This is a genomic window from Brevibacterium sp. 1718, assembly GCF_051131255.1.
Lineage (GTDB): Bacteria > Actinomycetota > Actinomycetes > Actinomycetales > Brevibacteriaceae > Brevibacterium > Brevibacterium sediminis.
Genome location: NZ_CP186550.1, coordinates 2,048,920 through 2,279,605, shown reverse-complemented (window position 1 = coordinate 2,279,605; position 230,686 = coordinate 2,048,920). Strand labels below are relative to the sequence as shown.

Genomic DNA, 230,686 nt, shown 5'->3' with positions numbered 1-230,686 from the left:
GCCGCCGTCGACACAGACGGGGCCACCCGGGTCGTTCGCATCGGCCTCGACGCCGCAGAGATCGGCTTGAATGAGCTCGAGTTCCTCACCGACGACACCACCGTCGTCAACGGCTTCTATGCCGACGACGAAACGCTCGTCTTCACCGGGTCGACCCCGCACTCTCCGGCCGTGCTCGGCCGCATCGCCCTCGGCGGACCCACGGAGTCCGGGGCCGCCTCGGCGCTGGGGTCCTCTGTGATCGTCAAGGAGCATCCGGCACCGGCGAACTCCGTCTTGCCCCAGGTGCTGCGGGTGCCCGGCATTTCCGGGCCGATCACCGGCTGGCTGGCCAAACCGCACGGCGACGGGCCGTTCCCCGTCATCCTCAACATCCACGGCGGGCCCTTCGCCCAGTACACGCATTCGTGGTTCGACGAGACCCAGGTGCTCACGTCCGCAGGTTACGCCGTCGTGTTCTCGAACCCTCGCGGATCCGGCGGCCGCACCCGCAGCTGGGGGACCGCCGTCCAAGGAGACATGGCGGCACCGGCGATGGCCGATGTGCTCGCCGTCCTCGATCACGCCCTCGACCTCGATCCCTCCCTCGATCGCAGCCGTCTGGGCATCCAGGGCGGATCGTATGGGGGATATCTCACAGCCATGACGATCGCCGCGGACCATCGCTTCCGCGCCGCCATCGTCGAACGCGGCTACCTCGACCCCGACAGCTTCGTCGGGACCTCCGACATCGGCCGCTTCTTCACCGAGGAGTACACGAGCCGCAGCCGCGAGGCGATCGCGGCCCAATCACCTCTGGCCCACGCTCCACAGGTCGGCACACCGACCTTGGTGATGCACTCGGAACTCGATCTGCGCTGCCCGCTGGAGCAGGCACAGCAGTACTATGCGGCCCTCCAGAGAGCCGGGGTCGACACCGAGATGCTCATCTTCCCCGGGGAGAACCACGAGCTCTCCCGGGCCGGGCAGCCCCGCCACCGCAGGCAGCGCTTCGAAGCCATCCTCGACTGGTGGGATCGCCGTCTGGGCGGCGAAGATCGGGAACAGTCACAGGATGGCCGACATCGTCCTGAGGCAGCTGATCCCGCTGTGGCCGCAGCGGCCGACTCCGCGTCATGAGCGCCGAGTTGGCCGGGACCGCGCAGAGCCGATATCGTTCTCTGGGCCGCTGTCGCGCTCTTGCCGAAATCCCCCAGCGTCATTATTCTGCAAACACTTGCCTCCCTTCGCCGCCGACCACTGGAGAAACATGAAACCTCGTAAAGCCTCACGGGTCGTATTACTCAATGAGCGCGACGAGGTTCTCCTGATCCGTGCCCAGGATCTGCTGACCCCCAGCCACCAATGGTGGATGACCTGCGGAGGCGGTTCCGAACTCGGCGAGTCGGCCGCGCAGACGGCGGCCCGGGAACTGGCCGAGGAGACCGGGATCGAATGCGAACCTCACGAACTCATCGGTCCCTTGGCCACGCGCGACGAGGTCTTCGAATTCACGGAGAAGTCGCTGCGCCAGGTCGAAACCTACTTCGCGTTCCGCACCAGCGAGGACATCGAGCTCGAAGACGCGGTCTGGACGGACATCGAGAAGCGCAGCCTGCTCGAATTCCGCTGGTGGACCCGGGAGGAGCTTCTGGCCACGACGGAGACGATCTATCCGAAGAACCTCCTCGGCCTCATCGACCTGGCCACCGCCGGGTCCGTTCCCGACGTGCCGCTGGTCATCGACTGAGCGCACGATCGCGCTCCGTAACAGGTCCGCAGTGCGGTCCGGTGGGAGTGCGCACGGAATCGCGAACGGGAAGTCTGCACGAGTCGGCGCGGTCAGCGTATAGACTTGAGAGGCTGTAACTACAGGAAGGAACACCAGTGTCAGGTCATTCCAAATGGGCAACGACTAAACACAAGAAGGCTGCCATCGATGCCAAGCGCGGCAAGCTCTTTGCCAAGCTGATCAAGAACATCGAGGTGGCCGCACGCAACGGTGGACCCGACCCCGACGGCAACCCGACGCTGTTCGATGCGATCCAGAAGGCGAAGAAGAACTCGGTCCCCGCGGACAACATCACCCGTGCGGTCAAGCGCGGCGGCGGTCTCGACGGCTCCGGAGTCAACTACGAGACGATCATGTACGAAGGCTACGCCGCCGGCGGTGTGGCACTGCTCATCGAATGTCTCACCGACAACCGCAACCGCGCCGCCTCCGAGGTGCGCGTGGCCGTGACCCGCAACGGCGGTTCGATGGCCGATCCCGGTTCGGTGACGTACAACTTCAACCGCAAGGGCGTCATCACCGTGGGCGCCGAGGAGACCGACGAAGAGGCCATTCTGCTGGCGACCATGGACGCCGGAGCCGAAGAGGTCAAGGAAGTCGGCGAGAAGTTCGAGATCATCTGCGAGGCCACCGACCTCGTGGCCGTGCGTACGGCCCTCGTCGACGCCGGCATCGACTACGACTCGGCCGAGGCCTCCTTCGTGCCCGAACTCGAGGTCAGCCTCGACGCGGAGACAGCGAGCAAGGTCTTCTCCCTCATCGATGCGCTCGAAGACAGCGACGAGGTGCAGAACGTCTACTCGAACGCCGATGTCAGCGATGAGGTCCTCGCCGAACTCGATGCCTGATGCGCATCCTCGGCGTTGATCCCGGACTGACCCGGTGCGGGCTCGGTGTCATCGACACCCTGCCCGCCCGGAAGGCGAAGATGGTCGCCGTCGACGTCTTGCGGACTCCTTCCGCCGATTCCGTCGACCTTCGTCTCGGCGCCATCGCCGAGGCGTTCGACAGCTGGTTGGACACGTACCGTCCCGATGTCGTGGCCATCGAACGCGTCTTCGCCCGCAACGATGTGTCCACGATCATGGGCACCGCCCAGGCATCGGGACTGACCATGGGACTGGCCGCCCGCCGCGGCCTGCCCGTGGCCATGCACACCCCATCCGAGGTCAAAGCCGCGATCACCGGTTCGGGCCGTGCGGACAAGAAACAGGTCACCTCGATGGTGACGCGGATCCTCGGACTCGACGCACCGCCGAAGCCCGCCGACGCCGCCGACGCCCTGGCGATCGCGATCTGCCATTCCTGGCGCGGGGCGCTGTCGGCCCAATCGACGCCGGGGGCAAATAAGGATCTGACCGAACGCAAGGCCGGCGGGAGGCAGGGAAGCGGACTGACGAAGGCCCAGCAGCAGTGGGCCGAGGCCATGCGGCGCGCCAAGTGAGCATGGGGGAGCGGGTGCCTGCTAACCTGGATTCGTACACGTGTTCCCCTTAAGAAAGGCTGTCCGTGATCAGTTTCCTCAGCGGTACGGTGCATCGGATCGCAGCTGACCACCTCGTCGTTCTCACCTACGGCGTCGGCCGGAAGGTCCACGTCACCCCCGATACTCTGGCTGGGACTCGGCACGGCGCCGAGATCGAACTGGTCACCAGCCTCGTGGTGCGCGAAGACTCGATGACGCTCTACGGCTTCGGCACCGAAGACGAGAACCACACCTTCGAGGTGCTGCTGTCGATCTCCGGAATCGGTCCGCGTCTGGCGATGGCGATCCTCTCGGTGATGGGACCTGACGAACTTGCCGCCGCGATCACGAATCAGGATGCCAACGCGCTCACCCGTGTCCCCGGAATCGGGAAGAAGGGCGCCTCGCGCATCATCCTCGAGCTGGAGAACAAACTGCCGAAGCTCACCGCTGCCTCTCCCGGACCCACTCTGTCCTTCGGCGGCGGCAACCAGCAGGTCGTCGACGCTCTTGTGGGTCTCGGGTGGAAGGAAGCGCAGGCTGAGGACGTCGTCGCCGACGTCGTCAAGGAGACCGGTGCTGATGCCGGCACCTCCGCGGTCCTCAAGGCCGCTCTGAAGGTTCTGGGTGCGAAGAGATGACAGGCTCGTTCGACCCCGACTCCTATGAGGTGGACTTCGGTGATCAGGACCTGACCGGAGCCGAACAGGAGAGACTCGTCTCCGGTCGTGCCGAGACGGCCGAACGCGATGCCGAGGCGGCGCTGCGTCCGAAGGGCCTGGCCGACTTCATCGGCCAACCGCAGGTGCGTGAGCAGCTCTCCCTCGTCCTCGACGCGGCGAAGGCCAGACAGAAGGCACCCGACCATGTGCTGCTCTCCGGTCCTCCCGGGCTCGGCAAGACCACGCTGGCGATGATCATCGCCCACGAGATGAACTCGAGCCTGCGAGTGACGTCCGGCCCGGCCGTCCAGCATGCCGGTGACCTCGCAGCCATCCTGTCCTCCCTCGAAGAAGGCGAAGTCCTCTTCATCGACGAGATCCACCGCATGGCCCGGGCCGCCGAGGAGATGCTGTACGTGGCGATGGAGGACTTCCGAGTCGACGTCATCGTCGGCAAAGGACCAGGTGCCACCGCCATCCCGCTCGACCTCCCGCAATTCACCCTCGTCGGGGCGACCACCCGATCCGGTCTGCTGCCCGCGCCGCTGCGTGACCGCTTCGGTTTCACCGCCCTGCTCGACTTCTATTCGAGCGCCGATCTGCTCACGGTTCTCAAGCGTTCGGCCAGGATGCTCGGCATCGATGCCGAACTCGCCGGGCTCGAAGAGATCTCCACACGTTCCCGGGGAACCCCGCGAATCGCAAACCGCCTGCTGCGCCGCGTCCGCGACTGGGCCCAGGTGCGGGGGAGCGGAATCATCGACGAGGAGGCCGCCACCAATGCCCTGCGCGTCTACGAGGTCGACGAGCTCGGTCTCGACCGCCTCGACCGGTCGGTTCTGCAGGTTCTGTGCAAGCGCTTCGGCGGAGGCCCGGTGGGATTGGGAACCCTCGCCGTCTCCGTCGGCGAAGAAGCGGATACAGTCGAAACCGTGTCCGAGCCCTACCTCGTCCGAGAGGGCCTGATCAGTCGCACCCCGCGCGGCCGCGTGGCCACCACGGCGGCCTGGAAGCACCTGAAAATGCAGATCCCAGCAAACTATGAGTTCTGACCGCGCCTTTGAGTTCGCTATGAGAGGTGAGGACGAACTAAGCTGGTTCACTGATTCATTCATATGAAAGGCTGATATCTGTGGATTTGCTGATCCCTCTTGCGCTTGCCGCGCTGCTGATCTTTTTCCTGTTCAATTCTCGGCGTAAGCAGAAGGCGCGTGCGGAGCAGATCAAATCGGGCCTCGTGCCCGGCGCGACCGTGATGACGACCTTCGGTGTCTTCGGCACCGTGCTCTCCATCGACGAAGAGAACAACCAGGTGACCATCGAGTCGGGTCCCGGCACGGTTCTGCGCGTCCACCGCCAGGCCATCGGTCAGATCGAGAACAACCAGGCCGCAGCGCCCGTCGACGCTCCCGACGCCGCCGCCCCCGCCCCCGCCGCCGATGCCGATGTCGACGCAGACGAGAAGCCGGCCATCACCGACGCCGAGCTCGACGCCATGAACGAACGCAAACGCGCCGAGAAAGACACCCCGGACGACGCATCCGATGACGTCATCGCCGATGAGTCCGCTGCGAAGACCGAGGACGTCGACGCCGAGGCCGCCGCTGAGACCGATGCCGACTCCGCCGCTGCGGAGTCCGCGGACCCGACTGATTCGGATTCCGACAAGAAGAACTGATCCGTTCTCGCACTCTTCTCCCGACTGAAAGCTGAAACGTGTCCGATATCGAAGAAAAACCACGCCCTGGTTTGCGCTTCCTGTGGCTGACCATCATCACTCTGGTGCTGGCCGCAATCATCGCCGGCGGTGTCATCTGGTCGAATGCCACGACGACTCCGAAGCTCGCGCTCGACCTCGAGGGTGGAACGTCGATCATTCTGGAACCGCAGGTGTCCAAGGGCACGGACATCAGCAAGGAGCAGCTCGATCAGGCCGTGGCGATCATCCGCCAGCGCGTCGACTCGACCGGTGTCTCCGAAGCCGAGATCACGACGCAGGGCGACCGCAACATCGTCGTGAATCTGCCGGGCAACCCCGACGAGGAGACCCGAAACCTCGTCCGCTCGTCTGCTCAGCTGGTCTTCCGTCGTGTGGCGCTGGTCGGTGACCCGCGTTCACAGGAACAGATCCAGAAGGAGCAGGAGAAGAGCGGCGAGGAATCGGGTGGCGATGACGGACTGAGCGACGAAGAGCGCAAACGCCTCGAGGACCTCACCGGCGCCGACTCGCAGGGCGATGGACAGAGCGAGGACCAGGCCCCGTCCGGCGGCGGCGATGTCGTCAATGCCGGCGGCGAGACGAAGAAGACGGCCGAGTCCTCCGAGGAGACGACGTCCTCGGAGTCGGGGAGCAAGAACGCGGAGAAGTCCGGAGAAGGCAGCGGATCGAGCGACAGCACGAAGGTCACCGACTCGACGCCGCGGCCCCTCTTCGATCCGGAGAAGGACGCCTCCGAATGGCAGTCCGATAAGATCATCAAGGAATACACCGAGCTCGACTGCACGAACAAGAAGAACCGGACGGGCGGCCAACAGCAGCCCTCGGACGAACCGGTCGTCTCGTGCTCCGAAGACGGACAGGCGAAGTACATCCTCGGGCCTGTCGAACTCTCCGGCGATCACCTCGCCGATGCCAGTGCCGGCTATGCCGCAGGAGCCAATGGCGTGCAGACCAACAACCCTGCCGTCAACCTCTCCTTCGACTCCACCGGTCGTGAGATCTTCAAGCAGATCACCTCGGACATCACCGGCAAACAGCAGCCCTACAACCAGTTCGCGATCGAACTCGACGGTCTCGTACTGTCGGCTCCGTCTTCGAACGCGGTGATCAACGACGGCAACGCCCAGATCACCGGCGACTTCTCCCTCGACGAGGCACAGACTCTGGCCAACCAGCTCAAGAACGGCTCGCTGCCGCTGAGCTTCCAGGTCCAGAGCGAGGACCAGATCTCACCGACCCTGGGTTCGAACTACCTCAAGATCGGTCTGCTCACCGGCCTGGTCGGACTCCTCCTCGTCGTCGTCTATTCGCTGCTGCAGTACCGGGTGCTCGGCCTCGTCACCGTCTCGAGCCTCGTCGTTGCCGGTGTGCTCACCTACCTGCTGCTGCTCTTGGCATCGTGGAGATACGGCTACCGACTGTCCCTGGCCGGTGTCGCCGGTATCATCATCGGAATCGGCATGGCGGCGGACTCGTTCATCGTCTACTTCGAACGTGTCCGAGACGAACTGCGCAGCGGTCGCAATCTGCTCTCCGCGGTCGAGGTCGGCTGGGACCGTGCCAAGCGCACGATCTACGCCTCGAAGGCAGTGAACATGCTCGCCGCGGTCATTCTCTACATCCTGGCCGTCGGCTCGGTGCGAGGCTTCGCCTTCACCCTGGGCCTGACCGTGATCATCGACGTGCTCATCGTCTTCCTGTTCACCCACCCGATGCTGCAGTTCCTGGCCCGCACGAAGTTCTTCGGCGAGGGCCACCCGATGTCCGGAATGGATCCGCGTCTGCTCGGAGTCAAACCCGCCGCCTACCGCGGAGCGCTCAACCTGTCCATCGACGACAAGGACAAGACTCCCGAAGCCAAGCGGCGCGAGAAGGCACGGATGCGCAAGGCCGGGATGAGTACAGACGACAGCTCCGATACGACTGCTGCAGCAGCTGCGTCTGAGTCGGGGGAGACCACGACGATGTCCGAGACGGACAACGCTACGACCGGCAGGTCCACGACCACGAAGTCGAAGTCCGCAAAGTCGAAGAGCACGAAAGCGGCGAAGTCCGCTGCTGCGACGGGCGGAATGACCATCGCCGAGCGGAAGGCCGCGGCCCGACGGGCCGAGGAAGACGATGCCGTCACAGACTCGACGGCTGACGACGGCAAGGAGGCTGACAAGTGAAACGGTTCTTTGCCTGGGGCAACCGCCTGCACAGCGGCGAATCATCGATCCCCTTCGTCGGCAAGGCGAAGCTGTGGCTGGCCATCTCCGGAGTCCTCGTCCTCCTGTCCCTGCTCGTCCCGCTCATCTTCGGCTTCAACTTCGGCATCGCCTTCAAGGGCGGTTCGCAGTTCCAGGTCGACCATGTCAGCGACACCTCGGCCGCCAAGGGGGAAGGCATCATCACCGATGTCGTCTCCGGTTCTGAGCCGCGCCTGACGCCGACCAGCGACACGGCCGTCCAGATCGAGACGAACCAGCTCACCGACCCGCAGATGCAGGAAGTCCGAGACGCTCTCGTCTCCGGCTACGACGTGAAGGTCGAAGACGTCACCTCGACGTTCGTCGGACCCGAATGGGGTCAGGACGTGACGTCGAAGATGATCCGCGCACTCGTCATCTTCGTGGCCATCGCCCTCGTCGTCATGGCCCTGTACTTCCGCACGTGGAAGATGTCGCTCGCGGCGATCGTCGGCCTCTTCGTCGTGATGATCGTGACGATGGGCATCTACTCGGCCACCGGCTTCGAAGTCACCCCGGAGGCCATCATCGGCTTCCTCACCGTGCTCAGCTTCTCGCTCTATGACACGGTGGTGGTCTTCGACAAGATCCGAGAGAACACGACGCGATTCGAGGAGAAGCGGAATCTCAAGTTCTCCGAACTCGTCAACCTCGGTGTGAATCAGACGACCGTGCGCTCGATCAACACCTCAGTGGTGTCGGTGCTCCCGATCGCCTCGATCCTCTTCATCGGCGTGTTCCTGCTCGGCGCGGGGACACTGGTCGATATCTCGCTGTCCCTGTTCATCGGTACTATAGTGGCAGCCGCTTCGACGCTGTTCGTCGCGAGCCCCCTCTACGCCCTCCTCCGGGCAAATGAACCGGCGGTCAAGGCACAGGAGGAGGCCGTGCGTGAACTACGCTTGAAGGATGGGGGAGCAGACGTCCCACCGGTGACACACGCCGAAGTCTGATTCCCGAGAGAGGAGATGTTGTGGCTTCGTCCGCTGATTCGCGCCGTCCGCGAGGCATCTCCCGCTTAGCCTGGTGGGCGGCCAGGGCACAGAACAACCCTGGCTACCCGCGAGTGCTCGGCCCGATGATCCGGGCCCTGCAGTCGAACCATCCGAAGGCGGACATCGACCTCGTCGTCCGGGCCTACAAGGTCGCCGAGGAGGCCCACCGAGGGCAGACTCGCAAGTCCGGTGATGCCTATATCACCCACCCCATCGCGGTGGCGACGATCCTTGCGGAGATCGGCATGCTGCCGGTCACGCTCGCCGCCGCTCTGCTGCACGACACCGTCGAAGACACCTCGTATTCGCTCGACGAACTCACCGAGGAATTCGGCTCCGAAGTCGCGGCCATGGTCGACGGGGTGACGAAGCTCGACAAGCTCACGTACGGGCAGGCCGCGCAGTCCGAGACCGTGCGCAAGATGATCGTGGCGATGGCCAAGGACATCCGCGTCCTCGTCATCAAGCTCGCAGACCGTCTGCACAATGCGCGCACCTGGCGCTTCGTGCCCGCCTCGTCAAGCACGAAGAAGGCTCGCGAGACCCTCGACATCTTCGCTCCGCTGGCACACCGGCTGGGCATGAACACGATCAAATGGGAGCTCGAAGACCTGTCCTTCCAGGTCCTCCATCCCAAGGTCTACGACGAAGTGGTCCGACTCGTCGCGGATCGGGCTCCCGAGCGTGAGAAGTATCTGGCCACGGTCTCCGAGGAGCTCCAGGGCGAACTCAAGGAATCCGGAATAGACGCCTCCATCACGGGGCGCCCCAAGCACTACTATTCGATCTATCAGAAGATGGTCGTGCGCGGACACGAGTTCGCCGACATCTACGATCTCGTCGGAGTCCGCGTCCTCGTCGAATCCGTACGCGAATGCTACGCCACCCTCGGCATCGTCCACGCCCGCTGGAATCCTGTTCCCGGACGGTTCAAGGACTATATCGCGATGCCGAAGTACAACATGTACCAGAGCCTGCACACCACGGTGATCGGGCCGGCCGGCAAGCCCGTCGAAATCCAGATCCGGACCCACGAGATGGATCGCCGTGCAGAATTCGGCGTCGCCGCTCACTGGAAGTACAAGGATCTCAACAAGTCGTCGAAGGCCGTGACCTCGAACACCGCGCGTTCGGTGAAGGTCTCCGACGCCGGTGAGGTCGACGACGCCGCCTGGCTGCGACAGCTGCTGGACTGGCAGCGAGAGGTCTCCGACCCCGACGAATTCCTCGACAGCCTCCGCTACGAGGTGAACTCGAAGGAAGTCTACGTCTTCACGCCCAAGGGCGAGGTGATGAGCCTGCCGTCGGGAGCCACCCCCATCGACTTCGCCTACGCAGTGCACACCGAGGTCGGGCACAAGACGATGGGTGCCCGCGTCAACGGTCGCCTCGTCGCTTTGGACACTGAGCTGAAGAACGGGGACTCCGTCGAGGTCTTCACCTCGAAGGACGAGAACGCCGGCCCCAGCCGCGACTGGCTCGGCTTCGTCAAGAGTCCACGTGCCCGCAGCAAGATCCGGCAGTGGTTCTCGAAGGAGCGCCGCGAAGAGGCGATCGAGAACGGTCGCGAACAGCTCGCCCGGGCGATGCGCCGCCATACGATCTCCGCCGCTTCGCTGATGAGCCAGGAAGCTCTCCAGGTCGTCGCCACGGAGATGCGTCTGCCCGATGTCAGCGCCCTCTATGCCGCGATCGGCAACGGCGTGTCTTCGGCTCAGCACGTCGTCGATCTGCTGGCCAAGGAAGTCGGGGAGGACGACGAGTCGGTCGTGCTGCCACCGGAGCCTCGCAACCGCACGGGACAGTCCTCAGGGCACCATTCCTCGTCCGAAGGCGTCATCGTCAAAGGCGTCGACGATGTGCTCGTCAAACTGGCTCGCTGCTGCACCCCGGTGCCCGGAGACGAGATCCTCGGTTTCGTCACCCGCGGTTCGGGAGTCTCCGTGCATCGCGTCGACTGCCCGAACGTCACCTCACTCAAACGTGAACCCGAACGCATGGTCGAGGTCTCGTGGGGCGAGAAGACGAGCGGAATCTACCTCGTCCAGATCCAGGTCGAGGCCCTCGACCGTGCCGGTCTGCTCTCCGATATCACCAAGGTGCTCACCGAGACCCATGTGAACATCCTGTCGGCGTCGGTCGGCACCTCCCGGGCCCGCGTGGCGCAATCGAAGTTCGTCTTCGAGATGAGTGACGCCAGCCATCTCGACACTGTGCTCTCGGCCGTGCGCAAGGTCGAAGGCGTCTTCGACGTCTACCGCATCTCCGGCGGCTGATCCTCTCTGTCCAGCGCCGCGCGCATCTGAGCGACGAACGGTCGACGGGCCACCTCGGTGAGGTAGTCCCGGAGACGGTGGCGCAGACCGCTGGGAATCTCCGCAATGATGCCCTTGAGCGCCCGCGGCGACTCCGCGGTCCAGTTCCGGAAGTGCGGGAAGAGCAGATCGTAGAGCGTGCGTTCCTCCGTGGTGATCGGCAGCCCGTCGATGAGGCACCAATCATCTTGCGCCAGATTCGTCTCGTGGACGTCGAAACCGTCATCGGCGATCCACCGGCGCCTGGGCAGCGTGATGAAGCTCAGCGGAGCGGGAGCCCGGCCGAGTCCGCGGTGCACCCACCAGGCGCTCTCGTGGGAGAGCGCGAGTCCGGGCGGGATGAGCGAATGCAGGGCGGCCATCCGCTCAGCGGGGGAGAGGATCGCACCCTTGCGCACCCAGGTCGATTCGGTCAGTCGGATGAGCAGACCGTCGAGGGTGAGCTCGGTGAGCTGCTCGTACCCGAAGTCCCGCAGATGAAACAACGCCTCCATACCCGAACTATCGTCGGATGTGGAGGCGTTGACAAGACTTCGGAGAGCGCCTGTGGACAGGTGCTGACTCGAACGTCAGAAGCTGTGGACGAGCGCCGCGGCCTCAGCCGAGCACTGCGGCCTCAGTCGAGTTCTGCGGCTGTCTGGGCGAGCTGATCCCGCCAGGCGCGGCGAGCGTCGAGAGCTTCCTGCGCCTCGGCGACGGTCTTCTCATCGCCCCCGGCCTTCGCAACCTCGAGCTTCTTCTCGAGGTCGACGATCGACTCGTCGAGCTGACTCAGCGCACCCGAGGTGCGGGCCTTCGTCTCCGGGTTGCTGCGCTGCCACGCGGCTTCCTCGGCATCGGCGAGCGCGCGTTCGACATCGCGCAGACCGTTCTCCATCCGCGGGACATCGGCGCGAGGGACCTTGCCGGCTTCCTCCCACTGGTCCTGGATGGTGCGCAGCTCGCGCTTGGCTGCCACCGGGTCGGTGATCGGCAGCAGCGCCTGAGCCTTCTTCAGCAGCTCTTCCTTGACGACGAGGTTTCCCTTGAACTCCTCGTCCAGAGCGGCATTCTCCGCATCACGGGCGGAGAAGAACACGTCCTGTGCTGCACGGAACCGTGCCCACAGTGCATCATCGTCCTTGCGCGAAGCACGCGGGGCGCGCTTCCACTGGCTCATCAGGTCCTTGTACTTCTGCGACACGGTGCGGAAATCGGTCGAGGCCGACAGCGACTCCGCCTCGGCGACGATCTTCTCCTTGATCCGCTTGCCCTCGGCATTGACCTTGTCGAGCTCGGCGAAGAACTCTTTGCGCTTGTGTTCGAAGGTGTTCCGAGCCTGCGAGAACCTGCCCCAGAGCTCCTGATCGACGGCACGCGGCAGACGGGGTCCGCTGCGCTGCATGTCCTTCCACTGGGCGAAGAGCTCACGCAGACGCGCGCCCGACTGCTTCCACTGGATCTTCGACGGATCCTGCTTGGCCAGGGTCTCGGCCTCGACGACGAGAGCCTCACGATCCTCGGCAGCGGCGAGTTTCGCGGCCTGCGCCCGGGCCGCCTGACGGGACTCCGTGGACTCGGCATCGGAGATGAGGGTGTCGAGAGTGGCGCTCAGCCCCTTGAGATCGCCGACGACGTTGGCTTCCGGCAGTGATTCCTGCAGCGTCTTCGCCGCAGACACGACCTCACGGCCGGGAGCGCCGGCGGAGAGACGGTTGCGCAGCAGGACCGCGCTCTCGGCGAGTTCGACGTACTTCTTCGCGAAGTACTCGAGAGCCTCTTCGGGAGTGGCGTCCGGGTACTGCCCGACGGCACGCTCGCCCTCCGGAGTGGTGACGAACACATTGCCGTCCGAATCGGCACGACCATGAGTCACCGCGCGAGCGACCTCGGCGTCGTGGTCGATATGGCTGGCATTGACCACCTGTGCCGCCTGCGGACGCGGCAGCGACGACGGACGGGGGGTCGGCTTCGGTGTCGGGGTCGACATGGTTCTCACCTTGTTTCCATCGGTCGAACCGGCAGGTCATTCCACCCGCCGATCACTCGATTGTGGGATAGACGTTATCCCAGCATAACCATCGGCGGGCGTGTAGATAGACTTTGCACATGGATGTGTTCTCGACCAACGCCGAATTCCTCGACGTCAACTGCTATGCCGTGCGCGCAGACGGCTCCAGCGACTGCATTCTCATCGACTCCGGATACGACTGCGCCCCAGGCCTCGAGAAGCTGCTCAGCGAAGAGGGACTCGAACCTCAGGCGATCTTCCTCACCCACGGCCACCCCGACCATATTCTGGGCCTGACCAACGTGCTCGCCCGCTGGAACGTGCCCGTCCACCTCGGTGCCGACGACCGTTACCGCCTGGATTCACCGGCCACGACGCTCAACCCGCAGTTCGCGGCAATGCTGGCGCCGCTCGTCGCAGACTGGAACGCCCCGGCAGCCATTGACATCAATGACGGGCAGAGCTTCGAGATCGCCGGACTCACCATCACGGCAGTCTCCGCACCCGGGCATACGGAAGGTTCCATGCTGCTGCGAGTGAAGGACGGGGACGAGGAAGTCATCTTCACCGGTGACGTCGTCTTCGCCGGAGCCATCGGCCGCGTCGACCTGCCCGGGGGAGACCCCCAGGCGATGTCCGAATCCCTGCGGGCATTCGCGACACTGCCGGACGTGCCGATCTATCCTGGACACGGCCCGGCATCTCGCGTGAGCACAGAACTCGCGACGAATCCGTTCTTCTGAGGACTGAGCGACCGAAGTCTCAGGTCTTCCTGCCCGAGGCGGTTGCGCAGTCCCGGACGACACCACACTATTCAGACCCCACCCGATACAGAGACGACACGATTCAACGGCGCCGCACGGCACCGCAACCGCACCGAAAGCAAGGAGCACCATGGCGAAGTCAGCCCGTCTGTCCGGATTCCCGGAACGACTCCCGGCCGAACGCGTGATCGAGAAGACCATCATCGACACCCTCGAACACACCTTCGCCCTGCACGGGTTCTCCGCCCTCAACCACCGCGCCGTCGAACCGATCAGCCAGTTGGCCAAGGACGGCGAGATCGACAAGGAGATCTTCGCCGTCTCCCGCCTCCACTCCGAGGGCACCGAACGCAACCCGCTGGGACTCCACTTCGACCTCACGGTGCCCCTGGCCCGCTATATCGCCGACAATGCGAACGAACTGAGCTTCCCGTTCAAGGCCGCTCGCGTCCAGCCCGTCTGGCGCGGCGAACGGCCGCAGGCCGGTCGCTACCGGGAGTTCATCCAGGCCGATATCGACGTCATCGCCGATGGGGACCTGCCCGGACACTTCGAAGTCGAGATCCCCCTGGCCGTGGCCGATGCGTTCTCCCGGCTCGCCCCGCTCGGCGTGCCCGGAATCAAGATCGTCGTCAATGACCGCAGGCTGCTCGAGGGCTTCGCCCGCGGAATCGGGCTGACGAACATCCAAGCCGTGTTGCGCTGCCTCGACAAATACGACAAGATCGGTCCCGACGAAGTGGCGAAGCTGCTGGCTGCCGAAGCCGATGCCGATGAGGAGCAGCAGCGCCTGTGCCTGGAGCTGGCCGCCATCGAATCCGACTCCCCGGACTTCGCCGATGAGGTGCGCGCCCTCGGCGTCGACCACCCCCTGCTCGAAGCCGGACTCGAATCGCTGACGACGCTGCTGCGAGCCGCAGCCGTTCGCGCACCCGGAGTCGTCGTCGCCCAACTCAAGATCGCCCGCGGCCTCGACTACTACACGGGCGCGGTCTACGAGACCCAGCTGATCGGCCACGAGGAGCTCGGTTCCGTATCCTCCGGCGGGCGCTACGACTCGCTGGTCACCGTGGGGAAGAGGAACTATCCCGGGGTGGGCATGTCCATCGGCGTCTCCCGCCTCATGGCGTTCATCCTCGGCGAGACCTCGGAGATCCGCGCCACCCGCGGTACCCCCTCGGCCGTCGTCATCGCCGTCACCGAGGAGGCTCGACGGGCTGACGCCGACGCCGTGGCCGCGACGCTGAGGTCCCGGGACATCCCGTGCGAAGTCTCGCCGAACGCTGCGAAGTTCGGCAAGCAGATCCGCTACGCGGAACGCCGCGACATCCCGTTCGTCTGGTTCACCGACGGTGCGTCCGGCCACGAGGTCAAGGACATCCGTTCGGGAGAGCAGACTACGGCCGACCCGGACACATGGACGCCTGCCGAAGACGACCTCTGGCCCCGCGTGTACCGGAGCTGAGCGCGGGGCGACTATCATTGTTCAGGCGCTAGACCACAACATCACAAAGGAGCCCTAGGTGCTGCGAAGCCACGAAGCCGGAAGCCTGCGAGCCGCGAACGCAGGAGAAACCGTCACCCTCACCGGGTGGGTCGATCGTCGTCGCGATCACGGAGGTGTGGCCTTCATCGATCTGCGCGACGCTTCGGGAATCGTGCAGGTCGTCGTCCGTGAGGACGATGCCCACCAGCTGCGCAACGAAACCGTCGTCAAGGCCACCGGCACCGTCTCGGTGCGCCCCGAGGGCAATACGAACCCGAACCTGCCCACCGGTGAGATCGAGATCATCGACACCGCCGTCGAGGTGCTCTCCGAAGCAGCGGCCCTGCCGTTCCAGGTCTCCGACCACGCCGAGGACTCCGGCGCCGTGGGCGAGGAGACCCGTCTGCGCTACCGCTACCTCGACCTGCGCCGTTCGGGCCCGGCAAAGACGATCCGTCTGCGCTCCGATGTCAACAAGGCCGCACGGTCGGTCCTCGACGCCCACAGCTTCGTCGAGGTCGAGACTCCGACCCTGACGAAGTCGACTCCGGAAGGTGCCCGCGACTTCCTCGTCCCGGCCCGCCTCAAACCCGGCTCCTGGTACGCCCTGCCGCAGTCGCCGCAGCTGTTCAAGCAGCTGCTTCAGGTCGCCGGCATGGAACGCTACTACCAGATCGCCCGCTGCTACCGCGACGAGGACTTCCGCGCCGACCGCCAGCCCGAGTTCACCCAGCTCGACATCGAAGCCTCCTTCGTCGAGCAGGAGGACATCATCGCACTGGCCGAAGAGATCCTCACCGCACTGTGGAAGCTCATCGGCTACGAGATCACCACGCCGATCCCGCACATCACCTACCACGAGGCGATGGAGAAGTACGGTTCGGACAAACCGGACCTGCGCTTCGGCCTCGAGCTGCACAACCTCACCGAGTTCTTCAAGGACACCCCGTTCCGCGTCTTCCAGTCGCCCTATGTCGGCTCCGTCGTCTACCCCGGCGGCGGCTCGCTGCCGCGTCGTCAGCTCGACGGCTGGCAGGACTGGGCCAAGCAGCGCGGGGCGAAGGGCCTGGCCTATGTGCTCATCGGCGAAGACGGAACACTGTCCGGTCCGGTGGCCAAGAACATCTCCGATGAGGAGAAGGCGGGACTCGCCGAGGCGGCCGGTGCGCAGCCGGGCGATGCGATCTTCTTCGCCGCAGGTGATCGCAGCATGCGTGCCCTCCTCGGTGCCGCCCGCAATGAGATCGCCGAACGCACGGGTCTCATCAAGGACGGAGACTGGGCCTTCGTGTGGGTCGTCGACGCGCCTCTGTTCGAATCGGCCGCCGAAGCGCAAGCCGCCGGAGACGTCGCCGTCGGCGGCGGACAGTGGACAGCCGTCCACCACGCCTTCACCGCTCCGAAGCCCGAATTCCTCGACACCCTCGAAGAAGACCCGGGTGCCGCTCTGGCCTATGCCTACGACATCGTGTGCAACGGCAACGAGATCGGCGGCGGCTCGATCCGCATCCACCGCAAGGACGTCCAGGAACGGGTGTTCGAGATCATGGGAATCTCCGCCGAAGAGGCCGAGGAGAAGTTCGGCTTCCTCCTCGAAGCCTTCAAGTTCGGCGCACCCCCGCACGGCGGCATCGCCTTCGGCTGGGATCGCATCGTGTCCCTGCTGGCCGGTGTCGACTCGATTCGTGAGGTCATCGCCTTCCCGAAGTCCGGCGGCGGATTCGATCCGCTGACCCAGGCACCGGCCCCGATCACCGACGCCCAGCGCGCCGAGGCCGGAGTCGACTTCGAACCGGAAGACGACGACTCCGAGGCCTGATGAGCCACGAACCCAATCTGTTCTCCGACGGCCCGGACCAGGAAACACCGGGTCCGGGCTTCGCCGGTTCCTCCCGGACCTCCTCGGGCAGAGCCCTGGACCCGCTTGCGGTGCGGATGCGTCCCCGGACCCTGGACGAAGTCGTCGGTCAGGAGCACCTGACCTTCCCCGGGTCCCCGCTCAACCAACTCGTCGAAGCCAGCGGGGGAGACCGGGCGGGAGCATCCTCGGTGATCCTGTGGGGTCCGCCCGGAGTCGGAAAGACCACGCTGGCCCATGTCATCTCCCATGCCCCGGGCCGTACCTTCGTCGAGCTCTCCGCCATCACCGCGGGCGTCAAGGACGTGCGCCAGGTGATCGAGAGCGCCCGCCGCGAACGGGAGATGTACGGACGCACCACCGTTCTCTTCCTCGACGAGATCCACCGGTTCTCGAAGGCCCAGCAGGATGCCCTGCTGCCGGCGGTGGAGAACCGGCTCGTCGTGCTCGTGGCCGCCACCACGGAGAACCCGTCGTTCTCCGTCATCTCACCCCTGCTGTCGCGGTCGCTCATGCTCACGCTGCGTCCGCTCGACGACGAGGCGGTCGGCAATCTGCTCGACCGTGCCGTCGAATCCGATCGCGGCTTGGCCGGACAGTTCACCCTCACCGAGGAGGCCCGGAACTTCATCGTCCGCATCGCCGGGGCCGACGCACGCCGATCACTGACCGTCCTCGAAGCCGCCGCCGGAATCGCCGCCGCGCAGTCGGAGGAGGCAGACGACGAACCGATCGCGATCACCGAATCGGCCTGCGCCGAGGCGAGCAGCGAAACCGTTCTGCGCTACGACAAGAACGGCGACCAGCACTACGACGTGGTCTCCGCGTTCATCAAATCCATCCGCGGATCCGATGTCGACGCGGCCCTGCACTATCTCGCGCGGATGATCGTCGCCGGTGAGGACCCGCGCTTCATCGCCCGTCGCGTCGTCATCTCTGCGGCCGAGGACATCGGCATGGCCGACCCGCAGGCGCTGCCGATCGCCGTGGCCGCCTCGACCGCAGTTGCCAACATCGGCATGCCCGAAGGACGGATCCCCCTCGCCGAGGCGGTCACCTACCTCGCGCTGGCCCCGAAGTCGAACGCGAGCTACCGCGCCCTGGACGCCGCGATCGCCGATGTGAAGAACGGACTTGCCGGAGAAGTGCCGATGCATCTGCGCGACGCCCACTATCCGGGGGCGAAAGAGCTCGGCCACGGTGAGGGCTACAAATACTCGCACGACTATCCGCACGGGGTCGCCGATCAGGAGTACCTGCCGGAGTCGCTGCGAGGCAAGCGCTACTACTCTCCGACGGGCAACGGAATGGAACGCAGCATCGCTGAGAGGCTCGAGAACCTCAGGCGGCTGCTGCGACCCTGATAGCTTTGGAGCAGACGCGGTGACGGGCAGAGACGTTGCCGACGGCGCTGATCGAGGAGGACGGCATGGCAGACATCGTCATCACGATCGCCGCCGCGCTGGCGCTGGGACTCATCGCCCATGAGCTGCGCATTCCGCCGCTCGTCGGATTCCTCGCGGCCGGATTCCTCCTGCACGTCTTCGGCTTCACCGCCTTCGCGGGACTGCAGCAGGTATCGGACATCGGAGTCGTCCTGCTGCTGTTCACGATCGGACTGAAATTCGATCTGCGCTCCCTGCTCCAACCCGAAGCCCACGGCACCGCTGCGCTGCACATGATCACGGTGGTCCTCCTCGGTGCCGGGACGATCGGAGCTGCCGCAGCCATCGGCATCGTCAGCGTCGGCGGGGGACTGGGCACCTTGGCGCTGCTCGGCTTCGCCCTCTCGTTCTCCTCCACGGTGCTCGTGGTCAAAGTGCTCGAAGACCGCTCCGACGACGGGTCCTACTACGGGCAGATCGCGATTGCGATCCTCGTCCTCCAGGACCTCGCTGCGGTCGCCTTCATCACGATCGCAGGCGAAGAGCCGCCGAGTCCCTGGGCGTTCGCGCTCGTCCTGATCGTTCCCGTGGTCTGGGTGCTGCGACGGCTCCTCGACCGCGTCGGACGCGGTGAGCTGCTCGTCCTCTTCGGCGTCGTCATGGCCTTGGGGCCCGGCTATGTCGCCTTCGAATCAGTCGGCATCCACGGCGACCTCGGAGCGCTGGTGCTCGGACTTCTCTTCTCCACCCACCCGCGAGCCGTGGAGATGTCGAAGTCGCTGTTCAGCGTCAAAGAGCTCTTCCTCGTCGGGTTCTTCGTCGTCATCGGGCTCCAAGCGGTCCCCACCTGGTCGGATCTGCTCATGGCGCTGGCCCTGTGCGTCGTGCTGCTGCCGTTCAACTTCGCGAGCTTCTACCTCATGGGTCGCCTCTTCGGCCTGCGCAACCGCACCAGCGTGCGCACCAGCCTGGCCCTGAGCAACTTCTCCGAATTCGCACTCATCGTCGTCGCCGTCGGAGTCGACCACGGACTCTTCGAGGGCAACTGGCTGACCATCACCGCCCTCGCCGTGGCACTGGGGATGATCGGCTCCTCCCTGGCGAACGCCTACAGCCTCCAGATCGTCGCGAAGCTCGACGCGATCCTGCCGGACGAGAACGAGAGCCGGCTGCGGGCCAACGATCGGCCGCTCGACACCGGAGATGCGGAGGTCGTCGTCCTCGGCATGGGCCGCATCGGTCGCGGAGCCTACGAGCGCTTCGTCGAACGCGGCGACCGCAGCGTCATCGGCATCGACAACGACCACACAGTCATCGAAGCCCTGCACGCCGACGAGTTCACAGTGCTCGAAGGCGACGCCACCGACCACGAATTCTGGCACCGCCTCGTCGTCGGGGGCAGCGCCCACACCGTCGTCCTCGCCATGGCGCTGCACGACTCGAACACCTTCGCTCTTGAACAGCTGCGCATCGCCGGCTTCCCCGGGACCATCGCCGCGGTCGTCCAACGCCCCGATCAGGCCGAGCACTTCGCCCGTGCCGGGGTCCACGCGGTGATCAACATCTACAGCGGGTCCGGAGCGGCCGTCGCCGATGCCGCGATCGACAGCCACGAAGACGACTGTCGGAAGTGACAGCGGGCTGCCGGCAGTGACAGCGGTACTTGCGGATCGGTCGGCCGGCAGGGGCGGACGGTTCGCCTCAGTCGGCAAGATCACAGCGGCGAGGCCGCCGATCGGCTTTGCGACGAGCGGTGTGCACCCGCTAAGATGGACAGCTGTTGTGCCTGCACCCTAAAGGCGGTCGGTGCGAGCGGATCTCGACGCTCAATCCCTCTTTCCCATCCGGGGAAACAACAGTCGCGTTCGGGGCGAGAACCGCAGAGGCCCACCGCGGCAGAACACATTGATGAAAGGTAATACAGTGCCAGCACCAGCACGTAATCGCCGCATGACGCGCCTCTCGCGCGCACTCGGCATTGCTCTGACACCCAAGGCCGAGAAGTACTTCGAGCGTCGCCCGTACCCTCCAGGTGAGCACGGTCGCGCCCGTCGTCGCAACGACAGCGACTACTCGGTCCGCCTCAAGGAGAAGCAGCGTCTGCGCGCGCAGTACGGCATCCGTGAGGCCCAGATGCTCAAGACCTACAAGGAAGCCAACCGTCTGCCCGGTCTGACCGGTGAGACCATGGTCGAGCTCCTCGAATCGCGTCTCGACGCCCTCGTCCTGCGTTCGGGCTTCGCCCGCACCATGGCCCAGGCCCGTCAGTTCGTCGTCCACCGTCACATCACGGTCGACGGACAGCGCGTGGACCGTCCCTCCTTCCGCGTGAAGGAAGGCCAGACCATCCAGGTGCACGAGCGTTCGGCTTCGATGGATCCGTTCCAGGTCGCCGCCGCCGGTGGTCACAAGGACGTCCTGCCCGCAACGCCGGGATACCTCAACGTGAACCTCGAGGGCCTGCAGGCAACTCTGCTGCGCACCCCGAAGCGCGAAGAGGTGCCGATCACCTGTGACGTTCAGCTCGTCGTCGAGTTCTACTCGCGCTGATCTGCTGAACACAGCGCATCGCGCCACCGCGACTGCCCGGGGCCTCTTGGTTCCGGGCAGTCGCGCATTCACGGCACGGGCGTCCACTGTACGGCGCGTGCACCCGCAGGTTCGGCGCGGGCGTCAGCAGGTTCGGCTTCGGCCCACTCAAAGGCGAATAGCACTGTTTCAAACAGGGGCTATTCACCTGAAAGTGGGCTGTTCGGTTAGAAACTCCGCAGGACGCACGTCGCGGGGGCGGAAGTGGTCCGCCGAGCGGAGTGGGAGCGGCGGACTCGGGGAGCGGTCGACTCTGACCCACCCGGCACGCCGCGCCACATCGCATATTGCGGCGGAGCCATTAAACTGGTCCCTGTTAAGTGCGGGTACGCACGAGTAAGTGTCGCGCCGGGCTCATCCGCCCGGCGGAGCACAGGCAATATCTGAAAGGCCTTGGATTGAAGACGGCAGAGATCAAACAACGCTGGTTGGACTACTTCGAAGCGAACGGGCACACCGTGGTCCCCTCGGCGTCGGTGATCAGCTCCGATCCGTCCATCCTGTTCAACATCGCAGGAATGGTCCAGTTCATTCCCTACCTCACCGGCCGGGAGCCGGCCCCGTTCAACCGCGCCACCAGCGTCCAGAAATGCGTGCGTACCGGAGACATCGAAGAGGTCGGCAAGACGACCCGGCACGGCACCTTCTTCCAGATGAACGGCAACTTCTCCTTCGGCGACTACTTCAAGCGCGATGCCATCAAGTTCGCCTGGGGACTGCTGACGACCCCAGTCGCCGAGGGCGGGCTCGGCTTCGACCCGGAGCTGCTGTGGGCGACAGTGCACGAGGACGATCTCGAGACCATCGACATGTGGCTCGAGGAGACCTCCGTTCCCCGTGAGCGCATCCAGCTGCGCGACAACGAGGACAACTACTGGCACACCGGCCAGCCCGGCCCCGGCGGCTACTGCTCGGAGATCTACTTCGACCGCGGCCCCGCCTACGGCGTCGACGGCGGACCCGTGGCCGATGAAGACCGCTACATCGAGATCTGGAACCTCGTGTTCATGGAGTTCGAACTCTCCGAGGTTCGCTCGAAGGTCGACTTCGACGTGGCCGGCGAGCTGCCGGCGAAGAACATCGATACCGGCATGGGACTCGAACGTGTCGCCTTCCTGCTCCAGGGCGTGGAGAACATGTACGAGATCGACGAGGTCTTCCCCGTCATCGAGGCCGCCAGTCGTCTGGCCGGTCGGACCTACGGAGAGGACGAACACGCCGATGTGCAGCTGCGCGTCGTCGCCGACCATGTCCGTTCGGCCCTGATCATCATCGGCGACGGGGTCCGCCCCGGCAACGAAGGCCGCGGCTATATCCTCCGCCGCCTGCTCCGCCGTGCCGTGCGTGCCATGCGTCTGCTCGGAGTCAAGGAAGAAGTCCTGCCCGAGCTGCTGCCCGTCTCCATGCAGGCCATGAAGCTGTCCTACCCGGAACTCGAAACGGACTTCGACCGCATCTCCCGGGTCGCCTACGCCGAGGAGAAGGCGTTCCTGCGTACCCTCGAATCCGGCACTCAGCTGTTCGCCAATGCCGCGAAGTCACTCGACGGCGCGGACAAGACCATCAGCGGAGACATCGCCTTCGCCCTCCACGACACCCACGGATTCCCGATCGACCTCACTCTCGAGATGGCCTCCGAAGCCGGACTGAGCGTCGACGAGGCCGGGTTCCGTGAGCTGATGAGCGAACAGCGCACCCGCGCCAAGGCCGATGCCAAGGCGAAGAAGGGCGGCGGCCACACCGACCTGTCCGCCTATTCGGCGCTCCTCGACGAAGGTGCCAGCGAATTCGTCGGCTATGACCGACTCGAATCCGACTCCCGCGTGCGCGGAATCGTCGTCGATGGGGTCGCCGCCGAGGTGCTCACCGCCGGTCAGAGCGGCGACGTCGTCCTCGACCTGACCCCGTTCTACGCCGAATCCGGCGGTCAGCGCGCCGACGTCGGCCTCATCTCCGGCCATGGCTTCACCGCCCGGGTCAGCGACGTCCAGAATCCGGTCAAGGGACTGCCTGCCCACCGGGTCGAGGTGATCGACGGAGAGCTGCGCGTCGGTGACGAGGTGCTCGCCGCCGTCGACCACGACCACCGGTTCCAGGGCGCACAGGCCCACACCGCCACCCACCTCGTCCACGCTGCGCTGCGCGAGATCCTCGGCAGCCACGCCGTGCAGGCCGGTTCGCTCAACCAGCCCGGATACATGCGCTTCGACTACTCGTTCCCCGAAGCCCCGAGCACCCAGATGCGGGCCGAGATCGAAGAGGTCGCGAACCTCGCGGTGCGCTCGAACTACGAAGTCGGCACCGAGTACATGTCCTTCGACGACGCGAAGAAGTCCGGTGCCATGGCGCTCTTCGGCGAGAAGTACCCGAACGTCGTGCGCGTCGTCGACATCGGCGGACCCTTCTCCCGCGAACTCTGCGGCGGCACCCACGTCGGTGCCTCCGCGGAGGTCGGCCCGATCTCCGTGCTCTCCGAAGCCTCCGTCGGCTCCGGAGTCCGGCGCATCGAAGCCGCTGTCGGCATGGACGCCTTCCGGTCCCTGGCCGCCGAGCGGACCATCGTGTCCTCACTCTCGGAGATGCTCAAGGTCCCCGGCACCGACGTCACCTCACGCGTGTCCGACCTGATGAGCCGGCTCAAGGACGCCGAGAAGGAGATCGCTCGCCTCAACGCCCGGCAGCTGCTGGCCTCTTCGGGCAAGTTCCTCGATGAGGCGCAGACCGTGGGCCAGACGCTGTTCGTGCAGGCCGAACTCGGCGACATCGCCAACGCCGGAGACATCCGCACACTGGTCACCGACCTGCGCAACCGGGTCGCCGACCGTCAGGCGGTGATCTTCGGCATCGGAGTCAGCAGCGGAAAGCCCGTCGTCGTCATCGCCACCACCGAGGCGGCCCGCGCCGCCGGTCTGCAGGCAGGAAAGCTCGTGGCGCTGGCCTGCGGCGAACTCGGCGGCGGAGGCGGCGGCAAGCCCGACCTCGCCCAGGGCGGGGGCAGCAACCCCGCGGCGATCCCGTCAGCCATCGCGGCGGTCAAGGCAGCCATCCAGTGAGTTTCCGCCGAGGTCGCCGGCTGGGTCTCGACATCGGTTCCGTGCGGATCGGTGTCGCCTCCAGCGACCCCGACGGGATTCTGGCCACCCCGCTCACCGTCGTTCGTCGAGCAGATGAACCGGCGGCGCTGCGGCAGCTGCGCGACATCGTCGACGAATACGAACCCATCGAACTCCTGGTGGGGGACCCGAAGTCCCTCGACGGCGCCGCCCGGGCCGCAGCCACCTCGGCGTTGGAATTCGCCCGCCGGATCGCCGCGGCCACCGGCACACCTGTCCGTCTCGTCGACGAACGCTTCACCACCGTCGAGGCCCACCAGGCTCTCGCCGCGGCCGGGAAATCGTCACGCCAGCGACGCGAGATCGTCGATGCCCAAGCCGCCGTGATCATCCTCCAGAACGCCCTCGAGTACGAACACAACACCGGTGTCCCCTCCGGCCGTGAGATGCCCGACGAGGAGAACGACGTATGAGCCCGATCACCGAAGAGTTCTCGACCGACGAAGGACTGTCCCGCGCAGAGATCCGCGCGAAGAAACGGCGCAGAATGATGCGCCGCCGACGGACGACGACGATCGTGATCATCTGCATCCTCGTCTTCGGCGTCGGCGGCTTCTTCGGCGTGCGTGCGGCCGGGGGAGTCTTCGACGACCTGTTCGGACCGAAAGGCGACTACGAGGGGCAGGGCACGAACGAGGTCTCGATCGAGATAGCTCCCGGATCCTCGGCGCGCACCGTGGCCAACCAGCTCGTCGAAGCCGGAGTGATCATGAACTCCGAGCCCTTCCTCGACGAGATCGAACGCCGTGAGGCGACCATCCAGGCCGGGACCTGGACGATGCGGGAGAAGATGAGCTCGAAGGCCGCGGTCGAAGCGCTCATCAACCCCATCGCCCCGCCGAAGATCACAGTCGCCGAAGGCAAACAGGTCGAAGAGATCAAGGCGATCATGATCGAATCGGGGATGAACGCCGACGAGGTCGACAAAGCCATCGACGATAAGACCCCGAAGGACTACGGACTCGAGATCGACGCGCCGAGCCTCGAAGGCTATCTGTACCCGGCGACCTACGACCTCAACAAGCAGAAGACCGCCGAGGACATCGTTCAGGAGATGGTCGACAAGACCGAGACCGAACTCGACGAACTGGGAATCGAGAGCAAGGACGCCAACCGCATCCTCACGCTGGCCAGCCTCGTGGAGAAGGAATCCCCGGGAGACCCCGAGGTGCGCTCGAAGGTTGCCAGGTCCTTCCTCAACCGCATCTCCGACAAATCGCAGACCGGGGGACTGCTCCAATCGGATGCGACCGTGGCTTATATCCACGGTGCCCGCTCCGACCTGACGACGACGAAGAAGGAACGCCAGTCCGACTCGCCGTACAACACGTACAAGAAGAAGGGTCTGCCTCCCGGGCCCATCAACTCGCCGAGCAAGGGCGCCGTCGAGGCGGCGCTCGAACCCGCCGACGGTGACTGGCAGTTCTTCGTCGCGACGAACCCGGACACGGGGGAGACCAAGTTCGCAGACAATTACGAGGACCACAAGAAGAACGTCGAGATCTACCGCAAGTGGCTGCGCGAGCACAGCAAGGACGACGGATAGCCGGTGAGGATACTTGCCGCAGTGCTCGGTTCGCCGATCGCACACTCGAAGTCCCCGCTGCTCCACCGCGCCGCCCTCGCAGCGTTGAACCTGGAATCCAGCGAGTACTTCCGGTACGAACTCGGGGCCGATGAGCTCGAGGGATTCCTCGACTCCCACCCCGATCACACCGGCTTCTCGCTGACGATGCCGTTGAAGGACCGACTCGTCACACTCGCCGCCGAACGCGGGTGGAACCTCGACGAGACGGCGACACTGACGGCCGCCGGCAACACCCTTGTGCGCTACCGCGGAGAAGTGCAGGTGGCGAACACCGACGTCGAGGGCATCGTGCGTGCCATCGCCCCGCACAGGGAATCAGGACCGGCCGTGGCCGGTGGTGCGGGAGCCGGTCGCGCGACGATCCTCGGCGCCGGAGCCACGGCCGCCTCGGCGCTCGTGGCCTGCCGCGATCTCGGGATCGCACACGTGGACTTCCGCGTCCGCAGCCCGGACCGTGCCCGCCGGGTCCTCGACCTGGCCGAGCGGATCGGTCTGACCGCCTCGGTGGGCGACCTGACCTGGATCGGTCCATCGGAGATCGTCGTCTCGACCCTGCCCGCCGAGGCGGCCCCCGACCCGATCTGGGATGACTCCTTCGCTCGCGGTGCGATCGTCCTCGACGTCGCCTACGCCGCCGATTCGACCTTCCTCGCCGCGGCCGCCGCTCGCGGTCTGCGCCCCGTCGCGGGAACCGCCATGCTCGTCGAACAGGCCGTCGCCCAGTTCGAGATGTTCCTCGCCGCAGCATCGGAGGTGGACAACCTGTCGACGTCGAAGACCCTGCCGGCAGCAGACGACCTGTCCGGGCGGGTCGCGGCGGCCATGTACGCAGCACTCGAGGTTCCGTCGGTCCGGGCGCAGGACTGAACCGGCGATCGCGATGGACACCGGAGTGCTGCACGGGATGACCATCGGAGTCACGGTTCTGGCCGCTCTGGCCTGCGGTCTCATCCTCGCCGTGACCCCACGGGCCTGGCTCAACGACTCCGCGCACCTGCAGCGGTGGCAGTCATCCAGATGGGCTCGCGGCATGGGACCGATGCTGCTCGGCCCCATCATCGCCGCGGCAGTCGCTGTCGTCTTCACCCTCTTCATGCTCGCACCACTGGAGACAGGGTGGAGCGCCTATGCGCCGCTGGGCGGAACGACGTTCGCCCCGGGCCAGCCGAACTCCGCCGATCGCATCGTCTCCGCCCTGCTGCTGGGACTCGTCTCCGGCGCCACGCCATTCCTCGTCACCGCAGACCTGAGCGTCCGCAGACTGCCTGATCGGATCGTCATTCCCCTGTCTCTGGTCGCCCTGGGACTCCTGATCACGGGCTCCGTGCTCGGAGAACTGCCGATGTGGTTCGCGTCATTCTTCGCAGGACTCATCGGCCTCGTCTTCTTCACGGCAGTGCACCTGGTGGGTCGAGCGCTGCGGGCGCGGACGATGGGGCTCGGGGACGTCAAGCTCGCGTTCATCGTCTTCGCCGTGCCCGGTCTCTTCGATCCGTGGGCACCTGCGCTCGTGCTTGTCGCCATGATGCTCATCAGCGGGGCCTGGGCGCTCATCGGAGCGATCCGAGCCGGGCGGGTGCGCGGGGTGACCATCGCCTTCGGACCGGCCATGCTTTCCGGCATGTGGCTCGGGTGCCTGTTCGCCCCAATACTTTTGTAGAATCGGTGGAATGTTGAGATGGCTGACTGCAGGCGAATCCCACGGCGAAGCGCTGACTGGGATCATTGAGGGGCTTCCCGCCCATGTACCGATCACCAGGGACGATATTCGTGCGAGCCTGGCTCGCCGCCGACTCGGCTATGGCCGCGGCGCACGGATGAAGTTCGAAGCCGACGAGGTGCGTCTCCTCGGCGGTGTCCGCCACGGGCAGACCTTGGGCTCACCGGTGGCGATCGAGGTCGGCAACACCGAATGGCCGAAGTGGGAATCCGTGATGAGCCCGGATCCCGTCGACGCGTCCGAACTCGAAGGACTGGCGCGCAACGCCCCGCTGACTCGGCCGCGTCCGGGCCATGCCGATATCGTCGGCATGCAGAAGTACGGCTTCGACGAAGCCCGCCCCGTGTTGGAGCGCGCCTCGGCGCGTGAAACCGCGATGCGCGTGGCACTGGGCACGGTGGCCGCGAAGTTCCTCGGCGAATTGGGCATCACCCTCGTCTCCCACACCGTGGCCATCGGCGGCGCCGAACACGCTGCCGATGCGCTGCCTGCGCTGCCGACCGCGGCCGATGTCGAAGCCCTCGACGCAGATCCTGTCCGCTGCTTCGACGCCGACCTCTCGGCGGCGATGGTCACCGAGATCGACGCGGCGAAGAAGGCCGGGGACACCCTCGGTGGAGTCGTCGAAGTCCTCGCCTACGACCTGCCTCCGGGGCTGGGCTCCCACGTGCATTGGGACCGTCGTCTCGACTCCCGTCTGGCCGGTGCCCTCATGGGCATCCAGGCGATCAAGGGCGTCGAAGTCGGAGACGGCTTCCTCACCACGAAGCGTCCCGGCTCGCAGGCCCATGACGAACTGGAAGTCGGACCCGACGGATTCCGTCGCACGAGCAATCGTGCCGGTGGCACGGAAGGCGGAATGTCCACGGGCGGTCCGCTGCGGGTGCGGGCGGGGATGAAGCCGATCGCCACGGTGCCGCGTGCCCTGGCGACGGTCGACGTCGAAACCGGTGAGGCCGCGAAGGCGAACCATCAGCGTTCCGACGTGTGCGCGGTTCCCGCCTCGGGAGTCGTCGCCGAAGCCATGGTGGCACTGGTGCTCGCCGAAGCCGTCGTCGAGAAGTTCGGCGGAGACTCCGTTGCCGAGACGAAGCGGAACCTGGACGCCTATGTCGCGGCCATTCCGGAGAACCTCCGCATCGGACAATGAACCACACCCCGCTGCCCAAACCGGTTCCGCCCCTGGAACCGGTCCCCGCCGCGCTCTCGCGCATCGTGCTCTCCGGTCCGCCGGCGGCAGGGAAATCGACGATCGGTCGGCTGCTCGCCGATAGGCTCGGCCTGCCGCTGACGGACACGGACGCGAACATCGTCGACAAGTACGGGGTCATCTCGGAGATCTTCGTCGAACGCGGCGAAGATCACTTCCGACGCATCGAACGCGAGGTCGTGCGCAGGGCACTGCGTCGTCTGCTCGATCGTCCGGGCATCGTGTCCCTGGGCGGAGGAGCGATCCTCAACCCCGGCACCCGAGCTCAGCTGCGACATCCGGCGATCAAGGTCGTGCACATCGATATCGATGTCGACACAGTGTCCCAGCGGCTGACCGCCCCGCACCGACCGCTGCTGCGCGGTGCCGGCAGCCCGGTGGAGAACTGGCTGGCCCTGGTCAACGAACGCGAACCGCTGTACGAACAGGTCGCGACCTTCCGGGTTCAGGCCTCGAACTCACCGCCGTCGACGGTGGTCAACCGAGTCGTCGACGTCCTCACCGGCCTGCAGCGAGCCGAGGAGTACGCGAAATACGCCGACCCCGACGACGACGGATCCGGTCAGCAGCGCTGAGCACAGCCCCGGCGGTGAGACGCCTGCGACCACATCGGTCACCCGTTTCGCCGCCGGGAGCCTGTGAGGGCTAGGCTGGATCCGGCCCACGGAACAGGTGCCTCGACTCCGAGCACTCACCGAGCGGCCGAGCCTTGAGAGAAGACGATGAACGATCAGGAAGACGGACGAATGAGCCTCACACGCATCAATGTGGACGCCGGCGGGAACTACCCCGTCCTCGTCGGCCGGGGACTGCTCGGCGAACTGCCCGAGCTGCTCGGAAACCGCGTCGAGAAGGTCCTCGTCATCCACCCCCGCGCACTGCGCACCACCGGTGAGACCGTTCGCGACGACCTCGCCGCCGCCGGTCTCGAGGCCGTGGCCGCGGAGATCCCCGACGCCGAAGAGGCCAAACACGTCCAGGTCGCCGCATTCTGCTGGCAGGTCCTCGGCCAATCCGACTTCACCCGCACCGACGCGATCATCACCGTCGGCGGGGGAGCGGTGAGCGACCTCGGCGGATTCGTCGCCGCCACCTGGCTGCGCGGAATCAAGGTCATCCACATCCCCACCACCGTGCTCGGCATGGTCGACGCCTCCGTCGGCGGCAAGACCGGGATCAACACGGCCGAAGGCAAGAACCTCGTCGGCTCCTTCCACGCACCCGCCGGTGTCCTCGTCGACCTCGACACGCTCGGAACCCTGCCGGAGAACGAACTGTTCACCGGCCTCGCCGAGGTGGTCAAGACCGGATTCATCGCCGACCCCGCGATCCTCGATCTCGTATCGAACCACTCGAAGGACGAGATCGCCGATGTGCACGGCCCTGTGCTGCGCGAACTCATCGAACGTTCCATCCGGGTCAAAGCCGAAGTCGTCTCCGGAGACTTCAAGGAGTCCGGACGCCGGGAGATACTCAACTACGGCCACACCCTCGGCCATGCGATCGAGCACAAGGAGCGCTACCAGTGGCGTCACGGTGCCGCCGTATCGGTGGGCATGGTCTTCGCCGCCGAGGTGGCGTCGATGATCAAGAGCCTGCCCTATGAAGTCGTCGACCTCCACCGTGAACTGCTCGGCAAACTCGGACTGCCGGTGGGCTACCGTTCCGATGTGTGGCCGCAGCTGCTGGACACGATGAAGAGGGACAAGAAGGCCCGCGGGGCGATGCTGCGGATGGTGCTGCTCAGTGATATCGGCGAACCGAGCACCGTCGAGATCCCCGATGCCTCCATCCTCTTCACCGCCTACCAGGAGATCGGCGAGGATTCGCCGACGGTTCCCCTCGGCATCGGCCTCGGCCTCGACTGACCCCGCCCGGATGGAAGCGTCCCGCTGGGCTTGCTAGACTTGCCCAGTGGCGCGTTCGTCGACCCCGCACCTCGGGGTCCTCCGACGCGTCGTGCCGACTGCGATCACCATTCGGTGATCAGGACTGAACCGAAGAAGGACGAATTAGTGGCGACAACGAACGACCTGAAGAACGGCCTTGTGCTCAACCTCGACAACCAGCTGTGGCAGGTGCTCGAATTCCAGCACGTCAAGCCCGGAAAAGGACCGGCCTTCGTCCGCACCAAGCTGAAGAACGTCATCTCCGGCAAGATCATCGACAAGACCTTCAACGCCGGCACCAAGGTCGAGACCGCGAATGTCGACCGCCGCGATATGCAGTACCTCTACCATGACGGCACCGACTACGTGTTCATGGATGCCAAGGACTACGACCAGGTCAACATCTCCGCAGAGCTCGTCGGCGACGCCGCGAACTACATGCTCGAGAACCAGGATCTGCAGATCTCCTTCCACGAGGGCACCCCGCTCTCTGTCGAGCTGCCGCCCTCGGTGGAACTGACCATCACCCACACGGAACCCGGACTCCAGGGCGACCGTTCGACCGGTGGTTCGAAGCCCGCGACCCTCGAGACCGGCTACGAGATCCAGGTGCCCCTGTTCCTCGAAGAAGGCGTGAAGGTCAAGGTCGACACCCGCAGCGGCGACTACCTCGGTCGCGTCAAGTAAGTGGCGTCCGCACGTACCCGAGCCCGTCGCCGGGCTCTCGAGCTGCTCTTCGAAGCCGGGCAGCGTCGACTGGCCATGGACGAACTCGTCACCATGCGGTCGAACGATCCCGACTACCCGATGAAGGAATACGCGGTCGAGATCGTCAAGGGCATCACCGAGAAGCAGGCGGAGATCGACGAGATCATCTCCACCTACTCAGAAGGCTGGACCCTGGATCGGATGCCGGCCGTCGACCGGTCGCTGCTGGAGATCGGGACCTGGGAGATGCTGTACAACGACGAGGTACCCGACAAAGTGGCCATCGACGAAGCAGTGTCCCTGGCCAGACAGTTCTCCACAGATGACTCTCCCGGCTTCGTCTCGGGGTTGCTCTCCCGCATCCTCGACGTCAAACCGACACTCATCTGAGGCGGCGGGTCCGCACTCCGGACCCGCCCGCCGGTGGGCACCCCACCGGGTTTACAATCGAATCGAACCACTCCTTTAACCACCGTCCAGAGAGGCGGAGAAGGGGAAATATGACACAGCGAACAGTGCTGGACGCCCCCGATATCTCGCGGGCGATCACCCGCATCGCGCACGAGATCATCGAATCCAACAAGGGCAGCGACGACCTCGTCCTCCTGGGCATTCCGCGCCGCGGAGTCCCGCTCGCCCACCGACTCGCCGAGGCGATCGCCTCCATCTCCGGCCGGCCCGAGACCGCAGGCGAACTCGCCGGCAGCCTCGACATCACCATGTACCGTGACGATCTGCGCGGCGGCTCCTACCGGGCGCCCGAACCCACCACCATCCCGAGTGCGGGAATCGATGCGAAGACCGTCGTCCTCGTCGACGATGTGCTCTTCTCCGGACGCACCATCCGCGCCGCCCTCGACGCCCTTGCCGATGTCGGTCGGCCCGCCAAGGTCCGCCTCGCCGTCCTCGTCGACCGCGGCCACCGGGACCTGCCGATCCGTGCCGACCATGTCGGCAAGAACCTTCCGACCTCTAGCAGTGAACGCGTCAACGTCTCCCTGACCGAAATCGACGGAGACGACTCCGTGAGCATCTCGGGAGGCCGCGAATGAAACATCTGCTCGACACCGCATCGCTGAGCCGAGACGACGCCATCGGCATCCTCGATATCGCCGAGGAGATGACTCTCGTCTCCGAACGCGAGGTCAAGAAGCTCCCCGTGCTGCGGGGACGCACAGTGGTCAACCTGTTCTTCGAGGACTCCACACGCACCCGACTGTCCTTCGAGGCCGCAGCCAAACGGCTCTCGGCCGATGTGCTCAACTTCTCCGCCAAGGGCTCCTCCGTGTCGAAGGGTGAGAGCCTCCAGGACACGATCCAGACGATCTCGGCGATGGGCGCCGATGCCATCGTCGTCCGCCATTCCGGAGCGGGCACCGCCCACCGCCTCGCCCATACCGGGTGGATCGACGTCCCCGTCGTCAACGCCGGCGACGGCACCCACGAACACCCCACCCAGGCGCTCCTCGACGCTTTCACCCTGCGTCGGGCACTCGCCGGAGTCCCCGCCTCGGGGCCGGTGCAAGGGGGACCCCGCGGTCAGGGACTCGACGGAGCGAAGGTTGCCATCGTCGGAGACATCCTGCACTCCCGAGTGGCTCGGTCGAACGTCCACCTGCTCGCCCGCCTCGGCGCGGACGTCCACCTCATCGCACCACCCACCCTGCTGCCCTGGGGAGTGTCGAACTGGCCGGTGACCATCCACTACGACTTCGATTCGGCGCTGAGCGCCGAGGACTTTGCAGCCGTGATGATGCTGCGCGTCCAACACGAGCGGATGCACGAATCCTTCTTCCCCAACGAACGCGAATACGCCCGCCTGTGGGGACTGAGCGCGGCTCGTCTGGCCAAACTGCCGGAGACGAGCTTCATCATGCACCCAGGGCCCATGAACCGCGGCTTCGAAATCTCCGCTGCCGCAGCGGACTCACCCCGCGCCCTCGTCCTCGACCAAGTCGAGAACGGAGTGAGCGTGCGCATGGCGGTCCTCTACCGTCTGCTGACCGGTCAGGAGGAGACCAATGACTGATTACCTCATCCGCGGTGCCGATGTGCTCGGACGCGGAGTCGCCGATATCGCGATCCAGGACGGTCGCATCGTCGACCCCGAACTGCTGAGCACAAGCGACTATGAAACAGTCGACGCCGCAGGACTCGTGGCCCTGCCGGGACTCGTCGACATGCACACCCACCTGCGCGAACCCGGCAAGGAAGACGCCGAGACCGTGCTCACCGGATCACGCTCAGCCGCCTCGGGAGGGTTCACCTGCGTTCACGCCATGGCGAACACCGCGCCCGTGGCCGACACCGCCGGCGTCGTCGAACAGGTTCACCGCCTCGGCCGCGCCGCCGGATTCACCGAAGTCGTACCCGTCGGCGCCGTGACCACCGGACTCGAGGGAAAGCAGCTCGCCGAGCTGGGAGCCATGGCGCGCTCCGGAGCTCGCGTGCGGATGTTCTCCGATGACGGAATCTGCGTCTCCGATCCGCTGCTCATGCGCCGCGCCCTCGAATACGTCAAGACCTTCGACGGGATCATCGCCCAGCACGCACAGGAACCACGCCTGACCGAAGGCGCACAGATGAACGAGGGAACGGTCTCGGCCGAACTCGGACTGCCCGGCTGGCCAGCCGTCGCCGAGGAGTCGATCATCGCCCGCGATGTGCTCCTGGCCGAACACGTCGGGTCCCGACTCCACATCTGCCACGTCTCCACGGCCGGCAGCGTCGACCTCATCCGCTGGGCCAAGGCACGGGGGATCGCCGTGACCGCCGAGGTCACACCGCACCATCTCATGCTCACCGACGAACTCGTGCGCACGTTCGACCCCGTCTACAAGGTCAACCCGCCGCTGCGCACCGACCGCGACGTGCAGGCACTCCGGGCTGCACTGGCAGACGGCACGATCGACGTCGTCGGCACCGACCACGCCCCGCACACCGCCGAACACAAGTGCAGCGAATGGACCGCAGCGGCCATGGGCATGGTCGGCATGGAATCCGCCCTGTCGATCGTCGTCGCCGCCATGGCCGACCACGACTTCGACTTCGGCGATGTGGCGCGCGTGATGTCCTCGGCTCCGGCCCGGATCACCGGAGCCTCCGGGCACGGCAGCCTCGAGCTCGGAGCGAGTGCGAACATCGTCCTCGTCGACCCGGCAGCACCGCACCGCATCGAACCCGCCGACCACGCCACAAAGGGACGCAACAACCCCTTCGCCGGCGTCGAAGTCACCGCGCAGGTCACCGACACTTTCTTCTACGGCCACCGGGTCTTGGCCGCAGGGGCACTCACCACACCCCACCCGGCAGGAGCAACATGGACACAACAATAGGCACACTCATCGTCGCGGCAGTCATCCTCCTCGTGATCGTCGCGATCGCCTGGGGATGGAGCCGACGCAAACGGGCCCAGTCAGAGGTCGTCACCCCGCCGAAGCCCCATATGGGCATCAAGGCCGTGGGCGAGCCGGTCGAAGGCTCCTATGTGTCGACGACGAAGGCCGGCCATCCGCTCGAACGCGTCGCCGTCCACGGCCTGGGCATCCGCACCACCGGGGAACTCGTCGTCACCGACGGGGGAGTGATCATGGACCTTGCCGGACGCGAGGACTTCCTCATCCCGCGCCGCGACATCGTCTCCGTGGACACCACGAACGGGATGATCGGGAAATTCGTCGAACGCGGAGGCATCATCCGCATCACCTGGCACCTGGGCGACACCCTCGTCGACACGGGCTTCCGCGCCCGCTACGCCGCATCCACCACCCCCACCGTCGACCGCATCCGCGAAATGATCGAAGAGGCACAATGAGCTTTTCCACCACCCCCGCCGTCCTCGTCCTCGAAGACGGCCGGACCTTCCACGGATCCGCCTACGGACACATCGGCGAAACCACCGGTGAAGCCGTGTTCGTCACCGCCATGTCCGGCTACCAGGAGACGCTGACAGACCCGTCCTACCACCGACAGATCATCATCCAGGCCGCTCCGCACATCGGCAACACCGGAGTCAACCGCACCGATGACGAATCCGCCCAGATCTGGGCCGCCGGCTACGTCGTCCGCGATGCCTCCCGGATCTCATCGAACTGGCGCTCCGAAGGCGACCTGGCCGACTGGCTGACCGAGTCCGGGATCGTCGGCATCTCCGACGTCGACACCCGAGCCCTGACCCGCCACCTGCGCGACAAGGGAGCCATGCGCGTGGGCATCTTCTCCGGACCCGCCGCCGAGGCGCCCGAATCCGAACTCCTCGCCCGTGTCCAGGCGTCTCCGCAGATGGCCGGAGCCAACCTCGTCGACGAGGTCTCGATCACCGAACCCCGACTCATCCCCGCCCGCGGGGAGAAGCGCTTCAGCGTCGCCGCCGTCGACCTCGGCATCAAATCGATGACCCCCGAACGACTGAGCGAACGCGGAATCGACGTGCACCTGCTGCCGTCGACGATCAGCTTCGACGAGATCCGGGCCCTGGGCGTCGACGGAGTCTTCTTCTCGAACGGCCCCGGCGACCCCGCCACCGCAGACGACCAGGTCGAACTGCTGCGCGCCGTGCTCGACGCCCGAATCCCGTTCTTCGGCATCTGCTTCGGCAACCAGCTGCTCGGTCGGGCCCTGGGCTTCGGCACCTATAAGCTGCCCTTCGGCCACCGCGGGATCAACGTGCCCGTGATGGACCGGACCACGGAGAAGGTCGAGATCACCTCGCAGAACCACGGCTTCGCCGTCGACGCTCCGCTGACAGGCGAGACCACCGCCCCGCACAAGGCCGACTACGGCCGGGTGACCGTCTCCCATGTGTGCCTCAACGACGACGTCGTCGAGGGACTCGCCTGCCTCGACATTCCCGCCTTCTCCGTCCAATTCCACCCCGAGGCTGCGGCCGGCCCGCACGATTCGAGCTACCTGTTCGATCGCTTCGTCGACCTCATGTCCGCTTCCCAGGCCGATTCGGCTGCCCAGGCCTAAGGAGAACCCCCAATGCCATTGAGACACGACCTCAAATCCGTCCTCGTCATCGGCTCCGGCCCCATCGTCATCGGCCAGGCCTGCGAATTCGACTACTCCGGCACCCAGGCCTGCCGCGTGCTGCGCTCCGAGGGCCTGCGCGTCATCCTCATCAATTCGAACCCGGCGACGATCATGACCGACCCGGACATCGCCGACGCCACCTACGTCGAACCGATCGATCCGGACGTCATCGAGACGATCATCGAGAAGGAACGCCCCGACGCGCTCCTGCCCACCCTGGGCGGACAGACCGCACTCAACGCGGCCATCGCCCTCCACGACGCCGGAGTGCTCGAGAAGTACGGCGTCGAACTCATCGGTGCCGACGTCGACGCCATCCAGCGCGGCGAGGACCGCCAGAAGTTCAAAGACATCGCCGAGGCCTGCGGCGCCGAAGTGGCCAGATCCGCCATCTGCCACACCCTCGACGAAGCCCTTGCCGCCGCCGAGGAGCTCAACTACCCGGTCGTCGTCCGCCCCTCGTTCACCATGGGCGGCCTCGGCTCGGGTATGGCCTATGACGAAGCCGATCTGCGCCGCATCGCCGGCGCCGGCCTGTCCGATTCCATCACCCACGAGGTGCTGCTCGAGGAATCGATCCTCGGGTGGAAGGAATACGAGCTCGAGCTCATGCGCGACAACAAGGACAACGTCGTCGTCGTGTGCTCGATCGAAAACGTCGACCCCGTCGGCGTGCACACCGGTGACTCGATCACAGTGGCCCCGGCCCTGACGCTGACCGACCGGGAATACCAGTCGATGCGCGATATCGGCATCGCCATCATCCGGGCCGTCGGCGTGGACACCGGCGGCTGCAACATCCAGTTCGCCGTCGACCCCAGGACCGGACGCATCATCACCATCGAGATGAACCCACGCGTCTCCCGGTCCTCGGCGCTGGCATCGAAGGCCACCGGCTTCCCGATCGCGAAGATGGCCGCGAAGCTCGCCGTCGGCTACTCGCTCGACGAGATCCCCAACGACATCACGAAGGTCACTCCGGCCAGCTTCGAACCGACCCTGGACTATGTGGTCGTGAAGATCCCGCGCTTCACCTTCGAGAAGTTCCCGGCCGCGGATCCGACCCTGACGACGACGATGAAATCCGTCGGTGAGGTCATGGCCCTGGGCCGCAATTTCACCACCGCGCTGCAGAAGGCGATGCGCTCACTCGAGCAGAAGGACTCCGCGTTCAGCTGGACTGACCTGCCCGACGTCTCCGACGACGACGTCCGCGAATCCGTCCTCGAAGCCATCTCGCACGCAACTGCCGACCGCATCCACTCGGTCCAGCGCGGACTCGCCGCCGGCCTGAGCGCGGCGGAGGTCTTCGACGCCTGCGAGATCGACCCCTGGTACCTCGACCAGATCCAGCTCATCAACGAGGTGGCCGCCTATGTCCGCGACGCCGACGAACTGGACGAGCAGGTCCTGCGGGTCGCGAAGAACCACGGTTTCTCCGACGAGCAGATCGCGGGACTGCGCAGCCTCGACACGAGCGTCGTCACCGGCATCCGCCATGCGCTGCGCGTGCGCCCGGTGTTCAAGACGGTCGACACCTGCGCCGGAGAATTCGAAGCGAAGACTCCCTACCACTACTCGAGCTATGACTCCGAGACCGAGGTCATGCCGCGCGAACGCCCGGCAGTGATCATCCTCGGCTCGGGACCGAACCGCATCGGCCAGGGCATCGAGTTCGACTACTCGTGCGTGCACGCGACCATGGCGATCGGGTCGGCCGACTACGAGACGATCATGGTCAACTGCAACCCGGAGACCGTGTCGACGGACTACGACACCGCCGATCGCCTGTACTTCGAACCCCTGACGTTCGAAGACGTCATGGAGGTCTACCACGCCGAACTCGCCGCCGGCGAGGTCCTCGGCGTCGTGTGCACTCTCGGTGGACAGACCCCGCTGGGCCTGGCCGACAAGCTCAAGGCCGCGGGTGTGCCGGTGCTCGGCACCCAGCCCGAAGCCATCGATCTGGCCGAGGACCGCGGAGAGTTCGGCGCCGTGCTGGAGAGGGCCGGACTCACCGCGCCCAAGCACGGCACCGCAGTGACCGCAGCGGAAGCCGCAGCGATCGCGGAGAACATCGGCTACCCGGTGCTCGTGCGGCCCTCCTACGTCCTCGGCGGACGCGGAATGCAGATCGTCTACGATCGCACCCAGCTGCTCGACTACATGGCCAGCGCCACCGAGATCTCGACCGATCGTCCGGTCCTCGTCGACCGCTTCCTCGAAGACGCCATCGAGATCGACGTCGACGCCCTCTACGACGGCAACGAGGTCTACATCGGCGGAATCATGGAGCACATCGAGGAAGCCGGAATCCACTCCGGTGACTCCGCCTGCGTACTGCCCTCGCTGACTCTGGGCGAGGACGTGCTCGAGCGCGTCCGCCAGGGCACGAAGGCCATCGCCGAAGGTGTGGGCGTACGCGGACTGCTCAATATCCAGTTCGCGATCGCCGCGGATGTCCTCCACGTCATCGAAGCCAACCCCCGTGCCTCGCGGACCGTGCCCTTCGTCTCGAAGGCGACCTCGACCCAGCTGGCCAAGGCCGCGGCTCTCATCGCCGTGGGCCGCACGATCGAGGATCTGCGCGGAGATCTGCTGGCAGCGGCCGGCGACGGCTCGACCCTGCCGCTCGACCATCCGATCGCCGTCAAGGAGGCAGTCCTGCCGTTCCGACGGTTCACCACCGTCGAAGGCAAGATCGTCGACTCGATCCTCGGCCCCGAGATGCGCTCGACCGGTGAGGTCATGGGCATCGACCACAACTTCCCGACCGCCTTCGCGAAGGGACTGCTCGGGGCATCTGTGAAGCTGCCGACCTCGGGCACCGTGTTCGTGTCGGTGGCCGATCGGGACAAGCGCGCCATGGTGCTGCCGGTCAAGGAGCTCGTCGATATGGGCTTCGACGTCGTCGCGACCACCGGCACCGCGGCCGTGCTCTCCCGCTACGGAATCAAGACCACACAGGTGCACAAGCACTTCGAGGCCGATGCCGAAGACCGCACGGTCATCGACTACCTCACCGCGGGCACCATCGACATGGTCATCAACGTGCCGTCGGGTCGGCAGGAACGCGCCGACGGCTATGAGATCCGAGCCGCGGCGACCGCGAACTCCGTGCCGCTGATCACGACGCTGGCCGAATTCGCCGCCGCCGTGACCTCCCTCGAGGTCATCCGCGACTCGAAGTTCGACGTGCGCAGCCTGCAGGATTGGAACGCCTGATGTTCGGCGCCCGACTGGCAGCCGCCATGGACGAGCACGGGCCGCTGTGTGTGGGCATCGACCCGCACGAGCATCTTCTCGCCTCCTGGGGGCTGCCCGCCAGCGCCGCAGGCGTACGGGAGTTCGCCCTCCGCACGGTTTCCGAGCTCAAGGGCTCGGTGGCCGCCGTCAAACCGCAGTCCGCGTTCTTCGAACAGTACGGCTCCGCCGGAGTCGCTGCTCTCGAAGAGACACTGGCCGCGGCCAGGGACGCCGGACTGCTCACCGTCCTCGACATCAAACGCGGTGACATCGGGTCGACCATGGGTGCCTACGCGAAGGCCTACCTCGACCCCGCCTCGGCGCTGGCCGCGGACTCGATCACGGTCTCGCCCTACCTCGGATTCGGCGCCCTGGAGCCGGCCTTCGAACTCGCTGCCGCTCACGGCAAGGGCGTGTTCGTCCTGGCACTGACCTCGAATCCGGAAGGGGCAGAAGTCCAGCATGCCGTGAGAGACCGCGAATCGGTGGCCGGATCGATCGTGTCCCGAGTCCGGCAGCGCAATGCTCAGGCACTGGGGACACCCGACGAGCTCGGTCCCTTCGGACTCGTCGTAGGCGCGACCATCGGCACCGCAGCGCGCGATCTGGGTTTCGATCCCAGTGACTGCGGGGGACCGATCCTCGCTCCGGGCGTCGGTGCACAGGGTGCGGGCCTGACCGAGCTGCGGGCGGTCTTCGGCGGCCGGGCGCTGGAATCGGGACAGGTGCTCGCCACCGCCTCCCGGGCGGTGCTCGGTGCCGGACCCGACGGTCTGGCCGAAACCGCCGCCGCGCTCAATCGTGCGCTGACGGTCACCGACTGAACAGCGGTGTTCGGATCGCGGGGGCGGTCCGAACACCGGTTTCGGTGTTCCGTCGACGGGCGGATTCCGGCTCGCCACGACACAAATTTCTGCTCATATCGCCTCTCGGCAGGGATTTTGTCTTAGACTGAGACAACTTCCCTACCTGCCCGTTCATGGTGACAGAGGAGACAAAGTGGCACTCGAACCGTTGACCCCGCAACAGCGTTCCGCTGCGTTGGACAAAGCGTTCAAGGCACGTCAGGCACGAGCCGAAGTGAAGTCGGCGCTGAAGACCGGCGATACCGATCTCGCGGCCGTGCTCAAGAAGGCAGCAGACGACGAAGCACTGGCGAAGATGCGTGTGCTCGATCTGCTCAGAGCTCTGCCCGGAGTCGGCGACCGGCGCGCCGAAGCCGCCATGGAAGAGGTCGGCATCGCCACCTCCCGTCGGATCAAAGGTCTGGGCGTCCACCAGAAGTCCGCCCTGTTGGAGAAATATTCCTGAGTGTGACAACCTCAGATCTGTGAATAATCGACTCACCGTCCTCGCGGGTCCGACCGCCGTCGGAAAAGGCACCATCAGCACCTATATTCGGCAGAACCACCCCGAGGTCTGGTTCTCCGTGTCGGCCACGACCCGACCCAGACGCCCCGGTGAGATCGATGGTGTCCATTATCACTTCCTCACCGACGACGCCTTCGACACCCTCATCGCCGAGGATCGCCTGCTCGAATACGCCGTCGTCCACGGACGCCACCGCTACGGCACGCCTTCGGCCCCGGTGGAGGAGAAGCTCGACCAGGGGATTCCCGCGCTGCTGGAGATCGATCTGCAGGGAGCCCGCCAAGTCAAAGAGAAGATGCCCGATGCCCGCTTCGTCTTCCTCGCCCCGCCCAGCTGGGACGAACTCGTCTCCCGACTGACCGGTCGAGGCACCGAAACGGAGGAGGAGCAGGAACGACGACTGGCCACCGCGAAACGCGAATTGGCCGCCGAATCGGAGTTCGACGTGACCATTGTGAACGACCACGTTCGCACTGCGGCCGAAGAACTCCTATCATTGATGGGTATATCCACTTCCGATTAGATGGGAATCTCCTTGCCCGCACAGCCTGAAGGCATCACCAACCCTCCGATCGACGATCTGCTCAACGTCACCGGTTCGAAGTACGAACTGGTCTCGATCGCGGCAAAGCGCGCCCGTCAGATCAACTCGTACTACGCCCAGCTGCAGGAGGGACTGCTCGAGAACGTCGGTCCGCTCGTCACGCCGGGCACCAACGAGAAGCCTCTGTCGATCGCTCTGCGTGAGGTCAACGAGTCGAAGATCGTCGCCCGCGAGGTCTCCGAAGCCGACTTCATCCAGGCCGCACCCGAGGCCGAAGCCACCGCTCCTGTGAGCAACGACGGCGCGATCGACTTCAGCGACCAGTGAGAATCGTACTCGGCGTCGCCGGTGGGATCGCCGCCTACAAAGCGGCACACATCATCCGGCGACTCCGGGAACTCGACCACAGCGTCAAGGTCGTTCCGACGGCCAACGCACTGAAATTCATCGGTGCCCCCACTCTCGAGGCACTGTCCGGCCAGACCGTGACCACCGATGTCTTCGACGAGATCGACACCGTCAATCACGTCCGCATCGGCCAGGAAGCCGAACTCGTCATCATCGCCCCGGCGACCGCCGATCTGATCGCGAAGATCGCCGCCGGACGAGCCGATGATCTGCTCACCGCCTCCGTGCTCACCACGACCGCCGAGGTGGTCGTGGCCCCGGCCATGCACACGGAGATGTGGCTCAACCCCGCCACAGTCGCCAACATCGCGACCCTGCGCTCCCGCGGCGTCCATGTCCTCGACCCTGCTGTCGGACGCCTCGCCGGCCCCGATTCCGGTCCCGGACGACTGCCCGAACCCGAAGCGATCGTCGACTTCGCGCTCTCGGTCAAGGACGGCACCGCCGGCGACTCGGCAGATGCGTCCACTGACCCCAGCGGTGCTCTGTCCGGTCGTCGCATCGTGATCAGCGCCGGCGGCACGCGGGAAGCACTCGACCCCGTGCGCTTCCTCGGCAACCGCTCCTCAGGCAAACAGGGCATCGCGCTGGCCAAGGCCGCCCATGCCGCGGGCGCATCAGTCGAACTCGTCGCCGCGAACATCGACACCGGTCTGCTGACGGGACTGCCTGCGGGCATCACGATCACTCCGGTCGAATCCACTCTTGAGCTGCAGTCGGCGATGCATTCGGCCCAGGTGTGGGCTGATGCCATCATCATGGCCGCTGCCGTCGCCGACTACCGGCCGGCCGAGACGACGGACTCGAAGATGAAGAAGTCCGGAGACGACGGTCTGACTCTGCGTCTCGTGCAGAACCCGGACATCCTCCGCGGACTCGTCGACGAGCGCAGCCGTCAGTCCAGCCTCCGCCATCAGATCATCGTCGGATTCGCCGCCGAGACCGGGGACGCCGCCACCGCAGCCCTCGACTACGCTCGAGCCAAGTTCCAGCGCAAGGGCGTCGACCTTCTCGTCTTTAACGACGTCTCCGACGACCGCGCCTTCGGCCACGATGAGACCATGGTCCAGATCATCTCCGCCGACCGCGGCGAGATCGTCGTCGGTGAGGAATTCCACGGGTCGAAGGACCATGTTTCACAAAAGGTCATCGCGGCCGTCTCCGACCGAATCACCCACGTAGAATCGACAACGTGACACACACAAATCTGCGTTTCTTCTCATCCGAGTCCGTCACCGAGGGACATCCCGACAAGATCTGCGACCAGATCAGCGATGCGGTGCTCGACGACCTGCTCCGGCAGGACCCCAACGCCAAAGTGGCCGTGGAGACCATGGTCACCACCGGCCTCGTCCACGTCGCCGGTGAGGTGAATACGGCCGCCTACGCCGACGTCGCCGGAATCGTGCGCAGCCTCATCACGGGCATCGGCTATGACTCCTCGGACACCGGCTTCGACGGACACTCCTGCGGAGTCTCAGTGTCCATTGGAAGCCAGTCCACGGACATCCACTCCGGTGTGACGAATCCGCTGGACTTCCGCGAGGCCGTCGAATCCTCCGACCACGGCACCAGCCTCGGCGCCGGAGATCAGGGACTGATGTTCGGCTATGCCGACAACTCCACCGATGTGCTCATGCCGCTGCCCATCCACTTGGCCTCCCGGATGGCCGAGCAGCTCTCCGCGGTGCGCAAGTCCGGTCGGCTCGACTACCTGCGCCCCGATGGGAAGACCCAGCTGACGCTGGGCTATGACGGCGATGAGGCAGTGTCGATCGAGAACGTCGTCGTCTCCACCCAGCACTCGGCGGAGACCAGCCAGTCTCAGCTGCACACGGAGATCAAGGAACTCGTCATCGATCCGGTGATCGCCGATTCCGGTCTCGACACCTCGGGCGCGAACATCCACATCAACCCTGCCGGCCCCTTCGTGACGGGCGGGCCGATGGGCGATGCCGGTCTGACCGGACGGAAGATCATCGTCGACACCTACGGCGGGTTCTCCCGTCACGGTGGCGGTGCGTTCTCCGGCAAGGACCCATCGAAGGTCGACCGTTCGGCGGCTTACGCTATGCGCTGGGTGGCGAAGAACGTCGTCGCCGCCGGTCTGGCAGACCGTGCCGAGGTGCAGGTGTCCTATGCGATCGGCCGAGTCGATCCGATGGGGCTCTACGTCGAGACCTTCGGTACGGAGAAGGCGGACCCGGCGGCCATCTCGGCTGCCATCCGCGAGGTCTTCGACCTCCGCCCTGCGATGATCATCCAGGAACTCGACCTGCTGCGCCCGATCTACTCGCAGACCTCGACCTACGGCCACTTCGGCCGTGAGCTGCCCGATTTCACCTGGGAGGTCACGGACCGCGCCGAGGATCTGCTGCGCGCCGTGTCCTCCAGCTAGTCTGCCGTCGGCGTGGACGAACCCCTCCCGATCGACACCGGCACCTCGGCCGAGGGCCAGGTTCCCCTGGCCCCGATCGAACCGGTCGCCCGAGTGCTCATCGACCATCCCGTCCCGCACCTGGCGCGGACCTTCGACTACGCGGTGCCGGAGAAGCTCGCCGAGGCTGCCCTGCCCGGAGTGCGGGTGCGGGTGAAGTTCGCTGGAAAGCTGCGCGACGGCTATCTGCTCGAACGTGTCGAGAGCTCGGACCACTTCGGTCCGCTGGCGACGATCCAACGCATCAGCGGTCCCATTCAGGTGCTGAGTGCGGATCTGCTCGCCTTGAGCGAAGCCGTCGCCCGTCGCTACGGCGGCACCCTCGCCGATGTGCTGCGCCTGGCCATCCCACCGCGTCATGCCCGTGGCGAGAAAGCAGTGCTCAAGGCGGAGAAGGCGGGTCAGTCGGCCGCACAGGCCGATGCGGACGCCGCGGACCCAGCGACCGGACCGAACGACGGGCCGGCGGATGATCCGCAGCTGCTCGGCCGCCTCGGCGAATGGGTTCTCGCGGCGGGGACGGAACCCACGGTCGACAACGTCTCGGGCCCGCCTCGGCGCAGAGCCGTGGCGTGCACACCCGGGCCGACGCCGGGTCTCAGCTGGATCCGTGCCGGACTCGATGCCGCACGGGCGAGTCTCGAAGCCGGCCGGTCCGTGCTCTGGCTCGTGCCCGATCATCGTGAACTCGCCGTGCTCCATTCGACTCTCACCCACGCTGGGGTCGCGGAGGTCTCGGTGCTCAGTGCCGACCAGTCACCGGAGCTGCGGTGGCAGGCCTGGCTGCGCGGACTGCTCGGACACACGCGGATCACGATCGGCACGCGGGCGGCGGCCTTCGCTCCCGTCGCGGACCTCGGACTCATCATCTGCACCGATGACGCGAACCTCAACTACCTCGATCAGCACGCCCCGTACCCGCACGCCCGGGAGGTCTGCCTGCTGCGGTCGACGATCGAGGACACCGAGCTGCTCTTCGTCTCCACCGACCGCAGCGCCGAAGTGCAGCGCCTCGTCGAGATCGGCTGGCTGGCCGACGTCACACCGGTCGGTCCGGCCAGGCGGCATGCCGCCCCCGTCGTCTTCGTCCCCGATGAGGACCGGGACCCCTTCGCCTGGCAGCGCATTCCCAGCCGCGCCTGGCAGATCATGCGAACGGCGCTGCGTCCGCGTCCCCGGGACGGCGGAGTGCCCGGTCCGGTGCTCGTGCAGGTGCCGCGCTCCGGCTACTATCCTGTCTTCGCCTGTGCCCGCTGCCAGGAAGTCGCCCGCTGCCCGCAATGTCAGGCGACGCTGACCACACAGTCGGAAGTCGGTCCCTTCGCCTGCCGGTCCTGCGGCTTTCACTCGGAGACGTTCAGCTGCCTGCGCTGCCATTCGAACCGTGTGCGATCGATCGTGCGCGGCCGGGCCCGCACCGTCGAAGAGCTTGCCCGGGCGCTGCCCGATATCGAGATCGTCGAATCCGGAGGCGACCACATCTCCACTGCCCTCGACGAGACCCCGCGACTCGTGGTCGCCACCACCGGAGCCGAACCCTATGTGCTCGGCGGTTACGCCGCGGCGATCCTCTTGGACTCGCTGTGGCCGGGACCCTGGATGCGCTCGATCGACGAAAGCGTGGCACGTCGACTGCGAGCCGCCTCACTCGTGCGTTCCCGCGATGACGGAGGAGCCGTCTACCTCGGCGACGAAGACGAACTCATCCGGCAGACCCTGACCGCCTTCGACCCCACGACCTTCATGTCACGACAGCTGAGCGACCGGAAGGCACTCGGCTTCCCGCCCTACCGACGGATCCTCGAACTCACGGGAGCAGGCGCCGACATCGACGAGGTGCTCGAACAGATCGGCGAGGTCGAGGAACTCCTGCGTGAGGACGCCGAGGACGGACAGCGCAGCGTCAGCGCCTACCCGTTCTCCGCCGGAGACCGCGTCGGAACGAGAGCGGCCGAGATCATCGCCTCCCGGTCCGCGAAGAAGCAACGGCAGGTGCGCGTGCGCATCGACGATCCCCGGTCGCTGTGACGGCGCGGCGAACCAGTAGAATCCAAGTCGTGGATATCGTCTTCGCCGGCACCCCTGATGTCGCAGTTCCCGCCCTCGAGGCCTTTGCCGAATCGAGCCACCGCATCCGTGCGGTGCTCACCCGACCCGATGCGCCCGTCGGACGGAAGAGAGTCCTCACCCCGTCACCGGTGAAGACCCGCGCTCTCGAACTCGGACTGCCCGTCATCGAAGCCGGTCGTCTGCGCGGCGACGTCATCTCCCAGCTGCAGGCACTCGATGTCGACGCCGTCGCCGTCGTCGCCTTCGGCGCCATCGCCGGACCCGCCGCACTGGCCATCGCCCGACTCGGCTGGTTCAACCTCCATTTCTCACTGCTGCCGGCCTACCGCGGAGCCGCCCCCGTCCAACGCGCACTCATAGGCGGCGAGACCACGAGTGGGATCAGCGTGTTCCGCATCGACGAAGGCATGGACACCGGCCCCGTGCTGCGCCGACTCGAACTGCCGCTCGACCACGCGGACGTCGCCGAGGCTCTTGAGGACTATGCACGCCGCGGGGCCCCCGAACTCGTCGCCGCCTTCGACGATCTCGCCGCCGGCACCGCCGCCCCGACCCCGCAGACCGGCGAGTCCAGCCATGCGGAGAAGATCACCGTCACCGACGCCCACCTCGACCTGTCCGCTCCGGCCGCCCGGGTCATCGACAGGGCCCGCGGAACCAGTCCCGCACCGGGACCATGGGTGGAACTCGACGGAAAGAGGACGAAGCTCTTCGGACTCTCACCCGCATCCGAAGTGACAACCCCTGGGGCCGTCGGCGAATTGACCACCTGGCAGCAGCAACCGGTGCTGCGCTGCGGTGACGGCTGGGTCCGGGTCGAGCAGATCCAGCCCTTCGGCAAGGCCCGGATGGCCACGGCCGACTTCCTGCGCGGCCGCGGAGACGTGACCTTCGACCCCTATACCGAGAGGCAAGCATAAGAGCAATGGCTGAGTCAGCAGGCAGAGACCGCCGAGGCGGCAGCCGCGGAAACGACGGCAATCACGGGCAGCGCCGAGGCGGCCCCCGAGACACCGACCGACGCGCCGGCCACGGCCGCGGACGCAGCGATCACGGACGTCAGGGTCGCGACCGCCCACGTCAGGACCGCGGAGCATCGCAGGGCGAACGAGCGGGTAAGAACCTGCCGCGGCGCATCGCCTGGGAAGTCCTCCTCGACGTGGCGACGAAAGACGCCTACGCGAACCTGCTGCTGCCGGCCAAACTCTCCCGCACCCGTATGGGCGCTCAGGACGCTGCCTTCACCACCGAGCTCACCTACGGAACCCTGCGTCGGCAGAAGTTCTACGATGCGGTCATCGAAATCTCCTCGTCCCGAGCCGTCGACAAGATCGATCCCGAACCCCTGGCCGCAATGCGGCTCGGCGCCCACCAGCTGCTGTCGATGCGGGTGCCCAACCATGCTGCACTGTCCGAAACCGTGGCCGTGGTCAAACGATCGGCGGCGAAGACCGCCGGATTCGTCAATGCCGTGCTCCGCCGTATCTCGGAAGCCGAACCCACCGAGTGGCTCGACCGCGTCACCGCCGAGGCCGACGAGACCACCCGACTGGCGATCGAACACTCCCATCCCGAATGGGTCGTCCGGGCATTGAACCAGGCGCTCAAGGGACATGGCCGCGATGCCGCCGAGCTCGAAGCTCTCCTCGAAGCCGACAACGCACCCGCAAAGGTCGGAGTGACCGCCCTGCCCGGACTCATCGACCGCGCCGAACTGCCGGGTGAACCCACCCCGCTGTCACCGATCGGCGTCACCCTGGAGACCGCGGTTCCCCGGGACGTGGCAGCTGTGGCCGACGGACGTGCCCGCGTCCAGGACGAAGGTTCCGCGCTTGTGGCCCTCGCTTTGGCCGATATCGACGCACCCACCGGAACCTGGGCCGACCTGTGCGCCGGACCCGGCGGCAAGGCCGCCGTCCTCGCAGCCAGAGCCGCCGGCGAATCGACGACATTGGAGGCCTTCGACTCCAGCGAGCACCGTGTCGACCTCGTCCGCGACTCCACCAAGGCGCTGACCAACGTCATCGCCGCCGTCCGCGACGGACGCGACGCCCGCGGACCCTACTCGAAGATCCTCGTCGACGTACCCTGCTCCGGACTCGGTGCCCTGCGCCGCCGTCCCGAAGCCCGCTACCGCAGACGGCCCGAAGACATCACCTCCCTGACCGGACTGCAGCGCGAACTGTTCGCCGCTGCCCTCGATGCCTGCGCGCCCGGGGGAGTGGTCGCCTACTCGACGTGCTCACCGCACTACGCCGAAACCGTGCTCATCGTCGACGAGGTTCTGCGCCTGCGAGCCAAGTCGGGAAGCGCGGACATCGAGGTCCTCGACACCCCGGCCGCGCTGTCGGCGATCACCGGCACCGAGGCGGAGTCGTTCGCGTCGGTGACCCGGGAAGGCGGGCGATACGCCCAGCTCTGGCCCCATGTCCACAACAGCGACGGAATGTTCCTGGCTCTCCTGCGAAAGGCGAAATGACCCATGTCGATCGACATCAACCCCTCCATCCTGTCCTCGGACTTCTCCGATCTGCGCGGTGAGCTTACGAAGATCAGCACCGCCGATATGGCCCATATCGACGTCATGGACAACCATTTCGTGCCGAACCTCACCTTCGGCCCGCCCGTCGTCGAACGCATCCAGGCGATCTCACCGATCCCGCTCGACGCCCACCTCATGATCGCCGACGCCGACCGCAACGCTCCCGTGTACGCGGAGATCGGCTGCGCCTCGGTGACCTTCCACGCCGAGGCGGCTGCCGCCCCCGTCCGTCTCGCCCGGGAACTGCGCCGTCTCGGGGCCAAGGCCAGCCTCGCCCTCAAACCGGCCACCCCGATCGAACCCTTCATCGACCTCCTCGGCGAATTCGACCAGATCCTCATCATGACTGTCGAACCCGGATTCGGCGGTCAGAAGTTCCTCGACGTGTGCCTGCCGAAGATCACGCGGACCCGCGAAGCGATCTCTGCTTCCGGACTCGAGATCAAGCTGCAGGTCGACGGGGGAGTCTCCGCGGCGACGATCGACCGTGTCGTCGACGCCGGCGCCGACGTCCTCGTCGCCGGCTCCGCCGTCTACGGAGCCGACGATGCGGCAGCCGCCATCAGCGAACTGCGCACCCTCGCCGCCGCACACACCCACTGACCGAACCGGGCCGAACTATGCTTACGGCCCACACCTGAAGAGAGCCTGCGATGGACCTGTTCGACTGGTTGAACACCCCGGCATTCGAACTGCTGGGAAAGCCTGTGCCGTACTCCGACCTGTTCGGCAACATCTGTGCGCTGGCCACGGTCGTCCTGGCGCTGCGCCGGAACATCCTGTCCTGGCCGGTGCAGATCCTCGGCTCCATCCTCCTCTTCTCCGCAAGCCTCTCCGCCGGCCTCGGCGGCAACGCCTCTCGGCAGGTCGTCATCATCGTCGCCGCGGTCTGGGGATGGACGCAATGGAAGAAGTCCAAGGCCGCCGCCGGTGAAGTCCTCGTCCGCTGGGCGAGCTGGAAGGAACGGGCGATCCTGCTCGGAGCTCTCGTCATCGGCACCGGAGTCTTCGGCTGGGTCCTCGCCCTGGGCGGATGGTCCTGGAACCCCTACCCCGACGCCTATATCTTCATCGGTTCGATCGTGGCCATGTACGCCCAGGGCCGAGCCATCGTCGAATTCTGGTTCGTCTGGCTCGCCGTCGACCTCGTCGGCATCCCGCTGGCGATCTCCGGCGGACTCGTCTTCTCCGGAGCCGTGTACCTGTTCTTCCTCGTCATGGTCATCCTCGGACTCATCGACTGGTCGAAACGGTCACGCCAGACGATCTCTGCGCCTCACCGTCCGGCCACCGACATCGGCCGCGACCCCGAGGACTGAGGTCAGCCGCCGGCAGCACCAGTGAGACCCGGCCCGCCGCGTTCTAGAACATGAGACCCCGAATGCTGCGGCCGATGCAGATGCATTAGGCTGGAGAAGTGAAGACCTTTGAGACTCTCTACGCCGAACTCCAGCAGAAATCCCTCGATCGCCCCACCGGTTCGAAGACCGTGGCCGAACTCGACGCCGGAGTCCATGCGATCGGCAAGAAGGTCGTGGAAGAGGCCGCCGAAGTATGGATGGCCGCCGAATACGAAACCAAGGAAGAGCTCGCCGAGGAGATCTCGCAGCTGCTCTACCACGTACAGGTGATGATGATCGCCAAGGGGCTGACCCTCGACGACGTCAACACCCACCTGTAAGACCCTCCCACGAACCTGACCGACCCGACGCCATCGAACTCCAAAGGGACCCCATGCTGCGTGTAGCCGTGCCCAACAAGGGCGCACTGTCCGAAGCCGCCTCCGACATGCTCAGTGAGGCCGGATACTCCACTCGACGCGGAACCAAGACCCTGGTCCATCAGGACGAGGTCAACGGAGTCGAATTCTTCTACCTGCGTCCCCGCGACATCGCCATCTACGTCGGCTCCGGAATCCTCGACGCCGGAATCACCGGCCGTGACCTGCTGCTGGAGTCACAGGCCGAAGCCGAAGAGGTGCTCGGACTCGGATTCGGTGCCTCGCGCTTCTTCTACGCCGGCACCGCCGGCTCGTTCACCTCGGCCGAGCAGCTGGCCGGTGCCCGCATCGCCACGAGCTTCCCGAACCTCGTGGATGCCGACCTGCAGCGACGCGGAATCGCGGCAGCCACGGTGCAGCTCGACGGGGCGATCGAGGTCTCCATCCAGCTCGGAGTCGCCGACGCCATCGCCGATGTCGTCGAGACCGGCTCCACGCTGCGCGCCGCGGGACTCGAAACCTTCGGCGAGCCGCTGCTCGAATCAGAAGGTGTGCTCATCCAGCGCGCCGGAGCCGAATCCCGCATCGGCGTGCTCAAACGCCGCCTCGAATCGGTCCTGGTCGCCCGCCAGTATGTGCTCGTCGACTACAACATCGAACAGCGCCTGGTTCCCGAGGCGATCTCGCTGACCCCGGGGCTCGAATCCCCGACCGTGTCCCCGCTGCAGGAGACCGGGTGGGTCGCTGTGCGCGTCATGGTCGAAGCGAAGGAAGTCAACAACGTCATGGACCGGCTCTACGGAGTCGGGGCGCGTGCGATTCTGGTGACGAACATTGGCGCCTGCCGAATCTGATCTGGCCGTGTTCCGGCCCCGACAGGTGCGCGTCGTCAGCATCGTCGGTGCCGTTGCCGTGACCGTTGGGTTCGCGGTCCTGTCCGTGGCGCTTTTCGTCGTGGACTGGGAACCGTGGACAGTGCTCGACATGATATGGATGAACCTGCTGGGCATTCTCTTCGGAGCCGCCCTGCTGCGCATCTCCGATATCCAGGCCCGGCCCACCGAGGACGGTCTGGTGGTCAAGAACATGGTGCGCACCCGTCGGCTCGACTGGGGACAGATCCTCGGTGTGACGTTCTCACCCGAGGGCGATGATCCGTGGCCCCTGTTGGACCTCACGGACGGCACCACCTGCGCGGTGATGGCGATCCAGCACGCAGACGGTCGCCGCGCCCATGCGGAGGTCGCACGATTGCGTATGCTCATCAAGAGACGCACCCACTTCAAGGAGGATTAGGAATGGCGAACGAGACACCCGAGGCAGGCCCCCTGACCGGATACACCGTCGTCGATCTCTCTCGTGCCCTGGCCGGCCCTCATGCAGGAATGATGTTCGGCGATCTCGGTGCACGGGTGATCAAGGTCGAGAACCCCGGCAAGGGCGATGATTCGCGGTCGTGGGGACCTCCCTTCGTCGGGCCTGCGGACAATCCTCAGGCCACCTACTTCTTCTCGTGCAACCGCAACAAGGAATCCATCGCCCTCGACCTCAAATCCGACACGGGCAAGGACACCCTGACCGGACTCATCGCACGCGCCGATGTTCTCATCGAGAACTTCCGCTCCGGTGTCCTCGACCGACTCGGCTTCTCCACCGCCCGCTGCATGGAGATCAACCCGCGCCTGGTCATCCTGTCCATCACCGGATTCGGCCACGACGGTCCGGAAGCCTCCCGCGCCGGCTATGACCAGATCGCCCAGGGCGAAGCCGGGCTGATGTCGCTGACCGGCTCGGGACCCGATGATATGCAGCGCGTGGGAGTGCCGATCGCTGACCTGCTGGCCGGAATCTACGGCTCATACGGCGTGCTGGCGGCCCTGCTCGAACGCGAACGCACCGGCAAGGGCAAGGTCGTGCGCACCTCGCTCATCGCGGGAATGGTCGGCGTCCACGCCTTCCAGGGCACCCGGGCCACGGTCGCCGGTCAGGAACCGCAGCCCGGCGGCAACCACCACCCTTCGCTGTCGCCCTACGGACTCTTCAACTGCCGCGACGGTGCCGTGCAGATCTCCGTGGGCAACGAGAACCTGTGGCAGAAGTTCTGCACTGCCTTCGACATCGATCCCGCCACCGAGGGCATGGCCGTCAACTCCGAGCGCGTGGACAACCGCGCCGCCGTCATCGAACTCATCGAAGACCGCTTCTCTGCCTACGCCGCAGCCGATCTGCTGAACAGGCTCACCGAGGCGGGAATCCCGTCCGGCACGGTGCGCACCCTGCCCGAGGTCTACCAGTGGGAGCAGGCACTCAGCCAGGGACTCAAGGTCTCGGTCGACCACCCCGTGCTCGGCGACATCGATCTGCCCGGACCGCCGCTGCGCTTCTTCGACGCCGATTCCTCCGGTGAGGTCGAAACCACCCGCACCGCTCACGATGCCCCGCCGCTGCTCGACGAAGACGCGGAATCCATCGTGGCGTGGCTCGCCGACGGAAACTGAACGGAATCGCCATGACGCGTCTCAACGCACTCGAGCTCGTCGACATCGTCCTCGACGAAGGATCCTATCTGTCCTGGGACACCACTCCCGTCCAGCCCGCCGGCGGGATCTCTGACGCCTACGCTGCTGAACTCGAAGCCGCGGCGCAGAAGTCCGGAGTCGACGAATCCATCATCACCGGCGAAGGCACCATCGCCGGCCGTCGCGTGGCCGTGATCGCCGGCGAATTCCGCTTCCTCGCCGGGTCGATCGGCGTGGCCGCGGCCGAACGCCTCGTCGATGCCATCGAACGTGCGACCCTCGAAGGGCTGCCCCTGCTGGCCGGTCCCGCCTCGGGCGGCACCCGCATGCAGGAGGGCACCATCGCCTTCCTGTCGATGGTGAAGATCACGAACGCCGTCATCGCCCATCGCAAGGCCGGACTGCCCTACCTCGTCTACCTGCGCCATCCCACCACCGGAGGAGTCTTCGCCTCCTGGGGATCGCTGGGGCACGTCACCGTGGCCGAACCCGGATCCCTCATCGGATTCCTGGGCCCTCGAGTATTCGAGGCCATCTACGGAGAGAAGTTTCCGGAGAACGTGCAGACCGGGGAGAACCTGCACAAGATGGGCATCGTCGACGCCGTCATCGGACCCGAACGCATCGCCGGCACGGTCTCCCGCGTCCTCGACGTGCTCATGGGCGCCAAGGAGGTTCCCAGCTCGGTGCCGGACCCGGACACGGCCCCGGACAGCGTCGACCCGAACTCCGATGCCTGGGCCGCGATCACCAGCTCGCGTCGCCCCGAACGACCCGGGGTCCGTGATCTGCTGCGCACCGCAGCGAACACCGTGCTGCCGCTCAACGGCACAGGCGAAGGGGAGAAGGACCCCGGACTGCTGCTGGCCCTGGCGAAGTTCGGTTCCGCACCGTGCATCGTCCTCGGCCAGGACCGATTCCGGCAGGACTCCCGCGACCCGATGGGCCCGGCGGCCCTGCGTGAGGCCAGACGCGGAATGCGATTGGCCGCGGAGCTGCACCTGCCGCTCGTGACCGTCATCGACACCCCCGGCGCGGCTCTGTCGAAGGAAGCCGAAGAAGGCGGCATCGCCGGCGAGATCGCCCGCAGCCTCGCCGACCTCGCCAACCTCGACGCTCCGTCCGTCTCGCTCATCCTCGGTGAGGGATCCGGGGGCGGAGCACTGGCCCTCATCCCGACCGATCGGGTGCTCAGCGCCGAACACGGCTGGCTCTCGCCCCTGCCGCCCGAAGGCGCCTCGGCGATCGTGCACCGCACGACCGAGAGAGCCGCCGAGATGGCTCAGAGCCAGGGCGTGCACGCTCCCATGCTGCAGGCCAACGGAGTCGTCGACCGAATCATCGCCGAACATTCCGACGCCAGCGACGAACCGCTCGACTTCGTCGCCAGGGTCGGTGAGACACTCGAATACGAACTCATCTCGCTCATGCGCGAACCTTCGGCCAGGCGCCTGGCCCGCCGAATGGATCGCTACCGGGGCCTGGGAATCTAGGAGGACTGCGTGGTAGCTGTCAGAGTCATCCCCTGTCTGGACGTGGACGGCGGACGCGTCGTCAAGGGAGTGAAGTTCGCCGACCTCAGGGACGCCGGCGACCCCGTCGAGCTCGCCCGCCGCTACGGCGAGTCCGGAGCCGACGAACTCACTTTCCTCGATGTCACGGCCAGCAGCGGTGACCGGGAGACCGTCCACGACGTCGTCCGCGCCTGCGCCGAAGAGGTCTTCATCCCGCTCACCGTCGGCGGAGGGATCCGCAGCGTCGCCGACGTCGACCGGCTGCTGCGCGACGGAGCCGACAAGGTCTCGGTCAACACCTCGGCGGTGAAGAACCCGGAACTCATCAGCGAGATCTCCCGACACTTCGGCAACCAGGTCCTCGTCCTCTCCCTCGACGCACGGCGCGCACAGGGCGCGAGCACGGAATCCGGCTTCGAGGTCACCACTCGAGGCGGCCGCGAAGGCACCGGCCGCTGCGCCATCGACTGGATCCGGGAAGCCGCCGACCGCGGGGTCGGCGAGATCCTGCTCAACTCCATCGACGCCGATGGCACACGTGAGGGGTTCGACCTCGAACTCATCCGCGCCGCCCGCGCCGCCGTCGACGTACCGCTCATCGCCTCGGGCGGCGCCGGAAAGGTCGAACACTTCGCTCCGGCAGTGGAAGCCGGAGCCGACGCCCTGTTGGCTGCCAGCGTCTTCCACTTCGGCACTCTGAGCATCGCCGTGGTCAAGGACGCCCTGCGCGCGGAGGGAATCGACGTCCGATGAGCAGGGACATCGACGCGACTCCGGAGAACTGGCGGGAGATCATCCGAACGAACGACGACGGGCTCATCCCTGTCATCGTCCAAGAGGCCACGAGCGCAGAGGTGCTCATGCTCGCGTGGATGGACGTCGAAGCCGTCTCCCGCACACTGGAGACGAAGCGGGCCACCTACTGGTCCCGCTCCCGGCAGGAATACTGGGTGAAGGGGGAGACCTCGGGTCATGTCCAGCACGTCCGCTCGCTCAGTCTCGACTGTGATGCCGACGCCCTGCTCATGCTCGTCGACCAGACCGGACCCGCCTGCCATACGAACACCCCGACCTGCTTCACCGGAAGGACCATCAGTGTCGACTGACCCAGCGGCGAACCCCACCGACCTGCCGATCCGACCCAGCCTCGACGAGTTCCGCGCCCTCGGCGCCGACCATCGCCTGGTGCCGGTCCACACCCAGGTGCTTGCGGACTCGGAGACCCCGCTGAGCCTCTACCGCAAACTCACCGACGGCGGACCGGGCAGCTTCCTCTTCGAATCCGCCGTCGCCGGATCCTGGGCCAGGTACTCCTTCATCGGCTCGGCGCCCGTGGCCACCCTCATCTCGACCGCAGACGGATTGCACTGGACCGGCACCCCTCCGGTCGGTGTCCCCACCGACGGCGACGTCCTCGACGCGGTCACCGCCACTCTCGACCTCCTCGCCGTGGCCGAAGCGGAATCGGAGCTGCCGCCCATGGTCTCCAGCTTCGTCGGCTACTTCGGTTGGGACATCGTCCGTCGCTTCGAGAAGCTCGGGCCGCCGCGGCCCAACGAACACCACCTGCCGACAGTGCAGCTGATGATCCCCGGCGACATCGCCGTCTTCGACCACTATTCGGGAATGGTCACCCTCGTGGCCAACGTATTCAACGTCAACGGCGCCGATACCGGCATCGACGACGCCCACGCCTCGGGAGTCGCCCGCATCGCCGCGATGTGCGAGCGTCTGCAGCAGCCCAGCCCGGCAGATGTCCTGCGCCCCCGGAAGACCGACCCCGAGGTGTCCACCCGCACCCAGCCGCAGGTGTACCTCGACGGTGTGGAGACGGCGAAGCAGAAGATCGTCGACGGTGAGATCTTCCAGGTCGTCATCGGCCAGCGCTTCGACACACCGTGCGAGGCTGATGCGCTGAGCGTGTACCGGATGCTGCGGCATGCGAACCCGAGCCCCTTCATGTATCTGCTCAACCTCCATGACGACGGAGGGGAACCGGTGAGCATCATCGGCTCCTCACCCGAAGCGCTCGTGACCGTCCGGTCGGGAGAGGTGGTCACCCACCCGATCGCCGGTTCCCGCCCCCGCGGGGCCACACCGGAAGCCGATGACTCCCTGGCCCGAGAGCTCCTGGCCGATGAGAAGGAACGAGCCGAGCACCTCATGCTCGTTGACCTCGCCCGCAACGACCTGGCGAAGGTCTGCGCGGCCGGAACCATCGACGTCAGCGAGTTCATGGACATCGTCCGCTACAGCCACATCATGCACATCAGCTCGACCGTGCGCGGCGAACTCGAACCCGGAACCACCGCCATCGATGTGCTGCGGGCGACGTTCCCCGCCGGCACGCTGTCGGGTGCGCCCAAACCCCGGGCGCTGCAGATCATCGACGAACTCGAACCCGTCGGACGTGGAATCTACGGGGGAGTGGTCGGCTATATGTCCTTCACCGGCGACCTCGACCTCGCCATCGCCATCCGCACCGGGGTGCTCCGGAACGGCACGATGAGCGTCTACGCCGGAGGCGGACTCGTCGCCGACTCCGTACCCGAGACCGAGTACCAGGAATCCGAGAACAAGGCCGCAGCAGTGCTGCGTGCCGCCGCCGCGGCCGACGCATTGGATGCGGCGGAGGGAAATCAGAGGTGAGGCCATGACGAAATCACGCGGAGTCCTCATCATCCTCGTCATCGCCGCTGCCCTGTGGGCGCTGACCATCTCCGCCTGGCAGGCCGGTGCGGGAGGCGACACGCTCGGACCCAGCGGAGTGGCGAAGGTCACCGAGGATCCGAGCTCCCAGACCTCACCCGTGGCCACCGCGTGTGTGGCGATCATCGCGGTCTCGGGACTGCTCGCCGCAATGCTCGGGCGGATCGGCCGCTTCGTCGTCCTGGGACTGGCCGGCATCGCCGGAATCGGCTACGGGATCACTGCACTGAGCGCCGCCTCGGCGCCGGGAGCCACTTCCTGGGCGATCATCGCCGCAGTGGCCGCAGGCATCGGCGTCATCGGCATCGTCTGGGTCGCCGTCACCTCGAACGGGTGGACGAACTCCAACCGCTACGCCCGCACCGCCGAATCCGCCTCCGGGGAATTCGATTCCGCCGCGACCTGGGACGCACTGTCTCGCGGAGAAGACGTCGAAGACGCACCCGACGACGAAACGTCGACCGACCCGGACACCGAGCCGGATTCGAAATGACCTTGTGACCGGGTCGGTGTCCGGTCAGCCGAAGAAGCGTGACACAATGGAGGAAAGATTCCACACGCGTGTCACGCACTCACACAAAGGAGCGCCATGTCGCAGTCCCTCGCCCGCAACGGAGCCGCAGATCTCGACAAATCCACGATCGACTACGCAGCGATCGCCGATCCCGGTCACGGCAACTCGGTGGCGGGATGGACCGGAGTCGTCATCATGCTCATCGGCGTCACGGTCGGCTGTGTGGGATTCACGATCCACAACCCCACGATCACCTACATCTCCATCGGCATCGTCGCCCTCGGCGTCGTCGTCGGCCTGATCCTGCGCGCCATCGGACTGGGCAACAAGCCGAAGAAGAAATGACAGTCCTCATCGACATCATCTCCGGCGTGCGGGAAGATCTGCAGGCACGCCGGAACGAGGTACCGCTGAGCGAGATCACCGCGCGGGCCGCGGCGGCCGAACCGGTCCGCCCCTTCGACCTGTCCGCCGACTTCGGCGTCATCGCCGAAGTCAAACGGAAGTCACCCTCCCGCGGTGACCTCGCCGAGATCCCCGACCCGGGCACGCTCGCCGGTCTGTACGCCGCCGGGGGAGCCCGGGCCATCAGCGTGCTCACGGAATCCCGCCGCTTCAACGGCAGTCTCGCCGACCTCGACTCGGTGCGCGCGGCCGTGGACATCCCGGTCCTGCGCAAGGACTTCATGGTCGACGAATATCAGTTCCACGAGGCCCGCGCTCATGGCGCGGACATCGTTCTGCTCATCGTCGCAGCACTCGATCCCGTGCAGCTGGGCGAGTTCCATGCCCTGGCCACGGAACTGGGGATGACGGCGCTCGTCGAGACCCACAATCGCGAAGAGCTGGAGACCGCGACGGAACTCGGTGCCGAACTCATCGGCGTGAACACCCGCAACCTCAAGGATCTCAGCGTCGACACCGACCGGTTCGCGCCCCTGGCCGAACTCGCTCCCGCCGGCTGCACCCTCGTGGCCGAGTCCGGCGTCGCCGGAGCCGCAGAGGTGTCGAAGTACGCGGACTCCGGAGCCGATCTCGTGCTCGTCGGCGAAGCCCTCGTCACCGGCGGCCGTCCGCAGGCCGCAGTCGAGGAGTACACCGCACTCGGCCGGGAACGCCGCTCCCTGTCCGTATCCTGAACCCTGCCCGCGTCGGCCGCTGCACGTGGCCGACGATGGGCTGACACTGCACCCATTCCGGCGTCCGGTGAGGCGGAGTCTCTCCGCCCCACAGGCCGGCGCCACGAGGAGATCGAGAAGGACCGCAATGACCGATTTGAGCGAGGAGACCGGACCGTACTTCGGCGAGTTCGGAGGCAGGTTCATCCCCGAAGCGCTGATCCCGGCACTCGACGAGATCGAAGAGACCTGGCGCAAATCCCAGGTGGATCCGGCCTTCACCGACGAACTCCTCACTCTGCAGCGCAGCTACATCGGCCGGCCCTCTCTGCTCACCGAGGCCACTCGCTTCGCCGAGCACTGCGGCGGCGCCCGAGTGTTCCTCAAACGCGAAGACCTCAACCACACGGGCAGCCACAAGATCAACAACGCCCTGGCGCAGGCTCTGCTGGCCAAGCGGATGGGCAAGACCCGTCTCATCGCCGAGACCGGAGCCGGACAGCACGGAGTCGCCACGGCGACCGCCGCGGCCCTGCTCGACATGTCCTGCGTGGTCTACATGGGCGAGGAGGACACTCAGCGCCAGGCCCTCAATGTCGCACGCATGCGTCTGCTCGGAGCCACGGTCAACGCCGTGACCAACGGCACCCGCACTCTCAAGGACGCGATGAACGAAGCCATGCGCGACTGGGTGGCCAACGTCGATGACACCCACTATGTCATCGGCACGGTCGCCGGTCCTCACCCGTTCCCGGCGATGGTCCGCTCCTTCCAGAACGTCATCGGGGTCGAAGCCCGCGAACAGATCCAGGACATGGCCGGTCGCCTGCCCGACGCCGTCTGCGCCTGCGTCGGCGGCGGATCGAACGCGATGGGACTCTTCGCCGCCTTCCTCGGCGATGCGGACGTGAAGATCTTCGGCTTCGAAGCCGGCGGCGAAGGAGTCGACTCCGGCCATCACGCCGCCCGGTTCTCCGGCGGACGCCCCGGTGTCCTCCACGGCTCCGCCACCTACATCCTCCAGGATGACGACGGTCAGACGCAGGCCTCCCACTCGGTCTCCGCCGGACTCGACTACCCATCGGTCGGCCCCGAGCACTCCCACCTCCACGACACCGGGCGCGTGACGTACGAACCCGTCGTCGATGAGGAGGCGATGGAGGCCATGCGACTGCTCTCCCGCACGGAGGGCATCATCCCCGCCATCGAATCCGCTCACGCCCTGGCCGGAGCCATGCGCATCGGCCGTGAGCTCGGACCCGACGCGGTCCTGCTGGTCAATCTCTCCGGCCGTGGCGACAAGGATATGACGACCGCCGCGAAATGGTTCGACTACATCGACGAAGGAGCGGTGCAGGTATGACGCACTCAGGTCCACGCACAGGAACCACCCTCGACGCCGTCGCCGAGGCGGGCCGCAAGGCCGCACTCATCGCCTACCTGCCCGTCGGCTTCCCGACCGTGGCCGGTTCGACAGAGGCGATGGTCGAACTCGTCCGCAACGGCGTCGACATCATCGAGGTCGGTCTGCCGTACTCCGACCCCGGAATGGACGGACCCGTCATCCAGCGCGCCGGTGAGGCGGCACTGGACAACGGTGTGCGCACCTCCGATGTCTTCACCGCAGTCGAAGCCATCGCCGAAGCCGGCGGCACCGCCGTCGTCATGAGCTACTGGAACCTCGTGCTCCAGTACGGCGTCGACAGCTTCGCCCGCGACCTGGCCTCGGCCGGAGGCGGCGGAATCGTCACTCCCGACCTCATCCCCGATGAGGCGGCACCGTGGCTGGCAGCTTCCGAGAAGTACCACCTCGACCGCATCTTCCTCGCCGCACCCTCGTCGACGCCGGAGCGCCTGGCCCGCATCGTCGAGCACAGCTCCGGATTCGTCTACGCCGCCTCGACCATGGGTGTCACCGGCGTCCGCTCCGAAGTCGACAACCATGCGCGCGATCTCGTCGCCCGGCTGAAGGAAGCCGGAGCCGAACGCGCCTGCGTCGGGCTCGGCGTGTCGAACCGCGAACAGGCGGCCGAGGTCGCCGAATATGCCGATGGCGTCATCGTCGGCTCCGCCCTCGTTCGGGCGCTGAACTCCGAAGGAGTGGCCGGAGTCGGTCGACTCGCCGCCGAGCTCGCAGAAGGGTGTGCATGAGCTTCAGCCCGGCATGGGTCGTCTTCACCGTCCTCGGCATCGGACTCGCGCTGTGGATGACAGGCATCCAATGGCGCGCCCGCGGCGGCCATAAGGGAGACCTGTGGGCCATCACGGTCGTCGGTCTGCCTGCGGCAATCATCGGCGGACGTCTCGGACATCTGCTCTCGGCGCCGGACACCTACTTCGGCCCCGACGGCAGCCCGCTGCGGGCGCTGGCGGTCTGGGACGGCGGATTCAGCTTCTGGGGAGCCACCATCCTCGGCTTCCTCTCCGTCTGGGTGCTCACCCGTATCCAAGGCATCAGGTTCCGACCGCTGCTCGACTCGGTCGCACCGGGGCTCATCCTCGGCCACGTCGCCGGAGCCTTCAGCGATTGGTTCGACGGTCGCCTCGAACTGGTCACGGTGCTCACCGAATCGGCGTGGAACCTCATCGCCTGTGTTGTGCTCATCATCGTGTCCAAACGCCTCCGGCTCGGCTACGGACAGGTCTTCGCTCTGTATCTGTGCCTGTTCGGCCTCGGCCGCATTCTGCTCGAGGCCCTGCGGATCGGCACCCCCGCGGCCGAGGACGCGCGCCTGCTGTTCGGACTGCCGTTCAACGTGTGGACGGCCATCCTCGCCCTGCTCATCGGCCTCGGCTGGCTCATCGTCTCCCGACTGCGTCACCGCACCTATGAGACCGGTGTCTACATGCACGGGTCCCGGACCCTGCTGCGCCGCCATCGCCGCGGAAAGCACACCTTTGAGATCAATGCACCCAATATCGCCGAGGCGGCCGCCGCCTCCGGAGCCCCGTTGCCTTCGGTAGCGCGGGTGGCCGATCCGGACGATCAGCACGGTCACGACGGAGGCGGGGCACCGACATCACGGCGCTCGACCGTGACAGCGTCCCCCGCCTCGGCTTCCGACTTGACTGCCGATGCTTCTGCGAGCCGTGCAGACGTCGACGATGCGGCGTCTGCGACAGGGGACAGCACCACGACTGGCGCCGACCCGGACGACTCGGAGCCCGAGGACGAATCCGGAATCGATCTCAGCGGTCGCCACAGCTTCGGATTCTTCGGGGCGGTCACCTCGGCGATCTCGATCGTGCCGGATGTGCGCGGGAAGTCAGCCCCCGCAGCGCACGACGTAGAGCCTCGAACGTCCGATACTCAAGACAAATAGGTTCGCACTTCGTTCCTTTTTCTGCTTTTTCTCAAATTGCACATGGTGTAAGTTGATACTCCGGCTGTGAGAGTCATCTCACAGCCGGGTCCGGGGACACCCTTTCCGGACTCGTCCAAACCGCAGAGGACAGCGCCGTCTTTTCGGGAAGCACTCAACACCGAGAAGGCAGTATATGAACCACAGCGCTCAGTCGACCCCCAAGACCACGGCCCCACCTGGCCGCATCGGGCTCTACGATCCGGCGCTCGAACACGACAACTGCGGTCTGGCCCTCATCGCCCGTTACAGGGGCGGAGCCGACCACACGGTCATCACCCAGGCCCTCGACGCTCTGCGCAGGCTCGAACACCGCGGCGGAATCGGTTCCGACGATGGGACCGGAGACGGTGCCGGACTGACCATCCAGATTCCGCACGACTATTTCGCCGCCGTTCTCGGCGAATCCGGAATCTCTCTTCCGGCACCGGGCAGCTATGCCATGGGCATCGGCTTCTTCGCTCAGGATTACGCCGCCGATCTCAACGCCGCCACCGCTCCGCTGACCAAGGAGACGCAGCCCGATTTCAGCGTTGACGCCGCAGGCGTCGACCAGGACGCACTCGTGTCCAGGATCGCCGCGGAAGAAGGACTGCAGGTCCTCCACGTGGAATCCGTGGCTGTCGACCCCGGAGTGCTCGGTCGGATCGCCGCCGAGACCATGCCGGCCATGCGCTACGTGTTCTTCGGCTGTGATGAGAACCATCCCGCCCGTGATGAGAACGATCTCGCTCGCCGGGCGTTCATCGTGCGGAAGCGACTCGACAACGCCGGCCTCTACTTCCCGTCGCTGTCGCCGACGACGCTGACGTTCAAAGGAATGCTCTCCACCGCCCAGCTCGACCGCTTCTTCACCGAACTCGGCGACGAACGCCTCACCTCGGCGATCGCTCTCGTCCACTCCCGGTTCTCCACGAACACCTTTCCCTCCTGGCAGCTGGCACAGCCGTTCGGCACGATCGCCCACAACGGCGAGATCAACACGGTGCGCGGCAACCGGAACTGGATGCAGGCACGCGAATCCGCCCTGGCCAGCGACCTCCTCGAATCTCCGGTCGCAGGGACGTCCAAGGGACTCGAGCGGATCTTCCCGATCATTCCCGCCGGAGCCTCGGACTCCGCCTCTTTCAACTCGGTCCTCGAACTCATGGTCGCCTCCGGCCGGTCGCTGCCGCAGGCCATGCTGATGATGATTCCCGAAGCCTGGGAGAACAACCCGGCCATGTCCGAGGAGCGGCGGGCCTTCTACGAATACCACTCGCTGCTCATGGAGCCCTGGGACGGGCCGGCCTGCGTCGCCTTCACCGACGGCCGACTCGCCGGAGCCGTGCTCGACCGCAACGGCCTGCGCCCGGCCCGGTACATCATGACCGAGGACACCGTCGTGCTCGCTAGCGAAGCCGGAGTCGTCGACCTGCCCGAAGCCGAAGTCACCGCCCGCGGACGACTGACCCCCGGCAGGATGTTCCTCGTCGATGTGGAGGCCGGACGCATCATCTCCGACACGGAGATCAAGAACAGCCTCGCCACCGAACATCCCTACCGGGAATGGGTCGACGCCTCGGCCACCCGACTGGCCGAACTGCCCACCCGCGTCCACGTCAGCCACCCCGGCGCCTCGGTTCGGAGACGACAGCGGACCTTCGGATACACGGAGGAAGAGCTGCGTGTGCTCATCGCCCCGATGGCCGAAACCGGGGCCGAGCCGCTGGGCGCGATGGGCAGCGACACCGCGATCGCGGCGCTGAGTACCCGCCCCCGGCTGCTCTTCGACCACTTCCACCAGAACTTCGCCCAAGTGACGAACCCGCCGCTGGACTCCATCCGCGAGGACATCGTCACGAGCATGTCGGCCGGAATCGGCCGCGAAGGCAACCTGCTGTGCTCCACCGGGCCGGACTCCGCACATATCCTGCTCGAGCGGCCGGTGATCGACAACGACGAGCTCACGGCGATCGCGCACCTGTCCGGCAGCCACCTCGGCGAGGGAATCACCCGCCCCTCGGTGACGCTGTCGGGTCTGTACCCTGTCGGCGCCGGTGAGGACGCGATGGCTTCTCGCCTCGCCGACCTCTGCGCGGAGGCGAGCGCCGCGGTCGCCGAGGGCGCAGTGTTCCTCATCCTCACGGACCGGGAGTCGAACTCGGAATACGCGCCGATCCCGTCGCTGCTTCTCACCTCGGCCCTGCACCACCACCTCGTCCGCGAGCGCAGCCGCACGCAGGTGAGCATCATCGTCGAGGCCGGAGACGTCCGCGAGGTCCACCATGCGGCCACGCTCGTGTCCTTCGGAGCCTCGGCGGTCAACCCGTACCTGCTCATGGAATCGGCCGAGGACCTTGTCAGGTCCGAACGGATCCGAGGCATCAGTGCCGAGGCAGCCGTGGCGAATGTGCTCACGGCGCTGAACAAGGGCCTGCTGAAGATCATGTCGAAGATGGGCATCTCCACCGTCCAGTCGTACCACGGGGCGCAGACCTTCGAGGCTCTCGGACTGGCGGATTCGGTCATCGAAAAGCACTTCACCTCGACCCCGCATCAGCTCGGCGGCAAGACGCTGGACGACATCGCGGCCGAGACGACGGCGCGGCACGCCGATGCCTATCGTGAGGACCATCCGCGTCCGGCTCACCGGAACCTGCTCGTCGGCGGAGAATTCCAGTGGCGGAGGGAAGGCCCGGGGCACCTGTTCAACCCGGAGACGATCTTCAAACTGCAGCACTCGACGGCCACCGGTCGCTTCGACATCTTCCGGCAGTACACGCGTGCCGTCGACGAACAGTCCGCCGAGCTGATGACTCTGCGCGGGCTCTTCGACCTGGTCCCGACCGAATCGGGTCCGATCGACATCTCCGAGGTCGAACCCGCCGAAGCCATCATGCGCCGGTTCTCCACCGGGGCCATGAGCTACGGCTCGCTGTCGGCCGAAGCGCACGAGACGCTGGCGATCGCGATGAACCGGATCGGCGGAAAGTCGAATACGGGCGAGGGCGGCGAGGACACCGAGCGCCTGCTCGACCCGGAGCGTCGGTCGGCGATCAAGCAGATCGCCTCCGGTCGGTTCGGTGTCACCAGCCACTACCTCACCGCCGCCGACGACCTGCAGATCAAGATGGCCCAAGGTGCCAAGCCCGGCGAAGGCGGTCAGCTGCCGGGGGAGAAGGTGTACCCGTGGATCGCGAAGACCCGCCACGCCACTCCCGGAGTCGGTCTCATCTCGCCGCCTCCGCATCACGACATCTATTCCATCGAAGACCTCGCTCAGCTCATCCACGACCTCGGTCGGGCCAATGCTGCTGCCCGCGTCCACGTCAAACTCGTCTCCGGAATCGGAGTCGGCACGGTGGCCGCCGGAGTGGCGAAGGCCGGAGCCGATGTCGTGCTCATCTCCGGCCATGACGGGGGCACGGGTGCCAGCCCGCTCAACTCGCTCAAACACGCCGGAACCCCGTGGGAGCTCGGACTGGCAGAAGCCCAGCAGACCCTTGTGCTCAACGGTCTGCGCGAGCGGATCAGCGTCCAGGTCGACGGGCAGCTGAAGACCGGCCGCGACGTCATCATCGCCGCCCTGCTCGGGGCCGAGGAATTCGGCTTCGCCACCACCGCCCTCGTCGTCTCCGGATGCATCATGATGCGGGTCTGCCACCAGGACACCTGCCCGGTCGGCGTGGCCACGCAGAACCCGAAGCTGCGCGAACGGTTCCACGGTCAGGCCGACCATGTCGTGAACTTCTTCACCTTCATCGCCGAGGAGGTCCGCGGCTATCTCGCACAGCTGGGACTGCGCAGCCTCGACGAGGCGATCGGCGCCGTCGAACGTCTGCGCATCGACGCAGATCGGGCAGCCGCCTCGGGACTGGATCTCGACCTGACCCCGATCCTGACGGTTCCGACCGATCTCGACGGCGCTCCCGCCTCGGCGAGGGTGAGCCAGGCGCGCACACCACGTGACTTCGCGGGCGAACTCGACGTTCGACTGCTGGAGCAGGCGGGAGCGGCTGTCGCTGCCGGTTCCCCGGTGCACCTGAACGCCGAGGTGGAGAATACGGACCGGTCGGTCGGCACCCTGCTGGGGCACCGAGTGACTCAGGCCCACGGCGCGGACGGGCTGCCCTCGGGAACCGTGCGGGTGTCCCTGAACGGCACGGCCGGTCAGTCCCTGGGTGCCTTCATGCCGCGCGGTGTGAGCATCGATCTGCGCGGCGACGCCAACGACTACGTCGGGAAGGGACTGTCGGGCGGTACGATCAGCGTCGCGCCTCGCCCGGAGAACTCCACCCGACCGGAACACAACGTCATCGCCGGCAACGTCATCGGCTACGGTGCGACGTCCGGGTCGATATTCCTGTCCGGAACGGTCGGCGAGAGATTCCTCGTGCGCAACTCGGGCGTCGAAGCCGTCGTCGAAGGCATCGGAGACCACGGACTCGAATACATGACCGGGGGAGTGGCGGTCATCCTCGGACCCACCGGACGCAACTTCGCGGCCGGAATGTCCGGAGGCACGGCCTTCGTCCTCGACTTCAATCCCAGTCGACTCAACCCGAAGGAACGAGCCGCGGGCGTCTTCAGATTCGGCGGCATCGGCGACTCTGATGTGCCGATCCTGCAGAGACTGCTCAGCGACCATGTTGCGGCGACCGGTTCTCCGCTGGCCGGCGAACTGCTGGCCGGACTCGACCGCGGGCAGGACATCCTGTCCCGTTTCACCAAGATCATTCCCGTCGCCTATGCGCGAATCAAAGACATCCAGGAAGAGCTCGAGAACAGCGGCGAAACCGCCGATTCCGAGAACACCTGGCAGACCATTCTGGAGGCCGCACATGGCTGATCCGCGAGGATTCCTCACCACCACCGAACGCGAACTCCCTGCCCGCAGGCCCGTGCCGATCCGGCTCATGGACTACTCCGAGGTCTACGAAAAGGGTGATCCGGCACAGCTGCGCCGACAGGCTTCTCGCTGCATGGACTGCGGAGTGCCCTTCTGCCACCAAGGATGTCCGCTGGGCAACCTCATTCCGGAGTTCAACGACGCCATGTATCGCGGGGAGCTCTCCCGCGCCGTGGAACTGCTCCACGCGACGAACAACTTCCCCGAATTCACCGGCCGGGCCTGCCCGGCACCGTGTGAGAACGCCTGCGTGCTCGGCATCAACCAACCCGCCGTGACGATCAAACAGGTCGAAGTCTCCATCGTCGACGACGGATTCGCCGCCGGACTCATCACCCCCGTCGTCCCCGACCGGATCACCGGGCACACCGTCGCCGTCATCGGCTCCGGACCGGCCGGACTCGCCGCCGCTCAGCAGCTGACCCGAGCCGGGCACACGGTCGTCGTCTTCGAACGCGAGGACCGCCTCGGCGGACTGCTGCGCTACGGCATCCCGGACTTCAAACTCGAGAAGCACCATATCGACCGCCGCCTGACCCAGATGCGTGCCGAAGGCACTCGGTTCGAAACCGGAGTCGAGATCGGCCGCGACATCGACTTCGCCGCACTGCAGACTCGCTTCGACGCGGTGCTGGTAGCGACCGGAGCCACCGTGCCGCGCGATATGGAGCTTTCCGGGCGCGGACTGGACGGAATCGAATTCGCGATGGACTACCTCGTACCGTCCAACCGGGCACAGGCGTCCGACGCGGCCTCGGCGGCAGACTCGGCACAGTTCATCGATGCGGCCGGCAAGCACGTCGTCATCATCGGCGGCGGCGACACCGGAGCGGACTGCCTGGGCACGGCTCTGCGCCAGGGAGCCGCCTCGGTGACGACCCTGGCCATCGGCGCCCAGCCGCCGGTCGACCGCGGTGCCGACTCGCCGTGGCCGACGGTGCCGCGGATCTTCGAGGTCCAATCCTCACACGAGGAGGGCGGAACCAGGCGGTATCTGGCCTCGACGACGCGGTTCGTCGGAGACGACTCGGGCAAGGTGTGCGGAATCGAGGTCGCACAGACGCAGTTCGCCGACGGCCGCCGCATCCCGACACCGGGCACCGAGCACGTCATCCCCGCCGATCTCGTGCTGCTGGCACTGGGATTCAGCGGACCGGAGACCGCGCAGATCGATCTCGAAGCCGGTGCAGGTGGGGCATTCGGTCGGGCCGAGGACTATGCGGCGCAGCCGGGAGTCTTCGTCGCCGGCGATGCCGGACGCGGACAGTCGCTCATCGTCTGGGCCATTGCGGAAGGCCGTGCCGCGGCCGCGGAAGTCGACCGGTTCCTGACCGGGTCGACGCGACTTCCGGCACCCGTGCGGCCCACCGACGAAGGGTTCAAATGCTAAGATAATGCATGTCAGGAATTGAGAAAGGGCGGTGGGGCGGCACAGCGAAGTGCCGCACTCTCACCGCCCGTGACCAGCGTAGAGCGGTGGAAACCGCCCGCTGAGACTTTAGGTAGGGTGGAGCGTATGAGGCGTGCAAAGATAGTCGCAACTTTAGGTCCGAACCAGAACTCCTATGAAGAGATCCGCGAGCTCGTCGATGAGGGCGTCGATGTCGCCCGATTCAATCTGAGCCACGGAAAGCGAGAAGAGCACGAAGAGAAGTTCGCCTGGGTCCGCCAGGCCGCCCTCGACACCGGACGCCCTGTCGCCGTCCTGTTGGACCTGCAGGGTCCGAAGATCCGCGTGGGCACCTTCGCCAACGGGAAGGAAGAGCTCGTCGAAGGGGCTACCTTCACCATCACCAGCCGCGACGTCCCCGGCACCGCAGAGCTCGTATCCACGACCCTGCCGACCCTGGCGGAAGACGTGTCCGTGGGTGATCCGCTGCTCATCGACGACGGGCGCCTGCGCCTGCGCGCCACCGAGGTGACCGACACCGACGTGGTCACCGAGATCGAGATCGGCGGAACCATCTCCAACCACAAGGGCATCAACCTCCCCGGGGTCCCGGTCTCCGTCCCCGCCCTGTCGGAGAAGGACGTCGACGATCTCAAATGGGGACTTCAGCTCGGCTTCGACTGGGTGGCCCTGTCCTTCGTCCGCAGCCCCGAGGACATGAACGATGTGCGCGCGGTCATGGACGAGGTCGGCATCACGGCTCCGGTCATCGCCAAGCTCGAGAAGCCGCAGGCCGTCGACCAGCTCGACGAGGTCATCGATGCCTTCGACGGAATCATGGTCGCCCGCGGCGACCTCGGCGTCGAACTGCCGCTCGAACAGGTGCCGATCGTGCAGAAGCGGGCCGTTGAGATCGCCCGCCAGCAGGCCAAGCCCGTCATCGTGGCCACGCAGATGCTCGAGACGATGATCGATGCGCCGCGGCCCACCCGCGCCGAGGCCAGCGACTGCGCGAACGCCGTCCTCGACGGCGCCGATGCGCTCATGCTCTCCGGTGAGACCTCGGTCGGTGCGCACTGGGTCGAGGCGATCCGGACGATGAGCCGGATCATCGGCTCCACCGAAGAGCACGGTCTCGAGCGGATCCCGGCACTGGGCACCGTCCCGCACACGAAGGGCGGAGCCGTCACCGCCGCTGCTGTGCAGATTGCTGAGCAGCTCGATATCGACCTCCTGTGCACCTTCTCACAGACCGGCGACTCCGTGCGGCGCATGTCGCGGCTGCGCCCTGCTTGGCCCATCCTCGGCTTCACGCCCGACCCGCAGGTCCGCCACCAGCTGGCGCTGACCTGGGGAGTGCGCCCGTACCTCGTGAAGACCGTGCGCCACACCGACCAGATGGCGCGTCAGGTCGACGCAGTTCTGCTCGCGGACGGCACCGCCCGCGAAGGCGATCAGAGCATCCTCGTGGCCGGTTCGCCTCCCGGGATCCCCGGTTCGACGAACGCCCTGCGCATCCATACCATCGGTGATGCCGCCAAGGGTGTGACGGCCGCTTATCAGGATGCCTCGGATTCCGAGGAGGACCCGCTGGCCGGATACGGAGTCGTGGCTGAAGCGCCCATCACCCGTGAAGTGCCGATCGTGCGCGAGGGCCACTCTCCCCGCCACTGACCGCTACGAGGCTCAAACGCCGGCGGCGCCTGCCCCATGATCACGGGGCGGGCGCCGCCGGCGTCTCTGTATCCGGGGCCGAGCGTGGACCGATTCCGAACTGCGAGACAGATCACAGGTGGCCGGGGAATTTTGCGGATTGCTCAACAGTTGTGCTCTCTGTTGCCTAATCCTCCCTGCGGATCTGCCAGGGGAGGACCCGCTAGGAGAGGAATTCAATGAGACTGCCCGCGTGGAGCAAGTCCTTCGGAGTGCAGGTGACCATCGCACTCGTCGCCGGTGTCATCCTCGGGCTCATCGCCCGCTCATGGGGACCGGTCAGCGACACCGCTGACAACTGGCTCGGCCAGACCCTGGACACCATCGGCTCGTCGTATGTCACACTGCTCAAGGCCGCCGTCGTCCCACTGGTCATCACCGCGATCATCGCGAGCATCGGCAACCTGCGCAAGGTCACCAACGCCGCCAGGCTGGCGATGTCGACCCTGCTGTGGTTCGCCCTCACCGCTCTCATCGCCGTCGTCCTCGGACTCATCATCGGCATCGTCATGCAGCCCGGCGCCCACGCCGATGCCGCTTCGCTCAACGCCGGTGCACCCGACTCCCAGGGCAGCTGGCTGGGCTTCCTCACCGGACTGATCCCGGTGAACTTCCTCGGGCTCGAGGTGGCCACCGCACCCGATGACGCCGGAGTCATGACCTCCGAGGTCAACTTCAACATCCTCCAGCTCATCATCGTCTCCGGTGCCATCGGCATCGCCGCGGTCAAGGTCGGCAAGGCCGCAGAGCCGTTCCTCCAGTTCACCGAGGCGGCCCTGGCCGTGGTCCAGAAGGTCGTCTGGTGGATCGTGCGCATCGCCCCGATCGGTACGCTCGGCCTCATCGGCAACGCCGTGAACTCCTACGGCTGGTCGACGATGGGCTCGCTGCTGTGGTTCGTCGTCGCCGTCTACATCGGCCTCGCGATCGTCTTCTTCATCGTCTATCCGGCCCTGGCTCGCGCCAATGGACTGTCGGTGCGCCAGTACTTCTCCGGAGTCTGGCCGGCCACTCAGATGGGCTTCGTCTCCCGGTCGTCGATCGGCACCATGCCCGTGACGCAGAAGGTCGCCACCGACAACTTCGGGGTGCCCCACTCCTACGCCGCCTTCGCCGTGCCCTTCGGTGCGACGACGAAGATGGACGGCTGCGCTGCGATCTATCCGGCCATTGCCGCCGTGTTCGTCGCCCAGTTCTTCGGCATCGATCTCTCCCTCATCCAGTACCTGCTCATCATCTTCGTCGCCGTCATCGGCTCGGCCGCAACGGCCGGCACGACAGGTGCGACCGTGATGCTCACCCTGACCCTGTCGACCCTGGGTCTGCCCCTCGAGGGCGTCGGACTCCTGCTGGCCATCGAGCCGATCGTGGACATGGGCCGCACCGCGCTCAACGTCTCCGGTCAGGCACTCGTCCCGGCCATCGTGGCCAAGCGGCATGAGATCCTGGACGTCGAACGCTACGATGCCCCGCGCATCAACGGCTACGTTCCGACCGAGGAGGACGCAGATGTCGACGAGACCCGCACCGAGGACGCCCGCAGTCAGAGTTGATCTCCTCCCCGCCGAGGGGGTGGCCGAGCACGATGTCCTGCAGGTGACATCGCTGCTCGGCCACCTCGTCGATGCAGGTGCCGCTCTCGGCTGGGTCTCAGCTCCGTCTGTCGAGGAGATCGCGGATCTCGTCGGCCGCCTGGCCGCCGGGACTGACGCCGGGGACTCCGCTGCGGCAATCGCTCGCACCGGAACCGAGGTCACCGGCTTCGCGTACTGGAATCGGTACACTCGCCCGACGTTCCGCCCGCATGTCGACATCGAAAAGGTGGCCGTCGCCCCGGACGCCCAAGGTCAGGGCGCGGGCAGGAAGCTGATGGAGGCGCTCATTCGGGCGGCACGTCATCACGACACGGAAGTGGTCACTCTCGACCTGCGCGGAGACAATGCGGCCGCCATCGGCCTCTATGAATCCCTCGGCTTCACCCGATACGGACGACTCCCGGACTTCGTGGCGGTGGGGGAGAAGCGTTACGACACGCTGCTGTACTCCCTCGACCTGCGCGCGGCCCGCTGAATTTCGGTCGTCCATCGCTTCCCGGGAAACACAGAAGGCACTGTCGACATCACGTTCGACAGTGCCTTCGTCGGTACCGGATGCGGGACTCGAACCCGCACGTCTTTCGACAATGCATTTTGAGTGCACCGCGTCTACCGATTCCGCCAATCCGGCGCGTTGCGAGCTGTCCTGTCAGGACCGCCTGTGCAACGGGGACGATTCTACTGCGCGCGCGGACCGATTGCCCAATCGCCACCCGCCGAGGATGCCCTCCGGTGGCCACCGTCACCGCCCGTGGCCACCCTCACAGAATAAACTTCCGGGTCCGCTGGCCATGACGCTGAGCGCCTGGTCTAGACTGGTGCCGTGCTTTCAAACAGCGAAGAATCAACTTCAGATGAGTCCGTGCCGGTCCGCCGCGTAGTCGTGGCCGAAGACGAGGCCGTGATTCGTCTCGATATCGTAGAAATGCTCCGCGAGGTCGGCTATGACGTCGTCGGTGAGGCGGCGGACGGCGAATCCGCCATCCGCCTGGCTGAGGAGCTGCGCCCGGACCTCGTCGTCATGGACATCAAGATGCCCATCCTCGACGGAATCTCCGCCGCCGAGCGCATCGCCAGGGCTCGCATCGCGCCGGTCGTGCTGCTCACCGCCTTCTCGCAGAAGGAGCTCGTCGAGCGGGCCCGCGATGCGGGTGCCATGGCCTATGTCGTCAAGCCGTTCACCTCGGCCGACCTCATCCCGGCCCTGGAGATCGCGCTCTCGCGTCATGCCGAGATCAGCTCGCTCGAGTCCGAGATCTCCGATCTCACCGAACGCTTCGAGACCCGCAAGCTCGTCGAGCGCGCCAAGAGCCTGCTGCAGACCTCCATGGGTCTGAGCGAGCCCGAAGCCTTCCGCTGGATCCAGAAGACCTCGATGGACCGTCGCCTGACGATGCGCGAGGTCGCTGAGACCGTGCTCAAGCAGATCGGCACGAAGAAGTAATCACCTCCCGGACCGGTCACGGTCCGGACCCGGAACCCGAGAGGGCCGGCGAATCCCGAGATGGATTCGCCGGCCCTCTGCTTTCGCTGTGGACTTTCGGCTTTCGCTGTGGACTTTCGCCGAAGCGGCGCTGTGCCTCAGCCCTTCGGCTCGGTCTTCAGGATCATATTCGTGATCCGCACGATCGAGAGCAGGCGCCCCGCCTCGTCGGTCATCTTGACCTCATGGGAGACGATCGTGCGTCCCTGGTGGAGCACCTCGGCGCGACCGGTCACCACGCCCTCTCGCGCGGCACGCAGGTGAGTGGCGTTGAGATCGACCCCGACGACGTTCTTACCGCCGGAGAGCAGATACGAATGCATCGACGCCAGGGATTCGGCGAGAACGACGTGGCCGCCTCCGTGGAAGAGACCCATCGGCTGCCGATTGCCGACGACCGGAGCGGTGGCCACGACATGATCGTGAGCGAGCTCGACGAACTCGATTCCCATCCTCTCGGCCAGCTCACCCCCGGACCCCGGCGTGCGCAGCTGCCCGAGCAGCGTGTCGATCTCCTCGGGGGAGGTGTGAGCGGTCAGGGACACGTCGGGACGCAGCATCGGTTCTCCTTCAAGTCAGCTTCGAACGCTAGGCTATGCCATGTGAGTCACTCAAACGAATCCCTCCTGCTCATCGACGGACACTCCCTGGCCTACCGGGCATTCCACGCCCTGCCGGTCGAGAACTTCTCCACCAGCACCGGCCAGACGACGAACGCCATCTACGGCTTCATCTCCATGCTCATCAACGTCCTCCGCGACGAAGAGCCCAGCCATGTGGCCGTGGCCTTCGACCTCGGACGCCAGACCTTCCGCCTCGAGGAATACCCCGACTACAAGGCCGGACGGGCGAAGACTCCACCCGAGTTCCACCCGCAGATCGACCTCATCAAGGACATCGTCACGGCGATGGGCATCCGGGTGGTGACGAAGGAGGGCTTCGAGGCCGATGACGCTCTGGCCACGATGGCGAAGATGGGCACGGATGCCGGCTCGTTCGTCGAGGTGATGAGCGGAGACAAAGATTCGTTCCAGCTCGCCTCCGACCGGGTGACGATCCTCTACCCGAAACGTGGAGTCAGCGATCTCAACCGGATGACGCCGGCCGCGGTCGAGGAGAAGTACGGGGTGAGCCCCGCGAACTACCGGGGGCTGGCCGCGCTCGTCGGTGAGAAGGCCGACAATCTGCCCGGTGTGCCCGGAGTCGGTGACAAGACCGCCGCGAAATGGCTCACCGCACACGGCGATCTGCCCGGGGTGTTGGACAACGCCGACAAGATCGGCGGCAAGGTCGGTGAGAAGCTGCGCGACCATATCAGCGAGGTGGAGCGGAACTACCGACTCAACCGCCTCCTCGACGACGTCGACTTGGGACTGGAGTTCGACGACCTGGCCTGGGGCGAAGGCGACCCGGCCGAGCTGTCGAGCCTGTTCGACCAACTCGAGTTCCAGGCCCTCGGCAAGCGTTTGGCCGCGATCTTCCCCGAGGCCGGAGCCGAGTCCGAGCCGGCACCGGCACGCGAGACGAACATCGAGACCGTCGACGTCGACACTCTGCTGACGAAGATCGCCGACCACGATGTGCTGGCGCTCGATTCCGACGCCTCCTTCGAGCTCGGCCACGGTCAGGCACGGACCCTGGCGGTCTCCGCCGAACCCGGCCGGGCCTGGGTCGTCGACCTCGCCGAGGCGGGGCAGAAGGCCGTCGGCGCGCTCGGTTCCGCCCTGGGCGGGCATTCGCTCATCCTCCACAGCTCGAAGCTGCAGATCAAAGCGTGGGAGTCGATGGGACTGTCCGTGACGGATATCGCCGGGGACACGGCCCTGGCTGCCTACCTCCTCGTTCCCGATGCCCGGTCCTACGAACTCGGTCAGATCGCCGCCGACCGTGCCGGAATCGATCTCAGCGAACCCGAGGCTGATTCCGGACAGCTCGCCCTCGACCTCGACTCCGATGCCGCGGTGACCACGCACGGCCAACGCGCCGCCGCCCTGCTCGAGGTCCACGAGGTGCTCGCGAAGGCCGTCGAGGACGCGAACATGACGCAGGTCTATCGCGAGATCGAACTGCCGCTCGTGCCCGTGCTCGCGCGCATGGAAGCGACCGGGATCGCGGTCGACGAGACGGGACTGTCGAACCTCATCGACGAATTCACGAAACAGGCCGAAGCCAGCGCGGGCGAGGCCTATGAGGCGATCGGCCACGAGGTGAACCTCGGTTCTCCCAAACAGCTGCAGACCGTGCTCTTCGACGAACTCGATATGCCCAAGACCAAGCGGACGAAGACCGGCTATACGACCGATGCCGACGCCCTGGCCGAACTGTTCGTCAAGACCGAACACCCCTTCCTCCAACACCTGCTGGCCTACCGGGATTCGACGAAGCTCAAGCAGACCGTCGTCGGACTGCTCAAGACTGTTGCCGACGACGGCCGCATCCACACCACCTACCAGCAGACCGTGGCCGCCACCGGACGGCTTTCGTCCCTGGACCCGAACCTGCAGAATATTCCAGTGCGGACCGAATCAGGCCGCCGCATCCGAGACATCTTCATCGCCGACCCCGAGGTGGCTGAGGGGACTCTGCTCACCGCCGACTACTCGCAGATCGAAATGCGGATCATGGCTCATCTGTCCGGCGATGCCGCGCTCATCCAGGCGTTCAAGGACGGCGAGGATCTCCACTCCTATGTCGGCTCGAAGGTCTTCGGAGTCGGCATCGACGAGGTTGACTCCGAGATGCGCTCGAAGGTCAAGGCCATGTCCTACGGGCTGGTGTACGGGCTCTCCGCCTACGGCCTCTCCCGGCAGCTTGCGATCGGCGTCGATGAAGCCAAGGGGCTGATGGACCAGTACTTCGAACGCTTCGGTGCAGTCAAGGACTACCTCGACGACATCGTCGAGCAGGCTCGCGCCAAGGGGTTCACGGAGACCATCATGGGCCGTCGTCGTTATCTGCCGGCGCTGCACAGCGACCGTCGGCAGCTGCGGGACATGGCCGAACGCGCCGCACTCAACGCTCCGATCCAGGGTTCGGCAGCCGACATCATGAAGATCGCCATGCTCAAGGTGGCCGCCCGTCTGGACGGCCTCCGCTCGCCGATGCTGCTGCAGGTCCATGACGAGATCATCGTCGACGTCCGTCCGGAAGAGATCGATGAGGTGAAGACGATCGTCACGGAGGAGATGGGGTCGGCGTTCGAACTCGATGTGCCTCTGGACGTCAACGTCGGCACCGGACGCTCCTGGCACGCCGCCGCCCACTGAGCTGCTGCCCGCTGTCCCGTCGAACTCGTTCAAGCGCAAGCGCAGAGAACGATCTCGCCCACGCTCGTTCAAGCGTCCCCGCAGTTTGCGCGCCGTGTACCACACGACGTCCGCGCTAGCGCTTGAACGAGAGCGCGACGGGTGAGTTGCGCGGTCCTGCCCCAGCCGGGAGTCGATGATGTCGTCCGCGAACGCTGCGTCGCCTCGGGGGAGGCGCACACGGACCTTCGAGCTCGTCGTCCACGGCATCGACATCGCCACGACACTCGGTGCCGAACCACTTGTTCCGGAGGCCGCGCTTCGGGAATCATTGGCGATCGCAGCGGGGCTGGCGATGCAGAGCGGAAAGGGCAGTTCAGTGCTCGCCGGGCTGACCGGGCGCGGGGGACTGGCCGAGGACTTCACAGCCCTCGGCTGAGGATCGTCCCCGTTCCGGCCCCGTCAGTCCTTGGTCAGGGTGGTGGAGAAGATCGCGGTGCCGGGCATGAGCGCACCGCGCAGCGGTGACCAGCCGCCCCAAGCGGTCCGATTCTCCTCGGGCCATTCGGGTTCGGTCACCGAATCGAGCGTGAAGCCGGCTTCGACGAGGAGACGGACCCAATCGCTCATCGTCCGGTGATGCTCGGCGTAGACCGGCTGACCGTCCGAGGACAGCTCGACGTACGGAGTGCGATCGAAGTACGAGTACTCAACCGTCAGGCCGGCCTCACCCGGAACATCGGGGAACATCCACCGCATCGGGTGAGTCGTTGAGAAGACCCACTGTCCGCCGTTGCGCAGCACTCGCGCCACCTCGGCGAAGACGACCTCGGCGTCCTTGACGAAGGGCAGGGCGCCGTAGGAGGAGAACGCGCGATCGAAGCTGTTCGATGCGAACGGCAGCTGTCGGGCATCGGCGAGGAGGAACGTCGGGGGAGTCGCCTCGGCGCTCAGGGGATGTTCGCGCTGCAGACGCGAGGCCTGCTCGAGCATTCCGGCGGAGACGTCGACACCTGTGGTGATCGCGCCCTGCTCGGCCAGCCACCGGGAGCACTGACCGGCACCGCAGCCGACCTCGAGAACCTGCTTCCGGGCGACATCGCCGAGGAGGCGCACATCGGATTCGTGAATTCCCTCCGGACACCAGATGAAATCCGAAGCCCCGAGGAACGTGCCGTGTTCGGCGAGATACTCCTCGGCCGAGTTGTCCCAATAGCTGCGATTGGCCCGGACGGAAGCCTCTTCGTCGATCGGGAGATAGCCACCGCTGATGACCTCGGCTCCGTCAGTTCCTTCGCTCATGGTTCCTCCGTGGCCCCAGGTGGTGATGATTCGTCTCTTCGGCGTGCATTCACACCCGAAAAGGTGCTAGCATTGACAACCGTATGCGCCTGTGCATACAAGTCCAAATTCGCAATCGAGACCGGATTCGGTTCTTGCGGCAACTTACACGACCTGTCGCCAGGGTACCGGATCTGGACCAATATTCCATCGGAGTCCCTACCTATATGACCACCACCACGCCGGAATCGGTGCAGCCGAAGCAGGTCGCTGTCAACGACATCGGAACCGCTGAGGATTTCCTCGCCGCCGTCGATGAGACCATCAAGTACTTCAACGATGGCGACATCGTTGAGGGCGAAGTCGTCAAGGTCGACCGTGACGAAGTCCTCGTCGACATCGGATACAAGACGGAAGGCGTCATCCTCGCACGTGAGCTTTCCATCAAGCACGATGTCGATCCCGGCGAAGTCGTCGAGGTCGGGGACGAAATCGAAGCCCTCGTTCTTCAGAAGGAAGACAAAGAGGGTCGTCTCATGCTGTCGAAGAAGCGCGCTCAGTACGAGCGTGCCTGGGGCGACATCGAGAAGATCAAGGAAGACGACGGCGTTGTCACCGGCACCGTCATCGAGGTCGTCAAGGGCGGCCTGATCGTCGACATCGGACTGCGCGGCTTCCTGCCCGCGTCCCTCGTCGAGATGCGCCGCGTCCGCGACCTCGCCCCCTACATCGGCCAGCAGGTCGAAGCCAAGATCATCGAGCTCGACAAGAACCGCAACAACGTGGTCCTGTCGCGCCGTGCCTGGCTCGAGCAGACCCAGTCGGCCGTCCGTCACGACTTCCTGCAGACCCTGCAGAAGGGCCAGGTCCGTCCTGGTGTCGTGTCCTCCATCGTCAACTTCGGTGCGTTCGTCGACCTCGGTGGTGTCGACGGACTCGTCCACGTCTCCGAACTGTCCTGGAAGCACATCGATCACCCGGGTGAGGTCGTCACCGTGGGCGACGAAGTCACCGTCGAGGTTCTCGACGTCGACATGGACCGTGAGCGCGTTTCGCTGTCGCTCAAGGCCACCCAGGAAGATCCTTGGCAGCACTTCGCTCGCACGCACGTCATCGGACAGATCGTGCCGGGCAAGGTCACCAAGCTCGTTCCGTTCGGTGCATTCGTGCGCGTCGAAGACGGCATCGAAGGCCTCGTCCACATCTCCGAGCTGGCCGTGCGGCACGTGGATCTGCCCGAGCAGGTCGTCTCGGTCGACGAGACCATCTACGTCAAGGTCATCGACATCGACCTCGAACGCCGCCGCATCTCGCTGTCGCTGAAGCAGGCGAACGAAGGCGTCGACCCCGAGGCCGAAGAGTTCCTCGACCCCGCTCTGTACGGCATGCCGCAGGAGTACGACGAGGACGGCAACTACAAGTACCCCGAGGGCTTCGACCCCGAGACCAACGAATGGGTCGAGGGCTACGAAGCTCAGCGCGAGACCTGGGAGCAGCAGTACGCCGCCGCTCAGGAACGCTGGGAAGAGCACAAGAAGCAGGTCGCCAAGGCCATCGCAGCGGATGCCGAGGCCTCCGCAGCCGATGCCGTCGGATCTGCCGAAGCCGCTCCGGCCACCGGATCGTTCTCCTCCGAAGAGGCGAGCGATGAGGGCACCCTGGCCAGCGACGAAGCTCTTGCAGCCCTGCGTGAGAAGCTTGCAGGCAGCTGATAGCAGCCACCAGAAGGGCTCCCGGTCGGAAGGCCGGGAGCCCTTTCTGTATGCCCCCACGGCTCGGGCACGCCTGCGCCCGTGGCTGTGGTACACCCTCATCCTCTGTGTCGGCAGCCTGACCGTCTTCGGCTCCGTCGCCGCGGACCCCGGCGGCAGCGTCGTCGCCTCCAACGACGACACCTCACTGTTCATCTGGTGGCTCGGGCACGGCGCGCAGGTTCTCGCAGACATCCTCGGATTCGGACCAGGAGAAACCGGCGGCCTGCTGTACACGGAATCGATGAACGCCCTCGGCGGGGGAGTCAACGGAGCCTGGAACACCTCGCTCGCAGGGTTTGCGATCCTGCTCGCTCCCGTGACGTGGGTGGCCGGCCCCATCGTGAGCTACAACCTCCTCATCCTCGCCTTCCCGGTGCTCGGCAGCCTGGCCACAGCTGTGCTCTTCCGCCGCTTCCTCGACCGCCTGCCCGCTTTCATCGCCGCTGCCGGAGTCGGCTTCTCCAGCTATGTCATCGCCCAGCTCGGCGGCCACCCGAACCTCGCCTATATCGTCACCCCGCCCCTGACCGCCTGGGCGATCCTCGCTCTCCTCGACCTCGGCCGCGCGACACAGGTGGATCCCGGCCGTTCTCTGCTGCGCAGCCGTCGCCTGTGGCTGCTCGGAGGAGGGTTCGGGCTCCTCCTCGGCTTCCAGTTCTACGTCTCCACCGAAGTTCTGGCCGGAACCTTCCTCGCCGCACTCTGCTTCCTGGCCAGCCTCGCCGTCTTCGGACGCCGCCTCTACCGCGCCCGGTCATGGGTCGCCCTCGGTCTCGGTTCCGCAGTCGCCGGCTGTATCGCCATGCTGTGTGCGATCCCGCTGCTGGTGACCATGTCCGGACCGAACGCCCCACAGGGCGCCATCCGCCCACACGGAGTATGGAACACCGACCTGCTCGACCCGATCCTGCCCGCAGCCCCGGCCTGGCTGAGTTCCGGAGTGTCTCCTCTGCCCCGAATCATGGAGATCGACCCCGCCGAACTCGGCGCCTACGTCGGCGCACCAGCTCTGGCGGCGGCTGTGCTCATCGTTCTCGGCCTCGCCCACCGGTCCGCACACGCGGTGCCGGTGCGCACCGCCGCCGCAACCGGCATCCTCGTCGGCCTGCTGGCACTCGGCTCACCGATCCTCCTCGGCGGCCGAATCGCCCTCGCGACCGGTCCGTTCGCGCTCATCGAAGCCATCCCCGTACTCAACAACATCCTGCCCATGCGGCTCGTCCTCCACTCGACGATCGCGCTCTTCGCCGTGCTCGGAATCGGCCTTCAGTGGGCGCTGAACCACCGGAAGCTGCTTCGCGCCCGCGCCCTCCTCATCCTGCTCGTCCTCGCTGCCGTGGCCATCCTTCCCGCTCCGCAGACCGCACATGAGGTGACAGTTCCAGACTTCTACGAGCACTCCATCGCCGAGGTGATCCCCGCCGGATCCGTCGTCAAGACCTTCCCCCGCCCCCTCGCATGGGCCGAGCCTCACGCCGACGAAGCTATGGTGTGGCAGTCGGTCAGCGGATTCGGCTACCGCGAGACCGGCGGCTACTTCATCGGCTCGAGCCCGGAATCAGCGGTGACCTATTCCGCCCCCGAAGATGCCCTCGACGAACTCCTGCACGGCTCCGTCTTCGACGGCGAGCCAATGCCGGGCGCGGACAGCCCGGAAGTCGCCTCGGCGATCGCCGAACTGAGGGAGACCGGGGTCGACTTCATCGTCCTCGCTCCCGAGGCTCCGCTTCTGCCGGGAGGTGAGGGAGACTATGCAGCATTCCTCGATGCCGCCGTCGGAGATCCGATCTTCGCCGATGAGGGAGTGCGGGTCTACCGACTGGATCAGTAGGATGATCCCATGCTGAGAATCGGTCTCACCGGCGGAATCGGCGCCGGAAAGTCAACGGTGTCCGCAATGCTCGTCGAACACGGGGCGGTGCTCGTCGACGCCGACAGGATCGCCCGCGAAGTCGTCGAACCCGGACAGCCGCTGCTCGAGAAACTGGCCGAGGCCTTCGGGCCGCAGGTGCTGCACTCCGACGGTTCGCTCGACCGGCCGGCGCTGGCCGCGGCAGCCTTCGTCGATTCCGAGCACACAGCACGGCTCAACGGCCTCATGCATCCGGCGATCCGGGACCGCACCGCCGAACACTTCGCCAGACACGCCGACGCCGAGATCGTCGTCCACGACGTCCCGCTGCTCGTCGAGAACGACATGACACCGGCCTACCACCTCAATCTCCTCGTCGACGTGCCCGCCGAGGTGCGCCTGCAGCGGCTCATGGACTCCCGCGGAATGGACCGCGACGATGCCGCCGCAAGGATCTCCCGCCAAGCCGATGACGACACCCGCCGAGCAGCCTGCGATGTCATCATCGACAACTCCGGTCCCGCCGAAGAGACGAAGGCCGCGGTCGCCCGGCTCATCGAATCGCGGATCCGCCCCTTCGCCGCCAATCTCGCGTCCGGGCAGCGGGCACCGAAGGCAGCCCTCGAACTCGTCGATCCCGCAGATGCCGACTGGATCGGTGACACGCAGAGAGCGATCAGGAAGCTGCGACACGGCACGGGCGAGAAGTTCGCCATCGAACATATCGGCTCCACCTCTGTGCCGGGACTGCCCGCCAAGGACGTCATCGATCTGCAGCTCCTCGTCCCCGATCTCTCCGCCGCCAGGGAGCTGGCACCCCGACTGGCCGAACTCGGCTATCCGGGAGCCGAGATGAGCGACCACCTCGGCGAAGAGTCGACCGAAGGGAAATGGTTCCACGCGAACACGGATCCCGGCCGCGCCGTCAATCTGCATGTGCGCACCGCGGAATCGGTCGGTGTGCGCTTCGCGCGCGCGTTCCGTGACCTGCTCATCGCGGACACGGGGGAGCGGGACCGTTACCTCGAGTTGAAGCGAGACCGTTTGGCCGACGCCAAGGCTGCGGGCGGGACGAACGGGCAGATGATACGAACATATGCGGAATCGAAGGAACCGTACTTCCTGCAGATGCGCCGCCGACTGGTGCCCGACAGCTTCGACTGACACGTTGACCCACGTCGGCGGACACTTCGCCGAGGCTGTCGTTCCGACTCCGGTCTGCCCAATGTCAGGGGCGGGGGCTAGGGTTGGACTATGAGCTCAGAACGCCCCCTGCCAGCGATCGGCCACCGCCCCGACGTCACCCGCGAAGTGGCGCCGTTCGAGGTCGTCTCCGAGTATTCTCCCTCCGGTGACCAGCCGACGGCGATCCGAGAGATCTCCGACCGGCTCGACGCGGGTGAGCGGGACATCGTCCTCCTCGGTGCCACCGGCACAGGCAAGTCGGCGACAACGGCATGGCTCATCGAGCAGGTGCAGAGACCGACCCTGATCATGGCGCCGAACAAGACTCTCGCCGCGCAGCTGGCGAACGAGTTCCGACAGCTGCTGCCCAACAACGCGGTCGAGTACTTCGTCTCCTACTACGACTACTACCAGCCGGAAGCCTATGTGCCGCAGACGGACACGTTCATCGAGAAGGACTCCTCGATCAACGACGAAGTCGAACGTCTCCGGCACTCGGCCACGAACTCGCTGCTCACCAGACGCGACGTCGTCGTGGTCTCGACGGTGTCGTGCATCTACGGTCTCGGCACTCCTGAGGAATACGTCGATCGGATGGTCACCCTTCACAAGGGCGACGAATGCGATCGGGACGAACTGCTCAAACGCTTCGTGTCGATGCAGTACGCCCGCAACGATATGGCTTTCACCCGCGGGACCTTTCGCGTGCGAGGAGACACCGTCGAGATCATCCCGCAGTACGAGGAGCTCGCGCTGCGGATCGAATTCTTCGGCGACGAGATCGAATCGCTGCAGACCCTCCACCCGCTGACGGGCGAGATCGTGCGCGACGAGGACACCATCCACGTGTTCCCGGCCAGCCACTACGTCGCCGGTGAGAACCGGATGGCCACCGCGATCAGCGGCATCGAGGACGAACTGCAGAAGCGGCTGAGCGAGTTCGAATCGCAGAACAAGCTGCTGGAAGCCCAACGGCTGAAGATGCGCACGACCTATGACCTCGAGATGATGGAGTCGATGGGTTTCACCTCCGGCATCGAGAACTACTCCCGGCACATCGACGGCCGCGATCCCGGTTCGGCACCGAACTGCCTGCTCGACTACTTCCCCGAGGACTTCCTGCTCGTCATCGACGAGTCCCATGTCACGGTCCCGCAGATCGGCGGAATGTACGAAGGCGATATGTCGCGCAAGCGCACCCTCGTCGAACACGGATTCCGCCTGCCCAGTGCCATGGACAACCGGCCGCTGAAGTTCGACGAGTTCCGGGAGCGCGTGGGACAGAGCGTGTATCTGTCGGCCACACCCGGCAACTTCGAACTCGGCAACGCCAACGGGTACGTCCAGCAGATCATCCGCCCCACCGGACTCGTCGACCCCGAGATCAAGGTCAAGCCGACGAAGGGGCAGATCGATGATCTCCTCGACGAGATCAAGACCCGAGTCGACGCGAACGAACGTGTGCTCGTGACGACGCTGACGAAGAAGATGGCCGAAGATCTCACCGACTACCTGCTCGAACACGATATCCGGGTCCAGTACCTCCATTCCGATGTCGACACTCTGCGACGTGTGGAGCTGCTCACAGAGCTGCGTGCGGGCGAATTCGATGTGCTGGTCGGCATCAACCTCCTGCGTGAGGGTCTCGACCTTCCCGAGGTCTCGCTGGTGGCGATCCTCGATGCCGACAAGGAAGGCTTCCTCCGGTCGTCGACATCGCTCATCCAGACGATCGGTCGTGCCGCACGTAACCTCAACGGCCAGGTGCACATGTACGCCGATACGATCACGGATTCGATGCGCACCGCCATCGACGAGACCGACCGCAGGCGCGCCATCCAGATCGCCTACAACGAAGAGCACGGAATCGATCCTGCCCCGCTGGTCAAGCGGATCGCCGACATCACCGAACGACTGCAGCGTGAGGACGAGGACACTCGAGAGCTGCTCACCGAATTCGACTACGGCAAGGGCAAGCGCGGCTACAACTCGACCCTGACCGACGAACAGAGGGAAGCCGCCGGCAAACCCGGTTCGCTGCGCCCGCCGGCGGCCGACCTCACCGAACTCATCGAATCGCTGACCTCGCAGATGCATTCGGCCGCCGCGGAGCTGCAGTTCGAACTCGCCGCACGACTGCGCGACGAGCTCGCCGACCTCAAGCAGGAGCTGCGCCAGATGAAGGAGGCCGGGCACGCCTGATCCGCACCGGTGACGCGCGAGTGATGCTCGCGTGTTTATACTGGTGTGCTGGCGAAAGGGAGTATCCCGTCCATCCGCGGTCGTCACCACGACCCCACAAGGGGTCCGGCCGCGGAGCGCACGCAGCATCACCGCGTGGGAGAGACTTTCGACCTGGATACATCCTGTTCACCACGAAAGGCATCCATGGATATTCTGTCCTCCACGCTCGCGGCCGGCGGCAACGCCGCTGCTGCGAGCGAATCTCCGATTCCCGTCTGGTTCATGATCACCTCGGGAATCATCGTCGTTGCGATCCTCGTCTTCGACCTCCTGCTGGTCGTCAAGCGACCACACACCCCGTCGATGCGGGAAGCGAGCATCTGGGTCGCCTTCTACGTCGCCCTGGCTCTGGTCTTCGCCGGCGCGCTCTTCGCCATCGGCGATGCCCAGCACGGCAGCGAGTTCCTCACCGGCTGGCTGCTCGAGTACTCGTTGAGCATCGACAACCTGTTCGTCTTCATCATCATCATGGGCAGCTTTTCGGTACCGCGGAAGTACCAGCAGGAAGTGCTCATGGTCGGCATCATCATCGCCATCATCTTCCGCGGCATCTTCATCCTCGCGGGTGCGGCGATCATCAGCGCCTTCGTCGAGGTCTTCTTCATCTTCGGCATCTTCCTCCTCATCGTCGCCTACCGGCAGGCCTTCAGCTCCGAAGACGACGGCGACGGCGAAAACGGTCTCATCCGGTTCCTGCGCAAGCGGATCAACGTCGTCGACGAATACCACGGCAACAAGCTGCGGGTGACCCTCGACGACAACAAGAAGTACTGGACCCCGATGTTCATCGTGTTCATCGCCATCGGCTCGACCGATGTGATGTTCGCGCTCGACTCGATTCCCGCGATCTTCGGCGTCACTCAGAATGCGTTCCTCGTGTTCACCGCGAACGTGTTCGCTCTCATGGGATTGCGTCAGCTGTACTTCCTGCTCGGGGGACTCGTCGACAAGCTCGTCTACCTCCACTACGGAATCGCCGCGATCCTCGGCTTCATCGGCGTCAAGCTCATCATCCACGCTCTGCATTCGAGCGATTGGGAGTTCCTCTCGTGGGGTCACTCGATCCCCGAGGTGCCGACGTGGCTGTCCCTGACCGTCATCGTCCTCGCCATGGTGGTGGCCACCGTCGCCTCACTCGTGAAGATGAAGAAGGACGGCATCTCCTTCAAGGACGTCAGCTCGAACGAATCCGAAGAGGCCTGAGCCGATCGGACCCGGTCGCGCTGACACCGCCTCGGTGTCGGCACAGAACGAGCGGGGTCCGTCTCGATCTCTCGAGACGGACCCCGCTCGTGTCTTCCCGGTCAGGGCAGAACCGGACCGGCAGTGCGACGCTCAGCCCTGGGCGAAGGGGCCGAACACGGGAGTCCATTCGCGGATGTCCGTCGACTCGATGACACCGAGCGAGGCATAGGGATCGGCGGCGAGGTGGCCTTCGACCTCCGCACGGTCGGCAGCGTTGAGGATCAGCAGCCCTCCCGGCTGCGGATCGTTGTCCAGGGGACCGGAGGCGAGGATCGTCCCGGCCTCATTCAGCTCCGCCTGCCAGCGGCGATGCGCAGGGCGGTGTTCCATCCGCGTGTCAGTAGCGGGACCATAGTGGTAGGTGACGGCGAAGACCGGCATATGTGACTCCTCGGTGTCGAGCAATAGGATGGAATCAGTCTAATCGGAAAGGTCTGTGCATCAGCGTGGCCAGATTGCAGGAGATCCCAGCGGAATTCGCTGACGACGACACGATCTACGAGTCCTTCGGCGAATACTGCCGAGAGATCGGTGTCGAGCCTTACCCGGCTCAGGACGAGGCGTTCCTCACGATCCTCGCCGGAGACAATACGATCATGGCGACCCCGACCGGCTCGGGGAAGTCACTCGTCGCTCTGTTCGCTCTCTACCAGTCCTTCACCCGCGGGATCCGGTCGTACTACACGGCCCCGCTCAAGGCCCTGGTGAGCGAGAAGTTCTTCTCCCTCATCGACGCTTTCGGCGCCGAGAACGTCGGGATGATCACCGGCGACTCCACCGTCAACCCGGAGGCGCCCGTCATCTGCGCCACGGCGGAGATCCTGGCCAACCAGGCGCTGCGCGAAGGCGGAATGCTCGACGCAGGAATGGTCGTCATGGACGAATTCCACTACGTCGCCGACCCCTCCCGCGGTTGGGCCTGGCAGGTGCCCCTCCTCGAGATGCCGCAGACCCAGTTCGTCCTCATGTCCGCCACCTTGGGCGACACCACCGACATCCGACGGACGATGACGGAGACGACCGGACGCGACTCCTCCGTGGTCACCTCGGCGACCCGGCCGGTCCCGCTCGACTACGAATATTCGACGGAGACGCTCTCGGACACTCTCCGCGGACTCGTCCGCAACGACAAGGCCCCGGTCTACGTCGTCTCCTACTCTCAGAACGGTGCCATCGACCTCGCCACCAACCTGCTCTCGGTCGACCTTGCCTCCAAGGAACAGAAGGCCGCCATCGCCGCAGCCATCAAGGGCTTCACCTTCGGCAAGGGATTCGGGACCAGTCTGCGCAAACTGCTGCTGCACGGCGTCGGCGTCCACCACGCCGGAATGCTGCCGAAGTACCGCCGCCTCATCGAACAGCTCGCGCTGAAGGGACTGCTGCTCGTCATCTCCGGCACCGACACCCTCGGTGTGGGCATCAATGTGCCCATCCGCTCCGTGCTGCTGACCGGACTGACGAAGTTCGACGGGCGGAAGATGCGCCGACTCAGCGTCCGCGAGTTCCAACAGCTCGCCGGACGTGCCGGCCGCGCCGGATTCGACACCCGCGGCTACGTCATCGCCCAAGCCCCCGAACACGTCATCGACAACCTCAAGGCGGATGCCAAAGCGGCCAACGATGACAAGAAGAAAAAGAAGAAGGTCAAGAAGAAGGCCGCCCCGGTCGGCTTCGTCGGCTGGTCCGAAGAGACCTTCGCAAAACTCATCGAAGGCGAATCCGAGACCCTGCGGCCGCGGATGAAGATCGACCATTCGACGATCCTCAACCTCGTCGCCCGCCCCGGCTCCGATGTGTCGACGATCAGCGACTTCATCGACAAGACACATGAGACAAGGGAACGCCGGCTCGACCTCAAACTCACCGCGATCAGCATCGGACGCTCCCTCATCGACGCCGGACTCATCGAGGTCCGCGGCAGCGAACTCATCGCCACCCAGGACCTCGGCCCCCAGTTCGCGCTCAACCAGCCCCTGGCTCCCTTCGTGCTCGCCGCACTGGAGCTTCTCGACGAGAACGACGACACCTACGCCCTCGACGTCGTATCCATCGTCGAGGCGACCACCTCGGTGCCGTTCCAGATACTGAAGGGCCAACTCGACCGGATCAAGGGAGAGACCCTGGCCGAACTCAAGGCCGAAGGCGTCGAATACGCCGAACGAATGGCGATCCTCGACGAGATCGAAAGTCCCGCACCCCTGGCCGAGATGCTCGACCCGGCCTTCGACCACTTCGTCGAGACTCATCCCTGGCTGCACCGAGGCGGCTTCGAACCCAAATCCGTCGTCCGCGACATGCTCGAGCAGGCCATGGGCTTCACCCAGTTCGTCGGCTACTACGGTCTCGCCCGGGCCGAGGGCAGCCTGCTGCGCTACCTCACCGACGTCTACCGCGCACTGCTCCACAACGTCCCCGCGGAGAACAGGACCGAGGAACTCGAGACCATCATCGAATGGTGTGGTGAGACCATCGCCCGGACGGATTCGTCGCTGCTCGACGAATGGCGGACCCTGCAGGGACTCGACCCCACCGAAGCCGCCGACGAGCTGCCGGCACTCGACCGCCGATTCTCCGAGAATACGAAGGTGTTCACCGCAGAGGTCCGCAATGCCCTGTTCCACCGAGTGCTGCTGGCCGAACGTGCTAACTACACGGAACTCGGCCGCCTCGACGCCGAATCCGGATTCGACTCCCGGGCCTGGGAAGACGCGATCGAGGACTTCTACGACGAATACGGGGAGCTCATCGTCGACCAGAAAGCCCGCGGTCGGGAATATATCGACATCACACCCGGTTCAGACACATGGAGCGTCCGACAGATCCTCGCCGATCCCGACGACAACAGGGACTGGGCCATCGACGCCGAGGTGGACGTGGCCGCCAGCGACGAATCCGGAGATATCGTGCTGCGCATCCTCTCCGTCGGGGAGATCGGCAGATGAGCCGGAAACCGCTGCGAATACAGCAATGTCAGTGCCGAGTAATACAGTGGTCAGGTGATGAAAACCAATAACGGTGAGCAAGTGACAGGCGTCTCCCATCTCGACACCCTGTGGGTCAAGGGAGCGCGAGCACACAATCTCAAGAACGTCGAGATCGCGCTGCCGCGCGATTCGATGGTCGTGTTCACCGGCTTGTCCGGTTCCGGCAAATCCTCGCTGGCTTTCGACACGATCTTCGCCGAGGGGCAGCGACGCTACGTCGAATCCCTGTCCTCCTATGCACGGATGTTCCTCGGGCAGATGGACAAACCCGACGTCGACTTCATCGAAGGGCTGTCTCCAGCGGTGTCGATCGACCAGAAGTCGACATCGCGCAATCCGCGTTCGACCGTCGGCACGATCACCGAGGTCTATGACTTCCTCCGCCTGCTGTGGGCGCGGATCGGCATCCCGCACTGTCCCGTCTGCGGTGAGGTCATCACGAAGCAGACCCCGCAGCAGATCGTCGACCAGCTGCTCGAACTCGAGGAGCGGACGAAGTTCCTCGTCCTCGCTCCCGTCGTCCGGTCCCGCAAGGGCGAATTCGTCGACCTCTTCACCGACCTGCAGTCCAAGGGCTTCTCCAGGGCCATCGTCGACGGCGAGCAGATCAGCCTGAGCGAACCGCCGACCTTGGAGAAGCAGTACAAGCACACGATCTCCGTGGTCGTCGACCGCCTCGTCGCCAAATCGGGAATGCGCCCGCGGCTGACCGACTCCGTCGAGACCGCCCTGGGGCTCGCCGACGGACGCATCGACATCGAACTCGTAGACGAAGGCACGACCCGCACTTTCTCCGAGCACATGTCGTGCCCGAACGAGCACCCGCTGACGATCGACGAGATCGAACCCCGCTCGTTCTCCTTCAACTCGCCCTTCGGCGCCTGCCCCACCTGCGACGGCATCGGCACCCGCCTGCAGGTCGACGAAGATCTCGTCGTCCCCGACGAGGACCTCAGCCTCGGCTCCGGGGCCATCGCCCCCTGGTCGGGAGGCAAACAGGTCTCGAAGTACTTCAACCGTCTGCTCAAGGGCCTCGGCGACGAACTCGGCTTCGATATGAAGACGCCGTGGAAGAAGCTGCCGAAGTCCGCGAAGACCGCGATTCTGACGGGCAAGGACTACAAGGTCCACGTCAAGTACAAGAACCGCTTCGGGCGTGAACGCACGTACTCGACGGGCTTCGAAGGCGTCTACCAATACATTCAGCGCAAGCACGAGGAAACAGAATCCGAGTGGTCGCGGGAACGCTACGAGTCCTATATGCGCGAGATCCCGTGTGCCAGCTGTGACGGTACGCGCCTCAAACCGGAGATCCTCGCCGTCAAGGTCGGAGACAGGTCCATCGCCGAGGTCTCCGAACTCGCCCTCGACGAAGCGGCTTCCTTCCTCGGCTCCCTCGAGCTGAGCTCCCGCGATGCCGCCGTGGCGGCGCAGGTGATGAAGGAGATCAACGCCCGCCTCGGTTTCCTCCTCGACGTCGGCCTCGACTACCTCAGCCTCAACCGGGCCGCCGGTACGCTCTCCGGCGGTGAGGCCCAGCGCATCCGCCTGGCCACGCAGATCGGCTCCGGCCTCGTCGGCGTCCTCTACGTCCTCGACGAGCCCTCGATCGGACTGCATCAGCGCGACAACCGCCGACTCATCGAAACGCTCAACAAGCTCAAGGATCTCGGCAACACCCTCATCGTCGTCGAACACGATGAAGACACCATCGAATCCGCCGACTGGATCGTCGATATCGGACCCGGTGCCGGCGAGCACGGGGGCGAGGTCGTCTACTCCGGTCCCGTCACCGGCCTCAAGGATGCCGAGAGATCGATCACCGGCGACTACCTCTCCGGCCGACGGGCGATCCAGATCCCGCCGACCCGCCGCCCCGTCGACAAGGACCGGATGGTCACCGTCGAGAAGGCCGTGGAGAACAACCTGCGAGACGTCACGGTGTCCTTCCCCCTCGGTGTGCTCACCGCCGTCACCGGCGTGTCCGGTTCGGGCAAATCGACTCTGGTCAACGAGATCCTCTACACACAGATGGCCAACGTCCTCAACGGCGCCTCCCGGGTGCCGGGACGGCACAAGCGCGTGACCGGCCTGGACAATCTCGACAAGGTCGTCCACGTCGACCAGTCTCCGATCGGTCGCACCCCGCGGTCGAATCCCGCGACCTACACCGGCGTCTTCGACCATGTGCGCCGGCTGTTCGCCGAAACCGAATCGGCGAAGGTCCGGGGCTATCTGCCCGGTCGGTTCTCCTTCAACGTCAAGGGCGGACGCTGCGAGAACTGCAGCGGCGACGGCACGATCAAGATCGAGATGAACTTCCTGCCCGACGTCTACGTCCCCTGTGAGGTCTGCCAGGGCGCTCGGTACAACCGGGAGACCCTGGAGGTCACGTTCAAGGGCAAGAACATCGCCGAGGTCCTCGACATGCCCATCGAGGAGGCCAACGACTTCTTCGCCGCGATTCCTGCGATCTCGCGACACCTCAAGACCCTCGTCGAGGTGGGGCTCGGCTATGTCCGACTCGGCCAGCCGGCCACGACTCTCTCCGGTGGCGAGGCACAGCGTGTCAAGCTCGCCGCCGAACTGCAGAAGCGCTCCCGCGGTCGCACCGTCTACGTGCTCGACGAACCGACGACCGGTCTGCACTTCGAGGACATCTCGAAGTTGCTCATGGTCCTCCAGGGACTCGTCGACAAAGGCAATACGGTCATCGTCATCGAACACAACCTCGACGTCATCGGCAATGCCGATCACATCATCGACCTCGGACCCGAGGGCGGCCGCGGCGGTGGGCAGATCATCGCCCAAGGCACTCCCGAAGAGGTCGCCGAGGTGACCGAATCGCACACCGGACGGTTCCTCAAACCGATGCTCAAGTCCTGATCCGAATGCCTGATCCATCCACCTACCGTCCGGCCACCGGGTCGATCCCCACATCGGCCGGGGTCTACAAATTCCGTGACCCCGACCGGCGGGTGATCTATGTCGGAAAGGCGAAGAACCTCCGCAACCGACTCAACTCGTACTTCGCCAACCCCGCCCAGCTGCACCCGCGCACCTCGACGATGGTCCACACCGCGAACTCGGTGGAATGGACCGTCGTCGACACCGAGGTCGAAGCCCTGCAGCTCGAATGGACGTGGATCAACGAGTTCAACCCGCGGTTCAACGTCATGTTCCGCGACGACAAGTCCTATCCTTACCTCGCGATCACGATGAATGACGAGGTGCCTCGGGCCTTCATCACCCGGGGAAAACGCCGCAAGGGCGTGAAGTACTTCGGTCCCTTCGCTCAGGTGTGGGCGATCAAGGACACCCTGGACCTGCTGCTCAAGGCCTTCCCGATGCGCACCTGCACAGCAGGGGTCTACCGTCGGGCCGAACGCAGCGGCAGGCCCTGCCTGCTCGGCTATATCGACAAATGCGCTGCTCCCTGCGTCGGTCAGATCAGCAAGGACGATCACAAGGACCTGGCCCGCAGCATCTCCGACTTCATGTCCGGAAACACCGGCCGGTTCATCAGCCACCGGCAGAAGGAGATGGCCACAGCCGCGGCCGAACTCGACTACGAACGCGCGGCCGGTCTGCGCGACGAGATCTCCGCCCTGCAGAAGGTCCTCGACAAGTCCGCCGTCGTCCTGTCGGTGAGCGCCGACTGCGATATCTTCGCCCTCGTCACCGAGGAGCTCGAAGCCTCCGTCCAGGTCTTCCACGTGCGCCAGGGTCGTATCCGCGGCCAACGCGGCTGGATCATCGAACGCTCCGATGATCACACCCCCGCGGAACTGACCACCGACTACCTGCGACAGGCATACTCCGGGCTCGATGCCGATGCCATTCCGAAGGAGATCCTCGTCGACACACTGCCGGCGGATCTGGAATCCCTGGAGGCCTGGCTGAGCGAGCAGCGCGGTTCGCGGGTGACCGTGCGGGTACCCGAACGCGGGGAGAAGAAGGCGGCCCTGGAGACCGTGGGGAAGAACGCGAAGGAAGCGCTCATCCAGCACAAGCTCAAACGCTCGTCCGACCTGACGACCCGCAGCCAGGCGCTCAAGGAGATCCAGGAGCACCTCGACCTGCCGGAAGCACCGCTGCGCATCGAATGCATCGACATCTCCCATACCCAGGGATCGAACGTCGTCGCCTCCCTCGTCGTGTTCGAAGACGGAATGGCGAAGAAACGCGACTACCGACACTTCGCCATCCACGGTGAAGCCGCGGCCGACGACACGGCTTCGATGTACGACGTCGTCTCCCGTCGCTTCAGCCGCTACCTCGAACAGATGACCTCCGAGGAGCCCGATGAGCGCTTCGGCTATCGGCCCAGCCTCCTCGTCGTCGACGGTGCCGGCCCGCAGGTTGCGGCAGCGACGCGGGCACTGACGGATCTCGGCATCGTCGACATCTCCGTCGTCGGTCTGGCCAAACGGCTCGAAGAGATCTGGATACCGGACGATCCGTTCCCGGTCATCCTCCCACGCAACTCCGAAGGGCTCTTCCTCATGCAGCGCCTGCGTGATGAGGCCCACCGCTTCGCCATCACCTATCACCGGTCGAAACGTGCGAAGGCGATGACGAGTTCCGTGCTCGACGACATTCCGGGTCTCGGAGAGTCGAAGCGCACCGCTCTGCTGCGCCATTTCGGATCCGTGAAGAAGGTCCGTGCTGCCACCGCCGAGGAGATCTGCGAGGTCAAGGGAATCGGTCCCTCCCTCGCCGCGAAGATCGTCACGGCTCTGGCCGACTGAGCTCTGCGATTCTGCCCTAGAGTAGTGCCGAGAGGTACAGTGCCCACCGACCGATCGGGCACGGACAGAGGAGGACGAGTGAGCGTGCAGGCCGAATCGAACGGATCCGACCACCCCATCGAGGTTGTGCTCGTCACCGGCATGTCCGGAGCAGGCCGCACCACCGTGGCCAATGTGCTCGAAGACATGGACTGGTATGTCGTCGACAACCTTCCGCCGCAGATGATGCGTCCGCTCGTCGAACTCGTTGCCCGTGCCGACGGCGCCCTGCCGAAGATCGCCATCGTCATCGACGCCAAAGGGCGCACCAAATACACCGAACTGCAGGAGACGATCAGCGATTTCGTCGATCAGGGTCTGTCCCTGCGCATCGTCTTCCTCGACGCCTCCGACGAAGTCCTCGTCCGACGTTTCGAATCGACCAGGCGGCCCCACCCACTGCAGGGGGAGGGGACCCTGCTCGACGGCATCGAAGCCGAACGTGCCGAACTCGAGTCCCTCAAACACCGCGCCGATATCATCGTCGACACCTCCGACCTCAACGTGCACCAGCTCTCCGCGGAGGTGCGCAAACGCTTCAGCGACGACGACACCCCGCCGCTGCGGCTGACGGTGATGAGCTTCGGCTTCAAATACGGCCTGCCCAAGGACGCCGACCACGTCGCCGACGTCCGCTTCCTGCCGAATCCGTACTGGATTCCCCATCTGCGCGGACACAACGGACTCGACTCCGATGTCGCGGCCTACGTCCTCGAGCAGAACGGCGCCGAGGAATTCATCGAACGCTATGCCGCAACCCTGTCCACCGTCGCCGAGGGATATCTGCACGAGGGCCGCGGCTACGCGATGATCGGAATCGGCTGCACGGGCGGCAAACACCGTTCCGTGGCGATCAGCGAAAGGGTCGGACGACTGCTGTCGGCCCAGACCGGGATCCCAGTGGCCGTGCGTCACCGCGATCTGGGAAGAGAATGACATGGAGACCGAAGATCTGCCCGTCATCTCCACGGGCGCACAGAAGGACGGTCCCAATATCGTCTCCTTCGGCGGAGGCCACGGACTCTACGCGGCGCTGAGGGCGTTCCGTCTGCTCACCGAAGACCTCACCGCGGTCGTCACAGTCGCCGACGACGGCGGCTCATCCGGACGACTGCGCGACGAACTCGGCGGACTGCCTCCCGGCGATCTGCGGATGGCTCTGGCCGCGCTCTGCGACGACGGCACGTGGGGCCAGACCTGGCGTGATGTCATCCAGCACCGGTTCGAATCGACAGGTGAGCTGCACGGTCACGCGGTGGGCAATCTGCTCATCGCAGCACTGTGGCAGATCCACGGCGACCATGTGGCCGGCCTGGACTGGATGGCCCGGCTGCTGCGCGCTCACGGTCGAGTGCTGCCGATGTCCTCGGTGCCGCTGACGATCGAAGCCGATGTGAAGTTCCCCGGCTCCTTCCAGGTCGTGCGCGGACAGTCCGTGCTCGCCTGCACGATCGGCCACGTCGAGACCGTGCGCCTCGACCCGGCTGCCCCACCGGCCCGCTACGAGACGATCGAAGCCGTGGAGGAGGCCGAGGTTCTCAACCTCGGCCCCGGCTCCTGGTACACCTCGGTGATGCCGCACCTGCTCGTGCCTTCGCTCGCCGAGGCGATCGTGGCCTCGACAGCGGTGAAATCCCTCACGCTCAACCTCAGTTCCACTGACGGTGAGACGAAGGACCTGAGTCTCGGCGAACACCTCGTCTCCCTCCACCGTCATGCCCGCTCACTGACCTTGGACTATGTTCTCGTCGACGAGGCGGCCACCGAACTCGAACCCGACCTGCCGCAGCGGGCCGAGGACATGTTCGGAGCGAAACTCTGGGAACGTCCCCTGCGCTCACGGAGGCAGGGACAGCATGACAGCCTCAAGCTGGCGGCATGCTACCGTGACATGTTGTTGGACGCCGGGATCGGCGTCGCCGAGCAGTGGTAGAACTTCAGGTGCAGGAGGACGAGCTATGGCACTGACCGCTCAGGTCAAGGACGAGTTGGCGCGAGTGAAGATCACTCGCACCTCCGCCCGCAAGGCCGAGGTGTCCTCGATCTTCCGCTTCTCCTCCGCCCTCCACCTCGTCAACGGCTCGATCGTTCTCGAAGCCGAACTCGACACTGCCCAGGCCGCCAAACGGCTGCGAGCGGAGATCAAGGATCTCTACGGTCAGCATGCCGACATCGTCGTCATCAATGCCGCCGGAATCCGCCGCTCCAACCGCTACCTGCTGCGCGTCACCCGTGACGGGGGAGCACTGGCCCGCCAGACCGGACTCGTCGACAACCGCGGCCGTCCCGTGCGCGGACTGCCCTCGGCCATCGTCAACGGCTCCGTCGCCGATGCCGAAGCCGCCTGGCGCGGAGCCTTCCTCGCCCACGGATCACTGACCGAGCCGGGGCGCTCCTCGGCGTTGGAAGTCACCTGCCCCGGCCCCGAGGCGGCTCTTGCCCTCGTCGGCGCAGCCCGCCGACTCGGACTGAGTGCGAAAGCCCGCGAGGTCCGGGGAGTCGACCGCGTCGTCATCCGCGACGGCGACGATATCGCCGCGCTGCTCACCCGCATGGGCTCCCACAGCGCCGTGCTGGTCTGGGAGGAACGGCGGATGCGCAGGGAGGTCCGCGCGACCGCGAACCGCCTGGCGAACTTCGACGATGCGAACCTGCGTCGCTCGGCACGGGCCGCCGTGGCCGCCGGCGCCCGGGTCGAACGCGCCCTGGAGATCCTCGGCGACGACGTCCCCGAACACCTCCGCTACGCCGGTCAGCTTCGCGTGACCCACAAACAGGCGTCCCTCGAAGAGCTCGGTCAGCTCGCCGACCCGCCGATGACGAAGGACGCGGTGGCCGGCCGGATCCGCAGGCTGCTGTCCACTGCGGACAAGCATGCGGAAGAACTGGGAATTCCCGGCACCGAAGCCAGTCTGACCCCGGAAATGCTCGAGGATCGCTAAGATCGAGGCATGAGACGAATCGCCATCAACGGCTTCGGCCGCATCGGCCGTGCCCTGTTCCGTCTGTCCCTCGAACCCGATGCTGATTTCGAGGTCGTGGCCATCAACGATCTCACCGATACGACGACCCTGGCTCATCTGCTCTCCCACGACTCCGTGTGGCCTCGCTTCGACCATGATGTCGACGCCGCCGACGAGGCGATCATCGTCGACGGACGAGAGATCGCGGTGACGAGCCAAGCCGACCCGTCCGCCATCGACTGGAGTTCGCACAAGGTCGAACTCGTCGTCGAATCCACCGGACGCTTCACCCGGCAGGACCAGGCCGAGGCCCACCTCGGCGGCACCGTGCAGACCGTCGTACTCTCCGCCCCCGGAAAGGACGTCGACGCGACCCTCGTCATGGGCGTGAACGAAGACACCTTCGATCCGTCCGCGCACTCCGTCGTCTCGAACGCCTCGTGCACGACGAACTGCATGGCCACCGTCGTCAAGGCGCTCGACGACGCCCTCGGCGTCGAATCCGGTCTGCTCAACACCGTTCACGCCTACACCGGCGACCAGATGCTCGTCGACGGACCCCACCGGGACCTGCGTCGCGCCCGAGCCGCCGCCGTCAACATCGTGCCGACCACGACCGGAGCCGCACGCACCGTCGGCCGCGTCATGCCCCACCTCGAGGGCAAGCTCGACGGACTCGCCGTGCGTGTACCCGTGCCCGCCGGATCGATCATCGACTTCACCTTCACCACCTCCACGAGCGCCGACCGCGACGAGGTCAACGCGATCCTCGCCTCCGCAGCGGACGGATCGCCCTACCTCGACTTCTCCACCGACGAACTCGTCTCCAGCGACATCGTCGGCACCACCGCCTCGGCGATCGTCGATTCCAAGCTCACGATGGTGCTGGGCGACCAGATCAAGGTCGTGGCCTGGTACGACAACGAGTGGGGGTACACGAACCGACTCAAAGACATGGTCAGCTACATTCTCAGCGAAAGGGACTCATGAGGACATTCGACGATGCGGGCATCTTCGCCGGCCACACGGTGCTCGTCCGCAGCGATCTCAACGTGCCGATGGACGACGGCACGATCACCGACCGCGGTCGCATCCTGGCCTCGGCCGGAACGATCAGGTCCCTCGCCGAGGCGGGAGCCAGGGTCATCGTGATGTCGCATCTGGGCCGGCCGAAGGGAGAACCGGATCCGCAGTTCTCACTGGCCCCGATCGTCCCCGAACTCGCCGAAGCCATCGGCCGTCCGGTCGCCTTCGCCGCCGACACCATCGGTGACGATGCGCAGACGAAGGCCGCAGCCCTGTCCGACGGTGACGTGCTGTTGCTGGAGAACCTGCGCTTCAACCCGGGCGAAACGGCGAAGGACGATGCCGAGCGCCAAGAATTCGCCACCCAGCTGGCAGCGCTGGCCGACGACTTCGTCTCCGACGGATTCGGCGTCGTCCACCGCAAGCAGGCTTCGGTCTACGACATCGCCGGCCTCCTCCCGCACTATGCCGGCTCACTCGTGCGTGCGGAAGTCGAGGTCAGCGACAGGCTGCTCAACAACCCCGAACCACCGTTCACCGTCGTTCTCGGAGGATCCAAGGTCTCGGACAAACTCGGCGTCATCGACAACCTCATCGACCGCGCCGACAATCTGCTCATCGGCGGGGGAATGGTCTTCACCTTCCTCGCCGCACTCGGCCACGACATCGGGTCGAGCCTGGTCGAGAAGGACCGCATCGACGACGTCAAGGGCTACCTCGAACGCTCCCGGTCCGGTGGTGCACGCATCGTCCTGCCCACGGACATCGTCATGGCCGCCTCCTTCGCCGCCGATGCCGAGCACTGGGTCCGGCCCGTTGCCGAACTCGAAGACACTCCGGCCGGAGGCGACGGCCTCGGCCTCGACATCGGCCCCGAATCGGCGCGCGCCTACGCCGAGATCATCGCAGGCTCGACCACTGTGTTCTGGAACGGGCCGATGGGCGTCTTCGAGTTCCCGGCCTTCGCCGCCGGCACCAAAGCCGTAGCCCAAGCTCTGGCCGACGAAGGCAGCAGCGGGGGACAGAGGCTGACCGTGGTCGGCGGCGGCGATTCCGCAGCCGCCGTGCGCAGCCTCGGCTTCGCCGATGACGCCTTCGGCCACATCTCCACCGGCGGAGGTGCCAGCCTCGAATATCTCGAAGGCAAGACCCTGCCCGGACTCGACGCACTCGGATGAGGAAGACAGACACCATGAGCGACCGCACCCTGCTGCTGGCAGGCAACTGGAAGATGAACCACGATCATCTGGAGGCGATCTCCGCTGTCCAGAAGCTCGCCTGGGCGCTCGAGGACGCCAAACTCGACGACAGCGACTGCGAAGTCGTCGTCATTCCGCCGTTCACCGACATCCGTTCGGTGCAGACACTCGTCCAGGGGGACAAGCTGTGGCTGAAGTACGGTGCCCAGGACGTCTCCCAGCACGCTCCCGGAGCGCATACCGGAGAGATCGCCGCATCGTTCCTCTCCCGCCTCGGCTGCAGCTACGTGGTCATCGGCCACAGCGAACGCCGTGCCGACAACCACGAGACCAACGAGGTCGTGGCCGCGAAGATCAAGGCCGCACTTTCGGCTGAACTCACACCGATCCTCTGCGTGGGGGAGTCGCTGGAACAGCGGCAGGAGAAGAGCCACGTCGAGTTCACCCTCGGACAGCTCGAGGAGTCGCTGGCCGGATTCGACGCAGGCGACCTCTCCGGCCTCGTCATCGCCTACGAACCCGTCTGGGCGATCGGCACCGGAGAGACAGCCACTGCCGCCGATGCCGCCGAGATGGCATCGGCGATCCGCGCACGCATCGTTGAGAACTATGGCGAGGCTCTTGCCCAGACCACCCGCATTCTCTACGGCGGGTCGGTCAAGACCGACAACGTCGCGGAAATCGTCGCCTCCGCGGACGTCGACGGCGCACTGGTCGGAGGTGCGAGCCTCAGCGGTCCGGACTTCGCCGCTTTGTGCAAGGCCGCGGTCGCGAAGTAGACTGACAGACGCATCATTCGACGAAACACTCGACGAAACATAGGTTGAATCCGACGTGGAAATCCTCAACATCATTCTCATCGCGCTGCTCGTGCTCACGAGCATCTTCCTCACCCTGCTGATCCTCATGCACAAGGGCAAGGGCGGTGGCATGTCCGACATGTTCGGCGGCGGAATGTCCTCGTCGCTGGGATCCTCGGGCGTCGCGGAGCGCAACCTCAACAGGTTCACGACGCTCATGGCAATCATCTGGGCGGCCTGCATCATCCTGCTGGGCGTCCTCACTCGGTTCAACTCCTGAGCCATCGTGGCCCGCTGATGCCGAGACCGTGAGACACCGACACCGAGGCGACGCCCCGGTGGACGAATGAGAAGGACCCCGACCGAATCGGTCGGGGTCCTTCTCTGTTCGTGCTCTGTCCGTCGTGCCGGCGGATCAGTGCCGTTTCAGACAGATCAGTCGTGGCCGAAGTGGTGGCGCGGGCTGATCGACCCGATCGCCTCCCGCAGCTGTTCGAGCCCACGAGAACGATCAAGCAGGTGCAGACGCAGCACAGGTCGGCCCTTCTCACTCAGCACCGCCGCATCGCCGGCGGCCTGGGCGCGTTGCAGCTGAGCGAAGCCGAAGTCGCGTCCCGGCACCAGCAGGTCAGTGCGAGCCTCACCGGTGATCTGGAGGAACACTCCGTTCGGATGACCGCCCTTGTGGTACTGACCGGTCGAATGCAGGTAGCGGGGGCCGAAGCCGAAGGTCGTCTGCACTCCGGCATGTGTGGACACGAGCGGACGCAGATCCGCAGCCTCGGCATCGGCGATCCGATCGAGGTAGGCCTGAATGCCGACATATCCGTACTCGTCGACCTGCGAGAACAGCTCCTCAAGGGCTCCGACGAGATCAGTGGCCTCGTCGACGACCTCGAGAACGTCGATGTCTCCCTCACGGAACCGCGGCTGCTCCGTCGAACCCGAGTCCGGTCCGTCGAGCAGGTGCCTGGCCTGTGCCTTCGCGGCCTCCACATCAGGCTGGTCGAAGGGATTGACCCCGATGCTGTATCCGGCGATGGCCGTGGCGTATTCCCAGAACAGGAACAGCTCGCCCAACCCACCCGTGATAGTCGCTTCGAATCCGGACGGCGCACCCAGCTCCGAGTCATCGGCTGCCGGCCCGAGCAGGCACAGGAGTGCGTCTGCGCGTGCATCGGAGAACCCGATGTCGGCGGGGGAGTCGACGACGACGGGAAGGATGCCCTGACCGTCCTTGCCGAGGGATTCGGCGATGAGCTGCTCGATCCAGACCCCGAGCCCGTTCAGCTGCTCTGCGGTTTCGGCGAGGACGAGCTTCTCCGTCGTCCGGGCGTGGGCGATGCTCAGCCAAGCGCCGAACCGCAGTGCAGGATTGTCCAGACCGTCGGCAGACAGGTCGGCGGCGGCCGCGGCGGCCTCTGCGACGATCCCGCGCACATCGGCACCGGCCAGACCCGCGGGGACGAGTCCGAAGGCCGAGAGAGCACTGAAGCGTCCGCCGACCGTGGGGTCGACGAGGAAGGTCGCAAGGAAGCCCTGATCGGCGGCCAACGCCTCGAGTTCGGTTCCCGGATCGGTGATCGCGATCATCCGGGACGCCGGATCGACGCCGATCGACTCGAAGGCCGCGGCGAAGCTGCGGCGGATCGAATCCGTCTCCACCGTGGTCCCGGACTTCGACGCGATGACGAGGACCGTGTGGTCGAGATCGGTGCCGATCGCCTCGGCGACCTGATTGGGATCCGTCGAGTCGATGATCTCGAGTCGGACACCGGCAGTCTGAGCCATCACCTCGGGAGCGAGCGAGGAACCGCCCATTCCGGCCAAGCTGATCGTGCGCAGACCCTGCTCCTGCAGACGCAACCGCAGGGATTCGATCTCATCGAGCAGATCTGCGGCGTTCTGCGGAAGATCCACCCAGCCCATCCGGTCCGCGGCGTCGGCGGCCCCGTCGAACAGTTCCGCATCCTTGGCGCTCAGCCGGGAAGCCAGGCCGGCCTCGATGAGACGCGCGGCCTCTGCCTCGAACTCCTCATCGACGGGAACAGAGAGTGAGAGCTTCATGAGCGGTCCAAAGCCGTACGGATCGTTTCCTGGAGTTCGGTCCAACTGTCGTCGAACTTCTCCAGCCCCTGCTCTTCGAGCACGGTCATGACCTCGGCGTAGTCGATGCCCAGTCGTGCCAGAGCGTCGAAGACTTCGTCGGCGGCACGGTAGTGCTCGGACGTGATCTGGCCGGTGACCTCACCATGGTCGGCGAACGCCTCCAGGGTGGGTTCGGGCATCGTGTTCACGGTGTTCGGTGCGATGAGCCCGGTCACGTACATCGTGTCGGCGTAGTCGGGATTCTTCACTCCGGTCGAAGCCCACAGCAGACGCTGCGGACGTGCCCCGGCGAGTTCGAGGACTCGGAAGCGTTCGGAGGTGAACAGCTGCGAGTGGATCTCGTGGGCGAGCACGCAGTTCGCGATGCCCGCCTTGCCCTTGAGCTCCAAGGCCTTCGGGTCGTCGATGGAGTCGATTCGGGAATCGATCTCGGAGTCCACCCGGGAGACGAACACCGAGGCCACCGACCGGATCGTCGAGAGGTCATGACCGGCGGCGCGGGCCTTCTCCAGTCCCTGGAGGAAGGCTTCGACGACGTGGCGGTAGCGGGTCAGGGAGAACACGAGCGTGACGTTGACGCTGATCCCGGCCGCGATCGTTTCGGAGATCGCGCGGAGTCCCTCCTCGGTGGCGGGGATCTTGATCATCGCATTCGGCTCGCCGACGCGTTCCCACAGGGCCTTCGCCGAGGCGACGGTCGCTTGCGCATCATGGGCCAGCGGGGGAGCGACCTCGATCGAAACGCGACCGTCCTCACCGTCCGTGGACTCGAAGACCGGACGGAACAGGCGGGCCGCCTCGGCGACATCCGCTGTGGTCAGCGCCTCGATGGCCTCATCCACATCGGCACCGGAGGCACCGAGCTCGGCGACCGCAGCGTCGTAGTCGTCGGCTGCCGAGATCGCGTTCGCGAAGATCGTCGGGTTCGTCGTCACACCCGTGACGGAGGATCTCTCGATGAGGCGGGCGAGATCCCCGGATTCGAGTCGGGTGCGCGAGAGGTCGTCGAGCCAGATCGAGACTCCGGCCGCGCTGAGCTGCTGGAGACGTTCACTCATGCTTCCGCCTTTGCTGCTTTGATGGATTCCTTGGCTGCGTCGACGACGGCCGAGGCCGTGATGCCGAACTTCTCGTACAGGGTCTGGTAGTCCGCGGATGCACCGAAATGTTCGATGGACACGGCACGACCGGCATCGCCGAGGTACTTGTGCCAGCTCATCGCCGAGGCGGCTTCGATGCTCACCCGTGCCTTCAGCGTTCGCGGCAGCACAGTGGCCCGGTAGTCCTCCGGCTGAGCGTCGAACCATTCCTGGCACGGCATGGAGATGACGCGAGCGGCTGTGCCCGATGACTGCAGAGCCTCGGCGGCTTCGAGGGCGATGGCGACCTCGGAACCGCTGGCGATGATGGCCACCTCGGGCTGGTCACCGGTGTCGGTGAGCACATAGCCGCCGCGTGCGGCCTCGGAGGCCGGGGCGTACTTCTCACGGTCGAGGACCGGCACGGCCTGTCGGGTGAGCACGAGTCCGCTGGGACCGTCGGTGCGTTCGAGGATCTTCCGCCACGCGACCGCGGTCTCGTTCGCATCGGCCGGTCGGACGAGGTCGAGGCCGGGGATCGCCCGCAGCGCGGAGAGGTGCTCGATCGGCTGGTGGGTCGGTCCGTCTTCGCCGAGGCCGATCGAATCGTGCGTCCACACGAACAGGTTCGGCAGCTGCTGGAGGGCTGCCAGGCGCACGGCCGGACGCTGGTAGTCGCTGAAGACGAGGAACGTGCCGTTGTACGGGCGGGTTCCGCCGTGCAGGGCGATGCCGTTGCCGATGAGACCGGCGGAGAACTCGCGGACGCCGAAGTGGATATTGCGTCCGTACTCGTGGCCGGAGAATGCACCCGTGGAGCGGTGAGCGGGCAGGAAGCTCGGCTCACCCTTGATCAGCGTGTTGTTCGAGCCCGCGAGGTCGGCGGAACCGCCCCAGAGTTCGGGCATGGTCTCGGCGATCGCATTGAGCACCTGACCGGAGGCCGCGCGAGTGGCGATGCCCTTCTCGCTGGCTTCGAAGACCGGGAAGGCCGCACCGAGGCCGGCGGGCAGCTCGCGCTTGGACAGACGGTCGAAGAGGGCGGCGTTGTCCGGGTTGGCGGTGCGCCATTCGGCGAAGGACTTGTCCCATTCGAGGTGGGCGGCACGACCGCGGTCCAGGGCCTGACGAGTGTGGGCGAGAACCTCGTCGTCGACGGCGAAGGTCGACTCCGGGTCGAAGCCGAGGACCTCCTTGGTCGCACGGATCTCGTCCTCGCCGAGGGCCGCACCGTGGGACCCGCCGGTGTTCTGCGCGTTCGGGGCGGGCCAGGCGATGATCGTGGACAGGCGGATGAACGAGGGGCGGGAATCCGCGCGAGCGGCCTCGACGGCGGCGTGGAAGGCTTCGATGTCCTCGTGGTAGTCACCACCGGCAGTGAAGTCGACGTGCTGGACGTGCCAGCCGTAGGCGGCGTACCGGGCGGCCGTGTCCTCCCCGAAGGCGATCGCGGTGTCGTCTTCGATGGAGATCTTGTTGTCGTCCCAGATCACCAGCAGGTTCGACAGCTCCTGCGTCCCGGCCAGCGATGACGCCTCACCGGACACTCCCTCTTCGAGGTCGCCGTCCGAGGCGAGCACGACGATGTTGTGGTCGAACGGTGAGCTGCCGGGAGCCGCCTCGGGGTCGAAGAGTCCGCGTTCACGGCGAGCGGCCATGGCCATGCCCACGGCCGAGGCCAGTCCGGAGCCCAGGGGCCCCGTGGTGATCTCGACGCCGGCGGTGTGGCCGACTTCCGGGTGCCCCGGGGTGAGCGAACCCCATGTGCGCAGCGCCTTGAGGTCGTCGAGCTCGAGCCCGAACCCTGCCAGGTAGAGCTGGACGTACTGGGTGAGCGAACTGTGACCGCAGGAGAGGACGAAACGATCACGGCCGACCCAAGTCGGGTCGGCCGGGTCGTGAGTGAGTCCGTGCTGATACAGGTAGTGTGCGATGGGAGCCAGGCTCATTGCGGTGCCCGGGTGCCCGTTCCCTGTCTTCTGCACCGCATCCGCGGCGAGGAGGCGGGCAGTGTCGACTGCGCGATTGTCGAGTTCAGTCCAGGACAGAGTTGTCATGTCGTCGAGCGATCCTTCGTTCGTCTTAAGAGCGTGCATTCAAACTCTACCCGTCGGATGCCTGAAGCGCCGCCCCTGTTCACCCGCCGTGCTGAGAGGGAGCGAGACATTTAGGCTACCGACGGGTAAAGTGTGGTCTCGCGCACAGCTGCGGGTTCGACATCCAATAGCTGCTGTGTGCTGCGGAGACCGAAAATGGACTGTGCCTGACTGGAGGGATGACAGGGTGAGCAAAGGTGCTGATCCCGTGATCGATGCCGCCGTCGCAGACAGCGGGGACCAGCGATCCGATCGGCCGGCGGGCAGGCGCCCCGACTTCGCCGAGGTGGCCGAACAGACGAGGGGGCTCCGTCGGCTGATCTCCCGGATCGGCACGGCGTGCCCGGTGTTCTTCGCCGTGGCTACCGTCGCCGTGTCGTCGGCGATCGCCCAGCCGCTCCGCGGCACCGTCGACATCGGGGAGCTCGGCCTGTGGACGTTGGGCACACTCCTTCTGCTCATCCCCTTCGCGGCAGCGCTGGCCGTGATGCTCAATGCACGGCGCGGCGGACTGGTGTGGACGACCGCCCTCGTCTACTCCGTCATCACCGGATTCATCGGTCTGTGCGTCGATGCGAATCTCCTCCGGACGGATCCGCAGTCGGCCTCGCTGAGCTTCATCTCAGTGCTCATCGTGCAGGTCGTCGTGCTTGCTCCGGTGTGTGCGGCGGTGGCCTTCCTCGTCCGCATCGTCAGTGACTCGACTCGCCTGCGCGCGACTGGCAAAAACTTCGACAACAGGTAGAATCTAGGGCGTGAGCAAACTTCGTCAGAACCGGGAAGAGCAGAGTGAACGACCTCTGCAGAGGGCCATCGACGAGCAGAGCCTCGCTACCCGACCGCGTTCGATCATCAGCGCCTATATCGCGCTGACCAAGCCGCGCGTCATCGAGCTGCTCCTCGTCACGACCGCGCCCGTGATGTTCCTGGCCGCTCAGGGACTGCCGAACATCTGGCTGGTCATCAACACCCTCATCGGCGGAGCCGCTGCTGCGGCGTCGGCCTCGGTCTTCAACTGCTACGTCGACCGTGACATCGACGCGAAGATGGAACGGACGAAGGACCGTCCCCTCGTCACCGGTGAGATCAGCCCCCGTTCTGCACTCATCTTCGCTTTCGTGCTCGGCATCGGTTCGATCTTCTGGCTCGGCGGATTCACGAACTGGGTCACGGCGGGACTCACCGCCTCGGCGATTCTGCTCTACGCAGTCTTCTACACCCTCGTCCTCAAGCGCCGCACCTCACAGAACATCGTCTGGGGCGGCGCTGCAGGCTGCATGCCCGTGCTCATCGGCTGGTCGGCCGTGACCGGAGGAATCGCGTGGGAGCCCGTGCTGCTCTTCCTCGTCGTCTTCTTCTGGACCCCGCCGCACTACTGGCCGCTGGCGATCAAGTACAAGGCCGACTACGACGCCGCCGACGTGCCCATGCTGCCGTCGAAGGTTCCGCCGACATCCGTCGGCCGTCAGATGATCCTCTACACCTGGGCGATGATCGCCTGCTCACTCGCGCTCATTCCCGTCGCTCCGATGGGTCCTGTCTACACGATCGTGGCCGTCGGCGCCGGAGTCTGGTTCCTGTGGTCGTGCTACTCGCTGGTCTCCCGTGCCAAGCAGGGTAAGGACGGCACCTCGCTCAAGGCGATGAAGGTCTTCCACGGTTCGATCACCTACCTGTCACTGCTCTTCCTGGCAGTGGCCATCGACCCGTTCGTGCCCACCCTGATCCCCGGTATCTGGTGATTCGCCGAAGAACCCGCTGATCCATTCGGCCCAGTTTGAGCTGGATAGCACAGATTTGAAACAGTGCTATCCAACTCAAACTGGGCCGTTGTGCGTCTGTGCCTTGCGCTTCGGGTCGGAACGCAAATTCTCAGCCGGCGTTGACGAGGTCGTCGATGACGATCTTCTTCATCTGCATGAGCGCCTGAGTCTGTGCCGGACCGGTCATCAGCTCGCCGAGATTCGCGGGAACGATCTGCCAGCTGACTCCGAAGCGGTCCTTGAGCCAACCGCACTGTTCATGCTCGGGTGACGCCGACAGATTCGACCAATAGTGGTCGATCTCGGCCTGGTCCGCACATTCGACGGTCAGCGAGATCGCCTCGTTGAATGTGAACACCGGTCCGCCGTCGAGGCAGATGAACTCTGTGCCGTCGAGGACGAACCGGCCGGTCAGGACCTTCCCGCTCATCCCCTTGAAGTGTTCGTCGAGGGATTCGTCGGGATAGCGTTCGATGGACAGGACTCGCGAATCGGGGAAGACGGAGCAGTAGAACTCCATGGCCTCCTCGGCGCAGTCAGGAAACCACAGACACGGAACGATCGGTATTGACATCGGTGCTCCTCGGGTAGGCGCTGTCGAGGACGGCAACGCTTGCCGCAATCGTAGCCGACAGGCCGACCATGTGTAAGGCCACGAGCAGTTCGGGAACACCGAGGAAGTACTGGACGTAGCCGATGATTCCCTGGGCGACCTCGACGACGAGAAGCACGGTCAGCGGGGCGACCATCGCCGTCTGCGTCTTCTTCCGGGCGACGACGAGAGCGGAGATCGTGGTGATGACGAGCAGCCACACCGGCGCGGCGTGCAAGCGGGTGACCCAGATGTTGTCGAGGTTGTTGCGGGTCGAGATCGTCGAACCCGAATGGGGCCCGGCCCCCGTGGTGAGCACGCCGAAGACGACGATGATCGCGGTGAGACCGAGGATGATCCACCCCAGAGTCGGCAGCGGAGCCGGGGCCTTGGTGCCCAGCCGCACGCCGGTGTCATAGGTGCGGCGGACGAAGTAGGCGGCGACGCCGACAGCGACGGCCGAGGGCACGAAGTGCCCGGCGACGACCCAGGGATTGAGCTTCGTCCACACGGTGATTCCGCCGACGACGGCCTGGACGGGCACGATGGCCAGCAGGCCGATATTGAGCCAGAAGAGATCCGGGCGCTGCTTCCGGTGCCTCCACAGCATGAGCGCAATGCACACGCCGAGGATCGCCAGCGCCACAGCCAGCAGGCGGTTGCCGAACTCGATGGCGCCGTGGATGCCCATCTCGCTGGTGGCCACGAGCGAATCAGGGGTGCACTTCGGCCAGTCCGAACAGCCGAGCCCAGAGCCGGTGAGCCGGACGATTCCCCCGGTCAGGATGATCCCTGCCTGGGCGATGAGCATGGCCCAAGCGGCGATGCGGATCTTCTTCGTGACCACTTCACTCCTCATTCGAAACGGAACCACCTGCGTGCCGCAAGCGTTCCCACAAGCCCCCATACCAGGAGCACGATGATTGCTTTGATGTCTGTGCCGCCGTGTCCGATGGCCGACCGCATGGCGTCGCCGAGCGCACCGGAGGGCAGGTAGCCCACAACCGTTCCCCATTCTCCCGGATGTGCGATGACGAGGCCACCGACGCCCGCCATGAGCACCCAGATGAGGTTCGTCGCCGCCAGAGTCGCCTCGGCGCGGACTGTGCCGGCCATGAGCAGACCGAGCGAGAGCAGCGCGGCGGTGCCGAACAGCGTGGCCAGGAAGAGTCCGAGGATGTCGACGGGACCTCGGAAGCCGAGAATCGCCGCCGCGGCGAAGACGAGTGCGTACTGGATGAGAACGACGACGATGACGGCGCCGAGTTTGCCGAGGATGAGTCCGTTCGTCCCCAGCGGAGTCGTCGCCAGCTGCCGCAGCACCCCGTAGCGGCGGTCGAAGGCGGTTGCGATCGCCTGCCCGGTGAATGCGCTGGAGGCCAGGCTCAGGCTCAGCGCCCCGGGGACGGCGATCGACAGCGGATCGGTACCGGCCTCGATGACCCCGAGCCCGGTGAGCAGGGGAGTCTTCGCGAGGAAGACGAGAAGTCCCAGCGGGAAGATGATTGAGAGCAGCAGTTGTTCGCCGTTGCGCAGAACGGACAGGGTCTCGAACTTCGCCTGCGAGACGATGCGTGTCGAGGTCATCGCAGCGGCCTCCCGGTCAGTTCGAAGAAGACGTCGGACAGGGACTGCCTCTGCATGCCGATGTCCGTGATCTGCAGTCCCGCCTCGGCGACGGCAGTGCACGCGGCCGCGATCTGACTCGCCGTCGGTGCTCCGTCGAGAGAGATCATCGAACCCTGCGCCGAGGCGGGACCGAGCTCGGTGAGCCGATCGACGAGGGCGGCGGGGACAGGGGAGGCGAGGCGTATCGTCAGCGACCGGGACCCGGCGGAGGCGCTGCGCAGCTCCTCGGGCGCTCCCTGAGCGATGATCCGTCCGCGATCGATGACGACGACCTCGTCGGAGAGCTCCTCGGCCTCGGCGAGGTCGTGGGTGGTGAGGACGACGGCGACTCCGCGGTCGGCGAGATCGCGGATGAAGCTGTGGACGACCTCGCGAGCCTGCGGGTCGAGACCGGCGCAGGGCTCGTCGAGGAAGACGAGGCGGGGCCGTCCGATGAGGGCCGCGGCCAGCGCCACTCGCTGCTTCTGTCCTCCGGAGAGCCTGCGCATCGTGCGTCCGGCGAAGTCGTGGAGACCCAGCGGTTCGGCGAGTTCGTCGACCGGCACGGGATTCTCATAGAGGGTGGAGAGGTGCCGCAGCACCTGCAGGGGCTTCGAGCTCATCGGCAGTCCGCCGTCCTGGAGCATGACCCCGGCCAGCTGCGACGTCGTCGCGTGTTCGGTGACGGGGTCGTGCCCGAAGATCTCGACCGTGCCCGATTCGGGACGGCGGGTGCCCACAGCCAGGGAGATGGTCGTGGATTTTCCTGCGCCGTTGGGTCCGAGAACGCCGAGGACGGATCCGGACTCGGCCGTGAGGTCGATTCCGTCGACGACACGGTGGGTGCCGTAGGAGTACTGGAGACCGCGAATGGTCAGGGCCGGAGATGACACCAGGCTATTCTACGACGCGTCGAAACGGGTGTCGAAACCGCCGGTGTCCACGCGCGACGCGGGCGGTGGTTAGGCTCACCTAGTTTTACGAAACAAATTACGCAACAATATTGTTGTGTTAGTCAAGGAGGTGGATTATGGCTGCAAACGACACGGAAGATCGCCGAACCCGGCAGAAGGTTTTCCAGTCGGTGCTCGACGAAGGGCCGATCACTGCTTCGTCTTTGGCCAAAGCCCTCGAGCTGACTCCCGCGGCGATCCGTCGTCACCTGGACGCGCTGGAGAGTGAGGGCCTTCTCGAGGTCCGTGAACTCGCCGGCAAACAGGCGGGCAGGGGCCGACCGGCCCGGCACTATGTGGTCACGACGGCCGGACACGATTCGGTCAGTCATTCCTACGACGAGTTGGCCGTGAACATCCTGCGCTTCATGGAGGACAAGCACGGCAGATCGGCAGTGGAGGGCTTCACGGAAGACCTCGTGAGCCGACTGCGGGAGCGACTCGGACCGGAACTCGAAAAGCGCGGCGGCACCACAGTGGCGTCTCGCTCACGTGCACTTGCCGCCGCACTCACACGGGAAGGGTACGCCGCCTCGGCGACCCCGGTCGCGGCCGGAACCCCGTTGGAGGCGATGCAGCTGTGCCAGGGACACTGCCCGATCCAGGCCGTGGCGGCGGAGTACCCGGAGATCTGCGAAGCAGAGCTCGCGATGTTCTCCGACTACCTCGGTGTCGACGTGCGGCGGCTGTCGTCGCTGGCCCAGGGCGACCATGTGTGCACCACCCACATTCCGACTTCGGAACTGACCAGACCACTCATCCACAGCAATGATCGACCTCAAGGAGGTTCACGATGACTGACACAGGAAATCGGATCATCGATGCGAATCCCGAGCTCAAAGACCTCGGGCAGTACGCATACGGTTGGCACGACGAGAACGATGCCGGCGCGACCGCGACCCGCGGCCTCAGCGAGGAAGTCGTCCGCAACATCTCGAAGCTCAAGGACGAACCGGAGTGGATGCTCAAGCGTCGACTCAAGGCTCTGCGTCTGTTCGACAAGAAGCCGATGCCGAACTGGGGCGCCGACCTCACCGGAATCGACTTCGCGGACATCAAGTACTTCGTTCGCTCCACCGAGGGACAGGCGACGTCCTGGGAGGACCTGCCCGAGGACATCCGCAACACCTATGACAAGCTCGGCATCCCAGAGGCCGAGAAGCAGCGCCTCGTCGCCGGTGTCGCCGCTCAGTACGAGTCCGAGGTCGTCTACCACCAGATCAACGAGGAGCTCGAGGCTCAGGGTGTCATCTTCATGGACACCGACACCGGCCTGCGCGAGCACCCGGAGATCTTCGAAGAGTACTTCGGGTCGATCATTCCGTCCGGTGACAACAAGTTCGCCGCTCTGAACACCGCTGTCTGGTCCGGCGGTTCCTTCGTCTACGTCCCCAAGGGCGTCCACGTCGAGATCCCGCTGCAGGCCTACTTCCGCATCAACACGGAGAACATGGGCCAGTTCGAGCGCACGCTCATCATCGCCGACGAGGGTTCCTCGGTCCACTACGTCGAGGGCTGCACCGCTCCGATCTACAAGACCGACTCCCTGCACTCGGCCGTCGTCGAGATCATCGCGAAGAAGGATGCGAAGGTCCGCTACACGACGATCCAGAACTGGTCGAACAACGTGTACAACCTCGTCACCAAGCGCGCCATCGCCGAAGAGGGCGCCTCCATGGAATGGGTCGACGGCAACATCGGCTCGAAGGTGACCATGAAGTACCCGGCCATCTGGCTGACCGGTGAGCACGCCCGCGGCGAGACGCTGTCCGTGGCCTTCGCCGGTGAGGGACAGCACCAGGACACCGGTGCGAAGATGGTCCACGCCGCTCCGCACACCCATTCGTCGATCGTGTCGAAGTCCGTGGCCCGCGGCGGCGGCCGCGCCGGCTACCGCGGACTCGTCCACGTCCACCCGGGCGCCGAAGGCTCGTCGAACAACGTCCTCTGCGACGCCCTGCTCGTCGACAACGTCTCCCGTTCGGACACGTACCCCTACATCGACATCCGCGAAGACGACGTCACACTCGGCCATGAGGCCACCGTGTCGAAGGTCAGTGAGGATCAGCTCTTCTACCTCATGTCCCGCGGCATGGAGGAGACCGAGGCGATGGCGATGATCGTGCGCGGCTTCGTCGAGCCGATCGCACGCGAACTCCCGATGGAGTACGCCCTCGAACTCAACCGCCTCATCGAACTGCAGATGGAAGGCGCGGTCGGCTGAGACCCGACCCGGCGCCCACTGCACTCAAAGGAGTAAATCTGTGACTGATACCACCAACCCGCTTGGCCTTTCGGAGCATTCGCACGGTTCCGAGGTCCAGGTGCCCGATTCGAAGCGCGATGCGCGCACGCGCAGCTTCGATGTCGCCGACTTCCCCGTGCCCACCGGCCGGGAGGAGGAATGGCGCTTCTCTCCCGTCCGCAAGTTCAGCGAGTTCTTCGAGGACACCGCCACCGAGGCGAAGCTGAAGTTCGAGTCGGATCTGCCCGAGGGCCTGTCCGTCGAGGAGATCTCGCTCGAGTCAGCCCAGGAACTGGGCATCCTTGAGCCCGAGGACCGCGCCGCGGCCGTCGCCGCCAACCGCGCCTCTGCGGTGACGCACTACTCGGTCCCCGCGGACACCGAACTCGAGCGGGCCGCGATCATCCACGCGGACGGCACCGGTGAGGCACTCGGCCACGGCCATGTCGTCGTCACCGTCGGCGCGAACTCGAAGGCGACCATCGTCGTCGAACACGAGGGACTGGCCCGGTACTCCGAGCTCGTCTCCCTCGTCATCGGCGATGGTGCGGACGTGACCTTCGTTTCGCTGCAGCTGTGGGACGACGGCTCCCAGCACCTCGGTCAGCACGATGCGATCGTGGGCAAGGACGCGAAGTTCAAGCACATCCACATCACCCTCGGCGGTGACGTCGTGCGCCTGAACACGAACGTGCGCTACTCGGCAGCCGGGGGAGAGGCCGAACTGCTCGGACTCTACTTCGCCGATGCCGGTCAGCACCTCGAGCACCGCACCTACATCGACCACAACACGCCGAAGGCCCAGTCGAACGTCCATTACAAGGGCGCTCTGCAAGGCAAGGACGCGCGCAGCGTGTGGATCGGCGATGTGCTCATCCGTCCCGAAGCCCTCGACATCGATACCTACGAGCTCAACCGGAACCTCATCCTCACCGATGGCGCCCGCGCCGACTCGGTGCCGAACCTCGAGATCGAGACCGGAGACATCGCCGGTGCCGGCCACGCCTCCTCGGTGGGTCGCTTCGATGAGGAGCACCTGTTCTACCTCATGAGCCGCGGCATCCCCGAGGACGTCGCTCGTCAGCTCGTGGTCCGTGGATTCTTCAACGAAGTGATCCAGAAGATCCAGGTGCCCGAGATCGAAGACGTGCTCAACGAACGCATCGAGGACGAATTGTCCCGGAGTGTTCTGTGACCATGATCGACGTGGCGGCCACCGACGAGGTGGCCCCCGGCGGCACCATGCGCGTCGAGGTCGGCGAGTACGAGATCTGCATCGCTCGCGACTCCGACGGCACGATCCACGCCATCGACGACCTGTGCAGCCATGGTGAGGTGTCGCTGGCCGAAGGCGACGTCGAGGACTGCACCATCGAATGCTGGCTGCACGGCTCGCAGTTCGATCTCAACACGGGCAAGCCGGTCAATCCGCCGGCGTTCGAACCCGTCGCGGTCTATGACTGCAAAGAGATCGCCGGCCGCATCCTCGTCGACCCGAACACCACCCTGAACTGACCTCAAGACCGAAGAAGAAGGATCATTATGTCCACTCTCAAGATCGAAGACCTGCACGTCGGTGTCAACACCGATACCGGTCTCAAGCCCATCCTCAACGGCATCGACCTCGTCATCAACACGAACGAGACCCACGCCATCATGGGCCCCAACGGCTCCGGCAAGTCGACCCTGGCCTATGCCCTGGCCGGGCACCCCAAGTACGAAGTGACCTCCGGTTCGGTCACCCTCGACGGTGAGGACGTCCTCGAGATGTCCGTCGACGAGCGTGCCAAGGCCGGACTGTTCCTGGCCATGCAGTACCCCGTCGAGGTTCCCGGCGTGACCGTGACGAACTTCCTCCGTTCGGCCAAGACCGCCATCGACGGTGAAGCTCCGAAGCTGCGCAACTGGACCAAGGACCTCAAGCAGGCCATGGAGAACCTTCGCGTGGATCCCGCCTTCGCCTCGCGCAACGTCAACGAAGGCTTCTCCGGCGGCGAGAAGAAGCGTCACGAGATCCTGCAGCTCGAGATGCTCAAGCCGAAGTTCGCCGTCCTCGACGAGACCGACTCCGGCCTCGACGTCGACGCGCTGCGCATCGTGTCCGAAGGCGTCAACCGCGTCAAGGACGCCACCGACGTCGGCATCATGCTCATCACCCACTACACGCGCATCCTCAACTACATCAAGCCCGATCACGTCCACGTGATCATCAAGGGCAAGGTGGCCGAGGAAGGCGGACCGGAACTGGCCGAACGCCTCGAGAACGAAGGCTACGACCGCTTCTTCACCGCCGGCGTCTGATGTTCTCACGTCTGAGGGGCGACTTCCCGATCCTCGATGTGAGGGTCGGGGAGTCGCCGCTGTCGTATCTCGATTCGGGAGCGACATCGCAGAAGCCGCAGTGCGTCATCGACACCTTCGTCGAGTACTTCCAGCAGCGCAACGCCGCCGTCCACCGAGGCGCGCACTCCCTGGCCGTCGAGGCCACGGACGCCTTCGAGAACGGTCGGATCGCCGCTGCCGGACTCGTCGGCGGGATACCGGAACAGGTGTGCTGGACGAAGAACGCGACCGAGGCGCTCAACATCGTGGCCCTCGGCATGGATCGGGCCAGCCATGGCTTCGGGGGAGACGACGCAGAGCGTTTCGCCCTCGCCCCCGGTGACTCGATCGTCGTCACCGAGATGGAGCACCATGCGAATCTCGTGCCGTGGCAGCAGCTGGCTGCCTCCACGGGAGCACAGCTGCGCTGGCTGCCGGTCACTGACTCCGGTGAACTCGATCTGACCGATCTCGACACGATCGTCGACGAATCGACGAAGGTGCTCGCGTTCACGCACGTCTCCAACGTCCTCGGCACGATCAACCCGGTCGACCGCCTCGTGGACCGGGCCCGCGCCGTCGGAGCCTACGTCGTGCTCGACGCATGCCAGTCCGTTCCGCATATGCCCGTGGACTTCGTCGACCTCGACGTCGACTTCGCCGCGTTCTCCGCTCATAAGGCACTCGGCCCCACCGGCCTGGGCGCGCTGTGGGGCAAGTCCGAACTGCTCGACGCTCTGCCGCCGGTGCTCACCGGCGGATCCATGATCACCACGGTGACCATGGAGAAGACCGAGTTCATGCCCGCTCCGCAGCGGTTCGAGGCCGGCACTCAGCCGGTCGCCGAGGTGGCGGCTTTCGCGACAGCGATCGGATACCTCACCGAGGTGGGGCTGGACAATGTTCTCGAGCATGAGAAGGAACTCGCCCGAGTCCTCCTCGACGGGATCGGCCAGATCCCCGGAATCCGCATCCTCGGCTCGTCCGAAGACCGGATCGGAACCGTGGCCTTCGACGTCGACGGCGTGCACGCCCACGATGTCGGACAGTATCTCGACTCGCAGGGCATCGCCGTGCGGGTGGGCCACCACTGCGCTCAGCCGCTGCACCGCCGCTTCGGGGTCACCGCCTCGACGCGGGCGAGCACGTACCTGTACAACAACGTCGAAGACTGCACCCGCTTCCTCACCGCTCTGGCGGAAGTGCGGCCCTTCTTCGGAGTCGGCTGAGGAGGGGAGCGAACCGATGAGCACACAGATGCAGCAGCTCTACCAACAGGTGATCCTCGACCAGTCGCGGGCACGCATCGGCAACACCGAACTGCTCCGTGATGCCGCATCGTCACCGCACGGATATTCGCATCAGGTGAACCCGACGTGCGGCGATGAGATCGAGCTCGAGACCGAACTGCGTGAGGACGGCACGATCGCGGTGAGGTGGACCGGCGACGGCTGTTCGATCTCGATGGCCTCGGCCTCGGTGCTGTCGGAGCTGGCCGCCGAATCCTCCGTCGCGCAGATGCTCGAGATCGAAGGCGCGTTCCACGAACTCATGCATTCACGTGGGACAATGGAGGCGGATGAGTCGATTCTCGGGGACGCCGCGGCGTTCACCGGAGTGTCGAAATTCCCGGCCAGGATCAAATGCGCTCTCCTGGCATGGATGGCGTTCAAGGACGCACTCAACCAAGCACAAGCAGCTCGTGAGGAGAAACACAATGCCTGAAGTCATTGACGCACCGCAGAATGCCAGCGTCGACGAAGTGCGCGAGGCGATGATGGACGTCGTCGATCCCGAGCTCGGTGTCAACATCGTCGATCTCGGCCTCGTGTACGGACTCTCGGTCGAAGACGACGGCACCGCCGTGATCGAGATGACCCTGACCTCGGCGGCCTGCCCTCTGACCGACGTCATCGAGGACCAGACCGCACAGTCGCTCGAGGGAATCGTGCCGGCCTACCGGATCAATTGGGTCTGGATGCCACCATGGGGCCCGGAGAAGATCACCGAGGACGGCCGCGAACAGATGCGTGCCCTCGGCTTCAATATCTGATCCGTCGTCGACTGAGTCGAATATACTGTCGTCCCCGCGGGGACGCAGATGAACACCATCGCCGAGGCGGGGCGACCTGAGAAGGTCAGCCCCGCCTCGGCGATTGTCGTCCGATCCGGCACTCGTGTCCGGGCAGAGTCGCGGAGATCACCGCCCCACGGACCGAGAACCCGAGAGCGGCGTGAAAGAATGGAATCCGACTTTCCAAGGAGAACCATTGACGATCATCGCTGCCGCCGACGGATCCGCGCTCGGCAACCCCGGACCCGCCGGGTGGGCCTGGTACATCGACGACACCTCCTGGCATGCCGGCGGGTGGAAGAACGCGACGAACAACCGCGGTGAGCTCATGGCCGTCCTCGACCTGCTCCGGTCGACCGCGGACAGCGACGACGAGCTGAAGATATACTGTGATTCGCAGTACGTCATCAACGCCCTGACCAAATGGATGCCGGGGTGGAAACGCAAAGGGTGGAAGAAGGCCGATGGAAAAGAAGTCCTCAACAAGGACCTCTTAGCGTCTCTCGATGAGGCACTGAGCGGGCGGACTGTCGAGTTCGAGTGGGTCAAAGGACACAACAACCACGAACTCAATGAGGCCGCCGATGATCGCGCACGTGCGGCTGCCACCGCCTTCCAAAAGGGCACGTCCGTGCCGGAAGGCCCAGGATACGTCCCCGCGGGGACGTCGACCGCGACGGCCGGCGATGATCCGGCAGACGACCCGACGGAACCTGTTGCTCAGGACGATGTTTCCGTCGAGCCCGTGACCGCAGCGGCCGGGCCGGACACCACTGTCGTGTCCTGTCGTGTGCCGTCCTCAGTCGCAGATGAACTCGTCGCCCGGGCACAGGCCCGCGGCATCCACCCCCAAGAATTTCTGGCCGAACTCATCGGCCGCAGTTTGGAGACAGAATGATTCAGGCCTCCGGCCTCGAAGTCGCCGTCGGCGCCCGCACCCTCATGTCCGAGGTTTCCTTCCGCGTCGACAAGGGCGACCGAGTCGGTCTCGTCGGCCGCAACGGCGCCGGCAAGACGACCCTGACCAAGGTGATCATGGGCGGACACCCGGCGCAATCCGGTTCCGTGTCGATCTCCGGCACCGTCGGCTATCTGCCGCAGGATCCGCGCAGCGGTGACCTCACCGCCACCGGAATGGAACGCATCCTCTCGGTTCGCGACCTCGACGTCCTCGTCAAGCGTCTGCGCAAGGCCGAACGGCAGATGGCCTCACCGGACGAGAAGGTGGCCACGAAGGCCATCGACCGCTACCCGCGCATCGAAGCGGAGTTCATCGCCGCCGGCGGCTATGCAGCCGAATCCGAAGCCTTCGCGATCGCCGCGAACCTCGGCCTCGACGAGGCCCTGATCAGCCAGGAGATCGGGACGCTCTCCGGCGGTCAGCGCCGCCGTGTGGAACTCGCCCGGATCCTGTTCTCGGCCCCGGACACGATGATCCTCGACGAGCCGACGAACCACCTCGACGCCGAATCCGTGCTGTGGCTGCGCGACCACCTCAAGGCCTACTCCGGTGGTCTGATCATCATCAGCCACGACCTCGATCTCATCGACGAAGTGGTCAACAAGGTCTTCTTCCTCGACGCCACCCGTCAGACCATCGACATCTACTCGATGGGCTACCGGCTCTACCTCAAACAGCGTGAGGACGATGAGCGGCGTCGCCGCCGCGAACGTGCCAATGCCGAGAAGAAGGCCGCGGCGCTCAACGCTCAGGCGAACAAGATGATGGCGAAGGCGACGAAGACCGTCGCCGCCCAGCAGATGGCCAAGCGTGCCGACCGACTGCTCGCCGGTCTCGAGGACGAACGCGCCACGGAGAAGGTCGCGAATCTGCGCTTCCCGGCCCCGGCCGACTGCGGACGTGTGCCGCTGACGGCTGAAGGACTCTCTCGCAGCTTCGGTTCGACCGAGGTGTTCACCGGTGTCGACCTCGCTATCGACAAGGGCGCACGAGTCGTCGTGCTCGGCTACAACGGTGCCGGCAAGACGACGCTGCTGCGTCTGCTCGCCGGACTCGACGAACCCGACTCCGGAGAAGTCGTGCCCGGACACGGCCTCAAGCTCGGCTACTATGCGCAGGAGCATGAGACTCTCGACCTCGAGCGCACAGTGCTGGAGAACATGTCGCGGAACTCTCCGCATCTCGATGACACCGCGGTGCGCAATGTGCTCGGTTCGTTCCTCTTCAGTGGTGACGATGTGCACAAACCCGCCGGGGTGCTCTCCGGTGGAGAGAAGACACGTCTGGCGCTAGCCACCCTTGTGGTCTCGAGCGCGAACGTGCTGCTGCTCGACGAGCCGACGAACAACCTCGATCCGGCGTCCCGCGAGGAGATCCTCTCGGCGATCCGCCGCTACGAAGGTGCGATCGTGCTCGTCACCCACGATGAGGGTGCGGTGTCCGCGCTCGACCCCGACCGCGTGCTGCTGCTGCCCGACGGTGACGAGGACCTGTGGAACGACACGTACTTCGATCTCGTCACGCTCGCCTGAGCGGGCACATCACACTCGGTTGAGCCGGTCGGCCTCACTCGGCTGATCGGCTCACCTTGAGCGGAAGCGCTCCTCGAACAGGGCATCCTCCTCGGCTTCGGCCTGCCCGCGCACGGTGGGCGAGGCCCAGCGGTTGCGGCCATAGCGGCTGCCGGGCTGGCTGATCTTCGCGCCCGCGTCGAGGGCGGCCTTATCGATGACGACCATTTCGTTCTCGACAGCGCCGTGCTCGACCGCCTCGGCGGCTGCCTTGCGCTCACGTCGGGCCGAGATGACCACGGCGATGATGATCATGATTCCGAAGGCGAACCACTGGAGCATATAGGACAGGTGGTTGCCCGGATCGAGCTCGGGCATCGGCAGCGGGGTCAGCCCCTCTTCCGGGGCACCGCCTGTCTCCGCCGGTGAGGCCTCGACGTAGACATGTGCATAGGCATCGTCCATTCCCGGAATGCGCGCGGGATCGATGGCTTTGATGAGGCCCTTCGGATTCTCATCCTCGGATCCGTCCTGAGCGGGACGCAGATGAGCGATCACGGTCTGCTCACCCCGAGGAGCGGGCGGCACGGAATCCTGTTCGGCGGTGAAGCCGCGGACGACGGCGATCGTCGATCCGCCGGTGATCTCGAACGGAGTCACCACATAGAAGCCGGGTTTGTCTTCGACCGTCCGGTTGCGTGCGAGGACGGTGTCCTCGTCGGAGAACGATCCGGTCAGCTCCACCTGGGTCCACTCATCGGTGGTCTCCAGCGTCGAATTCGGTGTCGAGAGCACCGAGGTGATGTCGACGGGTTCGGCGGAGTAGTTCGCGGTGATCGTCGCGATCTCCTGCTCCCGCTGATCGCGGCGGTCCTTCTGCCACAGGGCGAGGAACACGCAGGCGATGATGACGATGATCGCCATGGCGATGTATTTGAGCCAGCGTGCGGAGAAGAGGAAGGAATAGCGGCTCAACCTGCGTCCTCCGGAATCTCGTCGACGGAGACGTCGGTGATGAAGAAGTCGCGCAGAGTCAGGAAGTCACGCAGATAGTCGAGGTGCTCATCACAGGCCAACCACGTCTTCTTCCGCTCGGGAGTGTGGACGCGGGGATTGTTCCACAGCAGGGCGCGAGTCGCGAACGCCCGGCATTCCTTCGCGGAACACTGCAGCTGCTCGCTCAAGCCTGGTCCCTCCTGTCCTCGTCGTTGTCGTCGACGGTCTCACCTTGGAAGGTCTCGTCCGGGATGGTCTCGTCCGGGACCGTCTCGCCCCGGATCGTTTCGTGCCGGTGATCCGCGCCTGGATCGGTCTCGTCAGGGGAGCCGCCTCGGGGATCTGAGCCGCCCCGGGGATCTGGGTCGTCGACCGTCTCCCCTCCGAGGGTGTCGCCGGAGATCGTCTCACCGCGCGCCGGCGGCAGCTCTGCCAGCGGGGCCTGTTCGAGCAGGGCAGAACGATCATCTCGGGTGCGTTCGCGGCCCGCATTGGCGAAGATCACCGCAGGGTAGGGGAGGACGACCGCCCCTGCCACGCAGATCCACATGAGGATGTGCATATCTGCGACGAAAGCGAAATAGGCGGCCACGAAACAGACCGTCCTGATGCCCATGGTGATCGAATACTTGATGATCCGAGACCGCATATCGTCATCAAGGGCGGTGTCTGCCGTTGTGATCTGCTGAGCGTGCCTGACCATATCCTTCTTCGATCGATGACTGCCAAACATGATACTCGTCCTTTGTGAGAGTCGTATCCATCGGCCAAAGGACAGGATAGGTTTGTCCACGATAGATTTGAAGAACACAGTCGATCAACAGGAGACCAACGTGTCAGAACCACGCACAGTCCTCGTCACCGGCGGCAACCGTGGAATCGGTCGCACCATCGCCGAGGAATTCCTCGCCCAGGGGGACAAGGTGGCAGTCACCTCCCGCAACGGTCAGGCCCCGGAGGGAGCGCTGGCCGTGGCCGCCGATGTCACCGACAGCGAATCGATCGATCGGGCGTTCACCGAGATCGAGGAGAAGCTCGGTCCCGTCGAGGTCGTCGTGGCCAATGCCGGAATCACCGCCGACAATCTGCTCATGCGGATGAACGATGACGAATTCGAGTCCGTCATCAACACGAACCTTACCGGTGCCTTCCGCACCGTCAAGCGCGGAATCACCGGGATGATCCGCGCGAAGAAGGGCCGCATCGTCCTCATCTCCTCGGTGTCGGGTCTCTACGGCGTGCCCGGTCAGGCGAACTACTCGGCCTCGAAGGCCGGTCTCGTCGGCTTCGCCCGCTCCATCACCCGTGAGGTCGGCTCCCGCGGAATCACCGCCAATGTCGTCGCCCCGGGCTTCATCCGCACGGATATGACCGATGAGCTCAGCGAGAAGCAGCGATCAGAGTACCTCGCCACCATCCCGGCGAAGCGATTCGCCGAACCCGGTGAGGTCGCCAAGGTCGTCCGTTGGATGGCCTCCGATGAAGCCGCTTACATCTCCGGTGCCGTCATCCCCGTCGACGGCGGACTGGGCATGGGCCACTGACTCAGACGGCGCTGGGCCGGTCACAACCGGATCCTGGGCCGCAGACGATGCGGCCCCGCCGGGCCGCAGCCCGTAGACTTCGATACAGAGACACCGCCCGAAGCGGCGTCATGCACACGCAACCACCTTCCTTTCGAAAGGACCACCATGGGAATTCTTGACGGAAAGCGCATTCTCGTCACCGGCGTGCTCACCGAGGCGTCGATCGCCTTCGCAGCTGCTCGCATCGCACAGGAGCAGGGAGCCGAGGTCATTCTCTCGAGCTTCGGCCGCCAGATGAAGATCACTCAGGTGATCGCCGAACGCCTGCCCGAGACTCCGCAGGTCATCGAACTCGACGCCACGAACGAAGAGGACCTCGCGGCCCTGCCCGAGCGCCTCGGCGGCAACATCGACGGAATCGTCCACGCCATCGCCTTCGCTCCGAAGGACGCCCTCGGCGGAGTCTTCCTCGACACCCCGTGGGACTCCGTGTCCGCGGCCATCCACGTCTCCGCCTACTCGCTCAAGGCCATCGCCGTGGCCGCGAAGCCCGTGCTCAACAAGGGCGCCGGAATCGTCGGACTGACCTTCGACGCGACCATCTCCTGGCCGGTCTACGACTGGATGGGTGTGGCCAAGGCCGCCTTCGAATCGACCGCCCGCTACCTCGCCAAGTACGTCGGCGAAGACGGCGTGCGCGTCAACCTCGTCTCCGCGGGACCGCTGAAGACCACCGCCGCAACCTCCATCCCCGGCTTCGGCACGCTCGAAGACATGTGGGGCGACCGCGCACCCCTGGGCTGGGACCAGAAGGACACCACTCCTGCCGGCAAGGCCATCGTCGCCCTGCTCTCCGACTGGTTCCCCGCCACCACCGGCGAGATGATCCACGTCGACGGCGGATTCCACTCCACCGGCGCCTGAGACCACTCATGCCTGTGCTCATCCTCGCCCGCCACGCCAAGGCGGAAGCGCACGGTCCGACCGACTTCGAACGGTCACTGGATGCGAAGGGTCTGGCTCAAGCGGTCGAGGCGGGAGCCGAGATCGCCGAGCGCTGGTCACCCGATGTGGCCATCGCCTCGGCGGCCAGGCGCACCGTGCAGACCGGACAGGCCGTCGTCGAAGCCGTCAACCGCGCTCATGGAGGAACCCTCGACGAACCGGGTGACCTGACCCTGCGCGAGGATCCCTCGCTGTATTCCGGGTCCGTCGACGACTGGTTGGATGCGATCAACTCGATTCCCGCGGATGCGCAGTGCGCGTATATCGTGGGCCATCAGCCGACCGTCGCCGAGGTGGTGGGCCACCTCAATCCGGAAGGCGGGGTTCCCGATACCTTCCGTCCCTCGTCGATCGCGGTCTTCGACCTCGAGAGCTGGGACGTGGAGCCGGGACACTACCCGGCCCCGCAGATCCGGGTCTTCCACGGAGTCTGAACGCACCGTCTGACCGACGCGATCTGTCGACAAGACGCCTGTGGCGCTGACGAAACATTCGTCAGCGCCACAGGCGTCTTCGGTCAGTCAGCGTTCAATGGCGCCGGTGCCACACCCTGGGAGGGATCGCTCACACGTCTGCACGCGCAGCGACCAGGTCGATGACGGCTCGCAGGTCGCGTGTCTCCACGGACGCGTCCGCTGCGGCGACGAGCGCCGGTTTCGCACAGAAGGCGATTCCGAGACCGGCGGCTTCGACCATGCCGATGTCATTGGCGCCGTCACCGATCGCCACCGAGGCGGCACGATCGTATCCGCCGGCAGCGAGCAGATCCTCGAAGATCTCGGCCTTGGCGCTCGGGTCGATGACACGGCCGTTCGTCCGCCCGGTCAGCAGCCCGTCATGGATATCGAGTCCGTTGGCGAAGACGTCGGTGATGCCCAGCTGTGCGGCGACGGGAGCGATGATGGCGGTGAAGCCGCCCGACACCAGAGCCACCTGGCCACCCGAGGAGTGCACTGCCGCGACCAGGTCGGCGGCTCCCTCGGTGAGGGTGATCTGCTCTCGCACCTCATCGAGCACGGTCTCCGGCAGCCCGCTCAGCAGGGCGACCCGTTCGGCCAGGGATTCGGCGAAGTCGAGCTCTCCGGCCATGGCGCGTTCGGTGATGTCGGCGACCTTGTCTCCGACCCCGGCATGGGCGGCGATGAGGTCGATGACCTCTTCGTTGATGAACGTCGAGTCGACGTCCATGACGAGCAGTTGGACGGGGATCTGGGAGGCGGTGGCCTGAGGCGTCTCATTCACCCCTTCATCGTAGCCACTGCCATGATGTAGTCCGCGGCGGCGGGGTGCAGCTGAGACAGCAGCGCACCGAACTCTGGCGGGGCGACGGTCGCAGGTGCGAGCACGGTGCGCATCCGGTGGTGGATGTCGAGGGCGGCGTAGATCGCTCGGGAATCCGCCTCAGTGGGGATGAGCCGGGAGATCGGGTGCATCGTCGACAGCTCCTCTTGCCAGTCACGCCACGGCCCCTGCCGCCAGTCCTCGGGAACGTCGATGGTCTCGACGAGGCGTAAGCCCTCCATCACCAGCAGGCGCAGACGCCGCAGCGCCTCGGGGGCGGACCCGACCGTGACGGGGCGGAAGACGGTGGGCGCACAGGCGATGATCTCCACATTCGCCTCGGCGCCGATGAGGGCGATCGCCGCCTGCTCATCGCCGCGATGGAGGACGACGGGGGCGGTGTGGCGTCCGACCTTCGTCCGGGCGGTGCGATCGACCGGGGGAGTCGTATGCGGCAGAGACGGGTGGTGCAGCGCCAAGCGCGCATGGGTGATTCCCGAGGCGGCCGCCTCAGCGATGAAGAGCAGCAGACCGGTGGGAACGACCGAGTCGAAGACCTCATCGGAGACGATGAGAGGAACATCACGATCATCGTCGAGGAACGCAGAGGTCACCTCGTCAGGGGGCAGGGTCGAGCGCAGACGGTGGTTGAGGGCCAGGGTCAGCAGCAGTGAGTCGGTCGTGAGGTCCATGTCGAACCAGGATAGACGGCTCGTCTGCGATAGAGTCTGAAGATATGAGTGAAGTCCTGAATCTGGATTCTGTGTCCGTGCGCCGGGGGACGAATTTCCTCCTCGACGATTTCTCGCTGACCGTCGCCGAAGGCGAGCACTGGGCAGTGCTCGGACCCAATGGTGCGGGCAAGACGACCCTGCTCGAAATCGCGGCCGGTCGCATGCATCCGACGACGGGTACGGTCAACATCCTCGAGGAGCAGCTCGGCCGCGTCGATGTGTTCGAGCTGCGCCCGCGCATCGGTTATGCCTCGACGATTCTGGCCAACCGCATTCCGAGTTCCGAAGCGGTCCTCGACACCGTGCTCACCGCCGCCTACGGCGTCACCGGACGTTGGGTGGAGGAGTACGAGCAGGACGATATCGAGCGTGCCCGCGATCTGCTGGCCGCGTTCCACATCACTCACTTGGCCGATCGCACCTTCGGTACGCTGTCCGAGGGCGAGCGCAAGCGTGTGCAGATCGCGCGTGCGCTCATGACCGACCCGGAGCTTCTGCTGCTCGACGAGCCGGCGTCCGGACTCGACTTCGGCGGGCGTGAGGAGCTGCTCGGCGCACTCTCGGAGATCCTCTCGTCGAAGTGGGCGCCGGCCACGATCATGGTCACCCACCACGTCGAGGAGATCCCGGAGGGCATCACTCATGTGCTGCTGCTGTCCGAGGGCACCGATCTGGCCGCAGGTCCGATCGAGGAGACCCTGACGGCGGAGAACCTCGCGGCGACCTTCGGCATCGACGTCAAGCTCACCCGGGACGGTCAGCGCTACCACGCACGTTCCGCCCTCTGAGCATGGAGTTCCTGGCGAACCTGAGCCTCGAACCGTGGCAGATCGGCCTTGTCATCGTCGCCGGAATCGCGGCAGGAGGCATCAACGCCGTCGTCGGCTCCGGAACGCTCATCACCTTCCCGGCGCTCGTCGCCTTCGGAGTGCCGCCGGTGGTGTCGACGATGAGCAACGCTGTCGGTCTCATCCCCGGCAATATCGCCTCCTCGTTCGGATACCGTGAAGAGCTGCGAGGGCAGTGGAAACGGATTCTCGGATACGTTCCCGCCTCTCTGCTCGGGTCGCTGACCGGTGCGTATCTGCTGCTGCACCTGCCCGAGGATGCTTTCGAGACGATCGTGCCGGTCCTCCTCGTCGTGGCCTTGATCATGGTGGTCGGGCAGCCGTACCTCTCCCGCTACCTGAAGAACCGGTCCCTGCGCCGGGCCGAGGCCGCCGGCGTCGAGCATCGGGCCGCCAAGGCGGGGGATCGCCTGTCCACGGGCCGGTACATCGCCGTGCTCATCGTCGTCTTCCTCACCGCGATCTACGGCGGCTACTTCGCCGCCGCCCAGGGCATCATCCTCATCGCCCTGCTCGGTCTGCTGCTGCCCGATGATCTGCAGCGACTCAACGGGCTGAAGAACGTCCTCGTCCTCGTCGTCAATACGGTCTCGGCAAGCACGTACATCATCGTCGGCCACGACCGGATCAACTGGATCGCCGTTGTCTGCATCGCCATCGGCTCACTCATCGGCGGGTACTTCGGTGCCCGAATCGGGCGGAAGTTCTCGCCCGTGCTGCTGCGCGCCGTCATCGTGGCCCTCGGACTCGTCGCGATCTGGAGGATCCTCACGCTGTGAACGGAATTCCGCTGTGAACGGGAGCACGCTGTGAACGGGAGCACGCTGTGAACACTCCGGCCAAGGCACCCATGACCCGCCAGCAGGTCATCGATCGGTCCGCTGAGCTCGGGATCGCCGTCGAGCGTCTGCGCTTCTTCGACGAGGCGGACCTGACTTCTGGGAGCCAGGGCGATGATTCCGGCGATGCCCTGCACGGGCGCCTCGAGGGCATGCGCGACTACACGCAGCTGACCGATGTCGCCCTGCGCAGCGTCCGTGAACCCGCCGAGGGGCTGTTCATCGCCGAATCCTCGAAGATCATCCGCCGCGCTCATGCAGCCGGCCTCTCGCCTCGGTCGTTCCTCACCAGCCCGAAATGGCTGTTCGACCTGGCCGACATCATCGCTGAGAGCGATGTGCCGATCTTCATCGGCACGGATGCCGCTGTGGAGTCCCTGACCGGATTCCACCTCCACCGAGGAGCTCTGGCCGCCATGGGCCGCCCCGCTCCGTCTCCGGTCTCCTCCTTGATCGCCGATGCCAGGCGACTCGTCGTCATCGAAGACATCGTCGACCATACGAACGTCGGCGCCATCTTCCGTTCTGCGGCCGCATTCGGCGTCGATGCCGTGCTCGTGACCCCACGCTGTGCCGATCCGCTCTATCGCCGGTCGATCCGTGTGTCCATGGGCACGGTGTTCCAGGTGCCGTGGACGCGCATCGACCCGTGGCCTGCCGGAATCTCTGCCCTGCACGACGCCGGCTTCCACGTGGCTGCCCTGGCACTCGACGATGATTCTGTGGGGCTGCGCGACTTCGCCGCCTCGGCACCGGAGCGCACCGCAGTCGTCTTCGGCACTGAAGGCGAAGGACTCAGGCGATCGACGATCGCCGCCTGTGACTCGACCGTGATGATCCCCATGAGCGGGGGAGTGGACTCCCTCAACGTCGCGGCCGCCTCGGCGGTCACCTGCTTCGCCCTGCAGGACGAGTGAGTCGTGTCAGTGGCGCACTTTGACGTTTGATTATGAGCAATTCGATTGAGCTGTATCCGACCGCTGACGGTGACACCGCGCTCGAGGTGCGCACTGATTCCGATACCGTTTGGGTGACACGGCATCAGCTTTCGCATCTGTTCGGACGTGATGTGAAGACGATCGGCAAACATATCAACAACGCTCTGCGGGAGGAACTCGACGGTGAGCCAACTGTCGCAAAATTTGCGACAGTTCAAAAAGAGGGCGCCCGAACAGTCACACGTATGGTTGAGCACTACAGCCTCGACATGGTCCTGTCGGTGGGATTTCGAGTGAAGTCGTCGGAAGGAGTGCGATTTCGCCGTGGGGCAAACGATGAACTTCATCGCTATGCGATCGAAGGAGCCGCCGTCAACCAACGGCGGTTGTCAGAATTGGGAAAGATTGTCAGCGTGCTGACGAGGTCGCAGGACGAATTGGTTGCGGGGTTGCCGACGTACTGTCAACGTACCTGCCAAGTCTCACCATGCTCAGAGATTATGACGAAGGAAACTTGTCGTCGAAATCGAGCTCCGTGCCTGGATGGGAATTGACCCTGGAAGAAGCACGCAGGGTCATCGGCGGACTGTCATTGGCATTTCCCGACGATAAATTGCTGGGGAGGGAACGAGGCGATGCTCTAGGGGCTGTCATCGGGGCGATCTATCAGGGGTTCGGAGACCACGAACTCTATCCGACTGCCGAAGAGAAGACCACCCCCTCTCCGACGGCAACAAGCGCAGCGCCGCGGCGCTGTTCGTCACCTTCCTTGACCGCAACGGCGCGCTGATCGACCCCGATGGCAACAGGCGAGTCGACAACAATGCGCTGGCAGCGATGACGCTGCTGGTCGCGATGAGTGAACCTTCCGAGAAGGATCTGATGATCGCGCTCATCATCCGTATGATCGTCTCGGAAAGACAGTGATCATTCCCGCAGTCATGACGGAGAGGACCCCAGTGGACCGCAGCACCCTAGCCCTTGCTCTTGAAATCGGACGGATCACCGGGGAGGTCGCCACCCCGAGAGAGAACAACCTCTCGCACATCCACCGGTTCCTCGACCAGGAACGCCAATTCGACTTCGGCGTCGAACTCACCCGCGACTGGGACTACGACTCAGTGTTCGCGCTCATGGTCGAACGCTGCGGTCTGCGGCCCGATCCCGAGTTCGTCGAAGGCGTGGACACGATCTCCACCGAAGGCTGCATCGACGCTCTGGAGAAGCTCGCCGAGGCGGTCGGCGAGGTCGCGCACGCCCGAGGCCGGATCCTCTTCGCCACCGGCCACCCCGCAGGGCTTCTGCCCGTGCATATGGCAATTGCCGCCGCAGCAAAGGACGCCGGCGCCGTTATCGACACCCGTGATCACTTCATCCCAGTCCCGGAGATCGGCGGGGACGTCCGACAGATCAACAATGTGTGGACCTGGCACCAGCATGGCGGCAGCCCGCACACCCACCTGGCCGAACCGATGCATGCGCTGCTCAACGACTTCGCCGCCCGCGGCGGGTCGGCCCCGGACCTCGTTGTGGCCGATCATGGTTGGGCTGGTGCTGCCTCGAGCCGGGGACTGCGAACTATCGGCTACGCCGACTGCAACGATCCCGCCCTTTTCGTCGCCGAGGCGCAGGGGCAGATCGAAGCGACCATCCCGCTCGATGACGACGTCGTGCCGAACCTCTACGCCCCGCTCATCGACTTCGTCATCGAACGAGCGGGACTGAACTGACGAGCCGCATCTGACTGACGGACGGCGCGGGACCGAGCGCCACGGTCAGCCGATTTCGTTCGCGAGATCCTCGATCACCTCGGCGCCGGGCAGGGACGCGAGCGCGGAGCCGGAGAGGAGCAGCTTGGAGCCGCGGATACCGGAACCGATGATGAGTTCGTCGGACTCGGCGACACGGGAGTCGATGAGCACACGATAATTCTCCGGCAGGCCGATCGGTCCGATACCGCCGTACTCCATCCCGGATTCGCTCACGGCGCGCTCGAGCGGCAGGAACGAGGCCTTGCGGACATCGAGGAGCTTCTTGACCCGCTTGTTGACATCGGCGCGGGTGTTCGCCAGCACCATGCAGGCGGCGATCCGCTCCTCGCCACTCCGGGAACCGGCGACGAGAACGCAGTTCGCCGAGGTGGCCGGAGGCAGATCCGTGGCATCGAGGAGAGCAGCGGTATCGGCGATCTGCGGATCGATATCGAAGACGTCGACATCGCCGGAGACCGTGGACAAGGCGGCGGCCGTCGATTCGGCCATGAGTTCGGTGGCGGTGGCGGCGGGTCGGAGAGTGAACTGAGTGGAGAGGCGTTCCTTCGTGGTCATGGCCACAGTTTAGGAGATCCGTGTCGAATCGCTTTGTCCGGGCCCATCAGTTAGAATCGATTGTCGCTCCGTGTCCGGTTCCTACGGTTCGGAGCGTGTCCAGCAGACGAATTCGGGCACTGGCAGATGAGTTCAACTCATATCAGGCGCCTGAAAGAATTCAGCAGAGGTAAGAAAATGAAGAAGGACATCCACCCGGAATACGCGCCGATCGTGTTCAACGATCTGGCTTCCGGCACCAAGTTCCTCACCCGCTCCACCGCTAAGAGCGAGAAGACCATCGAGTGGGAAGACGGCAACACCTACCCCGTGATCGACGTCGAGATCTCGTCCGCTTCGCACCCGTTCTACACGGGCAAGCAGCGCATCCTCGACTCCGCCGGCCGCGTGGAGAAGTTCAAGGATCGCTACAAGGGCTTCGGCAAGCGCTGATCTCGGGCGTTTCCAACAGCTTCATACAGATCGCCCCGCACACCGAAATGGTGTGCGGGGCGATCTGCTGTCTGCAGGTCGACTGACTCTGATGCGATGTCCCGACCGCGACTGGCTGCGTCCCCGCGGGGACGCAGCCGAAGCGCCGATGATCAGTCGACGGTGACTGAGACCTCGGAGGAGGGGCTCACCCGTGCCGCCGGATGGTAGAGCGAGGCGACGCCGGTGGCATTGTCGAGGCAGTTCGCGATTCCGTGGGCGACCTTCTCCTTGGCGGAGACGACGGCGTCCTTGATGTCGAGACCGGTAGCGATTCCTGCCGCGATCGAGGAGGCGAAGGAGCAGCCTGCGCCGTTGACGAGCTTGTTGTTGACCTTGCGCGAGCGCAGAGTCGTCACGGTCTCACCGTCGAAGAGGATGTCGATGGCATCGTCCCCGGCGAGGCGGGCTCCGCCCTTGACGACGACGTTCTTCGCGCCCTGCCCGTGGATGATCTTCGCAGCCTCGATCATGCCCTCGACGGAGTCGATGGGCTCGACCCCGGCCAAGGTCGCGGCCTCTTCGAGGTTCGGGGTGACGACGGTGGCCAGAGGCACGAGGTTCTCGACGAAGAGATCCTTGAGATCGACCATGGTGCCCGCGCCCTTGCACACGAGCACAGGATCGAAGACGTACGGCAGATCATTGGTCTTCAGCTCTTCGGCGAGGACCAGTGCCGAGTCGACGGAGCCGAGCATTCCGGACTTGATGGCGGTGAACTCGTGCACGGCCAGCGTCGATTCGAGCTGACGGGTGACGACCTCGGGCTCGATGAACTCGAGGACGTGGGCGAATCCGTCATGGGGATCGAAGGTGACGATGCAGGTGACGACGGCAGTGCCGAAGGCCCCGTATTCGTCGAACATCTTCAGATCGGCTTCGAGTCCGGCTCCTCCGGAGACATCGGATCCGGCGACAGTGAGCACCTTTGCGGTCATAGTGGTCCTTTCAGGTAAAGCGTTCGCGAAGAAGTCTACGCGGGTTCAGGCCCCTGCGTAGCCGTGCTGACGCCAGGCTTCGTAGATGGCGATGGATGCCGAATTCGCCAAGTTGAGCGAACGGCGTGCCGGAAGCATCGGAATCCGCACGGTCATATCCACGTGCTTGTCGTTGACGACTTCGTCGGGCAGTCCCGTCGACTCGCGTCCGAAGAGGAGGACATCACCGTCTTGGTAGTCCACCTCGGCGAAGGAATTGTCCGTATGCGTGCTGAACGCGATCACCCGACGTTCGCCGAGGTGGCCCCAGAGTTCGTCGATCGAAGGATGGACGGTGACATGGGCGAGGTCGTGATAGTCGAGACCGGCTCGGCGCAGCTTCGCGTCGGAGAGGTCGAAGCCGAGGGGCTCGACGAGATGCAGATGGGCTCCGGTGACCGCGGCGAGCCGGATGGCGTTTCCGGTGTTGCCGGGGATCTCGGGAGTGTGGAAGACGATGTCGATGTTCATATCACCCTCATCTTCTCACCTCAGAGGCTGGCCTTACGAACGAGGAGGTATCCCTGCCTGGTCGTCTCCGGGAAGCGACCGGTTCGGTCGGGTTCGCGTTCGAGGCGGGTGGCAGGAATGAAGCCGTGCGGTTCGAGCGCGGTGAGCACGTCATCGATCGAGCGGCGGTGGAAGTCGAGATCGACGTCGAAGCCGGCGAGATCGGAGAAGTGATCGACCCGGTCCCCGAGCTGGAACGCCAACTGGAACCAACCGCCCGGACGCAGGGCACGGGCCGCCTCGGCGAAGGTGAGGACAAGCTCATCGTCTGGGACGTGGATCGTCGAATACCAGGCGACGAGACCGGAGAAGGACTCATCGGCATAAGGCAGGGCGGTCATCGACCCGATGTCGAACTGATGCGCCGGATAGAGGCCCTGCGCGAGTTCGATCATGGCAGGGGAGAGGTCGAGTCCACGCGGTTCGAGTCCGAGGGCGGCGAGGAATGTGGTGATGCGACCGGGCCCGCAGCCCAGGTCGAGGACCTCCGTCGAGCCGGTGCCGAGGACGAGCTCGGAGAAGGCCCCGAGGACGGCGCGGTCATGCGGTTTGGCGGTGAGCTCATCGGCGACCCATTCCGTGTAGGTCCGGGCGATCGCATCATAGGAATCACGCGTGGCCGCTTCGCGGAACGAAGTGCCGTTTGTGCCGTCGGTCATGACGCCACCCTACCCTGACGCACTGACGCGAGCGCGTCGGCGGGAGCAGGTTGCGGTGGCTTCGGCAGGTGTGCAGCCATCACCAGCAGAAACGAAAACGAATCGAAGATGACCAATGAATAATCAGTTCAGCTTGTATTAGAGGAAATTCTCGTGTCAGTGCCGAGTTCTAGAGTGGGAGCACGGTCGGTGGTCATGGGGGCTGCGGGGCCGAACGGCACGAGGAGCGAAGCCATGCACAACGAAGATCAGGTCGATCCGTGGGGCGAGGACATGGAATGGGAAAGACGTGTGAGGGAAGCGGCCGTGGCCTCGGCAAGCCAGAGCGGAATTCCGTCCGCTCAGGCATGGGCAGGCTCGGGCCCGAGGGGCAAGGGACAGCAGACCACGGCTCGGTGGGATGAGGCAGGAGCGAGTTCGGCTGCACAGGAATCGACCCGACCGCGCGCAGCCGAGACCGCGGAGCTCGAGGGGTTGAGCGTCGATCCGAAGGACTATGGAGGGGCTGACGCCGATGCGGACCCCAGCACCCTCACCTGTGAGCAGATCGTGACGGATATCCGGCGCAACATCTCATGCATCTCCTTCTGCCATGCCCGCGTCATCACCCTCATCGACGAGGTCGAGAGACGGGGATTGTGGGCGGAATGGGTCGGTGTGAAGACCCTGACCGAGTGGGTGATGCATGTGGCGTCGGTGAGCATGCACACGGCTCGCGAGTATGTGCGCGTGATGAAGGCTCTGCGGGAGATGCCGAAGGTGAAGAAGAGTCTGGCGGGCGGTGATGTCAGCTTCTCAAAGGTGAGGGAAGTGACCCGACTGGGGGAGCGGATCGGCGACGATGAGGCGCTGCGTCTGGCCACCCTCGCCACCGGCAGCCAGATCAGTCGGATCTCGCAGAACTACCAGCAGCTGGCCGACAAGATCGACAACGGCCCGTTCCCTCTGTACCTGGCTCAGGACAGTGTGAGCATGCGTCAGGTGGCACCCGATCGGACCCGGATCACGATCGAACTCGAGGAAGACGACGCCGCAGAGATCGCCGCGATGCTCGACGCCGCCCGCCAGGTTCTCGAACGTCCCGTCCATGACGGCGGTTCTGATGAGGAGGGGGCTGCGGGCGAGGGCGGCAAAGCGGACGAGGCTCCTTATGAGCCGGTCTCCCAGGTCATGTGCCTGATGGAGATCATCCACGCCTTCCCTCGTGCCGAGCCCACGGGTTCGATCGACGCCGATCGTGCCCGACTGCTCGTTCATGCCTCCGCAGAGGTGATCACCCGCAGCGGCGCCACGATGGAAGCCGCGCCCGCGTTCAAGCCCCCTCTGCTCAGCATCCCCGCAAGGCCGGCGACCGCCGTCTGCGTCCCCGCGGGGACGGAAAGCGAACCGGACCATCCGGCAGGAGTCGAGGGAAGCGTCCCCGCGGGGACGCCGAGCGGAGGCGCGGATACGACCTGCCGGATCGAAGGGTTCGGCGGCATCACTGCGGCGACGGCGGAGCGCCTGAGCTGTGAGGCGCTGATCAGCGGGGCGATCAAGGATGCCGGAGGTGACGTCCTCATGCTCGGGCGCTCGAAGCGTCTGGTGAGCAGGCGACAGCGAATGGCACTGAGCGTGCGTGATGTCTGCTGCCAATTCCCCGGCTGCCGTGCCCGCAGGCGATGTGATGCCCACCATATCCGCCCTTGGTTGCAGGGCGGGGGGACCGATATGGACAATCTCATCCTGCTCTGTCGCAGACATTACACCGTGGTACACAAATACCAGCTGCGCATCGAACGCACCGGAGCGGACTTCGCTGGAGCGATGCGCGGTCCCGCCGCCTTTGCCTTCTACTTGCCCGACGGCTCCCAGCTGCTTCCTCTGGAAAGCCGGGTGAGGGGACGGATGATGTTCAACACGGCGGTTCGCGTTGCCAAGGTCAGGCAGATCACGAAAGCGGCCGATCCCGGCACTGTCGGCGGCGGTTACGGCTTTGACCTCGGCCTCTGTATCGCATGGATGTTCGAAGCCGAATGGCGACACGCCCGGGAAAGCAAAGCTGTTGTCTGAATCTTGCCAATTTAGAACACCAGTTCGATAATGGATGTCATGTCAGCAGCACCGGTCATCGAACAGCTCAGTCGGGAGACGGGGATCTCCACGGCTGCGGCACTGTTCGACAAGATCCCACCTCATCCGGTGGATCCTGTGCTCTCTCCGCTGTTCCGTCGCGGCGGTCTGCCGCGTGGGGAACTCGTCACTGTCACCGGTGAGCTGTCGCTGAGCTGCGGCCTGGCGACGATCGCTGCGGCGACCCGGGAGCAGAAGTGGTGTGCCGGCATCGGGCTCGGCGAACCGTCCGTGTCCTCGATCGCCGACCTCGGTGTCGATCTCGACCATTTCGTCAACCTCGCGACCCCTGGTGAGGACTGGCTGCGAGTGGCTTCGATCCTCATCGAATCCTTCGACATCATCCTCGTCGACCCCGGCTTCGCCCCGAGTGCTTCGGAACGGGCCCGACTCCTGGCGAAGATCCGTGAACGACGAATGAGCCTCATCAGCCTCCGACCTCTTTCCGGCAGTACGGAGCAGATCGAGATCACCGACACCCGCTGGTCGGGTGCCGAACACGGTCACGGCCGTCTGCAGTCCTGCCTCGTCCGCGCTCGTTCACAGACGGGAACCCACCGGTTCCTGCTGCCAGGACCGTCAGGAACTCCCGCCAGCGTCCCCGCGGGGACGCTGGAAGTGGTGGCAGACGGCGGAGCGTCCAAGGCCCCGACAACGGATCTGGGCACAGATCCGGCCACGGGCACGGACGACGATCCTCGGTGGTCGACGATCACACAGCTGCGGCAGGTGATCAGCCATGTCGGATGAGTCCGGCCGCACCCTCGTGCTCACTGTTCCCGACTGGCCGGCGGTGGCCGCAGCGGTCGAACACGACATCGCACCGGGCCGCCCTGTCGCGGTCCTCCACGCCGGCAAGGTCATCGCCGCCGATGCTCCGGCCCGTGCCGCCGGAATCACCGCCGGGAACAACAAACGCGCCGTGGGATACCGCTGTCCGGAAGCCCACATCGCGGTCTGGGACGAAGAGGCCGACAACCGACATTTCAGTGCCGGCGTCGGTGCCCTCGACAACCTCGTCGCACGGTTCACCCTGCTCAGCCCGGGAACATTGGCGATCCCTCTCGACTCGCTCAGACACGGCTACGCCGACGAAGCCGATGCGGTCGAGACACTGGTCTCGGCGCTTGTCGATGACACCGGATGGGAGTTCTTCCCCGGGATCGCCGACACCGTCTTCGCCGCGGTCCTCGCCGCCGGACAGGCGCGCCGCGTCGAACCCGGACAGACCGTGGACTTCCTCTCCGCCCAGCCGATCACCACCCTGGAATACGCCGGCGCCGAGGCGACCGCGCTGATCGAGGTCTTCCTGCAGCTGGGGCTGCGCACCCTCGGTGACCTCGCCCGCCTCGCGACCAAAGACGTGAACGCACGCTTCGGCGCCTTCGGTCGGCATCTGCACGACCTGGCCTCCGGGCGGGCAGGAGCCCCGCTCGCCGATCATGTCCGCGGCGAACAGCTCGACGTCGAACTCGACCTCGATGCCCCGACGACCCGCAGCGATACCCTCGGCTTCCTCGCCCGCCAGCTCGGTGCCGACCTGCTGGGCAAGGTGCGCAGACAGGGGTTGGTCTGCACCCAGATCACGATCGAACTCGATGCCGCGGGCGGCCAGTCCTCGTCCCGGACCTGGCGGATCGAGGACATGCAGGAGAATGCGATCGCCGACCGCCTGCGGTGGCAGGCCGAAGGCTGGCTGGCGGGAGTGGGCCGGGGTTCGCCTCCGGGACAGAATCCCCGCACGGCACAGCCTGACCCGCAGGAACTCGACATCGTCGACGAGCCGGCACCCGACGCCGAGGACTTCTCCGAGGATGGCATCATCGCGCTGCGCCTCATCGCGGCCGAACTGACCACCCCGATCGGTGCCACACGCAGCCTGTTCGACGAGAACACCGGGCAGATCACCCATACGCTCGAGCGTCTGCAGGGACTGTTCGGTCCCGATGCCGTCCTGGTTCCGGGCATCCAAGGCGGGTGGGACCCGGCAGAGACGAACCTGTGGACCCCGTGGCAGCAGGCGGCCGTCCCCGAACGCAGCCCCGCCGCTCCCTGGCCCGGTGCTCTGCACGCACCCCGTCCGACGACCGTCGAACACTCCGCCGTCGACGTGCTCGCCGCGGACGGCTCACCGGTGGAAGCACGCCCCTCGGGTCTGGGTGCGGCCCCGGCGACGATCAGATTCCCCACCGGGCAGACCGAGACCATCACCGACTACTCCGGTTCCTGGCCCATCGAATCCGGATGGTGGGACCCGAACCGAGCCGTCTACCGCACCCGGCTGCAGGTGGTCACCGATGCCGGCCGAGCCCTTCTGCTGAGCAAAGAGCACGGCCAGTGGTACCTCACCGGCCGTTACCGCTGACCGGCAACCTGCCGACCAACGACCCCAACCGAGAGAACGACCCCACTTGAGAGGAGGAGATCCCGATGGGATTCTCGAACCCGCGCACACCGTGGTCGAAGCTGGCCCGCCGCCTCGAGGGCAAGGACATCCCGTCCTCCCCGGCGGACAAACAGCCTGCTGGTGAGAACCCGGCAGGAAGACAGCCTGTCGACAAGCACGCCGACGGCTCCGATGCTCCTGCGTTCTCCCGCCCCGACCGCTACCAAGTCTCGGTCGGCCCCGGCGGTTCGGACGGACGCAGCCGCTATCAGGAGCCGGCAGGCGCCGGCAGCGCTCAGGGGCCGAACCGCGGACCGGGACTGCTGCGGAAGCAGGTCGACTGGGCGGAGCTGCATGTGCACTCCCAGTTCAGCTTCCTCGACGGAGCCTCCGACCCCGAAGAACTCGTCGCCGCCGGCGCCGCCGCCGGGCTGAGCTCCCTGGCGCTGACCGACCACAACGGACTCTACGGTGCCGTCCGCTTCGCCCATGCCGCCGCCGAGGTGGGGCTGGACACCGTGTTCGGCTCCGAACTGTCCATCGGGCTGGCCGAGAAGATCCCCGGACAGACCGACCCCGATGCCACCCACCTGCTCGTCCTCGCCCGCAGCGTCGAGGGCTACCACCAGCTCTCTCAGGTCATCACCGAGGCGAACCTGCGCGGTGAGAAGAACCGTCCGCTCTTCGACCTCGAAGAACTCGCGGCAGAGGACGGAGACTGGATGATCCTCACCGGCTGCCGCAAAGGACCGCTGCGACGAGCGTTGGGCGACGACGACGGCGGACTCAGCGCTCTGCGCGAACTCACCGCACTCTTCGGACCCGACCGGGTCGCCGTCGAACTCAGCCGGGACGGAACCCCGGATGACGACGAGAGGCTGGGCCACCTCGGCGATCTGGCCCAGCGGACGGGCCTGCCGATCATCGCCAGCAATGCCGTCCACTTCGCCACCCGGGCCGAGTGGAAGTCGGCTCAGGTGCGCGCCTCGGTGCGGTCGCGGAAGTCCCTGGACGAACTGGCCGGATGGCTGCCGGCGACGGCGAGCGCACGCATCCACACCGGCCAGGAGATGCTCGCGCGATTCCCGCGGCAGGCTGTGGACAATGCGGTGCGGATCGGTCAGGACTGCTCCTTCGTCCTCTCCTCGGCCCGTCCCGACCTGCCGAAGGCGCCGATGCCCGATGAGACCGAGGGGGAGAAGTATCTGCGTGGCCTCATCGCCGAACGCGGCCGCACCCGCTACGGATCCCGAGCAGAGCACCCGCGGGCTTGGGAGCAGCTGGACCGGGAGATGGACATGATCGCCCAACTGGGCTTCTGCGGCTACTTCCTCATCGTCTTCGACATCACCGAGTTCTGCCGCAATATGGGCATCTTCTGCCAAGGCCGGGGGTCGGCGGCGAACTCCGCGGTCTGCTACGTCCTCGGCATCACCGCCGTCGACGCCGTCAAACACGGACTGCTCTTCGACCGGTTCCTGTCCCCGGACCGCAAGGGGTACCCGGACATCGACATCGACATCGAATCCGGCCGCCGCGAAGAGGTTATCCAATACGTGTACGACCATTTCGGCCGTGACCGGGCCGCCCAGGTCGCCAATGTCATCACCTACCGTGCGAAATCGGCTATCCGGGACGCCGCCTTCAGCCTCGGCTATGCCCCCGGCCAGCAGGATGCGTTCTCGAAGTCGAGCAACCGGTGGTCGAGCCTGCCCGATGCCGAGGACTCACCGGTGCCCGCACCGGTGCTCAAGGTCGCCGAGGATCTGCTCGGCTCACCGCGCCATCTGGGAATCCACTCCGGTGGGATGATCCTGGCCGACCGTGCCATCGGTGAAGTCGTGCCGATCGAGAAGGCGACGATGGGCCACCGCACCGTCGTCCAATGGGACAAGGACGACTGCGCGGCCATGGACCTGGTCAAGTTCGACCTGCTCGGTCTGGGCATGCTCACCGCCCTGCACGAGATGGTCGGACTCGTCCACCGTCATACTGGGGTCCTCATCGACCGGGCGGAGATCGATGACGACGACGAAGCCGTCTACGAGATGCTCTGCCGCGCCGACGCGATCGGGGTCTTCCAAGTCGAATCCCGCGCCCAGCTGGCCACCCTGCCCCGGCTGCGCCCGGAGAAGTTCTACGACTTGGCCGTCCAGGTCGCCCTCATCCGACCGGGGCCGATCCAAGGTGGCTCCGTCCACCCCTATATCCGCCGACGGCAGGGTCTGGATGAGGTCGAATACCTCCACCCGCTGCTCGAGAAGTCCTTGGCCAAGACCTGCGGGGTCCCTCTGTTCCAAGAGCAGCTCATGCAGATGGCCATCGACGTCGGCGGGTTCACCGGTGCCGATGCCGACCGGCTGCGGCAGGCCATGGGCTCCCGTCGGTCGGAGAAGCGGATGGCCGAACTCGCCGAGAAGTTCCGTACCGGAGCCATGGAGCGCGGAGTCGACGCGGAGACCGCCGAGACGATCTTCTCCACCATCGCGGCCTTCGCGAACTATGGGTTCCCCGAATCGCATGCCATCAGCTTCGCGAACCTCGTCTATCAGTCTGCCTGGTTCAAATACCATCACCACGCCGCCTTCACCGCAGGTCTGCTACGCAGCCAGCCGATGGGCTTCTACTCCCCGCAGTCGCTCATCGCCGATGCCCGCCGGCACGGAGTGCCGATCCTGCCCGTCGACATCCGCCGGTCGCAGGCGGCCACGGACCTCGAACGGGTCGCAGAGGCAGGGGGCGGGGGCACCGCCTCAGCGGGAGCGGACAAGGACACGACCGCCTCGGCGGGGGAGCTGGGGATCCGCTTGGGACTGGACACGGTCGCGCATGTCGGCTCCTTCGCCGAGGTGATCGTGACCGAACGCGAGATCGCTCCCTTCGCCTCGGTGGCGGACCTGGCCGAACGCACCGGCATCGGCAAGCAGGCCCTGGAATCGCTGGCCACGGCCGGGGCCCTGTCCGGATTCGACCTCGACCGACGGCAGGCCCTGTGGCTGGCCGGGGGAGTCGCCGGTGCCCATCCGGGGCTGCTGCCGGGAACGGCGAGCGTGGACTCGGCGCCGAGCCTGCCGACCATGGACGCCTTCGATACGACCTTGGCCGAACTCTTCTCCACCGGGATCACCGTCGACGGCTACCCCACGGAGATGATGCGCGAGACGCTGAGCGCCCGCGGATACTCATCGACCGCGGATGCGGCGCGTGCGGCGGACGGAACCCGGATGACGGTGGCCGCGATCGTCACCCACCGGCAGCGCCCGGCCACCGCCTCGGGGATCACCTTCATCAACCTCGAAGACGAATTCGGGATGCTCAACGTCGTAGCCACGGCCGGGCTGATGAAACGCTTCCGCACGGTCGCGACCTCCCGCAACGCCCTCGTCGTCACCGGACTCATCCAGCGCGGGGGAGACGTGGTCAGCCTCTACGCGCACAAACTCGTCCCCCTCGAGGTCCAGCTGCCGACGAAGGCGCGGAACTTCCGGTGAACGTCGGCACTGCCAGATGACAGCTGCACGGCACGGTGTGACGAAACATGACACACGATGACGCCAACATGACACACAGGCGGGTGCCAGCCGGCGAAGTCGATGACAGTAGACACATCACATCGCCTCAACCAGCGACACCGCCACCGCACTCATACAGGAGAGTCACCATGACCCAGGCATTCGAAACCCGACAGATCCATGCCGGACAGGTTCCCGATCCGACCACCGGTTCGCGCGCCCTGCCCATTCACCAGACCACCTCGTTCGTGTTCAACGACGTCGACCACGCCGCAGCGCGCTTTGCGCTGACCGACGTCGGCCCCGTCTACAGCCGCCTGACGAACCCGACGAACGAGGTCGTCGAGAACCGCATCGCCGATCTCGAAGGCGGCGTCCACGCCGTCCTCACCGCCTCGGGCCAGTCCGCGGCATTCCTCGCGATCACGAACGTCGCCGGAGCCGGTGACCACATCGTGGCCAGCTCCAGCCTCTACGGCGGAACCGTCAACCTCCTCGACGTCACCCTGCGCAAGCTCGGCATCGAGACCACCTTCGTCAATGTCGACGACCATGAGGCGTGGAAGAACGCGATCCAGGACAACACGAAGCTCCTCTTCGGCGAGGTCGTGTCGAACCCGCGCTCAGACATCCTCGACATCGAGGCGATCGCCGGAATCGCTCACGATGCCGGTGTGCCGCTGATCGTCGACAACACCCTCGCCAGCCCCTACCTCGTGCGTCCGATCGAACACGGTGCCGACGTCGTGCTCCACTCGGCCACGAAGTACCTCGGCGGCCACGGCAACTCCGTTGCCGGTGTCCTCGTCGACAGCGGCAACTTCGACTACGGAGCACAGCCGGAGAAGTTCCCCGGCTTCAATGAACCCGACGCTTCCTACAACGGACTCGTCTTCGCTCGCGACCTCGGCGCCGACGGAGCTTTCGGAGTGAACGTGTCCTTCGGACTCAAGGCTCGCGTGCAGGGCCTGCGCGACCTCGGACCCTCGCTCAGCCCGACGAACGCGTTCCTGCTGGCCCAGGGCATCGAGACCCTGAGCCTGCGCATCGAGCGCCACGTGGAGAACGCGAACAAGGTCGCCGCCTACCTCGAGGCTCACAGCCAGGTCGACCGCGTCGCCTACGCCGGACTCGAGTCGAGCCCCTGGAACGGACTGGCCAAGAAGTACCTGCCGAACGGCGTGGGTTCGGTGCTCGCCTTCGACATCGCCGGCGGATACGACGCTGCTGTGGCCTTCGTCGACGCCCTCGAACTGCACTCGCTGGTGGCGAACATCGGCGACGTCCGCTCGCTCGTCATCCACCCGGCCTCGACCACGCACGCTCAGCTCGACGAGGAAGCCCAGAAAGCGGCCGGAGTCAACCCGGCACTGGTCCGCCTGTCCGTGGGCATCGAAGGTGTCGACGACATCATCGGCGACCTCGACAAGGGCTTCGCGGCAGCTGCGGCGAAGGCGCAGACCGCGGCCTGAGATGACCACCCAGAGCACTTCCGTCGAACGGATCCTCGGCTTCGGTACGGACTCGGGACACACCTTCGGCACGGTCGAGATCGCCTATGAGACCTTCGGCGCCCTCAACGCCGACCGGTCCAATGCGATCCTCATCGAGCATGCTCTGACCGGCGACACCCGCGTCACCGAATGGTGGGCGGGTGTCGTCGGGCCCGGGGAAGCCGTCGACACCGACAAGTACTTCGTGGTGTGTGCGAACTCCCTCGGAGGCTGCTCGGGAACGACCGGGCCGCAGTCGTCCTATGATGACGGTCTGGCCTACGGCTCCCGATTCCCTCGGGTCTCGATCCGCGACATGGCACGCCTGGAGCACAATCTCGCCCAGATCCTCGGCATCGACTCCTGGGTCGCCGTCATCGGCGGATCCATGGGAGGTGCGCGAGCGCTCGAGTTCGCTCTGTTGGACAGCCGGAAGGTCCGCAAATGCGCGGTCATCGCCGCACCGGCCTTCTGCGAAGCCGACCAGATCGCCTGGGCGATGATGCAGGAACGCGCGATCGAACTCGACGCCGACTACTACTCCGGAGACTATTCGGCCGTCGGCAGCTTCCCCAGTCATGGTCTCGGACTGGCCCGGCAGATCGCGCACCTGACGTATCGCAACGATGCCGACCTCAATGAACGCTTCTCCCGCCGCCTGCGTTCGGAGGACTACTACGAGGTGACCTCGTACCTGGACCATCAGGCCAAGAAGCTCACCGCCCGGTTCGATCCGCACAGCTATATCGTGCTCACACGTGCCCTGCGCGACCACGATGTGCGCCGAGGTCGCTCCTCCGACCTCACGGTGGCACTGGCCGACGCCTGCGCCGACAACCTCGTGGTCTCCGTGTCCTCGGATCGGCTGTTCCCGCCGGAACAGGTGGGCATCCTCGCCGAGGCGCTGCCGGGGAGAGTGCGACACCACATCATCGACTCCCCGGTCGGCCACGACGGGTTCCTCACCGAGACGGAGAAGATCTCCGCGGTGCTCGCCGACTTCCTCGCCGACTGAGACCGTCGGGGCTGGCTGGCAGCGAGCACCGTCGCCAGCCGGCGACCCGAATCTCCCCAAGCACCAGAAGACCCCCGCAGACCGTTCGCTGCGGGGGTCTTCTGGTGTGCCCGGATCACGGGCCTGCGGTCACCGTGCGGCGGCCTTCGCCTTCTTCTTCGCGGCCTTGCGCAGCTGCTTCTCGTCGACCGGGAAGTCCTGACGAGCCCGCGCCCGACGGTAGTAGTCGGCGGCCTCTGCCTGACGCTCGGCTTCGACGCCGGAGGCGATGGTGGCCCGACGGTGGACATCCGAGTAGCCGAATGCTTCGACGAGGTCGAGGGCATTGGCGGCAAGCTTCTTGCACAGACGGTTCAGCGTCTCGTTGATCTGGCGTGCACGCGACATCGGCAGGCGACCGTACATGAGGTGCCAGGCCATGTGCTTCTCGATCAGTCCGAGACCGTAGGTGTCACGCAGACGACGGAAGGCCTTGGCCTGATCGGCGTCGGTCTGCTCCTTCATCTTCTCGTCCAGCGCCTTCCACTTCTCGAGCTCGACATAGGCGCGTGCCATCTCGATGAGCTCATGCTGGTGGACGTTGAACAGATCGGCCGCCTGCGCGGCCGGCATCTTCGTCGCAGGTCGCAGTGCCTGAGCGACTCCGGCGACCATGACCTCCAGTCGCGTTTCGAGCAGTGTCCGCTGCAGGCGTCCCGACCTGATCCGCTTGTCGCCGAGGTTCGGGGTCAGCGCATCCGAGATCGCCCGTCCGGCATTGGCCAGACCGGTGCGGTAGAGCGTATGTTCGGCGGCCTGGGTGCCGATGAAGCGGGCGGCTCCGCCGACGTCGAGGTTCGCGAATTCCTTGGCATAGTCGCCGAGGAGGCGCTTGGCCACGAGCTGCAGCAGCACCGTGTTGTCGCCTTCGAAGGTGACGTAGACGTCGAGGTCGGCGCGCAGCCCGACGAGGCGGTTCTCCGCCATGAATCCGGCACCGCCGCAGGCCTCACGGCATTCCTGGATGACGTCGAGCGCCATCCAGGTCGAGTCGGCCTTGAACGCAGCCGCCCGGGTCTCGAGCAGAGCCCGGTTCTCCTCGGAGTCATCGGCTCCGGCGAAGACCTCTTCGAAGGAGGTCAGCAGCTTCTCGTGCGCGAACGCCGAGGCGTAGACGGCGGCGAGGGCCGGCATGAGGCGACGCTGATGCTGGCCGTAGTCGAGCAGAGTCGTCTCGGCGAAGTCATCGCCGGCCGTGAACTGCTTGCGCTCGAGTCCGTAGCGCACGGCGATGTCGAGGGCGATCTTCGATGCGACCACTGAGGCGCCGTCGAGCGAAACACGACCCTGGACCAGGGTGCCGAGCATCGTGAAGAAGCGGCGTCCCGGCGATTCGATGGGGGAGGAGTACGTGCCGTCGGCGGTGACGTCTCCGTAGCGATTGAGCAGGTTGGTGCGTGGGATCCGCACGGAGTCGAAGGCGAGGCGACCATTGTCGACTCCCTTGAGCCCGCCCTTGTAGCCGTCGTCTTCGATCGAGACTCCCGGCATCGGCTCACCGGCCTCGTCGCGGACGGGCACGAAGAAGGCATGCACCCCGTGCTTGACACCTTTGGTGATGAGCTGAGCGAAGACGACGGCGGCCCGGGCATCGCGGGCGGCGTTGCCGATGTACTCCTTCGTTGCGGCCCGGAAAGGGGTCTCGATGACGAACTCTTCGGTCGCCTCATCGTAGGTGGCGGTGGTCGCCACGTTCGCCACATCGGAGCCGTGCCCGATCTCCGTCATCGCGAACGAACCCAGCAGACGGCCGGACTGAGCGTCGAGCAGCCACTTCTGATGCTGCTCCTTGTCTCCCAGATGGAGGATCGCTCCGCCGAAGAGTCCGAACTGGACGCCGGCTTTGATCTGCAGGCTCGGGTTGGCCGTGACGGTCTCTTCGAACCCGGCGACGTTCGTTGCGTGTTCGTTCTTTCCGCCCATCTCCGGTGACAGCCCGGTCATCGGCAGCCCGGTCTCGGCCATCATCATGACCCCGTCTAGGGTCTTCGCTCGTGCGGTGTCGAGATCATCGGCCGGATCGTCATGGGTCGACGGCTCTTCGGCCAGAGTCCGCCCGCGTCGGCGAGCTTCTGCCCAATGTCCGTCGAGGACGTCGTTGATGGCTTTCGGGTCAAGAGACAGCTTCATTGTTCTACTCCTCGTTGTTCGGGCAGGGTTGCCCAGAGCCAATGGGTGATGGTGGTGGCGAATTCCTCGGGCCGGTCCGGTCGGGACAGCCACGTCTCGGTGGCGGCGCGGACGAAACCGATCGCTCCGGCCGACCACAGCCGAGCCTGTTCGCCGCTCAGCCCGAGGCGTTCGGCCAGCTGCCCGGCAATGGAATTGAAGAAACCGCCGGTCTCCTCGGGCGCGAACCGGTTGACCGCGGTGTCGCAGAAGCGATACACGTTCGGAGAATTCGCGGCGAGCGTGACGAATGCGCGGATCATCGCGGCCAGGGACTCCTGCGCCGCGGCTGAGCCCTCGCCCTTCGCCGAGGCGGCCGCGGCCTCGTCGAGAGACCGGACGATGACGCCCATCGCCCATTCACCCATGGCCGCCTGCAGACCTGCCCGGTCGGTGAAGTATCGGTAGAGCACCGACTTCGACGTCCCGGTCGCGTCAGAGATCTGCTCCATCGACATATCGTCGCCGTACTCGTCGACGACGAGCCGCACGGAACGCAGAAGTTCGCGACGACGCTCATCGCGATGCTTCTGCCATCTCGTCGAGCGACCGTCTGTGATCGATTTCATGTAACCGACAGTATCAGGTACTGTCGGTATCGGCTAAATCAACCACTCGGAGGTGCACATGTCCGCTCCCAACAACCGCGCCGTCATCCTCGGCGGCAACCGAATTCCCTTCGCCCGCTCGAACAAGCAGTACTCGAAGGCCACGAACCTCGATATGCTCACCTCGGCCATCGACGGGCTCGTTGCCCGCTTCGGACTGGCCGGAGAGAACATCGGCGAGGTCGCCGGAGGTGCAGTCCTCAAGCATTCGAAGGACTTCAACCTCACCCGGGAAGCCGTGCTCGGCTCCGCCCTGGCACCGACGACCCCCGCCTTCGATCTCGGTCAGGCCTGCGCCACCGGCCTCGAAGCCGTGGTCAGCCTCAACAACAAGATCAATGCCGGGCAGATCGAATCCGGAATCGCCTCGGGCGTGGATTCGACGTCCGACGCTCCGATCGTCATCAACGATTCGATGCGCGAGATCCTCCTCGAGCTCACCCGTGCGAAGACGATGGTGCAGAAGGCGAAGATCGCCTCCCAGATCCGCCCCGCCTACCTCGCACCGCAGGCTCCGAGCACGGGCGAACCGCGCACGGGCTTGAGCATGGGCGAGCATCAGGCGATCACCACCGCCGCCTGGGGCATCAGCCGACAGGCCCAGGACGAACTGGCCGTGGCCTCCCACAAGAACCTCGCCGCGGCATGGGAATCCGGCTTCTTCGATGACCTCACCACCCCGTACCTCGGGGTCAGCCGCGATACGAACATGCGTGCCGACTCGACCGTGGAATCCCTGGCGAAGCTCAACCCCGTCTTCGGCAGGAAGCTCGCCACCGAGGCGACCATGACCGCCGGCAACTCGACTCCGCTGACCGACGGCGCCTCCTCGGTGCTGTTGGGCAGTGAGGATTGGGCAGACGAGCACGGCTTCACCCCGTTGGCGCGCCTCGTCGATGCCGAAGCCGCCGCCGTCGATTTCGTCGACGGCGACGAAGGTCTGCTCATGGCCCCTGCCTACGCAGTTCCGCGGCTGCTGGCCCGCAACGGGCTGACCTTCGATGACTTCGATGTCTTCGAGATCCACGAGGCATTCGCCTCCACCGTGCTCTCGCACCTGGCCGCCTGGGAATCCGAAGAGTTCTGCAAGGATAAGGTCGGTCTCGATGCGGCGCTGGGCACCATCGACCGCGACAAGCTCAACCCGCTGGGCTCGAGCTTGGCCGCCGGCCACCCCTTCGCCGCCACCGGCGGACGCATCATCGCCAGCACCGCCAAGCACCTGAAGACCACCGGCAAGAAGCGCTCCCTGGTCTCGATCTGCGCTGCAGGCGGACAGGGACTCACTGCGATTGTGGAGGCAGCATGAAAGACACCTATCTCTCCCTCGTCAACGGACCGCTGAAGCAGGTGGCCAAAACCCTCGGTCTGCCGCAGCCGGTCGAACTCAATCGCTTCGGCTCCACCCCGGCGTCCTATGAGAACAAGCCGGTCCTCGTCCTCGGCACCGGTCCCGGGGCCCAGGGGCTGGCCGATCAGCTGCTGGAGAACGGACTTGAGGTCCGCCGCAACGCACAGACCGGTGAGAAGCTGCGGGCCGTCATCGCCGTCCTCGACGATGCGCAGTCCCCGGCTGACCTGTCACCGGTCGTGCTCGAAATCGGCGCCGCCCTGCGTTCGCTTGCCACCTGCGGTCGAGTGATCACAATCTCGACGGCACCGGATGCGCAGAACCAGACACCGGAGCAGGCCGCCACCGCCCAGGGCATCACCGGCTTCACCCGGTCCGTCGCCCACGAGATGCGCGCCGGCTCGACCGCCAACGGAATCTTGCTCGACGGCGTCGACCTCACCGCACCCTCGGTGAATGCGGCCCTGTGGTTCCTGCTCTCGGGCAAGTCCGCTTATGTCTCCGGCCAGTTCCTCACGGTGTCTTCGGACGCCGGTCAGCGGCTGAGCCTGGACGAATTCATGTCCACCGGTGACGCCGGCCCGCTGGCCGGTCGCACTGCCGTGGTCACCGGTGCCGCACGTGGAATCGGAGCCGCGATCGCCGAGAACCTCGCCCGCGACGGCGCCTACGTCATCGGCGTGGACATGCCGCAGGCAGGGCAGGCGCTGGCGCAGGTGATGAACCGGATCGGCGGCAAGTCGCTGCAGCTCGACATCACCGCAGCCGATGCCCCGGACAAGATCGCCGAGGCGCTCGGGGCACCCGTGGACATCCTCGTCCACAACGCCGGCATCACCCGCGACAAGATGCTGGCGAACATGGACGCGGCCAAATGGGATTCTGTCATCGCCGTCAACATCGCCGCGCAGACGATGATCAATGCGCGCCTGGCGGAGAAAGGACTCTTCGCCGACGGCGCCCAGGTCGTCTCCCTGGCCTCGACCTCGGGAATCGCGGGCAACCGCGGCCAGACGAACTATGCGACCTCGAAGGCCGGCGTCATCGGACTCACGGCCGCCTCGGCGGAGGACTTCGCCGCCCGCGGGGGAGCGATCAACGCGGTGGCACCCGGCTTCATCGAAACGGATATGACCGCGAAGATGCCGACTCTCACACGCCAGGTCGCGCGCCGGCTCTCGAGCCTGCAGCAGGGCGGGCAGCCGGTCGATGTGGCCGAAGCGATCGGCTTCCTCGCATCCAGCGGTGCCCGCGGCATCAACGGACAGACGCTGCGTGTCTGCGGTCAGAACATGGTGGGTGCATGATGGCGGATTCGATGCTTCCCATCTATGCCCGTGCCCTGCTCAAGACCCTGCCGGTGGGCCCGCGCACCGGTCCGGAGCTGCCGGACCATGCGATCGATCGCAGCATTCCGCTCGAACCGGTCGCCTATGCGGGCTTCGCCCACGTCGTCGGTCACGGTCTGGACGATATCGTCCACCCCGGCTACCTGCACATCCTCGGCTTCCCGCTGAGCATGCAGCTGCTGGCCGACCCCGAAGTGCCGCTGCCGATGATGGGGATGGTCCACATCCACAATCGCGTCGATATGCATTCGCAGGCCCGCCTCGGCGAGGTTGTGGACTTCCACCTCGAGCTCGCCGGTCCCTTCGAGCACACGAAGGGCACCACGATCGAGGTTCGGCTCGAGGCGAAGGTCGACGGTCGTCCCGTGATGGACGAGGTCTCGACGTACTTGGCCAAGGGGCGGAAGCTCTCCGGAGCCAAGCCGAAGGCACAGGTGCCGCACCTCGAGTTCACGGCGCCGCAGCCCAGTGCCCTGTGGCGTCTGGATCCGATCATCGGTCAGCGCTATGCGAAGGTCTCCGGTGACTACAATCCGATCCACCTCAACGGTCTGGCCGCGAAGGGATTCGGATTCCCACGGCAGATCGCCCATGGGATGTACAGCGCCTCCCGGGCGTTCTCGGCAATGGATCCGCGGCTCGAGTCCTACCGCTGGGATGTGTCCTTCGCGAAGCCGATCCTGCTGCCCGGCACGGTCGGCTATGCGCTGACCTCCGGGCGTCGTCACGAGGCTGCGGAGTCGGCCGTCTTCGACCTGAAGAACGGCAAACCGCACGTCCTCTCGCGGGTGGCACACCTCGAATGATGGCGTGATAAGTGCAGTGCGTCACAAAAGCCGATTTCGATTTTGCGACACCGTTTCGCGCATGTAGAGTTATCTCTGTTGCCAGCGCGAGTGGCGGAATTGGTAGACGCGCTAGCTTGAGGTGCTAGTGCCCAACTTATCGGGCGTGGGGGTTCAAGTCCCCCTTCGCGCACAACGAGGAGATGGCCTCCGGATTTCGATCCGGAGGCCATTTTCGTATTCGGCAGTCGGAGACGTCTGCGGCATCGGGGCTTCTGCGGGTTCAATGATCATCCGCCCCGTTCCCGATCACCACGGATGAATTTCTGACCCGCTGATTCACGCCCGATCGTCTGTGAGCCGGGCTCGCGGGTGGGATACGGTGGTGACTGTCAGGCCGATCACAGCACTGCCGCGTGATCGAACCACCATCGAGGGGAGTCCCGTGTTTGATTTCAGCACCGCAGAGGACGAAGTCACCGAACTGTGCCGTCAGCTCATCCGCATCGACACACAGAACTGGGGCGGGAACAAAGCCAACCCGGAGCTGCCGGCCGCCGAACTCATCGCGTCCTGGCTCTCCGAGGTTGACCTGAAGTCCGAAATCGTCGAATCCTCCCCGGGCCGGGCCAATCTCGTCGCTCGTGTGAAAGGCTCCGATCCGGAGGCTCCGGCACTCGTCGTCCACGGCCACACCGACGTCGTTCCGGCGGCCGCGGAGGACTGGAGCGTCGACCCCTTCGAAGGAGTCGTCAAAGACGGTCTGCTGTGGGGCCGCGGAGCGGTGGACATGAAGAACATGGACGCGATGATCGTCGCGTCCGTCCGCGCCATGCTCCGCCAGGGACTCACTCCGCGTCGGGACCTCGTGATCGCGTTCTTCGCCGACGAGGAGGCCGGAGGAAACTACGGTGCCCGCCATATGGTGCGCAACCGTCCCGAGCTGTTCTCCGGGGCCACCGAGGCGATCTCGGAGGTCGGCGGCTACTCCGTCGACGTCCGCGGCCAGCGGATCTACCTCATCCAGACGGCAGAGAAGGGGCTGGCCTGGCTCAACCTCGTCGCTCACGGTACCGCCGGACACGGATCTCAGCGAAACGACGACAACCCCGTCACGCGGCTCGCCGCCGCGATCACCCGGATCGGCAACCACCCGTGGCCCCAGGAGATCCCCCTGGCCACACGGAAACTGCTCGAAGGCGTCTCGGAGCTCACGGGAATCGAGTTCACGGCAGAGACGATTCCGCAGCTGCTCGCCGAGCTGGGTTCGGTCGAGAAGTTCGTGGCACCGACCCTGCAGAACACCTCCAACCCGTCGTTCCTCGAAGCCGGATACAAACACAACGTCATTCCCGGCACCGCGACCGCCTACGTCGACTGTCGCACTCTGCCGGGACAGCACGAGGACGTCATGCTCAAGATCAAGGAACTCGCAGGGGAGGGGATCGACATCACCGCCGAAGATGAAGGCGAGGCGCTCGAGTCACCGTTCGACACTCCGCTGGTCGCGCAGATGCAGAAGAGCCTGCTCGCCGACGACCCGAGCGCGAACGTCCTGCCCTATACGCTCTCCGGAGGCACAGACAACAAGTCGATGGCCGAGCTCGGCATCACCGGCTACGGCTTCGCTCCGCTCCAGCTGACCGGCGACCTCGACTTCCCGGCCATGTTCCACGGCGTTGACGAGAGAGTGCCGATCTCGGCGCTCAAGTTCGGGACGCGGGTCCTCGGCGACTTCCTGATGAAGGCCTGACCGGTGATCTGGGCCCGACCGCTGATGATGAGGGTCTGACCGGCACCGGCAGAAGCGTCACGACGATACCGATGAGCACTCCGATGGCGCTGAGCACCGTGGTCAGCGTGACATCGGAGCCGGGAATCGGCAGCAGCACATCGAGGGCCAATGCCCCGACGAGATTGCCGAAGAGCGCGAACAGGCTGAGCAGCAGCACACCCAGCCTGGCTACGGTGACCGTCGTCAGGGCGATGAAGACCACCCCGAAGGCCCCGCCGAGGAGGATCCACCACTGATCCGGCGCGGTCGGGAGTCCGCGCCAGGGATGTCCGGTCATGAGCAGGACGAATGTGCCGACGACGAGTGCTGCGAAGCCGACCGTGAAGTTCACCGTCGTCGCGACCACCGCCGAATCGGTGGCAGCCCGGATATGGCCGTTGAACGCCTGCTGCACACTCGTCAGTGCCCCGGAGACGAGCGGGAGCAGGGGAGTCCACAGCGGAATCCCCGACTGCAGCCGGTCAGCGGCGGCGAAGGCCAGGGAAGCGAGGACGATGACCACGCCGAGGATGCGCAGGACGCTCAGACGCTGACGGCCGCCCGGCGGCAGCTCGGTGGCATCGACGATGAGCCCACCGGTGACCTGGCCGGAGACGAACGCCATCGTGAACATGGCCACGCCGATCCGCGGAATGGTCGTGGCCTGTGCGATGACGACGAGGCAGCCGCTCAAGCCCCCGAGGAGCATCCACCAGGGCAGCGTACGATCCCGCAGCAGCGCGATGAGACGTCGGCCGGCAGCACGGGATCGGGCCGAGACTGCCAAGGCGATGCCGACACAGAGGATGCCGACGAAGAACGAGACGAGCGCGGCGAAGACGGCGTGTCCGAGCACCTGCCCGAGCAGACCGTTCGCTCGTCCCTGCAGGGACATCGCCGCTCCCGCAGTGATCGTGACGAAGCCGGCAGTGAGAACAGGAACGAGGGAAGGCGATCTCACACCATCAGCTGCTCATCGTCAACGGCATGATCTTCCGGCGCAGCCACACGGTGCGGACTCCGCCGACGGAGATGCGGGTGCGGGCGAGCTCCCATTGGCCGTATTCCGCCTGGTCGTTGAGTTCCTGCAGGCTGACCGACCGCGGCACATCACGAGAGAACGAGACCTTGCGGAACTCGTATGCCATACGTGGACGCTGACGTTTCATAGACTCACCCTAGACGATCTGGGCTAATCTTGAGGGTATGCCCGTCATCGTTCTGCTGCGGCACGGCCTCTCCAGCGCCAACGTCTCCGGAATCCTGGCCGGACGCGCGCCCGGCGTGTCCCTCACCGATGAGGGAATCCGGGCGCTGCGGGCCAATCTCGAACTGCTGCCGCACCGACACTTCACCCAGCTGCTGCATTCGCCCCTGCAGCGCTGCGAACAGACCGCATCGATCGTGGCCGAAACAGCTGACTTCGATGGCATCGACGTCGACGAGGCCGTCATCGAGCTCGACTACGGCGAATGGACGGGCCGGCCACTCAAGGAACTGGGCAAGGAGCCTCTGTGGGCGACCGTAGTGAAGTCGGCGTCGCAGGCCAGGTTCCCCGGAGGGGAATCCATCACCGAGGCGGCCGAACGTTCCACAGCCCGCGTCCGTGATCTCGTGGCCCAGCTGCGTGAGGACGAACGTGCCGACGCGGAATCCCGGCCCGATGCAGTGCCCACGGACGGTACCGAGAAATCGGCGCCGCCTCGGTGGGCGATGATCGTCTCCCATGGAGACATCATCAAGGCGATCATCGCCGACGCCCTGGGGATGCCGCTGGACGATTTCCAACGGCTGAGCGTCGCTCCCGGATCGTTCACGGTCATCGACTTCTCCGGTGACAGGCCGGTGCTCGCGGCGATGTCGGTGACCGCCGCCGGACTCGCCCAATCGGCCGCCGTCGGCGGCGGCGGAACGCGCTGATCCCGGCACTCAGGAGCGAATGCCGGGATCAGATGGTGCTGGAGTGTCGGACGACAGCCCGAAATGAAACGCGCGGGCTCAGACTGCTGCGAGGACTCCGGTGCCGAGCAGGATGTAGAGGACGATGCCCAGGGCCACGCGGTACCAGACGAAGATGGCGAAGGACTTCGTCTCCACGTACTTGAGGAACCAGTGGATGACGACGAGACCGAGAGCGAACGAAATCACTGTGGCGAGGATCGTCGGTCCCCAGCCGAGAACCATGGCTTCACTGCGACCGAGCGTCTGCGCCACACCGTAGAGACCGGAACCGACGACGGCGGGAATGGCGAGCAGGAACGAGTAGCGAGCCGCCGCTGGACGATCGAAGCCCATGAAACGGCCGGCCATGATCGTGCCGCCCGAGCGTGACACGCCGGGAATGACGGCGAGGGCCTGGGCGAAGCCGAACAGAATGCCCTGACCCCAGTTCATGTCCTCGAGGGTGCGTTCGCGTTTCCCGGCCCAGTCGGCGACGCCGATGATGAGACCGAAGACGATGAGCATCGTCGCGGTGATCCACAGGCTGCGCAGAGCACCCTCGATGTAGTCCTGGAAGAGCAGGCCGATGATGACGATGGGGATCGAGCCGACGATGATGAGCCAACCGAGGCGCACCTCGGGGTCCTTGCGATCATGCTTGCCGACGAGTGCCTTGCACCATTTCGAGATGATTGTGACGATATCGCGCCAGAAATAGACGACGACGGCCGCCTCGGTGCCGATCTGGATGATGGCGGTGAAGAACGCGCCCGGATCCGAACCGGGCAGCATGAGTTCGCCGACGATGCGCACATGCGCCGAGGAGGAGATCGGGAGGAACTCGGTGAGTGCCTGCACGATTCCGAGCACGGCAGCGACCAGCCAGTCGTACATACGACTCCTTGAGAATATGAGGTGGGAACGAAACCACGGTAGTCGCAGCATCGGGTAACCTCAAGAAGCATGAAGCACCAACGCCTCGGCACTACCGGTCTGGACGTCAGCGATGTGGGTCTCGGGACCTTCGAGTGGGGGCACCGGGTCGATGACCAGGTCGCCCAGCGCCTCGTCGATGGGTATAAAGACGCAGGTGGCAACCTCATCGAGCTGCCCAGCTCGGCTACGATCTCCGCCGAGGTGCTCGGACGGCTGAGACTTCCCGAAGAGATTCTGCTGCTGGCCCGGGTGGGCGTGTCCATCAGTGAACCCGGCCACATCGAGGCCGGACTCGGGCGCTCCAGAATCCTCAGCCAAGTCGATTCCCTGCTGCGCACAGTCGGTCGCGACCACCTCGACGTGCTCGTCCTCGACGTCTTCGATGCCGAGGTCGACCGTGCCGAGACCGCATCGGCGGTCGAGACCCTGCTCACTCTCGGGAAGATCCGCTACGTGGGCGTGTCCCACCACACCGGTTGGCAGCTGGCGGAGATGCGCGGGGCCGGGATTCCGGTCGCGTGTGCCGTCGCAGAATACTCGCTGCTCAACCGCGAGGCCGAGGCGGAGCTCGTTCCGGCCGCCGACTATGCGGGAGTCTCAATCATCGCCGGAGCAGGACTGGGTCGCGGAGTGCTCACTGACAAGTACCGGAACGCGACTCCCCAGGATTCGCGGTTGGCGGGGGAGCTGAGCGATTACGCCGGTGCCTATCTCGATGAGCGGTCGAACCGTGTGCTTGCCGGCGTCCGTCGTGCCGCGACCGCTCTGGGTGTGTCGACATTGGACATCGCCCTGGCTTTCAACCGGCAGCACGGTATCGCGAGCACTCTGGTCTCGCCGCGCACTTCGGCACAGTTGGCCGAGGTCACCGCCAGCGAGGTCGAACTGGCGGATGAGATCGCCGAAGTGCTCGACCAGATCTCCTGGGGTCCGTCGGACTAGAGCGGCAGGTCCGACGCTCAGTCAGGCCCTCAGTCGTCCTCGTCGTCATCGTCGAGGAGGAACTCGTCATCGTCCTTGGCATCCTCGACGTCATCGAAGAGTTCGAATGGAGTGACTTCGTCGAACGCGGTGTAGATCGCGTCTTCGTAGATTTCGAAGGCATCGGCCAAAGCCATATAAGCGGCTTCGACTCGGGGGTCTTGGTCACCATTGCGGTGCGCGGATGCAGCGTAGTGCTCTCTCACTGCTTCGAGGAATGCGTCCAGGGCCTCACGAGGATCAGTGCTCATGACTCAAATGTATCCCAGGCCGGACCGTCATGTAAGTCTTTGAACTAGGCTGAAGACATGGCAGCTCTGTACGACCACCCCACACCCGATCGTTTCGTCGTCGGCACAATCGGACTCCCCGGTGAGAGGACGTTCCTCCTCCAGGCGAAGTCCGGCAACGCTCTGACGACCGTGGTCGTCGAGAAGGAGCAGGTCGAAATCCTCTCCGACCGGATCACCGAACTGCTCGATATGGTGATGATCAAGGATCCGGCCGCGCGGGTGCCGCAGACGGCGCTCGACGATCTCATCGACAACGCCGGTCTCAACGTCCCCATCGAACCGGAGTTCCGCGTCGGCACGATGAGCCTGGGGTGGGACACTGTCAAGCACGAACTCGTCATCGAATGCTTCGAACTCACCGAGGCGGATGCCCAGGCCGGAACCTCTGCCGACCCCGATGACGACGAGGTCGAACGCGAAGTCCTGCGGATCGTCCTCGACGCAGCCGCCGCGCGAGAATTCGCCCGCCGCGGAGAACAGGTCGTCAGCGCCGGACGCGGAGACTGCCCGTTCTGCTCCCTCCCGCTCGAACCCGACGGCCATCTGTGCCCCCGTGCCAACGGGATCCCGCGCGCCTGATCAGTGATGGACCACGGGATTCTCCTCGACGCGCTGGCTGCGGGGGAGTGGACGGAGATGGGATCGATCCCTCGAGCCAGCAATGACACCCGACTGCTCGTGCTCGAACACGAAGGCCGGGCGATCAAGGCCGTCTACAAGCCCATCTCGGGGGAGCGGCCCCTGCACGATTTCACGGCACAGACATTGGCTCTGCGCGAGGTGGCGGCGTATCGACTCTCTGCCGCACTCGACCTGGGGGTCGTTCCGCCGACGGTTCTGCGCGATGATCTGCCCGCCGGCCGCGGATCCCTGCAGGCCTATGTCGAAGCCTCCGACGATGACGAAGCTGTGACGCTGTCGACGGTCAACGCGATCCCTGTCGATCACACTCCGATCTTCGCTCTGCGCACCGAGGACGGACGTGACCTCGTGCTCTCGCACTCCGTCGACGAGAGCCTGCGTTCCATTGCCTTCTTCGACCTGCTCGCCAACAACGCCGACCGCAAAGCAGGTCATGTCATCACCGGCAGCTGTCTGCCGAGCACCGCCGCGGCCGACATCGGCGTCTTCGGCATCGACAACGGACTGACCTTCCACAATGAGGAGAAGCTGCGCACCGTTCTGTGGGGTTTCTCTCGCACCTCGTTCTGCGCCGAAGAGATCGATGCGCTTCAGGAAGTCGCCACCATGGACGAGAGGCTGCGGACGCAGCTGAGCGACTGCCTGTCGGCAGACGAGATCGAGGCTCTGAAGGGCCGGGCCGATCGGCTTCTCGCCGCCGAGTTCTTCCCAGACGCACCGGACGATCGCACCGTCATTCCCTGGCCGCCGATATGAAACCGGCATCACTTTGCTTCGGAAGTGCCGAACGCCAGCCTCTCGGTTAGGCTGGGTGCCGTGAAGTCATGGCCCGAACCTCAACTGCCCCGTCTGACCAGCACCGGCAAGGTGCCTACGGTTTTTGATACGAGCACACGCAGCCCGCGCAGGCTACGCGGATCCAAGCAGACCGCTCGACTCTACGTCTGCGGCATCACCCCCTACGATGCGACGCACCTCGGGCACGCCTCCACCTATGTGGCCTTCGACCTGCTCAACCGGATCTGGCGCGATGCGGGACTCGAAGTCGAGTACGCACAGAACACCACTGACGTCGACGATCCGCTGCTGGAGAGGGCCGACGCCACGGGAGTCGACTGGCGCGAACTCGCCTCGTCGCAGATCGATCTCTTCCGAGAGGATATGGAAGCCCTGCGGGTGATCCCGCCGGCGAACTTCATCGGCGTCGTCGAATCCGTCGACGAGATCGCCGCCGGCGTCCGCGATCTCGTGGACAAGGGGGCCGCCTACACTCTTGACAGCGGTGACGTCTACTACCGTGTGTCGACGCAGATCACCCCACCGTTCGGCACAGTCAGCCATGACGACGCCGAGACCATGGCAGCGCTCTCGGCCGAACGCGGCGGTGACCCCGAGACTCCGGGCAAGGAGAATCCCATCGATCCGCTGCTGTGGCGGGCCGAACGCGAAGGCGAACCGTCCTGGGACGGAGGCACACTGGGCCGGGGACGACCGGGCTGGCATGTCGAATGCACTGTCATCGCCGATCGGTATCTCGGCTTCCCCGTCGACGTGCAGGGAGGCGGCAGCGACCTCATCTTCCCTCACCATGAGATGAGTGCCGCCCATGCTGCTGCCTGGCGGGACACACCCATGGCGAAGACCTATATGCACACCGGAATGGTGGGCCTCGACGGCGAGAAGATGAGCAAGTCCAAGGGCAACCTCGTCCTCGTCTCGAAGCTGCGCGAGCGCGGAGTCGACCCCATGGCCATTCGCACCGTGATCCTGTCCAACCACTACCGCAGCGACTGGAGCTTCACCGAGGACCAGTTGTCCATCGCCGAAGCACGTCTGCAGGCATGGAAGCATGCGGCCAAATGCGAATCAGAATGTCGCCAGGGTCTGCGTGAGCACATCATCGGCCTGCTGCGCGAAGCACTCACCGATGACCTCGACAGCCCGCGGGCTCTGGGGATCCTCGACGAATGGGCCGAACACTACGCGGACTCCGAACCCTCGGAGACAGCAGCCATCACCGGCGACCGAGTCGCCGACGCCGTCGACGCCCTGCTGGGCATCCGCCTGCTCGACTGACATTGCTCGACCGACAGCTCTCGGCGTTCACCGCCTGACCACCGGGAGTCGGCGATTCACTTATCGCGGCCGCGTTTGCGTAGATAGCGTTCGAACTCGGCCGCGATGGCATCCCCGCTGGCTTCGGGCAGCTCCGTCGAATCGTTCTGCTTCTCTAGTGCTTGGACGAGTTCTGCCAGCCGCGGGTTGAAGGAGACGAGTTCGTCGGCGCCGAGCTCCCATGCCCGACTCTCCTCTTCGAGCACGTGGATGTCGATTTCGATGCCGGCATAGCGTTCGACGGCCTTCGCCAACGCGAGTTCGGCTTTCGGCGACGGCGACTCGGCCAGATAGTCCGGCACTCCCACCCACAGATTGATGGCGCGGACCCCGCGCCACCGGCAGGCGACGCCGAGGAGACCGAGAATGCCGATGGGACCCTCATAGCCGTTGGCGTCGATGCCGAGCTCGGACGCAATCTCTGCGTCCTCCGTGTTGGCCACCACCGGCAGCGGACGTGTGTGCGGAACCTCGGCATGGAGACCGCCGAGGAGGATGACGGTATCGTCGTCACCGACGTGAGCGAGGACGAGGGAGAGGAACTCCCGCCATTTCAATCCCGGTTCGTGACCGTGGATGACCGTGATCGGCTGCTCGCCGAGGAGACCTCGATGGACCGCGACACCCGGCCAGGCGATCGACGCCGTCCCGTCCTCGTCGCGGATGATCTCGGGTTCGGAGAAGCGGAATTCGTAGAACCCATCGGTGTCGAGGATCTCGGAGTCGTCCAGGTGCCAGACCTCGATGAGATCCTTGACCAGTGAGCTCGCCGCTTCGGAAGCATCGGCATCCTGACCTTCGAAGGCGATGAAGACGAGTGCCCCGGACCCGGATGGAAGAATACTCATAGTTCCAGACTACGCTGGGCGTATGACGAACCATGCATCAGCCGACCCAGCAGCCGTCCTGTGGGACATGGACGGAACCCTCGTCGACACCGAGCCGTATTGGATCCGCGCCGAGACCGAGCTCATGAACGCCCATGGGCTGTCCTGGTCGGAAGAGCAGGGGCTCGAATTCGTCGGCAACGAGCTCATCGTCTCCGCCCGAATGATGCGTGAGGCCGGCCTCGACCTTCCCGCCGAGGAGATCGTCGAGACCCTGATGGGCAACGTCATCGGGCAGATCCGAGAATCCGTGCCCTTCCGCCCCGGTGCGCTGGAGCTGCTGGCCGAACTCAAGACCGAAGGCATCCCGAACGTCATGGTCACGATGTCGTACCGGCCGCTGGCCGAGGCGGTCATCGCCAATTGTCCGCCCGACAGCTTCGCGGGTCTCGTCGCCGGCGATGAGGTGACCGCCGGCAAACCGGATCCCGAGCCCTATCTGCGGGGTGCTGCGCTGCTCGACCTCGACCCGGCCGACTGTGTGGCACTGGAGGATTCGAAGCCGGGTCTGGCCAGCGCCGAGGCGGCCGGCACCATTGCGATCGGAATCCCGCATTTCATCGACCTCGAACCTCGTCCGGGGCGGATCCTGTGGAACAGCCTCGAAGGTCGCAGCGTCGCCGATCTGCGACGCCTCCGTGCGCAGCAGAGCGCCTGAGCTCTACGCTCCCACGATCTTCGTGATCTCCGGAGTCGGGGGAGCAGTGTTGCCCCACGCCGGGCACAGCGGCTTGAACGTGCACCAATTGCACAGCGGTGACTTCTTCGGCCGCCACCGGTCCGACTCGGCCGAGGCGATGATGTCCTTCCAGATGGCATCGATCTCGAACTGGGTCTGTTCGACCTCCGCCATCGTCGGATGAGACTTCAGCACGCTGCGCGAACCCAGGTACATCAGCTGCAGGGTGTGGACGAGCTCGCCCGAGAGCCGGTAGACGACGAGAGCGTAGAAGCCCATCTGGAACTTGGCCTCTCGTCCGTACTGAGGTTTCGGCTGCTTGCCCGTCTTGTAGTCGACGAGGCGCCGCTCCCCACCCGGGGCGACGTCGACGCGGTCGATGAACCCGCGCAGCTCGAGACCGCTGTCCAGTGTGGTGCGGACGAACTTCTCCGTCTCCTCCGGTTCGAGATGCTCGGGATACTCGAGCACGAAGTAGGAATCGATGAGCCGACGCGCCGATGTGAAGAACGTCTCCTTCTCCGATTCGCCCTCGAAGATCTCGAGCACATCCGGGTCCTTCTCGACAAGCTCCTCCCACGCCGGCATGAGCATCGTCTGTGCGAGCTCCGCCGTGCGCTCGGCCGCCGGCGCGGTGAACAGCTTCTCGAGCACCGCATGGACCACAGTGCCGCGGAACGCCGCCTGAGAAGGCGGCTCCGGCAGCTTGTCGATGCTGCGGAAACGGAACTTCAGAGGGCATTGGATGAAGTCGTTGGCCCGGGAGGGCGACAGACTGGTGAGCTCGGCCATAACTCCACTGTAACGACCTGCACGGACACGACGTGGCGACCAGCGATGAGTGCGTCGTCGCTGTTAGGCTGAGTAACCGACCCTCAGTGGTCAGCTGACCACGACATCGACCGGAGGACCCCCTTCAATGGCCGCGAAAAACCACCACCCCGGTGCGTCATCGGGTCTGCGCTTGGGCACTGTCCTCGGCGCTCCGGTGATTCTGGCGTGGTCGTGGTTCCTCGCCGCCATCGTGATCACCATCCTCTTCACCCCGTGGCTCAACCAGGTCCGCCCGGATCTGGGGATCGGGGCGTGGTTCGTCGCCTTCGCCTATGCGGTGCTCCTCTTCGCCTCCGTGTTCCTCCACGAACTCGCGCACGGAGTCGCCGGCCAGTTCTACGGGCAGAAGGTCGCCGCGATCGAGCTGAACATCTGGGGTGGGTTCACCCGCTTCGAGCCGCAGATGGACAACCCGCGCGACAAAGCGGCGATGACGAGCTTCGTCATCTCCATCGTCGGCCCCATCGTCAACATCGTTCTCGCTCTGCTGGGATGGTGGTGTCTCAGCGCCGCCAGCCCCACCTCGGTGCCGTGGCTGCTGCTCATCGCCGTCACCTTCGCCAACGTCGCCCTCGGTGCGATCAACCTGCTGCCGGGCATTCCGCTCGACGGCGGCTGGGCGCTGCAGGCGATCATGTGGCGCATCACCGGTTCGCAGTTCCTCGGCACGATCGTGGCCAGCTGGGTCGGCCGGATCATTGCCGTCGGCTTCATCGGCTGGTCGGTCATCACCCCGCTGCTCCGCGGTGATCGGCCGGAACCGCTGACCGTGGCCTGGATGTCGCTCATTGCGATCATGCTGTGGTTCTCCGCCGGAGATGCCGCCACCCACGCCAAGCGGGCCCGGAAGATGGAGACCTACGATCTCGCCCAGGTCATCCAGCCCGCGATCGCCGCCACCTGGGATGCCGACCTGGCCGACACCCTCGACTATGCGAACACGCTCGGGAATGCGAAGGAACGCACCCTCATCGTCGTCCTCGACCAGAAGGGGCTGCCGTACGGTCTCGTCGACCGGCACGCCGCAGCCGGTCGCCTCGCCGAAACCCTCGAAGCGGTTCCCGCCGGCGAGGTCGCCCGCCCTCTGGCCGGGTGGATCGGAGTGCCGAAGGACATCACGGCCCCGCACCTGCTCGAATCGCTCACCCACCGCCCCAAGGCGCAGTTCAGCCTGGTCATGGACGGCAACACCCTGGTCGGAGTCATCGACCTGCAGGAATTCTTCGACGAACTCCTCGCAGCCTGAGCCGGTTGTGTGAGGCAATCCTCACCAGCGTAGAGTGGACTCATCATGACTCAGCCACTGCATTCCCGGCCCCCGCGCGTTCTGAGCCGCGGAGAGAAGGTCCAGCTCACCGACCCCAAGGGGCGGATGCACACCTTCGTGCTCGCCCCGGGTGAGCACTTCCACACGAACAAGGGCCTCATCAGCCACGACGACATCATCGGGCGCACAGAAGGAATCATCGTTGCGAACACCGGGGGAGTCGACTTCCAGGTCTTCCGCCCGCGCTACGAGGACTTCGTGCTCTCCATGCCCCGCGGCGCCGCAGTCGTCTACCCGAAGGATTCGGGACTCATCGTCACCCTCGGCGATATCTTCCCCGGCGCCACCGTGGTCGAAGCCGGCGTCGGATCCGGAGCCCTGTCGATGGCGCTGCTGCGCGCCGTGGGCGCGACGGGATCCGTGCACTCGTTCGAACTGCGTGAGGAATTCGCCACGATCGCGGCCGGAAACATCGCCGACTTCTTCGACGGCGAACCGGACAACTGGTCCGTCACCGTGGGCGACCTTGCCGATACTCTGCCGCAGACCTTCGGGCCCGGCAGCGTCGACCGCGTCGTCCTCGACATGCTCACCCCCTGGAACACGCTCGAGGCCGTCAGCGAAGCCCTGACACCCGGTGGAATCGTCATCGCGTATGTCGCCACCGTCCCGCAGCTCTCACGCTTCGTCGAAGCCCTGCGCGCTTCCGGCAAGTTCGCCGAACCCGAGTCCATGGAGGCCATGGTCCGCGGCTGGCACGTCGACGGACTCGCCGTCCGGCCGGACCACCGGATGATCGCCCACACCGGGTTCCTCATCATGGCCCGCCGAATGGCCGACGGCATCAGTCCGCTGGAGAAGAAGAAACGCCCCCAGGGAGCCACCGCGGCCGCGGAGGATGTGGCGGCGTGGACGGAGCCCGAAGTCACCGAGGCGGCGATCGGCACCCGCACCGCGCACGGCAAGAAGCTGCGCCGGGTGATGCGAGATGCCGGCAGACGCCTGCGCACCGAGCCCGAGGGCTCCGCAGATGCGCAGCCCACAGATGTCACAGACAGCCCGACCAGCAACAGCACAGGGCCGAAGGAGGATCGATGACAGAGACCACGACCGAAGTGAAGAAGCTGCGCGAGGACACCGCGTCCCTGCGCCAGCAGCTCTACACGGCGGGCAAACGCAATGAAGCACTGTCGAAGACTCTGCGCACGGCCCGTGATGAGCTGAACCGGATCAAGGAAGAGGCTCGGCGCCTGACCGAGCCGCCGAACAACTGGGGCACACTCATCGCGCTCGGCGAGAACGCAGTGACCGCCGATGTCATCGTCGGCGGACGACGCATGCGCGTGGCCGTCGCCCCCGAAATCGAACCCGAGACGCTGCGAGCCGGAGCCGATGTGCTCCTGTCCGAAGGCCTCGTCATCATCGGCACCGGCGAGTTCCCACCCGTGGGATCGGTCGTCAACGTCCGTGAGTTCGTCGACTCCCAGCGCATCCTCGTCGGAGCTCCCGGCGATGACGAGCAGGTCTTCACCCTCGCCGCCGGCCTCGTCGACGCAGGACTGCGCGTCGGCGATGCCGTCATCGTCGACACCCGGACCCATTACGCGCTGCAGGTCGTCGAGAAGCCCGAGGTCTCCTCGCTGCTGCTCGAAGAAGTCCCCGACATCACCTACCAGGACATCGGCGGACTGGCCGACCAGATCGAACAGATCAAGGATGCCGTCGAACTGCCCTTCGAACATCCCGAGCTCTACACCGAACACGGACTCAAACCGCCCAAGGGCATCCTGCTCTACGGCCCTCCCGGCTGCGGAAAGACGCTCATCGCAAAGGCCGTGGCGAACTCCCTGGCCGACCGCACCGGAAAGGTCCGCACGAGCAAGACCTACTTCCTCAACATCAAAGGTCCGGAGCTGCTCGACAAGTACGTCGGCGAAACCGAACGTCAGCTGCGCCTGATCTTCGCCCGGGCACGCGAGAAGGCGTCGGCCGGCTTCCCCGTCGTGGTGTTCTTCGACGAGATGGAATCACTGTTCCGCACCCGCGGCACCGGCAAGTCGTCGGACGTGGAGACGACGATCGTGCCGCAGCTGCTCACCGAGATCGACGGAGTCGAACAGCTCGACAACGTCATCGTCATCGGTGCGTCGAACCGAGAAGACCTCATCGACCCCGCGATCTTGCGCCCCGGCCGGCTGGATGTGAAGATCCGCATCGAACGCCCCGACGCCGAAGCGGCCCGAGACATCTTCGAGAAGTACCTCACCGCAGAGCTGCCCCTGCATTCGAGCGTGCTCGCCGGCCACGACACCCCCGCCGAGGCGGTCTCGGCACTCATCGACAGCTGTGTCGAACGGATGTTCGCAGAGACTCCGGAGAACGAATTCGTCGAGGTCAGCTACGCCGACGGGTCGAAGGAAATCCTCCACTTCTCGGCCTTCGCCTCCGGCGCGATGATCCACAACATCGTCGACCGCGCGAAGAAGGCGGCAATCAAATCGCTGCTCGACACCGGCGAGCGCGGCCTGCGCCCCGGCCACTTCGAGGATGCGATCGCCGAAGAGTTCAGCGAACACGAAGACCTGCCGAACACGACGAACCCCGACGAATGGGCACGGATCTCCGGGCGCAAGGGTGAACGGGTCACTCATCTGCGGATGATGCACCTCGACACGACCAGGGGAGCCCCGACAGTGCCGTACGAGACCGACATCGCCGAGGTGCGGCCCAACTCGGACCTCGTCTGAGAAGGGTCCGGTAAGAACGACGAGCCCGCCGCTTCCGTCAGCTGACGGAAGCGGCGGGCTCGTCTCGTTACCGGCCGTGCACAGTGCCGAAGGGGAAGATGCTCAACGGCTGCGCTTGCGGCGGCCCGAACCCCCGGAGACGGCCGTGGCGATGAGACGCCAACCGACCAGAGTGATGAGATTGAGCGACGTCGCGACGATCATAAAGCTCACCGGCACCGACCCCGGATCGCCGCCGGCTCCGGTGACCCCGCGCAGGACGAGTCCGACGAGGACGGTGATAGCCCAGACCCCGGTTCCCGTGGCCAACGGAGCGATCGGCCGATCCCAGACGGCCGTGAGCAGCCAGGCGATGACGAGGGCTGCGACGAACGGCCACGCTGTGGTCATCAGCCCCTGCGGATCGAAATTGTGAGAATGTGTGTAATGACCGACGATCGTGAACAGAACCACGAGGATGAGGTCGACGATCAGTGCGATGGGGAGATGAGATTTCTTCGTTGCCACGTCCCCGAGTCTAGACCTTGGAGGAGAATCAGATGCTCAGAGTCAGGCGCGTCATGGGAGCCGAGACGGAGTTCGGCCTCAGCCAGCCGGGCAATCCGCGAGCGAACCCGATGCGGGACTCGGCGCGTGTCGTCGACGCGTATGCCGGGCCGCGCGGACTGAAGTCGTCCCAGAACTTCTGGGACTTCGCCACCGAGTCTCCATTGGCCGACGCCCGCGGCTTCTTCATGAACATCGCCGACGCCGACTCCTCGCAGCTGACCCATATCCCGCAGGACGACGTCGAAGCCCAATACCTGGCGAACGTCGTCACGGAGAACGGTGCCCGCTACTACGTCGACCACGCTCATCCCGAGTACTCGTCCCCGGAAGTCCTCACTCCACGCGATATCGTCACCTTCGACCGGGCCGGCGACCTCGTCGCCCTCGAATCGGTGCGGACCCTCGAGAAGAGCGCGGAACCGGTCAATCTGTACAAGAACAACACGGACTCCAAGGGAGCCTCCTACGGAACCCATGAGAACTACCTCGTCGACCGGTCCACGGACTTCGACGACATCGTCGCGGGCCTCGTCCCGTTCTTCGTCACCCGGCAGATCCTGTGCGGATCCGGACGGGTCGGCATCGGTCGCGAAGGCGAGGGCAAGGGCTTCCAGATCTCGTCCCGCGCCGACTTCTTCGAAGCCGAAGTGGGGCTCGAGACCACCCTGCGCCGTCCCATCGTCAACACCCGGGACGAACCACATGCCGATCCCGCGAAATACCGCCGGCTGCACGTGATCATCGGCGACGCCACCCTGGCGGAGCCTGCGACGTTCGTCCGCTTCGGTTCGACCTCCCTCGTCCTCGGACTCATCGAGGCCGGGCTGGCACCGCAGATCGAACTCGCAGATGCCCTGCAGGCACTGTGGGACGTCAGCCACGACCTCACCCTCAGGGCTCCGCTGGCGCTGAGCGACGGTACGACGACAACGGCATTGGAGATTCAAGAAGCCTTCTACTCCGCGTGCCTCGAACACGCCGATGCCGAGGATGCCGAAACTGCCGAGGTGCTCGCCGAATGGCGTCGATTCCTCGATGGGCTCTCGACCGACCCGACGACCCTGGCCGACTCCATCGACTGGGTCGCCAAATGGGTGCTGCTCGAGAGCTACCGTTCTCGTGAGGGAATCGACTGGGACCATCCGAAGCTGGCTCTCATCGACGTCCAGTACCACGATGTGCGCCCGGAGAAGGGGCTGTTCCACAAGCTCGAACGAGCTGGCCGCATCCGTCGGATGACCACCGACGCCGAGGTCGAAGCCGCCGTGGTCAACGCTCCAGACGGGACCCGCGCGTTCCTGCGCTCCGTGGCGGTCAGCCGCCTCGGCGAGGATCTGGTCGCCGCCAGCTGGGATTCGCTCGTGGTCAACGCGGGAGCCCTCGGTGTGGTGCGTCTGCCCATGCACGAACCGCTCAAAGGCACCCGTGAGCTGCTTGCCGATCGGGTGGAGGGAATCGAGACCGCCGAGGGCCTGCTCAAGGCACTCGGAGTGGATAGACTGAGTTCGAAGAACGACTGAAGGAGTGTGAGATGAGCTCGCAGGAACAGGTCCAGAGAGACAAATCGTCCGGTGGGGGAGACGCCCCCGTCGATCCGCCGGAGGCCGTGCAGGGACAGATCAACACTCAGAACGTCGATTCCATCCTCGACGAGATCGACGGTGTGCTCGAGTCGAACGCGGAGGAGTTCGTCAAGAACTTCGTGCAGAAGGGCGGCCAATGAGATGGCAGGATTCCCTCCTGCATTCTTGAGTTCGACGAGCAATTCGTTCGTCGAACTCGCCCGCTCCTCGGCGCCCGAAGCGCTGCCGCACCCCGGTGTGCGGGATCTGGCCGAACAGTCCCCGGAAGGCACGACGATCATCTGCTTCCGCACCGCCTCGGGCATCCTCATGGCCGGTGACCGGAGAGCGACGATCGGCAACCTCATCGCCTCGCACTCGATGGAGAAGGTCAAAGCCGCCGACGACTACTCCGTCATCGGCATCGCCGGCACTGCCGGGGTCGCACTCGACCTCATCCGGCTCTTCCAACTCGAACTCGAACACTACGAGAAGATCGAAGGCGCCCGTCTCTCGCTCAACGGCAAAGCCAACCGCTTGGCTGCGATGCTGCGCGGAAACCTCGGGCTGGCGATGCAGGGACTCACCGTCGTCCCGCTGTTCGCCGGAGTCGACGAATCCAAACCGCAGGGTCAGATCTTCAGCTTCGACGTCACCGGCGGAAAGTACGAAGAGCACCGATTCCACTCCATCGGCTCCGGTTCCGGTTTCGCCCGCGGGGCGCTGAAGAAGCTGTGGCGGGCCGACCTCGACCACGAGCAGGCGATTGGGGTTGCCGTCGAAGCCCTCTTCGACGCCTCCGACGACGACTCGGCGACGGGCGGACCGGATTTCGTCCGGCAGATCGCCCCGACGGTCTTCACCGTCGACCTCGAGAACGGGGTCACCGAGGTCGATTCGGCCACCGTCTTGGACACCGCCACCGAGGTCGTCGCCCGCCGCACGGCCACCGCCCGGTGATGACTGCGGCACCGTTACCGCGAAAGGACCGTCGATGAGTCAGGCACCGTTCTACGTCTCACCCGAACAGCTGATGAAGGACCGGGCCGACTTCGCCCGCAAGGGCATCGCCCGCGGCCGATCCGTCGTCGTCATGCGCTTCGACACAGGCATCCTGCTGCTGGCGGAGAACCCGTCACCGACGCTGCACAAGATCGCTGAGATCTACGACCGCATCGGCTTCGCCGCCGTCGGCAAGTACAACGAATTCGAGACCCTGCGCCAAGCCGGAGTCCGCTACGCCGACCTGCGCGGATACTCCTACGACCGCACCGACGTCACCGCCCGCGGACTGACGAACGCGTACGCACAGACGCTGGCCGGCGTCTTCACCACCGAGTCGAAGCCGTTCGAGGTCGAACTCGTCGTCGCCGAACTCGGACTCACACCGGAGACCGACCAGCTCTACCGGCTCAGCTACGACGGATCCGTCATCGACGAGACCGAACATGTGGCCATCGGCGGTCAGGCCGATGCGATCACGGCATCCCTGGCCGGGGTGCGCAGCTCGCAGATGTCTCTGCGCGAAGTATTCAACCACGGTGTGACCGCACTGGGAGCCGCGACCCAGGCGATCCTGGCCACCGACGCACTCGAGGCAGCCGTCCTCGACCGCACGACGACGAAGCAGCGGACCTTCCGCCGCCTCGACGACGCGGCGATGAGCGCACTGCGGGAGGACTGAATGGCACGCATCTACGGGCTCGAAACCGAATACGGACTCGCCCACACCGCCGACCCCGACGGACGTCGCATCGGCCCCGAGGAGATCGCCCGGTATCTCTTCCGTCCTGTCGTCGAATGGGGCCGGTCGTCGAACGTGTTCCTGCCCAACGGGTCGCGCCTCTACCTCGACGTCGGATCCCATCCGGAGTATGCGACCGCCGAATGCGATGATCTCGGGGACCTGCTCTCCCAGGACCGAGCCGGCGAAGGTCTGATGATCGACCTGCTGGACAAGGCCCAAACCGCGCTAGAAGTCGATGGCATCGGCGGACGCGTGCACATGGTCAAGAACAATACGGACGCGGCAGGCAACTCCTACGGGTCCCACGAGAACTTCCTCATCCGCCGTACCCTCGACTTCAACCGGCTGACCACGGTCCTGCTGCCCTTCCTCGTCTCGCGTCAGCTGCTCGTCGGTGCCGGAGCCGTGATCCCGCGCCGTTCGGCCTTCACCCCCGATGAGGAAGCCGACCGCTCGGAGATGATGTTCGGCCTCTCAGCTCGGTCCGACGTCATGTGGGAAGGACTGTCATCGGCGACGACACGGTCGCGTCCGATCATCAACGCCCGCGACGAACCGCACGCCGATGCGGAGAAGTACCGGCGGCTGCACGTCATCGTCGGTGATTCCTCGATGTCGACGGCCACCTCGGCGCTGAAGATCGGATCCGCAGTCCTCATGCTCGACCTCATCGAACAGGGCGCACGGATCCCGGAGAACGGGCTGCGCCACCCGGTGCGCGATATCAGGCTCGTCGCCCGTGATCTCACGGGACGGGTCGTGCTCGAACGCACCGACGGAACCACGACGACTCCGCTGGGACTGCTCGGCGACTACCGGGATCGGGCACAGCGGATCGTGGAGTCCGGGGAGCACAGCCTCGGCGATGATGATCTGGCCCACTACGTCATCGACCTGTGGACGCGGATGCTCACCGCCGTCGAATCGCAGGACTTCTCGACCGTGGACACGGAGATCGACTGGGTGATGAAACGCACCCTCATCGAACGGTCGCTGCAGCGCGGAATCACGGATATCGCCGATCCGCGCATCCACCGACTCGACATCGCCTTCCACGACATCACGCCCGCGACGGGGCTGTTTCCCAAGCTCGAGGCCGCGGGAATGGCGAAGAGTCTCGTCCCCGCCGAGGCAGCCGAACGATCGAAGGACGTACCGCCAGCGAGCACACGGGCGGCGATCCGCGGCGAATTCGTCCGCGCAGCCCATGCGGCCCGTCGCGACTACACCGTCGACTGGGTGCACCTGCGCCTCAACGACGAATCCGGTCGAGCCGTCGCACTCAAGGACCCGTTCGCCACGACTCACCCGCAGGCGGAAACACTCATCGCGGGCCTGTAAGATCGCCCTGTGATTCGGTCGAGCCCCTACCCGGGCGCGGCCTCGGCGTGACGAAAGGAAACCAGTGCGCACCAAAGTGCTCAGCGCCATCGCGGCGGGCCTGTTGCTGCTCTCGGCCTGCGGGCAGGGTGATGAGTCAGAGGACTCGACCACGCCTCCGCCGTCGGTGGCCGCTCAGGACGCGAAGTCGACCAGCCTCGACGACATCACCGTCGACGGCAAGATGGGGAAGAAGCCCAAGGTCAGCTTCGAAGCACCGCTGGTCATGGACAAGACCGAGAAGAAGGTGCTCAAAGAGGGCACCGGCGACAAGGTCGCCGACGGCGAGCAGGTCACGGCACAGATGACGCTGGTCTCCGGGACGACCGGCAAGACCGTCGAATCCAGCTACGATTCGGACTCCGCCGCCGGATTCCCCATGGACAAGTCCCAGATCTCCGAAGACCTCTACAACGCACTCATCGACGTCAAGGTCGGTTCCCGCGTGATGATGTCGCTCAACGGCAGCGCCCAGCAGGGGGAGGCGTCGCAGACGCTCGTCTACGTCATCGACATCGAGGACACGAAGAAGCCGCTGACTCGCGCCGAGGGGAAGAAGGCCGATCAGTCGGACAACCCTGTGACCGTGAAGTGGGGCGACGACGGCGCCCCATCGATCTCGAAGCCGAAGGGCAAGAAGCCGACCGAGCTCGAGTCGTACACGACGATCGAAGGCAAAGGCGACGAGGTCAAGAAGGGCCAGAGCGTCGCCGTGAAGTACTCCGGCTGGCTCTGGGACGACACATCGAAGACCTTCGACTCGAACTGGAAGAAGGACGGACAGCCCTTCGTCGTCGCCCCGGTCGGCGAGGCCCAGGTCATCGACGGCTGGAACGAGGGGCTCGTCGGCAAGAAGGTCGGCGACCAGGTCGTCCTCGTCGTCCCGCCGGACAAGGGGTATGGCAAACAGGGCAGCGAACCGTCCATCCCAGGTGATGCGACCCTGATCTTCGTCGTCGACATCCTCTCGGCCCAGGGCTGAGAACGTCCGATATCTCAACAGAACCGACACCAGGAGGAACACATGAGCAAGCAGAAGCCCGAAGTCGATTTCCCCGGCGGGGACGCCCCGACCGAGCTCATCATCACCGATGATGTGATCGGCACCGGCGCCGAGGCGGGACCCGGCGACACCGTGAGCGTGCACTACGTCGGAGTCGCCCATTCCACGGGCGAGGAATTCGACGCCTCGTACAACCGCGGCACCCCGCTGGAGTTCCGCCTCGGATCCGGAATGGTCATCTCCGGCTGGGACCAGGGCATCCAGGGCATGAAGGTCGGCGGACGCCGCACCCTGCAGATCCCACCGCACCTGGCGTACGGCGATCAGGGCGCAGGCGGAGTCATCCAACCCGGAGAGTCGCTGATCTTCGTCTGCGACCTCGAGAACGTGCGCTGAGACTCAGCCGGATCATCAGCACACGCTGATCCTGACTGAGACGGCTGTGGCCGGGTTCTTCGGAACCCGGCCACATCTGTCTTCGCCGACGCGGAGGGGGATTCTGAGGAGATCAGGCGCTGACCTGTGTTCGACGCGGTCAGCGGCGCGCGAGCCCGGCGGCGCAGCGTCCAGCGGCGGCCGCTGCGAGGAACGACGCAGCATCGGCGGGCAGCTTCCTGCCCATTGTCGACAGACCCACAGGTGAGGTGCGCAGCGCTTCCCACAGCCCCATCAGATCGATGTCGACGAGATCATGCTTCCGGAGTCGATGCAGCTGCTCGGCCACAGTTTCGGCGACGACACCGGGATCCGGGTCCATCTCGGCTCGTTCCGCCTCGGTGAGGGTGGAGAAATCGGGCACCGGTACGGTCATCCCCGGTCGTGCGATCTCACTCAAGGGCGTCAGCGAATGATGGGAGATACCGAAATGGCGGCCGCGGGCATCGGCGTTCGACATCCGCAGCAGACCGATCGGATGCCCGCCGAGCAGAGCGGCGGCATTGAGGTGCTCTCCGGTGACCAGTCCCGAATAGCCGTACTTCGTGCCGGTGCCCAGGTTCCCTGGCCCCTGAGCGACGATGGTGATATCGGCACCCATCACGTGTTTGGCCGCGAGCAGTCCCGTGTGGATGGTCACCGCTTCGAGATCTCCGCCCCAGGCCTGACCTGTGCTGATCACGCCCTGAAGCCAGCCGGCGTCCTTGAGTCCGGCGACGGCCTGAGAGAACGGGGCCGGCAGAGCCGCACCATCACTGAGCACATAAGCCACCGACAACGACGGGTCGACGGCGCGAATGCCGGCAAGTACCGCGGGCAGAGCCGAATGCAGATCGGCCACGACCACCGGCATGCCACCGAGGCTGTCCGCCTCGGCGAGGGTGGAATGATGCTGCGACTCCTGATCGTCGACGCCGAGGACCATCGTCTGCAACGGCGAATAGCGGTCCTTGACCAGATGACCGGGGCCGTCCGGGGGATCTGCCGGCAGCGCATCGGGTAGGGCGACGATGAGACCGAAGCCACCGGTGCCCAGGCGCTTCGCAAGAGCCGAGACATTGACGATGACGGTGTCCCGGTTCTGCGGTTGCCCGACGGCATCGGTGTAGGCGACCGCTCGGATGGATCTCACATCGGTGCCGGGCACGGCCTCGTCCAGTTCGACCTCGACCTCTGTGTATCCTGGCCGGGTGGAGCGAATCGCTGCGACGATTCCTTTGCGCCAATGAATCATGGTCCCAAGACTATCGCCCGGCTTAGGTTACGGTGGAATCGTGAATACACCCCGCACCAGCAGACAGAGACAGCAGACCGAACGTCTGATGAATCTGCTGATCGCCCTGCGCGCTTCCCGCGGCTGGGTGTCGCGCAAGACGCTGATGAGCGCCATCGACGGCTATTCCGGACTCGACGAGGTCGCCTTCGATCGCAAATTCTCTCGCGACAAAGAGCTGCTGCGGCACATGGGCATCACCATCGCCACCCGGGCCGAACACGATGCCTATGGCGATGCGGGGGAGACGGGGTATCGGATCTCCACCGCCGACTATGCGATGGGCGACGTCGATCTCACCCCCGCCGAGGTGGCTGCCGTGACCGTGGCCGCCGCGTTCTGGGCGGAGACCGAACTCGGGGAGTCCTCGGCTCAGGCGCTGACGAAGCTGCGTGCTCTCGGCATCGACCTCGGCCAGTCCGCCGCCGGACCGGGAAGCGTCGACCCGGGCACCGCCGCGCACCGGCTGGCCAGCGCGAACTTCGCCACGGCCCTTCACCACATCAACGCCCGCGAAGCCGTCGGCTTCCGCTACCACAAACCCGGCCAGAGCGTGAGGAAAGTGCGTCTGGAACCCTATGCGCTGCTCAGCCGCGGTGACCGCGTCTACCTCTTCGGCTTCGATCTCGATCGCGAAGCTCGCCGCACCTTCCGGCTCTCCCGTGTTGAGGGAGGGATCGCGAAGCTCAGCGGCCGTGAACCCGGCGACTATGAGATTCCCGAGGACTTCTCCCCGCAGCTGGCGCTGCAGTCGAGTTCCGAGATGGCCGTCGTCGCCGAGGCGACGATGCGCATCCGTGCGCACCGGGCCGATCCGCTGCGCCGTCGACAGATCCGCAGCGACGGAGACGACGTGATCATCGGGTATTCCGATGTCGAGGGCCTCGCCGCTGAGATCGTCGGCTTCGGGGACGCCGTCGACGTGGTCGATCCGCCCGACCTCGTGCGTGCCGTCGACCGCCGACGCGAAACGATTCGGGACTCGCTCAACCGCTTGGGAGGCACCAGTGTCCTCAGCGCGTGAACGCCTCACCCGGCTGCTCAGCCTCGTGCCCTACCTCGACGCGCATCCGGGAGCGGACCTCGAAGAGACCGCCGCCTATTTCGGCATCGACTCCGACACCCTCATCGACGATCTGCAGCTGCTCTTCGTCACAGGTCGACCCGGACATATGCCCGATGATCTCATCGACGCCTCCTGGGAAGGCGGGCAGATATTCATCTCCAACGCCGAAGAGGTCTCCGTGCCCGTGCGGCTCAGCGCCGAGGAAGCCGGCGTCCTCGTGCTCGCGCTCGATATGCTCTCTTCCCTGCCCGGACTCGATTCCGAAGCCGTGGCCACAGCAGCATCCAAACTGCGTGTGGCGGCAGGAGAGAACCTGCGCACCGCCGTCGACGTCAGCCCCATCGATGCCGACGAAGAGCTGCTGACCGCACTGCGACAGGCTGTCGAAGAAGGCACGGCGATGAGCATCGACTACTACGTCGGCTCCCGCGACGAACTCACGACCCGGACCATCGCCCCGACCCGGCTCGTACCTGGTGCTGACTGGTACGTCGATGCCTGGTGCTACTCGGCCGGAGCACCCCGCCGCTTCGCCCTGGGGCGCATCCGTTCCTGGGAACCGGCAGCGCATCCGCCGATGTCGGTCAGTGAGTCGACGACGAGCTCTTACGAAGTCACCCTCGGTCTCGGGGCCGCGGGAGCATGGCTGGCAGATGAACTCGACGTGACGAATCGCGAGTACCTCGACGGCGGTGACACGAGCGTACGCATCCGCCTGCTCGTGCATTCGGTGGATTGGCTCAGCCGGTTCCTGCTCTGCCATGCCGATGTCATCACCGAGATCGACGACACCGAAGCCGTTGCGGCCGCCCTGCGCAGGCTCGGCTGAGACGAAGACCGCGCCCGGATGTGGATGAAAGGCTCAGCCGCAGCGCGTAGAATCATCCACAGCATCAACAATCCAAGGAGCTCCCCATGAGACCAAGTTTCGTGCAGATCGCGATCGTGATCCTCATCATCGTGATCATCTTCGGCGCACCCAAACTGCCGCAGCTGGCCCGAAGCCTGGGACAGTCGATGAAGATCTTCAAGTCCGAAGTCAAGGACCTGCGCGACGACGACGAATCCGGCAAGACCACCGAGCCGGGAGCGCTCAACCAGAACTCCTCGACCGATTCCACCACGGCCACCGGTGAAACCACTGGTACCGAGGAGTCGCGGCGAGAGAAGCAGGACCCGCAGTCTCACGAGAAGTGAAAGAGAACAGCCAGCGGAAGCCATCTCGATCACGGAAGAGCAATCCTGAGAAGAAGATGCCCGTCGTCGGGCACCTCGTCGAGTTGCGCAATCGCGTCATCATCTCCGCCATCGCCATCGCTCTGGGCGCGGTGGCAGGCTGGTTCCTCTACGACCCTGTCCTCGACATCCTCCAAGAGCCGATCCGGACGATCCGTGACAACGGCGGACGGATGGCCGAGATCAACTTCGCCGGAGTCGCCTCTCCCTTCGACCTGAAGATCAAACTCTCGTTCTTCATCGGTCTCTTCCTCTCCTGCCCCATCTGGCTCTATGAGGTCTGGGCCTTCATCGTCCCGGGACTGAAGCGCAAGGAGAAGCTGTACTCCCTCGGTTTCCTCGGGGCAGCGATTCCGCTGTTCCTGGCCGGGTCGACCATGGCGTTCTTCGCTCTGCCCAATGCGGTGAAGGCACTGACCTCGTTCACCCCCGAGGGCGGCACGAACATCATCCCGGCACAGGACTATCTGAGCTTCGTGATGATCATCATCGTCGTCTTCGGACTTGCGTTCGTCCTTCCCGTGCTCATGGTGGGACTCAACATGCTCGGAATCCTGTCGGCGGAGAGGATCAAGAAATCGTGGCGCATCATCGTCATGCTCGTCTTCCTGTTCGCCGCGATCGCCACCCCGACTCCGGACGCCATGTCCATGTTCTTCCTCGTCATCCCCATGATGACCTTGTTCTGTCTGGCGTGGGTGATCTGTGTCTTCAATGATCGCCGACGTAAGAAGCGCCTCATCGCGCAGGGCCTGTGGGTCGACGAGGATGAACTGACCGACGAAGAGAAGAATGACTGACCCTACGCCGCTTTCGACCGACGCTTCTGCCGATGAACCGCTGAGCCCCTCGGCCGCCTATGCCGACTTCAAGGAGCGTGCGGAATTCGCCCGCACTCCCTTGGGACAGTTCATGGAGCGCACCGAGTTCGCCCTCGATGACTTCCAGATCGAAGCCTGCAGTCATCTGCAGGACGGCGAGGACGTGCTGGTCACAGCGCCGACCGGTGCCGGCAAGACGCTCATCGCGGAGTTCGCTGTGGAATTGGCCCGCGGCGAGGGCAAACGGGTCTTCTACACGACCCCGATCAAGGCGCTGAGCAATCAGAAGTTCAATGACCTCGCAGAGGTCCACGGGGCGGAGAACGTCGGGCTGCTCACCGGCGACACATCGATCCGCCGCGATGCGCCGATCATCGTGATGACCACCGAAGTGCTGCGCAATATGCTCTACAACGACGTGTCTGGTCTCTCGGACCTCGGCTTCGTCGTCCTCGACGAAGTCCACTACCTCGCCGACCGATTCCGCGGACCGGTGTGGGAAGAGGTCATCATCCACCTGCCGGACCGAGTGCAGATGGTGTCTCTGTCGGCGACGGTGTCGAATGTGGAGGAGTTCGGGGCCTGGCTGCGTGAAGTCCGGGGACCGACGACGATCGTGTCCACGAGCCACCGGCCGGTGCCGCTGGTCAATCACGTCCTGGTCGGCCACCGGATGTACGACCTGTTCACGCACAGCGATTCCGACCGCATCGATCCGGCACTCAACCACGCCACTCGGACACACGGGGGACCGCGGTCGAAGCGCGCACGTGCCACCCGTGCCCGATTCCGCCGTCCCAGCCGCACTCAGGTGGTGGCATCTCTCGCCGAGGCGGCCATGCTCCCGGCGATCATGTTCATCTTCTCCCGCAATGGCTGCGATGAAGCCGTCGAACAGTATCTGAGCACGGGCACCGATCTGAACTCTCGGGAGGAGAAGACGATCGTCAATGCCGCCCTCGAGTCGCTGCGCGACGATCTCGCCGACGAAGACCTCGGCATCCTCGGCTATCACACCTTCCGTGAGGGTCTGCTGCTCGGAGTTGCTGCGCACCATGCGGGGATGATCCCGCAGTTCAAACAGCTCGTCGAGGAGCTGTTCTCGCAGGGAATCATCAAGGTCGTCTTCGCCACGGAGACGCTGGCGCTGGGCATCAACATGCCTGCGCGCACCGTCGTGCTCGAAAAGCTCGTGAAGTTCAACGGCGAAGCACATGTGATGATCACCCCGGGGGAATACACCCAGCTGACCGGACGAGCCGGTCGCCGCGGAATCGACCGCATCGGCCATTCGGTCGTGGTCTGGCACCCGACCATCGAGGTCAGCGAGCTGGCAGCCTTGGCCTCGAACCGTTCCTACGCACTGAATTCGGCGTTCGGGCCGACCTACAACATGACCGCGAATCTGCTGTCGCGAATGAGTTCGGACGAGGCAGCCAAGGTGCTCGAGACCTCCTTCGCCCAGTTCCAGGCCGATAAGGCCGTCGTCGGCCTGGCCCGGAAGGTGCGCAAGAACGAAGCCACGATCGAGGCGTACGAGAAGTCCATGCACTGCGACCTCGGTGACTTCTCCGAATACGCCGGACTGCGCCGGGCGATCTCGGATACGCAGAAGCAGGAGACCCGGACGAAGTCGCGGAACAGGCAGCGCGACATCGTCGAATCCCTCACCGCTCTCAAGATCGGCGATGTCGTGACGATGCCGGCCAAACGGGTCGGCGGACGCGCAGTCATCATCTCTCCGATGAGCAACAAGGACGGTGTCTCACGACTGCCCACCGTCCTCACAGAGCAGGGCAAGGTGTGGCATCTGCGACCCCACGAGGTGACCGAACCCGTCGCCTCTCAAGGGCGCGTCCGAGTACCGAAGAAGTTCAACCACCGGCAGGCAGGCGACCGCAGGCAGCTGCTGTCCATCCTCGAATCCGCCGTTGCCGACGGCAGGGTCGATGCGGAAGCCCATTGGGAATCGACCCGAGAGCATCAGGGGGAGAGCACCACTGTCGCCGAGCTCCAAGCGCAGATGCGGGCACATCCCTGTCACGACTGCCCGGACCGGGAACTCCACGCCCGGTGGGCCAACCGTGCGGACAAACTCATCCGGGAGAACGATTCGCTCATCGCCCGGATCGAAGGCCGCACCACCTCGATCGCTCTGGTGTTCGACCGAGTCCAGGATGTGCTGCGCGGGCTCGGGTTCGATCCCGAGCACTCGACTATGCTGCGTCGGATCTACGGCGAACGGGATCTCCTGGTGGCACTGACGATCCGCGCCGGATTGTGGGACAGACTCAATGAGCCGGAACTTGCGGCCTTCGCATCGATCTTCGTCTTCCAGTCGCGCAGGGACACCCTGACCGCACATCGGGCTCCGAGCCCCGACCTCAAGGCTGTCTGCGACGAATCGGAGACGATCTGGCGTCGGCTCTTCCACCTCGAAGAACAGCATGCTCTGACCACGACTGACGAACCGGACCGTGGGCTGATCAGACCGATGTACCGGTGGACAGAAGGCAGAACCCTGTCGGAATCACTGCGGGGCAGCGATATCGCCGCCGGTGACTTCGTCAGATGGGCCAAGCAGAGCCTCGATCTGCTCGGTCAGGTCGCGGAGGTCATCGACGCGGAGACCGCAGTGCGCGTTCGTCGCACCATCGAAGCCATTCGTCGCGGAGTCGTCGCCGACTCCTGAGCGTCACCGCGTCTGCGCTCTCCGCCGGGGGAGCGCAGACGCATCGTCTTCGTCTCAGCGGCGGACCTTCTTCACGATGTTCTCGATATCGGAGCCGAACGCGTTCTCCGTCGTCAGGTAGGTCCACGTCGACGACGGGCGTTTGAGTCCGTGCGACTCGAGGTCGATTCCCTCATCGGTGATCGTCGCTTCCTCGATCGTCGACTTCGAATCGTCGATGACATCGGACCAGAACGATGAGAAGACCCGAATCGACTCGGTGTTGAACGCCTCGTGCGGCTTCTCCCTGGCGAATGTGCGCAGGTGGATGCCCTCACGCAGATCGTTGAGGAAGGCGAGGTGATCAACCCAACGCGCGTCGAGGTGGAAGAGCATGACCTCTCGCAGCACCGAGTCCAGCAGCTCCTCGGAGTGGTCCTGCGCGATCTCATCGGCACGGTCGCCGAGCTCCTTGCGCAGCTGCTCGACGGGCTCGTCGTCCTTGCGGATCTCGGCTCGGCGCTCAAGGACGAGCTCGCGCTGTTTGGCCATGAGCTCGTTGAAGCGCCAGGTGTCACGATGCAGTGCGGTGTTCTGTCCCTCAGCGATGCGCTGAGCGTGTTCGACGAGGCCGAGCGCGCGCTTGGATTCGATGAGACCCGTCTCATCACCTTCGGAGACGAAGCGTTGGATCTCGGGAACCCTGGTGACCAGTTCGTCTTCGAGGCTGGTGAAGAACACGGACGTGCCGGGATCGCCCTGACGACCTGCGCGACCGCGCAGCTGGTCATCGAGTCGCGATGACGGATAGCGACCGGCGCCGATGACGAGGAGGCCCCCGGCGTCAGCGACCTCGTCGTCGGCCAGTCGGATGTCCGTCCCGCGTCCGGCCATCTGCGTCGACACCGTCACCGCGCCAGGTGCACCTGCTTTCGCGATGATCTCTGCTTCCCGGGAATCGTCCTTGGCGTTGAGGACGGCGACGTCGATTCCGCGTTCGGTCAGCCGTTCGGCCAACGACTCGCTCTCGGCCACCGAGGAGGTGCCGATGAGAACGGGACGGCTGCGGGCATGCTGGTCGGCGACCTCTTCGACGATCGCTCGTTCCTTCGACTCCTGATAGGTGAACAGGCGGTCGGGTTCGTCGACGCGGATCACGGGCAGGTGCGTATCGATGGGCACGATCTCCAGCCCATAGAATTCGCGCAGATCGTCCCCGACGGCCAGGGCGGTGCCGGTCATTCCGCAGACGGTCTGATATCCGTGGATGAGCTCTTCGACCGTCATCTGGTCGAGGATCTCACCGCTGTCGGTGGCGTCGAGGCTCTCCTTGGCTTCGACCGCGGCTTGGAGTCCGTCCGGCCAGCGCTGAAGTTCGGCGACGCGACCTCGGGACGAGGAGATGAGTTTGATCCGTCCATCGACGACGAGATAGTCGACGTCGCGTCTGACCAGCGCTCGGGCGTGGAGTGCCAGATTGACGGCGGCGAGCGTCTCGGAGTCCTCTCCGAAGAGTTCGACGTCGAGTTCCTCCTCGACCCGGTCGACTCCGGCGTCGGTGAGTGAGACGGCGTGCCTGTCGGCGCTGACCTCATAGTCGGTGTCAGGGCTGAGCCGGGACACGAGCGCTGCGATCGCGGCGTCGGTGTCCTGGACACTGGAAGAACCGGCGAGGACGAGCGGCACACGCGCCTCGTCGATGAGCACGGAGTCGGCCTCATCGACGATGACGACATCGCGTTCGGGAACCCGCTGATCGGCATCCTCGGTGAGGAACCGGTCACGGAGGACATCGAAGCCGACCTCGGTGACCGAGGCGTAGACGACCTCGGAGCGGTAGGCTTCACGGCGTTCGTCGTCGCCCTGCGCGCCGGAGATCGCGGCTGACTTCACCCCGAGGAGGTCGAACAGGGGCTTCATCCAGTTGCGGTCACGGACGGCGAGGTAGTCGTTGACGCTGACGACGTGCACGCGTCGCCCCTGCAGTGCGTAGCCGGCTGCGGCCAGCGCACCGACGAGAGTCTTGCCCTCACCGGTGGCCATCTGGACGATGCTGCCCTGCAGCAGCCCGACGAGTCCGCGAAGCTGTGTGTCATAGGCGCGTTCGTCCAGCACCCGCTCACCAGCTTCGCGCGCCAGAGCGCAGTAGCGGATGAGAGTCTGCTGCTGTGTGCCCGAGCCGAAGACCTCGCCGGCGGCCTCCGTGATTTCGGCATCGCTGAGCTCGGAGAATTCGCGCCCGGCCGCGTCCAGATCGTCGACGGCGCGCTCGAACCAACCTGTCGTCTTCTCCGCATGAGAGCCGGGGCGGTTGAGCAGGCGAGAAAAGAATCCCATTGTCGTCCTTCGTCGTTTGTACGTCGATGTCGAGTCTAGCGTTCAGGACATGGGCCACGAACCGTCGACGACGGCCTCGGCGTTGCCCTTCTTCCGCAGCCAGGCCTGCAGCCCTGCCGCCTGTGAGCGCTTCCAATCGGCTTGTGCGGCCATGATCTCATCGTTGCTCATCGCCCAGATTTCCGTCGACTTTTCGGCCAATGCTCGGGAAATGTCCAGAGCGGCCAGAGCGTCGGCGGCAGCATCATGGGCGTCGAGGAGTTCGACGCGGTAGGTCTTCGCCGTCTCGATGAGCGTCCGTTTGCCCTTGCGGTAGGGATCGATGTGCTTGTCGACGACGAAGGTGTCGACGATCGTCGGGATGATCGAGGGGAAATCGATGTCCGGGCGGTGGCGGGCCACCTCGGCGGCCATCACACTGAGGTCGTAGACGACGTTGTGTCCGACGACGACGGCGCCTTCTTCTCTCAGTGCGGCGAATTCTGCGCACAGCTCGCTGATGACCTGGGTGGCGGCGGCTCCGTTGGCCTGAGCGAATTCGGTGGTGATGCCGTGGACCGCCCGCGCCGATTCGGGGATCTCGATCCCCGGATCGGCCAGCCACGTGCGCACCTGATCCGCCGAGTCGACGAAGGCGGCGGTGACGATTCGGGCGGTGGCCGGTTCGACTCCGGTGGTCTCGAGGTCGAAGCCGACGAGCCGCGACTGAGCCCACGAACCGTCGGTCCCGTTCCGTACTGTTGACTCAGCTGACACGGCAGACTTGGATGGCAGGGACGCTGTCGCTGTGCTCCCAGGTGCCGCGGAGTGTGCGGAAGCCGCACCGGCGGTCCCCGACACGGATTCGAGAGCACTGGTGAGATTGTCGACGGAGCGGCGGATGTTCTGCCCCTCGGCCGCAGCTTCGACCCCGGCGCGGTCGAAGCTGTTCGGGACGCGGTCGAGGTCGATGCCGTGCTCGACGTCGGTCAGGCAGCGCATGACCTCCAGAGTCTTGTAGAGACTCTCCTCGACCTCGATGATCGTTGCGGCTCGCTTCGGACTGAGCCCGCCGGTCTTCACCCCGGCCTTGGCGGCCTTGACGATCGATTCGAGGGAGCCGAAGTTCTCCAGCAGCGTCGCGGCGGTCTTCTCCCCGATACCGGGTGCTCCGGGAAGCCCGTCGGACGGATCGCCGCGCAGAGCGGCGAGCTCGCGATAGCGGGCGCCGTCGGGCACTCCGTAGGCGGTCGGAAGGTCGGTCTGTGCCAGGGCTTCCCACTCGCCGCCTTTCCGGGGGCGCAGTACGCTGACTTCGGCGGACGAGTCGAGCAGAGCCAACAGATCGCGGTCGGGGGAGACGATGATCACAGGGGTTTTCGACTGGGCAGCCATCGTGGCGATGACGTCATCGGCTTCGGTCCCGGCCACCTCGGCGATGGGAATCCCCGCGGCTGTGAGGACGCGGTTCATGATCGGCAGCTGCACGGCCAGCTCAGGTGGGATCTCCGTGCCGGCTTCTTCGTCCTTGACGCGTGCCGCCTTGTACTCGGGCATGATCGCGGTGCGGAAGGCCGGACGCCAATCCGCGTCCATCGTCGCGATCACACGATCGGTGTCGAACCGGCGCACCATCTGCGCGACGGTGTCGAGCACCCCTCGAACGGCGTTGACCGGGTGACCGTCGGCATTGACGATCGAATCCGGCACCGAATAGAAGGCGCGGTAGTACAGGGCTGGAGTATCGAGCAGAACCAAGGGCTTCACATCAGGTGACGATACCCGACCCTCCTGACACAGGTGTAGCCGCAACGGCCGACGGTGTAGCCTGTCGGCTGTGACTATGTACTTTGGTGGAGATGTTTACAGCAGTGTCGATCCGTTTGCGACGGCGTTGGGATATGAGGACGGGAAGGTCTCGTTCATCGGTTCCGATGAAGCGGCCAAGGCTCTGGACCCGGAGGCGATCGACCTCGGTGAGGGCTTCCTCACCCCGGGATTCGTCCATGCCGGGCTGATCGTGGACGACTCGGCCCCGTCGGCAGCCGACCTGTACGCACAGGGTTTCACCCATGTGCACGCGATCGGCACCGCCGAGGCGGTCGCCCGGTTCGCCGCCGACACTCCTGAGGCACTGTCGATCGTCGACTACCCGCAGCTGGACTCCGGTTCCGTTGGGTCCCGTCGCGCCTCGATCACCGCCGCTGACCTGCTCGGACTCGAGGAGCTGCCGGCACTGAGCCTCTTCATCCTCGTCGCCTCGGACGCCCAGCTCACCGAGGTGCTCGAGACCCTGCGAGCCGATGCCGCTCATGCCCAACGCCACGGGTACCGTCTGCGCCTGGACTTCTCCGTTCCGGACGATCAGGTTCAAGCCCTCGGCCGCAGCGGAATCGCCATCACCCTCGACCCTGCTCGCCCGCAGCCCTTGGCTCAGCTGCTCGCCGCCGGAGCGCAGGTGTCCTTCAGCCATTCCCAGACCTCTCCCTGGGCAGGAGTGCGGGATGCCGTTGTCGGCGACGGAGGAATCGGCGCTCGTGCGGCCTTCAACGCTGCCACCCGCTTCGCCCACCGCGCGGCCGGTAATCCCGAAGGCGGAGTGCTCGCCCCCGGTGCCGATGCCGATTTCGTGCGCTGGAAGGTCGACCGGCTCGTCGTCCAGGTCGCCGACCCGCGCGTCGCAGCCTGGAGCACCGACCCGCGGTCGGGAACGCCTGGGCTGCCCGAACTGTCTCCCGATGTGGCGCTGCCCACCCGGGTGGAACTCTGATCTGAAACCGATGCTTCGGCCTGTCCAGCCGACACGCCGATGGACTGAAAATTCCGGTTTTTCAACTAAGCCTCTGACCTGCAGTTTCAGCCATCAGCCCAGGTCACAGCGATTTTGCAAAGTCTCCGGCGGCCACTAGATTCGACGTGAACATTCCGCTTGACGTGGGATGGAGTCGGCACTCCCGTCAATAGATAACTCGCTGCTGCGGCAGCGTGGTCCGAAGGCGGGGGTGTCGACTCATTGTCTGGGGCGACTTCCGCGTATCGTGGAGTCCGTGCTTTCCAAGATTCTTGTCGTCATCCCCACTTTCAACGAACGTCTCGCCCTCCCCGTGACATTGGCCGGACTGTTCGAACAGCAGCCCGAAGTCGACGTCCTCATCGTCGACGACGGCTCTCCCGATGGAACCGGCGAGTGGGCCGATGAGCAGGCTGAGAAGGACCCCCGCATCAACGTCCTCCACCGCAGCGAGAAGTCAGGGCTCGGAATGGCCTATATCGCTGGATTCGAATGGGCATTGGAACGCGACTACGAGATCATCTGCGAGTTCGATGCTGACGGTTCTCACCGTTCCCTCGACCTGGGGCAGCTGCTCGACGCCGCGGGAGAAGGACGAGGGGACCTCATCATCGGCTCACGGTGGGTGCCCGGCGGCGAGATCGTCGATTGGCCGAAGTCGAGATACTTCCTCTCCCGCGGCGCGAACGTCTACGTCAACGCTGTCATGGGTCTGGGAGTCAAAGATGCGACCGCCGGTTTCCGCGCGTACAACCGCGCTGTGCTCGAGGCACTCGATCTCTCCGGTGTGCAGTCGCAGGGATACTGCTTCCAGATCGACATGACCTACCGCACCGTCGAAGCCGGCTTCCGCGTCGCCGAGGTGCCCATCGTCTTCGTCGAACGCGAGCTCGGTGAATCGAAGATGAGCGGCTCGATCATCTCCGAGGCGTTCACGAAGGTTGCGAGTTGGGGCCTGACCCGCCGCCGCAGTCAGCTGCGCCGCCTGCTGACCCGTTCCACCCCCACCACCTAAATTCCCCCTCTTGCTACCTGACGGCGGTCCAGCAACCTCGCGCGAGGTTGCTGGACCGCCGTCAGGTAGCAATAAGGGGTGCAGGTCGGTTGACCTGCACCCCTTGTGTGCTCTTGTTGTGGTTATATCAGCTCTGGGCCGGAACCTCACCGCGACGGATTGCGAGGCGCTCGTCGAGGAGCACCTGGAGTTCGTCGAAGGATCGGCGTTCCAGGAGCATGTCCCAGTGGGAACGCACATGCTTGACGGGCTCGCCATCGGGTTCGTTGACTCCGACGCGGACGCCGATGCCGTGGATTCCCGAATCCCAGGTTGAGGGGACTTCGGCTTCGATGGAGAACGGCACCTTGAAGCGGGTTCCGTCTTCGCATTCGAATTCGACCATCTGGCGGGGTGCCGGCTCGACGCCCTCCTCGGTTTCGAGGCTGCGCGAGCCCAACTGTGTTCCGCGGAGACTGCGTTCGCTCATATCTAAGACCTTCCGACTCGACTGCACACCTTGGACGCAATGTAACAGTCTACCGTGCTCGGATATTCCTCGCCGACCGGGAGTGATCCATTCCTCGACCGGAATCTCGACTCAGCCGCGTCGGCTGGCCAGCACGTCGAGGCCGAGCTCGACATCATCGGTGACGATCCCGTCGACTCCGAGGTCGAGCAGCGACCGCATCGTCGCCTCGTCGTTGATCGTCCAGACGTGGACGAGCAGACCTGACCGGTGAGCCCGGTCGACGAAGTCGGCAGTCACCACAGGGACCCGTCTGAACGACACCGGAACCTGGAGGGCGTCGGCTCCGGGCGGGAGGGGAGCAACCCCGTGGTCGGGAATTCCCGGCAGTCGGCCGAGGGCGAAGAGGGCGGTCTCCGTCGTCCCCGTCGACGTCCGCACACCGGGCAGAGCTATGCGCAGCCGTCGGAGCGTTGCGGAATCGAAGGAAGCGAGGCGGATGCGGTCGGCGGCATGGAAATTGTGAACGAAGCGGATCATCGGGCCGATGCTGTGGGCGGCTTTGACATCGATGTTCCATCGCACGTCCGGCAGTGCTTCCACCAACGTCTCGAGGCGGGGGAGTCGACCGCCCGCGAGGAGTTCGACTCGGTCGAGCTCGGCTGCCGGCAGTTCCCGAATGGTGTGGTCCAGCCCGGCGATGCGATTGAGGTCGGCATCGTGTGCGGCGAAGAGGATTCCGTCGGCGGAGGCGTGGACGTCGGTCTCCATCCACTCGACTCCGGCCGACGCCGCAGCGGCGAAGGCCTCGAGGGTGTTTTCGCTCATCCCCGGCCAGAGGCCGCCTCGGTGCGCGATGATCTCTGGGTCCGCGATGACCTCCCGCTGGGAATTCATGGTCCAATCCTAACCAGGGTGTTGATTTCGCCGAGGCTGTGTTCAAGGATGGAGCCATGAGCTCACACCGCGAACCCATCGAACCCGACGACGTCATCGACGCGACCGCGAAGACCCCGACCGAACGCGCCCGCCGGGCCGCCGGACGCGCTTACAGCGTTGCGAGCAGCGGTGTGAAGAACGTGCGGGAGGCGGCCTCGACCTCCCGCCTCATCGAAGCCACCGAGAATGGGGTCAACCGTGCACTGGGAAGCGTTTCGCACGCGATCGATGATGCTGTGCGCAGCGGCAAGGTCGAACGCGCCTTCGACCGGGCGCAGGAGACCGTGACGACGGGAGCCGAAGGTGTCCGGAAGCTGGTGACACGCAAGTCCCGCTGACCGGGCAGACTCCACCGGCCTGGATCTGCGCAGCTCGCGCACCGCGTTCGAGAGGCGGCGGTTGACCAACTCTCACCGAAGCACTCAGTGAGCAGACTCTCATCCATGTGGCACACCATTTCGGTGTGCCACATTGCTTTTGTAACAGTTCCTTAACTAGAATCTGTGAAGATAACGATCAGATAACTTGGAGTTTCTCCTCGAGCGCACTGCTGCGAGAGGTCTTCCCATTACATCTCCGAGTTGCCGAGACACTCTCTGATGACGACGAGGAACACCACTGTGGGCAGACACTCAGCACCGAGCACCAAGAAGACCGGGTCGATCTTCTCAGCGCTGACGGCGAAGAAGAAGACCGGACGCCACGCACCGACCGACCGCCTGAACACCGCCGGGGGAGTGCTGGCAGCAGTCCGCACCCGTCCGGTGCTCTCCGCCTTCATCGTGCCGACCGCCGCAACGGCAGCCGTCGTCGCTTCGAGCCTTGCAATGGTGCCCAATGATTCTTCCACGGGCGGCCAGGTCGTGGCCGAAGCGCCGGCCGAAGCCCCCGCCGTCGCCGTCTCCGAACCGACCAAGGCCGCGGATGAATTTCTCGCTAAGGCGAAGAAGCAGGCCAAGGAGAAGCCCGCAGAAGTCACGATCGACACCCATATCGAGACACCGAGCCCCGAGCCGTCGAAGACCGCGGACAAGAAGGATGAGGGCTCGACCGGCGGCGGAGAATCCTCTGGCGACGAGGGTTCGTCCGGAGGGTCCGCGGATGAGAACGACGGACCTTCGAACTCCGGCAAGTCGGCCGGCGAATCCGGCAGCTGCCCCATGTCCTACTACGGCGGCGGTGACGGATTCGACGGGAAACAGACCGCAAACGGCGAGATCTTCGATACGAACAAGCTCACCGCGGCCCATAAGACCCTGCCGTTCGGCTCCAAGGTGAAGATCACGAACAGCGCGAACGGAAAGTCCGTGACGGTGCGGGTCAACGACCGAGGCCCCTACCACGGCAATCGGTGCTTCGACCTGTCCAAAGCCGCCATGGAGGCCGTCGGCGGCGTCGGCGCCGGGCAGATCAACGGCAAGTACGAAGTGCAGTGACCCGGGCGGTAAGCTGCTGACTGCTCACGTCACTCATTGAGCTCCGCCGCGGCCCATGCATGATCGTGCAGGACGCGGCGGAGCTGTTTTGGCGAGAGGACTTCGACCCCGGGCACGGTGACGAGCTGGCTGACGGCCACCCCGGCGGGTTCCATGGGAAGGTCGATCTCGATGGTGTCGCGATCCGTCCGCCCCGAGTCGATGGCGTCCTCGGTGAGTCGGCCCGGAATCGCGCGCTTAAGGTCGTCGATCTGGGCCACGGGCAGCCGCAGTCTCACGAGTATCCGACGAATCGAAGCATCGAATTCAGCCTGCGCCCCCGTCCAGTAGTCCGCGAGGTCGAAAGAAGGCGGGGGAGTGCAGTGGAGGAGTCGCAGCTCGGCCGAACCGATCCGTGAAACTCGATACGTTCGGGGACTGCCTCCCGGCGGCTGCGCCGCGAGATACCAGCGACCGGCCTTGACGACGAGTCCCAGAGGCAGCAGTGTGCGCGGTCGCAGACCGTTCCGTCCGCGATATGTGACCTGCAGTCCCCGCTGAGTGCGCAGTGCGGTGACGATGGTGTCGAGCTGCTCGGGATCCTCCTTGGCCATGAACCAATCCGGCCCGTCGACGAGGATGAGCTGTGAGAATGCCGATGACGATTCGGCGAGGACTTTCGCTCGGGCCGTGGCCAACGCGGACGAGAAGCCGAGATCGGCCGCGGCAGGGGAGCCGATGAGGAGGGAGTCGAGTTCGTCCCGGGTCAGACCCGCCACAGGCGAGACCCAGTCGCCGAGGAGGCTGATCCCGCCGCCGGGTCCCGCCTCGGTGATGACGGGCACGCCCATCCGCGACAGCTCACCGAGGTCACGGTAGATCGTCCGCTCGGTGACCTCGAGACGTCGCGCGAGATCGGATGCCGTGATCGGCCGAGAACGCGCACCGAGGATGACGATCTCCGAAACGAGGCGAGCAGCTTTCATAATTCCGAGAATAATGAAGGACACTGACACGAGATGTCAGTGGAAGCCGATGAGACTGTTCCCATGAATACACCGACACCGGAATCAGCTCACGCCGCCGACCCCGCCGACTTCGCTCCGTTCTCCCAACGTGCACTGAGCGGCAAGGTCGCCCTCGTCGCCGGGGCCACCCGAGGAGCCGGCCGCGCCATCGCCCGGGATCTCGCACGCGCCGGCGCCTTCGTCCACTGCACCGGCCGATCGACCCACGAGCGTCCCTCCGACTACGCACGCACAGAGACGATCGAAGACACCGCCGCCCTCATCACCGACGAAGGCGGCCAGGCCGAAGCCCACGTCTGCGATCACCTCGATCCGGCCCGGATCTCACAAGTGATTCGCCAGATCGAAGCCGACCACGGTCGTCTCGACATCCTCGTCAACGACATCGGGGGAGAAGCCTACGTCGAGTGGGGCACACCGTTCTGGGAGACCGAACTCGATACCGAGATGCGCTTGTTCCGGGCGGGACTGCTCACTCACCTGCACACCGCACATGCCGCCCTGCCCCTGCTCACACGGAACCCGGGCGGTCTCCATATCGAGATCACCGACGGCACCGCAGAGTTCAACGCGAGCCACTACCGGGAGAATATGTTCCTCGACCTCACGAAGACGGCTGTGAGCCGACTGGCCTTCGGGCTCGGCCACGAACTCGCCAAGGTGGAAGCGACAGCGGTCGCCATCACCCCCGGTTGGCTGCGATCGGAGATGATGCTCGATCACTTCGGCACCACAGAGGATGACTGGATGCGCGACTCGCTCGACGAAACCCGCACCGAACCGCCACGTGATTTTGCGATCTCCGAGACGCCTCATCTGCTCGGTCGTTCCGTTGTCGCACTGGCCGCCGATCCCGACCGGCACAGCTTCAACTCGACGACGCAGGACACCCACGGATTGGCCCTCCACTACGGATTCAATGACCTCGACGGTTCGCGACCCGATTCGTGGAGCTTCATCACCACCCTCGAGAACGACCCTGCGGCGGATCCCCGCGAGTTCCGCTGACCGCACGGGCGAGTGCGGATTCCGCACTTGCCGAATCCGTCTTGGCACGGGCCCGGGACCTCGTTAGTCTGAAGCCACCCAATCGCTTCAGGAGGAGTTCGCCGTGTCCGCAGAGACCCGTGACGTCGTCATCATCGGAGCAGGCCCATCGGGTCTCAGCGCCGCCCGTCGGCTGCGGAAGGCCGGACGCAGCGTCATCGTGCTCGAGGCCCGTGACCGCGTGGGCGGCCGCACCTGGACCGAACACATCGACGGGCAGATGTTCGAACTCGGCGGCCAGTGGATCTCCCCGGACCAGACCGCGCTGCTGGCCCTCGTCGACGAACTCGGCAAAGAGACCTACCCGCGGTACCGTTACGGAGACAGCGTCTACATCGCTCCCGACGGAACTCGTACCGTCTATTCGGGGGAGATGTTCCCGGTGGGGGAGTCGACCCAGTCCGAGATGGAGCGCCTCGTCGGCATCCTCGACGAACTCGCCGCAAGGATCGGTCCGAAGGCACCCTGGGATGCCGAAGACGCTGCCGAACTCGATTCGATCTCGTTTCACCACTGGCTGCGCCAGCAGTCCGAGGACGAACTCGCATGTGAGAACATCGGGCTGTTCGTCGCCGGCGGCATGCTGACCAAGCCCGCCACCACCTTCTCAGCACTCCAAGCCATTCTCATGGCCGCCTCGGCGGGATCGTTCACGAATCTCGTCGACGATCACTTCATCCTCGATCGTCGCGTCGTCGGCGGGATGCAGTCGGTTTCGGTGCAGATGGCCGAGGAGCTCGGTGAGGACATCGTCCGTCTGCAGCAGCCGGTGCGCCGGATCGAATGGTCGGAGACCGGCGTCAGTGTTTCCACCGACGAGCTGACAGTCAGCGCAGGCCAGGCGATCGTCGCCGTGCCACCGAACCTCTACTCGCGCATCAGCTATGACCCGCCGCTGCCGAGGCTTCAGCAGATCTTCCACCAGCACCAGTCGATGGGGCTCGTCATCAAGGTCCACGCCACCTACGACACCCCGTTCTGGCGCGAAGACGGTCTGTGCGGAACCGGTTTCGGCGCCTCACGTCTCGTCCAAGAGGTATACGACAACACGAACCACGGTGAAGAGCAAGGTACTCTCGTCGGCTTCATCTCCGATGTCAACGCCGATGCCATGTGGGCCCTCGACGAAGAGTCCCGCCGGACGAAGATCCTCGAAGCCCTCGCCGAGTTCCTCGGCCCGAAGGCACTCGACCCCCGGGTGTTCTACCTCTCCGACTTCGGCGCGGAGGAATGGACCCGCGGAGCCTATGCGACCAGTTATGACCTGGGCGGTCTGCACCGGTGGGGACCGTTCCAGAACGACCCGGTCGGGCCCATCCACTTCGCCAGCTCCGATATCGCTGCCGAAGGCTACCAGCACGTCGACGGAGCGGTGCGCATCGGCACCGCCACCGCCGAGAGGATCCTCGGCGAGAAGTCCTGAGATGAGCAGCACACAGCCGTCACCGTCGACGAACACGAGCGGACTGAGCTCCAAAGGACTCTCCGCCGGCAAGATCGGAGCCATCGGGGGAGCCGTCATCGGCATCTCCTGCATCGCTCCGGCCTATACGCTGACCTCGGGACTGGGTCCGACGATCTCCGAGGTCGGGGTGCACACCCCGGCCGTGCTGCTCATCGGCTTCGTGCCGATGCTGCTCGTCGTCTTCGGCTACCGGGAACTGAACACCGCGATGCCGGATTCGGGCACCACGTTCACGTGGGCGACCAGAGCGTTCGGACCCTGGCTGGGCTGGATGGGCGGCTGGGGACTCGTGGCCGCCACCGTCCTCGTGCTGTCCAACCTCGCGGCCGTGGCCGTCGACTTCCTCTTCCTCCTGCTGTCCCAAGTGTTCTCCGATCCGTCCATCGCCGAACTCACACGAGTGCTGTGGATCAACATCCCCGTGACGATCATCCTCACCGCCGCTGCGGCCTGGGTGTCGTATCGGGGAGTCGAAGCCACCGAGAAGCTGCAGGTGTGGCTGGTCGCCTTCCAGGTGCTGGCGCTGGGCTGGTTCGTCGTCGCCGCGATTGTGCAGGCTTCCAATGGCACCTCCTACGATCCGACCCAGGTGTCTCTCGACTGGTTCAATCCGCTGTCTGCCGGCGACTTCTCCACCGTCGCTGCGGCCGTATCGCTGTCGATCTTCCTGTTCTGGGGCTGGGACACAGTGATCACGATGAATGAGGAGGCGAAGGATCCGGAGAAGACTCCGGGTCGCGCGGCGATGCTCACGATCATCGCGATCGTCATCATCTACATCGCCTGTACGATAGCCGTCATCTCCTTCGCAGGGGTCGGCACCGAAGGGCTGGGTGCGGGCAACCCCGATAACCAGGAATCGATCTTCGCCTCACTCGCCGGCCCGGTCATGGGGCCCTTTGCAGTGCTCGTGTCCATTGCGGTGCTCTCATCTTCCCTGTCCTCGCTGCAGGCGACGATGGTCTCGCCCTCGCGGACGATCCTGGCGATGGGCCACTACGGGGCGCTTCCGGAGAAGTACGGTCGGGTCTCTCCCCGCTACAAATCCCCATCGGTCGCCACCGTCACCTCGGCGGGGGCCGCGATCATCTTCTATGTCGTCATGCGCCTGCTCTCGGAGAACGCTCTGTGGGACACGATCACCGCTCTGGGACTCATGGTCTGCTTCTACTACGGCATCACGGGTCTGGCCTGCATCTGGTATTTCCGACGCAGCCTCTTCGCCTCGACCCGCACGTTCTTCTACCGGTTCCTGTTCCCTCTCGTCGGGGGCGTGACCCTGCTGATCATCTTCGTCACCACCGCAATCGACTCTCTCGACCCCGACTACGGTTCGGGTTCCTCGGTCTTCGGCGTCGGACTCGTCTTCGTCCTCGGCATCGGGGTGCTGGCCCTGGGAGTGGTCATCATGATCTTCCAATCCGTCCGCCATCCCGACTTCTTCCGCGGACGCACCCTGAAGCAGGGAGTCGACGAGGGGTGAACGAACAGCTGGTGGCTCTGCGCCGGGTCCGGGACCGCATCGACCGCGAGTTCGACCAGCCATTGAGCGTGGAGGCCCTGGCCACAGGCGTGCACATGTCCGCCGGGCACCTCAGCCGCCAGTTCAGAGCGGCCTTCGGCGAGTCACCGTATTCGTATCTCATGACGCGCAGGATCGAACGAGCCATGGCCCTCATCCGCCGCGGCGACCTCACGATCACCGAGATCTGCTTCACCGTCGGCTTCTCGTCCCTGGGCACCTTCAGCACTCGCTTCAGCGAACTCGTCGGACTCTCACCGACCCGTTACCGCGACGGGGTCGCCGCAGGCGAGCACCGGCTGCCGACGATCGTGGTGAAGAATGCACTGCGACCGGTCAGGAATCGAGAAGTCCCACCGAGCTGAGCAGTCTACGATTGCTGACATGGACATCTCGATCAACGCCAGCTTCCTGCCGCACACCGATGCGGAAGAATCCCTGACCTTCTACCGTGACATCCTCGGCTTCGAGCTGCGCCTCGACGTCGGTGCCGGACGCATGCGCTGGCTGACGGTGGGACCGGTCGGCCAACCCGACACATCGATCGTGCTCACCCCGCCCGTGACCGACCCGACGATCAGCGACACCGAACGGGAGACCATCGAAAGACTCATCGCCAAAGGCAGCTATGCCGCGATCGTGCTCGCGACACCGAACGTCGATGAGGCCTTCGCCGAGGTGGAGGCCAAGGGCGCCGACATCGTGCAGGAGCCGATGGACCAGCCCTATGGTCTGCGAGACTGCGCCCTGCGGGACCCCGCCGGGAACATGATCCGCATCCAGCAGAGAGACTGACACCAGTGCACAGTGCAGACAGCCACGACCTCATCCGCGTCAGCGGAGCCAGGGAGAACAACCTCAAGAACGTCAGCGTCGAGATCCCCAAGCGCCGTCTCACGGTCTTCACCGGCGTCTCGGGCTCCGGAAAGAGCTCACTCGTCTTCCACACCATCGCCGCCGAGTCCCAGCGGATGATCAACGAGACGTACTCCGCCTTCGTCCAAGGCTTCATGCCGGCGATGGCCCGACCCGAGGTCGACGTCCTCGAGGGACTGACGACGGCCATCCTCGTCGACCAGGAGCGGATCGGTGCGAACCCGCGCTCCACGGTGGGCACGGTCTCTGACATCAATGCGAAGCTGCGCACCCTCTTCGCGCGTCTGGCTGAACCGAACCTCGGATCGACGAACGCGTATTCCTTCAACGTCGCCACCCTGAGCGGCAAGGGCGCGGTGACCATCGACAAGGGCGAGGGCAAACAGGTCGAACGGAAGGCATTCTCCGTCAACGGCGGCATGTGCCCGCACTGCGAGGGCATGGGCACAGCCACGGACATCTCCATCGCCGAGGTGGTCGATGAGTCGAAATCTCTCAATGACGGGGCCATCACCGTTCCCGGGTACAAACCCGGCGGCTGGTCGGTGCGCATGTTCTCCGAATCCGGGTACTTCGATCCGGACAAACCGGTCGCCGATTTCGATGAGAAGGAGCGGCACTATCTGCTCTATGCCGAAGGCGAGAAGGTCAGGATCAATGGCACCAACATGACCTTCGACGGGCTGATCCCGCGGATCCAACGGTCGTTCCTGTCCAAGGACCGGGATTCGATGCAGAAGCACATCCGCGAATTCGTCGACCGTGCCGTCGTTTTCACCACCTGCCCCGAATGCGCAGGGACACGGCTCAACGCCGCCGCCCGGTCCTCGCTGATCGCCGGCAAGTCGATTGCTGATGTCTGCGCTCTGCAGATCTCGGACATCACGGGTTGGTTGGACCAGATCGAGCCGGGAGCCGCCTCGGCGCTGCTCGATTCCCTGCGTGCGGATGTGCGCGCCTTCAACGACATCGGCCTCGGTTATCTGTCCTTGGACAGATCAGCCGGATCGCTGTCCGGGGGAGAGGCGCAGCGGATCAAACTGGTCCGCCACCTCGGGTCCTCGCTCACGGACGTCACCTACGTCTTCGACGAACCGACGATCGGCCTGCACCCACACGACATCCGATCGATGAACGAACTCCTGCTGGCGCTGCGGGACAAAGGCAACACGGTGCTCGTCGTCGAACACAAACCCGAGACGATCCTCATCGCCGATCACATCGTCGATCTCGGACCCGGAGCCGGCAGCAACGGGGGAGAGGTCACCTTCACCGGCACCGTCGACGGTCTCCGGGCATCCGATACGCTCACCGGTCGCCACCTCGGATACACGGCGTCGCTCAAGGAAACGGTGCGGGAGCCGGCGGGAGCTCTCGAGATCCGCGACGCCGGGTCGCACAATCTGCGAGATGTCGATGTCGACGTGCCCCTCGGCGTGCTCACCGTCGTCACCGGCGTCGCAGGGTCCGGTAAGAGCAGCCTCATCGAGGGATCCCTGCGTGGACGTGATGGGGTCGTGATGATCGATCAGGCGCCGATCAAGGGATCCCGGCGCAGCAACCCAGCCACGTATACAGGGATGCTCGAGCCCATTCGGAAGGCATTCGCGAGGGCCAATGGGGTCAAGCCCGCTCTCTTCAGCGCGAACTCCGAAGGTGCCTGTCCCGTGTGCAACGGGGCCGGAATCATCTATTCGGATATGGCGCTCATGGGCGGCGTGTCCGCACCCTGCGACGAGTGCGAGGGCAAGGGTTTCCAAGCCGAGGTGCTCGAGTTCGCCTTGGGCGGACTGAATATCCGTGAAGTCCTCGACCTGCCCGTTGACGAGGCGATCGAGCATTTCGGTGCGGGGGAGTCGCGTATCCCCGCGGTCGTGAAGATTCTGAAGATCCTCGCCGAGGTGGGACTCGGCTATGTCAGCCTCGGTCAGCCGCTGACGACTCTGTCCGGGGGAGAGCGGCAGAGATTGAAGTTGGCGGTCCATCTGTCGGCGAAAGCCGCTGATGCCGCGCAGGTGATCATCCTCGACGAACCGACGACCGGTCTGCACTTGGCCGATGTCGAGAATCTGCTGCAGCTCCTCGACGGGCTCGTCGATTCCGGGCGGACCGTCATCGTCATCGAACACCATCAGGCCGTGATGGCTCACGCCGATCACATCATCGACCTGGGTCCCGGCGCCGGACATGACGGAGGGTCGATCGTCTTCGAAGGCAGCCCGACTGAGCTGGTCGCAGGGGCGAAGGCGAATGGATCGCTGACCGCGGAGCATCTGGCACAGTACGTGAATTCCTGACTGGGGAGCCGCTGCTCTTCAGGCCTCACTCAGGTTCCGCGGAGGCGATTCGGATGCTGAATTCACGGTCTCGGGTTCAAATGCGGCAAGTGATTCGTTACGGTGTATAACGGCTCGGTAACGACCGGGTTACAGAACCGAAATGCAGTCGTACTTTGGAGAAGACACAGTGAACCTCTACAGCACAAGCCTCCGCAAGGTCGCCCTGCTCGTCGGCGCCGGCGCTGTCGCAGCCGCCGGACTGACCGGAATGAGCGCAGGGCAGCCGGCCCAGGCATCTGAGAAGGGCGTCTGGGACAAGGTCGCCGAATGTGAATCCGGCGGAGACTGGCACATCAACACCGGCAACGGATACTACGGCGGACTGCAGTTCTCCAAGCAGACCTGGAACGGCTTCGGCGGTTCGGGCACTGCGGATGAGCACAGCAAGAAGGAACAAATTCGGATTGCTCAGAAGGTCCTCAAGGAGCAGGGGCCGGGCGCATGGCCGACCTGCGGTGAGAAAGCCGGACTGACGAAGTCCAATGGCGCTGCCGATGACGGAGGCGGCAAGAAGGACGATGGCGGCAAGAAGGACGACGGTGGCTCTGACGACAGCGGCAAGGTCGGCCTCGGCGGCAACGTCACCGTCGGCAGCTGAGACCACACGATGATCTGACGATCAACGATCTCCAGGCATGAACACGTGCGCAGCGATCGTGATCATGGAATGGCCGTGAGTGACCCATGCGTCGCTCACGGCCATTTCTGTCGGTGAGGGTCGTCGCTGCGCATTGTGCTTTCGTGTCGGGAGCGTGATTCGTGAGTTTCGATGCTCCTCTCCGCCTTAGGATAGAACGCCGATAATATACATTATGTTAAGTAAAGATTGAGAGCCGAGCCGCTTCCCCGTGGTTTCGCCTATAGAGTTGATGCTGACGATCGATGGCCGCAGATGTGTTCTGCAATCTGATGGTCCAGGTCTTCTGCTGAGTTCTGACTGGGAGGCGAAATGGCGACGAAGCAACCAGCAATGCGACCGACAGGCGAACCCGTCGATGACGTGCTCGACCGTGCAGGCGGTCCCAGGCGCGCCGAGGCTGATCGCCTGCGCGAGATCCTCACAGAGATCTCCGGCGAAGAGCCCGTTGTCTGGGCCTCACGCATCATCGGATTCGGCGAGGTCGAGTATCGCTACGAATCAGGACATGGCGGCACGATGCCGGTTCTCGCGTACTCCCCTGCCTCGCGTCAGCATACGATCTATCTCACGAGCGACTATGAGGACCGTTGGCCCGACCTTGCCTCCAGGCTCGGCAAGTACCGCAGCGGCACGTCGTGCCTGTATCTCACGCGCTTGAATGATGCCGACGAATCGGTGCTGCGTGAACTCCTCAAGCGCACTCGTGACCACACGCTCGCCGAATGGTCCGACTGATAGCATGTGTACTGAACAGTAACTCAGATCACAGTGAAGGGCGCCTCCATGACCGCAGACACCACAGCCGTGCAGACCGCCGAATCTGCACCCACCTTCAAGCTCTGGAAGAAGATGCAGGAGATGCCTCTGGGCGGCCTCGTCGGTTCATGGCTGTTCTCTCAGGGCATCTGCTTCAAGGCACCCTATTTCCGTACTGTGCGCCCACAGATCAAAGAGCTGCGACCCGGGCTGTGCCGCGTCACTGCGCCCAACCGCCGTGGAATGCACAACCATATCGGCACCTATCACGCAATCGCGTCGTGCAATATGGCCGAAGTCGCCGCCGGTGTCATGACGGAAGCGACCGTGCCGCCCACTCACCGCTGGATCCCAGCGGGAATGACCGTGGAATACAACGCCAAGGCCAGCAAAGGGGCGGTCATGGCAGTCACCCGGCTTGAAGAGATCCCCGAATTCGGCGACGAGAAGTTCGACCTGATCGTCCCTGTGGATGTCCTCGACGCGAATGGCATCGCCTTCGTCACCGCACGCATCACCATGTACATCTCACCGAAGAAGCGCTGAAGCACCGCGGATCCACCAGGTCACCGCCTGGAACCCTTTACCGGCCCGACAGCAGCAACACGCGCTGAGCGTGCGTGACTCCCCCGCCGATCGGGCGTGGCGGCCTGTACCCGCCCTCAGGCCCTAAGTCGATGATGAGATCGCCGAGCTCGGTTGAGATGAACTCGGCAAGGCTCTCATCGATCGGCCAGTCATGTCCGGTGCCGCGTGAGAGATCAGCGGCATGGAGTGCGAGCTCGAGAATGCGCATCTGCACCAGCTGCGCTCCCGGGATGCTGCCGATCCGGTGAGCGACGGGCGCGTGGAGGTCGCATTCGTACACCAGCGCCCTGAACGACCTCTCGTGAGTCCAGAAGGAATCGAGCATGTCCTCTCCGAGGTGATCGGCTCCCCTGGTGGCTTCGACTTCCTCCGTGCTCGCCTGCTGCAGCAGCTTCGTGTAGCGGACTCCCCCGCCGATCAGGTGATTGATGAGCTCCGCATTCGACCATTCCGCCGCCCCGCTCGTCCGGTTCAGATCGGAGGTGCGGACTCGACGGAGGGCTGTGACCCAACATGCTTCTGCCTGATCGAGCTGAGTGGTCGTGACTTCATCCATGCCCTCAGCCTAAGTCCGGATGCCTGGGACCGTACCGACGATCTCGGGTGGTGTCGTTCCGCAAGGCGGGAAGGGCATCAGAAATCGCTCCGCTGAATCTCGAGTGTTGAGAACTTCTGGTCAAACCATGGTCCTGACCGTTCGGTCAGTATAAGTTGTTCCTGCGCGCTGCGTGATGGTATACCAATGTGGATCGCCGTCCTGCGCCCCTGCAACTCGACAATGAAGTGAGGAGCTGACCATGACCGTGGCCAGCGGTTCGGCCGACTACATCGGCCTCGCAAACGCACCGATTCTCTGGATACTCGCGATGGCGGTGATGGGTGTCGTCGTCGTTCAATCGCTCATCTACATGACCGCGGTGAAGAAGAACGCCGAGTCCGCGGGTATGAGCCAACAGGAAGTCCGTTCGGCCTTCCGCGCCGGCGGTGTCGCCGCCATCGGGCCATCGCTGTCGGTGGTCCTCGTCGCCATCGCTCTGCTGCCTCTGTTCGGCACTCCCCCGGTCATCGTCCGCGTCGGACTCATCGGGTCCGCCGCCACCGAGGTCGCATCTGCGTCCCTGGCGGCAGGCACCATGGGTGCCAACCTCGGTGATGAGACCTTCACTCGCGGCGTGTTTATCGTCGCCCTCATGGCGATGAGCCTCTCGGGCGCCGGCTGGATGATCTCCACCCTCATCCTCACCCCGATCTTCAAACGCAGCTCTCACAAGCTCGAGAAGGTCAATCCCGCACTCATGTCGATCATCCCGGGTGCGGCACTGCTCGCGGCCTTCGCGGCGCTGACCTTCCGTGAGCTGCCGAAGTCACCGACCCATGTCATCGCCGTCATCGTCTCGGCAGTGGTGATGAGCATCTGCCTGCTGCTCGCCAAGACGCTCAAACAGAACTGGCTGAAGGAATGGGGATTGGGAATCTCCCTGCTCATCGGCCTCGTCGCCGCCTACTTCGCCCACTATGCCGGTCTCGGCATGCCCGAAGCCTGAGGAGAGACCATGTCATCGATCATCACATCACCCTCGCACGCGGCATTCGAGCGCACCACCAGCCGGTGGGGCTCGATCACGCTGTTCATCGGATTCCTCATCGCCACCTCGGTGCCGTTCTATCTTCTGTTCGTCGCCGACGCGAACATCGATCTCGGAGAGATCCTCAAGGGATTCCTCGCCGTGTTCGCCGTCTACGGAGTCTTCTACATCGTCGAACCTCTCACCTATTTCCCGATCCTCGGACCCGCCGGGATGTACCAGGCCTTCATGATCGGCAACGTCGCGAACAAGCTGCTGCCCTCGGCGATCGTCGCCCAGGACACGATCGGGGCGAAGCCCGGCACCCGCAAGGGAGAATACGCGGCGACGATGGCCATCTGCGGAGCCGCGATCATCCACGTCGCCTCGATGGTCATCTTCGTCGGCATCCTCGGCACCTGGCTCGTCTCCCTCATTCCCGAGCCGGTGACCCTCGTCGCGAAGCTCTACATCCTCCCGGCGATCCTCGGCGGTGTCACCGTCCAGCTCATCGCTTCTCTCAAGCAGCTGAAATCGACGCTCATCGCCCTCGGCATGGCGGCGCTGGTCATCCTCGTCCTCGTCAGACTGGTTCCCGTGCTCGCGCCCGGCGACGTCGCCATCGTCGTGTTCCTGACCATCCTCATCACATGGTTCACCCGCAACAAGGCGGTCACGGACAAAAGACCCGACAGCGACGGCACCGACACCGTCGGCATCAACTGAGGGCTGACAACGTTCGGTGCTCGTCTGCCGAGACCGACCCCCGCATCCGACAATTCCTGCCAAGATGGCACCAGACCTCTGCTGAAAGGACATCATGTCACTCAACTCCGCCCTCCGCGCGTCGATCAGTGCCGATCTTGACCAGACGATCGCCGACTACAAGCACTTCCACCGCACTCCCGAGCTATCCATGCAGGAGACGAACACCGCCGCGGAGATCGCCTCCCGGCTCCAGGCCCTCGGACTGAAGACACACACCTTCGGCAGAACCGGAGTCGTCGCCGTGATCGAGAACGGCGACGGCCCGGTCATCGGCTACCGTGCCGACATCGACGGACTGCCGATCAGCGAGGACACCGGACTCGACTATGCCTCCACGGCGGACGGCACTCTTCCCGACGGCGAGACGACGAAGGTCATGCACGGCTGCGGCCACGACACTCACATCACAGTCGGCCTCTACCTCGCCAAGCACCTCGTCGCACACAGGGACCTGTGGTCGGGAACAGTCGTCATGCTCTTCCAGCCCGGTGAGGAAACCGGCCAAGGTGCGCGCGCCATGCTCGATGACGGGCTCTGGGATGAGATCGTGCGCCCCGAGGTCATCTTCGGTCAGCACGTGTGGCCCGGTGCCGCCGGTCACCTCTACGTCAGCAGCGGCACCGCCATGGCGATGTCCGACTGCCTGCGCGTGACCGTCAAGGGCAAGCAGGCACACGGATCCCAGCCGGAGAACGCGATCGACCCGATCGTCCTCGGCGCCTATATGATCACCCGCCTTCAGTCGGTCGTGTCACGCGAGATCTCCGGCCGCGACATGTCGGTCGTCACCGTCGGCACCTTCCACGGCGGACTCAAAGAGAACATCATCCCCGACTCCGCCGAATTCAAACTCAATATCCGCACCTTCACCGAGGAGGTCCGCGCGGTCGTCCTCGACCGGGTCCGCCGCATCATCGAAGCCGAGGCTCTTGCCTCCGGAGCTCCGGAACCCGAGATCGAAGAGATGTATCGGTTCCCGCGGTGCTACAACGACCCCGAGGAGACCGAGTCGTTCCTCACCCATGTCGGAGCCGAACTCGGCACCGAACAGGTCCACCTGTCCGAGCCCGCCACCGGCAGCGAGGATGTCGGAGCGTTCGGCGATGACATCGGCGTCCCATACGTGTACTGGTTCTTCGGCGGCTACTCCCCCGAGAAGTTCGCCGATGGTCAGACCCCGCCCGGGAATCACTCTCCGTTCTTCGCTCCCGACGATGTCGAGACCACTCTCGAGACGGGCATCAGAGCCGCGTTGTCCGCGGTGCTGAGCAAGGTCGGAAAGGACCGCGCATGAGCGAGGAGGTGCTGTGGTGGTCGACCCGTGAGCTGGCCGGCCGAATCGCCGCCAAAGAAGTCTCTGCTCGGGAGGCTCTGCAGGCCCATCTCGACCGCATCGATGAGGTCAACCCTGCTCTCAACGCCGTCGTCACACGAGACGACGAAGCTGCCTTCGCTCAAGCTGATGCCGCAGACGCAGCAACCGCCCGCGGTGAGAGCTTCGGTGCCCTGCACGGAGTGCCGATGACGCATAAGGACACCCACGACACGGCAGGTATGCGCACGACCTGGGGTTCACCGCTCATGGCCGATCGCGTGCCCGAAGCGGATGCGCTCATCATCGCCCGGCTCAAAGCCGCCGGCGTCACGACGACAGGCAAGACGAACGTGCCCGAGTTCGCCGCCGGCTCCCACACCTACAATGAGGTGTTCGGCACAACCGTGAACCCCTACGACCGGACGAAATCGGCATCGGGATCCTCCGGCGGTGTGGGGGCGGTGCTCGCGGCCGGGATCCAGGCGTCAGGCGACGGATCAGATATGGGCGGATCACTGCGGTCGCCCGCATCGTTCAACAACGTCGTCGGTCTGCGACCGAGCAACGGCCGTATCCCCCACGTTCGACCGGGCAACCCCTTCGCGTGGCTGTCCCAGAGCGGATTCATGGCACGCACGGTCTCCGACGTGGCGCTGCTCATGTCGGTGGCTTCGGGGCCACATCCTTCGGCGCCGGAATCGATCCTGGAATCGGGCAGTGTCTTCGACCTCCCGGAGTTCGCACTCGACGCCGACCGCTCCCCCGACCTCGCCGGACTGCGGGTCGGCTTCAACCCCGACCTGGACGGACTGCTTCCGGTCGAATCCGAGGTGCAGGAGATCGTCGCTTCCGCCGCGCCGGTGTTCGGCAGCCTCGGCGCGCATGTGGACGAAGAGATCCCGGATCTCACGGACGCCGACGAGGTATTCAACGTCCGCCGCGCCCTCGACTTCGTGGGCTCCTGGGGCGGTCTGTATGAGGCGCACCCGGACAGAATCAAGGAATCGGTCCGGTGGAACATCCGCATGGGCCTCGACCTCACCGGTGCCGAGGTGGCTTCGGCCGAATCAGCACGCACCCGCCTGCACGCGGAAGTCGACAGCTATTTCGCCGGCCATGACGTCCTCGTGCTCACCACGTGCCAGGTCCTGCCGTTCGATGCGGACATCGAGTATCCCAGGCAGATCAACGGGGTACAGCTGGAGAACTATCTCGATTGGATGCGGGCACTGTGCCTCATCTCGGCGACGGGCTGCCCAGCCATCTCGGTACCCGCCGGCTTCTCGGCTTCCGGCCTGCCGGTGGGTGTCCAGATCGTGGCGAAGCCGGGGGCGGACGTCGAGCTGCTGCGAGTCGCTCATGCCTTCGAATCCGCCACTGGACATCACCTCAGACGGCCGGACCTCTGATCGGCATTCTGCGCAGGACGCGGCGTCGGTCGAGGCAGGTATGGCATACCTGGGCAGAGTTTGCCGAGCCTTTCCACACTGGAACGGTTCTAGAAAAGGTGTCAGGATATTCTCTAAGCAGGCGGAACGGATCCGCCTCGAACCGCAAAGGAGTAAAAGATGCACCTGAGCCCCGCTATGCAGAAGGTCCTCAACGAGCAGGTCACCCTCGAACTCGAAGCCTCGTTGGTCTACCTCCAGCTCTCCATCCAGCTCGATGATCTCGATCTTCCCGGAATGACGCGCTGGATGCGCGCCCAGTCCGAAGAAGAGCAGGTTCACGCCGCCAAGTTCACCCAGCACTGCCTCGACCGCGGATTCGCCCCTCAGATCGGCGACATCGCCGCTCCGAAGGTCTCCGGTTCGCAGCCGATCGACTTCTTCAAGGCTGCACTGGCCCATGAGGAGAAGGTCTCGGAGTCCATCCGCAACATCTACCGCACCGCTCAGGACGAGGCCGACCTCGACGTCCTGCCGCTGCTCCACTGGTTCATCGACGAGCAGGTCGAGGAGGAGTCGAGCATCTCCGAGATCATCGGTCGCCTTGAGCGCGTCGGCAACGACGGTGCCGGCGTCCTGCGCATCGATTCCGAACTCGGCTCACGCCACCCTGATATCACCGCCGACAGCGAGTGAGAACTGCATGACCGCTCCGGCTCAGCGCTCCGAGCGAGCTCTATGAGTCGAGTGTGAACTCGAATCGAGTACTCAAGCGGCCGATCCCAGCACGGGATCGGCCGCTGACGTATGCAGGACCGAGGTTGCGGGGAGACCGGTCCGTCCTCAGCCGAGGACCGACTTGCCGATGAGCAGCACGACCGGCAGGGACACGAGCATGACGACGGTCTGACCGGCGATGAGTGCAGCCATGAGCTTCGCATCTCCCCCGAGCTGCCGGGCCATGACATAGCCCGAACTCGCCGTGGCGATCGACTGGAAGAGCAGCCCGACCAGCGCCGACACCGTCGGGACTGCCAAGAGAGACAGTGCGACGAGGGACAGCCCCGGCAGCACGATCAGCTTGACGATCGTTGAGACGATGATCGCCCGGGCATGGGCACGCATCGAGAACACCTGCAGACCGGCACCGACGCAGAGGAGCCCGATGGGCAGCGAGGCGGCCGCCAAGGGTTCGAGGACCGTGGCCGCCACGTCCGGCAGACCCAGACCGCTGACATTGGCCGCGGCTCCCGCGACGCAGCCGAGCACGAGAGGATTCGTCACGATCGCCTTGAACAGCGCGAGCAGCGAGCTCGGTCCGGTGCGCAGGAACTCGAAGCCGAGGCTCGAGATGACATTCACCGTGGGGACGAGGATCGCCGCGATGATCGCGGCCACGGCGCTGCCTTCGGAACCGAACAGGCTGCCCGCCAACGACAGGCCGATATAAGTGTTGAAGCGGATCCCGCCTTGGAGCACGGAGGTGAAGGCCGGAAGATCGCGGGCGATGACCCGGCGGGCGAGGACGATGCCCAGGGACACGATCACGGTGGGGATGACGAGAGCCGCTGCCAAGCGCGCGAGCGGGACATGGGCCACATCTACCTCGGCGACGGAGGTGAAGAGGAGCACCGGAAGGAGACAGTAGTACGCGAGCTTCTCCGCGCCCGACCAGAATTCCGGACTCCGAAATCCCGGCAGTCTCTTCAGCACGAGACCGAACGCGATGAGCGCCGTGACGGGAAGAAGGGCGAGGAGTATGGGAACCAGGCTCACAGACTGAGAATTTCATGAGTTTGGAATCATTTCAAAGTTGAGTGTGTTTGACTCAATGTAGGGCCCGAACGAAAGGAAGCACATGGCTACACGTTTCGACCCCATCCGTGACCTCGACCGATTCTTCTCCGAGGTGACCCGCACTCCGAACGCCACCACCTTGCCGATGGACCTCTACCGCGACGGCGAAGTCTTCATCGCGCGCATCGATATGCCCGGAGTCGATCCGAGCAGCATCGATGTCGACGTCGAAGACCGCACGCTCACGGTTCGCGCTCGCCGCGAGTCCGAGGTCGCCGACAAGGACGTGAAGTGGCTGACCCGAGAACGCACCAACGGCACCTATGCCCGCCAGCTCACGCTCGGCAACCGGGTGGCGCTGGATCGTATCCGCGCCGACTACAGCGACGGTGTCCTCACGCTGACGATCCCCGTCGCCGAGGAGGCCCGCCCCCGGAAGATCTCCGTCTCCCATGCAGCCGGACAGACCTCCCCCGAGGTGGTTGAATCGTCTTCGTCCGACGAGCCCCGCTCCCCCGGCCTCGACAGCTGACACCGGCGCCGGATTCCGACGGAATCACGGTGGCCGAGGTTCGGACGCCGAGGCGTTCCCCGGTTGCCAACAGCGGGCCGCACCCTCATCGGGTGCGGCCCGCTTCGTGCGTTTCAGGCCCGTTCGAGGAGATACGCCAGGCACATATACGGCAGATCCACTGTGCCGGACACAGGATGCTCGACACTGAAGTACTCGCGCAGGTTCGCTTCGACTCGGGCTCGTGTCCTCTCGTTCGAGCGCAGCCAATACGACCGTGTGCGAGCGAGGTCGACGATTCCGTCGACGGCGAGCTCCGTGGTGAATTCGACGAGCCTGTGGTCGGTGAGAGCCAGACCGTTGCCGGGCTGAGGTCGGTACTGCGGTCGATAGACGTCGCCCGCGTGCATGATCCGGCTCAGGCGCAGCACCCAGTCGACGCGGACATCGAGTTGGTTGATGAGGATGAGCAGCCGGCCTCCCGGGCGAAGGATGCGCGCCACTTCGGCGGCTGCTTGCGCTTCGTCGAACCAATGCCAGGCCTGCGCGACAGTGACGAGGTCGAGGCTCTCTGCTTTCAGGCCGGTGTCCTCAGCGGTGCCGATCTTCGTGGGGGCAGGATTGCGTTCGAGTGCGGCTGTGTCGGGATCGACGGCGATGAGATCAGCACCGTGTGCGAGCAGCCGGCGGCTGAGGATTCCTGTTCCCGCACCGAGGTCGCATACGCGCAGACCGGACCATTGCGGCTCCCAACCGGTCAGCGCGAGGTCGAGGGCGGAGTCGGGATATCCGGGCCGCACCTCGTCATAGACTCCGGCCTGGGTGCCGAAACTGCGTCCGTGGGCGGCCTGCGCACGTGGTCGCACCATCTGAGTCTGCCTTTCATCGAATTGCCTGCGGTCGTCCGGGTCACCGCTGCAGACCACTCTAGCGCCGTCGACATTCGCCGAGTCGATAGGATGGAGTCAACGGCCCGTTCCCAGCCCTAAGGAGCCAGCATGTCCGCACCGTCCGACCTCTCGTCCAAACTGGACGAAGCCTCCGCCGCATACGAGGAATTCGCCTCGCGCGGTCTCGCGCTCGATATCACACGGGGCAAGCCGGCCCCGGAGCAGCTCGACCTCGCTGCCGATCTGCTCACTGCGGTCAGCGGCGACGACTTCCGCACTCCCGGTGGTGTCGATACCCGCAACTACGGCGGACTCGACGGACTCATCGAACTGCGGGAGATCTTCGCTCCGCTGCTCAAGGTTCCGGCCGATCAGCTGCTGGCCGGCGGCAATGCCTCGCTGACTTTCATGACCCAGGCGCTGACCTTCGCCCTCATGCACGGCACGGCCGTCGATGATCGCCCGTGGGGGCAGGGTCCGCATAAGCTGCTGTGTCCCGTGCCCGGTTACGACCGCCATTTCACCCTGGCCGAATCCCTCGGGTTCGAGCTGTTGACCATCCCGATGGATGACGAGGGCCCGATCATCTCCGAGGCGCAGCGTCTGGCCGAAGATCCGGCGGTCAAGGGCATGTGGCTGGTGCCGATGTATTCCAACCCGACCGGAATCACGGTCACCGAAGCGCGGGCACGGGAGCTGGCTGCCATGCCGACGGCGGCGCCCGACTTCACTCTGCTGTGGGACAACGCCTACGGGGTGCACCATCTGCGAGAGGACCATCCGGACAATCTCGACATCCTCTCCCTCTGCGCAGAGGCGGGTCATCCCGAACGCGCATGGGTCTTCGCCTCGACGTCGAAGATCACTCATGCCGGGGCCGGTGTGTCGTTCTTCGCCGGAGGCCCGGCCACGGTCGATTGGATGCGAGCGAACCTCGGGAAGGTCGCGATCGGCCCTGACAAGATCAACCAGCTGCGCCATGTCCGGTTCTTCTCCGACCCGGCCGGGGTCGAAGCACATATGCGCAAGCATGCCGAGATCGTCGCACCGAAGTTCGACGCGGTGCTCAAGGCGCTCGAGGACGGACTCGGAGCGGAAGAGCTGGCGCAGTGGACCTCCCCGGACGGCGGGTACTTCATCACTCTGACGACGATGGAGGGCATCGCCGATCGCGTCGTCAAACTCGCAGGGGAAGCCGGAGTGAAGCTGACTCCTGCCGGTGCCACACACCCGTACGGTCTCGACCCTGACAACAACATCATCCGCATCGCGCCGACGATGCCGACCCTCGATGAGGTCGAACTCGCCGCTCAGGGTCTCGTGGCGTGTGTGCGCCTGGCCAGCTATGAGAAGCTGCTCGCCGGCTGACACCCGAACGCTGCCTGCAGACAAAGACAGGTCCGCCCCGAACCGAAGGGTTCGGGGCGGACCTGTCTGTACCGGAGCGTCGGATCAGTATTCGTAGAATCCGCGTCCGGACTTCACACCGAGCAGGCCGGCATCGACCATGCGCGACAGCAGGATCGGAGGCTTGTTCGCCGGGTCACCGGTCTCCTCATACATGCTCTCTGCTGCATAGAGACAGGTGTCGAGACCGACGAGGTCGGCCAGCTTGATCGGTCCCATCGGATGGGCGCAGCCGCCGACCATTCCCGCGTCGATGTCCTCCTTCGTCGCGTGTCCGGCCTCGAGCATCCGGACCGCACTGAGCAGGTACGGGATGAGCAGGGCGTTGACGATGAAACCGGGGCGGTCATCGGCCTGGATCGGATTCTTCCCGAGCACATCGGCGACGAAGGACGTCACGGTGCTGCGGACATCCTCGGTGGTGAGCACCGAGGACACGATCTCGACGAGCGGCTGGACCGGTGCGGGGTTGAAGAAATGCACACCCAGCACGCGTTCGGGGCGCGAGGTCGCCTGCGCGAATCGGATGATCGGCATCGACGAGGTGTTCGAGGCCAGGATCGCTTCCGGGTCGGTGACGACCTGGTCGAGCTCGGCGAAGATCGACTTCTTGATGTCCTCGTTCTCACTGGCCGCCTCGATGACGAGCTGACGATCGGCGAGATCGCTGATATCGGTGGTGAACCGCAGTCGGCCGAGCGCCTCGTCACGGGCAGCGGCATCGAGTTTGCCCTTGTCCACTGCGCGAGCCAGGGACTTCTCGATGCGGGCACGACCGGCGGCCGAGGCCTCCTCGTTGATCTCGCGGACGATGACGTCGAGACCGGACTTTGCCAGCACCTCGGCGATTCCGGCTCCCATGAGTCCGCTGCCGATGACGGCGGTGCGCTGGATGCTCATAAACTTCTCCTTCTTGGTCTATATGGTCGGTCGGGTGCGAATGACTCGGCTCAGGGCATTCGGGCGAGGAACCAACCGGCCGAGCGGATGGCTTTCATGGCCTCCCGCCGGCGTTCCCCGGGCAGAGTCTGGATGTAGACCTGCCCGTCGAGGTGCCCCACCTCGTGTTGGAGCATCTGGGCGAAGACTTCCGTGCCTTCGATCTCGATCGGCTGATTCTTCGCATCCACCCCGCGTACCCGAGCGAATTCGTAGCGTGGGGTGGGGAAGAACAGCCCGGGAACGGAGAGGCAGCCTTCTTCGATATCTCGCAGCTGCCCGCCGAGCTCGACGATCTCCGGGTTGATGACATATCCCGTGCGACCGTCGAGGTCGTAGCCGAAGGCTCGCAGTCCGACCCCGATCTGCGGAGCGGCGACGGCCGCACGGCCCTCGGGCCGTGCGGTGTCGACGAGGTCGGCTGCCAGAGCTTCGACGTGATCATCGAAGACCATCACCGGTTCGCACTTGCTGCGGAGCACGGGGTCTCCCCACAGTCGGATCTCACGTTCAGGCATCGATCACCACGACGAGGTCTCCGCCTTCGAGCTGCTGGACATCGGCGATGGCCACACGGGAGACGGTTCCGGCCGTCTGCGTGGTGATCGTCGCTTCCATCTTCATCGCCTCGATGGTGGCCACGGTGTCGCCGACGGAGACCTTGTCACCCTCGTGGACCTGCATGGTCACAACACCGGCGAACGGGCTGCCGACGTGTCCGCTGTTATTCGGATCGGCCTTCTCCGCAGTCTTGACTTCGCTTTCGACGGACCGGTCACGCACCTGCAGCGGACGCAGCTGCCCGTTGAGGGTGAACATGACCGAACGCATCCCGCGCTCGTCAGTGCCGCCGATGGCCTGGACGCCGATGAGCAGGTTCTTGCCCTTCGCCAGCTCGACGGCATGCTCTTCCCCACTGGTGAGGCCGTAGAGGTACTCGGAGGTCTCGACGACGGAGAGGTCGCCGTAGTTCGAGCGCATCGACTGGAATTCCTTCGTCGGCCCGGGGAACAGCAGCTCGTTGAGCTTGTCCTTCCGGTCCCGGCCCGGCGTCTGCAGTGCTTCGGCATCCGCCGGTTCGAGATGCTCGGTGAGCGGCTTGGCGGAACGGCCGGCGAGGGCCTTCGTGCGGAACGGCTCGGGCCATCCGCCCGGAGGGTCACCGAGGTCACCGTTGAGGAAGCCGATCACCGAATCGGGAATGTCGAACTTGTCGGGGTTCTCCGCGAACTCCTCCGGCGCAACTCCGGCGCCGACGAGGTGGAGCGCCAGATCGCCGACGACCTTCGAGGACGGGGTGACCTTGACGAGGTGGCCGAGAATCGAATCGGCGGCCGCATACATGTGCTCGATGTCCTCGAACCGCTCCCCCAGGCCCAGTGCGACGGCCTGCTGGCGCAGGTTCGACAGCTGTCCGCCGGGGATCTCGTGACGGTAGACGCGGCCGGTCGGTCCGGCGAGCCCGGACTCGAAGGGTGCGTAGAGTTTGCGCACCGATTCCCAGTAGGGTTCGAGGTCGCTGACGGCGTCGAGGCTGATGCCGGTGTCGCGCTCGGTGTTCTCGAATGCGGCGACGAGCGCGGAGAGACTCGGCTGGCTGGTGGTTCCGGCCATGGCCGCCGAGGCGGCATCGACGGCATCGGCACCGGCGGCGGCAGCTGCATAGAGGGTGGCCAGCTGTCCGCCCGCGGTGTCGTGGGTGTGGACGTGGACGGGCAGGTCGAAGTTCTCCCGCAGAGCAGTCACGAGCTTGACCGTGGCGGCAGGGCGCAGCAGGCCGGCCATGTCCTTGATGGCGAGCACATGAGCTCCGGCGCCAACGATCTTTTCGGCCAAGCGCAGGTAGTAGTCGAGCGTGTAGAGCTCTTCCTTCGGATCGAGGATGTCCGAGGTGTAGCACAGGGCCACCTCGGCCAGTGCCGTGTTCGTTCCGCGCACGGCCTCGATCGCCGGACGCATCTGCTCGACGTCGTTGAGAGCGTCGAAGATGCGGAAGATGTCGATGCCCGTGCGGGCCGCCTCATCGACGAATGCGTCGGTAACCTCGGTCGGGTACGGGGTGTAGCCGACGGTGTTGCGTCCGCGCAGAAGCATCTGCAGGTTGATGTTGGGCACCGCGGTGCGCAGGGCTTCGAGACGTTCCCATGGATCCTCGCCGAGGAAGCGCAGCGCCACATCATAGGTCGCACCGCCCCAGGCCTCGATGCTCAGCAGCTCGGGTGTCATCCGGGAGACGTGCCCGGCCACGGCCAGCAGGTCTCGTGTGCGCACACGGGTGGCCAGCAGGGACTGGTGGGCGTCGCGGAATGTCGTATCCGTGACGGCCAGGGAGCTCTGCTCACGCAGGGCGCGGGCGAAGCCCTCCGGTCCGAGCTCGGCGAGACGGTCGCGGCTGCCCGCAGCGGGTGCTGCGGAGAGGTCGATGCTCGGGAGCTTGTCGCCCGGACGGATGCGTAGGCCCGGTTCGCCGTGGGGGCGGTTGACCGTGACATCGGCGAGGTAGTCGAGCAGCTTCGAGCCGCGGTCGGCGCTCACTCGAGCGTCGAAGAGCTGCGGGCGGTCTTCGATGAAGGACGTGGACAAGTCTCCGGCGACGAATGCGGGATCATCGAGGACGGCCTGCAGGAAGCCGATGTTCGACGATACGCCGCGGATGCGGAACTCAGCCAGGGCGCGTTTGGCACGGCCGACGGCCTGAGCGAAGTCGCGGCCGCGGCACGAGAGCTTCACGAGCATCGAGTCGAAGTGGGGGCTGACGGCAGCACCGGCGTGGACGGTTCCGCCGTCGAGGCGCACACCTGCACCACCGGCAGAGCGGTAGGCGGTGATCGTGCCGGTGTCGGGGCGGAACGAGTTCGCGGGATCCTCGGTGGTGATGCGGCACTGGAGTGCGGCGCCCTTGATCCGCATCTCGTCCTGGCGCAGGCCGATCTCTTCGAGCGTGGCCCCGGCGGCGATGCGCATCTGCGAGGCCACGATGTCGACGTCGGTGATCTCTTCAGTCACTGTGTGTTCGACCTGGACACGCGGGTTCATTTCGATGAACACGTGCTTGCCGGCGCGCGGCCCGTCGGTTTCGAGGAGGAATTCCACGGTGCCGGCGTTCTGGTAGCCCAGCGCCTTTGCGAACTTCAGGGCATCTGCGTGCAGGGCGGCCGCGATCTCGGGATCGAGGTTCGGGGCCGGAGCGATCTCCACGACCTTCTGGTGGCGGCGCTGCACGGAGCAGTCGCGTTCGAAGAGGTGGATGGCGTTCGAGTCGTTGTCGGCCAGCACCTGGACTTCGATGTGACGGGGGCGCTGCACCGCCTGCTCGATGAAGACCGTGGGATCGCCGAAGGCGCCTTCGGCTTCGCGCATCGCGGCCTTGAGAGCGTCTTCGAGGTCGGAGGCCTGAGCCACGCGACGCATTCCGCGACCACCGCCGCCGGCGACGGCCTTGACGAAGAGGGGGTATTCCATCGATTCGGCATCGGCGAGCAGCTGCGCGATATCGGCCGACGGACGTGTCGAGTCGAGGACGGGGATGCCCGCATTGCGTGCTGCCGCCAGCGCCTGGACCTTGTTTCCTGCCAGTTCGAGCACATCGGCCTTGGGGCCGATGAAAGTGATGCCCGCTTCGGCACAGGCTCGTGCCAGATCGGGGTTCTCAGAGAGGAAGCCGTATCCGGGGTAGATGGCGTCGGCGCCGCTCTCCTTCGCCACCCGCAGCATCTCTTCGACGCTGAGGTAGGCGCGGACGGGATGACCCTCCTCACCGATCATGTAGGCTTCGTCGGCCTTCATGCGATGTTCGGAGTTGCGGTCCTCATACGGGAAGACTGCGACGGTGGAGGCTCCGAGCTCATAGGCGGCACGGAACGCACGGACGGCGATCTCTCCGCGGTTGGCCACGAGGACTTTAGAGAACATAGGTGTCTCTCACTTCTGTATCGGCCGCACTGGGCGACTGGTCGACAAGCTGTCGGGAACATACTCTACAAGTGACCTGGAACACCTCTGCGCCCGGGGGTCGACTTTGGACTGAGACGTGAGTCTCGGCGTGGTCGGCACGGCTCGGCAGCCGCCGATACGTTAACGTAGGAGGGTGCTTGTCCTAAGTATCAGCAGCCTCAAAGGCGGAGTCGGTAAGACATCCGTGACGCTCGGTCTGGCCTCGGCGGCCTACAACAGGGGGATTCCCACCCTGGTCGTCGACATGGACCCGCAGGCGGACTCGTCGACCGGCCTCGATGTGCCGACCTCGACGCGTGTCGACATCGCCGATGTGCTCGCTGCTCCGAAGTCCCAGAAGATCCTGTCCGAGGCGATCATCCCCTCCGGGTGGGTCGGTGACAGGCTCGGCCACCTCGATGTGATCTCAGGATCTCCGCGTGCCGCGGAATTCGATCGGCCTTCGCTGTCCGAGCGCTATCTGCGCCGGCTGGAAGATGCCCTGACTCGCATCGCGAAAGGCTACCGACTCGTCCTCATCGACTGTCCGCCCAGCCTCAACGGTCTCACCCGTACGGCGTGGACAGCGAGCAACCGAGTCGCGGTCGTCACCGAGCCCAGCCTGTTCTCTGTTGCGGCTGCCGACCGTGCCCTGCGGGCGACGGACGAGCTGCGGCAGCGTGGTGCCTCCGATCTGCAGCCACTCGGCCTGGTCGTCAATCGGGTACGTGCCGGTTCGACCGAACATGACTATCGCATCCAGGAGATGCGTGAGATGTTCGGTCCTCTCGTCCTCAATCCGCCCTTGGCCGAACGGGCCGTCATGCAGCAGGCTCAGGGATCGGCGCGTCCGATCCACTCCTGGCCGGGCAAACCCGCCGAAGAAGTCGCCGGCTCGTTCGACGCTCTTCTCGAACGAGCACTGCGCTCGGAGAACATCCGCGGACGACGCGGTGCCGCCCCGGCGAAGAACGGCGCTCAGCAGCCCGAGCAGAAGTGAACGACTAGCTGCCCCCGCTCCCCCACCAACACGTCGACTGCCGTCGCGAACTCAGGTTCGCGACGGCAGTTCTCTGTTCCCGGGCGCCTCGGACACATTCGAGGCGCCCGGCGCCTCACCTTTCCGTTCCATACGACGACCGAGGCGGTCCGCTCGAACTGAGCGGACCGCCTCGGTGGTGGTGTGAGTACTCTGTCGGCTGTCAGCCGGACTTGCGTGCGCGACGGGCGGCGAGCTCATCCATGGCTTCGAGGGCCGCGTCGTCTTCTGGGACTCGTTCGCTCGGGAACTCGGACAGCGAACCTTCGACTTCGTTCCAGACGCGGCCGACGGCGATGCCGAAGACGCCCTGCCCTCCCTGGAGGAGGTCGACGACCTCATCAGGTGAGGTGCATTCGAAGACGCTGGCGCCATCGGACATGAGGGTGATCTGTGAGAGATCGTCGACGCCGCGGGAACGCAGGTGCTCAACCGCGGTGCGGATCGACTGCAGTCCGACGCCGGTGTCGAGAAGTCGCTTGACGATCTTGAGGACGAGGATGTCACGGAAGCTGTAGAGCCGCTGGCTGCCGGATCCGGTCGCATTGCGGATCGACGGGGTCACCAGATCGGTGCGCGCCCAGTAATCGAGGCGACGGTAGCTGATGCCGACGACCTTGCAGACGGTGGGACCGCGGTAGCCGGCCTCTTCATCGAGTACGGGCAGATCATCATCGAACAGCAGCCCTTGGGCTGCTGACGGCATCGGCGTCATGTCGACGCTTTCATGACTTGAGCGGTTCACACCGACTCCTCCTTAAAGTCCCTGGGGGAAGCGAAGGTCGCTTGGAAGGACCGAGAACATAGTCATTCTAGCTCTCTTCCCAGCGAACCTACAGTGGGATTCAACAACTCCAAGTTATTCTGCCGTCCCCGCCAGGACAAACATCTCGAGGTAACAATTTCCGCGTGTCGCCGTTACCGCAGTATTCGAACATGTCATATGGATGTCATTCAGGCGACCCGGAGCGGAAGGAGCCGGGGCCGAAGGGCCTAGTTCGACGGGCTTTCGCCGTCTGATTTCGATTCATCCCGGTTCGGAGGATCCGTCTTCTTCGGCTTGGCGCTCGTCAGCAGCTTGGTTTTGACCGTCGACGCATAGCTGTCAACGTATTCCTGTCCGGACAGGCGCATGATCTCGTACATGATCTCGTCGGTGACCGACCGCAGCATGAAACGGTCGACAGGAAGACCCGAATACTTCGAGAAGTCCATCGGTGCGCCGAAGACGACTCCGACACGCCGGAGCTTGGGAACGAGGCGACCGGCAGGCTGCAGCTTGTCCGTGCCGATGATCGCCACTGGAACCACAGGCGCGCCGGACTCGAGGACGAGACGCGCAATGCCAGTGCGTCCGCGATAGAGCTTCCCGTCGGGCGAGCGAGTGCCTTCGGGATAGATGCCCAGCGAGTTTCCCTCACGGAGAACCTTCAGACCCGATTCGAGCGACGCCTGAGATCCCGATCCGCCGCCGCGGTCCATGGGCAGCTGATTGTTGAGCTTGAAGAACCACCGTGTCACCGCACCCTTGATTCCGCGACCGGTGAAGTAGTCCTTCTTCGCCAGATAGACGACGGGACGCGGAGCGAGCAGCGGAACGAAGATCGAGTCCATGAAGTGGTTGTGATTTCCTGCGATGATCGCCGGGCCCTCGGACGGCAGATTGTCCAGGCCCCGTACCCACGGACGGAAGAGGATCCGCAGGATGGGTCCGGCGAGGACTCGCTTGAGAAACCAGTAGAACACGCGCACCCTTCCGACTACGACTCTTTGTCGTCCTCGGCAATCATATATCGACACGAACGGTGAACAGCGAAGTCCGTCTCGGACTCATCCGTGCCATGCTGGGAGCATGGAGATCGATTTCACACTCGGAGCGGACCCGACGGCCGCCTATCGCAGCCTCGACAACGGTTCAGCCTCCGCGGTTCTCTTCCTGCACGGACTCACCGGTTCGCCCGTCTCCTGGGTCCCGATCGCCCGCGCGATCGCAGCGGAGGGCGTCGACGTCAGCGTCCCCCAGCTGCCCGGACACGGCACCTCATGGCAGGACATGGACTCCACTGGATGGTCCGACTGGCTCGGCGAGGCGCGCACCGAGCTGGGTCGGCTGCAGGCCGACCACGAGCGTGTCGTCGTCGCCGGCCTGTTGATGGGTGGAGCCCTTGCACTCGCCCTGGCGGCGGCAGAGGGTGCGCCCGACGAGATCGTCGTGGTCAATCCTGCCCTCTACATCGACTCTCCCTTCGCTCCCCTGCTGCCAGTGCTCAGGCACGTCGTGCGCACGATTCCGTCGATCGGCGGCGACATCGCCCACCCGGACCGCGACGAGTACGCCTACGAACGGACGCCGGTGGCTCCCCTGGCCACGTTCCATCGTGCGCTGCGAACCCTGCGCGACGATCTGTGGAAAGTCACCCGCCCCGTCACTGCCATGGTCTCCGGTGAGGACAACGTCGTGAGTCCGCGGACGCTGCGTGCGCTGCGATCGAACCTTCCGCACCCGCCGAGGATCGTCGCCCTGCGCCGATCTCGCCATGTGGCGACCCTCGACTTCGACGCGAACACCATCGCAGAGGCGGTCCTGCAGGCGGTCTCCACCGAAACGACCGTGCCACGGCAGTCCGAGACCGGGGAATAGCTGGGGCCACGGAATTGCTGAGTCAGGTATGAACGACGACGGCACCGCTTCGACTCCCGACGACGAGGGCCGGGAGGACTGGCGAGGGGAGGTTCCCGATCCGGAGCGGATCGGGCACGACCGATCGCGCATCAGTGACGAGGAATGGGACGACCTCGTCCGGCAGATCGCCGAACCCTCGGCGACGACGGGTGATATGCCCGCCGAGGATGTTCGCGACGCCCTCGAGGACACCGAGCATTGGGAGCGCGAACCGGCGGAGCCGATCGGGTGGCGCACCGCTTCGCCCACTCTCGTGCTGTCCTGGGCCGCGGCTCTCGGCGCGGTCGTGCTGCTGCTCATCGGCGTGATCTTCTTCCGACCGCTGCCCGGGTGGTACCTGCTCATCGGCCTGGCCGTCGGCATCGGCGGCGCGGTCGGTCTGTTCTTCCACCTGCCGAGCCATCGTTCCGCCGACGACGGCGACGGATCCTCGGTGTGAGCGATGCTGGCCGCTTCGTGTCAGCGACACCTGAGAGACTGGACATCATGACCGTCCCGTTCGACCGCGCGCCCAGCGCACTGCACAACACTCAGCTGTCATTCGACAGCCTCGGAACTCCCCTGTCCGACGTCACCTTCGTCATCGTCGACCTCGAAACGACGGGCACCCGAGCCGGGCAATCGGAGATCACCGAAATCGGCGCGGTCAAGACTCTCGGCGGCGAGGTCATCGGCGAGTTCCAGACCCTGGTCAAACCGGAACACTCCGTGATCAGCCCATTCGTCGCCCGGCTCACCGGCATCACTCATGCGATGGTCGATGACGCACCTCCGATCAGCTCGGTTCTGCCGAGCTTCCTGGAATTCTCCGTCGGTGCGGTGCTGGTCGCACACAATGCGCCCTTCGACATCGGATTCCTCCGCTCGGCCTGCGAACGTCTCGACTACCATTGGCCGGCGCCCACAGTCCTCGATACCGTCACGCTGGCCCGACGCGTCGTCGGCCGCGACGAAGTGCGCAACCACAAACTCTCGACGCTCGCCGCTCATTTCGGCACCCAGGTCGAGCCCGATCACCGTGCGCTCTCCGATGCGCGAGCGACCGGCGAGCTCCTCCACCATCTGTTCGAACGCTTCGGAGGCTACGGAGTGACGACGCTGGAGGAGCTGTCGACCGTCAGGCAGTCAGGGTGGGCGAAGCGTCAGGCCAAATCCCACCTGGCCAAGGGCGTTCCCGCGGAGCCCGGCGTCTACATGTTCCTCGACGGCACTCGCCGTGTGCTCTACATCGGCAAGTCCGGAAATATGGCCAGGCGAGTGCGCGGGTACTTCAACGCCTCGGAGAACCGTGGCCGCATGGCCGAGATGATCACTGCGGCACAAGAGGTCAGCTGCCTGCCCTGCGCCCATGCGCTGGAAGCCGAAGTCCGCGAGATCCGCCTCATCGGAGAGTTGGCGCCGCCTTACAACCGACGGTCGAAGAACCCGGAACGCAATTCCTGGATCGTCCTCAGCGATGAGCTCTTCCCCCGACTGTCGGTGGTCCGGGCGAACTCGGCTCTCGAACGCTCCCCCGCTCCACCGCTGGGACCGTTCCGTTCACGGAAGTCGGCACAGGCCGTCAAGGAACTCCTCGACACCCTCTACCCCGTCAAGAGGTGCACGGCAGCGATCACGCAGCGCAGCCTCGGCGAACATCGTCCCTGTGTGAGTGCACAGGTCGGTCAATGCGGCGGTCCCTGCGCTGGGATCACCGATGTCGATGACTACCAGAGCTCGATCCGCGAGCTCTTCGCTCTGCTCGATGGGGACCTGTCCTCACTGCAGCGCTTGGCCGCTGAACGCATGCAGCGACTGTCAGGAGAGGCCCGATTCGAAACGGCCGCCGAGGTCCGTGACTCAATGCGCTCGGCAGTGTCCATCGCGGCGCGAGCCGAACAGGTCACGGCATTACGGAGAGTTCCCGAACTGATTGCGGCGGCCCCCGGTTTCGACTCCGGCTGGGACCTGGCGATCATCCGCCACGGGAAACTCGCCGGCGCCGGCCATGTGTCGACCAGGCAAGCCATGGGAGATTCTCTGTCGGCCCTGAGTTCGACGGCCGAATGGGTCCCTGCCCCCGGAGCGCTGCCGCAGGAGACCGACTCGCTCCCGGAGGAGTCGCGTCTGCTGGCCGGCTGGCTGGAGACCGCCGAGCTCGTCTCTGTGACGCACGCAGGCGATCATGGCTGGTCGCTGCCCCGTCAGGGAGCGACCAGCCATGTACAGAGCTCAGGAGCGGTTCGACTCAGCGACTCTGTGTGAGACGTCGACGAGCTGTTGGAGCTTGTCCGCGCCGCCCCCGTTGTCGATCGTCGCCACCGCAGTTTCGAGTTTGAGGGCCAAGCGCTCCGTGAAGGTGCCCACAGCCGACTCGTCGGCGGCGACGAGCGCCGCTGCGGCGTTGATGGCCACGATGTCGCGCACGGCCGATCGTTCACCGTCGAGGACCGCGCGCGTGATGGCCGCGTTCTCATTCGGGCCGCCGCCGCGCAGATCGTCCTTCGTCGCCCGCTCGATGCCGAGGTCGAGGGCGTCGAACGTCGTGTGTTCGATCTCGCCGTGACGGACTTCCCACACATCGTTGACGTCGGTGTTGCTCAGCTCGTCGAGACCGTCGCGTGACCGGAAGACCACGGCCTGGTGCCCGCGTTTGGCCAGCGTGCCGACGACGAGCGGGGCCATCTGGGCATCGGCGACGCCGATGGCCGTATGCCTGGCTCGAGCCGGGTTCGTCAGGGGGCCGAGGATGTTGAACGCGGTGGGAACGTTGATCTGGCGCCGCACTGCAGAGACGAACTGCATCGACGGATGGAACACGTTGGCGAAGCAGAAGGCCAGTCCGACCTCTTGGGCGATCTGACCGGTCTGTTCGGGTGTGATGTCGAACCGCACGCCGAGGGCTTCGAGCACATCGGCCGATCCCGACGCCGAGGATGTCGCGCGGTTTCCGTGCTTGACGACCCGCTGTCCGGTGGCGGAGATGATCATGGCCGCGGTCGAGGAGATGTTCGCCGTCTTCGCGCGGTCGCCTCCGGTGCCGACGATGTCGACGGAATCTTCCAGTCCTGGCAGGGGAACGGCATGATCCATCATGGCCGCCACGAGGCCGGCGATCTCCTCGACCGTCTCGCCCTTCGTATGGTGTGCGGCGAGAAATGCGGCCATTGTCACATCCGGAGTCTTGCCCGACATGATCTGATCCATCGCCCAAGCCGCCTGGTCTCCATCGAGGTCCTGCTGGTGCATGAGAGCCATGAGCAAGTCGGGCCAGTTCTCAGCGGCCGCCGGAACCGTGGTGCGGGCCCCGGAAGCCTGAGCTGCCGGGGTGGTCTTGGGCGTCGAATCGGTCATCCGTCTGAACTCTCACTAGGGGCTGCCGCCGCCCCGAAGCTCAGGGCGGACCTTACCTGCGGCATACTATCGCGACTTCGACACGCGGGCGGAAGCGGCATCCGAAACGAGATTTCGGCACCAGATCGCGGTTTTTGCTACGTCGTGTAGAAATTTCTTTCTCGAAACCTGGGTAAAAGATGAAAACTCACCCCGAGACGGGTAATAATGGGGTTGTGTCAACTGCCACTGCATCTCAAACAGCGCCAGCACATCCGGTTGTCAATCGTCCGAATGTGACCACGGTGGGCTTCATCGTGTTCCTCGCGAGCGACCTGATGTTCTTTGCCGCGCTCTTCGCCATGTACTTCACCGTCCGGTCCGTTGTTCCGGAGCTGTGGGAGGCGAGGACCCAGATCCTCGACATCCCCTACGCTCTCGGCAACACGTTGATCCTGGTGTCGTCTTCGTTCACCTGCCAGATCGGTGTGTTCGCTGCCGAGCGGTTCCGTCCCCGGCGGACCGGGTCGCTGTTCAACATCGCCAAATGGGGAATGGTCGAGTGGTTCTACCTCACCTTCGCCTTGGGCGCGATCTTCGTCTCCGGTCAGGTCATGGAGTACGCGACCCTCGTCAGCGAGGGCATCTCGATCAGCTCCGACGGCTACGGTTCCGTCTTCTACCTGACCACGGGCTTCCACGGCATTCACGTGACCATCGGACTCATCTGCTTCCTGCTCGTCATCGGACGCGCCTACGGAGCGAAGAAGTTCGGTCACCATGAAGCCACATTCGCAATCTGCGTGTCCTACTACTGGCACTTCGTCGATGTCGTCTGGATCGGTCTGTTCGGCGTCATCTACCTGCTCCAGTAGCCGGCCCGAGATGCTCGGCCCCCAGGACTCACAACACTTCAAGCAAAGGACGATCAAGTGAAGCTTCTAGCAGATCGCCGCAGACATCCCATGGCGCTGGTCGCGCTTCTTCTCGTGGGACTGCTGCTGACCGGCGGAGCCTATGCACTCTTCACGCAGACTTCGAGCGCCAAGGCGGACACAGCCAGCGCCTCTGATATCGAAGAAGGCAAGAAACTCTTCGCGGCAAACTGTGCCACCTGTCACGGCATGAACGCCGAAGGCTCGAAGGCCGGTCCCGGCCTCATCGGCGTCGGCGCCGCTGCAGTGGACTTCCAGGTCGGCACCGGACGCATGCCGCTGCAGGCCAACGGCCCGCAGGCTCGCGTCAAGGAACCGCAGTTCGACGAAGAGCAGACCGCTCAGCTCGCTGCCTACGTCGCTTCGCTCGGCCCCGGGCCGGCAGTTCCCGAAGACGAGTACCTCGATGCTTCGAAGGGTGATCCCGCTGCCGGCGGCGGTCTGTTCCGCACCAACTGCGCCATGTGCCACAACGTGGTCGGCTCCGGTGGTGCGCTGACCCGCGGCAAGTACGCACCGAACCTGTCCGAAGTCTCCGAGAAGCACCTCTACGAAGCGATGCAGACCGGCCCCCAGAACATGCCGATCTTCAACGACGCGAACCTGACTCCCGAAGACAAGCGCGATGTCATCGCCTACGTCAAGGAAGTCTCGGACAACCCCTCCCCCGGCGGCTTCAAGCTCGGTTCGCTGGGCCCAGTGGCAGAGGGCCTGTTCATCTGGTTCTTCGGACTTGCTGCCGTCATCGGTCTGACAGTGTGGCTGTCATCCAGGGCCAAGTGAGTCTGACAGTGTCGTTCACCATCAATTACGAGAATAGACGGGGAATTCAATGACCTCGAAAGAGCACTCCGGCGGCGGCAGCCAGCTCGAGGAGTTGAACGGGTTCACGAACCCAGGTCTGCCCGAGCACAAACCGCGCCTGGCCGACTCGGACCCACGCGCCGAGAAGGTCGCCGAACGACAGGTAGCCGCCTGGTTCATCCTCTCGATGATCGGAACCATCTGGTTCATCGTGGCGTACTTCCTGTTCACCCCGGGCGAATCGATGCAGAGCATCCGCCTTCACAACATGTTCGTCGGCCTCGGTGCCGCTGTCGCGATGTTCTCCATCGGCTTCGGTGCAGTGCTCTGGGCCAAGAACCTCATGAGCGATCACGAGGGCATCGACGAACGCCATGACATCGGCGGCAGCGAAGAGGATCAGGCGATTGCGCTCGAGATCCTCCACCAGGCCAAGGAAGAGTCGGGCATCGCCCGTCGTCCTCTGCTGCGCAATACGCTCATCGCCGCTCTGGCGATCGCCCCGCTGCCGGCAGTTCTCGTCTTCCGCGACCTCGGTCCGCTGCCGGGCGACAAGATGTTCAACACGCTCTGGCAGAAGGGCACTCGCCTCATCCGCGACCTCGGCGGAATCCCCTCGGTGGATTCCGAACGTCCGATCAAGGCCGACGAAGTCACCATCGGCTCGGCCTACCATGTCCTGCCTTCGGGCATCGGCGACGAGGAGGCCAGCGAGCACCCGCTGAACGAGAAGGCCAAGGCGGCCGTGCTTCTCATGCGCATCGATCCCAAGGAACTCAAAGAGGATCCGGATCGCAAGGACTGGTCGCACGACGGAATCGTCGCCTACTCGAAGATCTGCACCCACGTCGGCTGCCCCGTCGCACTGTACGAGCACCAGACACACCACCTGCTGTGCCCCTGCCACCAGTCGACCTTCGACGTGACGGAACACTGCAAGGTCATCTTCGGCCCGGCCAAACGACCGCTTCCTCAGCTACCCATCACCGTGGACAGCGAAGGCTACCTGGTTGCCCAGTCGGACTTCCCTGAGCCTGTCGGACCTACGTTCTGGGAGATCAACCACCCATGAGTACTACACAGCCAACCACCACCATCGGGAAGGCGGCGAACTTCGCCGAAACCCGCGTCGGGGCATCTGTCCTCGTGCGCGAGTTCGGTCGCAAGATCTTCCCCTCCCACTGGTCGTTCATGCTCGGCGAGGTTGCTCTCTACAGCTTCATCATCGTCGTTCTGTCCGGAACGTTCCTCACGTTCTTCTTCCAGCCGGCCATGGGCGAACTGCACTACGACGGACCCTGGCTGCCGCTGCGCGGCGTCGAGATCTCCGAAGCCTATGATTCGACACTCGCGATCTCCCTGGAGATCCGCGGCGGTCTGTTCATCCGACAGATGCACCACTGGGGCGCGCTGCTCTTCGTCGCCGCATTGAGCGTCCACATGCTCCGCGTGTTCTTCACCGGTGCCTTCCGCCGTCCGCGTGAGCTCAACTGGGTCGTCGGTGTTCTGCTCGTCATCATGGGCATGGCGGCCGGCTTCACCGGCTACTCGCTCCCCGATGATCTGCTCTCGGGCAACGGACTGCGAATCATCGACGGCATCCTGAAGTCGCTGCCGCTCGTCGGAACCTATATCTCGTTCTTCCTCTTCGGTGGAGAGTTCCCGGGCATCGACATCGTGGCCCGCCTCTACACCCTGCACATCATGATCGTGCCGGCTCTGCTCATCGCACTCATCGGCATCCACCTCATGTTCGTCGTCGTGCACAAGCACACCCAGTACCCTGGTGCCGGAAACACCGAGAAGAACGTCGTCGGAGAACCTGTTCTGCCGACCTTCGCAGCCAAGGGCGGAGGATTCTTCTTCCTCATCTTCGGTCTGCTCTCGCTCATCTCGGCGCTGTTCACGATCAACCCGATCTGGAACTACGGTCCGTATGACCCCTCCCCGGTCTCGGCCGGTACCCAGCCTGACTGGTACATCGGTTGGGCCGATGGGTTCCTCCGCATCGTCCCGGGCTGGTTCGAGTTCTACATCTTCGGATGGCCGATCTCGTTCAACATCAACAGCGCCGTGATCGTCATGGGCGGCGTGTTCGCTGTCATGTTCATCTACCCGTTCTTCGAGGCGTGGCTGCAGAAGGACCATCGTGAGCACCACATCCTCGATCGTCCGCGCAACAACCCGACTCGTACCGCCATCGGCGTTGCAGGAATCATCTTCTACTGCAACATGTGGGCGGCTGCATCGGGTGACATCATCGCAGTGTTCTTCCAGATGTCGCTCAACGACATGATCTACATCTTCCGATTCCTGTTCTTCTTCGGACCGATCATCGGTTACATCATCACCAAGCGCATGTGCCTCGCGCTTCAGCGCAAGGACCGTGAAATCGCTCTGCACGGACGGGAGACGGCCCATATCATCCGTCTGCCCCACGGTGAGTTCCTCGAACGTCACGAGGCTCTTCCCCCGCACAAGCTGTGGAAGATCACCGCGTTCGAGTCGCCGGCCTACGTACCGGCCGAGCCGAATGCCGAGGGCAAGATCACGGGGATGGAGAAGCTGCGTGCACGTCTGTCTCGCTTCTTCTTCGAAGATCGTGTGGCCCCGGTGACGAAGCAGGAGCTCGAAGCTTCGCACCACGACCATGACGCTGTCGAGGGTTCGAACAACAAGGAACTCGGACACTGACAGGTCCGACACACCTGATACGAGGGGCTCAGCAGTTCAACTGCTGAGCCCCTCGCTCCATTCACAGAAGAGGCGGTCACTCGTCACTCTCCGTCGCTTACTCCGTTCTCCGCCTCCTGATGTGGATATCTGCACCTGACCCTGTCGGTCTCAGCAACTGCTGGCCAGGGGCAGTACCACCTGGATTGAGCCGCTTCCGCCTCGATCGGAATAGTCCCGTGTCGGTCCGATCTGGTTCTCCGCGAATCGGAACACCCGCCGTAGGCTATGAGAGCCACGTCCTGCGTCTCAAAATGCTCTGGCCGAGCACGAGTTCGTCTGAGACTGCCGACGGGCCGCTGACGGGCCTGCAGCAAGCTTCTGAACGTACTGCTCCGTTCGCCTCGGGGAGGCCCGAGCACGAAGACGGGCGTTCGTTCAGCGGTGCCCAGACGTGGAATCTGCCTCTCCCCTGGCCCGTTGCCTGGCGCCTCATAGCTGCTCTCAAAGTCTCGACTGCCGATCGAGGCTCATCGGCCCCGAGATTGGCAGAAAGAGAATGAGCCGAACGATACAGTGACACACTGCCGCATCTTGGCCAGCGAAAGAGTGTCACCAGGGCTCTCTTCAGCCTCCAGTCGCCTCCGGCTGCGTCTGCGTCCGCCCTAGTGGACGCTCGCCGCGATCCGTGGTGGACCCGATGTCGATCTTGGCGATTGCGTCGGCACAACGCCTCCTTCATCGCGGTGTGCTCTGTCGAATTGGTACTGAATGTTCTCAAATGCTCACCGAACAAAGTGATGAGTTCAGAACAGCCTGGACCAAACCGCAGTCCGCCTTTAGCTCCGGAAGAGCAGTCCGCCGCTTGCTCCGACTGCGAACGGCAGAAGTGCGACCCTGCGGGTGTACGTATGGGCCGCAGGGGACCACGCAAGCGTCCATCAGCCACTCCGGCGCCGACAAGGGACCGGAGGACGTGCCCACGATGATTTCTGTCCACCTGTGTCGGGTTTGTCCGCTGCCGGTGAATAGCACTGTGGCCCGGACTCGACTTGAGTCCGGGCCACAGTGGCTGGGCGATCAGATCACTGAATCAGTGGGCGAAATCGCCGCGATCGTGTTCGTAGGTGAGACCGACCAGAGCAACGATGCCGAGCACGACACCGAACGGGAAGATCCACCAACCCATGGCGATTCCGTAGAATGCGACGGCGGCGGCTCCCGCGCTGACGATCGGCCACCAGCTCCACGGGCTGAACATACCGTAGTCGGCATCGGCGTCGGAGATCTCGGCGTCGTCGTTGTCCTGAGGCTGACGACCGACGCGTCGATCCGTCAGCCAGAGGTAGACGCCGATCATCAGGGCCATCAGTCCGACGAGGAGCAACGCCGGGAATCCGACGAGCTCGGTGAAGTCGGTGAAGAAGCCGTAGAAGATCCCGACTGCGATGAAGAACAGGCCGCAGAGGTTGAAGACGTAGATCGATGACTTCATTTGGCGTTGTCTCCTGTGAGCTGGGGTTCTGCCTGACCGTGACCGCTGTATTCAAGCAGCTCGGGGTGGTTGAGGTCGAAGGCAGGACGTTCGGAGCGGATCCGCGGCAGCGAGGTGAAGTTGTGACGCGGGGGCGGGCAGGAGGTAGCCCATTCGAGCGATCCTCCGTAGCCCCATGGGTCATCGACCGTCACCTTGGGTGCATTGCGGTGGGTGATCCACACGTTCCAGAAGAACGGAACCATGGACAGACCCAGCAGCAGCGAACCGACCGTCGACACCTGGTTCATCCAGGTGAAACCGTCCTGCGGCAGGTAGTCGGCGTAACGACGCGGCATTCCGTCGACACCCAGCCAGTGCTGGACGAGGAAGGTTCCGTGGAAGCCGATGAACAGCATCCAGAAGTGGATGTGTCCGAGCTTTTCGTTGAGCATCTTGCCCGTCCACTTCGGCCACCAGAAGTAGAATCCGGCGAACATCGCGAACACGACGGTGCCGAAGACGACGTAGTGGAAGTGCGCCACGACGAAGTAGGTGTCGGACACATGCTGGTCGAGGGCCGGGCTGGCCAGGATGACTCCGGTCAGACCGCCGAAGAGGAACGTTGCGAGGAAGCCGATCGACCACACGATGGGAGTCTCGAATGTGATCGAGCCTCTCCACATCGTGCCGATCCAGTTGAAGAACTTCACACCTGTCGGAATCGCGATGAGCATCGTCATGAAGGCGAAGAACGGCAGTGCCACGACGCCCGTGACGTACATGTGGTGGGCCCACACGGTCACCGACAGCGCAGCGATGGCAACTGTCGCGAAGACGAGTTCCTTGTAGCCGAAGACCGGCTTGCGGCTGAACACCGGGAAGATCTCTGTGACGATGCCGAAGAACGGCAGCGCAATGACATAGACCTCCGGATGGCCGAAGAACCAGAACAGGTGCTGCCAGAGTATCGGTCCGCCGTTGCCCGGACTGAACACATGGGAACCGAGGACGCGGTCGGAACCGAGCACCAGCAGCGCAGCAGCCAGAGGCTGGAAGGCCATGAGCACGAGGATGCCGGTGACCAGGACGTTCCAGGTGAAGATCGGCATGCGGAACATGGTCATGCCCGGGGCGCGCATGGTGATCACAGTCGTGATGAAGTTGACGGAGCCGAGGATGGTTCCGAAGCCCTGCAGGGCGAGTCCGAGGACCCACAAGTTACCACCGGCGCCCGGTGTGAACGTCGTATTGCTCAATGGCGCGTAGGCGGTCCAGCCGAAGGATGCCGCACCCTGAGGGGTGAGGAATCCGGAGATGGCCACAAGGCTGCCGAAGAGGTACATCCAGAAGGCGAAGGCATTCAGCCGCGGGAACGCCACGTCCGGAGCGCCGATCTGCAACGGCATGATGACGTTGGCGAAGCCGGCGAACAGCGGGGTGGCGAACATCAGCAGCATCAATGTGCCGTGCATGGTGAACAGCTGGTTGTACTGTTCCTTGGTCTCAACGATCTGCATTCCGGGCTCGAAGAGCTCGAGGCGGATGATGAGCGCCATCACACCGCCGACGCAGAAGAAGAAGAACGAGCCGATGAGGTACATGTACCCGATCGTCTTATGGTCCGTCGACGTGATCCAGTCGACGATGATCTTGCCCTTGCTCCGTGGAACTACCGGAGCATCAAGAGCCGCCTGATCCATCGTGGCGGTCATTTCTCAGCACCTTCTTTCGGGTACCAGTTGCGATCGTACTCCGGTCCCAGCTGGCCTGTGTTGCCCTGATCGGCAAGCGACTGCGTGTACTCCTGGAATTCTTCCTTCGACACGACCTTGACGTTGAAAAGCATCTCCGAGTGGTACTCACCGCAAAGCTCTGCACACTTGCCGACATACTCGCCTTCCTTCTCGGCACGCAGATGCAGGCTCTGATCGTGGCCGGGGATCATATCGCGCTTCTCGAGGAAGGCGGGGACCCAGAAGGAGTGGAGGACGTCGCGGGAGTGCAGGCGGATCTCCAGGTCGGTGTCGACGGGGAGGTAGAGGACGGGAGCGGTCTTCTCGGGGGCTTCGGTGCCGTCGAGGGCAACCTGAGTGCCGGCGTAGTAGACGTCTTCGGTCTCATAGTTGAAGTCCCAGGCCCACTGCTTGGCAGCGACCTCGATGACCTGCTCGCCAGGGGTGGAGTCATCCGTCGTCTTCTCCATGACCTGGACGTTCTGGAAGAAGAAGCCGAGGACGAGGACGACCGGAGTCACCGTGAAGAGGATTTCGATCGGCATGCTGTAGCGCATCTGCACCGGCAGTCCGCGATCGTTCTTGCGGCGGCGGTAGGCGACCATGGCCCACAGGATGAGTCCCCACACGATGAGGCCCACGATGAGAAGGGCGATCCAGCCGCCGTTCCACAGCGCTGTATAGGCATCCGTGTGGTTCGTCGCGCCTTGCGATTCGACGGGAAAAAATCCTGTGGCGATCTGCTCTTTAGTGCAACCCGATAGCAACGCCGGTATCAACACGGCGCTCAGAATGCCGAGCCGCTTCGCCCAGGACCGCTGCGGTCCTGACTGATTCGGAGAATCCACGTGCAGCCTTTCACAACGTTCTGCGTCTCCAGGTCAGGCCGAGAGACGTGTACTTACTCTGTCACTCATAAGACTACCGCTACACGCGGTAGAAATTCACCTGCAGATGTTCATTTGTTGAGAATATGCTGACAGACACTGCCCCTGAGCGCGGAATCTAGGTGCGCGGAGTACTCCAGGCCGCTGATCTCCGACACGCCGAGGGTGGCGAGGTGTGATGTCTGCCACTGGGTGTCGATGAGCCACTCTCCCGGTCCCGTATCCGCATCCGCCGAGGTGGACCGGCTTTCTCCGCTGACGACGTCGGTTCCGTCGAAGAGTTCGACGAGGTGGGCCAGCGCGGCCTTCGAGGCGTCCCGCTGAGTGTGGAACATCGATTCGCCGGCGAAGAACGAACCGATGGCGACTCCGTAGAGTCCGCCGACAAGCTCATCGTCGTTCCAGACCTCGACCGAATGCGCCCACCCGTCGTCGTGGAGGCCCTGGTAGAGCTCGATCATCTCCTCGGTGATCCAGCTGCCCGTCCGCCGCGGGTCGGCACACGAGCGGATGACGTGCATGAAGGCTCGGTTGATGGTGAAGGTGAAGTGCTTCATCGATTTGCGCAGGCTCTTCGTCACGCGCAGGTCACCGGGAAACAGAACTCCACGTCGTCGTGGAGCCCACCATCCCATCCGACCGGTGCCTCCGTGGCCGACTCCCATCGGGAAGAGTCCGGCCCGATACGACAAAAGGACCTGGGGCTGCGTTGCCGTGTACGACACGGCACGCAGATCCTCCAGGTCCATGAGAAGCGCTCCTCCTCAGCCGAGGCTGATCAGTGGAACGAGTCTCCGCAGGCGCAGGATCCGCCGGCGTTGGGGTTGTCGATGGTGAAGCCCTGCTTCTCGATGGTGTCGGAGAAGTCGATGGTCGAACCGCTGAGGTAGGGAACGCTCATCCGGTCGACGATGACCTCGACGCCGTCGAAGTCGCGGACGGCGTCTCCGTCGAGGAAGCGCTCATCGAAATAGAGCTGATAGATCAGTCCGGAACATCCGCCGGGCTGGACAGCCACGCGCAGGCGCAGGTCGTCACGACCTTCCTGTTCCAGCAGGCTGCGGACCTTGTCGGCAGCGGTCGACGACAGCTCCACCTCGTGGGTGGCTTCTGCTTTTTCGGTCACAGTCATGGTTACTCCTTTTCGCGTTCCTGTCCCCAGGTTACCAGTGACAACGTCGGTGCCCGGCAAGCTATTCCCCATTCGTGTCATCCGTGGTCGCCGAGGCGCTGCAGCAGCAGGGCTTCGGCGACGATCGCGGCTTTGAAATCGGGCAGGTAGAGCGATTCGTTGGCGCTGTGGGCCCTCGCGTCGGGATCTTCGACGCCCGTGACGAGGATCGATGCGCGGGGGAACACATCGAGCAGATCGGCGATGAAGGGGATCGATCCGCCGATGCCCATCGTCACCGATTCGGTGCCCCAAGCGTCGGTGAGCGCCTGGCTGGCGGTCCGGACCACAGGGTCGTTCTCATCGGCCTGCCAGGGGCTTCCGCCCTCGGTCTCCCCGATGCTCAGCTGCGCACCGAAGGGCAGATGCGCGCGCAGATGCTCCTCGACGGCCCGGACCGCCGAGGCGGGGGTGTCCCCGGGCGCGAGTCGGATCGAGAGCTTGGCCTTCAGGGAGGACTGCAAGGTATTCGAGGAGACCGCCACATCGGGAATGTCGAGACCGATGACGGTGATCGACGGCTGTGTCCACAGACGGGAGGCCAAGGTGCCTGCGCCGATGAGCTCGGTTTCCGCGAGCACCCCGGAGTCTGTTCGCAGCGTCGCCTCGTCGAAGTCGATGGACGTCTCTGTGCTCGAGTGCAGGCCGGCGACAGCGACGGAGCCGTTGTCGTCATGGAGGGTGGCCAGCAGCTTCGTCATCGCGAGCATCGCATCCGGTGCCACTCCCCCGTACATTCCCGAATGCACGGCGTGGTCGAGGGTGGAGACCTCGAATTCGACGGCGCACATTCCGCGCAGGCTCGTCGTCAGGGCCGGAGTCCCCGCTGCCCAGTTGCCCGAATCGGCGACGACGATGACATCTGCGCGCAGGCGGTCCCGGTAGGTCTCGAGGAAATTGCGGAAGCTCGGGCTGCCGGCTTCTTCCTCACCTTCGAAGAAGAGCGTCACACCGACACCGAGGCGGTCGGCCAGCAGCCGCAGAGCCGTGAGGTGGACCATGATCCCGGCCTTGTCGTCGGCGGCTCCACGGCCGAAGAGGCGGTCGCCCTTCCGGGTGGCGACGAAGGGTTCGGTGTCCCAATCCTCGGCGCGGCCGGGCGGCTGCACATCGTGATGGGCGTAGAGGAGGACGGTCGGGGCGCCCTCCGGCGCCGGCACGGAGGCGACGACGGCCGGGTATCCGTCGGCGCCGTCCGACTGCTTCGCGGTGAGGATCTCCGTCTCGAGGCCGAGCTGACGCGCCAAGCCCGCGACAGCCTCGGCGCTGGCCGTGACATTCGCGGCGTCGAAGCTCGGCCAGGCGACGGAGGGGATGGCGACGAGATCCGTGAGATTGCCGAGAACCTCGTCGAAGATGGTGTCCAGTTCGGCATGCAATTGTGCACTGTCAAGTGCTGAAGTCGATTCGCTCATTCTCCAAAGGTAGTATTCATCTCGTGTTCGGAAACAAAAAATCTCGCGCCGAGGACGAAACCTCCGCCTCTCAGCCAGTCCATGACGACCTCTCCGCAGAAGCCGACGCCCGTCGCGAAGCGGAGGCGAAGAAGGGACGGCCCACGCCCAAGCGCAGCCAACAGGAGTCCGCGCGCCGTCAGCCCTTGGTGAACAAGGATCGCAAAGTCGCGAACAGACAAGCCAAGGAGCACCAGCGGCAGGAGCGCGACCGCGCACGCATCGGCATGATGAACGGCGAGGAGAAATACCTCACCCGCCGTGACAAGGGCCCGCAGCGCCGATACATCCGCGACTACATCGATGCCCGCTTCTCGACCGGCGAGATCTTCATACCAGCCGCGATCCTCATCCTCGTCATCGCGTTCACGCAGCCGGTGCAGATCCAGCAGTACTTCACCTACGCCGTCTGGGGTCTCATCGCACTGATCGTCCTCGACGGGTTCGTGCTCAACTACATCCTCAAGAACCGGCTGCGCAACAAGTTCGGCGAGGTCGAACGGGGCATCACCTTCTACGCAGTCATGCGCA

212 protein-coding genes and 2 tRNA genes (2 of these 214 running past the window's edge) are annotated in these 230,686 nt (G+C 65.1%); 162 read left to right on the top strand and 52 right to left on the bottom strand.

Features of this window, described 5'->3' with window-relative positions; all coding sequences use genetic code 11:
• From ACOZ9V_RS10280 to ACOZ9V_RS10235, 10 genes are all read left to right on the top strand, one after another.
• Positions 1-1,119, top strand: partial view of an alpha/beta hydrolase family protein gene (locus ACOZ9V_RS10280; protein ID WP_434589711.1) — the 3' portion only. Its footprint begins 924 nt before the window's first position; only the last 1,119 of its 2,043 coding nucleotides appear in the window; its start codon lies off the left edge, out of view; its stop codon occupies positions 1,117-1,119.
• Positions 1,120-1,249: 130 nt separating this feature from the next.
• The gene (locus ACOZ9V_RS10275) at positions 1,250-1,729 is read left to right on the top strand and encodes an NUDIX hydrolase (protein WP_062242804.1); all 480 of its coding nucleotides are present in this window, start codon (positions 1,250-1,252) and stop codon (positions 1,727-1,729) included.
• Between the two features lie 137 nt (positions 1,730-1,866).
• Complete coding sequence (locus ACOZ9V_RS10270; protein WP_139467356.1) at positions 1,867-2,619, top strand: YebC/PmpR family DNA-binding transcriptional regulator; 753 nt, start codon at positions 1,867-1,869, stop codon at positions 2,617-2,619.
• Positions 2,619-3,215 carry a crossover junction endodeoxyribonuclease RuvC gene (ruvC, locus tag ACOZ9V_RS10265; protein WP_139908129.1) on the top strand — a complete coding sequence of 199 codons (597 nt, stop codon included), beginning with the start codon at positions 2,619-2,621 and terminating at the stop codon, positions 3,213-3,215. The genes ACOZ9V_RS10270 and ruvC overlap by 1 nt, the downstream gene beginning before the upstream one ends.
• A gap of 65 nt (positions 3,216-3,280) precedes the next feature.
• Positions 3,281-3,877 (top strand): Holliday junction branch migration protein RuvA, encoded by a 597-nt coding sequence (gene ruvA / locus ACOZ9V_RS10260; protein WP_139467354.1) that lies wholly within the window; start codon positions 3,281-3,283, stop codon positions 3,875-3,877.
• Complete coding sequence (gene ruvB, locus ACOZ9V_RS10255; RefSeq protein ID WP_139467353.1) at positions 3,874-4,950, top strand: Holliday junction branch migration DNA helicase RuvB; 1,077 nt, start codon at positions 3,874-3,876, stop codon at positions 4,948-4,950. Before ruvA ends, ruvB begins: the two co-directional genes overlap by 4 nt.
• Before the next feature lie 80 nt (positions 4,951-5,030).
• Positions 5,031-5,576 (top strand): preprotein translocase subunit YajC, encoded by a 546-nt coding sequence (yajC, locus tag ACOZ9V_RS10250; RefSeq protein WP_434589705.1) that lies wholly within the window; start codon positions 5,031-5,033, stop codon positions 5,574-5,576.
• 38 nt (positions 5,577-5,614) lie between these two features.
• On the top strand, positions 5,615-7,789 hold the full coding sequence (gene secD, locus ACOZ9V_RS10245; protein ID WP_434589702.1) for a protein translocase subunit SecD: 2,175 nt from the start codon (positions 5,615-5,617) through the stop codon (positions 7,787-7,789).
• Complete coding sequence (secF, locus tag ACOZ9V_RS10240) at positions 7,786-8,802, top strand: protein translocase subunit SecF (protein WP_434589699.1); 1,017 nt, start codon at positions 7,786-7,788, stop codon at positions 8,800-8,802. Before secD ends, secF begins: the two co-directional genes overlap by 4 nt.
• A 20-nt stretch (positions 8,803-8,822) precedes the next feature.
• On the top strand, positions 8,823-11,120 hold the full coding sequence (locus tag ACOZ9V_RS10235; protein ID WP_139467351.1) for a RelA/SpoT family protein: 2,298 nt from the start codon (positions 8,823-8,825) through the stop codon (positions 11,118-11,120).
• On the opposite strand, the gene ACOZ9V_RS10230 is transcribed toward ACOZ9V_RS10235, so the two are convergent.
• Together ACOZ9V_RS10230 and ACOZ9V_RS10225 are read right to left on the bottom strand one after the other, a co-directional pair.
• Positions 11,099-11,653: a hypothetical protein gene (locus ACOZ9V_RS10230; RefSeq protein WP_434589695.1), complete on the bottom strand. Its 555-nt coding sequence runs from the start codon at positions 11,651-11,653 to the stop codon at positions 11,099-11,101. The genes ACOZ9V_RS10235 and ACOZ9V_RS10230 overlap by 22 nt on opposite strands.
• Positions 11,654-11,775: 122 nt before the next feature.
• On the bottom strand, positions 11,776-13,128 hold the full coding sequence (locus ACOZ9V_RS10225) for a DUF349 domain-containing protein (protein ID WP_181270551.1): 1,353 nt from the start codon (positions 13,126-13,128) through the stop codon (positions 11,776-11,778).
• A gap of 119 nt (positions 13,129-13,247) precedes the next feature.
• On the opposite strand from ACOZ9V_RS10225, the gene ACOZ9V_RS10220 reads away from it, so the two are divergent.
• The 52 genes from ACOZ9V_RS10220 to ACOZ9V_RS09965 all read left to right on the top strand — a co-directional run bounded on the left by ACOZ9V_RS10220 (position 13,248) and on the right by ACOZ9V_RS09965 (position 72,631).
• Positions 13,248-13,892: an MBL fold metallo-hydrolase gene (locus ACOZ9V_RS10220; protein WP_181270550.1), complete on the top strand. Its 645-nt coding sequence runs from the start codon at positions 13,248-13,250 to the stop codon at positions 13,890-13,892.
• A 151-nt stretch (positions 13,893-14,043) separates the two neighbouring features.
• Complete coding sequence (gene hisS, locus ACOZ9V_RS10215) at positions 14,044-15,378, top strand: histidine--tRNA ligase (protein WP_181270549.1); 1,335 nt, start codon at positions 14,044-14,046, stop codon at positions 15,376-15,378.
• Positions 15,379-15,436: 58 nt separating this feature from the next.
• Positions 15,437-17,218: an aspartate--tRNA ligase gene (gene aspS / locus ACOZ9V_RS10210; RefSeq protein ID WP_181270548.1), complete on the top strand. Its 1,782-nt coding sequence runs from the start codon at positions 15,437-15,439 to the stop codon at positions 17,216-17,218.
• Positions 17,218-18,621 (top strand): replication-associated recombination protein A, encoded by a 1,404-nt coding sequence (locus tag ACOZ9V_RS10205; RefSeq protein WP_434589689.1) that lies wholly within the window; start codon positions 17,218-17,220, stop codon positions 18,619-18,621. Before aspS ends, ACOZ9V_RS10205 begins: the two co-directional genes overlap by 1 nt.
• Before the next feature lie 65 nt (positions 18,622-18,686).
• Positions 18,687-20,276 (top strand): cation:proton antiporter family protein, encoded by a 1,590-nt coding sequence (locus tag ACOZ9V_RS10200; protein ID WP_181270546.1) that lies wholly within the window; start codon positions 18,687-18,689, stop codon positions 20,274-20,276.
• Between the two features lie 274 nt (positions 20,277-20,550).
• Positions 20,551-21,192: a 30S ribosomal protein S4 gene (gene rpsD, locus ACOZ9V_RS10195; RefSeq protein WP_373270422.1), complete on the top strand. Its 642-nt coding sequence runs from the start codon at positions 20,551-20,553 to the stop codon at positions 21,190-21,192.
• Positions 21,193-21,629: 437 nt separating this feature from the next.
• Complete coding sequence (alaS, locus tag ACOZ9V_RS10190) at positions 21,630-24,284, top strand: alanine--tRNA ligase (RefSeq protein ID WP_434589684.1); 2,655 nt, start codon at positions 21,630-21,632, stop codon at positions 24,282-24,284.
• Positions 24,281-24,757: a Holliday junction resolvase RuvX gene (ruvX, locus tag ACOZ9V_RS10185; RefSeq protein ID WP_434589681.1), complete on the top strand. Its 477-nt coding sequence runs from the start codon at positions 24,281-24,283 to the stop codon at positions 24,755-24,757. Before alaS ends, ruvX begins: the two co-directional genes overlap by 4 nt.
• Positions 24,754-25,890: an endolytic transglycosylase MltG gene (mltG, locus tag ACOZ9V_RS10180; RefSeq protein ID WP_139467342.1), complete on the top strand. Its 1,137-nt coding sequence runs from the start codon at positions 24,754-24,756 to the stop codon at positions 25,888-25,890. Before ruvX ends, mltG begins: the two co-directional genes overlap by 4 nt.
• A 3-nt stretch (positions 25,891-25,893) precedes the next feature.
• Positions 25,894-26,799, top strand: a complete 906-nt coding sequence (locus ACOZ9V_RS10175; RefSeq protein WP_434589677.1) for a shikimate dehydrogenase family protein — start codon at positions 25,894-25,896, stop codon at positions 26,797-26,799.
• 13 nt (positions 26,800-26,812) lie between these two features.
• Complete coding sequence (locus tag ACOZ9V_RS10170; RefSeq protein WP_181270543.1) at positions 26,813-27,592, top strand: prepilin peptidase; 780 nt, start codon at positions 26,813-26,815, stop codon at positions 27,590-27,592.
• Positions 27,593-27,602: 10 nt separating this feature from the next.
• Positions 27,603-28,802 (top strand): chorismate synthase, encoded by a 1,200-nt coding sequence (aroC, locus tag ACOZ9V_RS10165; protein WP_434589673.1) that lies wholly within the window; start codon positions 27,603-27,605, stop codon positions 28,800-28,802.
• Entirely contained in the window at positions 28,799-29,437 is a 639-nt protein-coding gene (locus ACOZ9V_RS10160) for a shikimate kinase (RefSeq protein WP_139467338.1), read from the top strand. The genes aroC and ACOZ9V_RS10160 overlap by 4 nt, the downstream gene beginning before the upstream one ends.
• Before the next feature lie 171 nt (positions 29,438-29,608).
• A complete protein-coding gene (aroB, locus tag ACOZ9V_RS10155) occupies positions 29,609-30,730 on the top strand; it encodes a 3-dehydroquinate synthase (RefSeq protein WP_181270541.1) in 1,122 nt (373 codons plus the stop codon).
• 147 nt (positions 30,731-30,877) lie between these two features.
• Positions 30,878-31,438, top strand: coding sequence for an elongation factor P (gene efp, locus ACOZ9V_RS10150; protein ID WP_025777834.1), 561 nt, complete (start codon positions 30,878-30,880; stop codon positions 31,436-31,438).
• Positions 31,439-31,849: a transcription antitermination factor NusB gene (gene nusB, locus ACOZ9V_RS10145; protein ID WP_139467336.1), complete on the top strand. Its 411-nt coding sequence runs from the start codon at positions 31,439-31,441 to the stop codon at positions 31,847-31,849.
• 110 nt (positions 31,850-31,959) lie between these two features.
• Complete coding sequence (pyrR, locus tag ACOZ9V_RS10140) at positions 31,960-32,511, top strand: bifunctional pyr operon transcriptional regulator/uracil phosphoribosyltransferase PyrR (RefSeq protein WP_139467335.1); 552 nt, start codon at positions 31,960-31,962, stop codon at positions 32,509-32,511.
• Entirely contained in the window at positions 32,508-33,488 is a 981-nt protein-coding gene (locus tag ACOZ9V_RS10135; RefSeq protein ID WP_139467334.1) for an aspartate carbamoyltransferase catalytic subunit, read from the top strand. Before pyrR ends, ACOZ9V_RS10135 begins: the two co-directional genes overlap by 4 nt.
• Positions 33,481-34,794, top strand: coding sequence for a dihydroorotase (locus ACOZ9V_RS10130; RefSeq protein WP_139467333.1), 1,314 nt, complete (start codon positions 33,481-33,483; stop codon positions 34,792-34,794). The genes ACOZ9V_RS10135 and ACOZ9V_RS10130 overlap by 8 nt, the downstream gene beginning before the upstream one ends.
• Positions 34,779-35,273 carry a hypothetical protein gene (locus ACOZ9V_RS10125; RefSeq protein WP_139467332.1) on the top strand — a complete coding sequence of 165 codons (495 nt, stop codon included), beginning with the start codon at positions 34,779-34,781 and terminating at the stop codon, positions 35,271-35,273. The genes ACOZ9V_RS10130 and ACOZ9V_RS10125 overlap by 16 nt, the downstream gene beginning before the upstream one ends.
• Positions 35,270-36,430 carry a glutamine-hydrolyzing carbamoyl-phosphate synthase small subunit gene (gene carA, locus ACOZ9V_RS10120; protein ID WP_139467331.1) on the top strand — a complete coding sequence of 387 codons (1,161 nt, stop codon included), beginning with the start codon at positions 35,270-35,272 and terminating at the stop codon, positions 36,428-36,430. Before ACOZ9V_RS10125 ends, carA begins: the two co-directional genes overlap by 4 nt.
• A 12-nt stretch (positions 36,431-36,442) precedes the next feature.
• Positions 36,443-39,718 (top strand): carbamoyl-phosphate synthase large subunit, encoded by a 3,276-nt coding sequence (gene carB / locus ACOZ9V_RS10115; protein ID WP_139467330.1) that lies wholly within the window; start codon positions 36,443-36,445, stop codon positions 39,716-39,718.
• On the top strand, positions 39,718-40,563 hold the full coding sequence (pyrF, locus tag ACOZ9V_RS10110; RefSeq protein WP_139467443.1) for an orotidine-5'-phosphate decarboxylase: 846 nt from the start codon (positions 39,718-39,720) through the stop codon (positions 40,561-40,563). Before carB ends, pyrF begins: the two co-directional genes overlap by 1 nt.
• 175 nt (positions 40,564-40,738) lie before the next feature.
• Positions 40,739-41,050 (top strand): integration host factor, actinobacterial type, encoded by a 312-nt coding sequence (gene mihF, locus ACOZ9V_RS10105; protein WP_025777825.1) that lies wholly within the window; start codon positions 40,739-40,741, stop codon positions 41,048-41,050.
• 19 nt (positions 41,051-41,069) lie between these two features.
• Positions 41,070-41,633 (top strand): guanylate kinase, encoded by a 564-nt coding sequence (gene gmk / locus ACOZ9V_RS10100; RefSeq protein WP_139467329.1) that lies wholly within the window; start codon positions 41,070-41,072, stop codon positions 41,631-41,633.
• A 12-nt stretch (positions 41,634-41,645) separates the two neighbouring features.
• Positions 41,646-41,981, top strand: coding sequence for a DNA-directed RNA polymerase subunit omega (gene rpoZ / locus ACOZ9V_RS10095; RefSeq protein WP_228281215.1), 336 nt, complete (start codon positions 41,646-41,648; stop codon positions 41,979-41,981).
• Positions 41,978-43,258 carry a bifunctional phosphopantothenoylcysteine decarboxylase/phosphopantothenate--cysteine ligase CoaBC gene (coaBC, locus tag ACOZ9V_RS10090; RefSeq protein ID WP_434589661.1) on the top strand — a complete coding sequence of 427 codons (1,281 nt, stop codon included), beginning with the start codon at positions 41,978-41,980 and terminating at the stop codon, positions 43,256-43,258. Before rpoZ ends, coaBC begins: the two co-directional genes overlap by 4 nt.
• Complete coding sequence (gene metK, locus ACOZ9V_RS10085; RefSeq protein WP_139467327.1) at positions 43,255-44,460, top strand: methionine adenosyltransferase; 1,206 nt, start codon at positions 43,255-43,257, stop codon at positions 44,458-44,460. The genes coaBC and metK overlap by 4 nt, the downstream gene beginning before the upstream one ends.
• Before the next feature lie 12 nt (positions 44,461-44,472).
• Positions 44,473-46,527, top strand: coding sequence for a primosomal protein N' (locus ACOZ9V_RS10080; RefSeq protein ID WP_139467326.1), 2,055 nt, complete (start codon positions 44,473-44,475; stop codon positions 46,525-46,527).
• A gap of 29 nt (positions 46,528-46,556) precedes the next feature.
• The gene (locus ACOZ9V_RS10075) at positions 46,557-47,489 is read left to right on the top strand and encodes a methionyl-tRNA formyltransferase (RefSeq protein WP_139467325.1); all 933 of its coding nucleotides are present in this window, start codon (positions 46,557-46,559) and stop codon (positions 47,487-47,489) included.
• A 5-nt stretch (positions 47,490-47,494) separates the two neighbouring features.
• A complete protein-coding gene (locus ACOZ9V_RS10070; protein WP_434589656.1) occupies positions 47,495-49,048 on the top strand; it encodes an RsmB/NOP family class I SAM-dependent RNA methyltransferase in 1,554 nt (517 codons plus the stop codon).
• 3 nt (positions 49,049-49,051) lie between these two features.
• Positions 49,052-49,714 carry a ribulose-phosphate 3-epimerase gene (gene rpe / locus ACOZ9V_RS10065; protein WP_139467323.1) on the top strand — a complete coding sequence of 221 codons (663 nt, stop codon included), beginning with the start codon at positions 49,052-49,054 and terminating at the stop codon, positions 49,712-49,714.
• Positions 49,715-49,764: 50 nt separating this feature from the next.
• Positions 49,765-50,430: a nicotinamide mononucleotide transporter family protein gene (locus ACOZ9V_RS10060; protein WP_139908102.1), complete on the top strand. Its 666-nt coding sequence runs from the start codon at positions 49,765-49,767 to the stop codon at positions 50,428-50,430.
• A 98-nt stretch (positions 50,431-50,528) separates the two neighbouring features.
• Positions 50,529-50,792: a phosphoribosyl-ATP diphosphatase gene (locus ACOZ9V_RS10055; RefSeq protein WP_101544371.1), complete on the top strand. Its 264-nt coding sequence runs from the start codon at positions 50,529-50,531 to the stop codon at positions 50,790-50,792.
• 53 nt (positions 50,793-50,845) lie between these two features.
• Complete coding sequence (gene hisG / locus ACOZ9V_RS10050; protein ID WP_434589651.1) at positions 50,846-51,685, top strand: ATP phosphoribosyltransferase; 840 nt, start codon at positions 50,846-50,848, stop codon at positions 51,683-51,685.
• 7 nt (positions 51,686-51,692) lie between these two features.
• A complete protein-coding gene (locus tag ACOZ9V_RS10045; RefSeq protein ID WP_248283847.1) occupies positions 51,693-52,127 on the top strand; it encodes a PH domain-containing protein in 435 nt (144 codons plus the stop codon).
• Between the two features lie 2 nt (positions 52,128-52,129).
• Positions 52,130-53,329 carry a CaiB/BaiF CoA transferase family protein gene (locus tag ACOZ9V_RS10040; protein ID WP_139467320.1) on the top strand — a complete coding sequence of 400 codons (1,200 nt, stop codon included), beginning with the start codon at positions 52,130-52,132 and terminating at the stop codon, positions 53,327-53,329.
• Positions 53,330-53,340: 11 nt separating this feature from the next.
• Positions 53,341-54,843, top strand: a complete 1,503-nt coding sequence (locus ACOZ9V_RS10035) for a carboxyl transferase domain-containing protein (protein ID WP_434589646.1) — start codon at positions 53,341-53,343, stop codon at positions 54,841-54,843.
• Between the two features lie 9 nt (positions 54,844-54,852).
• Positions 54,853-55,617, top strand: coding sequence for an imidazole glycerol phosphate synthase subunit HisF (gene hisF / locus ACOZ9V_RS10030; RefSeq protein ID WP_434589643.1), 765 nt, complete (start codon positions 54,853-54,855; stop codon positions 55,615-55,617).
• Positions 55,614-55,970 carry a phosphoribosyl-AMP cyclohydrolase gene (gene hisI, locus ACOZ9V_RS10025; protein WP_434589640.1) on the top strand — a complete coding sequence of 119 codons (357 nt, stop codon included), beginning with the start codon at positions 55,614-55,616 and terminating at the stop codon, positions 55,968-55,970. The genes hisF and hisI overlap by 4 nt, the downstream gene beginning before the upstream one ends.
• Positions 55,873-57,513, top strand: a complete 1,641-nt coding sequence (gene trpE / locus ACOZ9V_RS10020; RefSeq protein ID WP_434589638.1) for an anthranilate synthase component I — start codon at positions 55,873-55,875, stop codon at positions 57,511-57,513. Before hisI ends, trpE begins: the two co-directional genes overlap by 98 nt.
• 4 nt (positions 57,514-57,517) lie before the next feature.
• Positions 57,518-58,066: a Trp biosynthesis-associated membrane protein gene (locus ACOZ9V_RS10015; RefSeq protein WP_139908096.1), complete on the top strand. Its 549-nt coding sequence runs from the start codon at positions 57,518-57,520 to the stop codon at positions 58,064-58,066.
• Between the two features lie 96 nt (positions 58,067-58,162).
• Positions 58,163-58,432 carry an HGxxPAAW family protein gene (locus ACOZ9V_RS10010; protein ID WP_139467314.1) on the top strand — a complete coding sequence of 90 codons (270 nt, stop codon included), beginning with the start codon at positions 58,163-58,165 and terminating at the stop codon, positions 58,430-58,432.
• On the top strand, positions 58,429-59,226 hold the full coding sequence (gene trpC / locus ACOZ9V_RS10005) for an indole-3-glycerol phosphate synthase TrpC (protein ID WP_172169674.1): 798 nt from the start codon (positions 58,429-58,431) through the stop codon (positions 59,224-59,226). The genes ACOZ9V_RS10010 and trpC overlap by 4 nt, the downstream gene beginning before the upstream one ends.
• A gap of 127 nt (positions 59,227-59,353) precedes the next feature.
• On the top strand, positions 59,354-60,568 hold the full coding sequence (gene trpB, locus ACOZ9V_RS10000; RefSeq protein ID WP_172169672.1) for a tryptophan synthase subunit beta: 1,215 nt from the start codon (positions 59,354-59,356) through the stop codon (positions 60,566-60,568).
• A complete protein-coding gene (gene trpA / locus ACOZ9V_RS09995; protein WP_172169670.1) occupies positions 60,565-61,356 on the top strand; it encodes a tryptophan synthase subunit alpha in 792 nt (263 codons plus the stop codon). The genes trpB and trpA overlap by 4 nt, the downstream gene beginning before the upstream one ends.
• Positions 61,353-62,528 (top strand): prolipoprotein diacylglyceryl transferase, encoded by a 1,176-nt coding sequence (locus tag ACOZ9V_RS09990; protein WP_434589632.1) that lies wholly within the window; start codon positions 61,353-61,355, stop codon positions 62,526-62,528. Before trpA ends, ACOZ9V_RS09990 begins: the two co-directional genes overlap by 4 nt.
• A gap of 175 nt (positions 62,529-62,703) precedes the next feature.
• Complete coding sequence (gene gltB, locus ACOZ9V_RS09985; protein ID WP_434589629.1) at positions 62,704-67,398, top strand: glutamate synthase large subunit; 4,695 nt, start codon at positions 62,704-62,706, stop codon at positions 67,396-67,398.
• Complete coding sequence (locus ACOZ9V_RS09980; protein WP_434589626.1) at positions 67,391-68,848, top strand: glutamate synthase subunit beta; 1,458 nt, start codon at positions 67,391-67,393, stop codon at positions 68,846-68,848. The genes gltB and ACOZ9V_RS09980 overlap by 8 nt, the downstream gene beginning before the upstream one ends.
• 126 nt (positions 68,849-68,974) lie before the next feature.
• The gene (gene pyk / locus ACOZ9V_RS09975; protein WP_434589623.1) at positions 68,975-70,522 is read left to right on the top strand and encodes a pyruvate kinase; all 1,548 of its coding nucleotides are present in this window, start codon (positions 68,975-68,977) and stop codon (positions 70,520-70,522) included.
• A gap of 218 nt (positions 70,523-70,740) precedes the next feature.
• Positions 70,741-72,114: a dicarboxylate/amino acid:cation symporter gene (locus tag ACOZ9V_RS09970; RefSeq protein WP_259356794.1), complete on the top strand. Its 1,374-nt coding sequence runs from the start codon at positions 70,741-70,743 to the stop codon at positions 72,112-72,114.
• The gene (locus tag ACOZ9V_RS09965; RefSeq protein ID WP_434589619.1) at positions 72,071-72,631 is read left to right on the top strand and encodes a GNAT family N-acetyltransferase; all 561 of its coding nucleotides are present in this window, start codon (positions 72,071-72,073) and stop codon (positions 72,629-72,631) included. Before ACOZ9V_RS09970 ends, ACOZ9V_RS09965 begins: the two co-directional genes overlap by 44 nt.
• A 74-nt stretch (positions 72,632-72,705) precedes the next feature.
• Here the strand turns inward: ACOZ9V_RS09965 and ACOZ9V_RS09960 are convergent.
• Positions 72,706-72,787 (bottom strand) — tRNA-Leu (locus ACOZ9V_RS09960).
• A 192-nt stretch (positions 72,788-72,979) separates the two neighbouring features.
• Between ACOZ9V_RS09960 and ACOZ9V_RS09955 the strand changes: the two genes are divergently transcribed.
• Positions 72,980-73,600 (top strand): ANTAR domain-containing response regulator, encoded by a 621-nt coding sequence (locus ACOZ9V_RS09955; RefSeq protein WP_373284070.1) that lies wholly within the window; start codon positions 72,980-72,982, stop codon positions 73,598-73,600.
• A 137-nt stretch (positions 73,601-73,737) separates the two neighbouring features.
• On the opposite strand, the gene ACOZ9V_RS09950 is transcribed toward ACOZ9V_RS09955, so the two are convergent.
• Positions 73,738-74,199, bottom strand: coding sequence for a PaaI family thioesterase (locus ACOZ9V_RS09950; protein ID WP_139467304.1), 462 nt, complete (start codon positions 74,197-74,199; stop codon positions 73,738-73,740).
• Positions 74,200-74,241: 42 nt separating this feature from the next.
• On the opposite strand from ACOZ9V_RS09950, the gene polA reads away from it, so the two are divergent.
• Both polA and ACOZ9V_RS09940 read left to right on the top strand, forming a co-directional pair.
• Positions 74,242-76,905 carry a DNA polymerase I gene (gene polA / locus ACOZ9V_RS09945; protein WP_434589614.1) on the top strand — a complete coding sequence of 888 codons (2,664 nt, stop codon included), beginning with the start codon at positions 74,242-74,244 and terminating at the stop codon, positions 76,903-76,905.
• Between the two features lie 178 nt (positions 76,906-77,083).
• On the top strand, positions 77,084-77,323 hold the full coding sequence (locus ACOZ9V_RS09940) for a hypothetical protein (RefSeq protein ID WP_434589611.1): 240 nt from the start codon (positions 77,084-77,086) through the stop codon (positions 77,321-77,323).
• A gap of 23 nt (positions 77,324-77,346) precedes the next feature.
• Here the strand turns inward: ACOZ9V_RS09940 and ACOZ9V_RS09935 are convergent, their stop codons facing one another.
• The gene (locus tag ACOZ9V_RS09935) at positions 77,347-78,186 is read right to left on the bottom strand and encodes a class I SAM-dependent methyltransferase (protein ID WP_139467301.1); all 840 of its coding nucleotides are present in this window, start codon (positions 78,184-78,186) and stop codon (positions 77,347-77,349) included.
• Positions 78,187-78,392: 206 nt separating this feature from the next.
• Here ACOZ9V_RS09935 and rpsA point away from each other — a divergent pair, with 206 nt between their 5' ends.
• From rpsA to ACOZ9V_RS09910, 5 genes are all read left to right on the top strand, one after another.
• Positions 78,393-79,877 (top strand): 30S ribosomal protein S1, encoded by a 1,485-nt coding sequence (rpsA, locus tag ACOZ9V_RS09930; protein ID WP_139467300.1) that lies wholly within the window; start codon positions 78,393-78,395, stop codon positions 79,875-79,877.
• Positions 79,855-81,750, top strand: coding sequence for a hypothetical protein (locus tag ACOZ9V_RS09925; protein ID WP_434589607.1), 1,896 nt, complete (start codon positions 79,855-79,857; stop codon positions 81,748-81,750). The genes rpsA and ACOZ9V_RS09925 overlap by 23 nt, the downstream gene beginning before the upstream one ends.
• 9 nt (positions 81,751-81,759) lie before the next feature.
• A complete protein-coding gene (coaE, locus tag ACOZ9V_RS09920; RefSeq protein WP_434589604.1) occupies positions 81,760-82,935 on the top strand; it encodes a dephospho-CoA kinase in 1,176 nt (391 codons plus the stop codon).
• Positions 82,936-83,025: 90 nt separating this feature from the next.
• Positions 83,026-85,158, top strand: a complete 2,133-nt coding sequence (uvrB, locus tag ACOZ9V_RS09915; RefSeq protein WP_229663933.1) for an excinuclease ABC subunit UvrB — start codon at positions 83,026-83,028, stop codon at positions 85,156-85,158.
• Positions 85,159-85,344: 186 nt separating this feature from the next.
• Complete coding sequence (locus ACOZ9V_RS09910) at positions 85,345-86,403, top strand: TerC/Alx family metal homeostasis membrane protein (RefSeq protein WP_139908084.1); 1,059 nt, start codon at positions 85,345-85,347, stop codon at positions 86,401-86,403.
• A gap of 132 nt (positions 86,404-86,535) precedes the next feature.
• Here the strand turns inward: ACOZ9V_RS09910 and ACOZ9V_RS09905 are convergent, their stop codons facing one another.
• Positions 86,536-86,826 (bottom strand): YciI family protein, encoded by a 291-nt coding sequence (locus tag ACOZ9V_RS09905; RefSeq protein WP_181270529.1) that lies wholly within the window; start codon positions 86,824-86,826, stop codon positions 86,536-86,538.
• Positions 86,827-86,891: 65 nt separating this feature from the next.
• On the opposite strand from ACOZ9V_RS09905, the gene ACOZ9V_RS09900 reads away from it, so the two are divergent.
• The 10 genes from ACOZ9V_RS09900 to secG all read left to right on the top strand — a co-directional run bounded on the left by ACOZ9V_RS09900 (position 86,892) and on the right by secG (position 100,487).
• The gene (locus ACOZ9V_RS09900) at positions 86,892-89,387 is read left to right on the top strand and encodes a DEAD/DEAH box helicase (RefSeq protein ID WP_434589599.1); all 2,496 of its coding nucleotides are present in this window, start codon (positions 86,892-86,894) and stop codon (positions 89,385-89,387) included.
• Positions 89,388-89,444: 57 nt separating this feature from the next.
• A complete protein-coding gene (gene uvrA / locus ACOZ9V_RS09895; protein ID WP_172170283.1) occupies positions 89,445-92,315 on the top strand; it encodes an excinuclease ABC subunit UvrA in 2,871 nt (956 codons plus the stop codon).
• A 5-nt stretch (positions 92,316-92,320) separates the two neighbouring features.
• Complete coding sequence (uvrC, locus tag ACOZ9V_RS09890) at positions 92,321-94,180, top strand: excinuclease ABC subunit UvrC (RefSeq protein WP_172169638.1); 1,860 nt, start codon at positions 92,321-92,323, stop codon at positions 94,178-94,180.
• An 84-nt stretch (positions 94,181-94,264) separates the two neighbouring features.
• A complete protein-coding gene (gene rapZ, locus ACOZ9V_RS09885) occupies positions 94,265-95,155 on the top strand; it encodes an RNase adapter RapZ (protein WP_373284074.1) in 891 nt (296 codons plus the stop codon).
• Between the two features lies 1 nt (position 95,156).
• Entirely contained in the window at positions 95,157-96,152 is a 996-nt protein-coding gene (locus tag ACOZ9V_RS09880) for a gluconeogenesis factor YvcK family protein (RefSeq protein WP_434589596.1), read from the top strand.
• 25 nt (positions 96,153-96,177) lie between these two features.
• Positions 96,178-97,161 (top strand): DNA-binding protein WhiA, encoded by a 984-nt coding sequence (gene whiA / locus ACOZ9V_RS09875; protein ID WP_139467292.1) that lies wholly within the window; start codon positions 96,178-96,180, stop codon positions 97,159-97,161.
• 9 nt (positions 97,162-97,170) lie between these two features.
• Positions 97,171-98,172 carry a type I glyceraldehyde-3-phosphate dehydrogenase gene (gene gap, locus ACOZ9V_RS09870; RefSeq protein ID WP_139467291.1) on the top strand — a complete coding sequence of 334 codons (1,002 nt, stop codon included), beginning with the start codon at positions 97,171-97,173 and terminating at the stop codon, positions 98,170-98,172.
• Entirely contained in the window at positions 98,169-99,386 is a 1,218-nt protein-coding gene (locus ACOZ9V_RS09865) for a phosphoglycerate kinase (protein ID WP_434589593.1), read from the top strand. The genes gap and ACOZ9V_RS09865 overlap by 4 nt, the downstream gene beginning before the upstream one ends.
• A gap of 14 nt (positions 99,387-99,400) precedes the next feature.
• Complete coding sequence (gene tpiA, locus ACOZ9V_RS09860) at positions 99,401-100,186, top strand: triose-phosphate isomerase (protein ID WP_434589590.1); 786 nt, start codon at positions 99,401-99,403, stop codon at positions 100,184-100,186.
• A gap of 55 nt (positions 100,187-100,241) precedes the next feature.
• Positions 100,242-100,487, top strand: a complete 246-nt coding sequence (gene secG / locus ACOZ9V_RS09855; protein WP_101544300.1) for a preprotein translocase subunit SecG — start codon at positions 100,242-100,244, stop codon at positions 100,485-100,487.
• A 155-nt stretch (positions 100,488-100,642) separates the two neighbouring features.
• Here secG and ACOZ9V_RS09850 read toward each other — a convergent pair whose 3' ends face one another.
• Genes ACOZ9V_RS09850 through tkt form a run of 3 tightly spaced genes read right to left on the bottom strand, consistent with a single transcriptional unit; the run spans position 100,643 to position 105,452 of the window.
• The gene (locus ACOZ9V_RS09850; RefSeq protein ID WP_434589586.1) at positions 100,643-102,274 is read right to left on the bottom strand and encodes a glucose-6-phosphate isomerase; all 1,632 of its coding nucleotides are present in this window, start codon (positions 102,272-102,274) and stop codon (positions 100,643-100,645) included.
• Positions 102,271-103,374, bottom strand: a complete 1,104-nt coding sequence (tal, locus tag ACOZ9V_RS09845; protein ID WP_434589583.1) for a transaldolase — start codon at positions 103,372-103,374, stop codon at positions 102,271-102,273. Before tal ends, ACOZ9V_RS09850 begins: the two co-directional genes overlap by 4 nt.
• Positions 103,371-105,452 carry a transketolase gene (gene tkt, locus ACOZ9V_RS09840; protein ID WP_434589580.1) on the bottom strand — a complete coding sequence of 694 codons (2,082 nt, stop codon included), beginning with the start codon at positions 105,450-105,452 and terminating at the stop codon, positions 103,371-103,373. Before tkt ends, tal begins: the two co-directional genes overlap by 4 nt.
• Positions 105,453-105,678: 226 nt before the next feature.
• Here tkt and ACOZ9V_RS09835 point away from each other — a divergent pair, with 226 nt between their 5' ends.
• On the top strand, positions 105,679-106,236 hold the full coding sequence (locus ACOZ9V_RS09835) for a hypothetical protein (protein WP_376905646.1): 558 nt from the start codon (positions 105,679-105,681) through the stop codon (positions 106,234-106,236).
• A gap of 10 nt (positions 106,237-106,246) precedes the next feature.
• Positions 106,247-107,233: a heme o synthase gene (locus tag ACOZ9V_RS09830; RefSeq protein WP_101544292.1), complete on the top strand. Its 987-nt coding sequence runs from the start codon at positions 106,247-106,249 to the stop codon at positions 107,231-107,233.
• A gap of 130 nt (positions 107,234-107,363) precedes the next feature.
• Here ACOZ9V_RS09830 and ACOZ9V_RS09825 read toward each other — a convergent pair whose 3' ends face one another.
• Genes ACOZ9V_RS09825 through ACOZ9V_RS09810 form a run of 4 tightly spaced genes read right to left on the bottom strand, consistent with a single transcriptional unit; the run spans position 107,364 to position 110,347 of the window.
• Entirely contained in the window at positions 107,364-107,774 is a 411-nt protein-coding gene (locus ACOZ9V_RS09825) for a VOC family protein (RefSeq protein ID WP_434589576.1), read from the bottom strand.
• Positions 107,775-107,790: 16 nt separating this feature from the next.
• Entirely contained in the window at positions 107,791-108,693 is a 903-nt protein-coding gene (locus tag ACOZ9V_RS09820) for a COX15/CtaA family protein (RefSeq protein WP_434589573.1), read from the bottom strand.
• 8 nt (positions 108,694-108,701) lie between these two features.
• Complete coding sequence (locus tag ACOZ9V_RS09815) at positions 108,702-109,433, bottom strand: ABC transporter permease (RefSeq protein ID WP_181270522.1); 732 nt, start codon at positions 109,431-109,433, stop codon at positions 108,702-108,704.
• Positions 109,430-110,347, bottom strand: coding sequence for an ABC transporter ATP-binding protein (locus ACOZ9V_RS09810; RefSeq protein WP_434589570.1), 918 nt, complete (start codon positions 110,345-110,347; stop codon positions 109,430-109,432). Before ACOZ9V_RS09810 ends, ACOZ9V_RS09815 begins: the two co-directional genes overlap by 4 nt.
• 137 nt (positions 110,348-110,484) lie before the next feature.
• Here ACOZ9V_RS09810 and ACOZ9V_RS09805 point away from each other — a divergent pair, with 137 nt between their 5' ends.
• From ACOZ9V_RS09805 to ACOZ9V_RS09760, 10 genes are all read left to right on the top strand, one after another.
• Positions 110,485-111,204: a helix-turn-helix transcriptional regulator gene (locus tag ACOZ9V_RS09805; RefSeq protein WP_139467280.1), complete on the top strand. Its 720-nt coding sequence runs from the start codon at positions 110,485-110,487 to the stop codon at positions 111,202-111,204.
• Positions 111,201-112,631 carry a Fe-S cluster assembly protein SufB gene (gene sufB, locus ACOZ9V_RS09800; RefSeq protein ID WP_039207512.1) on the top strand — a complete coding sequence of 477 codons (1,431 nt, stop codon included), beginning with the start codon at positions 111,201-111,203 and terminating at the stop codon, positions 112,629-112,631. The genes ACOZ9V_RS09805 and sufB overlap by 4 nt, the downstream gene beginning before the upstream one ends.
• A 40-nt stretch (positions 112,632-112,671) precedes the next feature.
• Positions 112,672-113,847 carry a Fe-S cluster assembly protein SufD gene (sufD, locus tag ACOZ9V_RS09795; RefSeq protein ID WP_264798683.1) on the top strand — a complete coding sequence of 392 codons (1,176 nt, stop codon included), beginning with the start codon at positions 112,672-112,674 and terminating at the stop codon, positions 113,845-113,847.
• Positions 113,844-114,167 carry a non-heme iron oxygenase ferredoxin subunit gene (locus ACOZ9V_RS09790; RefSeq protein WP_434589565.1) on the top strand — a complete coding sequence of 108 codons (324 nt, stop codon included), beginning with the start codon at positions 113,844-113,846 and terminating at the stop codon, positions 114,165-114,167. Before sufD ends, ACOZ9V_RS09790 begins: the two co-directional genes overlap by 4 nt.
• Positions 114,168-114,194: 27 nt before the next feature.
• Positions 114,195-114,953 (top strand): Fe-S cluster assembly ATPase SufC, encoded by a 759-nt coding sequence (sufC, locus tag ACOZ9V_RS09785; RefSeq protein WP_139467277.1) that lies wholly within the window; start codon positions 114,195-114,197, stop codon positions 114,951-114,953.
• Positions 114,953-116,203: a SufS family cysteine desulfurase gene (locus tag ACOZ9V_RS09780; RefSeq protein WP_434589562.1), complete on the top strand. Its 1,251-nt coding sequence runs from the start codon at positions 114,953-114,955 to the stop codon at positions 116,201-116,203. The genes sufC and ACOZ9V_RS09780 overlap by 1 nt, the downstream gene beginning before the upstream one ends.
• 16 nt (positions 116,204-116,219) lie before the next feature.
• Positions 116,220-116,699 (top strand): Fe-S cluster assembly sulfur transfer protein SufU, encoded by a 480-nt coding sequence (gene sufU / locus ACOZ9V_RS09775; RefSeq protein ID WP_264798679.1) that lies wholly within the window; start codon positions 116,220-116,222, stop codon positions 116,697-116,699.
• Positions 116,692-117,027, top strand: a complete 336-nt coding sequence (locus ACOZ9V_RS09770) for a metal-sulfur cluster assembly factor (protein WP_025778421.1) — start codon at positions 116,692-116,694, stop codon at positions 117,025-117,027. Before sufU ends, ACOZ9V_RS09770 begins: the two co-directional genes overlap by 8 nt.
• Before the next feature lie 217 nt (positions 117,028-117,244).
• Positions 117,245-117,946 carry a ribonuclease H family protein gene (locus tag ACOZ9V_RS09765; protein WP_434589558.1) on the top strand — a complete coding sequence of 234 codons (702 nt, stop codon included), beginning with the start codon at positions 117,245-117,247 and terminating at the stop codon, positions 117,944-117,946.
• A complete protein-coding gene (locus ACOZ9V_RS09760; protein WP_434589555.1) occupies positions 117,943-119,541 on the top strand; it encodes an ABC-F family ATP-binding cassette domain-containing protein in 1,599 nt (532 codons plus the stop codon). The genes ACOZ9V_RS09765 and ACOZ9V_RS09760 overlap by 4 nt, the downstream gene beginning before the upstream one ends.
• Before the next feature lie 51 nt (positions 119,542-119,592).
• Here ACOZ9V_RS09760 and ACOZ9V_RS09755 read toward each other — a convergent pair whose 3' ends face one another.
• Genes ACOZ9V_RS09755 through ACOZ9V_RS09745 form a run of 3 tightly spaced genes read right to left on the bottom strand, consistent with a single transcriptional unit; the run spans position 119,593 to position 121,249 of the window.
• Positions 119,593-120,495: an SURF1 family cytochrome oxidase biogenesis protein gene (locus tag ACOZ9V_RS09755; protein ID WP_434589552.1), complete on the bottom strand. Its 903-nt coding sequence runs from the start codon at positions 120,493-120,495 to the stop codon at positions 119,593-119,595.
• Positions 120,492-120,704, bottom strand: a complete 213-nt coding sequence (locus tag ACOZ9V_RS09750; RefSeq protein WP_101544269.1) for a hypothetical protein — start codon at positions 120,702-120,704, stop codon at positions 120,492-120,494. The genes ACOZ9V_RS09755 and ACOZ9V_RS09750 overlap by 4 nt, the downstream gene beginning before the upstream one ends.
• Positions 120,701-121,249, bottom strand: a complete 549-nt coding sequence (locus ACOZ9V_RS09745; protein WP_434589548.1) for a DUF3099 domain-containing protein — start codon at positions 121,247-121,249, stop codon at positions 120,701-120,703. The genes ACOZ9V_RS09750 and ACOZ9V_RS09745 overlap by 4 nt, the downstream gene beginning before the upstream one ends.
• Positions 121,250-121,349: 100 nt before the next feature.
• Here ACOZ9V_RS09745 and ACOZ9V_RS09740 point away from each other — a divergent pair, with 100 nt between their 5' ends.
• The 3 genes from ACOZ9V_RS09740 (at position 121,350) to ACOZ9V_RS09730 (ending at position 123,481) form a co-directional block, all read left to right on the top strand.
• The gene (locus tag ACOZ9V_RS09740) at positions 121,350-122,060 is read left to right on the top strand and encodes a beta-ketoacyl-ACP reductase (RefSeq protein ID WP_139908064.1); all 711 of its coding nucleotides are present in this window, start codon (positions 121,350-121,352) and stop codon (positions 122,058-122,060) included.
• A gap of 147 nt (positions 122,061-122,207) precedes the next feature.
• A complete protein-coding gene (gene fabI, locus ACOZ9V_RS09735) occupies positions 122,208-122,966 on the top strand; it encodes an enoyl-ACP reductase FabI (protein WP_101544266.1) in 759 nt (252 codons plus the stop codon).
• Positions 122,967-122,974: 8 nt separating this feature from the next.
• Positions 122,975-123,481, top strand: a complete 507-nt coding sequence (locus ACOZ9V_RS09730) for a SixA phosphatase family protein (protein ID WP_172169584.1) — start codon at positions 122,975-122,977, stop codon at positions 123,479-123,481.
• A gap of 130 nt (positions 123,482-123,611) precedes the next feature.
• Here ACOZ9V_RS09730 and serB read toward each other — a convergent pair whose 3' ends face one another.
• Complete coding sequence (gene serB, locus ACOZ9V_RS09725) at positions 123,612-124,289, bottom strand: phosphoserine phosphatase SerB (protein WP_139467270.1); 678 nt, start codon at positions 124,287-124,289, stop codon at positions 123,612-123,614.
• Positions 124,286-125,020 carry a hypothetical protein gene (locus ACOZ9V_RS09720; RefSeq protein ID WP_434589543.1) on the bottom strand — a complete coding sequence of 245 codons (735 nt, stop codon included), beginning with the start codon at positions 125,018-125,020 and terminating at the stop codon, positions 124,286-124,288. The genes serB and ACOZ9V_RS09720 overlap by 4 nt, the downstream gene beginning before the upstream one ends.
• 44 nt (positions 125,021-125,064) lie before the next feature.
• On the opposite strand from ACOZ9V_RS09720, the gene ACOZ9V_RS09715 reads away from it, so the two are divergent.
• The 5 genes from ACOZ9V_RS09715 (at position 125,065) to ACOZ9V_RS09695 (ending at position 129,417) form a co-directional block, all read left to right on the top strand.
• Positions 125,065-125,850, top strand: coding sequence for an ABC transporter ATP-binding protein (locus ACOZ9V_RS09715; protein ID WP_139908060.1), 786 nt, complete (start codon positions 125,065-125,067; stop codon positions 125,848-125,850).
• A gap of 2 nt (positions 125,851-125,852) precedes the next feature.
• Positions 125,853-126,689 (top strand): sulfite exporter TauE/SafE family protein, encoded by an 837-nt coding sequence (locus ACOZ9V_RS09710; RefSeq protein WP_139467267.1) that lies wholly within the window; start codon positions 125,853-125,855, stop codon positions 126,687-126,689.
• Between the two features lie 71 nt (positions 126,690-126,760).
• Positions 126,761-127,666, top strand: a complete 906-nt coding sequence (locus ACOZ9V_RS09705; RefSeq protein WP_434589538.1) for a TrmH family RNA methyltransferase — start codon at positions 126,761-126,763, stop codon at positions 127,664-127,666.
• A gap of 32 nt (positions 127,667-127,698) precedes the next feature.
• Entirely contained in the window at positions 127,699-128,241 is a 543-nt protein-coding gene (gene rhuM, locus ACOZ9V_RS09700) for a RhuM family protein (RefSeq protein ID WP_434589535.1), read from the top strand.
• 405 nt (positions 128,242-128,646) lie between these two features.
• On the top strand, positions 128,647-129,417 hold the full coding sequence (locus tag ACOZ9V_RS09695; protein ID WP_434589532.1) for a phosphatase: 771 nt from the start codon (positions 128,647-128,649) through the stop codon (positions 129,415-129,417).
• A gap of 45 nt (positions 129,418-129,462) precedes the next feature.
• Here ACOZ9V_RS09695 and ACOZ9V_RS09690 read toward each other — a convergent pair whose 3' ends face one another.
• Positions 129,463-130,014, bottom strand: coding sequence for a YbaK/EbsC family protein (locus ACOZ9V_RS09690; protein WP_434589529.1), 552 nt, complete (start codon positions 130,012-130,014; stop codon positions 129,463-129,465).
• Between the two features lie 177 nt (positions 130,015-130,191).
• Between ACOZ9V_RS09690 and ACOZ9V_RS09685 the strand changes: the two genes are divergently transcribed.
• The gene (locus tag ACOZ9V_RS09685) at positions 130,192-130,446 is read left to right on the top strand and encodes a type B 50S ribosomal protein L31 (RefSeq protein WP_101544255.1); all 255 of its coding nucleotides are present in this window, start codon (positions 130,192-130,194) and stop codon (positions 130,444-130,446) included.
• A 152-nt stretch (positions 130,447-130,598) separates the two neighbouring features.
• On the opposite strand, the gene ACOZ9V_RS09680 is transcribed toward ACOZ9V_RS09685, so the two are convergent.
• The 3 genes from ACOZ9V_RS09680 to ACOZ9V_RS09670 are packed head-to-tail and all read right to left on the bottom strand — an operon-like array spanning position 130,599 to position 132,631.
• Positions 130,599-131,423: a PfkB family carbohydrate kinase gene (locus ACOZ9V_RS09680; protein WP_139467260.1), complete on the bottom strand. Its 825-nt coding sequence runs from the start codon at positions 131,421-131,423 to the stop codon at positions 130,599-130,601.
• 45 nt (positions 131,424-131,468) lie between these two features.
• Positions 131,469-131,933 carry a tRNA (cytidine(34)-2'-O)-methyltransferase gene (locus ACOZ9V_RS09675; RefSeq protein WP_434589525.1) on the bottom strand — a complete coding sequence of 155 codons (465 nt, stop codon included), beginning with the start codon at positions 131,931-131,933 and terminating at the stop codon, positions 131,469-131,471.
• A gap of 20 nt (positions 131,934-131,953) precedes the next feature.
• On the bottom strand, positions 131,954-132,631 hold the full coding sequence (locus ACOZ9V_RS09670; RefSeq protein WP_434589522.1) for a methyltransferase domain-containing protein: 678 nt from the start codon (positions 132,629-132,631) through the stop codon (positions 131,954-131,956).
• 234 nt (positions 132,632-132,865) lie between these two features.
• Between ACOZ9V_RS09670 and ACOZ9V_RS09665 the strand changes: the two genes are divergently transcribed.
• The 6 genes from ACOZ9V_RS09665 (at position 132,866) to metX (ending at position 143,149) form a co-directional block, all read left to right on the top strand.
• A complete protein-coding gene (locus ACOZ9V_RS09665) occupies positions 132,866-134,683 on the top strand; it encodes an HNH endonuclease (RefSeq protein ID WP_434589519.1) in 1,818 nt (605 codons plus the stop codon).
• 39 nt (positions 134,684-134,722) lie between these two features.
• Complete coding sequence (locus ACOZ9V_RS09660; protein WP_434589516.1) at positions 134,723-135,493, top strand: porin; 771 nt, start codon at positions 134,723-134,725, stop codon at positions 135,491-135,493.
• Entirely contained in the window at positions 135,483-137,108 is a 1,626-nt protein-coding gene (locus ACOZ9V_RS09655; RefSeq protein WP_139908055.1) for a Y-family DNA polymerase, read from the top strand. The genes ACOZ9V_RS09660 and ACOZ9V_RS09655 overlap by 11 nt, the downstream gene beginning before the upstream one ends.
• A 65-nt stretch (positions 137,109-137,173) precedes the next feature.
• Positions 137,174-140,620, top strand: a complete 3,447-nt coding sequence (locus ACOZ9V_RS09650) for an error-prone DNA polymerase (protein WP_434589512.1) — start codon at positions 137,174-137,176, stop codon at positions 140,618-140,620.
• Positions 140,621-140,790: 170 nt separating this feature from the next.
• Entirely contained in the window at positions 140,791-142,113 is a 1,323-nt protein-coding gene (locus tag ACOZ9V_RS09645) for an O-acetylhomoserine aminocarboxypropyltransferase/cysteine synthase family protein (protein WP_139467255.1), read from the top strand.
• A gap of 1 nt (position 142,114) precedes the next feature.
• Positions 142,115-143,149 carry a homoserine O-acetyltransferase MetX gene (gene metX, locus ACOZ9V_RS09640; protein ID WP_434589510.1) on the top strand — a complete coding sequence of 345 codons (1,035 nt, stop codon included), beginning with the start codon at positions 142,115-142,117 and terminating at the stop codon, positions 143,147-143,149.
• Between the two features lie 129 nt (positions 143,150-143,278).
• Here the strand turns inward: metX and ACOZ9V_RS09635 are convergent, their stop codons facing one another.
• Both ACOZ9V_RS09635 and ACOZ9V_RS09630 read right to left on the bottom strand, forming a co-directional pair.
• Positions 143,279-145,318 carry an acyl-CoA dehydrogenase family protein gene (locus ACOZ9V_RS09635; RefSeq protein WP_172169554.1) on the bottom strand — a complete coding sequence of 680 codons (2,040 nt, stop codon included), beginning with the start codon at positions 145,316-145,318 and terminating at the stop codon, positions 143,279-143,281.
• Positions 145,315-145,926, bottom strand: coding sequence for a TetR/AcrR family transcriptional regulator (locus tag ACOZ9V_RS09630; protein ID WP_139467252.1), 612 nt, complete (start codon positions 145,924-145,926; stop codon positions 145,315-145,317). The genes ACOZ9V_RS09635 and ACOZ9V_RS09630 overlap by 4 nt, the downstream gene beginning before the upstream one ends.
• A gap of 58 nt (positions 145,927-145,984) precedes the next feature.
• Here ACOZ9V_RS09630 and ACOZ9V_RS09625 point away from each other — a divergent pair, with 58 nt between their 5' ends.
• The 5 genes from ACOZ9V_RS09625 to ACOZ9V_RS09605 all read left to right on the top strand — a co-directional run bounded on the left by ACOZ9V_RS09625 (position 145,985) and on the right by ACOZ9V_RS09605 (position 151,203).
• Positions 145,985-147,274, top strand: a complete 1,290-nt coding sequence (locus tag ACOZ9V_RS09625) for an acetyl-CoA C-acetyltransferase (protein WP_139467251.1) — start codon at positions 145,985-145,987, stop codon at positions 147,272-147,274.
• Positions 147,271-148,623 (top strand): 3-oxoacyl-ACP reductase, encoded by a 1,353-nt coding sequence (locus ACOZ9V_RS09620; protein WP_139467250.1) that lies wholly within the window; start codon positions 147,271-147,273, stop codon positions 148,621-148,623. Before ACOZ9V_RS09625 ends, ACOZ9V_RS09620 begins: the two co-directional genes overlap by 4 nt.
• The gene (locus tag ACOZ9V_RS09615) at positions 148,620-149,471 is read left to right on the top strand and encodes a MaoC family dehydratase (RefSeq protein ID WP_139467249.1); all 852 of its coding nucleotides are present in this window, start codon (positions 148,620-148,622) and stop codon (positions 149,469-149,471) included. The genes ACOZ9V_RS09620 and ACOZ9V_RS09615 overlap by 4 nt, the downstream gene beginning before the upstream one ends.
• Positions 149,472-149,555: 84 nt before the next feature.
• Positions 149,556-149,643, top strand: a tRNA-Leu gene (locus ACOZ9V_RS09610).
• A 252-nt stretch (positions 149,644-149,895) separates the two neighbouring features.
• Complete coding sequence (locus ACOZ9V_RS09605; RefSeq protein WP_139467248.1) at positions 149,896-151,203, top strand: M20/M25/M40 family metallo-hydrolase; 1,308 nt, start codon at positions 149,896-149,898, stop codon at positions 151,201-151,203.
• On the opposite strand, the gene ACOZ9V_RS09600 is transcribed toward ACOZ9V_RS09605, so the two are convergent.
• Positions 151,157-152,185 carry a DMT family transporter gene (locus tag ACOZ9V_RS09600; RefSeq protein WP_434589503.1) on the bottom strand — a complete coding sequence of 343 codons (1,029 nt, stop codon included), beginning with the start codon at positions 152,183-152,185 and terminating at the stop codon, positions 151,157-151,159. The genes ACOZ9V_RS09605 and ACOZ9V_RS09600 overlap by 47 nt on opposite strands.
• A gap of 4 nt (positions 152,186-152,189) precedes the next feature.
• Positions 152,190-152,372, bottom strand: a complete 183-nt coding sequence (locus ACOZ9V_RS09595; RefSeq protein ID WP_434589500.1) for a DUF5703 family protein — start codon at positions 152,370-152,372, stop codon at positions 152,190-152,192.
• Positions 152,373-152,430: 58 nt separating this feature from the next.
• Between ACOZ9V_RS09595 and ACOZ9V_RS09590 the strand changes: the two genes are divergently transcribed.
• On the top strand, positions 152,431-153,144 hold the full coding sequence (locus tag ACOZ9V_RS09590; RefSeq protein WP_434589497.1) for a histidine phosphatase family protein: 714 nt from the start codon (positions 152,431-152,433) through the stop codon (positions 153,142-153,144).
• Positions 153,145-153,222: 78 nt separating this feature from the next.
• Here the strand turns inward: ACOZ9V_RS09590 and ACOZ9V_RS09585 are convergent, their stop codons facing one another.
• On the bottom strand, positions 153,223-154,059 hold the full coding sequence (locus tag ACOZ9V_RS09585; protein WP_376905674.1) for an undecaprenyl-diphosphate phosphatase: 837 nt from the start codon (positions 154,057-154,059) through the stop codon (positions 153,223-153,225).
• A 69-nt stretch (positions 154,060-154,128) separates the two neighbouring features.
• On the opposite strand from ACOZ9V_RS09585, the gene ACOZ9V_RS09580 reads away from it, so the two are divergent.
• Positions 154,129-155,043 (top strand): aldo/keto reductase, encoded by a 915-nt coding sequence (locus ACOZ9V_RS09580; protein WP_434589494.1) that lies wholly within the window; start codon positions 154,129-154,131, stop codon positions 155,041-155,043.
• A 29-nt stretch (positions 155,044-155,072) separates the two neighbouring features.
• Here the strand turns inward: ACOZ9V_RS09580 and ACOZ9V_RS09575 are convergent, their stop codons facing one another.
• Positions 155,073-155,333, bottom strand: a complete 261-nt coding sequence (locus ACOZ9V_RS09575) for a hypothetical protein (protein WP_025778383.1) — start codon at positions 155,331-155,333, stop codon at positions 155,073-155,075.
• A gap of 57 nt (positions 155,334-155,390) precedes the next feature.
• On the opposite strand from ACOZ9V_RS09575, the gene ACOZ9V_RS09570 reads away from it, so the two are divergent.
• The 3 genes from ACOZ9V_RS09570 to mshC are packed head-to-tail and all read left to right on the top strand — an operon-like array spanning position 155,391 to position 158,093.
• A complete protein-coding gene (locus ACOZ9V_RS09570; RefSeq protein ID WP_115614059.1) occupies positions 155,391-155,954 on the top strand; it encodes a DUF3090 family protein in 564 nt (187 codons plus the stop codon).
• A gap of 6 nt (positions 155,955-155,960) precedes the next feature.
• Positions 155,961-156,773: an SCO1664 family protein gene (locus ACOZ9V_RS09565; RefSeq protein WP_434589490.1), complete on the top strand. Its 813-nt coding sequence runs from the start codon at positions 155,961-155,963 to the stop codon at positions 156,771-156,773.
• Between the two features lie 60 nt (positions 156,774-156,833).
• Complete coding sequence (gene mshC / locus ACOZ9V_RS09560) at positions 156,834-158,093, top strand: cysteine--1-D-myo-inosityl 2-amino-2-deoxy-alpha-D-glucopyranoside ligase (RefSeq protein WP_434589487.1); 1,260 nt, start codon at positions 156,834-156,836, stop codon at positions 158,091-158,093.
• Between the two features lie 56 nt (positions 158,094-158,149).
• Here the strand turns inward: mshC and ACOZ9V_RS09555 are convergent, their stop codons facing one another.
• Positions 158,150-158,980 (bottom strand): proteasome assembly chaperone family protein, encoded by an 831-nt coding sequence (locus ACOZ9V_RS09555; protein WP_434589484.1) that lies wholly within the window; start codon positions 158,978-158,980, stop codon positions 158,150-158,152.
• Positions 158,981-159,002: 22 nt separating this feature from the next.
• Between ACOZ9V_RS09555 and ACOZ9V_RS09550 the strand changes: the two genes are divergently transcribed.
• Positions 159,003-159,677, top strand: a complete 675-nt coding sequence (locus ACOZ9V_RS09550) for an HAD family hydrolase (protein WP_434589481.1) — start codon at positions 159,003-159,005, stop codon at positions 159,675-159,677.
• 3 nt (positions 159,678-159,680) lie between these two features.
• Here ACOZ9V_RS09550 and ACOZ9V_RS09545 read toward each other — a convergent pair whose 3' ends face one another.
• Positions 159,681-160,490: a RecB family exonuclease gene (locus tag ACOZ9V_RS09545; RefSeq protein WP_434589479.1), complete on the bottom strand. Its 810-nt coding sequence runs from the start codon at positions 160,488-160,490 to the stop codon at positions 159,681-159,683.
• 127 nt (positions 160,491-160,617) lie between these two features.
• Between ACOZ9V_RS09545 and ACOZ9V_RS09540 the strand changes: the two genes are divergently transcribed.
• From ACOZ9V_RS09540 to arc, 3 genes are read left to right on the top strand one after another with little or no spacing between them, the layout of a single operon-like run.
• Positions 160,618-161,778 (top strand): site-2 protease family protein, encoded by a 1,161-nt coding sequence (locus ACOZ9V_RS09540; RefSeq protein WP_434589476.1) that lies wholly within the window; start codon positions 160,618-160,620, stop codon positions 161,776-161,778.
• A 45-nt stretch (positions 161,779-161,823) separates the two neighbouring features.
• Positions 161,824-162,897: a tRNA (adenine-N1)-methyltransferase gene (locus tag ACOZ9V_RS09535; RefSeq protein ID WP_434589474.1), complete on the top strand. Its 1,074-nt coding sequence runs from the start codon at positions 161,824-161,826 to the stop codon at positions 162,895-162,897.
• Positions 162,894-164,546 (top strand): proteasome ATPase, encoded by a 1,653-nt coding sequence (arc, locus tag ACOZ9V_RS09530; protein ID WP_139467234.1) that lies wholly within the window; start codon positions 162,894-162,896, stop codon positions 164,544-164,546. The genes ACOZ9V_RS09535 and arc overlap by 4 nt, the downstream gene beginning before the upstream one ends.
• Before the next feature lie 102 nt (positions 164,547-164,648).
• Here arc and ACOZ9V_RS09525 read toward each other — a convergent pair whose 3' ends face one another.
• Complete coding sequence (locus ACOZ9V_RS09525; RefSeq protein WP_139467233.1) at positions 164,649-165,053, bottom strand: DUF3054 domain-containing protein; 405 nt, start codon at positions 165,051-165,053, stop codon at positions 164,649-164,651.
• 32 nt (positions 165,054-165,085) lie between these two features.
• On the opposite strand from ACOZ9V_RS09525, the gene dop reads away from it, so the two are divergent.
• From dop to ACOZ9V_RS09490, 7 genes are all read left to right on the top strand, one after another.
• A complete protein-coding gene (gene dop / locus ACOZ9V_RS09520) occupies positions 165,086-166,615 on the top strand; it encodes a depupylase/deamidase Dop (protein WP_434595329.1) in 1,530 nt (509 codons plus the stop codon).
• An 11-nt stretch (positions 166,616-166,626) separates the two neighbouring features.
• Complete coding sequence (locus tag ACOZ9V_RS09515) at positions 166,627-166,818, top strand: ubiquitin-like protein Pup (RefSeq protein WP_025778371.1); 192 nt, start codon at positions 166,627-166,629, stop codon at positions 166,816-166,818.
• Between the two features lies 1 nt (position 166,819).
• Positions 166,820-167,617: a proteasome subunit beta gene (gene prcB, locus ACOZ9V_RS09510; RefSeq protein WP_434595324.1), complete on the top strand. Its 798-nt coding sequence runs from the start codon at positions 166,820-166,822 to the stop codon at positions 167,615-167,617.
• A gap of 34 nt (positions 167,618-167,651) precedes the next feature.
• The gene (gene prcA / locus ACOZ9V_RS09505; protein ID WP_434595321.1) at positions 167,652-168,341 is read left to right on the top strand and encodes a proteasome subunit alpha; all 690 of its coding nucleotides are present in this window, start codon (positions 167,652-167,654) and stop codon (positions 168,339-168,341) included.
• Positions 168,342-169,745 (top strand): Pup--protein ligase, encoded by a 1,404-nt coding sequence (pafA, locus tag ACOZ9V_RS09500; protein ID WP_139467229.1) that lies wholly within the window; start codon positions 168,342-168,344, stop codon positions 169,743-169,745. It abuts the gene before it with no gap.
• Between the two features lie 64 nt (positions 169,746-169,809).
• Entirely contained in the window at positions 169,810-170,766 is a 957-nt protein-coding gene (locus ACOZ9V_RS09495) for an FKBP-type peptidyl-prolyl cis-trans isomerase (protein WP_229663925.1), read from the top strand.
• Positions 170,767-170,808: 42 nt separating this feature from the next.
• Positions 170,809-171,183, top strand: a complete 375-nt coding sequence (locus ACOZ9V_RS09490; protein ID WP_025778366.1) for an FKBP-type peptidyl-prolyl cis-trans isomerase — start codon at positions 170,809-170,811, stop codon at positions 171,181-171,183.
• A 139-nt stretch (positions 171,184-171,322) separates the two neighbouring features.
• On the opposite strand, the gene ACOZ9V_RS09485 is transcribed toward ACOZ9V_RS09490, so the two are convergent.
• On the bottom strand, positions 171,323-172,456 hold the full coding sequence (locus ACOZ9V_RS09485) for a DUF3866 family protein (protein WP_139467228.1): 1,134 nt from the start codon (positions 172,454-172,456) through the stop codon (positions 171,323-171,325).
• A gap of 40 nt (positions 172,457-172,496) precedes the next feature.
• On the opposite strand from ACOZ9V_RS09485, the gene ACOZ9V_RS09480 reads away from it, so the two are divergent.
• From ACOZ9V_RS09480 to ACOZ9V_RS09460, 5 genes are all read left to right on the top strand, one after another.
• Positions 172,497-173,519, top strand: a complete 1,023-nt coding sequence (locus tag ACOZ9V_RS09480) for a helix-turn-helix transcriptional regulator (protein WP_434595316.1) — start codon at positions 172,497-172,499, stop codon at positions 173,517-173,519.
• A complete protein-coding gene (locus ACOZ9V_RS09475) occupies positions 173,503-174,390 on the top strand; it encodes a WYL domain-containing protein (RefSeq protein WP_139467227.1) in 888 nt (295 codons plus the stop codon). Before ACOZ9V_RS09480 ends, ACOZ9V_RS09475 begins: the two co-directional genes overlap by 17 nt.
• A gap of 86 nt (positions 174,391-174,476) precedes the next feature.
• Positions 174,477-174,758, top strand: a complete 282-nt coding sequence (gene tatA, locus ACOZ9V_RS09470) for a Sec-independent protein translocase subunit TatA (RefSeq protein WP_139467226.1) — start codon at positions 174,477-174,479, stop codon at positions 174,756-174,758.
• On the top strand, positions 174,755-175,597 hold the full coding sequence (tatC, locus tag ACOZ9V_RS09465; RefSeq protein WP_308423766.1) for a twin-arginine translocase subunit TatC: 843 nt from the start codon (positions 174,755-174,757) through the stop codon (positions 175,595-175,597). Before tatA ends, tatC begins: the two co-directional genes overlap by 4 nt.
• Positions 175,590-178,310: a DEAD/DEAH box helicase gene (locus tag ACOZ9V_RS09460; protein WP_139467225.1), complete on the top strand. Its 2,721-nt coding sequence runs from the start codon at positions 175,590-175,592 to the stop codon at positions 178,308-178,310. The genes tatC and ACOZ9V_RS09460 overlap by 8 nt, the downstream gene beginning before the upstream one ends.
• Positions 178,311-178,364: 54 nt before the next feature.
• Here the strand turns inward: ACOZ9V_RS09460 and secA2 are convergent, their stop codons facing one another.
• Together secA2 and ACOZ9V_RS09450 are read right to left on the bottom strand one after the other, a co-directional pair.
• On the bottom strand, positions 178,365-180,626 hold the full coding sequence (secA2, locus tag ACOZ9V_RS09455; RefSeq protein ID WP_139467224.1) for an accessory Sec system translocase SecA2: 2,262 nt from the start codon (positions 180,624-180,626) through the stop codon (positions 178,365-178,367).
• Between the two features lie 42 nt (positions 180,627-180,668).
• Complete coding sequence (locus ACOZ9V_RS09450) at positions 180,669-182,372, bottom strand: 5'-3' exonuclease H3TH domain-containing protein (RefSeq protein WP_434595310.1); 1,704 nt, start codon at positions 182,370-182,372, stop codon at positions 180,669-180,671.
• A 76-nt stretch (positions 182,373-182,448) separates the two neighbouring features.
• Between ACOZ9V_RS09450 and ACOZ9V_RS09445 the strand changes: the two genes are divergently transcribed.
• Together ACOZ9V_RS09445 and ACOZ9V_RS09440 are read left to right on the top strand one after the other, a co-directional pair.
• Entirely contained in the window at positions 182,449-183,375 is a 927-nt protein-coding gene (locus tag ACOZ9V_RS09445) for a metal-dependent hydrolase (RefSeq protein ID WP_181270642.1), read from the top strand.
• Between the two features lie 277 nt (positions 183,376-183,652).
• Positions 183,653-184,411 carry a polyprenol monophosphomannose synthase gene (locus ACOZ9V_RS09440; RefSeq protein ID WP_229663922.1) on the top strand — a complete coding sequence of 253 codons (759 nt, stop codon included), beginning with the start codon at positions 183,653-183,655 and terminating at the stop codon, positions 184,409-184,411.
• A 127-nt stretch (positions 184,412-184,538) separates the two neighbouring features.
• Here ACOZ9V_RS09440 and ACOZ9V_RS09435 read toward each other — a convergent pair whose 3' ends face one another.
• A complete protein-coding gene (locus ACOZ9V_RS09435; protein ID WP_098731087.1) occupies positions 184,539-184,880 on the bottom strand; it encodes an RNA polymerase-binding protein RbpA in 342 nt (113 codons plus the stop codon).
• A 111-nt stretch (positions 184,881-184,991) separates the two neighbouring features.
• The gene (locus ACOZ9V_RS09430) at positions 184,992-185,756 is read right to left on the bottom strand and encodes a glycerophosphodiester phosphodiesterase family protein (protein ID WP_139467221.1); all 765 of its coding nucleotides are present in this window, start codon (positions 185,754-185,756) and stop codon (positions 184,992-184,994) included.
• Between the two features lie 56 nt (positions 185,757-185,812).
• Here ACOZ9V_RS09430 and ACOZ9V_RS09425 point away from each other — a divergent pair, with 56 nt between their 5' ends.
• Both ACOZ9V_RS09425 and ACOZ9V_RS09420 read left to right on the top strand, forming a co-directional pair.
• Positions 185,813-186,136: a hypothetical protein gene (locus tag ACOZ9V_RS09425; RefSeq protein ID WP_181270499.1), complete on the top strand. Its 324-nt coding sequence runs from the start codon at positions 185,813-185,815 to the stop codon at positions 186,134-186,136.
• A gap of 261 nt (positions 186,137-186,397) precedes the next feature.
• Positions 186,398-187,234, top strand: a complete 837-nt coding sequence (locus tag ACOZ9V_RS09420; RefSeq protein ID WP_181270498.1) for a septal ring lytic transglycosylase RlpA family protein — start codon at positions 186,398-186,400, stop codon at positions 187,232-187,234.
• A 29-nt stretch (positions 187,235-187,263) separates the two neighbouring features.
• Here ACOZ9V_RS09420 and ACOZ9V_RS09415 read toward each other — a convergent pair whose 3' ends face one another.
• Entirely contained in the window at positions 187,264-188,199 is a 936-nt protein-coding gene (locus ACOZ9V_RS09415; RefSeq protein WP_434595304.1) for a helix-turn-helix transcriptional regulator, read from the bottom strand.
• 63 nt (positions 188,200-188,262) lie between these two features.
• Here ACOZ9V_RS09415 and ACOZ9V_RS09410 point away from each other — a divergent pair, with 63 nt between their 5' ends.
• The 9 genes from ACOZ9V_RS09410 (at position 188,263) to ACOZ9V_RS09370 (ending at position 197,432) form a co-directional block, all read left to right on the top strand.
• Complete coding sequence (locus tag ACOZ9V_RS09410) at positions 188,263-189,249, top strand: SDR family oxidoreductase (RefSeq protein ID WP_434595302.1); 987 nt, start codon at positions 188,263-188,265, stop codon at positions 189,247-189,249.
• A gap of 103 nt (positions 189,250-189,352) precedes the next feature.
• Positions 189,353-190,711 (top strand): flavin monoamine oxidase family protein, encoded by a 1,359-nt coding sequence (locus ACOZ9V_RS09405; RefSeq protein WP_434595300.1) that lies wholly within the window; start codon positions 189,353-189,355, stop codon positions 190,709-190,711.
• Between the two features lies 1 nt (position 190,712).
• The gene (locus tag ACOZ9V_RS09400; protein ID WP_434595297.1) at positions 190,713-192,236 is read left to right on the top strand and encodes an APC family permease; all 1,524 of its coding nucleotides are present in this window, start codon (positions 190,713-190,715) and stop codon (positions 192,234-192,236) included.
• Entirely contained in the window at positions 192,233-192,640 is a 408-nt protein-coding gene (locus ACOZ9V_RS09395) for a helix-turn-helix transcriptional regulator (protein ID WP_139467216.1), read from the top strand. Before ACOZ9V_RS09400 ends, ACOZ9V_RS09395 begins: the two co-directional genes overlap by 4 nt.
• Before the next feature lie 19 nt (positions 192,641-192,659).
• Positions 192,660-193,070 (top strand): VOC family protein, encoded by a 411-nt coding sequence (locus tag ACOZ9V_RS09390; RefSeq protein ID WP_139467215.1) that lies wholly within the window; start codon positions 192,660-192,662, stop codon positions 193,068-193,070.
• Positions 193,071-193,075: 5 nt separating this feature from the next.
• Positions 193,076-195,448 carry an ATP-binding cassette domain-containing protein gene (locus ACOZ9V_RS09385; protein WP_434595294.1) on the top strand — a complete coding sequence of 791 codons (2,373 nt, stop codon included), beginning with the start codon at positions 193,076-193,078 and terminating at the stop codon, positions 195,446-195,448.
• Positions 195,449-195,617: 169 nt separating this feature from the next.
• Positions 195,618-196,088 (top strand): transglycosylase family protein, encoded by a 471-nt coding sequence (locus ACOZ9V_RS09380; RefSeq protein WP_282433169.1) that lies wholly within the window; start codon positions 195,618-195,620, stop codon positions 196,086-196,088.
• 372 nt (positions 196,089-196,460) lie between these two features.
• Complete coding sequence (locus ACOZ9V_RS09375) at positions 196,461-196,865, top strand: DUF1801 domain-containing protein (protein WP_434595291.1); 405 nt, start codon at positions 196,461-196,463, stop codon at positions 196,863-196,865.
• A gap of 48 nt (positions 196,866-196,913) precedes the next feature.
• On the top strand, positions 196,914-197,432 hold the full coding sequence (locus ACOZ9V_RS09370) for a hotdog fold domain-containing protein (RefSeq protein ID WP_218973596.1): 519 nt from the start codon (positions 196,914-196,916) through the stop codon (positions 197,430-197,432).
• Between the two features lie 37 nt (positions 197,433-197,469).
• On the opposite strand, the gene ACOZ9V_RS09365 is transcribed toward ACOZ9V_RS09370, so the two are convergent.
• Positions 197,470-198,030 carry a maleylpyruvate isomerase N-terminal domain-containing protein gene (locus tag ACOZ9V_RS09365; RefSeq protein WP_139908024.1) on the bottom strand — a complete coding sequence of 187 codons (561 nt, stop codon included), beginning with the start codon at positions 198,028-198,030 and terminating at the stop codon, positions 197,470-197,472.
• Between the two features lie 241 nt (positions 198,031-198,271).
• On the opposite strand from ACOZ9V_RS09365, the gene ACOZ9V_RS09360 reads away from it, so the two are divergent.
• The 5 genes from ACOZ9V_RS09360 (at position 198,272) to ACOZ9V_RS09340 (ending at position 203,206) form a co-directional block, all read left to right on the top strand.
• The gene (locus ACOZ9V_RS09360; RefSeq protein ID WP_139467210.1) at positions 198,272-199,018 is read left to right on the top strand and encodes a DUF5058 family protein; all 747 of its coding nucleotides are present in this window, start codon (positions 198,272-198,274) and stop codon (positions 199,016-199,018) included.
• 9 nt (positions 199,019-199,027) lie between these two features.
• Positions 199,028-199,765: a hypothetical protein gene (locus ACOZ9V_RS09355; protein ID WP_139467209.1), complete on the top strand. Its 738-nt coding sequence runs from the start codon at positions 199,028-199,030 to the stop codon at positions 199,763-199,765.
• Positions 199,766-199,859: 94 nt separating this feature from the next.
• The gene (locus ACOZ9V_RS09350; RefSeq protein WP_181270494.1) at positions 199,860-201,101 is read left to right on the top strand and encodes an amidohydrolase; all 1,242 of its coding nucleotides are present in this window, start codon (positions 199,860-199,862) and stop codon (positions 201,099-201,101) included.
• Complete coding sequence (locus tag ACOZ9V_RS09345) at positions 201,098-202,531, top strand: amidase (RefSeq protein WP_139467207.1); 1,434 nt, start codon at positions 201,098-201,100, stop codon at positions 202,529-202,531. Before ACOZ9V_RS09350 ends, ACOZ9V_RS09345 begins: the two co-directional genes overlap by 4 nt.
• Positions 202,532-202,690: 159 nt before the next feature.
• The gene (locus ACOZ9V_RS09340; protein ID WP_139467206.1) at positions 202,691-203,206 is read left to right on the top strand and encodes a ferritin; all 516 of its coding nucleotides are present in this window, start codon (positions 202,691-202,693) and stop codon (positions 203,204-203,206) included.
• 147 nt (positions 203,207-203,353) lie between these two features.
• Here the strand turns inward: ACOZ9V_RS09340 and ACOZ9V_RS09335 are convergent, their stop codons facing one another.
• Entirely contained in the window at positions 203,354-204,286 is a 933-nt protein-coding gene (locus ACOZ9V_RS09335; RefSeq protein ID WP_139467205.1) for an AEC family transporter, read from the bottom strand.
• A gap of 82 nt (positions 204,287-204,368) precedes the next feature.
• On the opposite strand from ACOZ9V_RS09335, the gene ACOZ9V_RS09330 reads away from it, so the two are divergent.
• On the top strand, positions 204,369-204,839 hold the full coding sequence (locus ACOZ9V_RS09330) for an Hsp20/alpha crystallin family protein (protein ID WP_139467204.1): 471 nt from the start codon (positions 204,369-204,371) through the stop codon (positions 204,837-204,839).
• A gap of 113 nt (positions 204,840-204,952) precedes the next feature.
• Here the strand turns inward: ACOZ9V_RS09330 and ACOZ9V_RS09325 are convergent, their stop codons facing one another.
• The gene (locus ACOZ9V_RS09325) at positions 204,953-205,687 is read right to left on the bottom strand and encodes a class I SAM-dependent methyltransferase (protein WP_172169460.1); all 735 of its coding nucleotides are present in this window, start codon (positions 205,685-205,687) and stop codon (positions 204,953-204,955) included.
• A 129-nt stretch (positions 205,688-205,816) separates the two neighbouring features.
• Between ACOZ9V_RS09325 and ACOZ9V_RS09320 the strand changes: the two genes are divergently transcribed.
• Entirely contained in the window at positions 205,817-207,076 is a 1,260-nt protein-coding gene (locus ACOZ9V_RS09320) for an aminotransferase class I/II-fold pyridoxal phosphate-dependent enzyme (RefSeq protein WP_139908019.1), read from the top strand.
• An 84-nt stretch (positions 207,077-207,160) separates the two neighbouring features.
• Here the strand turns inward: ACOZ9V_RS09320 and ACOZ9V_RS09315 are convergent, their stop codons facing one another.
• The 3 genes from ACOZ9V_RS09315 to ACOZ9V_RS09305 are packed head-to-tail and all read right to left on the bottom strand — an operon-like array spanning position 207,161 to position 211,966.
• Positions 207,161-208,015, bottom strand: a complete 855-nt coding sequence (locus ACOZ9V_RS09315) for a 3-hydroxybutyryl-CoA dehydrogenase (protein ID WP_139467201.1) — start codon at positions 208,013-208,015, stop codon at positions 207,161-207,163.
• A 50-nt stretch (positions 208,016-208,065) separates the two neighbouring features.
• The gene (locus ACOZ9V_RS09310; protein ID WP_139467200.1) at positions 208,066-208,572 is read right to left on the bottom strand and encodes a peptide deformylase; all 507 of its coding nucleotides are present in this window, start codon (positions 208,570-208,572) and stop codon (positions 208,066-208,068) included.
• A complete protein-coding gene (locus ACOZ9V_RS09305; RefSeq protein ID WP_434595284.1) occupies positions 208,565-211,966 on the bottom strand; it encodes a pyruvate carboxylase in 3,402 nt (1,133 codons plus the stop codon). The genes ACOZ9V_RS09310 and ACOZ9V_RS09305 overlap by 8 nt, the downstream gene beginning before the upstream one ends.
• A 175-nt stretch (positions 211,967-212,141) precedes the next feature.
• Between ACOZ9V_RS09305 and ACOZ9V_RS09300 the strand changes: the two genes are divergently transcribed.
• Positions 212,142-212,987, top strand: coding sequence for a ParA family protein (locus tag ACOZ9V_RS09300; RefSeq protein ID WP_139908018.1), 846 nt, complete (start codon positions 212,142-212,144; stop codon positions 212,985-212,987).
• 202 nt (positions 212,988-213,189) lie between these two features.
• On the opposite strand, the gene ACOZ9V_RS09295 is transcribed toward ACOZ9V_RS09300, so the two are convergent.
• Together ACOZ9V_RS09295 and ACOZ9V_RS09290 are read right to left on the bottom strand one after the other, a co-directional pair.
• Positions 213,190-213,771 (bottom strand): MerR family transcriptional regulator, encoded by a 582-nt coding sequence (locus tag ACOZ9V_RS09295; protein WP_101544153.1) that lies wholly within the window; start codon positions 213,769-213,771, stop codon positions 213,190-213,192.
• Positions 213,772-214,019: 248 nt separating this feature from the next.
• Positions 214,020-214,772 (bottom strand): lysophospholipid acyltransferase family protein, encoded by a 753-nt coding sequence (locus ACOZ9V_RS09290; protein ID WP_139467197.1) that lies wholly within the window; start codon positions 214,770-214,772, stop codon positions 214,020-214,022.
• Positions 214,773-214,878: 106 nt separating this feature from the next.
• Between ACOZ9V_RS09290 and ACOZ9V_RS09285 the strand changes: the two genes are divergently transcribed.
• The 3 genes from ACOZ9V_RS09285 to ACOZ9V_RS09275 are packed head-to-tail and all read left to right on the top strand — an operon-like array spanning position 214,879 to position 217,953.
• Positions 214,879-215,667: an alpha/beta hydrolase gene (locus tag ACOZ9V_RS09285; protein WP_434595279.1), complete on the top strand. Its 789-nt coding sequence runs from the start codon at positions 214,879-214,881 to the stop codon at positions 215,665-215,667.
• 28 nt (positions 215,668-215,695) lie between these two features.
• On the top strand, positions 215,696-216,148 hold the full coding sequence (locus tag ACOZ9V_RS09280) for a hypothetical protein (protein ID WP_139467195.1): 453 nt from the start codon (positions 215,696-215,698) through the stop codon (positions 216,146-216,148).
• Positions 216,149-216,195: 47 nt separating this feature from the next.
• Positions 216,196-217,953, top strand: a complete 1,758-nt coding sequence (locus ACOZ9V_RS09275) for a DEDD exonuclease domain-containing protein (protein WP_181270491.1) — start codon at positions 216,196-216,198, stop codon at positions 217,951-217,953.
• On the opposite strand, the gene trpD is transcribed toward ACOZ9V_RS09275, so the two are convergent.
• Positions 217,921-219,042, bottom strand: coding sequence for an anthranilate phosphoribosyltransferase (trpD, locus tag ACOZ9V_RS09270; RefSeq protein ID WP_434595275.1), 1,122 nt, complete (start codon positions 219,040-219,042; stop codon positions 217,921-217,923). The genes ACOZ9V_RS09275 and trpD overlap by 33 nt on opposite strands.
• Positions 219,043-219,221: 179 nt before the next feature.
• On the opposite strand from trpD, the gene ctaE reads away from it, so the two are divergent.
• From ctaE to qcrB, 4 genes are read left to right on the top strand one after another with little or no spacing between them, the layout of a single operon-like run.
• Positions 219,222-219,896, top strand: a complete 675-nt coding sequence (gene ctaE / locus ACOZ9V_RS09265) for an aa3-type cytochrome oxidase subunit III (RefSeq protein WP_172169436.1) — start codon at positions 219,222-219,224, stop codon at positions 219,894-219,896.
• Positions 219,897-219,953: 57 nt separating this feature from the next.
• Complete coding sequence (gene qcrC, locus ACOZ9V_RS09260) at positions 219,954-220,739, top strand: cytochrome bc1 complex diheme cytochrome c subunit (protein WP_139467192.1); 786 nt, start codon at positions 219,954-219,956, stop codon at positions 220,737-220,739.
• Positions 220,740-220,788: 49 nt separating this feature from the next.
• Positions 220,789-221,832: a cytochrome bc1 complex Rieske iron-sulfur subunit gene (gene qcrA / locus ACOZ9V_RS09255; protein WP_434595272.1), complete on the top strand. Its 1,044-nt coding sequence runs from the start codon at positions 220,789-220,791 to the stop codon at positions 221,830-221,832.
• Positions 221,829-223,454 carry a cytochrome bc1 complex cytochrome b subunit gene (qcrB, locus tag ACOZ9V_RS09250; RefSeq protein ID WP_139467190.1) on the top strand — a complete coding sequence of 542 codons (1,626 nt, stop codon included), beginning with the start codon at positions 221,829-221,831 and terminating at the stop codon, positions 223,452-223,454. The genes qcrA and qcrB overlap by 4 nt, the downstream gene beginning before the upstream one ends.
• 1,072 nt (positions 223,455-224,526) lie before the next feature.
• Here qcrB and ACOZ9V_RS09245 read toward each other — a convergent pair.
• The 6 genes from ACOZ9V_RS09245 to ACOZ9V_RS09220 form a co-directional block, all read right to left on the bottom strand.
• Positions 224,527-224,928 carry a cytochrome c oxidase subunit 4 gene (locus ACOZ9V_RS09245; RefSeq protein WP_139467189.1) on the bottom strand — a complete coding sequence of 134 codons (402 nt, stop codon included), beginning with the start codon at positions 224,926-224,928 and terminating at the stop codon, positions 224,527-224,529.
• Positions 224,925-226,622, bottom strand: a complete 1,698-nt coding sequence (ctaD, locus tag ACOZ9V_RS09240) for an aa3-type cytochrome oxidase subunit I (RefSeq protein ID WP_139467188.1) — start codon at positions 226,620-226,622, stop codon at positions 224,925-224,927. The genes ACOZ9V_RS09245 and ctaD overlap by 4 nt, the downstream gene beginning before the upstream one ends.
• Complete coding sequence (gene ctaC, locus ACOZ9V_RS09235) at positions 226,619-227,491, bottom strand: aa3-type cytochrome oxidase subunit II (protein ID WP_139467187.1); 873 nt, start codon at positions 227,489-227,491, stop codon at positions 226,619-226,621. Before ctaC ends, ctaD begins: the two co-directional genes overlap by 4 nt.
• 110 nt (positions 227,492-227,601) lie before the next feature.
• Positions 227,602-228,279, bottom strand: coding sequence for a leucyl/phenylalanyl-tRNA--protein transferase (gene aat / locus ACOZ9V_RS09230; RefSeq protein WP_434595267.1), 678 nt, complete (start codon positions 228,277-228,279; stop codon positions 227,602-227,604).
• 29 nt (positions 228,280-228,308) lie between these two features.
• Positions 228,309-228,662, bottom strand: coding sequence for a HesB/IscA family protein (locus ACOZ9V_RS09225; RefSeq protein WP_025778316.1), 354 nt, complete (start codon positions 228,660-228,662; stop codon positions 228,309-228,311).
• Positions 228,663-228,739: 77 nt separating this feature from the next.
• A complete protein-coding gene (locus tag ACOZ9V_RS09220) occupies positions 228,740-230,116 on the bottom strand; it encodes a dipeptidase (RefSeq protein WP_434595264.1) in 1,377 nt (458 codons plus the stop codon).
• A 23-nt stretch (positions 230,117-230,139) separates the two neighbouring features.
• Between ACOZ9V_RS09220 and ACOZ9V_RS09215 the strand changes: the two genes are divergently transcribed.
• Positions 230,140-230,686, top strand: partial view of a DUF3043 domain-containing protein gene (locus ACOZ9V_RS09215; RefSeq protein WP_434595261.1) — the 5' portion only. 65 nt of this gene lie beyond the right edge of the window; the window shows 547 of its 612 coding nt (coding positions 1-547); the start codon lies at positions 230,140-230,142; its stop codon lies off the right edge, out of view.

Bases quoted from the DNA above. Each gene is read 5' to 3' on its own strand.
- ACOZ9V_RS10275 (WP_062242804.1), top strand. From the start codon at position 1,250: ATGAAACCTCGTAAAGCCTCACGGGTCGTATTACTCAATGAGCGCGAC.
- ruvC (WP_139908129.1), top strand. From the start codon at position 2,619: ATGCGCATCCTCGGCGTTGATCCCGGACTGACCCGGTGCGGGCTCGGT.
- ruvB (WP_139467353.1), top strand. From the start codon at position 3,874: ATGACAGGCTCGTTCGACCCCGACTCCTATGAGGTGGACTTCGGTGAT.
- ACOZ9V_RS10230 (WP_434589695.1), bottom strand. From the start codon at position 11,653: ATGGAGGCGTTGTTTCATCTGCGGGACTTCGGGTACGAGCAGCTCACC.
- ACOZ9V_RS10225 (WP_181270551.1), bottom strand. From the start codon at position 13,128: ATGTCGACCCCGACACCGAAGCCGACCCCCCGTCCGTCGTCGCTGCCG.
- ACOZ9V_RS10220 (WP_181270550.1), top strand. From the start codon at position 13,248: ATGGATGTGTTCTCGACCAACGCCGAATTCCTCGACGTCAACTGCTAT.
- hisS (WP_181270549.1), top strand. From the start codon at position 14,044: ATGGCGAAGTCAGCCCGTCTGTCCGGATTCCCGGAACGACTCCCGGCC.
- ACOZ9V_RS10205 (WP_434589689.1), top strand. From the start codon at position 17,218: ATGAGCCACGAACCCAATCTGTTCTCCGACGGCCCGGACCAGGAAACA.
- ACOZ9V_RS10200 (WP_181270546.1), top strand. From the start codon at position 18,687: ATGGCAGACATCGTCATCACGATCGCCGCCGCGCTGGCGCTGGGACTC.
- rpsD (WP_373270422.1), top strand. From the start codon at position 20,551: ATGAAAGGTAATACAGTGCCAGCACCAGCACGTAATCGCCGCATGACG.
- mltG (WP_139467342.1), top strand. From the start codon at position 24,754: ATGAGCCCGATCACCGAAGAGTTCTCGACCGACGAAGGACTGTCCCGC.
- ACOZ9V_RS10170 (WP_181270543.1), top strand. From the start codon at position 26,813: ATGGACACCGGAGTGCTGCACGGGATGACCATCGGAGTCACGGTTCTG.
- aroC (WP_434589673.1), top strand. From the start codon at position 27,603: ATGTTGAGATGGCTGACTGCAGGCGAATCCCACGGCGAAGCGCTGACT.
- ACOZ9V_RS10160 (WP_139467338.1), top strand. From the start codon at position 28,799: ATGAACCACACCCCGCTGCCCAAACCGGTTCCGCCCCTGGAACCGGTC.
- aroB (WP_181270541.1), top strand. From the start codon at position 29,609: ATGAGCCTCACACGCATCAATGTGGACGCCGGCGGGAACTACCCCGTC.
- pyrR (WP_139467335.1), top strand. From the start codon at position 31,960: ATGACACAGCGAACAGTGCTGGACGCCCCCGATATCTCGCGGGCGATC.
- ACOZ9V_RS10135 (WP_139467334.1), top strand. From the start codon at position 32,508: ATGAAACATCTGCTCGACACCGCATCGCTGAGCCGAGACGACGCCATC.
- ACOZ9V_RS10130 (WP_139467333.1), top strand. From the start codon at position 33,481: ATGACTGATTACCTCATCCGCGGTGCCGATGTGCTCGGACGCGGAGTC.
- ACOZ9V_RS10125 (WP_139467332.1), top strand. From the start codon at position 34,779: ATGGACACAACAATAGGCACACTCATCGTCGCGGCAGTCATCCTCCTC.
- carA (WP_139467331.1), top strand. From the start codon at position 35,270: ATGAGCTTTTCCACCACCCCCGCCGTCCTCGTCCTCGAAGACGGCCGG.
- carB (WP_139467330.1), top strand. From the start codon at position 36,443: ATGCCATTGAGACACGACCTCAAATCCGTCCTCGTCATCGGCTCCGGC.
- pyrF (WP_139467443.1), top strand. From the start codon at position 39,718: ATGTTCGGCGCCCGACTGGCAGCCGCCATGGACGAGCACGGGCCGCTG.
- ACOZ9V_RS10070 (WP_434589656.1), top strand. From the start codon at position 47,495: ATGGCTGAGTCAGCAGGCAGAGACCGCCGAGGCGGCAGCCGCGGAAAC.
- rpe (WP_139467323.1), top strand. From the start codon at position 49,052: ATGTCGATCGACATCAACCCCTCCATCCTGTCCTCGGACTTCTCCGAT.
- ACOZ9V_RS10060 (WP_139908102.1), top strand. From the start codon at position 49,765: ATGGACCTGTTCGACTGGTTGAACACCCCGGCATTCGAACTGCTGGGA.
- hisG (WP_434589651.1), top strand. From the start codon at position 50,846: ATGCTGCGTGTAGCCGTGCCCAACAAGGGCGCACTGTCCGAAGCCGCC.
- ACOZ9V_RS10040 (WP_139467320.1), top strand. From the start codon at position 52,130: ATGGCGAACGAGACACCCGAGGCAGGCCCCCTGACCGGATACACCGTC.
- ACOZ9V_RS10035 (WP_434589646.1), top strand. From the start codon at position 53,341: ATGACGCGTCTCAACGCACTCGAGCTCGTCGACATCGTCCTCGACGAA.
- hisI (WP_434589640.1), top strand. From the start codon at position 55,614: ATGAGCAGGGACATCGACGCGACTCCGGAGAACTGGCGGGAGATCATC.
- trpE (WP_434589638.1), top strand. From the start codon at position 55,873: ATGCCGACGCCCTGCTCATGCTCGTCGACCAGACCGGACCCGCCTGCC.
- ACOZ9V_RS10015 (WP_139908096.1), top strand. From the start codon at position 57,518: ATGACGAAATCACGCGGAGTCCTCATCATCCTCGTCATCGCCGCTGCC.
- ACOZ9V_RS10010 (WP_139467314.1), top strand. From the start codon at position 58,163: ATGTCGCAGTCCCTCGCCCGCAACGGAGCCGCAGATCTCGACAAATCC.
- trpC (WP_172169674.1), top strand. From the start codon at position 58,429: ATGACAGTCCTCATCGACATCATCTCCGGCGTGCGGGAAGATCTGCAG.
- trpB (WP_172169672.1), top strand. From the start codon at position 59,354: ATGACCGATTTGAGCGAGGAGACCGGACCGTACTTCGGCGAGTTCGGA.
- trpA (WP_172169670.1), top strand. From the start codon at position 60,565: ATGACGCACTCAGGTCCACGCACAGGAACCACCCTCGACGCCGTCGCC.
- ACOZ9V_RS09990 (WP_434589632.1), top strand. From the start codon at position 61,353: ATGAGCTTCAGCCCGGCATGGGTCGTCTTCACCGTCCTCGGCATCGGA.
- gltB (WP_434589629.1), top strand. From the start codon at position 62,704: ATGAACCACAGCGCTCAGTCGACCCCCAAGACCACGGCCCCACCTGGC.
- ACOZ9V_RS09980 (WP_434589626.1), top strand. From the start codon at position 67,391: ATGGCTGATCCGCGAGGATTCCTCACCACCACCGAACGCGAACTCCCT.
- pyk (WP_434589623.1), top strand. From the start codon at position 68,975: ATGAGGCGTGCAAAGATAGTCGCAACTTTAGGTCCGAACCAGAACTCC.
- ACOZ9V_RS09970 (WP_259356794.1), top strand. From the start codon at position 70,741: ATGAGACTGCCCGCGTGGAGCAAGTCCTTCGGAGTGCAGGTGACCATC.
- ACOZ9V_RS09965 (WP_434589619.1), top strand. From the start codon at position 72,071: ATGTCGACGAGACCCGCACCGAGGACGCCCGCAGTCAGAGTTGATCTC.
- ACOZ9V_RS09950 (WP_139467304.1), bottom strand. From the start codon at position 74,199: ATGCTGCGTCCCGACGTGTCCCTGACCGCTCACACCTCCCCCGAGGAG.
- ACOZ9V_RS09940 (WP_434589611.1), top strand. From the start codon at position 77,084: ATGTCGTCCGCGAACGCTGCGTCGCCTCGGGGGAGGCGCACACGGACC.
- ACOZ9V_RS09935 (WP_139467301.1), bottom strand. From the start codon at position 78,186: ATGAGCGAAGGAACTGACGGAGCCGAGGTCATCAGCGGTGGCTATCTC.
- rpsA (WP_139467300.1), top strand. From the start codon at position 78,393: ATGACCACCACCACGCCGGAATCGGTGCAGCCGAAGCAGGTCGCTGTC.
- coaE (WP_434589604.1), top strand. From the start codon at position 81,760: ATGCTGAGAATCGGTCTCACCGGCGGAATCGGCGCCGGAAAGTCAACG.
- uvrB (WP_229663933.1), top strand. From the start codon at position 83,026: ATGAGCTCAGAACGCCCCCTGCCAGCGATCGGCCACCGCCCCGACGTC.
- ACOZ9V_RS09910 (WP_139908084.1), top strand. From the start codon at position 85,345: ATGGATATTCTGTCCTCCACGCTCGCGGCCGGCGGCAACGCCGCTGCT.
- ACOZ9V_RS09905 (WP_181270529.1), bottom strand. From the start codon at position 86,826: ATGCCGGTCTTCGCCGTCACCTACCACTATGGTCCCGCTACTGACACG.
- uvrA (WP_172170283.1), top strand. From the start codon at position 89,445: ATGAAAACCAATAACGGTGAGCAAGTGACAGGCGTCTCCCATCTCGAC.
- uvrC (WP_172169638.1), top strand. From the start codon at position 92,321: ATGCCTGATCCATCCACCTACCGTCCGGCCACCGGGTCGATCCCCACA.
- ACOZ9V_RS09880 (WP_434589596.1), top strand. From the start codon at position 95,157: ATGGAGACCGAAGATCTGCCCGTCATCTCCACGGGCGCACAGAAGGAC.
- whiA (WP_139467292.1), top strand. From the start codon at position 96,178: ATGGCACTGACCGCTCAGGTCAAGGACGAGTTGGCGCGAGTGAAGATC.
- gap (WP_139467291.1), top strand. From the start codon at position 97,171: ATGAGACGAATCGCCATCAACGGCTTCGGCCGCATCGGCCGTGCCCTG.
- ACOZ9V_RS09865 (WP_434589593.1), top strand. From the start codon at position 98,169: ATGAGGACATTCGACGATGCGGGCATCTTCGCCGGCCACACGGTGCTC.
- tpiA (WP_434589590.1), top strand. From the start codon at position 99,401: ATGAGCGACCGCACCCTGCTGCTGGCAGGCAACTGGAAGATGAACCAC.
- ACOZ9V_RS09850 (WP_434589586.1), bottom strand. From the start codon at position 102,274: ATGAAGCTCTCACTCTCTGTTCCCGTCGATGAGGAGTTCGAGGCAGAG.
- tal (WP_434589583.1), bottom strand. From the start codon at position 103,374: ATGAGTGAACGTCTCCAGCAGCTCAGCGCGGCCGGAGTCTCGATCTGG.
- tkt (WP_434589580.1), bottom strand. From the start codon at position 105,452: ATGACAACTCTGTCCTGGACTGAACTCGACAATCGCGCAGTCGACACT.
- ACOZ9V_RS09825 (WP_434589576.1), bottom strand. From the start codon at position 107,774: ATGGAGTTCTACTGCTCCGTCTTCCCCGATTCGCGAGTCCTGTCCATC.
- ACOZ9V_RS09815 (WP_181270522.1), bottom strand. From the start codon at position 109,433: ATGACCTCGACACGCATCGTCTCGCAGGCGAAGTTCGAGACCCTGTCC.
- ACOZ9V_RS09805 (WP_139467280.1), top strand. From the start codon at position 110,485: ATGGCTGCAAACGACACGGAAGATCGCCGAACCCGGCAGAAGGTTTTC.
- sufB (WP_039207512.1), top strand. From the start codon at position 111,201: ATGACTGACACAGGAAATCGGATCATCGATGCGAATCCCGAGCTCAAA.
- sufC (WP_139467277.1), top strand. From the start codon at position 114,195: ATGTCCACTCTCAAGATCGAAGACCTGCACGTCGGTGTCAACACCGAT.
- ACOZ9V_RS09780 (WP_434589562.1), top strand. From the start codon at position 114,953: ATGTTCTCACGTCTGAGGGGCGACTTCCCGATCCTCGATGTGAGGGTC.
- sufU (WP_264798679.1), top strand. From the start codon at position 116,220: ATGAGCACACAGATGCAGCAGCTCTACCAACAGGTGATCCTCGACCAG.
- ACOZ9V_RS09770 (WP_025778421.1), top strand. From the start codon at position 116,692: ATGCCTGAAGTCATTGACGCACCGCAGAATGCCAGCGTCGACGAAGTG.
- ACOZ9V_RS09760 (WP_434589555.1), top strand. From the start codon at position 117,943: ATGATTCAGGCCTCCGGCCTCGAAGTCGCCGTCGGCGCCCGCACCCTC.
- ACOZ9V_RS09745 (WP_434589548.1), bottom strand. From the start codon at position 121,249: ATGTTTGGCAGTCATCGATCGAAGAAGGATATGGTCAGGCACGCTCAG.
- fabI (WP_101544266.1), top strand. From the start codon at position 122,208: ATGGGAATTCTTGACGGAAAGCGCATTCTCGTCACCGGCGTGCTCACC.
- ACOZ9V_RS09730 (WP_172169584.1), top strand. From the start codon at position 122,975: ATGCCTGTGCTCATCCTCGCCCGCCACGCCAAGGCGGAAGCGCACGGT.
- ACOZ9V_RS09720 (WP_434589543.1), bottom strand. From the start codon at position 125,020: ATGGACCTCACGACCGACTCACTGCTGCTGACCCTGGCCCTCAACCAC.
- ACOZ9V_RS09715 (WP_139908060.1), top strand. From the start codon at position 125,065: ATGAGTGAAGTCCTGAATCTGGATTCTGTGTCCGTGCGCCGGGGGACG.
- ACOZ9V_RS09710 (WP_139467267.1), top strand. From the start codon at position 125,853: ATGGAGTTCCTGGCGAACCTGAGCCTCGAACCGTGGCAGATCGGCCTT.
- ACOZ9V_RS09705 (WP_434589538.1), top strand. From the start codon at position 126,761: ATGACCCGCCAGCAGGTCATCGATCGGTCCGCTGAGCTCGGGATCGCC.
- rhuM (WP_434589535.1), top strand. From the start codon at position 127,699: ATGAGCAATTCGATTGAGCTGTATCCGACCGCTGACGGTGACACCGCG.
- ACOZ9V_RS09690 (WP_434589529.1), bottom strand. From the start codon at position 130,014: ATGACCACGAAGGAACGCCTCTCCACTCAGTTCACTCTCCGACCCGCC.
- ACOZ9V_RS09685 (WP_101544255.1), top strand. From the start codon at position 130,192: ATGAAGAAGGACATCCACCCGGAATACGCGCCGATCGTGTTCAACGAT.
- ACOZ9V_RS09680 (WP_139467260.1), bottom strand. From the start codon at position 131,423: ATGACCGCAAAGGTGCTCACTGTCGCCGGATCCGATGTCTCCGGAGGA.
- ACOZ9V_RS09675 (WP_434589525.1), bottom strand. From the start codon at position 131,933: ATGAACATCGACATCGTCTTCCACACTCCCGAGATCCCCGGCAACACC.
- ACOZ9V_RS09670 (WP_434589522.1), bottom strand. From the start codon at position 132,631: ATGACCGACGGCACAAACGGCACTTCGTTCCGCGAAGCGGCCACGCGT.
- ACOZ9V_RS09665 (WP_434589519.1), top strand. From the start codon at position 132,866: ATGCACAACGAAGATCAGGTCGATCCGTGGGGCGAGGACATGGAATGG.
- ACOZ9V_RS09660 (WP_434589516.1), top strand. From the start codon at position 134,723: ATGTCAGCAGCACCGGTCATCGAACAGCTCAGTCGGGAGACGGGGATC.
- ACOZ9V_RS09655 (WP_139908055.1), top strand. From the start codon at position 135,483: ATGTCGGATGAGTCCGGCCGCACCCTCGTGCTCACTGTTCCCGACTGG.
- ACOZ9V_RS09650 (WP_434589512.1), top strand. From the start codon at position 137,174: ATGGGATTCTCGAACCCGCGCACACCGTGGTCGAAGCTGGCCCGCCGC.
- ACOZ9V_RS09645 (WP_139467255.1), top strand. From the start codon at position 140,791: ATGACCCAGGCATTCGAAACCCGACAGATCCATGCCGGACAGGTTCCC.
- metX (WP_434589510.1), top strand. From the start codon at position 142,115: ATGACCACCCAGAGCACTTCCGTCGAACGGATCCTCGGCTTCGGTACG.
- ACOZ9V_RS09635 (WP_172169554.1), bottom strand. From the start codon at position 145,318: ATGAAGCTGTCTCTTGACCCGAAAGCCATCAACGACGTCCTCGACGGA.
- ACOZ9V_RS09630 (WP_139467252.1), bottom strand. From the start codon at position 145,926: ATGAAATCGATCACAGACGGTCGCTCGACGAGATGGCAGAAGCATCGC.
- ACOZ9V_RS09625 (WP_139467251.1), top strand. From the start codon at position 145,985: ATGTCCGCTCCCAACAACCGCGCCGTCATCCTCGGCGGCAACCGAATT.
- ACOZ9V_RS09620 (WP_139467250.1), top strand. From the start codon at position 147,271: ATGAAAGACACCTATCTCTCCCTCGTCAACGGACCGCTGAAGCAGGTG.
- ACOZ9V_RS09615 (WP_139467249.1), top strand. From the start codon at position 148,620: ATGATGGCGGATTCGATGCTTCCCATCTATGCCCGTGCCCTGCTCAAG.
- ACOZ9V_RS09595 (WP_434589500.1), bottom strand. From the start codon at position 152,372: ATGGCATACGAGTTCCGCAAGGTCTCGTTCTCTCGTGATGTGCCGCGG.
- ACOZ9V_RS09590 (WP_434589497.1), top strand. From the start codon at position 152,431: ATGCCCGTCATCGTTCTGCTGCGGCACGGCCTCTCCAGCGCCAACGTC.
- ACOZ9V_RS09585 (WP_376905674.1), bottom strand. From the start codon at position 154,059: ATGTACGACTGGCTGGTCGCTGCCGTGCTCGGAATCGTGCAGGCACTC.
- ACOZ9V_RS09580 (WP_434589494.1), top strand. From the start codon at position 154,129: ATGAAGCACCAACGCCTCGGCACTACCGGTCTGGACGTCAGCGATGTG.
- ACOZ9V_RS09575 (WP_025778383.1), bottom strand. From the start codon at position 155,333: ATGAGCACTGATCCTCGTGAGGCCCTGGACGCATTCCTCGAAGCAGTG.
- ACOZ9V_RS09570 (WP_115614059.1), top strand. From the start codon at position 155,391: ATGGCAGCTCTGTACGACCACCCCACACCCGATCGTTTCGTCGTCGGC.
- ACOZ9V_RS09565 (WP_434589490.1), top strand. From the start codon at position 155,961: ATGGACCACGGGATTCTCCTCGACGCGCTGGCTGCGGGGGAGTGGACG.
- ACOZ9V_RS09555 (WP_434589484.1), bottom strand. From the start codon at position 158,980: ATGAGTATTCTTCCATCCGGGTCCGGGGCACTCGTCTTCATCGCCTTC.
- ACOZ9V_RS09550 (WP_434589481.1), top strand. From the start codon at position 159,003: ATGACGAACCATGCATCAGCCGACCCAGCAGCCGTCCTGTGGGACATG.
- ACOZ9V_RS09545 (WP_434589479.1), bottom strand. From the start codon at position 160,490: ATGGCCGAGCTCACCAGTCTGTCGCCCTCCCGGGCCAACGACTTCATC.
- ACOZ9V_RS09540 (WP_434589476.1), top strand. From the start codon at position 160,618: ATGGCCGCGAAAAACCACCACCCCGGTGCGTCATCGGGTCTGCGCTTG.
- ACOZ9V_RS09535 (WP_434589474.1), top strand. From the start codon at position 161,824: ATGACTCAGCCACTGCATTCCCGGCCCCCGCGCGTTCTGAGCCGCGGA.
- arc (WP_139467234.1), top strand. From the start codon at position 162,894: ATGACAGAGACCACGACCGAAGTGAAGAAGCTGCGCGAGGACACCGCG.
- dop (WP_434595329.1), top strand. From the start codon at position 165,086: ATGCTCAGAGTCAGGCGCGTCATGGGAGCCGAGACGGAGTTCGGCCTC.
- ACOZ9V_RS09515 (WP_025778371.1), top strand. From the start codon at position 166,627: ATGAGCTCGCAGGAACAGGTCCAGAGAGACAAATCGTCCGGTGGGGGA.
- prcB (WP_434595324.1), top strand. From the start codon at position 166,820: ATGGCAGGATTCCCTCCTGCATTCTTGAGTTCGACGAGCAATTCGTTC.
- prcA (WP_434595321.1), top strand. From the start codon at position 167,652: ATGAGTCAGGCACCGTTCTACGTCTCACCCGAACAGCTGATGAAGGAC.
- pafA (WP_139467229.1), top strand. From the start codon at position 168,342: ATGGCACGCATCTACGGGCTCGAAACCGAATACGGACTCGCCCACACC.
- ACOZ9V_RS09490 (WP_025778366.1), top strand. From the start codon at position 170,809: ATGAGCAAGCAGAAGCCCGAAGTCGATTTCCCCGGCGGGGACGCCCCG.
- ACOZ9V_RS09485 (WP_139467228.1), bottom strand. From the start codon at position 172,456: ATGATTCATTGGCGCAAAGGAATCGTCGCAGCGATTCGCTCCACCCGG.
- tatA (WP_139467226.1), top strand. From the start codon at position 174,477: ATGAGACCAAGTTTCGTGCAGATCGCGATCGTGATCCTCATCATCGTG.
- ACOZ9V_RS09460 (WP_139467225.1), top strand. From the start codon at position 175,590: ATGACTGACCCTACGCCGCTTTCGACCGACGCTTCTGCCGATGAACCG.
- secA2 (WP_139467224.1), bottom strand. From the start codon at position 180,626: ATGGGATTCTTTTCTCGCCTGCTCAACCGCCCCGGCTCTCATGCGGAG.
- ACOZ9V_RS09445 (WP_181270642.1), top strand. From the start codon at position 182,449: ATGTACTTTGGTGGAGATGTTTACAGCAGTGTCGATCCGTTTGCGACG.
- ACOZ9V_RS09435 (WP_098731087.1), bottom strand. From the start codon at position 184,880: ATGAGCGAACGCAGTCTCCGCGGAACACAGTTGGGCTCGCGCAGCCTC.
- ACOZ9V_RS09430 (WP_139467221.1), bottom strand. From the start codon at position 185,756: ATGAATTCCCAGCGGGAGGTCATCGCGGACCCAGAGATCATCGCGCAC.
- ACOZ9V_RS09425 (WP_181270499.1), top strand. From the start codon at position 185,813: ATGAGCTCACACCGCGAACCCATCGAACCCGACGACGTCATCGACGCG.
- ACOZ9V_RS09420 (WP_181270498.1), top strand. From the start codon at position 186,398: ATGACGACGAGGAACACCACTGTGGGCAGACACTCAGCACCGAGCACC.
- ACOZ9V_RS09415 (WP_434595304.1), bottom strand. From the start codon at position 188,199: ATGAAAGCTGCTCGCCTCGTTTCGGAGATCGTCATCCTCGGTGCGCGT.
- ACOZ9V_RS09410 (WP_434595302.1), top strand. From the start codon at position 188,263: ATGAATACACCGACACCGGAATCAGCTCACGCCGCCGACCCCGCCGAC.
- ACOZ9V_RS09400 (WP_434595297.1), top strand. From the start codon at position 190,713: ATGAGCAGCACACAGCCGTCACCGTCGACGAACACGAGCGGACTGAGC.
- ACOZ9V_RS09390 (WP_139467215.1), top strand. From the start codon at position 192,660: ATGGACATCTCGATCAACGCCAGCTTCCTGCCGCACACCGATGCGGAA.
- ACOZ9V_RS09375 (WP_434595291.1), top strand. From the start codon at position 196,461: ATGCGACCGACAGGCGAACCCGTCGATGACGTGCTCGACCGTGCAGGC.
- ACOZ9V_RS09370 (WP_218973596.1), top strand. From the start codon at position 196,914: ATGACCGCAGACACCACAGCCGTGCAGACCGCCGAATCTGCACCCACC.
- ACOZ9V_RS09365 (WP_139908024.1), bottom strand. From the start codon at position 198,030: ATGGATGAAGTCACGACCACTCAGCTCGATCAGGCAGAAGCATGTTGG.
- ACOZ9V_RS09360 (WP_139467210.1), top strand. From the start codon at position 198,272: ATGACCGTGGCCAGCGGTTCGGCCGACTACATCGGCCTCGCAAACGCA.
- ACOZ9V_RS09355 (WP_139467209.1), top strand. From the start codon at position 199,028: ATGTCATCGATCATCACATCACCCTCGCACGCGGCATTCGAGCGCACC.
- ACOZ9V_RS09350 (WP_181270494.1), top strand. From the start codon at position 199,860: ATGTCACTCAACTCCGCCCTCCGCGCGTCGATCAGTGCCGATCTTGAC.
- ACOZ9V_RS09345 (WP_139467207.1), top strand. From the start codon at position 201,098: ATGAGCGAGGAGGTGCTGTGGTGGTCGACCCGTGAGCTGGCCGGCCGA.
- ACOZ9V_RS09340 (WP_139467206.1), top strand. From the start codon at position 202,691: ATGCACCTGAGCCCCGCTATGCAGAAGGTCCTCAACGAGCAGGTCACC.
- ACOZ9V_RS09330 (WP_139467204.1), top strand. From the start codon at position 204,369: ATGGCTACACGTTTCGACCCCATCCGTGACCTCGACCGATTCTTCTCC.
- ACOZ9V_RS09325 (WP_172169460.1), bottom strand. From the start codon at position 205,687: ATGGTGCGACCACGTGCGCAGGCCGCCCACGGACGCAGTTTCGGCACC.
- ACOZ9V_RS09320 (WP_139908019.1), top strand. From the start codon at position 205,817: ATGTCCGCACCGTCCGACCTCTCGTCCAAACTGGACGAAGCCTCCGCC.
- ACOZ9V_RS09315 (WP_139467201.1), bottom strand. From the start codon at position 208,015: ATGAGCATCCAGCGCACCGCCGTCATCGGCAGCGGACTCATGGGAGCC.
- ACOZ9V_RS09310 (WP_139467200.1), bottom strand. From the start codon at position 208,572: ATGCCTGAACGTGAGATCCGACTGTGGGGAGACCCCGTGCTCCGCAGC.
- ACOZ9V_RS09305 (WP_434595284.1), bottom strand. From the start codon at position 211,966: ATGTTCTCTAAAGTCCTCGTGGCCAACCGCGGAGAGATCGCCGTCCGT.
- ACOZ9V_RS09285 (WP_434595279.1), top strand. From the start codon at position 214,879: ATGGAGATCGATTTCACACTCGGAGCGGACCCGACGGCCGCCTATCGC.
- ACOZ9V_RS09280 (WP_139467195.1), top strand. From the start codon at position 215,696: ATGAACGACGACGGCACCGCTTCGACTCCCGACGACGAGGGCCGGGAG.
- ACOZ9V_RS09275 (WP_181270491.1), top strand. From the start codon at position 216,196: ATGACCGTCCCGTTCGACCGCGCGCCCAGCGCACTGCACAACACTCAG.
- trpD (WP_434595275.1), bottom strand. From the start codon at position 219,042: ATGACCGATTCGACGCCCAAGACCACCCCGGCAGCTCAGGCTTCCGGG.
- ctaE (WP_172169436.1), top strand. From the start codon at position 219,222: ATGAAAACTCACCCCGAGACGGGTAATAATGGGGTTGTGTCAACTGCC.
- qcrA (WP_434595272.1), top strand. From the start codon at position 220,789: ATGACCTCGAAAGAGCACTCCGGCGGCGGCAGCCAGCTCGAGGAGTTG.
- qcrB (WP_139467190.1), top strand. From the start codon at position 221,829: ATGAGTACTACACAGCCAACCACCACCATCGGGAAGGCGGCGAACTTC.
- ACOZ9V_RS09245 (WP_139467189.1), bottom strand. From the start codon at position 224,928: ATGAAGTCATCGATCTACGTCTTCAACCTCTGCGGCCTGTTCTTCATC.
- ctaD (WP_139467188.1), bottom strand. From the start codon at position 226,622: ATGACCGCCACGATGGATCAGGCGGCTCTTGATGCTCCGGTAGTTCCA.
- aat (WP_434595267.1), bottom strand. From the start codon at position 228,279: ATGGACCTGGAGGATCTGCGTGCCGTGTCGTACACGGCAACGCAGCCC.
- ACOZ9V_RS09225 (WP_025778316.1), bottom strand. From the start codon at position 228,662: ATGACTGTGACCGAAAAAGCAGAAGCCACCCACGAGGTGGAGCTGTCG.
- ACOZ9V_RS09220 (WP_434595264.1), bottom strand. From the start codon at position 230,116: ATGAGCGAATCGACTTCAGCACTTGACAGTGCACAATTGCATGCCGAA.